Raw genomic sequence first — 230,686 nt, forward strand, 5'->3', positions numbered from 1 at the left:
ACAATAGACGCATCACTACCAAATGCCGCTAACTTGATTTTATCTAACGAAAAAGAGATGGCAGAACATATTATGGTGGTTGATCTTTTAAGAAACGATCTCGGAATGGTTGCTGAAAAGATAAAAGTAAAAAGATTTAGATATATAGATAAAATAAAAGCTGGAAAAAAAGAGCTTCTTCAAGTAAGTTCAGAAATAGAAGGAAAGTTGCCCAAAGAATGGAGAGAAAATCTGGGTGAAATACTTCTTAAACTCTTACCCGCAGGGAGTATCAGCGGAACTCCTAAAAAAAGAAGCATAGAGATAATAAAGAGGGTGGAAAACTACGATAGAGGCTTTTTTACGGGAATATTCGGTATTTTTGATGGCAAAAATCTTGATAGCGCAGTTATTATAAGATATATTGAAAAAAAAGAAAGCGCTCTAGTATATAAAAGCGGCGGGGGGATAACTATACAAAGCAATGTTGAAGATGAATATAAGGAGATGATCGAAAAAGTTTATATTCCTACTCTTGCAATCTAATAAAACCGGCTTTATTAAAACCGTATCGGATAACGCACTTCAAATACCTGTTCCTCCCTGAAAAACCTTAAAAAGCTCAAATTTAAGGGCATCTGGGGTAGTAAAGAGGTATAATTTTCAACTAATAAACTATAAAGATAGAGGAAACTTCTAGTCGAGATGGATGAAAAAATGCTTGCTAAATCTACTACTAAATCAAACCAACCAAATCTCTTTTATCCATCTTTAAAAGAATATGCTTGATAGTAACGATCCGCTTATTGCTTTGGCAGATACAATAGATTGAACTGTTTTTGAAAAAGAGTTTGCAAAATACTACAGTAACGAGGGAAGACCTGCTAAACCTATTAGGTTGACGGTGGGACTATTGATTTTAAAACAGTTAGAGAATTTAAGTGATGAGAATATTGTATTACAATGGAAGAGAAATCTATATTATCAATATTTTTGTGGAATGAGGGAGTATCAACCTGCATATCCTTGTGACCCGACGGATTTAGTTTACTTTAGAAAGCATATTGGTAAAGATGGGATAGAGAAGATATTTGCAATAAGTATCGATCTACGTGGCAATGCTAAAGAAGAAAAACAAGTTATAGTCGATACGACAGTGCAAGAGAAAAATATAACCTATCCTACAAGACATACCAAGAATTTCGCGTCTGAAGGAATTATAACATAAGGGTCAAGACTAGTTTAGCAATAAAAATATGCTAAACTATATCGATATGAAGGGCAAAAATAGATATATAAAAAATGCGCATATTTCAGAGAGAAAATTTAAAGAGATTCTGAAATGTTTTTGCTTAGATTTAACAGCAAAACAGACATCTGAAATAACAAAAATTAATCGAAATACAATCGAGCCACTTGCAGATTAGTAAAAATCACCTATGATTTAAGCTAAATTAAATTTTAAAAAGCTAAGTCTGCCTTCACTATGTTATAATTTTTTACCACAAAAACCTAACAGAAGGAGACTTAGCTTATGGAAAATATTGTATCAAAAATATCTACAAACCTATCTAAAATGTGGAATAAAATCTTAAACCTTGAAAAGACACTATTTTCAGCGTTAAGAGAGGATTAAGATTAGAGGAGTTATCTCACAAAGAACAAAAGTTCATTAAAATATTAGATTTTGCTCAAATTGAGAAAAATATTACAGTTGTTTCTATCACCAATACTCCAAAAGATAGAATTGAAATTGCAAGAGTGTTTATAGCAAAGAGTGTTTATAATATTCAAACAACAAGAGATTTAATAGAGAGGCTCTATCGTGATAGAACTTTAAGAGTTATATGTGGGTGGAGATATAAAAGTGATATTCCAAGCGAATCAAAATTTAGTAGAGTTTTTAACCCGGATTATACAATAGAATTTGTTTCAGTAATGCTTTTGCTTGAGCTTTAGGGGCTTTTTAACAATTTTGAAGGTTTATCTATAAGGTGATAAGTCAAAAAATTTTTAATTGTCTATAAACGAAGTGTTAAATGCTAATGTGATAAAGTCTATCGCAAAATCCGGGATAAATTAGGACATCGCCCAATTATAGATATAAACCCTAAAAATTCAAAAGAACTAAAAGCAAAAATCAAATTACAAAAAGAAGAAATTAAGAAATTTGAGTTTTTAAATTTAGCACAATCATCTGATGAACACCATTATAATCAAAGAAGTATGGTTGAGAGAGTAAACAAGTATCTCAAAGATGACTTTGGATGTAAAACAATCTATTACAAAGGAGCTACAAAAGTAGCTTCTGTATTAGCATTTGGAATTTTATCTATCTGTATTCATCAGAGTTTGCAGCTTGTTACTTAAAATAGTCATAAAAAAGTAAAAAAGAGGACAATTTTAGCTATCAAACCATAAAAAGTGGAGTAAAAATGGGAATTTTTTAAGATTTTAGGGAGAATTGAGATAAAACATTGACTATATTGTCACATAGAGATTTTTTTAATCTCAAAAATTGCCAGGAAGATAAACTAGGCTGTTTGTGATGTTTGAATTTGCAAGTGGTTCAATAAATAGATATTTTAATAAATTCAGAGAGAGAATAGTGAGACTTTGTCAAATTGATTCTCCATTTCAGGGAGAAATTGAAGTTAATGAGAGTTATTTTGGAGCAAAAAGAGTAAAAGGTAAAAGAGGCAAAGGAGCAAGAGGAAAAACTATCGTATTTGGTATTTTAAACCCAGATTTTGCAATAGAGTTCTTCTTGAATAAGAAAATTTAATGATATTATTTTGAAGTTTATCTTTTTTCTCAACTAAAAAGCGATAAAAGTTATCCAAATCCACCAATAGGAAGAGATAGATTCTTGTTTTTTTCAAAAAGAGAGTTCATCCAAGCTCTTCTTTTTTTGGCTAGAGCCATTTTGAGCACTTTTTGATTGGAGTAGTGATTAGTAATATAACTTCCTATTGCAAAGCAATAGGCTCTGATAGTTGTGAAAGACATTGATTTGATTGTAAAAGAGAGTGTTTAAAAAGAGCTAGGATATTCCTGAATTGTGCGGAAAGACACCCAAAAATTAGGTATTGAATATAGCGGAGTAAATTAGAGATTGATAATTGTTAAAATTAAAAAGTTTAATAGAGTCTTTGGTTTCAATGGCTTTCATATTTTTTATAAGTTCAATTATAAGTTTTTTAGAAAAAGTAAATTGCACATTATGAAGTTTTAACCTTCTTTCAAATTCTTTATAGATTGCATAAGCTACAAAGGCTACGAGGATATGGGCTTTGATTCTATATTCTAATCTATGATGAATCGGTCTGATTTTTAGGTCAGTTTTAGATATTTTAAAAGCCTCTTCAATATGCCAAAGATTTTTATAATGTTCTATAATTTCTTGATGAGATAAAGAAAAATCGTTTGTAATAAATCCTTTAATACCATCAAGTTTTTCATCTTCTGTTATCTTTTCAAGATTAAGTTGAATCTTTGTTTTGCAATCTTTGCTTAGGTCTAAAAATTTTGCATAGGGTGATAGTTTTAAATTAGATTTTGTGATGTTTGGAGATGTTTGAATTTTGTTTTTGAGTTTTTCAATTCCCTTTTGTCTTAAATAGTTATCTTTTTTAAATCTTTGTGTAGAAAAAGATAGAACTATTCTTTGCGCAATTTTCTCTTTTTTAATAGTTTTATCTTTTTCTTTGCAAATAAGCTCTTCATCTAAAGCTATCTCTTTTGTATCACCATCAGATATAAAAACAAGATTTGCAATTTCTCTTTTTATCTCATCTTTTAAAGCTTTTATGCGTGAGCCAATAATATATTTGTATCCTTTTTTATGAAGCTCAATAAGGTTGCAGTTACTTAGCATTCCTCTATCTGCAACTACTATAGGTTTTTGTTTGAGAGAAAATCTTTTTTCAAAGTTTATAAGTGTTTGGATTAATGTCTTTCCTTCAAATCTATTTCCCTCATATACTTCATAAGCTAAAGGATATCCTTCAAGTGTTGTTAAAAGTCCTATTTGAATCTGCGGTCTATTTAATTTTCCCTCTTTGGAAAAACCAACCCTTCTTAAATCATCTTCACTCTCACTCTCGAAATGCAAAGTCGTTACATCATAAAAGGCCACTATTAATTTATCTTCTATAATTTTCATTGTATGATTAAAAATACATTTTTGAATCTCTTCTCTTGATTTTTTAGAGTATAAAATATCAAGAAGTCTATATACACTATAAATAGAAATATCTTTTTGTTTAAAGAGTTTTTGATAGTTTATAAAATTTAATTTACTCCCAGGAGAAAGTATTCTTGATATTACTAAATCCTTGAAATACTCAAATCTCTTTTCAAACTTTTTTATACTTACTTTCTTAAAATACTCTTTACATCTAAAATCTTTTATAATCTTTCCAAATATAAGCTCTCCGCCTATGGATATAACTTTATCGTTATCAATATCTATAAAATCAACTCTCTTACCTAAAATATCTGCTTTTTCATCTTTATTATCTTCATATAAATCAAAGAGAGTCGGCTCTAACTCTTTTAATCTCTTTTTAGCTTTATCTAAAAGAAGTGACCTTTTTATTTCATCTTTTGCAGAACCTATAGTCTCTATTACTTTATACTTTCCTCTTTTTTTACTTATGATTTGAATGCTAACACTTCCGCTTTTATTCTTTTTCTCTCTAATAAACATAGACAAATTATACTTTAAAAAAACATTTGAGACACCCTCTTTTGCCTTTTTAACCCATGAAATGCCCATAATTAGGGAGTTTTGTTTCTGTGATTTTTCGTTTTTATGAGATTCCGCACAATTCAGGAGATAGATTCTTGTTTTTTTCAAAAAGAGAGTTCATCCAAGCTCTTCTTTTTTTGGCTAGAGCCATTTTGAGCACTTTTTGATTGGAGTAGTGATTAGTAATATAACTTCCTATTGCAAAGCAATAGGCTCTGATAGTTGTGAAAGACATTGATTTGATTGTAAAAGAGAGTGTTTAAAAAGAGCTAGGATATTGTACGCCATCATAATGAATCGAAAGGAAGCTTCCGTAGCGAAAAAGCCTTTGAGTACAAAACTATCTATGGCAAAATCATATTTGAGCTCTTTGATTTGGTTTTCAGCATCAGCTCTTTGATTGTAGAGTCTATAGATCTGATCTGCTGGTAAAGAAAGATTGGTCACATAGGCGCTATATCTATACAGCGGTTCATCAAAAAGAGTTTTACCTGTCGCTTTTGGATAGTTTTCGACTCTTTTTCGCACAATAACATAGCGTCTAGGATAGGGACTATTTGGATGTTTGAGATACAATATGGCTGTATCGATCCCTTTTGTTATCGATATCCATTGAGTTATTTTACCTATCTCGTATTGGATATTTGTATAGAACTTTACCGCTATGATGTAGTTTAGCTCTTTGTTCTCTAGCCATTTGAGTAGTTCATTGGCATAAAAACCGCTATCGGCTCTGACTAAACCTATAGGATGATCTTGCAAAACTTTCTCGAATGTCTCTTGTAAAAAGGCTTTGTAACTGCTAAGACTTACGCTATTACCGCTTCTTAGCCAAGCGTTCTACCATTTTCGTCTGTTCTATAAAGACTATGAGAGGATGATGAGAAGGTCTGCCAGGCTTTTTAGGATTATAGCCAACTTTCGCTCCCTCTTGATTGCCATATCTTGTTATAACTGTAGAATCCAAATCTATCGTCAAACTATCTACATCTATCCTTTACGATTCATAAAATCTTTTAATATTTTCATCCCTCCAAATGGCGTAATATTCTTGTCTATATACCCAATCTTCAATTCACCCATTTGGTTAGTCCCTCTTCCCTTTAGTTTTTCCGCTTGTATGGTAGGTTTAATATTTTATCATTATCTAATGAAAAATTTGGGTTAAATACGGTTATTCTTTTAGAAAATACAAAACACTACAAAGAGGCTAAATCAGCTTATATAGCGGCACTTAATAGATGGAAAAATGATAAAGAGCTTCTTTTCGGTTTAACAAATATACACTTTTTGGAAAAAGATTATAAAAGTGCAAAAAAGTTCTATGAAAAGGTAAATGATTTAAAAAACGGTCCACTTTTAAACAATCTAGCTATAACATATCTTAGATTAAAAGAATGCACAAAAGCAAAAAATACCATATTACAGGCTATTAGTCTAAATGATAACTACAAAACATTTTATGAAGATACTCTAAACGAAATTAATGCTTTATGTAGATAATTTGGTGGAGGTGTGGAAACCGCTTGATAAGCTTCTTATAAGTTTATATTAGTTTATAAAAGTCTATATAAATGACCTATTTTTGGTAGTTTTATTGAGTTTATTTAGTCTATTTTGATATGATAAAATTTATCAAAATTTATAGTCAAGCATAACTTTTAAGTATCCCCAGAAGTATCCCCGAAAAAAACTTAAATGAGTAAAAAATAAAGGGGAAATAAGAAGTAAAAAGTAAAGGAATAAAATGCCAAAAGTTGTAAAACCCTTAACTGATAAAACAATCAAAGAGGCAAAAACTAAAGAAAAAGAGTATAAGATACCAGATGGCGACCATCTCTATTTAAGAGTAAGACCAAGCGGAACTAAAACATTCGTTTTTATTTACAATTCTCCAATAGATGGCAAAAGGAAAACGCTAACAATTGGAACATATCCACAAATCACACTAAAACAAGCAAGAGAAGCAAGAGATAAAGCTAATCGTTTACTTGCTCAAAACCTTGACCCTATATTGGAAAGAGAAAAAGAGAAATTTCAAAATAACCTTACCTTTCAAACCATTCTATACGAATTTATCCAATGGAGAAGCACAAAAGTCAAAGAAAATACTTTAAAATCCGATAAGAAAAGAATAAATAATTATATCATTCCATTCTTTGGAAATAAAAAGCTCACAGATATAGAAATTTCTCACTTATTGGAATTTATTAAATATATTCAAAATAAGAAGTTTAATAAAGACAATAAAAGCTCCAGTAATAAAATCGATACCATACAAAAAAATTTCATACTATTAAATCTTATTTTCAAATACGCTATTAATAAGCAATATATAAAAAACAATCCTTTAACTAATTTTGATTTATCTATGGTAATCGGTAAAAAAGAGGAAAAACATTACAACTCTTTGACCAAAGCGGAGGATATGCGAGATTTTTTATCCAAGCTCCAAAAAGCCGATATTCCGTTAATAGCAAAACTTGCGATAGAGTTTCAAGCTTTAACGGCTCAAAGAGTTTCAAATGTAGTCAATCTAAAATGGAAATATATTGACTTTTCTAATAACATCATCACATTTCCAAAAGAAACAATGAAAACCAATAAAGAGCATAGAATACCTGTAACTTCAAGAGTTAAAGAGATATTGGAAATTATAAAAACCCAAAACTTTAACGATATATTTGTATTTGCTTATCAAAGAGACAAACCTATAACAGATAGCACCATTAATGATTATATTCAACGCATAAATCCTAACATTAGCAGTCATAGCTTTAGAGGGACATTTAGAACAATAGCCACTGAATATATTTACATCCACGGATTTAGCCAAGTGTCAACAGCAACCCAAAAATGTACCACTTCGGCAATGTAAAAATGCACCACCTGTTACATTGAGAAACTAACTGTTTAACCCTGTAAAAATACCTGCTTTTCTTTTTTGCTTAAGCCTATAGCTTTCACCCTGAATGTTTAAGATATGACTGTGATGAATAAGTCTATCAAGTATTGCAGTAGTCAATGCTTCATCATTGTTAAGTACCTCCTTGAATTTGGTAAAGTTAAGATTGGATGTGATTATGATCGAGCCGCTCTCGTATCTTTTGTTGATTACCTGGAAAAAGAGGTTGGCCTGATTTTCATTTAGTTTTATATATCCAAATTCATCTATTATCAAGAGTTTTGGGATATTTATCACTTTTTTAAAATAGTCGTTCAATCTGCCTGCCTGCTGGGCTATTTCAAGCTGCAATAGCAGATCTGCAGCGGTAATAAACCTGGTCTTTATTCTATTTTGTGTTGCTATATATCCCAAGGCTATGGCAAGATGGGTTTTTCCTACACCGCTTGGACCAATAAGCAGGATATTTTCGGCATTATCTATAAACCTTAGAGTAGATAGTTCATTTATCATATTTTTATCTACAGATGAGCTTTTAAAGTCAAACATCTCTAAAGTTTTAACCTTTGGAAATCCCGCCAATCTAAGAGTGGTTTCTTTGGACCTTTGAATCTTTTTTTCATACTCATACTCAAATAGTTTCAATAAAAACCGGGTATATGAGAGATTCTCTTTCATAGACTGTTCTGCGATATATGAGTAGCTCTCTTGTATTGCCGGTAATCTGAAAATTAGGGCATACTCTTTTATTCTTTCATCTATAGAGGCTGCTTCATATGATATGCTCTTTTTTTGTATTGATTTATTGCTACTCATTTACAGCCTCCTGTAACAAATCCTCATAATCTTTCAAAGAGGTTTGTGGTTCTATTTTTACTTTATCATCCAATATTTTTAAATAAAGTTTATTATCCTCTTTTGAATATTCGGTTTTTCTAAAAAAGTTGTTGTTTTTATCTATTGACACAAAAACCTTTTTGTTTGTAGAATTACTTTTCGTATGTATCATTAATGAACTCCTCGGCTCTGCTGTTTTTACAAGTGGCAGCAGAGCCTTCTTTTCTATTTCAAACAGTTCTCTCGGTTTTTGCTTCAGTGTAGAATGTACTCTATTACTTGTAATCTCAAGCCAGCTAAATATTTGTGAATTTAAAAGCTTACAATCGATGACAAGAGAAGAATTTTTCAGCTTTGCTTTTAAGGGTATATAGAAGTTTCTTTTCAAATATCCTATATATCTTTCAACTTTCCCTTTCGTTTTAGCTCTATATGGTTTGCATAGAAGTGGATTGAAACCGTAGTCTCGTGAAAAATCAAGAAACTTTTCATTAAATTTGTGTTTTCCTGCTCCATATGCGTTTCTTTTTATTACAACACTTTTTAGGTTATCATAAAGTATATTTTTAGGTATTCCGCCAAAGTAAGAATATGCTTTTTTATGGCAATCTTCAAATGTCTCATATCTCATATTGTCCGTAAAACAGACGTATGTATATCTGCTGTATCCAAGTATCATTATAAATGCATATATTGGATTTTTGCCGCCTTTTATAACTGTCCAGTCAACTTGAGCTTGCTCACCAGGCAAAGTCTCAAATCTTACAATACTCTCCTCTTTTAAAGGCATAAACTTTTTATATAAATCACTTACAAAGCTTTGAACAACTCTTCCTTTTCCTTCATATCCCATATCCAAAATCTCCCTGTAAATAACAGTGGAAGGGATTTTATCTGGCAAAGCCTCTTTTACTCTTTTTTCAATATACGATTTAAAAGTATCGAGCTTCGATTTGTAAACAACTTTTTTCCTTGGTTTCAAACTCTCTTCCTTGAGTCTTTTTGAAATTGTTCTTCTATCTAAACCGGTAATTCTCGATATCCCCCTTATGCTGTACCCCTGCTTTTTTAAAGTGTGTATCATTACAAACTCCTCATAGCTTATCATTTCATCCAATCTCCCTCTTTAAAACTAAAGAAGAAGATTTTACAAAATCTTCTATTTTTTAACTTCGCAGGTGGTACATTTTCACTTTGCCGTTATGGTGTATTTTAGCATTGCCGATGACACCAAGATGTTATTAAAGCCCAGCTATCTCATTCCATTGGCAATAAAGTTGACCAAGCCTATTTAAAAACAGATTTTATTAATCAAAGAAAGGAACTAATGAAATGGTATGAAAGCTTCCTGTTAAAGGATAAAAATGAATAAACCGATAAGTAAAGAAGAAATCGACAAATTAATAAAAAGATTGGAAAAACTCCACCATAACGAGTTGGTTTATTATCCCAAAAGCAAACTAATAAGATTTTTAAAATACTTAAGAGACAATATTGACGATGAAGAAAAAAAAGAAACGATAAGAATTTGGTTTATGAATATTGTGTTAACAGATTATTTAAAGCTTTTGAGAAAAATGACGGGAGAATATTATCACTACAAAAAAAGAAAAAGAAAATATAACAAAAAGGAAGAGATAATCGCATTTTACACAATAATTAGAAGCCAATTTTCCACCAATAAAGATGCAATTTTAACGACCGCCAATCACTTTAATATTTCTCCAAAAACGGTGGAGAGACATATATATAAATTTAAAAAAGATAAAAAATAACTCATTATAACTTTCATCTCATTTGGACTGATAAATAAGTCAAATTACTCTTAAATTTACAATTTTACCCTCACTTTTAACCTAACTTTTTGACTACAAAACAAGAAAAAATTTCCAATATAACAGGCTTATTTGAAGTAAATTAACATTTACGACAAATTCCTATAGTTTTTACTCGTTTATATATGAAAAAATTGTCTATATAAAAATATTCCCAAAAGGAGCTTTAAATGGAAAGATTATTAACAATACAACAGGTTACCGAGATTGTAGGTTTTAAAAAACCAACAATTTATAAGTATATCAGAGAACAAAACTTTCCGAAACCTATAAAGACAGGAAATAGAGCTTCAAGATGGAGCTATCAAGAAGTAATGGAATGGATAGAAAATTTAAAACAAAACAGGGAGGTTAACAATGAAAAAGTTTCTTAATCCTATAGGAGTGATAAAGTTTAACGCAGATATAGGGCTTATGCTCCAACGACTACGCGATGGACAGCTACCAAAAAAAGAGAACTACACGGAGGAGGAACTTTTAGAGGAGCTAAAGGAGGAGATAGGAGAGGTTAGGCAATGCTTGAAAATTGCAAGTAAAAGATTAGGCGAGATATCCCACCAATACAGACTGCAAAGCATTTATATCTTATCGGCTGGCGTTAAAGAAATTGATGAGATATTGAAAGATTATGAACATACTCTACAAATCATTGAAGCACAAAGAGAGGAAGAATGAGTATTCAAACTTACCAGCAAGTTTTCGGAAATTACCAAAATGAAAATAACTATCTGCAATATAAAGCAAAATTATCAATAATATACCAGCACTTAAAATTGTTTCAATCATTTAAGCTTCCTATCATAGCTTTGAAAGTTTTTCAAAAATACCAAGATGAAAGATACTATCAAGCAAATATAGAGAAATACCAACAAATACTATTACCCCCGCTATTATTTCACCATTCATTTTTTATCCTTTTAACTTCATTGAGAATTTTATTAAAATTAAGCAAATTTACAATTAACCCTAAAAATAGTATAGCAGTAGAAAAGCTAAAAAACAATATAGAAATCGTATTAGTAGATTTTAATAATATTGCAATACTACCGCCAAACCCTGCACTAAAAAGCAAAAGTTTAGTTTTTATTCCATCTAACAACACTTTTAAAACATCTAATCCAAATTTTTTATCACTCATCTTTCTCACCTACTGGAGAGCTTTTATCAGAAGTAATATTAGAAGATTTAACCTCATCACAAACAACATCTTTAACATTATCAAGAGTTTTGGCTTTGATGTAGTTTTGAATAAAAGGCATTACCCACGATGGAACATTATTCCAATTTCTAATAGTGTTATAACTGATGTTAGCAACTTTAGCAAATTCTTTTTTATTCAATCCAGCTTTTTTAAGAAGTTGTTTAAACTCTTCATTAGTCATCATAAGCCTTTTAGGTATGAATTTAATGCAAATTATAACATATTTTGTATTTATCCCATACACGAATCATTGACTTTTTGCACTTATTACATTACAATTATTTTTATAAATGTATGTATTCCATACATTTTACAGCTCATACAAGGAGTTTCGCAATGCAACTAAAAGAACTACTTGCAAAGGCACAAAAAGTTATCGAGGAAAGAACAGGGATAAAAGTATCAGTTAACGAGATTGATTTGTATCTATTAGGCGAAAAAGGGCTTGTTCCTTTAGCAGGAGATGGTAAAGGAAAATATGAAGTTTATCTTATCGGAAATGAAATTAAAGTGGCTATAACCTTGTAAAATGAGTAATTAGTGAATCTAAAAGAGCTTAGAAACCAGATAAAGCAAAGTTTAAACAGGGAAAATGTAGCTGCAATGCTGCAAGCTTTAGGATATGAAGTTAACAGAGATTACAAATTTAAAATAAGAGATGAAAGAACCCCGTCATCTTCTATTAGGAGAGATGGCTATATCAAGGACTTTGGCAGCGGATGGGGAGGCGATATAGTTGCATTTATCCACGAACACCATAACACACCATTAAAAGAAGCTACCCTTTGGGTAGCCCAGTGTTTAGGGATAAGATATGAATAATCTACCTCAGCCTATCGACCTATCCCAACCGCTACACAACACAACACCGAGACAAAATTATACCAATAAAGAGGAAAAGCAAAGCTTTAATCTAAATGAATGGCATATCAACTTTAAAAAAGCATTGCAAAAACAAGAAGAGATAGCAAGGACATCTATTGAGTTGCCAGAAGGATTTATAAATACTGCTGCTTTGATGTATGAGATAATAGATAGAGATATTTGGAGATTAGCAAAAGGAAAAGAAGTTAAAGATAGATATTTGGGATATAGCAGCAAATACAAAAGCTTGACTATCTCACTATTTAAAGATGATGAGGTTAAAACAATCTGTATAAGAGAAGCAACAGATAAAGAAGGAAATCCTATAAAGTGGAAAACATACGGAAGTAAAAGATTTATCCCTTATAGGATTTTAGATGAAAACGACCCTACCCTTTTTATCGGATATGGGATAGGAGAGTTTTTATTGCTGGAGCTATTAGAGCTAAACTATATGATACTTCAAAGCGATAGCATAGCTTTTAATTTTGCTAATAATCCATATACGCCAGATATTAAAAATAGATACATATTTGCTTTGCTTGATAATGATGAGAGTTGCAAGAAAACAATAAATCATTTAAAAGAGCATTTTAAAAGCTGCAAAGTCTATCCGATAGATTTTGAAAATATTTTAGATAAAGAGTTGCCAAAAGGTTATGACTTTAGGGATTTTTGCAATGATGTAGCAAAAGAGATTAGAAAAGATAGCTATTTGGCTAATCCTTTAGAAGTAAAAGAAGCAATAATTGAAACTTTAGCAAATGAAATTGAAATAATTACAGGAGCGAGAAAATGAGTTTAAGACTACAAGAAGCAATCAAAAAGGTTAAAACATTAGAGGCTCAAGAAAAAAACCTTGAGCCAGTAAGCGAGATAAGCGAAGCAACTAATGATATTGTAACACAAAAACGACCAAATTATAAAGAATTCAAAGCTAATAATTGGATAAAAAAAGACAATGTAGAGATACTTAATGAATTGGATAAAAAAGGGAGTGCCATTTGGCTTAAAAGCGATGGCTCTTTGGCATATAGATTAGATAAAGATGGGCAAATAGAGTCAGCAGAAGCGACAAAGGCAAAGATAGTTTTATCAAATATATTAGATAAAAACATCTCCATTTTTACATCTAAAGCAGATATAAATCCAACCGATTTAATACTGGTGCAAAAAGAGATTTTTGACCCTCATATTAATGCGGAATTTTTCAAAAAAGCAGGTGCATATTACAGAAATGTTTTTAAACCTACTCGATATATGACGCTAACGGAAACGCCAAAGAAAGACCCTAAACTCATTCTTGATTTTATATATCATTTGGTTACCTATGACGATAAGTATTTTGACTATTTTATCAATTGGATTGCTTATTTTTGGCAAACAATGATACGACCAAATACAGCAATTGCCCTTAAAGGAACGCAAGGAACGGGAAAAGGGATATTTTTTGAAGAGATTATAAGGCAACTGTGGGGTTTAGAGCAAACGATACAGATAAACGACAATATTTTAAAAAGCCATTTTTTAAGACCTATTTTTGAAAATAAACTTTTTTATAATCTTGATGAAGTATCGCAAGGATACAAAGACAATAAACGCCTAAAGGGAATGCTTAAAGGATTGGTAACAAACGATTACATCTTACTTGAAGAAAAACACAAAAACATAAAAGAGCCGATACATTTAAAAGGTGCGGTATTGGTAACTTCCAATGAGCCAAAATTTTTGGAGATTGAAGCAGGAGACAGGAGATATACTATATTCTCAAGCAATAAAAAGCTCATTGAAGTTAATTTTTTAGTTGGCAGCTATGAAGATTTAAAAAGAAGGATACATCAAGAGCTTGACGACTTTGCAAGACTGCTTTATCACTATCCAGTTGATTACGAAAAAGCCAATATAGTAATGAATACTCCAGAAAAAGAGGCTCTTATCGAAGCTACAAACGATAAATACACTCTTTTTGCGCACGCCATAAAAACAAAAAATTTAGACTTTTTTTCTCATCTAAAAGATAAATTGTCTCTAACTTATAATGAGATAGAACAATCCTTTAAAAGAGGTGAAATAAAAAGAAGCAATCTTAAAGAGTGGTATGAAAAAACTTTTGGTGAGGAAGTGCATCCAAAAACACTATTAAGAGAACTAAAAACAAGAGATATAATTTTTTCTAATACTAAAACAATCAAGGGTGATGTGTATATTATCATTCCTTGACTCCTTTTTTCCCACCTCGACCTTATTTACTCTTTTTTTTGTCCTATAAAGTGTGAGTTTTTGTCCACCCCAAAACTACTTTAAAGGCATTAAAATCCCATAAATAAGGGAATTATAGAGACTTTTATATAAAATTTTTTATACACCCTAATAAATATTAAAAAATAAAGAAAATATCGATAATATCGTTATTTTAAGAGGGTGGATGAAAAATAATTTTTGTCCACCCTTGATACACCCTTTGTCCACCCCAATCACAATCAGGGTGCATAAAGGGGTGGATGAGGGTGCATAAAGTGCAAATTTTCATCCACCCCACCAGATTATCGATGTTATGGTGCTTCCAAGCGATTTTACCACTTTTGTAGGGTGGATAAAAATTTTAGCCAAAAACCGCTTAAAATCTCGTATTCACGGGGGTTTTGGAGATTTTGGGGTGGATGAAATGCATAAAAATCAAAAAAAATTTTTTCCCAGATTTTTTTGTAAAATTTTTTCCTGAGACTATAATATTGAGTTTTATTAAAAAAATTTATAATACAATCTGAAAAACTTTTGTAATTTTTCAACAACAAAAACAAACTTTTACCTCTTATAGGAAAAATTCCTACGCAAAAATTTTTAACATTCTCAAATACAACAAACTTACAAAGGCTTTACCTCTAAAAGGAAGAAGCATTTACTCTTTGCTGGAGTATTCCAATAAGAAGAGAAGTTATTTATTTCAGCAGAAAAAATAATCGTTAGCCTGTGGTTTATCCTACCTCTTACAGAAAAAACTTCAATAAAAAAAGCTTTAATAGCAGTGGAACTTGCTATCGGCAACCCAATCAGTCGGCTAAAAGCCCTGATTACAACGAGCAAAGCGATAATACTTTGTCGGAAGTCACCGATAGCAGAAAAATTATAGCACAATTCCTTGAAATCATTAAAAGAAAACCTTGTAATGTAGAAAATCTAACAAGAAAAAACTTTAGAGCTTTTAGAACTTTGTTTTGCTTGTAACCTATCCTACCTCATCACTTTACTAAAAGAAAGGAAGTTGCCTATCGGAAAACATAATGCTCACCAACAAATAGGCAACTTCAAAACAAATCATATCATTGTTTTTCTTCAAACATTCAAATTTTAATTTTAAGCCACTTTTTACTTCACCTAATGTTTTTATCAAAAAAGATATTATCGTTAAAATATGGCAAAGCTAAAGCCATTTAAAAGAGTAAGCAATCCTTTGAAAAGATTAAATCAAATAAGAGAAAATTTTATTCAAACTTTTTTTATATATTTTTTTTAATATTTATAAATTATTATAATATTATATATATTAACAAACCATCTCAAAATAAAACTAACAAATGCTTCATTTCAATACGATGTTTTAAAACTCCACGAGAAAAGTTAGGATAAAAAAATTATACTCGGGCGAAGATGGGGTAGGATATAGGTTTTGAGATGTCAAGGCGGGGGTGGGGGGGGTATGTGTATTTTGATATAATATTTTCATCAAAAGGGGCTCCACTCCTTGAGAGTGCGAGGTCATACCACCACCGATAGGTAGGTGCGTCCCCTTTTGATACTTTCAAATTACCCTGCTTCCAAACATTCGCCCTTTATCGGATAAAAAGCTTCCAATAAAGAAGAACTGCGATATCTCAAATAATCCAGTAAATAGAGAAAACTATCTTTGAATCATTCAGCAATTATACAAATGTTTTTAAACCTAAAATGAGACTACATAAAAGCCATTATTCTTTAATTTTATATATTATCCAATAAGATGAAATTTTATATTCTCTTGCAAAGTATGAAGATTTTTAAAAAATCAAAAAATATTGAAAATAATAATTTTCAATACTAAAAAATGCTTTTTATTTAAGATTAGGCAATTTTTTTTTTGAAAAATAGTCTTTTCTTAAATAGAATAACTAATTTTTAAAGTGTTTTTTACTCATTTAAGTTTACAAAGCTTAAACAAGTAAAGACAATAATAATTTTCTAAAGACAAGAAAAAACTTTTCCTTTTTATCAGTAAGAAAATTAAACTCAAGCATAACTTTTAAGTATCCCCAGAAGTATCCCCAATGAAAACTTAAAACTTTATAAGTTCGATTTTTAGGGCATTTTGAAGCTTTATTTGGTGGAGGTGTGGGGAATCGAACCCCAGTCCGAAAACAACCGACCATAGGCCTCTACGTGCGTAGTAGCGCTGATTGATCTTAGTTACCGAAGGCTCAACGCCCGAAACCTTCGATAACCCAGCCTAAATGAGGTCAGTCTGAGGTTAGGCAGCCTCAGACTCTAGCCCTCCTAGGTGTGACCCCGCAATATCCAAAGCCGAAGGGCGAGCTTTGGTGCGAGGGACCATTATGTTAAGTTAAACTTACGCAGCTACAGCGTAAGCTGGTCTGTAATCTGTATTGTTTGCGTCTATTTTTTTGAGGAATTTTTACGGCGTTCCTCAAGCCGGCACGCAGCCTATGGAGGGCTGCTCCCGTCGAAGCCATATCACCCCCATATCGGGGAAGACCATAGAGGCAATCTTAGGAGTTTATCAAATCCTTAATCTTTCCTGAAAGCTCGCATATTTTATCAATTTTCTCTTTACTTGTCAAGTCGGATAAAAGTATCTTAACAAAAGCACTTCCAACAATCACACCGTCACAATAAGCGGCCTTCTCTTTTGCCGTCTTTTCATTGACGCCAAAACCGATATATACAGGAGTATCGGTATATTTTTTTATATTTTCAACTATTGGTGATACATCCTCTTTCTTATCGCTACCGGTAATCCCGGTATAAGCAACAAGGTAAATAAACTTTTTGGAGTCTTTTACTATTGTTTTTATTCTCTCTTCACTATCTGTTGGCGCTACAAAATCGATAAGAGCTATCTCTTTTTCGTCAAACATAGCTCTATAGGTCAAAGCCTCCTCATAAGGAAGGTCTGGAATTATAAATCCGCTAACGTCAAGCTTCTTAGCCTCATCTAAAAAATAGTCCATCCCTTTATGATAAAAAGGGTTGAAATATCCCATCCATAAAGTATCTACTGTTTTTGCGATCTTTTCGCTGATATAAAAGGTATCCGCTATTTTAAATCCATTTTGAAGAGCTCTTACGTTAGCCTCTTCTATTACCGGGCCGTCTGCAACCGGATCTGAAAAAGGAATCCCAAGCTCTATAGAATCCACACCATTTTCTTTCATCGCCAACGCAAGATCTACGGTAAACTCTCTATCCGGTAGTGCTGAAGTTATATAGGCAACTAGCTTTTTCAAAAGCAATCCTTATAATTTAATATTAAAAAATAAACTGTTAAAGAGATTAAGAGGTTAAGAGTAAAAATACCTCATGACCTTTTTCTATTTTTATCGAAATTATACCTCTTTTTTGATAAAATGAATTATAAATAGACTAAACATTAGAGGATTTGATGAATAAAAAACAAACAATAACATCCATAAAAGAGGCAAAAGGCAAAGAGCCTCTTGTGATGATTACGGCTTACGATGCACTTTTTGCAAAATTGGTAGAACCATATGCCGACATGATATTGGTTGGTGACAGTCTCAATATGAGTTTTTTGGGAAAATCCGATACGCTTTCTGCAACTATAGAACAGATGATATACCACACAAACGCAGTTTGTAACGGTGCAAAAAAAAGTTTTGTTATATGCGATATGCCCTTTGGAACCTATAACACAAAAGAGGAGGCCTTGCAAAATTCGATAAAGGTATATAAAGAGACTCCAGCCGATGCAGTTAAAATTGAGGGTGGAAAAGATAAAGCCCACATAATAGAGTATTTAACTAAAAACGGAATAGCCGTTGTAGGCCATATCGGACTACTACCTCAAAATGTAAGAAGTGAGGGCGGTTACAGAGTCAAAGGAAAAGATGAGATCGAAATAGATGAGCTGATAGAAGATGCAAAAGCGGTAGAAAAAGCCGGAGCTTTTTGCATAGTTATAGAAGGCGTAAAACCAAAAGCTGCGAAAGAGGTTACTAAAAGTGTCAAAATTCCTACTATAGGTATAGGTGCGGGAGCGGATACGGACGGACAAGTTCTTGTTTGGTCGGATATGCTTGGATTTTTCGAAGAGTTTAAACCAAAGTTTGTTAAAAGATATCTAAATGGCGCCGAGCTTGTCAAAGATGCTTTGAAAAACTTTGCAAAAGAGGTAAAATCAAGAGAGTTTCCTGACGAGAAACATAGCTACTAAAGAGGAACTATGGAAAGAATAGTAGAGATTGAAAAGTTTAGCGAAGAGGGTGGATTTGAAAACTCTCTTAGACCTTCAAGATGGGATGAATATATCGGACAGGAAAAAATCAAAAAAAACCTCAAAGTATTTATAAAAGCTAGCAAAAAAAGAGACGAAGCACTCGATCATATCCTTTTTTTCGGCCCTCCTGGACTGGGTAAAACCACTTTAGCTCATATCATTGCGCAAGATATGGAATCAAACATAAAAATAACCGCGGCGCCTATGATAGAAAAGAGCGGAGATTTGGCCGCGATTTTGACAAATCTTGAAGAGGGAGACATACTTTTTATAGATGAGATACATCGACTTTCTCCAGCAATTGAAGAGATTTTGTATCCTGCTATGGAAGATTTCAGACTAGATATCATCATAGGAAGCGGACCCGCAGCTCAAACTATAAAGATAGATATTCCAAGATTCACTCTCATAGGTGCGACAACAAGAGCCGGAATGCTTAGTAATCCTTTGAGAGATAGATTTGGGATGCATTTTCGTATGCAGTTTTATACGCCCAACGAGTTAGCAAAAATCATACAAAACGCCTCAGAGAAACTTGGAAAAAAGATAGAAGATGACGCAGCTCTTGAAATCTCAAAAAGAAGTAGAGGAACTCCAAGGGTTGCCCTTAGACTTCTTAGAAGAGTAAGAGATTTTGCGGAAGTAGAAAACGAACAGATTATCACTTTAAATAGAGCCAAAATAGCTTTAAATGAGCTAGGCGTAGATGAAAGAGGATTTGATGAGTTGGATATAAAACTTTTAAATCTTCTTGCCTCATCAAAAGGAAAACCTCTTGGGCTTAACACTATTGCGGCCGCTTTAAGTGAAGATGAAGGAACAATCGAAGATGTAATAGAACCTTTTTTATTGGCTAACGGATATATCGAAAGAACTGCTAGAGGAAGAGTGGCAACACCGAAAACTTACGAACTACTAAAACTTTCACCTAAAATACAAGATACACTCTTTTAAGGATAGGTTTTGAAATCGACACATTTTTTAGGTATTCTTATCCTGGTTATCGGATATTTTACATATAAAATATTCTATCCTTTTTTAGAAACCATAACAATTGCCATTTTACTAACAGTTGCTACCTACAGAATAAACCACTTTTTCATAAAAAAGACAAGACACAAAACCATTTCGGCACTTCTTAGTACCGCCGCTATATCTATACTCTTTTTCGCACCTATAGTCTACCTCATTACAAGTGCGGCAACAACTATAGCCAATATAGATATAAACTACATAAAAGAGATTTACTCAAATATTCACAACTGGATTACAGACTTTGTTTCTCAAAATAGATTCTTTAAAAATAGTAATATTTTAGAATTTATAGAAAAGATAGACCTAAACGAAACCGTTCATAAACTAATAACCGTAGCTTCTTTTTTAGCTACAAAAAGTGCCAAGTTTTTAAAAGATATAACCCTGATTTTGATTTTCTACTTTTTTTTAAACCTTTACGGAAGAGATATTTTACTCTATTTTCAAAGGATTGCTCCTCTATCAAAAGAAGAGAGCTCAAAACTTTTTGAAAATCTAGCAAATGTCATGGGAGTGGTTTTTAGCTCAATTTTAGTTACGGCTTTTTTTGAGGGGATACTCTTTGGAATAATTGCTCAATTATACGGATATAATGGATTAATGTTTGGTATATTATATGGTTTTGCTTCTTTGATTCCGGTAGTTGGTGGAGTTTTAATGTGGCTACCTTTATCTATCCATCAATTCGCCCTTGGAAATATAAACGCTGCTATTACAATAGCACTCTACTCAATTATAGTTATATCCTTAATAGCCGATACATTTATAAAACCTATAATTATTAAATATATAGACTCCCTAATGATTAAAAAAGATATCTATGTTAATGAACTCTTAATCTTTTTCTCTATAGTTGCTGGACTAGCAAGCTACGGCTTTTGGGGTATGATTTTTGGACCTGCCGTTATAACGCTTTTGATTTCGATTTTTAACATTTATCCTGAAGTAAGCAAAAGCAGCAAATAGTGATGAGTAATTAGTGAACAGTAAACAGTAATCAGTGAGCAGTGAATGGGTAAGCTCACCCATCACTTGTCACTGCTCACTTATAACTCGTCACTCAATAATATGCCCCACAAATTTGCTCATATTATCTATTATCAATTCACCTCTTCTAAAACCTACACCACAACCTTCATAAGCAAAAAATACTCCGGCTTGATAGACTCTTCCCCTCTCATCTTTTGGAAGTTCTATAAACTCTTGATATATAGGTTTAAAATTTCCATACTCACCATCTTTTTTTTCTATTAAATCACCGTTTTCATCATAAATAACAACATTTTCTCCCTCTCTACCAAAGCACCTTTTCTCTACAAATTTTTTTCCTTCTATAGGCTCAAAAGAGGTCTTTAAAAGTAGGGGATGATCTGGGAAGAGATCCCACAATATCTTCATCATCCCTTTACTTTGAAATAAAAGAGTATAAGGAGGATTAAAAATAATCGCTTTTTGATTTTTGACTATATTCGTCAAAATTGCGGCTAACTGAGGTTCTTCGATAGCTATATCCTCCCACGGTATCAATTTAAACCAAAATTCGAAATTTTTCTCATTACAAAAGATACCCTCATCACTAAATCCTACCTCATCTGCGTAGCAAAAATCTGTCTCAAAACCAGCTTCACTTGCCATAATTTGAAGAAGCTTTGTAGTATTTTCATCCTCAATGCTGCCTTTTATGGAACTAAAGAGTATTTTCCATCCCTCATACCACTTATCAAAATTAGAGATATCCTTATGGAGAGTAACAGTCCGTTTAAAATTATCTTTTATAGCCTCATAAACATTATTGAACTGTTTTGCCTCATTGAGACCGTTATATTTTAACATCGCCCACTGTAATATGGCTGTTTCAAAAAGAGCTGTTGGAGTATCGGAGTTAAACTCTAAAAGCTTTATAGGTTTATCATCGATTCCTCCGGCAAAATCAAATCTTGAGTAGATATGCCAGTGAACGTCGTTTTCCCAACTTTTTTTTATAATATCAGCAAGATTAAAAGGTATGTTTAGCTCATGAAAAAGATTGTTCTCTATAACGTATTGCGCAGCCTCTACATACATATCGTACAATTCGTTGGCCGCTTCATAGTAGGCATTTGCCTCATCTTCACTCAAAACAACTAATTCATCGGCTACATAAGGTGAGCCATCACTATCGGTATGCCATTTAAAACCTATACTTTCAAGATACCCTGAGCTTAAAGGCTCAATTTTTTTTAGTCTGACCACTTCTTCCTTTCTTTTTTACATATTTAATCACAAAATATGGCATTACAGCTAAAAAGATCATAAATACAAACGTAGTATAGATACCAATCATGTGTACATCATTATCCATTTTACCCTCCAAAAGAAAAACTAGACTTGGAACTTTGTCCGGTTTTAGAGAAAAAACCGCTTTTTGTGGATGAACTTTTGTTAAAAGAGGCCGTTTTTCTCTTTTTAAAAGACTCCATACTTCTTTGATAAACGGACGGCGAACTATAGCTTTTTTGTCTTTGCTGCTGATATGTAGGATTTTTAAAAAGTTTGCTACCAAGCCAGCTTCCTATAATGGCACCTGCCGCACTTGCCAATATTATCTCTCCTAAACTCATCTGACTGTGAATTTGCGGATTTGTTAAAGAGCTTTGATTATTTTCTATTTTTTTAGCTTCCTCTTTTACCAGTCTATCTAGCTCATCTTTACTCAAAATTCTCTCTGAGCCATTGATGTCTCTTAAAATGACTCTGGTTTGGGAACTTGGATACTCTTCTACTATCTTATAGCTTCCTGGACTAACTTCTTGAATAACTACAAAAGCCCCCTGTTTTTGGACGGCTTCTTCAAAAGCGTTATTTTGATTTTGTGAACTTTTTTGTTCGCAACCAGTTATTCCCATTATCAAAAAGGCGCCCAGTCCGCCAACCATAGCATATTCAGATATTTTTCTTATATGTCTCAACTCTCTTTCTCCATAGATAAAAATATAAAATAATGCTAACTATCATCATAATTATAGATAAAATCTGTCCCATCGTCATCCAGCCACAGCAGATATATCCTAGCTGAATGTCAGGAGCCCTAAAAAACTCCGCTACAAATCTGAAAAATCCGTATAAAAATCCGTAAAGTAATATCAACTCCCCCTCAAAACTCTTTCTTTTTCTATACCAGTAAAGAATAACAAATATTAAAAGACCTTCCAAAAACGCTTCATAAAGTTGAGACGGATGCCTTAAAACTCCATTTACATATATCCCCCAAGCCACATCAGTCTCTCTACCAATCAGCTCTTGATTTAAAAAATTGCCGATTCTTCCGAAAATATAACCAAGAGGTACCGAAATCGCCACTATATCCATCAAAAACCAAAAGTCTTTCTTATATCTTTTAGCATAAATAAAAGTAGCTATCAAAAAACCTATAAGAGCGCCATGATAACTCATTCCCCTTATACCAACAAACGTTCCGTTCATAAACGGATTAAAAATCTGCCACGGATGAGTTAGATAGTATAATGTGTGAGTGTCATAAAAGATAATATACCCTAATCTTGCCCCTAAAATTACGCCTATCTCTACATAGATAAAAAAGGCTTCAAGCTCTTTTTTAGAAATAGGAAGTCCATCTTTTTTTACTAAATATTCGGCAAACCATAGAGCTACAAGAAGAGCTAAAACATACATTATCCCGTACCAATGTACGGGATAATTAAAAATATAAAAGGCTACAGGATCAAATTTATCGTATATATATTGCCATTGTGTCATTATTCAAGAATACATCTTGCATTTAGAGGCTGAACAGGTCTATTATTTTTACCCATTACTTTTCTCATCAGAGACAGCTGCTCTTTTGAAGCTTCGACTTCATTTTTAAGCACTATCCATCTCACTCCCTCAGTACAAGGAGGAGTTGTTAATGAACCGTTAAATCTATAATAGTCTAGTTTTTTAGGAAAAAGTTCTCCCGGATTAAACATCTCGTCTAACAGAGCCACATGGTTGATCTCTTTTGGTAACTTTGATAAAAACTTATCTAACGCAGCGTTTCTTTTTCCCTCTTTAAACATAATTCCTATCACAGCAATGTTTCCATCTTTATCTAAATGAACGAAATGTACCTCCATAGGAAATTGCTCGCCTTTTACCGTGTTTTCACTAGGAGTATGGAAATGAAACTGTTTAAGGGTAAACGTAACTCCATCAACGACAATTTCATTTTTCCCTTGAGTATTGACTTTTATCGTATGTCCGTTATTTACAACACTAACCGAATTTCCCGCATAAGTAATATCAAGTTTAGGTAAATCTGCTTCTATAACTCTATTTATATCTATCGGTGACTGGTTTTTACCCTCTTTACACATAAAATAGCTATCTTTCAAGTCACCCCAATGAGCAGGTCCTGTATCGCCACTATAGCCCCAATGGCCTTTATGCTCTTTTCCGTGATCATGTCCGTGATCAGAGGCAATAGCCACTCCGCTCAGCAATAAACTAGCTACCATAACTCCCGTAGCAATCTTTTTCATAACAACTCCTTTTTTGCAATGTTAAATAATTGAATAGTCATTAAGACTACTCAACTATTTATACATTCTCTTTTAGAGCTTGCGCTATCAATTCCAATGGATTTTTAAAAACAGCTTCCACTCCATTTTGATATAATGCGTTGCTTAGTTGAACCCTACAAGCGCTGCACTCCGCGGCCACTACTTCTGCACCTGTCTCTTTTATCATAGCCGCTTTAGGTTTCCCGGCCGCCTCTGCCAAATGAAACTTTTCACTCTGAATCGTTACACCTCCAAAACCGCAACATCTGTTGGGATCGCTCATCTCTACAAGATTGAAATTTTTACTTAAAAGAGCTCTTGGTTCTTTATATACTCCTTGAACTTTCCTTGCGTGACAAGGGTCGTGATAAGTTACCAAACTATTTAACCTCACTCCCCTTTTTTCTAAAAGAGATTCAAGCTCTGTATGATTGTATAACCACTCCGTAGCCATAAAAATCTTTTGGTTCAGTCTTTCGGCTCTTTTCACCCAATCTTCCATTTTTCTATTTCTAAAAAATACAACCCAATCATGCTTTATCATAGCGCTACAAGTTGCCTCAGGAATCAAAACGGCCTCTACTTCATCTATAAACGTCTCAAAATACTCTATATTTTTTTTAGCTAAATCCTCTACAGTATCAAAATCACCCGTAAAATAAGCAGGCGCAGCACAACATTTTTGCTTTTTCGGTATCAAAATATCGATCCCGAGTTCTTTTAAGATATATACCAACGAATGACCAATATCGGTATAGTTGTAATTGGCTAGACATCCTATGAAAATTGCGACTCTTCTATCGTTTCTGTTTTCTATCCTCTGTGGATAACTATTTAAAAAGCTTTTACTTGCGATAGAGGGCAAAAGTCTATCTTTTTTTATCATCGGCAGTTCAAATCTTGGTATCAGCCCTCCTCTTTTTTTATCCTCTTTTACCGCACAACTTTTAAAAACATACCCTAGCTTACTAGCAATATCCATAACCCATCTATGTCTTAAAAGCCAAAAAAAGATTCTTTTATACCAAGCTATACCATATTTGTTAGCTATATCTTTTCTAACCTCTTCTATAACCATATCGGTCGGCAAAGAGTTTGGACAAACATCAACACAATTAGTACATAAAAAACAGCTCTCAAAAATATCTTTTGCCGTTTTATCGAGTTCTAACTCACCTTTTTGATAATTTCCTAAAAGCTCTATAAATCCTCTTGGACTCGTTACTTCATCTGCATTAACTTGATGTATAGTACATGTTGGAATACATTTACCGCATTTTATACAATCATCACTTATTTTCGTAAATTCGAACAAAACACTCCTTTGTTTTATTAAGTTATGCGGTACTCTATTTAACCGCTATATAAATCTATTTTAATTCTATATCCGTTTAACTACATATTAACTAATAAATTCTAGTTATACCGTCTTACTAAATACCTTTTTTCCTTCCCCATATTTTTTTAGATAAGCGTCAAAGCACATAGCAATATTTCTTATTAACAACGTACCCGTTTGATTTACTTCAATATCGGTATCGTGAATTTTAACCAATCCCTCTTTTTCAAACTCTTTTAACTGCTCTAAAGACTCTTTAAAATACTCTTTAAAATCCAATCCAAACTCTTTTTCGAATCTTTTTATATCCAATTTAAAATTTGCCATCAATTCCATAATGACATATTTTCTAACTTTATCATCAAAATTTAATTCTATCCCTCTCCAATAAGGGAGCATATCTTTCTCTATCGCCTCTTCATACTCTCTCATATCTTTGAAATTTTGTGCATAATAGTCTACACCCTCACCTATACTAGTAAGCCCTATACCTATTAGATCTGCACCACCTTTTGTGGTATATCCTTGAAAATTTCTATGCAGTTCACCTTTTTCAATAGCCTTAAAAAGTTCATCTTCAGGTTTGGCAAAATGATCCATCCCTATCATTTTATAACCATTTTTTGTCCAAAAATCGATAATAAACTTTAATATTTTCAGCTTTTCTTCAGGTTCGGGAAGAGTTGTTTCGTCAATTTTTCTCATCGTCTTCTTCAGCCAAGGAACATGAGCGTAATTAAAAATCGCCAATCTATCTGGATTTAGTTTTAGAGTAAGCTCTAACGTCTCTTTAAAACTATTAAGCGTTTGGAAAGGAAGTCCGTAAATAAGATCAATATTTATGCTCGATATTCCAGCACCTCTAGCAAGTTCAACCGCTTTTTGCGTAATCTCAAAACTTTGCAAACGGTGAACCGCGTTTTGAACCTGTTCGTTGAAGTCTTGCACTCCAAAACTTACTCTGTTAAATCCACCTTCTACTAAAACATCCATCTGCTCTTTAGTCAAAAATCTAGGATCGATTTCACAACTTATTTCTGCCTCTTTGTCAAAGTTTGGAAAAACATCTTTTATAGTTTCTATAATATCTTTTAATTGATTTGCGGAAAAGAAAGTAGGCGTACCTCCTCCAAAATGAAGCTGAATTATATTTCTTGAGGTATCTAAATATCTTTTTAAAATATACATCTCTTTTTTAAGATAAGATATATATCTCTCTTTCTTCTCCTCTTTTGAGGTAAAAACCACATTACAGCCGCAAAAGTAGCATGCACTCCTACAAAATGGGAGATGAAAATATAACGAAAGTGGTCTTTGTGAGTTTTGTTCTTGAAGTTTTTGAATATATTTATCATAGGTAAAATCTTCGCTAAACTCAACAGCCGTAGGATAGCTAGTATATCTAGGACCAGGCTTAGCGTATTTCGTAAACTTTTTAAAATCAATCATATTTTCCCCATTAAAAGATTTACTTTATTGTACAAAAAAAATATAATTTGAGGATAAAATTTAAAATATAAGATTAACGATATAACTCTGACACACTCTTAATTCACGCGATAGCTCATACCGACTCTTAAAATTTACGAAAATCGTTAAAACCTCTTATGGCTATATCGTTAATTTAATAAAATCTTATTTTTTTCCCATAGACAAAAAATTATAGTTGTCACTGATATAATATTTATTCAATTTTGAACCGATATCTTTACACTTTTACTCAAAATATTTCCCAAATTATCTTCCCATACTGCTTTTATCGTACCGCTTTTGAAAACTTTTAAAGGAAATTTTATTACAAGTTTAGGACTAGCGCTTACTTCAAAATCAAAACTGCATACCAAAATATCTTCAAAAAATATCTTGAGCTCTTTTACAAAAAATTTCGGTTTTATTTTATTGGTTGTTTTGTCTCTTTGAAGACCTGAGTCCATAGGGTGATATGTTGCTGCAGTAAATATTACGACATCTCCCTTCTTTATATCTCTTTTTAAAGGCTTTATGACTCCTCTTTTCCATTTAAAATCCATACTCATCTTTATCCTTTAACTACAACCGCTAATCGCTACTTTTACTCTTTTTCTCTTCTCAAAAATCTCACCTATATTGCTTTTTGCTAAAACTACGACCTCTTGAGTTTCGGAGAGTTTTATATTTACAAAGAGATAAGCCTTTGCGTTTATAAAGGTATAATTTGCTTTAACAATATTAGCTACCGGGTTTTTTGTAGCTAAAATATAAATATGTTCAATATATCTATCCCCTTCCATAGGATAGTCTATATCTACTTCAACAGGAACTACAAGACCGCTTTTAACATCTTTTGGGATTTTAAGTTTTATCTTTTTCGAGTTTTTGTAAATCTTTTTTGCACCTTTTACTGCATCTTCGTAAGCTTCTTCAAAATCTATCTTACCCGATACATTTTTAGCACAAATATCAACAGCCGCCAAAGATAGTGCGGCAATAGAACTCTTTTTTAAAAATTCTCTTCTTTTCATCAATATATCACCACCTCTTTAGAGTATACATCCAAAGGCTTGACAACCGCTCCCAAAGATACAAGTTTTTTAGCTTTTCTAATATTTTTGTAAAACTCTTTAAGTTCCGGTTTGAAACTTTTAAAATAGTCAAAAAACTTAGCAGGACCCAAAACAGCACTGGCCCAAAAAACACCCTCTTCGTCAACATCTAAAATAATAGATGCCATAGGTTCTTTTGCGGGACCGGCTAAAACCTTAGCTCCAGTTTTTGGGTCAAAAGCAGAAAGATGTGAGGCGCAAACTATAACTCCTCCCTCTTTATAAGCCATACTCTTTTTCTCTTTTGGAATATACCCTAAAAAACTCTCATTAGGATTTGGATGTGCCAATTGATGGGGACAAATTGCACTGTAAGCTACAACTTTTTTATCTTTCCCCACGCCGCCTTTCCAGATATATTCGCTTCCCTCTTCATCTCTTAACTTAATCTCTTTAGCTGCAGGCTCGCTAAGCTTTATCAAAAAGCAGGGGGTAGAAGCGTACGGATAGTTAAAAACGTAAGTCACTTCTTCTTGTAAAATCTCTTCTTTTAGAGGATTACCGTAACAATCAAGTAGCTTGACTCTGTTGAAAGATTTAAACAACCTTCCGTCATCAGCCTTAAGGTAACCCTCTATTAAAAAGGGTGAGATTGCTACTAAAAGTGTACCTTTAGCACATATTTTAAAAAATGAGCGTCTCTCCATAAACCTCCTTTACATAAACATATCTCTATACATCCCTTTAGCCCACTCTAAAAGTCCTTTTCCACTCATAATCCCCTGTTTCCCTTTCCAATTTTCCATAGTAGAGGCATCTTTGAAGGTAAATACCTTCTTCTTTTTATCGTAGGCATATTTAGCGTTTACAGATATCGCTCTAATAGGATCACCAGAAACTGCAGAATAGCATACAGTAATCGGAGAATCCCACTTGAACTCTTTACCTTCAATCACGGAAGCGATAATTTTCGCTACAAGATGTCCCTCAGAGTTTGCCGTATTGCCTGACTTGCTAAATCCCATAGGCCTTACGTCACCCGTACAGTAGATATATGGATCCGCTTTTGATTGATAAGTGAAAGGATCAATATCTGCCTCTTTTTTATTAAATGCGCTATCTTTTGCGACACCTACAATCTCTAAAAGTTTTGCGCCTCTAATTCTTGGATAAAAAGACGCATCGGAAAAATCTATCTCATCTCCCATATCAGTAACTACTCTTTTTTTATCCAAATCTATATCAGTTATTTTTGAACCTGGTAAATACTCAATATAATCTTTATACAGCTCATTAAATGCGGAATTAAAACCATCTTTTTTTATAGTAATATCGGGATTTTCATCAATCAAAACAACTTTTCCTTTTATTCCCTCTTTTTTCATATACCAAGCAATCAAAGATGCTCTCTCATAAGGGGCGGGTAAACATCTGTAATTTCCGCCAGGAACCGTCAAAACAAAATTGCCCTCTTCAAACTCTTCGATTTTTCTCTTTAAAGTAAAATGCTCGCTTCCCGGAATAAATCCTGCGGGATATAAACTTTTCAGCTTCGTTTCCAATTCCATATTGCCGTTAGTCCATTCTTCATAATCGTAATCTATTCCCGGTGCTAAAACTAAATAGTCGTAACTAACTATACCTTCATTTGTATAAACCTTTTTTGAAACTCTATCTATATCATATACAGTGGCATTAAAATATATATATTCGTTATTTTGAGCTGCTTGTAGATAATCATGGGTCAAAAACTGCAGATCTATTAAATCAACAAGCCAAAGGTTACTTAATGGGCATGAGACAAACACTGATCTTTTTTCAATTAAAACAACATCAGTTTTAGGCGAAAACTTTTTAAGATATTTAGCTACAGCAAGACCAGACCAACCGCCTCCTACGACAACCACTCTAGGACCTTTCGGTTTTGGTAAAGGTGCATTTTGAACCCTATACGAAGAGATACTTTTTTTTATATCAACATCTTTTTTAGAAGACTCGGAACCAAATGAACTTGTAGCCGCTAAGATTGCGGAAATTTTAAGTAAATCTCTTCTTGATAATGCCATTTTATATCCTTTAGATTTTTTTATCGTTAAGCATAAATATTATCAAATGATTTTATATTATAATAAACTACTTCAATTTTATTTATGAAATAATAAACATCGATGGCTTAATTTATGCTTAATTCATTAAAAAATTCTTATAAGTGATATAATATTTTCTATAATTATAATTTATATAAGTAGGCTTTATGGCTATTTGCCGTAATTTCGGCAAACAGCCTATTGAAGATTGTTATTAGGAGGAAAACCTAAATCTTTTAGTTTCAAAAAAAGATTTGGATAGTTCTTTTTAATATCTTTTATTAGACTTTTTATATCGATATCTAAAAGATGTTTGTCTTTTGATTTAGCAAGTCTGTTTTGAATCTCTTGCATAGCTACTACCCATACATCGTTAAAATCTATAGGGAGATTTTCCAATATTGCCTTTTCTAACTTAAGATTAAAATTTTCATATTTTGTTTTTTTAATTGAGTTTATCAACTCTAATATCGATTCAATTGAAGATAGAAAAAAGACTTTATCGTCCTCTCCTATAACAAACCAAGGGGCATTTGTATCCCAACTACCTTTAACTAGTTCTAATATTTTTTTATTTGGATCATCTGTTTTGTTTATTTTGACCACCACAATATTATCTCTATTTATAATTCCAAGTTCGTCTGCTACCTTATCTATATTTTGCAATAAATTATTTCCGTTTATATTTTCTAACTGCACATCTCCTCCATTTGTTATTTAAGTTCTATACTAAGATTTGCGATCCCATAATCTTTTAAAAATATTTTATCTTTAATTTTTAGAATTTTGGCAATTTCTTCATCAACTAACTTATATATATTTTTGCATTTTAGAGTTTTTTGGAATTAAAATTTTATAAATTCTTTGCTCATTTGGTTTAAATCTATTGTCAAAAACTTTTTCCTTAGTCAAATAAGGAAGAGTCAAACGCCCTTTATCATCTTTAAAAACTGTTTTTATCTCTTTTTTATATTTTTTTCCGTTATCAAATTGTACACTAATTACAATTTTTCTACTTGCAAAACCAGTTGGTACATAATGAGGTATTACGTTGGTTAAATTAATTATCAAATTTTTTTCTTTTTTATAAACATTTATATCAAAAGCCTTTAGCAAAATATTCCCATTTCTTGCCCCCATAAACAGATGACTTCTATTCTCTTTTACTTTGGGAATATATCCATTGACAACTATATTTGAAATTCTTCCTTCTCTCTTATCGCTCATATGAGAATCAACGCATGATTTTTGAGTATTTGTCTTTTCATACTCTTTGCCTGTAGAATAAATTTCAAGACCATGTATATTTTTTCCGTTAAAGTGACAGATAAAACAGATTTTATTTGGCTTTAGAAAATGTTCTCCCTGTTTTGTTTTATGACAAGGAGATTTTGCATCGGCAAATGGACCGAACATAGTATCGTTTGGACACCAAACGATACTTTTATAACCTCTTTCTTCTGGATCTTTACTATCCTTTATATGATCGATATTGTGACAAATAATACAGTTTATTCCATCTTTAACATACGGCTCGTTCAAAGCTTTTTCGATCTTTTTGGATTTAAAACCGAAACCTTGAGCATAGATATCTTCTATACTCAACTCTTTTACGGTCATTCTTGGGTTATGGCATTTTGCACACCTTATCTCCAACTCCTCTAAAGGTTTGTGAAGTCTCTTTGACATAAATTCCAATGTAGCTTTATATAAAGGATTTTTTGAATAATGCGATTTTGAATGCCATGATGTTTTCCACCCGCCTACAACCCACTTATGGCAACCGGCACAATTTCCTGCCACCATATATTTAGGATCTATCTCAGAAGCATAAGACATTAAAACAAAAAGTATCAAAAATGTCACTGCCCTCATTTTTTTCCTATTTTCGATGTTTATCTAACCAAACCATTACACCCTTTTGGGCATGCAGTCTATTTTCAGCCTCATCAAAGATCTCTTTTTCATGAGCTTCAAAAACCTCTTCACTTACCTCATAACCTCTATATGCAGGGAGGCAGTGAAGAAACAATGCATCATCTTTAGCCAAACTCATAAGGTTATTATCTACCATAAAACCTTTAAAATCTCTAACTCTTTTCTCTTTTTCATCCTCTTGTCCCATAGAGATCCAAGTATCAGTCGTTACTACATCTGCATCTTCTACAGCCTCTTTGGGATCGTTTAAAAGCGTTATTTTGGCTCCACTTTGTTTTGCAAACTCAAAAGCATCTTCTAAAATCTCCTCTTTAGGTTCATACCCTTTAGGAGTAGCAACTCTCAGTTCAAAACCTAGCTTACTAGCTAGCATTAGCCAACTGTGAGCCATATTGTTTCCATCGCCAACATAAGCTACGATGGGGTCTTTTTCTTTACCGTATTCAACCATGGTTAAATAATCGGCCATTAACTGAACAGGATGGTATTCATCAGTCAAACCGTTGATAACGGGGACTTTGCTATATGCTGCAAACTCTTCGAGATCTGATTGTGCATAGGTTCTAATCATCACCATATCACACATTCTAGAAATCACTCTAGCTGTATCGCGCATTGGCTCGCCACGTCCAAGCTGTATATCATTTTTGCTTAAAAAAAGACCTATCCCGCCTAACTGATATATACCAACCTCAAAACTAACTCTCGTTCTAGTTGAGCTTTTTTCAAAAATCATAGCAAGAGTCTGTCCCTCAAGATAAGGAACATATTCCCCTCTTTTGGTTTCGGCTTTTATATTTTGTGCTAGTTTTATTATCTCTAAAATCTCTTCTTTAGTATAGTCTTTAAGTGTTAAAAAGTGTCGCAAATCTCTATCCTTTGCAATAAATAAAATGAAATTATACTATATTTGTTATTTAGTAATTAGGAATTGGGAATTGGAATTTTTGGTTAAGTGGTTGAGTGGTTGAGTGGTAAATTAACACACACACTCACACCCACACTCACCCTACTCACCTAAAATTTTAGCCATCTCTTTTGCGTGATAACTTATGATAATGTCGGCTCCAGCTCTTTTAAAACTTATCATCGTCTCCATTATAACCTTTTCATAATCTATAACGCCCATTTTACCCGCCATTTTAAGCATAGAGTATTCACCGCTAACATTATATACGGCTAAAGGCAATCTTGTATTTTCTCTTATATCTCTTATAATATCAAGATACGCAAGTCCGGGCTTAACCATCAAGATATCGGCACCTTCCCTTTCATCTTCAATACTCTCTAAAATCGCTTCTCGCCTATTTGCTGGATTCATCTGATAACTTCTTCTATCTCCAAAACTTGGAGCCGACTCGGCTACGTCTCTAAAAGGTCCATAATAGCTACTCGCAAATTTAGTAGAGTAGCTCATTATAGGAGTGTTGATAAAATCCTCTTTATCCAAAGCTTCTCTTATAGCAGTTATCATCCCATCCATCATCCCGCTTGGCGCTATCATATCTGCACCCGCTTTTGCGTGAATCACCGCTTGATCCGCTAAAATCTTCAAAGTAGCGTCGTTATCCACGGTTTTTAGTTTCGGATCAAGAATACCGCAGTGTCCATGATCTGTATATTCGCAAAAACATAGATCAGTTACTACAAACATATCAGGATGAGCTTTTTTTATCTCTCTTACCGTAGTAGCTATTACCCCATGTTCACAAAGAGCGTCACTTCCGACAGAGTCTTTAACTTCAGGTATTCCAAAAAGTATAATGGCTTTTAGTCCTAAACTTTTAAGCTCTTCACACTCTTTTAGTATATGATCACAACTCATCTGAAATACACCGGGCATAGACTCTATCTCTTTTTTATACCCTTCACCGCTTTTTACAAAAAGTGGATAGATAAAATCGTTTGGAGTTATAACGGTCTCTTGAACAAGATCTCTCAAAATCGGGTTTATTCTAAGTCTTCTAAATCTTTTAAAACTCATATCCAACCTTTTTGATATAATTTCGTACTATTTTACCAAAAAGAAGAGGAAAATGAGGGTAAAAATATCTAAAGAGGCAAATCTTCCTACAAAATATGGAGATTTTAAAATACAGTGTTTCAAAGAGGGACATAAAGAGCATCTAGTCATATTCACAGAAAACCTCCCCGATATCCCCATAGTTAGAGTCCATTCAGAGTGTCTAACGGGAGATACTTTGGGAAGTAAAAAGTGTGATTGTGGAGAGCAGCTGGAGTTTGCATTAAACTTTATAGCCAAAAACAGCGGAATGGTAATATATCTTAGACAAGAGGGAAGAAACATAGGACTTTTAAACAAAGTCAACGCATACGCTTTGCAAGATAAAGGATACGATACCATCGAAGCCAATCATCAACTAGGCTTTAGCGCGGACGAAAGAACATACGAGATAGTTGAGTATATCTTAAACTATTTTAATATAAAAAAGATAAAACTTTTAACTAACAATCCAAAAAAGATAGAGAGTCTAAAAGATATAGAGATTGTTGAAAGAATTCCCATAAAAGTAAAACCAAACCCTCATAATAAAGAGTATCTCAAAATCAAAAAAGATAAAATGGGACATCTTTTATGAGATTTGACAATCTTGAGCTTAAAGACGATTTTTATGAAAAATGCTCTTTTTTTACAAAAAAACTTCTTGAGTGGAACAAAATACACAATCTAACCGGTGCAAAATCAGAAAAAGAGGTATGGGAAAATATAGAAGATTCAGTCTATCCCGTTAAATTTTTATCACCAGTAAAAAAAGCGATGGATATAGGCACAGGAGCCGGTTTTCCAGGACTCATACTTGCGTTTGCACTTAAAGATACCGAGTTTTTGCTAGTAGAACCAAGAAACAAAAGAGCCGCTTTTTTAAACTATATCGTTGCGACTCTTGAACTTAAAAACGTAAAAGTGGAAAAAAAGAGAGTAGAAGAGCTACCAGCTGAACCTTTTGATCTTATCACCTCAAGAGCGGTGGCTAAAACCTTCTTTTTGATAGAGCTTTGTCGAACTTTTATCAAAAAAGATACGATTTTGCTTTTTTATAAAGGTGAAGAGGTAGATAACGAGGTAGAAGAGCTAAAAGATTTTAGTTTTGATATCATTAGAAGAGGAAAAAGAAGATATCTTTTCATTAAAAATAAAAGGATTTAAATGTTGATGAAGATTTTGCTACTAGCAGTCGTTATTTTTGGAATCTACTACTTTTTTATAAAGCAAAAACCGATTAAAAACATCAAAAAAGAGACTCCAAAAAAAGATATGGATGAAGATATCATGGTAGAATGCACAAAATGCAAAACTTATGTAAGCAATAAAGAGGCTATTATAAAAAACGGAAAATATTACTGCTCTAAAGAGTGTGCCGGGTTAAATTAAAAAAAGAGGTTAAAATGGTAATAAAGAGTAAAAAAGATTTTTGCAAAATAGAGACTATCGAGGAGATTAAAAATACTCCTCCAAACACTACTCTTTTTTTTAGATACGATTTAGAACTTATAAAATACTGCTATGACAACGATCTATCGTTTGCCGTAGCCGTCGATAGTATAAAAGAGGCTATTTTTGCAAACCATTTTGGTGCTGCTTATATTGTAGTCAAAAAAGATATGGCAAAAAAGATTCAAAATGTAGCAAACGAATATCTTTTTGATGCCAAAATTTTAGTAAAAATCGTTTTTGACTGGGAGATAGAGATTTTCGCACAAAAGGGAATCGACGGGGTATATCTAAGAGACAACCTCTCTTTTTAAAAAAGGGGATAGTTTTACTAGTATCTCGTACGTGATGGTGTCAAAAAAGCTAGCCGGTATTTTTGCATTATCTATGATACATATCTCCTCTTCATCACAAAGCACGCTCATACTGTCCATAGAGACTCTTCCTGCTACTTTGTTACCTTTAGGCAAGACATACTCTTGTGTTCCATCAAGCCTGAAAAAACCGTCCGCATAACCCACATCGAAAGTTGATAAAACCAAATCTTTCTCAGCTTCAAAAACCCCGCCGTAACCTACTCTCTCACCCTTTTTCAGTTCTCTTTTGCTAATTCTTTTAGCCCATAAAGACAAAACAGGTTTTAATTCGGGTTTATCAAAAACCTCATCGATTTCAAGATAGCCGTATGCGGCGATTCCCACTCTCGCAAAATCATCGCTAAACTCGTTTAACCTAAAAAGAGCGGCAGAGTTGCAAGAGTGAAAAAGCGGTTTTTCAAATCCAAACTCTTTACAGAGTCTCAAAGACTCATTTTTTACATCTTCAAAATTTTTTTGTTGCCAAAAAAGTTCGCTGCTAAGTTCATCAGCACTTCTATAGTGAGTAAAAACCCCTTTTAAATCTAGCTTTTGTTTTTTTATAAGTAAAAAGGCCTCTTTTAACTCTTTAGGCAAAATTCCGCTTCTATGCATTCCCGTATCTACTTTTAACTCTACTTTGGAGCCTTTTGGAAACTTTGCTATATCCTCCAAAGAGTTTATCGTAAAATGAAAAGGAGTAATCTCTTGCGGGATATCAGCTAAAACCAATATATAATCAAAAAAGCCCTCTACCCTTTTTGCCTCAAAAAGATTTCTTACAACCGCCCTTTTTATACCGAACTCCTTAGATAACGAAGCTATCTCTAAAAGTCCGTGTCCATAAGCATTATCTTTTAAAACTAATGCAACTTTGTCTCTATCACCCGCTTTTTTCGATATGATTTCTAAGTTATGCAATAGTGCATTTTTATTTAATTTAACGTATGCCAAACTATACCTTCAAATTTTATTTTATAATATCATCTAATAGTTGTAATATTTCCTCTATCTCCTTATCTGAAACTTTTCCCAAATACTCTATAAATCTATTATTATTAATTGCTCTAATATGGGCTATTAGAACATCTGAATCTTTTTGCAATTTTTCTCTCTTTCTTATTCTATATCTCAAAGGCTTTGCATCATCAATCAATTCTGTACTCAAAGGCATTATCAAAATCGTAGGATAACCATTTTCCATGAAAATATCGTTTTGGATAACTAAAACGGGTCTAATCCTTCCACTCTCTTTTTTTCTTTGGGGATTTAGGTTTGCTAAAAAAATATCTCCTTTAGAGATTTTCATCTAAAATACCTTCAAAATCTCTATAAACTTTCATATCTTTTTTTGCACATTTATCTATAGCTTTTTTTATTTTTTCCTCTTTATTATGTTTAATCTCTTTTAGATAATTATTTAATGCCTCTCTTACAATTTCACTTTTTGTTTTTTTAAATGATCTTGTAATATCTTCTAATAGTATATTAATATCATCATCTATTCTCACAGTCAAAATCATTTCTATTCCTTGTAATAATGTATTACAGTATTATAGCATAAATATCTGTTATTACGCACAATTTAACCTCTGCAATAAACATGTTTTAAATCAGAAATAGTCAAAGCTGATTTTGTACACTATCCAAAAATTGCGTTAGATGTAATTTGATTTAGCCGAATAAACAAGAGAGTATTAAAGTTAAAGTGTTGGAAGTTATTTAAATTTCGTTAAATATTAAGCTAAAAATCTACTAAGCTAAATTCTAGCATTTGCCCCTAATTTTTTGTAAAACTACTTGCTGTACACCTCTTTTCTATGTCCTATTTTTATGATCTCTATTTCGATTCTATCATCAAAAATTGAATATATTATTCTATAATTTCCCACTCTATAACGATAAAAGTCGGACAAATCGCCCAAAAGCTTTTTGCCTTCATAAGGATTTGCAGCGATTTTCTCTTCGATGACAGCGAGTATCTTTTCTCTGTTTTTTTTATCGATTTTTTTCAAATCTTTAACTACTCGTTTATCGAGTAAAACTTTATACATCTAGCTCTCTTTTGAGCTCATCTAATGTAATAAGCTCTCTATGCGGATCGTTTGCTCTTTTTTTTGCTTCCAAAACATCTTTTATATCTTGTAAATATTCTCTCAAAGCCTCTTTTATAAAAAAACTTTTCGGTCTTTTTGTGAGTTTTGCAATCTCTTCCAACTCTTTTTCCAACTCCTTATCAAGTCGTACACTAATCATAGCGTCTCCTTTTTGTATCATTTTGTATTAATTGTAATACATATAGTACATTTTGTCAATAAGTGTTGTGAAATATCATAATAAGGTTTTAGCTGAAAGTATTAAATAAAAAAATTGCTAAATTGATGATTATTAAACCCTGATTTTGCAATAGAATTTGTTGCACTACGCTTTTGCTTAAAATTTAGAGGCTTTTTAAAAATTTTGAGCTCTTTCTACAATGTGATAAGTCAAAAAATTTTTAATTGCCAAAAACCTGGTGTTAAGTGCCAATGTGATAAAGTCTATTGCAAAATCCGGATTTAATATAAAAAACCAAAAATCCAAAGAGGAATAGAAGCATTATCTCCTATTTCAATATCATCCTTTATAACAAAAGCATTTTGAATCTCTTTTATCTGTTTTTTTGTTTTATTCTTGCCACCTATTTCGAAAACAAAATCTTTAACTATAAAATCCCCTTGTTTAGATAAAATAATATCTTCATCAAAAAAACTCTTTTTATTTAAAAAATAACTTTTTATTTGATTTACAAAAAATGTTTCTCTTTCATTTCCAATATTTGAATTTTCTGCAATTGCTCTAACTAAATTTGTATTGTTTAAATAAATTTTATCCGGTTTTTGAAGTTTTGAAATACCTCTTGACTTGAAATGTAAATTAATTAATATCTCACTTTTTTCAAGTAAATAGAGATACTCCAATAAAGATGGCCTTGAAATTTGCGTTTTTTGAGATAACTCATTGATATTTGGAGTAAACGGGACAGAAATGGAAATCAAATAAAGTAATCTTTTTAGTTTATCTATATTTGAGTATGAAATGTTTGATGTATAAGGTAAATCCACTTCAAGAATGTAATTGAGTATATTCAAGAGTTTCTGTTTATAAGAGTTTAACCCTTCTAAAAAAAATGGATAGCAACCATATTCAAGGTATTCTTTGAAATACTTTAGAGGTCTTATTTTAGAAGCTATCTCTTTTGCTATATCTATATGATTTGTAATTATTTCTTCAAGAGGATATTTATTGAAAAAATATCCTTTTACTTCTAAAAATTCCCTAAAAGACATTACAGGAACTCTTATTTCATATATTCTTCTGCTTAAATCAGCTTCTTTGTAAATTTGCAATAGTGAAGAACCAGACACTATAACTTTTAGATTTGTCATATCATAGATTACTTTTAAATGTGAGCCGATATCTCTGTATTTATGTATTTCATCGATAAATAAAAATTCTCCACCGTAATGTTCAAATTTTTTAGCAAATTCATATAAATTTACATTTGCAAAGTATGGATTGTCTACTGAGATATATAAAGCATTGTTATTGTTTAGCTCTTTGAGTTTTTGAAGCAACATTGTGCTTTTTCCAACACCTCTTTGCCCCAATAGTGCAATTAGTTTATTATTTTTTATATCTAACAGTTCATAAACACTTCTTTTGAAATTTAACTCTAATTTTTTTATTAATTCAAACTGTTCATTATAAAATTTTGTAAAATCCATTTTATTTTTACCTATGAATTTTGTTAATTACATTTTACATTTTTTAATATAGTTTGTCAATCGCTGTTTTTGTTTCTTTAATATCAATCCTAATATTGAAGTTAACATTAAATTTGTATGAAAGTACTCTGTTTTTGCTTATTTATTTAGATAAAGAAAAAGTAAAGCTCTGACCCTCTATCTATTTTGACAGTCGTATGCATTAATTCTTTTGCAAGAGATGCCATTATATATTCCTAGTAACTTCTAACGATTGAGTTGAGAAATATTTGACCCTGCGGCTCAAATATTTCTCTCCAATGTTTTGTTATACTCTTATGTGAGTTCTTTTTTCAATTTATTTGTTATTAACTTACCTCTTTCTTCTAAAAAACCATCAAAATTATCACTTTCCCATAAATCTTCATCATCAGGAATAAGATGCATTTTTAAATAATTATTTTTGTTACTTATATTATTTTTTATCCATTCGTATAATTCTTTATCTTTTTTATTACCCCTATTAGTCGAGAAATCTAATAATTGGTAATTAACAATACTATTTATTTTACTCCATTCATAACCTTTTTTTTCTAAAATAGATTTAGGATAAATATGGTCAATATCATTTTTTCTAAAAGTTTTAGGTTTTTCATAGATAATATACATTAAAAAATCAAAATCATAATCATCAAGATATTCTTGTTCAATGTTTTCATCAAAGTCAAGAGGGTGATTATAATACATTTCAAAGAGTTCATCTGTTGGAAAGTCTTTATTTTTATTTTTAGATAAAACACTTAATATTTTTCTAATTCCAGTAGAATATGCTGTCCATCCAGCTCCTCTTCTTCTGAAAACTTTATTTAGCATTGATAAATATACCCATTTATAAATAAGAGAAAAGTTTTTATTATTTATTTCTGAATTATTAAAGTATTCTTCAATCTCCTTATTACTTTTTTCTAAATGAAATAAAAAATATGCAATAAAGTAAAGAGGAATTATTGAAGGTTTTTCGTCTTTATAAAATTTATAAAGATTTGATTGTTCTAAAAATAATTTAGTTCCTTTAAGAGCAGATTTAATTCTGTCTTGGTATTTTTCTATAAAATCGCTATCTTCTTTAGTGATATTTACTACTGTTTTTTTATGATCATCTTGAAGAATAAAAATCAATCTAATCACTTCGTCTTTTCCAAAACCAATATCATTAAATGTTTCAATTTCTTGTAAAAATTTTTCATGATTTGGATTGTATCCTTTTAGTTTTGAAGCCATTAATTCTAAAGCATCAAGTTTTGTTCCACCTTGATTCAATCTTCTAAATAACTCAACAACTCTAATTCTATTTGCAACTTCATCATATTTTTTGTCAAGTCTAACTTCACAAATACCAATGTTTTGAAAATTAAATATTTGATTTGTAAAGTTTTCAATATTTCTTTTTATTAATTCTAATTCTTTTTCATTAAAAGTATATTCTTGGTTTTCATCAATTACATCTTCATATACCGTATGATAGTCTGCTCCACACTCTTCAACTTTTTTGTATAAATCACTAATAGCATACCAAAATGTTCTATTTTTAGTTGTTCCATCATAATTGTCAAGTTCTGGTTTTAATTCTTTACTTGTTTCATTTTGAGCAAATTTAAAGTTAAAATGTTTATGTTGAATTTCACTTAAGAGGTCAAAATATAATCTTTTGTTGTTATAAGTTCCTAATATTCCAATATAAAAAGCAGATAATCTTTGTTGCCCATCAATGACATAAGAAATATTTTGTTTTAATTTCTCTACTTCTTTTGATAAAACATTATTACCTTTTACATAATTTTTTATAAAACTTCTGTAAGAAAAAATTGGTTTTTTACCTTTTAAATCTTTTATTGTCATTATTCCGCCAAAAGAATCACCTTTTAATAGGGTATCAAAAAGTAATTCTATTTTTTCACTCGGCCATACAAAATCTCTTTGAACAACAGGTAATACTAATTCTTCTTTTTCAATTTTCTCTATACAATCTACAATTTTTAATGATGTCCAATTTGCCAATTCATTTCCTTCTTATTTGTAAGTATAACGGTTGAGTTGAGAAATATTTGAGCCGCAGGTTCAAATATTTCTCTACAATGATCTGTTATACATTAAAGCTCAATTTCTCCTAAAGAATTAATATATTCTATGCCATTTTGTGTTATTTGAATATAGTCTGGATTAGATTTCATACCGTCAATCATTACATCACTTGGTGTTCATGGTATTCAATATAGCTAGAATCTATCAATCTTTTTAGTAAAATTTTATTAAATGGTGCCCACATAATTGGTTGATTTGTCTTAAAGCATTCAAATAAAACATAAACTTCTAGTTGAGAAAATCTATCATGAGTAAATCTTAAATTTGCTTTATATAGTCTAAGTGACTTTCTATCTATTTCATTGTTTTTGTGGGCTCTTCTATGACAATTTGGACATAAAGCAATAAGATTTTCATATTCATGTTTTTTACATTCTGACCATGGAATAATATGGTGTACATCAACATCAATATGTCTACAAGTTGGTATTGCACATCTATGACCAGCTTCAACTAGAACTCTTCTTTTTAATTCTGCTGGAATAGGTGGTCTGTTTTCCATATACTACCTTTCTAATTTTGTATAACGCCGAGCAGAGCGATGCTCCAAGAGGAAATTGAAAGCGAAGCTTTCGGATTTTCTCGAAGGAGTGTAAAAGAGTGTTCGCTCCTGCGATTTCAAGGAAATATTTTTACTTCGCAAAGCAAAAAAAAACGATTCTCTTGTTTTGTTACGCCTCGACAGAGGAGTGACAAAAACTCGCTCTGCTCGGCGTTACGCTGGCGCCTCTGGCGACAGTGTAACTATTTATTTTATTCATTAACACAATAATACTTAAAAAAACCATATATTGTCAATTTTTTATATTTAATGTATTTTTATATTAGTTTAGTAATAAAAATAGATAATACCAAGAGAAATTCGCAATTTTTATCCCCAATAAGTTATATTTCATCTAGTATTAAACAGCTTTTTCACAAATTTTCATAACCTTTTGTTATAGAGTACGTCATTATCTATAGTTGGGATATTGTTACAATATTTTTCAAAGCAAAGATTTGCTGTTTTAGATAAAGATTTAGAGATTAAAAAGTATTCTTTAGCTACCATTGCAATATAAAAAAGAGGAATTGTAATGCGACTGCCGGCTGAGTGGGAAAAACAAAAAGCCCTTTTGATCTCTTACCCCCACAAAGAGAGTGATTGGGCCGAGTATCTAGAGGAAGCAAAAGATTTTTTTGACAAATTTATAGATATTGTTTCACGTTACCAAGAAGTTTGGCTTTTATGCGAAGAAAAGCCTAAAAAAAACTTCAAAAATATAAAATACTTTTTTGTAAAAACAAACGACACGTGGGTTAGAGACTACGGCCCTATTACGATAGAAAAAAAAGGCAAAAAAGAGTTTCTTGACTTTACATTCAACGGCTGGGGGTTAAAATATCCCTCAAATTTTGACAATCAAGTCAACCGCAAACTCTTTGGTACGAAAAAGATAGGTTTTGTCCTCGAGGGTGGGAGTATAGACTCTAACGGAGGCGGGGTTTTGCTAACAACTTCAAAATGCCTTTTAGAAGCAAACCGCAATCCTCATATGAACAAAGAACAGATCGAGAGCTTTTTACAAGATACTTTTGGACTAAAAAAGATTCTTTGGCTAGATAGCGGATATCTCAAAGGAGACGACACAGACAGCCACATAGATATGCTAGCTAGATTTGTTTCACCAAACGAAATAGCCTATATTACCTGCGATGATAAAGATGATACTCATTATGACGAGTTAAAAAAAATGGAACAGGAGATAAAAAAATTTGGTTTAAAAGCAGTTCCTCTTCCTTGGGTAAGCGCAAAATATTTTAACAACCAAAGACTTCCCGCAAGCTATGCCAATTTTGTTATAATTAACGGTGCGATTATCGTTCCGTCATATAACGATCCAAACGACGAAGAGGCTATAAAAATCTTTAAAAAGCTTTTTCCAGATAGAGACATAATAAGTTTGGACGCTTCAGTCTTGATAAGACAGTACGGCTCGATCCATTGTAGCTGTATGAATCTCTTTTAGATATAATTTCAATTAAAATTGAACATCAAGGGAACTTATGAGATTTTTATCTTTGTTTCTTTTTTTAGCACTATCTCTATTTGCCAATGAGACGATATGTGTATCTATACTGCCGCAAAAGTTTTTCGTTAAAAAGATAACAAAAGATAGATTTGATATAGAAGTGATGGTGCCTCCCGGAAGTTCGCCCGCCACATACGGCGTAAAACCAAAGCAGCTTAAAAGTATCAAAAAAGCCAAAATCTACTTTGCGATAGGCGTTCCTTTTGAGAGAGCTTGGTTAAAAAGATTTAAAAGCGTAAACGAACATCTAAAAATCGTAGATAGCGGCAAATATGTAAAAAAGATTCCGATGATCCATCATCACCACGATGAGCATGATGAGCACGATGAAAAAGAGCATAAACACGAAAACCTAGATCCCCATATCTGGATGGCTCCGCCCCTAGTTATGCTTCAAGCAAGGGTTATCCTTGAAGAGATAGTAAAGATAGATCCAAAAAATGAAGATTTTTATATAAAAAATTATAAAGAGTTTATAAAAGAGCTTGCCGCAATAGATACTCAAATATTAAAAAGATTAAAAAATATAAAACAAAAAGAGTTTATAGTCTATCATCCATCTTTCGGATATTTTGCCTATGTTTACGGACTTAAGCAGATAGCTATAGAAAAAGAGGGGAAAGAACCCACGGCTAAATATCTAAAAAAGATTGTAGATTTTGCTAAAAAAGAGAAGATCAAAGTGATATTTGTAGAGCCTCAATTTTCTAAAAAAAGCGCAATGTTTTTAGCAAAAAAGATAGGAGCAAAGGTTGAGACTATAGATCCGCTCTCTTATGAGTGGGATAAAAACATTTTCAAAGTGGTGGAAGCAATTGAAAAAGCAAATAGCTATTGAGGTAAAAAATCTATTTTTTAAGTACGACAAAGAGTATATATTAGAAGATATAAATCTAAAAATATTCGAAAACGAGTATATTGCTATCATAGGTCCAAATGGCGGGGGAAAAACTACGTTTTTAAAACTTCTTCTTGGGCTTTTAATACCGACAAAAGGGAGTATCAAGGTTTACGACAAACCCCCTTCTAGATATAAAACATCTATAGGTTATCTCCCTCAAAGAGTAAACTTTAACCTAGATATGCCAATATCCGTAAAAGATATTGTTTTGCAAGGAAGACTAAGTAGTAAAAAGCTCTTTTACGAAAAAGAAGATTATAAAAAGTGTGACCAAATACTTGAAAAACTTGATTTAAAAGATTTGAAAGAGAGGAAAATATCTCAACTCTCCGGAGGCCAAAGACAAAAGATCTTACTCGCAAGAGCGCTTGTTAGCGAACCAAAAATTCTCATATTAGATGAACCTACCGCATCTATCGACATAAAAGGACAAAAAGAGATATATAAGATTTTAAAAGAGCTAGAGCTAACAAAAATCGTAGTAAGTCACGATATTAAGATACTTTTTGAAGGAGTAGATAGAGTAGCTTATATAAATAGAAAACTCTTTATGCACGAAAATCCAAATATAGGCCTAGAACCTGCAGAAGGACATTTTTGCGAAATGGAACTTTTCGATTATCTAAGGAAAAACAGCGATGTTTGAGACGTTGGCACTTTTTGAAAACTCTATCGTCGCCGTGCTTTTATTGTGTATCGCGGTATCCATAATCGGCTCATTGATGCTCATAAACAGATACGGCTATATAGCGGCAAGTATTGCTCACGGAAGTTACGGGGGCATCGGATTAGCTTTGTATTTTGGTTTTTCGATCCTTCTTGGAACCACTCTTTTTGCTATCTTTTTAGCTCTTTTACTTGCCATTATAACCTACAAAAATCCTCAAAGAAAAGATACGCTCATAGGGGTTATTTGGGCTGTCGGTATGAGTATAGGGATCGTTTTTGTAGATCTAACCCCTGGCTATAACGCTAATCTAATGAGTTTTCTCTTTGGCGATATTTTAATGGTTCCAAAAGAGGATCTTGTATTTATGGGAGTTGTGGATACTTTACTTATATTTTTTGTAGTATTTTTTTACAATAGGCTTCTAGCCATTGCTTATGATAGAGATTTTGCCTATCTTAGAGGAATCAACGTAAAGTTTTTCCACTTTCTAACACTTTTTCTAATAGCTTTGACGGTAGTTATGAGCATTAGAAGCGTAGGACTTATCCTCATCATAGCTCTATTTAGCATTCCTCCCTTTATCGCGGAGAGATTTACAAACTCGCTAAAAAGTATGATACTTCTTTCGGGAATCCTTTGTCTTATCTTTTGTTTTACAGGACTCTATCTTTCATACATTTTAAACATCTCCGCTACAGCAGCTATCATCTTAGTTTCCGCTGCGGCTTTTAGTATCTCCTTTATAAAGGCTAAAAGATGAAAACGGCGCTTATTCAACACAGATTTCATTTAACCAAAAAAGATACTATCAAAAAGAGCGTAGAGATGATTGCTGAGGCTAAAAGAGAAAATGCTGAACTTATAATCTTGCAAGAGCTTCATCAAGGAGCATACTTTTGCCAAAGTGAAAACGTAAAATTTTTCGACTTAGCTAACGATTTCAAAGAAGACGTAAGATTTTGGCAAAAAATCTCAAAAGATTATCAAGTTGTTTTGGTTACATCTTTGTTTGAAAAAAGGGCCCCGGGACTTTATCATAACACTGCTGTAGTTTTCGATAAAGGAGAGATTGCCGGAAAATATAGAAAGATGCATATCCCTGACGATCCTGGATTTTATGAAAAATTTTACTTTACACCGGGGGATCTTGGATTTGAACCGATAGATACAAGTGTAGGCCGGCTTGGAGTTTTAGTCTGCTGGGATCAGTGGTACCCGGAAGCGGCTAGGATAATGGCTCTAAAAGGAGCCGAAATCTTGATATACCCTACCGCTATAGGATGGTTTGACGAAGACGAAGAGGATGAAAAGCAAAGACAGCTAGATGCCTGGATAACCGTTCAAAGAGGACACGCCATAGCAAACGGTTTGCCTCTAGTAGCAGTCAATAGAGTGGGGTTTGAAAAGGATGAGAGCGGATGTTTAAAGGGTACAAGATTTTGGGGAAACTCTTTTGCGGTTGGAGCTCAAGGAGAGTTTTTAGCTAGAGCTTCAAGTGACCAAGAAGAGGTTTTAGTAGTAGAAATCGATAAAAAAAGAAGTGAAGACATAAGGCGTATCTGGCCTTTTTTAAGAGATAGAAGAGTAAATGAGTATGGGTGCATTTTAAAAAGATATTGTGATAGATGATAGAAAATATTTTATATCTTTTTACAATCTTTGCTCTTGGGGTAATCCTAAAAAAAAGATTTGAAAAAAATATCGATTCCCTTATAGACTTTATAGTCTACGTATCTTTACCGGCTCTTGTATTTTCACACATTTATAGGTTGAGTATCGACTCCTCTATAGTTTTGATTATCCTTTTTGGATGGGCGGTGATTATATTTTCCATTATGCTTTCGGCAACGGTGGGAAAATTTTTGAAACTTCCCAAAAAATCACTACTTACTTTTATAATGGTTTCAAGTTTTGGAAATACCGCTTTTTTAGGATATCCCTATATCCAGACGCTTATAGGAGATGAAGGACTTGGATATGCGGTTATTTTTGACAACCTTGCCTCTTTTCTACCGGTAGTAACATTAGGTACGTTTATAATCTCCTTTGAAAACAAAACTTCAAAGTTTGATATAAAAAAAATCCTCACTTCCCCGGCCTTTTTAGCGCTAATAGCCGCACTTTTAGCCAAATCTGTAAACATCTCCGAGACGATACTATCGATATGCGACTCCCTAGGCTCAACCATCACACCTTTAGCGCTCTTTGCGGTGGGGGTTAAAATCGACTTTTCAAAGCTAAAATCTATAAAATATCCTATCCTTTTTTCACTCTTCATAAAAATGATACTCGTTCCACTTTTAGCTATATTTGTCTGGCAGCTCTTTTTTGAGATCGATATCAAAGCGAAAGCCGCCCTTTTAGAGATAGCGATGCCCCCTATGGTTTTAGCTTCTATAATGGTTATGAAAGCAAAGCTTGATAGCGATTTAGCCGTAGCTAGCGTAGGTCTTGGCGTAGTTTTGTCTTTCGTTACGGTACCTATGATTTATTGGATATCGGGATTTTAACTACATTTTCAAACCACCAACAAAAAGCAAAAAGAAGTCCCGGAGTTTTCGGTATCTTTTCATCGTACATAAACTTTTTAGCTTCACTAACCTTTAGATAAACAACTTCTATCTCTTCATCATCTACTCCTCCGCCGCTATCAACTCTATCTGACTCTAAAACCTCAGTATAAAAAAGAGTCTGCCTGCTTCCTGCAAACCCGACGGATGTATAAAAAGAGGTTATCTTTTTTATATTTTCCAATCTAACGTTATAGCCGGTCTCTTCCAAAATCTCCTCTTTAGCGATTTGGGCTAAAGACTTATCTTTATCAACAATACCAGCACAAAGCTCATATGAAAAAAAGTGTTTATGTTGAATATAAAGAGCCGGTCTAAACTGCTTCACCAGTATAAAAGAGTCTTTCTCTTTATGATAGATAAGGATAGCTACGCTGTCGTTTGCTTTGACCGCCTCCCATCTTTTAACTTTTCCGTTTTGGATATACTCTATCTCCAAAGCTTTTATAAATCGTCCATCTTTTAACGGTCTCGTTTTTAAAATCTCAATATTTTTCATTTTGTGATCCGTTAATTAACCAGCATAATCTTAGCAAGTCCCAAAAAGGCGAAAAAACCCACAACATCGGTAACGGTCGTCAATACCACGCTACTTCCAACGGCAGGATCTGCTCCTATCTTTTTTAGAACCAAAGGTATAACCGCTCCGAAAAAACCCGCTGCCAAAAGATTTATAACCATAGCAAGAGCTATTACGACACCTAAGAGATGATCGTTAAACCAAAACCAAGCGATAGCTCCCATCACCACCGCAAATATTAGACCGTTAAAAAGCGCTATAAGTGTCTCTTTTATAAGTGCTTCTTTTGCGTTATCCCAGTCTATCTCTCCTAAAGCCAACTTTCTAACTACAACAGTTAGCGTCTGTGTTCCGGCGTTTCCGCCCATAGAAGCCACTATAGGCATCAAAACGGCTAATGCAACATATTTTTGAATAGTCTCATCAAAAAGCCCGATCACTACTGAAGCCAAGATAGCCGTCCAAAGATTGATAAATAGCCACCAAGCCCTTTTTTTGGTTACTATCTTGATATCATCTTCCTCTTCCGCATCATCTTCCACACCCGCTAGGTTATAGATCTGTTCGGTAGCTTGCTCTTCGATAAGGTCTATGATATCATCTGAAGTTATTCTTCCTAAAAGTTTTCCGTTGTCGTTTACTACCGCTAAAACCGGCAAATTATAATCTTCAAACTTTTTAATCACATCTTTTATAGGCTCAGTCGCCCTTACCGTTATAGGTTCATACTTTCCCTCTTTCATAATATCTTTAAATCTCTTTTTAAAATCAAAGGTTATAAGATCTCCAAGAGGTATAATAGCTTTTAAATGCCTATCATCGTCAACAACGTAAACCTGCTGAATATTTTCAAGTTCGCCCTCTTCTTTAAGTTTTCTGAGTCTCTTTATAGCCTCATCTATTGTTTCGTCAACTTTAGCCTCAAAAACCTCAAGCTGCATATAGGCACCGGCTTGAGTCTCATCATAGATACTAAGTTTTTCTATATCTTTTTTATCTTCTTCACTAAGGTTTTCGTAAACTTTTCTCTCTAAGTTCTCATCAATCTCTTCGATATCTTTTATAAGATCGGTAGCGTCATCCGACTCTAACTCTTTAATGGCCACCGTTAATTTTTCGGCCGATAGATGCTTTATCGCATTTTCTTTCAAAGACTCCGGAAGTTCTAGTAAAACTTCACCCAAAATTTCAGGCGGAAGCTTTTTTAGATAGTTGTAGTAAGCCTCTTCATCCTCTTTTTTAACCTTTTTAAGGTAAGCGGCTATTTCGGAGGGTGGAATAGTTTTATTTCTGTTTTCGTTTTTTATTATACTTTTTATATTTTGTCCTATTTGTGAAAATTTAAACTTATCCATCACCGCCCTCCTTTTTGATGGAACTATTGTCCTCTATTAAAGAAACCATAAAATCAAACTCTTCATACTTTTTAGGTTTAACACCCAAAGCTATAACATTTTTGATCTCACTTTTATATTTGGCCGCAAGTTTCATAAACTTTTTTCTCTTTTTAGAAGATAGCTTACTTTTAGTTATCTTTACAATCCTTAGCGGATTTATGGGGCGGTTGTATTTATAAAGACCAAAATGCAGATGCGGTCCCGTACTAAGTCCTGTATTTCCCACATAACCAATAATTTGTCCCTGTTTTACGTACTTTCCTCTTTTTATCCCTCTTCTAAATTTGGAAAGATGCGCATAAAGAGTTTTGTATCCGTCACTATGCTTTATGATAACTACGTTTCCGTAACCTCCTTTTCTACCGGCAAAAATCACTCTTCCGCTGCCTGCGGCCATTACAGGCGTTCCTTTTCTAGCCGCAAAGTCTACGCCTAAGTGGGCTCTATACTTCTTAAGCACAGGATGATAACGTCTTAGAGTAAATTTTGAAGTAATTCTTGCGTTTCTAACGGGTCGTTTTAGCAAAAAACCCTCAACTTCCCTACCTTTATCGTCATAATATCTTCCCTCAAAAAGATATATATAGTGTTTTTTACCGTTTGTCTCCACCATAGCCGCCTCTATCACCGGAGAACCGAAAATTTTTCCCATCCTTATTTTTTCGTTATAAACTATGGCAATTTTGTCCCCTTTTCTAAGAGACCTTCTAAAATCTATACTATTTTTAAAAGCCGAGACAAACTCGTTTGCTAGCTTTTTATTGCCCGTCTTTTTGACTATATCTTGATAAGGCGAGTGTTCTATCTCCAATACAAAAGAGTCTCTTACCGTCTGATAAACGATGGGCGTCAACTCCAACGTATATTTATCTCCTTTTTTTAATATATGTATTTGAAGCTCTTCATTTATCGGAATAAGTATCTGTTTGATTTGGCCATTCTCTTTTAGCGTATAATATCTCACGCCAGCGATAATCTCATCGGCCAACTCTTTCGTTTCTCTATCAAGATCGTAATATAGTTTTTGAGGAATGGAGTTTTTTTCAAAAAAAGTTAAAAGCGTCTCACCGCTTTTCCATCTACTCTCTTCCAAAACGGCGCCAAAAGTAGATATTAATATTAAAACTATTAAAAAGAGGAATCTCATCTATAAATTCTCCGGAATGTATTAAGCTGCCAATTTTACCAAAATTGCACTTAAGAAAGTACTACTTAAGTCGCAAATAAAAGCTATTTTAATCATAACACTCCATCTTTTTTGATATAATCATCAATAAATTTACTTTAGGAGAGAGTGTGAAAAGATTTTTTATTTTGCTAGTGGCAACGGTTTCGCTTTTTGCCTCGATTGAAGCCAATAAAAAAAGTAAAATCCTTAGTATTGACAAAAAAGAAGCAACGATAGAAAAAGTAAACGCGCCTATTGGAAGTTCCGGAGTCGTTATACACCACTTTGATAAAGAACACGCCACCATAGTGGCCGGTGTTGAGCTTATAGAGCCAAATAGAGTAAGATTTACTATGTTTAACGCCCTTAAACAAGAATCGCTTCCAACACCCAATATTTTACCGAAAGTAAACGACGAAGTTATTTTAAACTATCTTTACGATAGAGGCGTAGTTATAGCACCGAACTTTAAAACCTACGAAGAGATAGTAAAAAAACATCCCGAAATAGAGTGGGTACATCCCGACCTTTTCGCGGCTCAACTATCCCAATATCAAAATCCTGCGCCAACAAAAAAAGATTTTCAAGATTTCTGCAACAAATATGCAGTCGGAATAGTATATTTCGCTATAGAAAGTAACGGCTTTTTCGTAGATTGTCAAAGTTTTAAAAAAGTAGCTCGAGAGACTATAACAAAAAAAGGGGTTGAGATCCAACTTCCGTTCTACTCTAGGATAAAAGAGATTGAAACAAGTTGGCTTAATTTCTACGGAAGCGGAGAGATAACCAACTACGACAACTACTATAACAATCTTATGGAGTCAAGATGATAGAGAAGAAGCATATTGAAGATTTAAAAAAACTTATAGACGAAGAGAACGTTAAAAGCGATAAGGCTCATTTACTAGCTTACTCTTACGACGCTACTAGGGAACATTTCAAACCCGAATTAGTAGTTTTTCCAAGAAACGAAGAGGATGTTAGCAAAATTTTAAGATATTGCAACGAAAACCTAATTCCTATCGTTCCTAGAGGTGCCGGAAGCGGTTTTACCGGCGGTGCTCTTCCTGCAAAAGGGGGAATTGTTTTAGCGGTAGAAAAGTATATGAATAAAATATTAGAGATAGATATGGAAAATATGGTTGCGCGAGTCCAACCTGGAGTCATAAACAAAGAGCTTCAAAGAGAAGTTGAAAAGGTTGGACTCTTCTATCCGCCGGATCCCGCAAGTCAAGAGTACTCTACCATTGGAGGTAACGTTGCCGAAAATGCAGGAGGTATGAGAGCCGCCAAATACGGGATTACAAAAGATTACGTTATGGCCTTGAGAGCTGTTTTACCAAACGGAGACATCATAAGAGCCGGTAAAAAGACCATAAAAGACGTAGCAGGATACAACCTTGCCGGAATTTTAGTGGGAAGCGAAGGAACTTTAGCGGTTATAACGGAAATAACCCTAAAACTTCTATCAAAGCCTAAACTTACAAAAACCGTTATGGGAGTTTTTCCTACAGTCAACGATGCTATGAACGCCGTTTATAAATCTTTAGCTGGTGGAGCCAATCCCGTAGCTATGGAGTTTTTAGACAACCTTACCATCAGAGCGGTGGAAGAAAAGTTTCATAAAGGCTTACCAGTCAACGCAGGAGCGATACTAATAAGCGATATAGACGGCAACGTAGAAGAGGAGATAGATTATCAAATATCTCTTTTGGAGAAATTTTTCAAAGAAAATGGCTGCAGCGAATTTAGAGTCGCCAAAGATGAAAAAGAAGCAGCCGATATATGGTTTGCTAGAAGAAACGCTAGCCAAAGCATCACCATATACGGAAGCAAAAAGATAAACGAAGACGTTACGGTTCCAAGAAGTATGCTACCGAGGTACCTTGAAGAGGTTGAAAAGATATCTAAAAAATATGGAGTCAAAATCCCATGTTTTGGACATACCGGAGATGGAAACGTTCATACAAACGTTATGGTAGATAAAAATGATCCAAAACAGATTGAGATAGGATACAAGGCTATTGAAGAGATTTTTAAGATGACTATAGAGATAGGCGGAACCCTAAGCGGCGAACACGGTATAGGACTTAGCAAAGCACCTTTTATGAAAATGGCTTTTAGCGAAGAAGAGCTCAATCTATTTCGCGCCATCAAAAAAGCTTTCGATCCAAACAACATACTAAATCCGGGCAAAATGGGGTTGTAGGTGGAAGGCTGAAAGTGGAAGAGATATGGCTAAGCGGTTAATGACCAATGTCTAATGTCTAATTACAAAAGGTATAATTTTGCGAAAAAAAATTATTAATTTATATAAAAATATCTATGATGAAAATATTACTCTTTACGCCTCTTCCTTAAGTTTTCATACGATTTTTTCCATAATTCCTCTTCTTTTAATCTCATTTTCTCTCTTTACAAAAATGCCTAGTTTTGAAAAATATTACGACAAAATCAAAGAGTTTATATTTTCGAACCTTATGCCGACCCATCAAGAGACCGTATCAAAATATCTTGAAAGCTTCTTGCAAAACAGTGAAAAGTTAGGGATTATAGGTTTTGTATTTGTTATTTTCGCATCGTTAATGTTTTTTCAAAATTTCGAATATATAGTAAACAAGATCTTCAAAACAAAACAAAGAGGTATATGGCAATCTATCACTACATACTGGACTTTGGTCACTTTAGGCCCTATAGCTTTGGCGCTCTCTTTTTTTCTCTCAAAGCAGATCCAAGAACTTTTAAACAGATTCGAATATACAAGCTGGATTAACTTTTTATCCATTTTTCCATATCTAATCATCTGGGGACTTTTTTTTATAACCTATATAATCTCCGCCAATATAAAAATTTCGCCAAAAGCCGCGCTAATTTCCTCATTTGCAGCTTCTCTAACTTGGTATATTAGTAAATCTTTGTTTGTATATTATGTAATTTACAGCAAAACCTATCTAACTATCTACGGCTCTTCAAGCGTAATTTTGTTCTTCTTTTTATGGATCTATATCTCATGGATAATATTTTTATACGGTTTGAAGCTTTGCTATTTGATAAATAAAAAAAGAGATATTGACGAAGATAAAGAGGTAGAAGATCCGCTTTTTATAGATTGATAAAATAGATATTAAGATATAAAAAAGCAAAAACCAAAAGGGTGTTTCAAAGTGAAACTTTGCAAAATCCATTGAAAAAAATTTTAACAGATACTGATCCAAAGCGCCACCAAAACCTACGATATGTAAAACAACAAAGAGCGGATAAAAAAAAGTAAAAATCATACTTATAAACGGCGAAAAAAACTGCATATAGGAAAAATTTGAAAAAAAATAGTGAACTACCGGAATCATCGCAAAAAATACCCAAAAGTTCAGTAAAATAAAAATTAGCCACTTATTTAACCCTTTAAAATAGTGCAAAAAAAGATATATGTAAAAAACGCCCGAAACGGAGAGCCAAAAACCTACGGAAAAAAACAGATTTGGAAAAAGCGCCAAAATCACCAAAACAGCCCATAATAGAGTCTCAAAAGATAAAATCTCGATATTTCTAAAAAAAAGAAAAAAACCAAATACCATCATCACATAGGCTCTTATAAGAGATGGAACCTCTCCCAAGAAAATAAGATAGCTCAAAGTGACCAACGAAACTACTACCATAGCGTCAAAAACTCTATTTCTATACGGAAAAAATCTTTGGTGTAAAGGTTTATAAAAAAGATAAAAGATAAAAAATATAACCGCAGCAATCAAACCTAGATGAAATCCGCTAATCGCCACTAGATGACTTAAACCCAAAAATGAGAGCTTCTCTCTTAACTCTTTTGAGATAGGCTCTGCTAAAAAAAGGGCATTATAGAGCTCTTTTGATAAAGAGTTTTCGTGCTGTAAAGAGATAACTTTTGAAACTCTATTTTTTATCGAAGTATCAGGAAGTACACCTTTTATATAACTTACCGTATAAAAGCCTTTTAAAAAATCGAAAAAATTTTTCTTAAATCTTGTTTTTATGAGCAATACTTCGACCCTTCTTCCTCTTAAATCTTTCAAATCCTCTTTTGAAGTGGTATAAAAAGTAAAACCATCTTCACTTTTTAACTTTAATACGTAGTAGTTTTTCTTTTTATACTGATTTAAAACTTCGGCAACTGTAGTGAAATATTTTGATGAGGCAATTTTTTTATATTTATAATACTCAAAAGAGAGATTTAGCATAAAGATCAAAAAAAGAGCGATAAAGGCGTATAACCTCTCCTTATGACTCATAAAGAGAGGAACTTTAAAATCATTCAAACGTTACCTCTTTTTCCGTGATTCGTAATTCGTGATTCGTAAATGGAAATTAGGAATTAGGAATTTGGAATTGGGAATTAGGATTTTTGGTTGAGTGGTTAAATGGGAATAAGAGTTAAGTGCTCAAAGTTAATGGTTAAGGATTAAGAACAAAGAACAAAAACTTAATACTAAAATTAGCACTTAACACTAAAACTTCACCCACACCCACACTCACCACTAACGACTAACGACTATCGATCCCCACAACTAACCAGCAACCATTCACTCCCCACCAACATCAACACTCACACCTCTTCATCCTTCAATCTTCACTCCTCTACTAACCAACTTAAATCTGCGGAATATCAATATTAGACTCCCTCATCTCATACTCTCTAATTGTCTCGGTAGCTTCTTCTGCAAACTTAACATAATCTTTATGGAAAAAGAGTTTTACAACGCCGGTTGGTCCGTTTCTTTGTTTTCCAATGATGATTTCAGCTTCTTCAACCTTCTTTTCAGGTATCTGAACATCCACTTTTTCGCCTTTTTTGGCTGCTTCTTTCGCTTTTTCTTTCATCTCTTTTATCTTATAAACATCATCCCTATAAACAAAAAGTATCACATCGGCATCCTGCTCAATAGCGCCCGATTCTCTAAGATCACTAAGCATTGGCCTTTTATCAACCCTGCTTTCTAGTGATCTGTTTAGCTGAGAAAGAGCGATTATTGGAAGTTCTAGTTCTCTTGCGAGGAGTTTCAGGCTTCTTGAGATTTCACTGATCTCTAAATGTCTCTCTTTATTGGCGCCACCGCTCATCAACTGCAGATAGTCTATAATAGCCAGTTCGATATCGAGATGAGTCGATTTAAGCTTTCTTAGTTTGGCTCTTAGCTGATGTATGTTTATAAGACCTTCATCGTCTATAAAGAGTTTTCTGCTTGCCATATAGTCACTTACCCTACTTATCTCACTCCACTCTTGATCGGTAAGATTTCCTACTCTTAAGCGCTGTAAAGGAATAGCGGCTTTTGCACTAAGCATTCTAAGAAGAAGCTGCTCAGCCGGCATCTCCAAAGAGAAAATAGCTACACCTTTGTTGTGATCCAAAACGTTTTGAGCTATGTTTAAGCTAAAAGCCGTTTTTCCCATAGACGGCCTTGCTGCGATAATGATCAAATCTCCCGGGCTAAATCCGGCGGTTTTAAGATTTAGCTCATGAAAACCTGTATCAAGACCTACCAAAATTGAGTTGCCCCTCTCTTTCATCTTCAATATGTGAGTAAGAGTATCTTTAACGACTTCGGCCGAATCTTTGAAATCTTTAGCACTAGTTTCTTGGGTTATCTTGTATAGTTTGGATTGTACGGTATCTATAACATCGGTTACTGGCAGATCCTGCTCGATTGTTATCTTCTTTATCTCCGTAGTTAGATGAATAAGCTCTCTTTTTATAGCTTTCTCTTTTATCTCTTTAACGTAAGCAGCGGTATTTGATAGAGGGTTAGCGGCTAAAACTTCTAAAAATTCGTTTTCGTCAAACTGATTTTTAAGAGAGAGTTTTTCTTTCAAAAACTCTTCATCTATGGGCTGATCTTCTTTAAAAAGCTCCTCCATAGCCCTAAACAGGTTTTTATGGAACGGGTGATAAAAATCTTCCGGCTTTAAAACTGCGGCTATATCTTCATAAAGTTCAGGATCAAAAATAATAGAACTTAAAACTGCTCGTTCTATATTTAGATTGTATAAATGCGCTTCCAAAATACCCTCTTTAGTTCTCTTTAGTTTTTAATTTATTATATCATTTTTAAAAATTTTAGTTCGTCAAAGGAAATATAAGAGTTATTAGAGATTAGTTCTCTTTTGCCAACTTCTCTACTTCTTGCAAAAATTTATCTACTAGCTTATTTTCAGGAAGCTTTGCCACAACTTCACCTTTCACCATAACAAGACCGCTTCCTTTACCGTACGCTATGGCTACGTCGGCGTGCTTAGCTTCTCCGATAGCGTTTACTACACAACCCATAACGGAGATATTAAGAGGTTTTTTTATATGTTTTGTCTTCTCTTCCACTTCTGCAACAGCTTTTACCAAATCGACCTCTATCCTACCGCAAGTTGGACAAGAGATGATATTTACTCCCTCATTTGCGACACCGCTATCTTTAATGATAGCACGTCCAACTTCCACCTCTTTTTCAAGCTCACCGGTAATAGAAACTCTTATGGTATCGCCAATACCATCTAAAAGCAAAGATCCTATACCTATAGCCGATTTAATAGTAGCATGAAACACTGTTCCTGCTTCTGTTACTCCTAAATGAAACGGATACGGTACCAAAGGTCTTAAAGTTCTATAAGCCTCTACGGTTCTTGGAACATCACTCGCTTTTAGACTGACTTTAATATCGGTAAAATCTAGATCTTCTAAAAGTTTTATGTGATAAAGCGCAGATTCCACCATTGCTTTTGCGCCTACTCCGTACTTTTGCTCTATCTCTTTTTCCAAACTCCCGGCATTAACGCCTATTCTTATAGGTATATTTCTTTCTTTACAAGCTTTTACCACCTCTTTTATACGCTCTTTACTGCCGATATTGCCCGGATTTATCCTTATACAGTCAACAACCTCGGCCGCAATGAGAGCTAGTTTGTAATTAAAGTGTATATCGGCAACCAAAGGCAAAGAGATCTCTTTTTTTATCTCTTTTAGAGCTATTGCGTCTTCTTCTTCCGGAACCGCGACTCTTACTATATCGCACCCGGCAAAATGGAGTCTCTTTATCTGCTCTACGGTGGCTTTTACGTCTCTTGTTTTAGAATATGTCATAGATTGAACGGATATGGGAGCGTCACCGCCAACTGCTACATTTCCTACATATATCTTTTTTGTTGGATATCTTTTATTCATTTATACCTCTAACAGTTTAATCTTATCTAAATATTTAAAATCTTTTAAATTGAGTGTACAAAGATAGCAATTTTTCTTAATTGCAGTAGCCGCTATCAAACTATCTGGAATATTTAGATTATGACTTTTTGAATATTTTTTTACTAAATTAGTCGCAATTTTTGAAATCTCTTCGTCAATATACACAATTTCAAAATTTAAAAAAAACTTTTCTAGTTTTTTTATCTCCATTTTATTAAATGCGCCATAAAATAGCTCCATTTGAGTAATTGAAGAGATTATAACCTCATCCTCTAAACCATTTAAGAACTCAACTATTTTTCTATTATTTTTTAATACTTCTATTAAAATATTCGTATCCAAAAGTATCATTTTTTCCAGGCCGACTCTCTTAAACTTATAAGATCCATATTTTTATCTTCCCATAGTCCCGCAATCTCATTAAAATTAATCTTTCTGTTTTTTTTCTTCTTAATCTCTTTTTTTAAAACACTTCTTATATAAGAAGATATGCTTTCTCCCCTTTTAAACGCCTCTTTTTTTATCTCTTCAAATAGTTCCTCTTCAAAATATATTTGGGTTCTATGCATTTATACTCCTACATCACTTTTATACATTATTATATCACACAATATTAATCGGATCCATATCAACTTCTGTTAGCTCGATTTTTGATCTATTTATGGCGTTTATCAAAGCTTTTGCCAAATCACTTCTTAAAATTATGTTATATCTGTATCTCCCCGCTATCTTCTCTATAGGAGCTTCTCCAAAACCCACTATTTCTATATCTTCAAATCTTTTTAGTTTTTTTAACATCTCTTGCATACTCTCTTGCGCCTTTTTTCTATCTTTGTGAGAAAAAAGGGCAATAGCTAGTCTCTTAAAGGGAGGATACAACCCTTTTCTAAACTCTATCTCATCTTTTAAAAACTTCTCAAAATCTAGATAATTTTCAAAAAAATCCCGATTTAGAGTCTGCACCAAAACTTTTCCCTTCTCTTTTCTTCCGCTTCTTCCGGCAATCTGCAAAAAAAGAGATACCGCTTTCTCTCTTGCTCTAAAATCGGCCATATTTAAAACATAGTCTATTCCCAACACAACAGATAGCGCTACATCCGGATAATCATGCCCTTTTGAGAGCATCTGGGTACCAACTAAAATATCTATCTCTTTGTTTGCAAAACTTTTTAGAGTATTTTGAAGTTTTTTATGGGTAGTTATCTCATCTTTGTCAAATTTTGCAATTTTTGCATCTTTGAAAATCTCTCTAAGCTCTTTTACAATCTCGCTAGTGCCGATTCTATTGGCTTTGAGATTTTGCGAAGAGCAAGATGGACAATTTTTTGGTATCGGCTCGGCAAAGTTACAGTAGTGGCATACAAGCGCTCTTTTGTCAAAATGCAAACTCATACCCACATCGCAATAGGGACATTTAACCGCTTCGCCGCAATCAGAGCATATCAGATATTTAAAGTTTGCTCTTGTCGGTAAAAATATAATAGATTGCTTTTTATTTTTTAATGTCTCTTTTATATGCTCAATCACCAAAGACGTCAAAGATGTTAGCTCATTTTCCCAAACAAACTCTTTTTTTCCTTTATAAAAACTACCTTTGAGTCTAAAGTGAGGAAATTTTAAGTATGAGTTTAAAGAAGGCGTAGCGCTTCCCAAAACAACACTTATTCCCAGTTTTTTTCCAAAATAGATAGCCAAATCTTTCGCGTTGTATCTAGGGCGGTTATGAGCTTTGTAACTATCATCATGCTCTTCATCCACCACAATCAAACCCAGATTTTCCATCGGCAAAAAAAGAGCGCTTCTAGGTCCCGCAACTATCTTCACTTTACCACTATAGATATCTTCTAAAATCGCCTCTTTTTTCTTTTTGGATATTTTGCTGTGCCATATAGCCACACTTGTTCCAAAATACTCTCTTAGTCTCTCCTCCATTTGAGGAGTCAAAGAGATCTCTGGCATTAAAAATATCGCGCTTTTACCTTTAGCCAATATCTCTTGAAAATATCTCATATAAATTTGCGTTTTCCCGCTTCCCGTATCTCCAAAAAGCAAAGATATCTGATGAGATTTTATAAACTCTAATGCCTCTTTTTGTTCTGCAGATAGTTCAATTGTGGACTGCGTAATCGGTAACTGAGAATTGGTTGATAAATCTTTTTTTATTTTCAAATTTTTAGTTACAAATCTCTCTTTTTTAAAAGGAACAAAAAGGCCGAGCGCTTCGCCAATAGAGCAAAAATAGTAAGTTGAGATAAACTTTGCAATCTCCATATAATTTTTAGGCAGATAAAATTCGGTTATATTCATTATCTCTTTGCACTCAAAAGAGGGCTTTTTGGTCTCTTTTAATATGTATCCTTTATATAGTCTCTTTTTTATCTCAACCTCGACTAAAGTTCCCACTTCTAAGGAGTCTTGATGGGAGTATGTAAGCAACAGAGGTTTTTGGTTTATAGCTACGATGTAGTATCTCATCTGTTAATAAGCTCTTTTAGTTTTTTTTCTATCTCTTTTTTCTTAGCCGGATCTTTCGTGTTTTTTAAAAGCCACTTTAGATCTTCGATAGCTTGAGCGCGTTTTCCTTTTTTATCCCTTGCGTAGATTAGCATATCCTCTATCCAATCTTTTACAAGGATGCGTCCTAGTATCTTTTGGCTATCCGGCAATAGCGTAGCTTTTTTAGCCAAAGAGGCGATATACTCATCATCAAGCTTTTTTTCATCCTCATACGTTAATAACAAAATTATTTCTAAAAAGTAGAGTTTAAAGTCGTTTTTATTGAATATCCTAGCCGTTTTTATAAGCTCCGTTGCCAAATCTACTCTTTTTTTGATAGAAGCAAGATAGGTTGCGGCATAATTTACAGCTGGATAAAAAAATGGATCCATTACTATGATAGTTTTAAATGCTCTATAAACTTCCATCTCGTCAACTTTGAAACTATCCCCTACAGCAACTTCACCTACCGTATTTGAGAGAAGCCAAAGTTTATCCGCGCTCAACGTATGAGTATAGTTTGTCAAAGCCCTAAAAAAAAGAGGTTTGGCAAATAAGATCTCATTTACAACCAAACTCTCCCTAGTCGGCTTTGGAGTTATATAGACAAACCCTACAAGTAGTGAGATAACTACAAAAATAGAGACTCTATTCGCCAAAACGAAGTACCCTTTTTTGATATTTTATATATGAAACTAAAAAGATTAAAACCGCCAAAATCAAAAAGTATCCGACCGGATATAAAAAAAACTCTTCCTTTCCTATCAATGCTCTATTTACTACCTGCGCCTGCTTGTCAAAATATGAAAAATTGGGTACAAAATAGTAAAATAGAGTCGAAATCTTTTCTAAAAACTGCTCTTTTTTTATATAGTGGGCATAAACGTAAAACTCATCCAATCCGTTTCCTATAAAAAAAAGAGCAACGCTGTAAATAACGGAGTTCATTAGCGAAACAAAATTTGAAAAAAGAGTGATAAAAAAACTAAGCAAAATAGCCGATAGAGTATATAAAAAGAGCTGCCATAAAACCTGGTAAACAAACTCTTTCTCTAAAAGATAGAGTACAAGGGAGTCGATCATAAAAAATGAGACAAAAATAGTAAAAACCATAAATATAATCGTTAAAAATTGTCCTAAAAGATACCCTCTTCTGCTAAGTCCTGTTGACAAAGGAAGTACAAAAAGTCCAAGTGTCCTCTCTTTTTGCAAAAAATCAAAAGCGTAAAAAAGAGCCGCAACATGCAACAAAAACATCTGAGAAGTTAAAAGAACGTCCTCTAAGAGTTTATATTTTCTAGCAATATCTATATCGCTAAGTCCCAACGCTATTACTATCATTATCACCGCTAAAAGGATAAAGAGAGTAGTCGCTTTCTCTTTAAATAATGACTTAGAAAAAAACTTTACCAAACTAAAAACTTTTTTCATCTAATCTTCTCCGGACGATATCTAAAAAGCAGAGCCTCTAACTCTTTTACATTTTTTGGATATCCTTTAAACTCTATCTTTCCCTCTTTTAGTATCCAAATCTCATCCTCTAGCGCCAAAGCCAGTTCTAAAGAGTGTGTAGATATTATGAACGAGTGTTCTTTTTTTAGAGTTATTAAAAGTTTTTCAATCTCCGCTCTTCCAAAAGGATCTAGGCCGCTTGTGGGTTCATCCAATATCAACGTTTTTGGTTTTCCTAGAAGCGCTATAGCCAAAAGAAGTCTTTGTTTCATTCCCTTTGAATACTTTTTTATAGGAGTATTTAGTTCAACTTCCAAAGCTACGCTTTTTAAGAGTACATAAGGATCAAAATCTTTTACGTCTCTTAAAACGGCCATCATTTTAAAATAGTCCATAGCGCTCATATTTAGATCCAAAAGCGCAGCTTCGGGAGCATAACCGATATCTTTTTTATCGATATTTGGCAAATGATCTTTGAAATGCGGCAAAAAAGGGTGATCTGAAAGTTTTGAGTAAAAACCGAGCAGAAAGTTTATAAAAGTGCTTTTTCCAGCCCCGTTGTGACCAAGAAGTATCATAAAGTCCTCTAGATTTTTTAAGAAATTATAGCAGAAGTTATTTTTTTAGACCTAAAATCCCTTGATGATTATCATAACGCCAATACATACCTTTTTTAAGTTCGGCATTTTCGTACGTTACAAAGTTGGTAGCCGGGCCTGTTAGATATTCGTATCTTTCCTCAACTCTAGTAGAGTTCCAATCTTTTATGGTTGGAGGATCAAGCATCAAAGGAGCCAACGTTTTGTAGTCTCCTATATTAGTACCGCTGCCTATGCTAAGATTGTTATCTGTAAAAACACCGGTCTCTTTAGCTGTAACGGTTACGGGATATCTCTGCGAAGAAAAAATTACGGCACAATCGTATCTGTTTCCATCTTTTCCGATGATGGAGACAGTTTTGTTTTCTTCGCTTGGGTGTAACAGAGCCCATCCATAAAAAGATAAAATAGACTGTCTTGCTTCACCTATAGTCGATTTTTCAACGGCGCTTAAAGCGTCATCTTCTATAGATTCAAATCTACTTATAGCTATAGTAGTAAGCACGCCGATTATAACGATAGCGAAGATAAGCTCGATGATAGTAAAAGCTCTACTTTCCATAAACTAGGCTTTAAGAAGGAGAGTTCTTCTCTCCTTCTTTAAGTGTTAATAAGTACCATCTTTAAGAGAAAAAGTACCATTGGAAGCGTTATACAACCAGTACTTATTGGTATTAATTTCAGCAGCGGTATCGGCTATAGTAGTAGAAGCCGGACCTACGATTTTAGTATTGTTATTATCAGCTTTTGTTTTATATCTCTCTCTACCGTCCGGCTCAAGCACGATAGCTAAAGCCGCACCATCAAGTTGCTCAGCAGTTTGAGTAGCATTAACTTTAGTGTTAATTGTATAATCTGCGGTAGTGGTACTTAACTGAAAAGGATATTTGGTTTTTGATAGCTCAACGTCGGTAGTGCCTGGAGTAGTACCGTTAAAATCGTAGTTTACCGTAACATAACCTTGATCTCCATCCTTATCGACTACGGTGATATTAAAATCAGTTCCTCTAGCTAAAGCTTTTCCTCTTAAAGCTATAACTGCGCTTCTTGCAGCGGCTATACCGCTTTTTTCACTAGAAATCAACGCATCATCTTGCACTCCTGCCAATCTTGGCAAAGCAACTGCCGCTAAAATCCCGATGATCACGATCACGAAGATCAACTCGATCATTGTAAACGCTTTACGCATCGCATCTCCTTTTGATGAAATTTTTCTGGGTCTTCCCAGTAGATAGATTATCGTATATTTTTGATAAATATTTACTTAAAATTTTTTAGCAAATAGTTATGTTTTTCATAAGAAAAAAATATAAGAAAAAATTATCTAAGAATCTAGTTTTTTTAAAAGTTCATGTAGTTTTTTTTCCATTAGAAAGTATTCGAAGTTTTTTTTAAGATAAGCTTCAAGCAAAGCCTTGACGGAGTTGTTTCCATCCATATTGAGATCTTTGCTCATAGCCTCTATAAGCTCATCTGCCAGTGCGTCTTCAATGTTAATATCGTAAGTTTTACCAGCTACCGTTACGGATATCTTTTTCATTGTCCAAGAATCTTTTCTACTCTTTCAACAATCTCTTCAAGCTCCATATCTTTTAAACTTATCTCCTCTTGAAGCTTTTGTATCTCTGCGTCCTTAACTTCGTTGCTCGCTTTGCAAGTAACTAACTCCCGTCTAAGATTTTCATTTTCTTCTCTTAACATCTCAAACTTTTTTAAAAGCTCCTCAATCTTTTGATTAAGTTTTTCCAATACGTTAATATCACTCAACTCCCATCCTTTCAAAAAATCTCCCAAATATCCCGTTTCTGCTTCAAACCGTTTTAATTTGGCTATTTGCTATAATTTTATCAACTTTTATCTAATAATATTTTAAAGCAGGAGAAAATTTGGCAAAATTTGAACTTATAAGTAACTTTAAACCCTCAGGGGATCAGCCAAAGGCCATAGAGAAACTGACTCTTTCTGTAAAATCGGGCAACAAATATCAAACTCTTTTAGGAGTAACAGGTAGCGGCAAGACATATACTATGGCCAAAATCATTGAAAATCTCCAGATGCCAACCCTTATCATGACTCACAATAAAACTTTAGCCGCCCAACTTTATAGCGAATTTAAAGGTTTTTTCCCAAAAAATCACGTAGAGTATTTTATAAGTTATTACGACTATTATCAGCCCGAAGCGTACTTGCCAAGACAAGATCTTTTTATAGAAAAAGATAGCTCTATCAACGATGAGCTAGAACGCTTAAGACTCTCGGCAACCGCCTCGCTTTTAGAATTTGACGACGTTATCGTAGTTGCTAGCGTAAGCGCAAACTACGGACTAGGAAACCCAAATGAATATAGAAAAATGGTTCAAAAACTAGAAATTGGTCAGGAAATAAACCAAAAAGAACTTCTATACAGACTTGTAGAGATGGGTTATAAAAGAAACGACAATTTTTTTGATAGAGGTGATTTTAGAGTTAGCGGAGACGTTATAGATATATATCCGGCTTATAGTGAAGATGAAGCTATAAGAATAGAGTTTTTCGGTGACGAGATCGAGTCGATTTACTATTTTGATGTACTAACCAATAAAAAGATAAAAGATATCAAATCTATCACAATCTACGCCGCAAACCAGTTTATCGTTGGACAAAACCGATTAGCCCAAGCCATAAAATCTATAGAAAAAGAGTTAGAAGAGAGATTGGAGTACTTCAAAAAAGAGAACAAGCTTTTAGAGTACCAAAGACTCAAACAAAGAACGGAGTTTGATCTAGAGATGCTAGAAACTACGGGAACATGCAAAGGGATAGAAAACTACTCAAGACACCTCACCGGTAAAAAACCCGGAGAAACTCCCTACTCTTTAATCGACTACTTTGAAGCGATGGGGAAAGATTATTTAATCATTGTTGACGAGTCTCACGTTAGTCTTCCCCAATTTAGAGGGATGTACGCAGGAGATAGAAGCAGAAAAGAGGTATTGGTAGAGTACGGTTTTAGGCTGCCTAGCGCACTAGATAACCGTCCATTGAAATTTGAAGAGTTTATAAACAAAGCCCCTCACTATCTTTTCGTTTCAGCAACTCCAGGAGAAACGGAGCTTGAACTAAGTAGCGTTGTTGCAGAACAAATCATCAGACCTACAGGACTTTTAGATCCAATCGTAGAGGTATTACCTTCACAGTATCAAGTAGAGACTCTATATGATGAGATAAAAAAAGAGGTTGCAAAACAAAACAGAGTCTTGATAACCACTCTTACTAAGAAGATGGCGGAAGAACTTACAAAGTATTACGCGGATTTAGGACTTAAAGTAAGATATATGCACTCAGAGATCGATGCTATAGAGAGAAATCAACTAATTAGGGGGCTTAGACTTGGTGATTTTGACGTTTTGATTGGGATAAACCTTTTAAGAGAAGGTTTAGATCTTCCGGAAGTAAGTATGGTGGCAGTTTTGGACGCGGATAAAGAGGGTTTTTTAAGAAGCGAAACATCTTTGATTCAGACTATGGGGAGAGCCGCTAGAAATGAAAAGGGAAGAGTCTTGATGTTTGCGGAAAATATCGAAAAAAGAGTAGTTGTAGACGATATAGAAACTCTTGAGAATATAAAAGATAAAATCACTAAATCTATGTATAACGCTATAAAAACAACCGTTGATAGACGCCATAAGCAAAAAATTTACAACGAAAAACACGGCATAATACCTAAAACTGTCAAAAGAAAACTGGATGAAAATCTAAAGATGGAAGATATCGACGTGCTTTATGAAAAGAAAAAGAAAATAGAAAAACTCCCGCCAAAAGAGAAGGAGAAAATCGTAAAAGAGCTAAGACGCCTTATGCATGAAGCGGCAAAAAAACTAGAATTCGAAGAGGCCGCAAGACTAAGAGACGAAATAGAGAAGATAAAAAGTCTATAACGGGCTTTTGTTTAGTTGGGTAATATAAAATCAAGCGGCTTTTTTACTATTTTCAAATCCGTTTTCCGTCAAATCAATCATAGGCAAAAATAGTCTATTTGCGCTCTCTATAAGATTTTTAGAGGCAAAAAATATCGCTCTGTTTACATTTAAAATAGTAGCGGCGCTCTCTTGAGCTATATCATACTCTTTAATCCTTTGAGCTATAAAAAAGATAGCGTTTTTATTATCTTCTGATATCTCATTGTATATACGAACGATATCCGCTACTCTACTCTTTTCACCTTCTATAACTCTCATAATATTTTTAAAAAGTTTTGCTACACTATATCTAAAATGTTGATATATAGAATACTCATATTCGTTTAAACTTAGGGCAAATCTATCCATATCCTCTTTTATATCTTTAAAGGTTTTAGAAGCAAACATCATTTTATCTACCGCTTCCGTAATCTCGCCAATCTTTTTTACCTCATCCTCTTTTAGCTCTTTCGATTTTAAATCATTTGCATAAGATATGATCATAATTTCAAGTTTTTTTAAGTTCTTATAAAGCCTACTGTAGTTTATATCCAAAATATCACTATTTTTTTCTAAAATCTCTTTTGTTTTTAATTTCTCTACCATAACATCTTTTGGTCTAATATTTATTATAAACAGACAAAACTCCAAAGTGTTTTTATATAAATGCAAAGATTCATTTTTCAAAGCCTCAAGCGCAACTTCAGGTATATCGGTTGGAACCTTGGTTATATAATGAGCTATAGGTGTTTTTGTCTTAGTAAAGAGAGTATTTAGATATTTGGCTAAAGAAGATATAAAAGGAGAAAAAAGTAATACGCCCAAAAAATTAAAAATAGTGTGAAATAGAGCCAGTGCCGTAGTTAGATCATCTTTTAAAGCAAGATATTCCAATATAAACCTGCTCAAATAGGGAAGCAATATCAAAGCCAAAACTCCAGTAGCCAAATTAAATATCAAATGTGCAGCGGCGATTCTTTTCTTATCAGGCGTTCCTCCAATGGAACCAAGCATTGCGGTCACCGTAGTTCCTATATTTGCTCCAATGACCAAAGCAGCTCCCATATCAAAAGTTATAATCCCCGAATATAGCGCCGTTAAAAAAATAGCGGTTGCGGCGGAACTAGACTGAATAACTGCGGTTAAGACAAAACCGACGGCAACCATTGCAAAAGTTCCATAGGAAGCATACTCTTTTAGATCGAAATTTTGCGCAAATACTTCCATACTCTCTTTCATATAACTAAGACCCAAAAAGAGTAATCCTAGCGCAAGTATTAATTTGGCCAAAGTAGATATTTTTTTATTTTCGATAAAAAAGAGGAGTAGAAAACTACCGACTCCTATTAAAGGTAAGGCAAAGCTCTCGATATTTAGTTTAAAACCAAAAATCGCCACTACCCAAGATGTAAAAGTAGTTCCTATGTTTGCACCAAAAATTACTCCTATACCGCTTTTAAGGTTTACAAAACCCGCACCTACAAGTGACAAAACTATCAACGAAACCAACGAACTGCTTTGTAAAACAGCGGTAGCCAATACTCCTATAAATATGGATTTTAAAACTGTTTTTGTAGAATTTTGAATGATTTTTTTGAAACTTCTTCCCGCAAGCTTTTTCATACTCTCTTCCATTAGAAGCATTGCGTATAAAAAGAGACCTAAGCCGGAAAATGCCAAAATAAGATTTTGATACATAAACTACCTTTTATGGAGATAAAACGGTTAAATAGTTAAGTAGTAAAAAAGATAATATGGTTAAATGCTATATTCTAAATAATTATGTTTTTGCCAATAAACTACGATTCAAAAACTAAAACACCTCAACTATCCACTAATTCCAAAGGGAAAAAATCTTTTTTTTCACTGTCATAATACTCAATTTCCCCGCTCTCTATCTTATAATACCATCCATGAAGAAAGAGTTTCTCCTCTTTAGTTCTTTTTTTAACTTCCGGATATGTCAAAAGATTTTCTATCTGAACTAGTATAGATATCTTCTCAGTAAATCTAAGAAGTTCATCTTTATTTTCCTCTCCTACTGCTTCTAGTGCCGCCTTTTTTGCGGGAATACCGATCTCAAGCCACTTTTTAGTATGTATCAACTCAGGAGTATCCGGTATATCCTTATATAACGACTCACAAGCCCCGCAGTGAGAGTGTCCGCAAACTATAATGTTTTCTACCTGCAAAACACTCACCGCATACTCGATTGCCGCCGCAGTTGCGTGAAAGTCGTAATCGGGTTTAAAAGGAGGTACAAAATTTCCAATATTTCTCAAAACAAAGAGATCTCCCGGTTTACTTCCCGTTATCAAAGAGGGAATGACTCTTGAATCGCTACAGCCTATAAAGAGCGCTTTTGGGCTCTGTCCTTTTTTTACAAGTTCTACAAAAAGATCTTCATGTTTTTTAAAATAGATTTTTTTAAACTCTACATGTTTCTTTATAAGTTCATTTATCCTCATTTTATCCCCTTTACATTTAAAACTTTTACACTATTTAGCTCAACTATAAAGATTTTATCTTTTGTTTGCTAAAATTTTATATAATTGCTTAAAAAGGGAGCAAATGATAAATCTAAAAGATCCGAAATTATTCATAAACAGAGAACTATCATGGCTTAGATTTAACTCAAGAGTTTTGGAAGAAGCGCAAAAAAGAGAAAATCCTTTGCTTGAGAGACTCAAATTTTTAGCCATATATGGAACCAACTTGGATGAATTTTATATGATAAGGGTTGCCGGACTAAAACAGCTTTTCAAATCAAGAGTATCAGTAACCGGCCCAGATAAAATGTCACCACTTGCTCAACTTAGGGCTATTAGAGATTATCTTCATAAAGAAAAACTTGAGGTTCAAAAGATTTTCTACGAAATTATAAATGAACTTGAAAACGAGGGACTCTTTATAAAAAATTACAACGATTTGGATGAAAAGACAAAAAAAGAGGTAGATAACTACTTTTTTACGCAACTTTATCCGGTAATAGTGCCTATAGCCGTAGATGCAACACACCCTTTTCCTCATCTAAACAATCTTAGCTTCGCCCTTGTCATAAAACTAGCGGATATGCAAAACGAAAACGAAATCAAATATGCGCTTATTAGGATTCCAAGAGTCTTGCCAAGATTTATTCAAATAGATAATACCTACGTTCCTATAGAATCTTTGGTTCAAGAACATATAAACGCACTTTTCCCCGGATATAAACTCATTTCAAGCGCTCCTTTTAGAGTAACTAGAAACGCCGATATAGAAATCGAAGAGGAAGAGGCAGACGATTTTATGGAGCTTTTGGAAGAGGGATTGAAACTTAGAAGAAAAGGAGAGATAGTTAGACTTGAAATAGGCGAAAATGTAGATGAAGACCTTCTTGAATTTTTAAACTCTCACATCAAAGTCTTTAAAGATGATATCTATAAATTCAAAATTCCTCTAAATCTCGGAAGTTTTTGGCAGATTGTTTCCAATAAAAATTTCGCTCATCTGCTTTTTGAACCATACACCCCAAAAACTTTACCGCCTCTAGATCAAGAGCCTATATTTGATATTATGGAGCATGAAGATATATTACTCTTTCATCCTTATGAAAGTTTTGATCCTGTAGTTAAGTTTATAGAAGATGCGAGTAAAGACTCCGATGTTTTGGCTATCAGAATGACGCTTTATAGAGTAGGAAAAGATTCGCCTATAGTTAAAGCGCTTATTGAGGCCGCAGAAAGCGGCAAACAAGTTACCGCTTTAGTTGAACTAAAAGCCAGATTCGACGAAGAGAACAATCTTATATGGGCTAAAGCCTTGGAAGACGCCGGAGCTCACGTAATTTTTGGGATACCCGGATTTAAAGTTCACGCTAAAATAGCTCAAATTATAAAAAAAGAGGGTGATAGATTAAAACAGTATGTTCATCTAGCAACAGGCAACTACAATCCCAGTACCGCGAGAATCTATACCGATACAAGCTATTTTACTTCTCAAAAAGATATTACTGATGATGCCACAAGATTTTTTCACTATTTAACGGGTTTCTCAAAAAAAGGAAAACTAAATACTCTGTATATGTCCCCTACACAAATAAAACCGAAACTGTTAAGTCTTATAGACAATGAGACCAAAAAAGGGAGTGAAGGAAGAATTATAGCTAAAATGAACTCTTTGGTGGATCCTGAAGTTATAGTAGCCCTGTATAAAGCGTCAAGGGCCGGAGTCAAAATAGACCTGATAGTTAGAGGAATATGCTGTTTAAGACCAAAAGTAAAAGATGTAAGCGAAAATATAAGAGTAATCTCCATAGTAGGAAAATATTTAGAACACGCAAGAATATTCTATTTTAAACATTCCAATCCTCAGATCTTTATCTCAAGCGCCGACTGGATGCCAAGAAATTTAGAAAGAAGAATAGAACTAATGACGCCTTTATTTGAAAAAGAGCTTTCGGAAAAACTTTTTGAAATACTCAATCTTCAAATAAACGATAACGTTTTAGCGAGAGAACTTCAAGAAAACGGTGAGTACAAAAGGATTGAGCGTATAGGAAAAACACCGATAAATTCCCAAATAGTTATGGAAGAGTACACCAATATGCTTTACACGTCACATAAAAAAAGTAGTGTTAGCAGAGCAAAAAAACTGGCAAGAAGACTTTTGAAAGAGAGTTAAAAATGACAATATCACCACATATAAACTTAAACTTTTTTAACTGCTCAACAATTTTAACTTTTTTAACTATTTTAAAAAAAGGATTAATATGCTTTTAAGATATAAAGAGTGGTTTCCAAAACTTGAAAAAAACGTATGGATAGCTCCTAACTCTACCGTAATAGGCAACGTAGAGATTGGTGAAGACTCATCTATCTGGTTCGGTTGCGTTGTTAGAGGAGACGTTCACTATATCAAAATAGGTAAAAGAACAAATATTCAAGACTTGACCATGATTCACGTTACACACTTTAAAAACCCCGATATGAGCGACGGCAATCCTACTATAATAGGAAACGACGTAACCATAGGACATAAAGTTATGCTGCATGGCTGCACTATTGAAGATGGATGTTTGATAGGTATGAATGCTACTATTTTGGATGGGGCGGTTATAGGAAAAGAGTCTATAGTCGGAGCTGGAGCGCTAATAACAAAAAATAAAAAATTCCCCCCACGAAGTTTAATTGTCGGCACTCCTGCAAAAGTCGCAAGAGAACTTACCGACAAAGAGGTAGAAGAGCTTTATAAATCTGCAAAAAGGTATGTGGATTTTAAAAATGAGTATATAGACCAAATCTTTTAATTTTAATATAAATTATTGAACAAACTATTAATAATTATTGAATAATATCTTATATTTCTCCAATATTAATTTAACTTCACATAATTTAAATCTTTTCTTATAGGTATCAATCAATATATCTTATCAATCATTCAGTTTTTATAATATTTCTTTAAAGATAAAAGGATTATAATAAAAGTCGAATCTAATTTTAAAGGGGTTTATATGGCAAGATTAGTCGTACTAGGAGCAGGTGTATCCGGACATACTGCTGCTACTTTCGCAAAACATTGGCTTGGTGATAGTCATGAGGTAGTTGTAATCTCTCCTAACAGCAAATGGAACTGGATCCCTTCTAATATCTGGGTAGGTGTCGGTCAGATGACACCAGAGGACGTTGTTTTTGAATTGGCTCCCGTCTACCAAAAGGCTGGAATAGATTTTAAACAGGCAAAAGCGGTATCTATTCACCCCGAAGGCAAAAAAGAAAGTGAAAAACCATACGTTACTATAGAATATACCGATCCTTCAAAAAAAGGTGAAATAGAAGAGGTTGAATATGATTACTTGATCAATGCTACCGGTCCAAAACTAAACTTTGCGGCTACGCCTGGTCTAGGACCTGAACACAATAGCTTATCGGTATGTACATATCAACATGCGGCCGAAGCAAACGATCATTTACAAATCGCGATAGAAAAGATGAAAAAAGGTGAAAAACAGAAATTCCTTATAGGTACCGGTCATGGAATGTGTACATGTCAAGGTGCGGCATTTGAGTATATATTCAATATCGAGCATGAACTAAGAAAAGCAGGAGTTAGAGATAAAGCCGAAATAAAATGGATATCAAATGAGCAATTTCTAGGAGATTTCGGTGTTGCAGGCCTACATATAAAATGGGGTGGACATATCGTTTCAAGTAAAGTTTTGGCAGAGTCGCTATTTGCCGAAAGAGGACTTGACTGGATTACAGGCGCTCACGTTAAAGAAGTTCAAAAAGGAAAACTCTCTTACGAACTCTTAGACGGTACAGAAGGAGAAGAAGAGTTTGATTTTGCAATGCTCATACCTCCGTTTAGCGGTGTAGGTCTTAAAGCATACGATAAAGAAGGAAACGATATTACCGATAAAGTATTTATGCCAAACGGCTTTATGAAAGTTGATGCCGATTACACTCCAAAATCTTTTGAAGAGTGGAAAGGCGATGACTGGCCAAAATATTATCAAAACCCTGACTATCCGAATATGTTCGCAGTAGGTATTGCCTTTGCCCCTCCTCATCCAATAAGCAAACCGGCAAAATCTGTAAACGGTACGCCAATAACTCCGGCACCTCCTAGAACGGGTATGCCTTCGGGAATTATTGGTAAAACTGTAGCTCATAGTATAGTTGAGATGATTCAAGGCAAAGCCGATAAGCCTATGCATCATGCTTCTATGGCAGAGATGGGAGCTGCTTGTATAGCTTCAACAGGAAAAGGTCTGTTTGACGGAACAGCAGTTGCACTAACAGTTTATCCTGTTGTACCTGATTATGACAAGTATCCGGGAACCGGTAGAGATCCTGATTATACTTTTGGTGAAATCGGACTTGCCGGACACTGGATCAAACATATACTACATTATATGTTTATGTGGAAAGCGCAACTTAAACCGGGCTGGACATTAATACCTGAATAATAGTTTTGTTGAGTTGTTAAGTAGTTGAGTGGAATATCTATCGTTACTGCTCAACTAATTTAACTTTTTTAACTTTTTAACCAAAATAAGGAGAAAAAAAATGGCTTACAAAGAGATTCAAAAAGATATTAAACCATATGACGGAAAAACTTTTGGAACAATGATACCAGGCCCTTTTCAAAGGTTCTTGAGAACTTGTAAGATATGGCAGTTTATAAGATTTATTATAATCAACCTCAAAATGCTTAGAGTTGTTGCAAAAAGCCACAATTAAGCATATTTAGGGGCTTTTTGCCCCTTATTTCTTCATATAATCTTCTAAGGAATTGCTAATGGCAAAAATTTTAACCTATCCTGACAAGACACTGCTGCAAATTTCAGGTTTAGTTAGAGATTTTAACGATATCTCCGTAAAAGAGACCATAGAGAAGTTAAAAAAGACTATTGAAGAAAACAATATCAAAGGTCTAAGCGCAATTCAGATAGGTATACCTAAAAGAATAATCGTCTTCAAAGATAAAAACCAAGAATTTGTAACAATGATAAATCCCGCAATTTTTGGAAAAAGCGGAAAACTTATCGATTCTACGGAGAGCGATGAGAGCTTACCCGATATTGAAGTAACAGTTAAAAGATATGACACTATAAAAATAATGTATCAAGATATAGACAAAAATGATAAATTCTTAACAGTAAGCGGAGATGAGGCTATATTTTTGCAAAGAAAAATAGATATGGCTTATGGCGGATATCTTTTTGACAAGTTAGACAAAAAGAAACAGAAAGAGTTTTTTAAACAGTACGGTTCCTACGGCGATACTTGTCCTAGTTATTTTGTAAAAGACAAAATAATAAAAGCTTTAAGATATACGCTAACCTTACATACTATTTTATTGGTCGCTAGTCTCTTTTTTCAATTTGCAAAATTTGTTATAACATATAAAACTCCTATTTTTATATTAGAATTTGCTTGGGTAATTTTTTATGCATTATATGCAAAATATGAGACCCAAAAATATAAAAACTGTACAAGCTGCCAAGGAGCAAATATTTTTGGCACAAGCGCCATATATTTGACAATAATCTTTACAATTTATATAATTGCCCTGTTTCTTTAAGATAATATAAAGGGGCGGGGATGAATAAAAAAGTGTTAAATTTAGAAAACTTAACACTACTTTCTATAATTTTAGGCGTAATTTTTGGCTACTTCTTTAAAGATTTAGCCCTTAACTTGAAAGTAATTGGCGACATCTACATAGCGCTTCTAAAAATGCTTATCATTCCGCTTGTTTTCGCATCAATTTTCATCGCCATTTTAGGGTTGAAAAGTAGCGATGATCTAAAATCGATAGGGTTAAAATCTTTTATATATTATCTCTCTACCACATCGCTAGCAGTTATTTTAGGGCTTATAGTAGTAAATATTTTCGATCCCGGCTCCAATATGCAGCTTCCACAAGATATCTCTTCGGATATTCAGCCAAAAGATGTAAATATAAACGATTTTTTACTCTCTTTCATACCATCAAACATATTTTACGCGTTTGCTAACGGGCAGATTTTGCCTATTATATTTTTTGCAATTATGTTTGCGATAGCAACTATGTATATTCAAAAAGATAAAAAAGAGACACTTTACAACTTTTTCGACTCCATAAACGACTCTATGATGGTTTTGGCAAAATGGATCATAAATCTAACGCCAATAGGCGTATTTTTTCTTATTGCCTACACAATAGCCAAAAACGGGATAGATCCTTTGATAAATCTATACAGTTATGTTTTAACAGTACTTTTTGCCCTATTTTTACATGCAGTTGTTACACTTGGAGCTATTTTGTATTTCATTACCAAAATAGATCCTATTACATATTTTACAAAAATCAAAGAGGCTTTGATGGTCTCCTTTTCAACAGCTTCAAGTTCAGCTACGCTGCCCGTTTCTATAGAAGTAGCAAAAACAAACGCCAATGTTGATAAAAAAGTAGCCGGGTTTGTCCTTCCTCTTGGAGCCACTATAAATATGGACGGAACCGCGCTTTATGAATCGATAGCAGTTATGTTTATAGCCAATATCAGCGGAGTGGAACTTACATTTGCTCAGCAAGTAACAATTTTTGTTACAGCAACTTTTGCCTCAATAGGCGCAGCCGGTATCCCAGGTGCCGGTCTTATCATGATGACTATGATACTTGAGAGTGTAGGACTACCTGTCGAATATATAGCTTTAATCATTGCCGTAGATAGATTTTTGGATATGTTTAGAACCAGTATAAACGTCTGGGGAGATCTTATAGGTGCAAAAGTCGTTGATACTCTAGTTTTTCGCAAAACAAAGATTTAAAAAAAAGAAGACTTAAGTAGGCTAAAAACCTCTATCTTACTTCGCCTCTTCCCTTTTTTTACACTCTTTAGCGGTTACTTTTTTCCCTTTTTTACTAAAATCTATCAAATCCTCCGTTGTCTTTATACTGCTAGGAATATTTTTAAACGAGATCTCCAAAATTTTTAGAGCGGTCAAAGCATCGGCATATGCTCTATGGTGTATAAGCGAATTTATACCAAGAGTTTCGTTTAGATAACTAAGTCCGTACTTTTCACTCTCTATTGTCCTTCTTGCGAGATCAATGGTACAGAGTTTTCTGTTAGCCAGCTTTTCAAATCCAAGCTCATTTAGTTTATCCGATAAAAAATTATAATCAAAATTTACATTATGCGCTACAAAAACACTGTCACCCAAAAACTCTTTAAAACTTTTTAAAACCTCTTGCTGAGTTGGAGCCAAAGTAAGATCTTCCAAAGTAATCCCTGTTAGTTTGGATATATATTCGGGCAACTCCTTTGCATGTACAAAACTTTCAAATCTATCTAAGACTTGACCCTTTTTATATTTAATGGCTCCTATTTCAATAACTTGAGAGTTAAAAGATTTACTGCCGCTGGTTTCTATATCTACTATAACGTACTCTTGGTCTTTATAATCTGTTTTGGCAGTCTTTAAAAATACATTTCCTTTATCTAAATCTATAGGAAAGCCTCTTGCGATGAGCGTTTGAAAAATGAGTTCGGGATCTTCAAACATTCCGTAGAGTGCAACAAGTATGTTGTTAAACTCCTCTTTTTTTATATCCTTTTTTCTCAATTTTTGCGCAAGCTTATCAAGTTTATTCAAAACTTTTAGCCTTTTTTATAAATTGCAAAACTTTTTGGTGATCTTTTTTACCTTTGCTCTTTTCAACCCCGCTACTAACATCCACCCCGAAAAAACCTTTATCTTTTACACTATCTAGATTTTGCGGGTTAAGACCGCCGGCAAGGATGATCTTGGACGTGTCAACACCTTCAAACCAATCTAGTCTAACTCTCTTTCCACTTCCTCCATACTCACGGGCATACGCATCAACGAGTCTATACTCATCTTCATATTTTGTGATATCTTCTTTAGTTTTTGCTCTAATTACTTTTATATGTTTTACCGTCAAATTGTCATAAAACTCTTTGTTGGCTTCAAAATGAATCTGCGCCAAAGATAGATTGCAATCATGACATATCTGGTTGACATATTGACTTTTAACATTTACAAAAAGACCTACTCTTTCTACAAAAGGAGGAAGTTTTTCAATAATCTCTTTTGCCTTTTTTGGTTCTATATATCTTGGCGATTTTTCATAAAACACGAACCCTAAAGCATCAGCTCCCGCTTTTACGGCAAAAAGCGCATCTTCTATATTTGTTATTCCGCAGATTTTTACTCTCAAATCAGACCTTTAAACTCTCTATCGCAGCTTTTTTATCTTTTTGTTTAAAAATATAGCTGCCGCTAACCACTATATCTACTCCGGCACTCTTTAGCTCTTTTACATTTTTATCGCTTACTCCTCCATCAACCTCTATAAGACAGTCTGGATTTTTAGCTTCACACATCTCTTTTACTTCGCAAATTTTTTCATATATAGGTATAAATTTTTGTCCTCCAAAACCGGGATTTACGCTCATAAGCAAAACCATGTCTATATCTTCTATCAGATATTCTATAAGCTTTGGGGTAGTTCCTGGATTTAACACAAGAGCAGGTTTTATTCCGTAATTTCTAATCTTTTGAATAAGTCTGTGAGGATGTTTTTCCTCCTCTACATGAAAAGAGATATATTCTGGTTTAAACTCTGCAAACAAATCCACAAAAAAGGCATTATTTTGAACCATCAAATGAATATCCAAAGGCTTTGTGGCAGCTTTGGCAACAGCTTCTACCACAATAGGCCCTATAGTCATATTCGGTACAAAATGACCATCCATAACATCGATATGGATAAGATCGGCCCCACCTTCGCAAATATCTTTTACCTCTTCAGCCAATCTTCCAAAATCGGCACTCAATATGCTCGGAGCAACTAACATTATCTTCCTTTTTATAAAATAACATCTGAGTCTAAATTTATTTGAAATCTTAAATAACTTAATATACAACTTATGATAAAATCATGATATTATATCAAAAAAGATAGTCTCTTAAAACTGAAACAGAGTTTAAATTCATTCAACTTTAAGGTTCAATCGGCTACAATTCAAAGCTAAATTATTGAGAGAAGGTGAAAAAAATGTCAAGAAAATGCGCTATAACAGGTAAAGGTCCAAGAACTGGACATAATGTAAGTCACGCAAACAATAAAACAAAAAGAAGATTTTTGCCAAACCTTAGAACCGTTAGAATAACACTTCCAGACGGAACAAGAAAAAAGATCAAAGTAGCAGCCTCAACTCTAAGAACTATGAAGAAAAAATCGCTAATATAAGCGATTTTTTCACCTCTTCCTCCCACTTCTTTTTTAGATAAATTTTTTTATAAACTTTAAGGATCCGCTATGTTCAAACTTATCCCTACTAAAGACGGTATAGAATCGGTTGAAGGTTTTTATTGTGATGGTTTGAATGCAGGTTTAAAAAAAGATGGGTTAGACCTAGGTTTTATATACTCAGATACCATTTGCGAAATATCAGCACTATTTACAAAAAACAGATTTCAAGCCGCACCTTTGAAACATTTTCAAAAACATAATATCACAAAAAGCAACTTTTTACTTGTAAATTCAAAAAACGCAAACGCTATGACCGGTGAAAAAGGGATAGATGATATAGAAGAGATTTTAGAGTATGCAAAAAAGATTTTCCCTAGCATCGATAACCCTATAATGAGCTCAACTGGCGTTATAGGCGTACCGCTTCCAAAAGAAAAGATAAAATCTGCACTTGAAAAACTTGACCTAAGCTCAAAAAACTCTCTAAATTTTGCAAAATCTATAATGACAACAGATACTTTTGAGAAAATGATCTCTTTTAAAGTTGAGCTAAATAATAAAAAAAGTTTCAATATAGCAGGAGTAGCAAAAGGAGCTGGTATGATAAATCCAGCTCTTGCTACAATGCTCTGTTTTATCATAACCGATGCAGATATACCTAAAAAAGATATGGACGAACTTCTGCACAAAAATGTAGAAACCACATTCAATGCTATCAGTGTAGATGGAGACAGATCTACCAACGATACCGTAATGCTTTTTAGCAATAAAAAAAGCGGTGTTTATGATAAAGATGCTTTTGATTTTGCTTTATATAAAATAATGCATCATCTTGCTCTACAGATAGTTAAAGACGGAGAAGGGGCGAAAAAATTAGTAGGGTTTGAGATAACAGGCGCAAAAAATGATACTGAAGCAAAAATTGCTGCACAAGCTTTAACGAATTCTCTCTTAGTAAAAACAGCAATTTTCGGCGAAGATCCAAACTGGGGAAGAATCGCTTCAACTATTGGAGCTAGCGGGATTGAGTGCTATGAAGATAGATTAAAAATCAGTTTTGAAGATGTTTTGGTTTACGATAAAGGAGAGATACTTTTTACTCCCCAAATAGAGGGAATGGCTCATCAAGTTATGAAAAGAGATGAGTTTACAATAAAGTGCGATCTAGGAATTGCCCAAGGAAGATTTAAAGCGTATGGATGTGATCTTGGATACGAATACGTAAAAATTAATGCAGAATATAGAACATAAATGCTAAAATTATCTACAGAAGCAATACCTAAACAAAAGTTTGCAAGCAATAAAAAGGAGATAAAATGTTAGAAGAATTCCCAAAAGAGATAGTAGAAGAGCTAAAAGCAAAAGATCCTCATTTTGATGCAATAGTCACTAAACATAACGAGCTAGACGAAATTGTAACGGAAGTAGAAGAGGGACGCGAATATATGGAAGATTTGGAACTTGAGAAACTAAAACTTGAAAAATTGAAACTAAAAGATGAAGCTTACCATCTAATGAACAAATATATGAAAGAAAAAGGTCTCAAATAAGGACAAAAAAAATAAGTCAAGGTAAAAACTTATAATAGTAAAGAAATAAGCTTGAGATGAAGTATGCAAGGCGTTTAACGAGACCTACTCTTTAAACGCCCCTTTACTTACTAATTTCTGATATCTTAAACTAAGCCTTTCTTCTGAAGATAAGCCGGAGAGCTCCTTCACACTTTTTAAATAATACTCCTTCAAAGCCTTAGCGGCACCCTCTTTATCACGATGAGCGCCTATAAGCGGCTCTTCAATGATATCATCTACAAGACCTAGCTCTTTTAGATCCTCGGCGGTTATTTTTAAAGCTTTGGTAGCCTGCTCAACTTTAGCAGGATCATTCCATAAAATCGCGGCACAACCTTCAGGAGAGATAACACTAAATACCGAATATCTCATCATCGCAAGTTTGTCAGCCACACCTATGGCCAAAGCCCCACCGCTTCCACCTTCTCCTATCACGATAGAGACTGTTACCGTATCGAGTCTGCTAAGCTCTAAAAGATTTCTTGCAATCGCCTCACTCTGCCCTCTCTCCTCGGCGCCAATTCCAGGATACGCTCCCGGCGTATCTATAAGCATCAAGACTGGAATACCAAATTTTTCAGCCATTTTAGCGGCTCTAAGAGCTTTTCTATACCCTTCCGGGTGAGGCATTCCGAAATTTCTTTTAATCTTGTTTTTGGTTCCCCTGCCCTTTTGCTCTCCTATAAGCATAGTTCTTTGACCATCAATATATCCAAGATAACATATAATTGCAGGATCGTCTCTATAACATCTATCACCATGAATTTCATAAGGCTCTTCCATCAAAAGTCTTACATAATCCAAAGCATAAGGTCTGTCCGGATGCCTTGCAAGCTGAAGTTTTTGAAAATCGGATAGATTTTTATACGTTTTAGAGACCTCTTTTTCCAAATCTTTTTTCAATATCTCAACGGCAGCCTCATCACCTCTAGCTTTTGCAGCTTCAATCTGCTCTTCAATCTGTTTTATTTTTTGTTCAAAATCAAGGTATGTTGCCAAAATCAGCCCTTAAACTTTTTTAAAAATCACAACTCCATTCGTTCCACCAAAACCGAAAGAGTTACTCATAACCACATTTAGCTTCGCCTCTCTAGCTTGATTTGGTACATAATCAAGATCACAATCAGGATCAGGTGTTTCATAGTTTATAGTAGGAGGAATCACTCCTTTATCCATAGCCATCAAAGATATAACGGCTTCTATCGCTCCTGCAGCACCCAAACAGTGTGCTATCTGTCCTTTTGTAGAGCTTACAGGAGGACATTGCTCTTTTGTACCAAAAAGTTTTTTTATTGCCATAGTTTCATACATATCGTTATATTTCGTACTTGTTCCATGCGCATTTATATAATCGATATTTATATTTCCAGCCATTTGTAAAGCCGCTTTCATTGCCCTGTAAGCCCCCTCTCCTTCAGGAGCCGGTGTAGTAATATGGTTCGCGTCTCCACTTTCACCAAAACCTACAATCTCAGCATAAATCTTAGCGCCTCTTTTTTTAGCCGCTTCATACTCTTCAAGGATCAAAGCCCCGGCACCTTCACCCATCACAAAACCGTCTCTATCTGCATCAAAAGGGCGTGAAGCGTGCTTTGGATCATCGTTTCTTGTTGAGAGTGCTTTCATTGCGGCAAAACCGCCGATTCCTATAGGACATATCGCAGCTTCCGCTCCCACAACAAGCATTCTATCGGCTCCACCAAGCAATATTGTCTTAACAGCTTCCGTAATCGCGTGAGTACCAGCCGCACAAGCCGTGACACTTGATATATTTGGTCCTTTTAAGTTATTCTCAATAGATATAAATCCACCTAACATATTAACCAGTGCGGAAGGGATGAAAAAGGGACTTATTCTTTTAGGTCCTCTTGTATCGCAGATAACGGAGTTCTTCTCTATATTTTGAAGCCCACCTATACCGGAAGCAGAGCTTATTCCAAATCTTTCTCTCTCAACACTATCATCAATACTCGCATCTTTTATCGCTTCTTGAGCCGCTTTTATACCAAGATGAATAAATCTATCTGCTTTTTTAACCTCTTTAGGATCCATTATGGTTTTAGGATCAAAATCTTTTACTTCGGCCGCAATTTTTACGCTGTGATTTGTCGGATCGAAAGAGGTTATTGTATCTACTCCACATTCACCATTTATAATGGCCTCAAAAGAGCTATCTTTATCATTTCCTAAAGCATTTATCATTCCGAGTCCGGTTATTACCACTCTTTTCACAACTTATCCTTTTAAGTGTCAAGTGTTAAGTATTAAGTGCTACATCATGCATAATCTATAACACTTAGCACTTAACACTGCTAGTTTATTGCAGGCCAACGCCTGCAAAAATCAAGATTTGTGCTCTTCAATATATTTAACTGCGTCACCTACAGTTTGGATTTTTTCTGCATCCTCATCAGGAATTTCTATACCAAATTTTTCTTCCAAAGCCATAACCAACTCAACTACGTCAAGGCTGTCAGCACCTAAATCTTCAACAAATTTTGAATCTTCTTTAACTTCATCAGGATTAGCGTTTAGCTGCTCTACCACAACCTCTTTAACTTCATCAAAAAGTGCCATATTAACTCCTTTGTAATTTTTAAATCGCTAAATTTTATCAAAAAAAGATTTAATTAGACATAAGTTATTTAGTATATTGGTTATTGGTATATTGGTTGTTTGCGCAAAAATAGAAAAACCGATACACCAATATACAAATACACTGAATATACCAATAACAAATTACATATACATCCCGCCGTTAACTTTTATAGTCTCGCCTGTAATATAGCTTGAATGATCACTTAGTAAAAAAGCTACCGCTTCTGCAACTTCTTTAGGCTCACCAAATCTTTTTAATGGAATTTTAGATATATACTCTTCTTTAATCTCATCTTTTAGCTTGTCTGTCATATCTGTAGCAATAAATCCTGGAGTAATAGCGTTAAACCTGATACCTCTAGCGGCACCTTCTAGTGCAAAACTTTTTGTCATAGAGAGCATCGCTCCTTTGCTAGCACTGTAGTTTACCTGTCCCGCGTTTCCACTCTCAGCTACAATCGAAGATATATTTACTACACTTCCAAATCTTTTTTTACTCATAACTTTCAAAGCCTCTTTACATCCAATAAATGCCGATGTTAAGTTAGCTCTTATCACTTCTTCGAAATCGGCTACACTCATTCTGATTGCCAATTTATCTTTTGTAATACCTGCGTTGTTTACCAGATAACTAAGCTCGCCGTCACAATCTATTATAGTTTTTATTGCCTCTACAAAAGCCTTTTCATCACTTACATCAAATCCTATAACGGCGGCTTCTCCCCCATTTGACTCAATCTCATCTTTGAGCCTGTCGGCAGCTTCCGCACTGCTTTTGTAATTTATCCAAACTTTTAGTCCGTATCCTGCCAAAACTCTAGCGATTTCGGCTCCGATTCCTCTACTAGCTCCCGTTACTAAAACATTTTTTCCGCTAAATTTCATCAAATCTCCTTTTATTAGGTATTTATATCAACGGCTCATCCATCTCTTTTGGAATCTCAAGACCCATCAGTTTCAAAACCGTAGGAGCTATATTGCTAAGCCCGCCTGGTTTTACCTCTTTAACGCCATCGGCCATAACAAAACACCAAACTTCTCCAACAGTATGGTTCGTTAACACTTTTCCGTCTTTATCTCTCATCTTTTCACAATTCCCGTGATCGCTTGTTAAAATTAGGTTATAATCTTTCTCTTTAGCTTTTGTTATAATCTTTTCAAGCTCATTATCAACTGCTTCCACAGCTTTTACTGCCGCTTCAAAATTACCAGTATGGCCTACCATATCCCCGTTTGCAAAATTCACCACGATAAATTCATAACCCTCATCCATAGCGCTTCTTACCGCTTTGCCAACTTCGTGAGCACTCATCTGGGGTTTTTCATCGTATGTTCTTACATTTGGGCTAGGAATCAAAACTCTTGTTTCGTTTATATAAGGCTCCTCTATGCCCCCATTAAAAAAGAATGTTACATGGGCATATTTTTCCGTTTCCGCTGTATGGAATTGATCTAATCCCTCTTTACTTATAACTTCGGCAAGAGTGTTTTTAGGAACGCTCTTTTCAAACATAACAGGATAAGAAAAAGTTTCATCATACTCCACAATCGTTGCTATATTTACTTTCACATCTCTTCTTGGAAACTTGTCAAAACTCTCATCGCCTATAGCGGTGACAATCTCTCTCATCCTATCACTTCTAAAATTTATAAACAAAACTCCATCGCCATCTTCAAAGCCGTTATACCACTCAAGCGATACCGGCTCTATAAACTCATCCGTTATCTCTTTTTCATACTGCTTATTGATATATTCATCCAAAGAAGTTGATATTTTAGGTACTCCTTCGGCTATAGTCCTGTAGCCTCTCTCTACCCTCTCCCATCTTTTATCTCTATCCATGGTGTAAAATCTTCCGCCAATAGTCGCTATTTTGGCTTTTGGCAACTTTTGAAGCTCTTTTAGATATTTTACCGCACTTGTAGGAGATACGTCTCTTCCGTCGGTAATGGGATGTAGAATCACCTCAAGTTTATATTTTGAAGCAATATTTGCAATACCGATAAAATGCTCAATATGAGAATGAACTCCTCCGTCACTTAAAAGACCTACTAAATGGAGTCTTTTGCTACTTTTTAGAAGGTTTTGAAAAACCTCGTTTTTTTCCAAAGTGCCATCACTTAAAGCCAAAGAGATTCTTACTAAATCTTGATAAAGAACCCTGCCGCTTCCTATAGTCATATGACCAACTTCACTATTTCCCATCTGTCCTTCTGGGAGTCCCACACTCATTCCGTAAGTTTTTATAAGTGAGTATGGAACGTTTTTGAAAAGATACTCATACGCACTCTTTTTCGCTGCGGCAAATGCGTTATAATAGCTATCCGGATTGTAGCCTATTCCGTCTGTTATCACTAGTATAGTTTTTCTTATACCTTTTTTATTCATTTTCACCTCAAAAACTTATTAAATTATCAGTGAAATTTTAGTAGTATTTCTCTTTTGTTTATATTAATAATGTAGCAATTTTAAAATAACTATAAACTTTTAATGGAAAAGTATGCTGTATCTACTATATAAACATTTTGATATAAACCTGTTTCAGTATATTACGGTTAGAGCGGGATTCGGTTTTTTTATAGCTTTCATACTTACTCTTTGGCTCATGCCGAGATTTATCAAATGGGCAAGAACCAAAAATGCAAATCAACCTATCTATTCGTTAGCGCCACAAACACATAAAAACAAAGCCAATACTCCAACTATGGGGGGAGTAGTTTTTATATTTTCTACGATAGTAGCTTCACTCTTAACTGCTAAAATAGACAATATTTTCGTAGTTTGCGCACTATTAACTATCGTGCTTTTTACCATAATAGGCATAAAAGACGATATTTCCAAAATTGTAAAAAAAGAGAATCAATCCGGCTTAAGCGCAAAAGCAAAAGTTTTACTTCAAATAGCCGCGTCACTAATAATAGCTTCAATACTATATTTTTATTCTAATCTTTCATCTGAGCTATATATACCCTTTTACAAATATCCTATTTTCGATATGGGTTTTTTTGCTATTTTGTTTTGGGTTTTGGTAATGGTTGCTACTTCCAACGCCGTCAATTTAACTGACGGCCTTGACGGCTTGGCAACTGTTCCATCAATCTTTTCTCTCGCATCTTTATCTTTACTCGTTTACATAACAGGACATGCGGGTCTTAGCAGCTATCTTTTGCTTCCTAAAGTAACCGGAGTAGGAGAAGTAACTATCATAGGAGCCGCATTAGCTGGCGCTTTAATAGGTTTTTTATGGTATAACTGTCATCCTGCCGAAGTATTTATGGGTGACAGCGGAAGTTTGTCAATAGGCGCTTTGTTGGCTTATTTGTCAATCGTTTCAAAAAGCGAACTACTGCTTATCATAATCGGTTTTGTTTTTGTTTTGGAAGCACTATCGGTAATATTACAGGTTGGAAGCTATAAGCTAAGGGGGAAAAGGGTCTTTTTAATGGCTCCTATTCATCACCATTTCGAGCAGAAAAACTGGAAAGAGAGTAAAATAATAGTGAGATTTTGGATAATTGCTTTAATTTCCAATATTATTGCTTTGATAACTTTAAAAATTAGGTAGAAGGATGAAGGCAGAAGAAAACAAAAAAGAAGAAAAAAAAGTAGAAAAGATAGAAGATTTATTCCTTTATCCTTCCTCTGACTCCATACCCTCTATATCCCTATTTGGCTACGGAAAAACCACAAAAGCAATAGCTCAAAAATTAAGAAACGCAATCTTTTTTGACGACAATACTAAAGAACCTTTTATAGATGAAAAAGGTTTCAAAGTATTTCCCTCTAGCTTTTTCGATCCAAAAAAATCTCTTTTAGAGATTCCTAGTCCCGGCATCCCTCCTTTTAATCCTCTCATAAAAAGAGCAGCAAATCTTATCAGCGAATATGATCTATTTCTATCCTCTTTTTTCAATTCAAAAAATATACCGTTTACAATTTGGATTAGCGGAACAAACGGAAAAACTACCACTACCCAGATGATAGCTCATCTACTAAAAAAAAGGGGAGCAGAACTTGGAGGCAATATAGGTACGCCTTTAGCTAATTTGGACGAAAACGCAAAAATATGGACTTTAGAGACTAGTTCGTTTACGCTGCATTATACTAAATTTGCAAAACCTAATTTATACATACTTTTACCAATTAGTGAGGACCATATAAGCTGGCACGGAAGTTTTAAAGCATACGAAAAAGCCAAATTAAAACCTATTAGAGCTTTGAAAGAGGGAGAAGTTTGTATAATCCCTAAAAAATATGAAAATATTGAAACTAATGGCATGAAAATAGTGTATGAAAAGAGTGAGGATTTAGCAAAATATTTTAATATCGATATAAAAAAAATATCTTTTAAAGAGCCCTTTTTACTAGATGCTCTTTTAGCGTTAGGAGTAACAAAAACTGTTTTTGACGAAATAGATTATGAGCTGATAAATAGTTTCGAAGTTGATTCTCATAAAATTGAAGAGTTTTTTGACAATGAAGGAAGATTGTGGGTAGATGACAGCAAAGCAACCAACATAAATGCCGCTATGGAAGCTGTAAAAAGATATAAAGACAAAAAGATCTATCTCATTGCTGGAGGCGACGCTAAAGGGGCAGATTTGGAGCCTTTTGTAAGATTTTTAAAAAACTTCGAAATAGAGATTTTTGCAATAGGAAAAGATAGTGACACCATTTTCAAACTATCAAAAAAGCATTTCGTAATATGTAAAAGAGTAGTAACTCTAAAAAGAGCCGTTGAAGAGATTAAAAAAGTGTTAGATGAAAAAAGTGTCGCTTTGTTATCTCCCGCTTGTGCAAGTCTGGATCAGTTCAAATCATATAAAGAGAGAGGGAAAAAGTTTAAAAAATATGTATTAGAGTAATGATAGTGATATTTAAGCTTATTTTCAATGTATGTTTATTATAATTTCAGTCCACATTCAAGGGCCAGATAGCTCAGTCGGTAGAGCAAGGGACTGAAAATCCCTGTGTCGGCGGTTCGATTCCGCCTCTGGCCACCACTTCCTACAAAACCAACTTCATCTTATCAGTCAAACTCCGTCAAGATGTAAAGTGTTGTTACAATCGTGATACATTCTTTTTTAAACTCTTTACATAATAGAAAATATCTTATAAAATAAGTCCATTATTTCGAATTTATTTAATATTATATCTCAATCAAAAATTATATCCCAAAGGGTAATCGATGAAGATAAATGAATGTATAATCCTGAAAAAACTGGAAAATGGTGAAAAATTTTCAAAAGAAGATATTAAAACTATTATGAATATAGTCAGACAAGAGATGAATTTTATGATAAGAAACAACATTTTAATAACTCCTAAAAACTATGAAAGATGGTTTTATGTATTTTGTTACATTGTAGAATCTCAAAAAGAGTTAAACGACCTTGAAATTTTAGGGCTTTTTAAAGAAATTTATGACGAACCATACGATGAAGTAAAAGAATACAAAGAAGAGAATAATTTTGACAATCCTAAAGGTTTTGTAAAAAAATTAAATTTGATAGCCAAGTCTATAGATAAAAAACTACTTGAGATAATCTACTCTTTAGACAAACATGCCGATACGATAGACAACCATACCGAATTTATTATAGATAGCAAAGAGAAAATTGAGCATAAAACTATTTTAAAATCGATAGATAAAATTTTAGAAGAGTTAAATAATCTGAAAAATGAAAATAAAAAATTAACAAAAGAGCTTAAAAAATACCATAAAGATGTTCTAATACTACAAGAAGAGTTAAAAATAGCAAAAACCGAAGCGGAAATGGATTTTCTAACAGGACTTGTAAATAGAAGAAGATTTGAAAGAGCTCTTTTAGAACTTATCAATGATTTACAAACAAAAAACTATCCTTTTTCACTCGTTATTTTGGATATAGATGACTTTAAAAAGATTAACGACAAATATGGACACCCGATTGGGGATATGATTCTTCAAGAAATTGCAAATATTTTGAAAAACTTTCTAAGAGCAAATGCCATAGCTTCACGAATAGGAGGAGAAGAGTTTGCGGTTATTCTACCAGGTTCTGAACTTCAACAGGCAAAACATATTGCCGAAAGGTTACGAAAAGCCATAGAAAATAGAACTTTCAATATCAATGAGATTAAAACAACTGCTAGTTTCGGTGTTACGGAAGCAAAAAAAACGGATACTTTAGAGTCTATATTTGAAAGAGCGGATAAAGCTTTATATGATGCAAAAAAAAGCGGTAAAAACTGTGTAAAAGCCGTTAAATAAAATAATATCTTTGATTTTCTATTATTTTCAAAGACAGATAAAATTTTAAAAAATTATAGGAGTATTATGAAAAAAAAGCTGTTTGTAGTATCTTTGGGATGTACCAAAAATTTGGTAGATACCGAAGTAATGCTTGGAAAACTAAAAGATTACGAAATTAGTCAAAATATCAAAGAAGCAGATGTAATCATAGTAAATAGTTGCGGGTTTATAGAAGCTGCAAAAGAAGAAAGCCTTCAAACGGTGTTTGAGCTTCACTCCCAAAGAAAAAAAGACTCAATTTTGGTTATGGCCGGATGTCTTAGCGAAAGATACAAAGAAGAGTTAAAAAAAGAGTTAACGGAGGTAGATATTTTCACAGGTGTTGGAGATTATGACAAGATAGACAAACTTTTAGAAGAGAAAAGAGACTACTTTAGTTCAACGCCATATCTAATAAAAAACGAAGATAGAGTAGTAACAGGCTCAAACTATCACGCATATATAAAACTTAGCGAAGGTTGCAATCAAACATGTAGTTTTTGCGCAATCCCCTCTTTCAAAGGAAAACTTCAATCAAGACCGGTAGAATCTATCGTAACTGAGATACAAAGATTGGTAGAAAAAGGATTTTACGACTTTACTTTCGTTTCTCAAGATAGCAGTTCCTATTTGAGAGATTTTGGCCAAAAAGATGGACTTATAAAACTTATAGAAGAGGTTGAAAAGGTAGAGGGAGTAAAAAGTGCTAGGATTTTGTATCTGTATCCATCCACAACATCTACAGAACTTATAGAAAAGATAGCCGATTCGCCTATTTTCCACAAATATTTTGAAATGCCTATACAGCATATCAGCTCAAAAATGCTAAAAATCATGAAACGAGGAGCCGGGACAGATAGAACAAAAGAGCTTCTAGAAAAGATGAGGAATGTAAATGAGTCATTCTTAAGAACTAGTATAATAGTAGGACACCCCCAAGAGTCAGAAAAGGATTTTAAAGAGCTCTGCGATTTTTTAGAAAAGTTTGATTTTGATAGGGTAAATCTTTTTGCGTACTCTGACGAAGAAGGCACCTTTGCACACCAGATGAAAAACAAAGTACCCCAAGAAACAATAGATGAGAGACTAAAAATTTTGGATGAGATAGTAAAAGAAAAAACTTTAAAAAGTTTAAAAAAGGATTTAGGAAAAGTCATTGAAGCGGTACTAGAGGGAGAAAGCGAAGAGAGTGAACTTCTTTTAAGTGCTAGAAAAATTATGTGGGCTCCTGAAGTTGACGGAGAGATTTTAGTTAATGAAAGCAAAACGCAAAACCTTGAAACCGGAAAAATTTATAAGATTGAGATAACCGAGCTAGTAGATGACAAACTACTTGGAAAAGTGATAAAGGAAGCATAAGGTATCCGTTTGAAAACAGCTTTAAATCCAAAGGCAACTCAGTATTTAAAAGATAAGAAAAACCTTTTGGCTTTTTCGGCAGGAACCGATTCTAGCGCACTTTTTTTTATGCTTCTTGAAAAAAACATCTCTTTTGATATAGCTATCGTAAACTATAAACTAAGAAGCCAAAGCCACCTGGAAGTAGAATATGCAAAAGAACTTGCAAAAAAATACGGTAAAAAAATATTTATAAAAGAGGCTCCCTTGTCACCTCCTTCAATAGAGTATAAAGCAAGAAAAATCAGATACGATTTTTTTGAACAAGTTATAAAACAGTATAACTATCATAACCTAATAACTGCTCATCATCTAAACGATCAACTAGAGTGGTTTTTGATGCAGTTTACAAAAGGTGCCGGACTTGTAGAACTGCTAGGAATGGAACTTATTAGCGAAAAAAAAGATTATTGTATTGTCAGGCCCCTGCTTTTTACGGCAAAAAAAGATATTAAAAAGTATTTAAAACAAAAAAAAATAAAATATTTCGAAGATATTACAAACAAAGATATTAAGTTTAGAAGAAACTTTTTTAGAAAAGAGTTCAGTGATAAATTGATGGAACTTTTTGATGAAGGTATAAAAAGAAGTTTCGAGTATCTTCACTTAGACAAACAGCTACTTCTAGAAGAGTTTAAAATTTACAATTTAAAAGATCTATTTATCATAAAAAATCAAAAAAACGATCTAAAAAACATAAGAGCGATAGACAAAGCGGTAAAATCTTTAGGATATCTTTTAAGCTCAAAGCAGAAAAAGGAGATTTTGAAGCAAAAAAAGTGCGTTATAGGCAAAAATATAGCAATTGATATCGATGACGACTATATATTTGTATCTCCTTATATAAAAACTGTTATGGACAAAAGGTTCAAAGAGTCCTGCAGGATTTTAAAAATTCCTGAACACGTAAGGGGCTATATATTTAAAAGCGGTATTGAACCAAAAGAGATTAAAAACTGTATAGAGCGACTTTAAATCTCAACTCAATCAAATCTTTTTTCTCAAAAACAATAGGATATTCAATCTTAATAGGAATACGGTTTTCTTCAACATAATTTAAAAAGGAATAGAAGTTTTTTGGTGTCTCAATCTTCATACTTACTAAATATTTTACAACTTTATAATTTTCTTCAATATTTTTATCGACTTTTTTTACTGCTACTTCACTACCGTAAATTATCAAAAGATTCTCCAAATCCTTTTTACTAAAACCGTTTTCGAAATATCTAAGATACCCTTTATACCAATTTAGATCAAAAAAACTGTTTTGCAGATCGCTATTTTTCTCTTTCAAAATTTTAAGTTTAGATTCTAATTGTGAAATATTCTCTTTTAAATCTCCGGCTCTTTTCATATCTGGTATGATTAAAAAAGCGACTACCGCATAGAAAAGTGATATGAACAAAAGAGTATAAAGCAGATATATGATTTTATTTTTAGCGCCCATTATTAACCTTGGCCTCTTTATTTATTGATAAAAAGAGATATTTTCTATTCTTTTTTTCAAACTTAACATCTCTTATTTGATAAAAACTCTTCAAAGACTTATCAAGCTTAAAATAATCTCTTTTAGAAGGAGTAAAGCCTTCTAAAACAAGTGATTTTTTATAAAACTCTGCCCTTTTAAGCACAATTTCATCTGGAACTAGCTCAAAAATATTTTTAATATTGCTCTTTATGAGAGAATTGGAACTTTTGATATCTTGAACAATAGGTACGATCGATTTCAACAAAGTCGTTTTTTTAGTTAAATCTTCTATGTTTTTTTGCAATGATATCTTTTCATTTTGCATTTCAATCATTTGCGATTGCAACAAAGAGTTTTTATACCTAAAATAGAGATCCAAACCTCCTAAAAATAAAAAGATAAAAACTATAGATATTTTGAGCCAGTTTGGTATAGAAAAATTTTCTCTTTCTATTTTAATAGCGTATTTTAAAACCTTATCATCTTTACAAAACTTCTCAAGTTCGCTTTTTAGATCTATACTTTTATATTCTGTTTCAAGTAGAGTTTTCTCATAAATTTTCTCGACCTCATCTTGATTAATACCTTCAGCGTCAAAAATCAAAATCTCCTCTAAAAAATAGCAGCACTCGCTTTTATAAAACTCCTTTATAATCTCTTTTACAAACTCATCATATTTTAATTCTTCATCTTTTTTTATCTGTCTGCTAAAAAGAGCGGAGCCATCTTTAAAAACAGATACTGTGACAAAATTTTTCTGATTTAAGATCCATAAAGCTTTTTCATTTCTATCTTTTAAAAAAAATTTATAAAGCAGCAAAAATGGGGATATTATATATTTGACATTGGGGAGCTCTTTTTTGATTTTTTCTAACTCTTCTTTTGATATAACTATTTTAAATTTGTCGTCTATCTCAAAGTATGCATAATCTTTTTTATTTTCTTCCTTCTCTTTACAAAGAGTAAACTGCAAAAGGGTATTTACAAAAAGACAACTTCTAAAATTTGTTTTGACGCTAATATAAGTCTCTTTATCGTCTATTAGGGAAGTATCCACTTTTGGCCTTTAACTGCTCTTTATTTACCAAATTGTAGCATTCGCTTCTTTATATATTCCTTTGTGGATTTATCTTCAAGTTCTTCGACTTTAAAGGGCTCTCCCACATAAAACGTCAGCTTGGAGAAAGGCTTTGGAATGATAAATTTATCCCAGCTGTTAAGCTGCCAATACTTGGAAGCTTCGTAATGAAAAGGTACTATATATGCATCTTCTTTTTTAGAAATAGCCACAATACCGTCAGCTATAGAATATCTTGGACCTCTTGGACCATCAGGAGTTATTGCTATATCATACCCCTCTCTCATTTTTCTTATAGCATTTAGTAAAACTTTTGCGGCTCCCTTCTTAGTTGAGCCTCTAACAGAATCGATCCCAAATCTTTTAACTATTCTAGCTATTATCTCGCCATCGAAATGTTCGCTAATCATTACAGCAATTTTGTGTTTACCTCTTACTTTTTTGTAAAGATATGGCTGCATAAGCAGTTCACCGTGCCAAAAAGCTACGATAAAAGGCTCTTTTGGTATTTTTGAAGCAATTTTATACTCTTTTTTACAAGTAAGATAGATAAAACGTATCAGTAATGCACCGATAAACGGTAAAAGAGTAGATAGTATCTTTCTTTTTGTCTCTTTTTTCATAATTTAGACAGTTTCACCCTCTAAAGCAAGTCTTCCTGGTTTTGTGATCTTTACATCTACAAACTTTCCTAGAAGCTCTTCGCTTCCTTTTACTTTGACGATCCAGTTATTATCGCTTCTGCCGGCTACAAATCCACCAGGTTTAAGTTCTTCAAAATATACTTTATAAACTTTGCCTAGCTCACGTTTACTTATCTCGTCCAAAATTTCAAAATGGAGATCCTGTAATATTTTTAGTCTCTCGCTTGCCACCTCGTCAGGTACTTGATTTTCAAAATCTTTCGCCGGCGTTAAAGGTCTTGGAGAGTATTTAAAACTAAAAATCTGCTCGAACTTGACCTCTTTTACAACCTCTATAGTCTCTTCAAAATCTTTTTCACTCTCTCCTGGAAAACCAACTATAATATCGGTAGAGATATGTACATCGGGAACCATCTCTCTAAGTTTAGAAGCTCTATTTAAAAACCACTCTTTGGTATATCCTCTTTTCATATCTCTTAAAACTTTCGTTGAACCGCTTTGAAGCGGCATGTGCATAGATTTACAAATTTTAGGATTGTTTGCAAACTCCTCTAAAAACTCATCATCCATATGAAGAGGGTGAGGAGATGTAAATCTTATACGCTCCACCCCATCTACTTCGCTTACCAGCCTCAAAAGTTTTGTAAAGTTTATTTCGCCTTCGTAAGAGGAAAATCTTCTACCGTAATTGTTAACATTTTGCCCTAGTAAAAATATCTCTTTAGCACCGCTTTTTGCCGCTTTTTCTACCTCTTTTAAAATAAGATCCGGCGGAATTGAAATCTCTTCGCCTCTTGTGTTTGGAACTATACAAAAGGTACATTTTTTATCGCATCCTATTGATATGTTTATAAAAGCTTTATATAAAGAACTTCTAAAATCGCTAAAGGCGTATGTACTTTCATCATAATCGATATCAACTTCAACCGCTTTTTCCTTATGTAAAACGTCGGTTATTTTCGATACGTTTCTAGCACCAAGAACAAAACTTACGTATGGCGCCTTTTTTATTATCTCTTCGCCTAGATGGCTTGCGGTACATCCGCAAACACCAATCTTCGCACCAGGTTTTTTTACTTTGTTAAAATGCCCGATTTCAGAAAAGAGTTTATGAACGGGTTTCTCTCTTACGGAGCATGTATTTATCAAAATAAGATCGGCCTCTTTTATATTCTCCGTAAGGTCAAAGTCTTCTTTGTTTTTAAGCTCTGCGATTATATGCTCGCTATCGCGAACGTTCATCGCACAACCGAGAGTCTCTATATAAAGCTTCTTTGTCAAATCCTCTTCCTTTACTTTAAAATATGTACTTCATAGAGATAGTCGTTATCGTCAAGTCCGTATTTGACCTCTCTTAAATATACACTGTAACCTTTATTCTCAAAATACTCAACCATTTCAACAAGATCCTTATGGGCATTTTCTCTATCGAAATAGAAAATCTTTTCTCCCTCTTTTTCTACCTCTTCTTCAATCTTTTCTAAAGTTATAGGTTTTGGCTTGTTTTTCAGTTCGTTTCTCGCTAATTTTAACTCCATATTTACCCTTTAAACAGTTTTTGGTATTATATCAAAAAAGTGGCGTATTATTGCTATTGGAAACTTTTCTTAAACTTAATTCAAGCTAAAATTAATTATAATTACCAAACTCTCAAAAGCTTCTAACCGCTTTTTATAAAATCAAAAATTAAGACAATACAAGGAAAGAGATGGAAAAGATAGTAGATATAATAGACTCTATTGCGCATGAAAAAAATCTTGATGTAGAAAATGTTACAAACGCTATAAAAACGGCAATCGTTAGAACCGCAAAAAATGTTTTAGGCGAAGAGCTAGAGTTTGACGTTGATATAGATAAACAGAGCAAAAAGGCAAACGTTTTTCAAAAAGTAACCGTAGTTGCCGATGATGACGAAAGAGCAAATGAAGATAGCGAAAAGTATATAACATTAAACGAAGCAAAAGAGATAGATCCTGATGTGGAAATTGGAGATGAACTTAGGTATCCGATAGATTTTGAAGGGCTTGGAAGAACTGCGGCTTTACATCTGCAGCGAGAGATAGAGTATCACATCCAAAGACTTGTAGAACAGAAACTATTTCAAAAATACCAGAACAGAGTTGGAAAAATCATCAGCGGTACCGTAACAAGAGTCGATAGAGAAGAGAACACATACATAGAAGTTGATGAAGTAAAAGCGGTTCTTCCTATGAGATACAGAATAAAAGGGGAGCATTTCAAAACCGGTAATGTTGTAAAAGCAATTCTTAGAAAAGTAGTAATAGACAGGATTCATGGAATATATCTTGAACTCTCAAGAACAACACCTAAATTTCTGGAAGAACTTTTAAAGCTAGAAGTGCCGGAAATCAAGGACACTCTCGTCAATGTCGAAAAAGTGGCCAGAATACCCGGAGAAAGAGCAAAAGTAGCCTTAACTTCAACTTCACCCCAAATTGACCCTATAGGAGCTTGCGTAGGAGTTAAAGGTGTTAGGATAAACGCAGTTAGTAAAGAGCTTAACGGAGAAAGTATAGACTGTATCGAATATTCGCCCGTTCCGGAAATCTTTGTAGCAAGAAGTCTTAGTCCAGCTATTATAACCAGCGTAAAAATAGAAGATAAAAAAGCTATTGTTACACTACCTGCTGATCAAAAATCAAAAGCTATAGGTAAAAGCGGAATAAACATAAGATTAGCTTCTATGCTAACCGGATACGAGATAGAACTACAAGAAAAAGCCGGAGTCGCCGGTATAACAACTAAAGAAGCCATAAGTGAAGAAGAAGGACCAAAGATTACGTTAGAAGATCTTTTTAAAGAGTAAATTTAGTATATTAGTATATTAGTATATTAGTGCAAAAACCCGATTAAGCCCTCTGAAAAATTACAAAGTGAGCGAAAGCTTTGTAATTTTTCAGAACATTCAACTACCAATATACCAATAACTATTAGTTCTTAAAATATGGATTAAGTTTTAAAAGAATAAGATCTGCTAATATATTTCCAAGAAGCGTTAAAAAGGCAGTTATTATCAAAATTCCCATAATCACCGGATAGTCTCTAGAAAGTGCCGCCTGATAAAAAAGAAGCCCCATTCCGTTTATCGAAAATATAGACTCAAGTATGACGCTACCGCCGATTAATCCCGGAAGAGAAAGACCAAGTATAGTAATAAGAGGAGGAGATAGATTTGGTAGTATGAACTTTTTTATTATAGTTTTTTCGTCGGCGCCTCTAGCCTTAGCAAAAAATATATAATCACTCTTTAAAATCTCCTGCGTAAGCGAACGTATATACATAGCAAAGGAACCAAAACTAACAAAAATAATGACAATGAGAGGAAGTACTAAATGCCAGATTAGATCTAAATAGTAAAATATACCAGATTTTGGCTCAAGCGAATGAAGACCGCTTATAGGAAAGAGTTTTAGTTCTACGGCAAAAACTATAATCAAAATCAGTGCGAGATAAAATGATGGCATGGAAAAGCTAACAAGAGAGAACTGTTTGACTACTTTATCAAAAAACGAGTTTTGTTTGATAGCCGCTTTCATACCAAGATATAAAGATAAAACAAATACTATCAACATGCTAGATAGATTGATCCCCAATGTTATACCGATTCTATCCATTATCTCATCGGTTACGCTTTTGCCACTTGCAAAAGATACTCCAAAGTCAAAATGAAGTATCGACCATACCCAAGAAAGATACTGCTCTAAAAGAGGCTTATCAAGACCGTAGATCTTTTTAAGATGCTCTAAAGACTCCTTTGTTATATTGGGATTGAGTTCACCCGCGCTAAAAAAGCTATTGGGCGCTAGATGGATAGCCAAAAAAGAGATAAGAGAAATGATAAAAAGCATCAAAAAGATGTATGATAGTTTTTTTATAAATATTTTCATAAAGAAAATTATACAAAAAAGAGTCTAAAGAGACAAAAGCCTCTATTTTACTTTATGTAGTTCGGTATCTATTAAGCTTTCAAGCTTTTCACTCTCGTCATAAAGAGTTTTAAAATCAGGAGAAAATTTGAGTTTTCTTGAAACGCCGCCGAAAGACAAAAATCCAAGTCTAGCGTCTTCACCTATATTGACTATTATTTTTCTTTTTGGCTCGTCAATATGCTCTATAGACCATTTTCCTTCGACAATCCTGCTTCCTTTTTTGAAAACAGCTTTATCTTTTTTAAACAAATACTTAACACTTCCGTCATTTGATTGCCATTCACCTAGTAAAGCCTTAGCAAACTTTGAGTCCATATATTTTTTTGAAGTTTCGTTAGTTATAGTCTGAGCTGCCTCAATATCTTTTGGTTTAATCTCCTCCCATTTGCCATCTTTTCTAAGAGCTATATTTTTATCTCCCTTTTTAACGATAGTAACCTCTTCCCAAGTTCCGTCATCTTTCAAAAGAACAGATTTTCCATTATCAAGAGTGATATATTCTGAAGAAAAGGCTAAAAGTGATGTAAAAAGAAGTAGCGAGATCTTTTTTTTCATAATAATTCCTTCTAGGAGGATATCTATAACTAAAAAAGCCCGAGCAAAAGCCCGGGCATGGCATATTGTTATTTATAGATTTAGAAATTGTATGTTAGGTATACTTGAAGTATATTATAGTTATTTGTATTATCTTTTGCATTGATATAAGCTATAGTAGTATCTAGTGAACCGTAAGACTTTGAAGCCGTTAGAGCAACTTCAGTCAAATCAGGTGTTGTACCTTCATGGTCTGCATTGGTAAAGTAGATACCAAAATCTGCAACATCTTTCATACTATATTCAGCAGAAATATTGTATGAATCGGTTCCTGCTTGACCAACATGTCCATAGTTCCACCAAGCTTCTGTGTAGAGTTTTGACTGTGATGTTCCACCTGTATAATTTGTTGCAGTATTTGCAACAGGAAGCGCGTTTCCACTATCAACAGTAGAGTATGCTGCAGATACAGTTATACCTTCAACATTTCCACTTAATTTAAATGCTACTGCACTAGAATCATCTAAAGCTCCTAAACGATCATCCGGAGAAATCGTTGCGTACTGTACGCCTAAACCCACGCCTTCAGAAACATCTTTAAGATCAATATCAGCTTGTAACCATAGAGCTTGAGCTGTACTTATAATATCGTAATACCATGCTTGAAAAGTTGTATTTGGTATTGCCGTAGTAATAGCACCAAACGCAAAAGCTCCGTCACTAAAATAAGTTGTAAAAGGATCCGCACCTGAAGCAGCATTATTTGTTACTCCAAAAACTGCATTCCCGCCATTACCGCGACCAACGAATGCTGCCACTAAAGTAGTATCTTTAATATCTTGGTTTAAAGCTACGGCCGCTTCAAAAGTGTTGTGTGCGATTGACCATGTTTCTGTAAATGCAAGTGGAGTATCAAGAGCTTGTCTACCTACTTTAAGAGTCGTGTTTCCAAACGATTTCGCTAGCCATGCTTCACTTGCCCACCATTGGTTACCAAGACCTCCATCCCATACACTATTTACCAATTGTCTTTCAAGTCCTAAAGTAGAAAGCATTGTAACGTTAACTTTTCCTTGAACATCTTCAGGAAGTTCAAGTGACGCGCCAAGATTTAATGCTGTTTGAGCCATAGCACCTTCACGTGCAAATAGATCTACATCTTTTCCTTTATCAGATGTACTATAAAAAAGCTTAGCATCTCCGCCAAATTTCACATTGACATCAGCAAAAGCTGAAACACTTAAAGCCATTAACGCTGCAAGACTAAGTTTTGCAAATTTCATTCTTACTCCTTTGAAATATATAAAAAATTTGAATCTTTAATAACAAACCACACGAGGATTATAGCAAACATTTCTTAAAAAAATGTTATAAAAATATCACTTTTCTTTTTTAGACTTATAAAATTTTCCTATTTTTAATGTTGTTGTTGAGATTTGTAACGCTCCCATACCATCTGCGTTTTTCCGTCAACATCCTCAACTTCAGCAAGGCCCATTATGTTATATCCAGCATCCACATAGTGTATCTCTCCAGTTACACCACTTGCAAGATCGCTTAAAAGATACATACCGCTGTTTCCAACCTCATCAATAGTAACGTTTCTCCTAAGTGGCGCGTTTGCTTCATTCCACTTAAGAATCATTCTAAAATCACCTATACCGCTAGCTGCCAATGTCTTTATAGGGCCTGCGCTTATTGCGTTTACTCTAATGTTTTGAGGACCAAGATCCGCCGCAAGATATCTTACACTCGCCTCCAGTGCAGCTTTTGCCACACCCATGACATTATAGTGAGGTATATACCTTTGAGCTCCTAAGTATGAAAGAGTAAGAATCGAGCCTCCTTCTTTCATTAAAGGAAGCATTGTCTTAGTAAGTTCTATTAGACTAAAAACCGATATATCCATTGCTATTTCAAAAGCCTCTTTCGTCGTATTGACAAATCGTCCGTCAAGTGCCTCCCTCGGTGCATACGCCACGGAGTGAACAAAAAAATCTATTTGACCGAAATCTTTTTCCAAAGACTCTTTTAAAGCTTGTAACTCTTTAGGCTTACTAACATCCAAAGGATATACTTTATCACTTTCAAGCTCTTTTGCTATAGGCTCTACCCTCTTTTTTATAGAGTCGTTCAAATACGTAAACGCAAGTTCCGCCCCTTGGGCTCTGCACGCTTTCGCTATACCGTAAGCTATAGACTTGTTGTTAGCGACTCCTACAATTAGGCCTTTTTTGCCTTTCATTACCATTTAAATCTCCTTAGTTAGTTAATTCGATCATTTCACAAAAACTGTTTACATCCCAACTAGCAGTTCCTATCAAAGCACCACTGCAGTTAGAAACTGATACTATCTCTTTGATATTTGAAGGTTTTACGCTCCCACCGTACAAAAGAGGAGCATCACTCTTTTTGCTTAAAAATTCCAAGATCTCTTCTATATCTTCACTTGTCGCACTCTTTCCGGTTCCTATAGCCCAAACCGGCTCATACGCTATGACAAGATTTTTATAAGATAGGTCTATCCCTTCAAGCTGGAGTCCAAGATACTTTTTAATTAGCTCTTTGCCGCCCTCTCTAACTTCCAAAGTCTCACCTATACAATAAAAAATCTTAAAACCTTTATCTTTGAAAAATTTAAATTTTTGAGTTATAAACTCTTGATTTTCGCCTAGTATATGCCTTCTTTCGCTGTGTCCGATGATTATATTTTTTATATCAAACTCTTCAAGCTGCTCTAATCCTATCTCACCGGTGAAAGATCCTTTTTGGGCGGGATAAGCGTTTTGAACGCCTATATTGACCTTGGTTTCAAAACTATCTAGGGCGCTAACCGGAGGAAACAGATATATATCACTTTTTGGCTTTTTTTCCTCTAAAAAAGCGTCTAGTCTTCTCAAATACTCTTTTGTTGATAACCTAGTATGGTTCATCTTAAAATTTGCAGCTAGTATCACTCTTCTTCTCCGTTTTCAGCCATTAGTGCCGCCACGCCAGGAAGCACTTTTCCTTCAAGAAGCTCCAGACTCGCTCCACCACCAGTTGAGATAAATGTCATCTCTTCATCATCTCCAGCTCTTTGAACAAGATCAGCTGTATCTCCTCCTCCTATCACTTTTGTAGCATAACTTTGGGCTATGAAGTGAGATATCTGAAAACTGCCTCTTGCAAATTTATCCATCTCATAAACTCCCATTGGACCGTTCCACAAAATGGTTTGAGCATCGTTTAGAGCCTCTCTAAAAAGTCTAACTGTAGCAGGCCCTATATCGAGGCCCATCCAGCCTTTTGGAATCTCTTTAAAAGTTACATACTTTATAGGAGTATCTTCGCTAAATGTTTGAGAAACCACAAAATCTACGGGCATATAGAGTTTAACTCCCAATTTTTTAGCCTCTTCGATAATATTTAAAGCATCAGTAATAAGATCATCTTCCACAATAGAGTTGCCGACTTCTTCTCCCAAAGCTTTCAAAAAAGTAAACGCCATACCACCGCCTATAAGCATTTTATCCACTTTTGGAAGAAGGTTGATAAGAGCTTTTAGTTTACTCGATACTTTGCTACCGCCGATCACCGCGACAAAAGGTCTAGTAGGTCTTTTTAAAAGATGATGGAAAAACTGTATCTCTTTTAGTAACAAAAATCCAGCGGCTTTATGGTTTTGGTCATAAAAGTGGGTAATAGCCTCTACAGAAGCGTGAGCTCTATGACTAACTCCAAAAGCATCGTTTATGTAAAATTCTCCAAATTGACTAAGTTTTTCTGCAAACTCCATATCATTTTTAGTTTCACCTTTTTCAAATCTTAGGTTTTCTAGAAGCATTATTTCGCCATTTTTCAAAGACGCAAACTTCTTCTTCGCATCTTCGCCTACTACATCGTTCGCCATAATAATATCCTGCTTTAAAAGCGTATGAAGTCTTTTTGCTACCGGTTTTAAAGAAAATTTTTCGTCATATCCTTTAGGGCGACCTAGATGACTTGCAAGAACTATCTTACAGTCGTGATCTAGACAATATCTAATAGTTTGTAGAGCAGATCTAATCCTTCTATCGTCAGTTATGTTTCCAAATTCATCCATCGGTACATTAAAATCACATCTTATAAATACAGCACTCTTTGTAAACTCCAACTCTTTTATAGATTTAATATGCACAGAACCTCCTTATTAAGTTACTCAAAAATCGATAGCAATTTTTCTTTTATTTAATTCAACTCTTAAAATGAAATATATTTTGCCATTTCAACCAATCTGTTTGCATATCCCCACTCATTATCATACCAAGACATCACTTTTAGAAGATTACCGTCAACCACCTGAGTCAAGTCCAAAGCAACCACGGAACTGTAACTACAGTTTAAAAAATCCCCTGATACTCTAAACTCTTCATCTATCCCCAAAATTCCATTCATATCATTTTGAGAATAAATTTTAAAAAGCTCATTTACCTCTTCTTTTGAGACATTTTTTGATAAAATAACATCAAAATCGAGCAGCGAAACGTTAGGCACAGGAACTCTAACACTTCTGCCATCAAGTTTACCGTTTAATTTAGGCAAAACCCTTCCGATCGCTTTTGCCGCACCTGTTGTAGTCGGGATCATATTTACGGCCGCCGCACGAGAACGTCTGGGATCACGTTTATGAAAATTGTCCAAAAGATTTTGGTCATTTGTATAACTGTGAATTGTCGTTATGTTCCCTTTTTCTATGCCAAAATGTTTATCCAAAATTTTTGCTATCGGGGCTAAACAGTTTGTTGTACAGCTTGCGTTTGAAATGATACTCTCACCTTTATACTCATCAGCATTTACGCCTAAAACGTATGTTGAAGTATCATCATTAGCCGGTGCGGAAATGATAACTTTTTTGATACCCTTTTTTATATGGTGTTTAACCTCATCAGAAGTCAAAAAAAGACCACTACACTCCAAAACCACGTCAGCACCAGATTTTGCAAAATCAAGGTTTTGAGGATCACTCTCATTAAAAAAAGGTATCTTTTTATCATCTATAATCAAATTTTTTTCATCAAATCTTATCTCTTTTTCCAAACCGCTATGAACCGTATCATGTTTTAAAAGATATGCAGCACTTTTAACAGGAATAATATCATTTATAGCCGCAAGTTCTACGTCTTTGTCTTTTAAAATCACTCTTGCTACACTTCTTCCGATACGTCCAAAACCGTTTATAGCAATCTTTATTGCCACCTTTTACCTTTACAAAAAATTTTGCCTATTTTATCCAAAAAAAGATAAAATTTAAGTGAGTATTTAAGTTTTAAATTTTCAATTACTAAACAACTAATAATTTTAACCACTTAACTAAGGATAAAAATGAAAATAGCAGTTTTCGGCGGAAGTTTTGATCCTATCCATATCGGGCATATCAGGGTTATAGAGGAAGCTCTAAAAACTCTGGATATAGATCTGCTTGTAGTAGTTCCGGCATTTTTAAATCCATTTAAAAAAAGTTTTACTGCCCCTCCAAATCTTAGAGCAAAATGGATAAAAAAAGCTTTAATGATTTATAAAAAAGTTAAAATCTGCCCTTTTGAGATTGAAAACAACAGACCAACATATATGATAGAAACAGTTTATCATCTACAAAAACTATATAAACCTTCAAAAATATATCTAATAATTGGAGCTGATAATCTAAAATCTTTACATAAATGGTACAAATACAAAAATTTAAAATCAAAAGTCGAGTTTGTAGTTGCAAAACGAGGACGAGAAAAAATCCCGTTAAAATATAAAATTTTAAATGTTAATGTTCCTATAAGCGCCACAGCGCTTAGAAAGAGGATAATTAGAAGATTTTTACCGAAAATTGTGGCTGATGAAATAGTTAGATTTTATAAGCAAAGAAGCAGTAAAGAGCGTGGGTGTAAGTGCTGAGTCGATAGTCGTTAGTTGTTTGTTAGTAGTCAGTAGTGGGGAGTGTGGGTTTGGGCGTGAGAGTGGATCGTCCCTTGCTCCTTATCACTCATCACTAATCGCTAATCACGCTTGATGAATTACTAAGAAATAAGGATGAATGAAGAAGGCTGAAGGATGAAGGATAAAGTTTCAAGTTTTAAGTTTGAAGTATTTAGCTTAAAACTTAAATTATGGGACTGTAAAATAAACTGTGTAAACCACCTAAAGCCCTTAAAACCTTAGCGTGTATATTTTTGCATAATTTCACTGAAAAATATACAAAGCTGAGGATAGATTTCACTCCAGCTTCTGATTTTTGTATTACTCCATTTGTGCTGTACCTCCTGTGTGGCAAGATAAAGAAGCTTAAAAGCTGAATCGATGGTTGGAAAAGAACCCACAGACTTTGTTCTTTTTTTAATATTTGAATTTATCGATTCTATGGGATTTGTCGTATAAATCAGTTTTCTTATAGCTTGGGGATATTTAAAAAATGTAGATAGCTCATTCCAGTTAGATTGCCAAGACTGGGTAATATGGGGATATTTTTGACCCCATTTGTCATTAAAATTTGTAAGAGCAAGCTCTGCTTCTTCTTCGGTTGATGAAGTGTAGATACTCTTTAAATCTTTAGCTACCTCTTTTCTATCTTTCCAAGATACAAATTTTAGGCTATTTCTGATCTGGTGTACAATACATCTTTGAATTTCTGCCTTTGGATAAACTGCCTCTATAGCCTCTTTAAATCCATTTAGTCCGTCTATTGCAAATATCAATACATCTTCAACACCTCTGTTTTTTATCTCATTTAAAAGTGTTAACCACTGTTTAGAACTTTCATTTTCACCTATCCATATACCAAGAATATCTTTTTTCCCTTCAAGAGTTATGCCTAGCATTATATATGCAGCAATATTTTTAACTACTCTATCCACTCTTATTTTTAAAACTGTAGCATCCATAAATATTATCGGATATATTGCCTCTAGCGGACGACTATGCCACTCTTTTGCCTTATCTATTATTGCTTCTGTTATATTGGAAATTGTCTGAATAGAAAGTTCATACCCATATAAATCATCAAGATGGTGTTGAAATCTGTTCACTCATCCCTTTTGCATATAAAGACAAAATTAAATCTTCTGTCCCCTTTATGAGAGTCTGTCGCTTCTTGATAAGCTTTGGTTCGAAGGTAGCGTTTCTGTCTCTTGGTATCTTAACCTCTATATCCCCATATTTGGACTTTAAAGTTTTTTCACTGTACCCATTACGATAATTTGGATTATCTGAAACTTGATGCTTCTCATATCCTAAATGCTCAGTTAACTCTACTTCTGTAGCAGTCTGATAAACCTCTTTTAAAAGACCTTTGAATTCTTCCAAGATCTCATCAATATCTATCCCCTTTCCCTCTTTGATAGCTTTTTTTACCTCTTCTGTATTGATATACCTCATTGTGTAAATCCTTTTTATTCTTTAATTTTATCTAATCTTTTTATAAGGATTTACACAGTTATTTTTACACTCCCGAAATTATTGAAACTTATACTAATTCCCAATTCCTAATGTCTAATATTCCCCTTTTCTTATCTCTTCCAAAAACTCTTCAATATTGTATCTTTTTCTATAGGCTTCCGTCATTATATGAACTATCATATCTCCAAGATCTATAACAACCCAGTCATCGCTAGTTTGCACTTTTAAAAACTCTTCTCCCTCAGGTTTTAGCTTCTCTTTCAAAAAATCCAAAAGGGCTGTTGTATGTTTATCTCCTAATGACGTTCCAATTACTACAAAATCTACAAAATATCCTTTATCTTTTAGATCAAAGATTTGTACATCTTCAGCTTTTTTATCTTCTAATAGCTCTTTGATTCTTTTAGCTCTTTCTTCAACACTCTTCATTTATCCTCCAAGTTAACATTGAACAGTAATCAGTGAGCAGCGGTCAGTGAATAGTACTCGTCACTCATCACTCATCACCCGTCACTCATCACTGATTACTAACCTACATCCTTTTTTTTGCTTCTATCCCCAAAAGTCTTAGTCCTACTCTAATAGAAAGCGCAGTTACGGAAAATAGTTTTAAAAGTTTCTCTTCTTCATGTGAGCCTATAACTTTGTGTTCATTATAAAATCTATGAAACTCTGAAGCCAAAGCTTTAAGATAGTCTGTAACTTTTTGAAGCTCTCTCTTTTCAAAAGCATCTTCGATAACTTCAGGCAACAGTAGCGAAATAAACAGAAGATTTTTAGCATCTTCTTTAAGATCTTTTAACTCTACATCATATACGTCTTCAAAATTTTTACCGGCCTTTTCAAAAATAGAGTTTACTCTTGCGTGAGCATAGTTAATATAATAAACAGGGTTTGAAGAGTCCTCTTTTTTCAAAAGATCCACATCAAACTCAAGATGTGTATCAGCTTTCTTACTCAAAAACATAAATCTTAAAGCATCTGCTCCAATATCTTCTACAACATCACCCATTAAGATAAAATTACCGGCGCGTTTACTCATTTTGTAAGGTTCTCCGCCCTTAAGCAAAGAGACCATCTGGGCTAAAATTATCTCAAGTTTGTCAGCGTCGAAAGCTAAAAATCTTATAGCTGCTTTTACTCTAGCAATATATCCGTGATGATCTGCTCCCCAGATATTTATATATCTGTCATAACCTCTTTTAAATTTTTCGTAATGATAGATTATATCGCCTGCAAGATAGGTAGGACGTCCATCCTCTCTTACTACGACTCTATCTTTTTCATCGCCATACTGAGTCGATTTTAGCCAAACTTTTCCATCTTTATGATAAACAGCTCCCGCCTCTTCTAAAACCTCCAAAACTTTAGGCCACTTCTCATAAAGTTCTTTTTCACTTACAAAAGTATCAAACTCTATTCCTACTCTTTTTAGATCCGCTTTGATAAGCTCCATCATCTTGTCTTTAGCCCATGTTGAGAGCTTTGGTATAAAAACTTCGTCAACAAAAATTTCACTTCCAAAATGCTCAGCTGCCTCTTTGGCAAGTTCGATGATATACTCACCCCTATAATACTCTTGGGGCCATTTTGTTTCAAGCTTTAAGATATTTTCTCTTCCGGCAAGATATATGGAAAGTCCCAAAAGATATATCTGATTTCCAGCATCATTTATATAATACTCTTTAATTATCTTATATCCAAGATGTTTGCCTATTCTTGAAAGCGCATCACCAATAACTGCTCCTCTTGCATGACCTATATGAAGAGGCCCTGTAGGATTAGCGCTAACAAACTCCAAAAGAATATTCTTATCTTTAAAATCTGCACCGAACTTCTCTTCATTTTTAAGAGCCCAAGTAGCATACTCATCTAAAAAGTTTTCGCTAAGTTTGAAATTTATATACCCTTTTACCGCTTCCACATTTTCAAATATCTCTTCACCTTTAAAAATATTGGCCAGTTCGTCAGCTATAATCATCGGCGATTTTCTTAACTCTTTAGCTAACGAAAAGGCAATAGGAGTGGCATAATGTCCAAATGCTCTATCTTTAGGTTTTTCCAAAACCATAGGTTTATCTATATGCTTTGTAAGTATTTGAAGAACTTTTTTTCTCAAATTTTATCCTTTTTTAAAGGTGTGAAAGTGGAGTATGGAGTATGGAGTTTGTATCAAATAATACTCCCTACTCCATACTCCTTACTTAAAATTATGCTTCTTTTTTCTCGGTAGTTTTTGAAGTTTCAGCAGTCTCTTCTTTGCCCTCTATCTCTTTTTTTGTTTCAGTTTTCGCAACAGTTGCCTCTTCTTCATCCTCTTTCATCGCTTTTTTGAAATTTTTAATCCCGCTACCTAAACCTTTTGCAAGTTCAGGAATTTTTTTAGCTCCAAAAAGTAAAACAACAATTGCTAGAATTATCAACAATTCCGGCATACTTGGCATTCCCATACTATCTCCTTTTAAAATTTAACGTAATTATAGCTTATAATACTACATTTTTTTAACTAATAAAAGTATAAAAATTTTTATCTTAACTCTCTTTCCACTCCCAAATAAGTGATTGTATATCATCTTTGGAAAATTTCAATCTCGAAGCTTTTGCGATAGACAATATAAAATCTTTTGCTCTGTTAAAATCGTCATTAATTAAAACAAAATCGAACTCTCCTATCCTTTTCATCTCTTCTGCAGCGTTTTTAAGCCTTTTTTGTATCGTCTCTTCGCTATCGGTACCTCTTTTTTGAAGTCTCTTTTTAAGCTCGCTTATAGATGGTGTGGTTACGAAAACAGAAGTGGTAATATCGTCAAATTTTTTTCTTATACTCTCATGACCTTGAACATCGATATCAAAAACCACCAGTTTACCTTCTTGAAGCGCTTCAAAAACAGGTTTCAAAGATGTACCGTAGTAGTTGCCGTGAACTTCGGCCCACTCCAAAAAAAGACCCTTTTTGATATCATTTTCAAACTCATCTTTCGTGACGAAATAGTAGTTTACACCATCTACTTCTCCCTCTCTTTTTTCTCTCGTTGTTGTCGATATACTAAAATATACATCCTCAAAATTTTTTAGTATCTCATTTATCAAAGAACTCTTTCCAGCCCCGCTAGGACCGGATATTACAAACAAACTCCCTCTTTTTCTCATCTCTTTTTCTTCTTCTTTTTGTTGAAATTTATTTTTATAGTTATCTCCATCCCATCTAGCAGTTCTCTGACGGTATAAAGATCCAAAACTCCCATCAAGGCTTTTATTTTTTCTTCGCTGCTATACTCCTCTTTTAACGGTTTTGGCTCTTCGTTTTTTTTGTACTCTTCTACTTTTTCCAAAATTGACGGCTTCTCTTCTCTCTCTTCTTTAATAGCGCTATCCCCGATAGACTCTTCCTCTGTATCTTGAACCTCTTTTGTTGCAATCTCTTTTTCATCTTCATCTTCTAGCAGTTCTTGAACCTTTTCAAGCTCTTTTTCATCAAGAATCCCACTCTTATCAAGATGATCTTCGTTAATAAACGGCTCTTCTTCCTCCTCTTCCTCAAACTGTACTATATTTTCTTTCGGCTCTTCTTTAGTTTCTTGAGTTTTTGATTCAAATTCGGGCTCTTTTTCCTCTTCGTTGAGAGTTAAAATGTTTAGTTCAGCCTCAGCTTCGGAACTATCTTGTTCAGATACTTCTTCAGTAAGTTCCTTATCGAGCTGTTCTTCAGTTTGCTCTTTTTTGATGAACTCTATCTTAGATTTTATTCCTCTTAAAAGCTCTATTAAATCAGTAGGTAAAAACGGCTTTATAAGAGTAAAATCAAACCCTTCTATATTCTCATTTTTTAAAGAAGTTATAATTCCTATCTGCTCAAAATCTATACTTCTTTTTATCTCTTTTAAAAAATTTTCGTCATACATCTCATCATCAAGTATGACAACTTCATAATGCCCTTTTGGAAGCTCATAAACGTTATCACACTCAAAAACCTCAAAGCCTATCTTTGGAGCGCTTAATTTTAGCATTCTAGATACGACCGGGTTTTTATTGATTAAAAGAAGATTCATAACGTCTCCAATTTTTAGGGTAATTAAGTTTATAATCCCTTAACTTTTGATATATTTTATAATCTTTTTGCTTTAATTACATTAATATCACTATATTGTTTTTATTATAAAAAGGATAATGATGAAAAAGTTTTTCTTATTTTTATTTTTTTCACTATTTTTATGGGCAGATGAAATTTATATCTTGCCTTATGAGGCAAAACCTGCTCTAGATACTCTTTTAAAAAGTATAGATTTATCTAAAAATCAAATAGATATAGCAATATACAGTTTTACTAATCGTAAAATCGCAAAACATCTAAAAAAAGCCGCAAAAAGAGGTGTCAAAATAAGAATAATATTTGACAAAGAGTCCAATCTTTACAACAAAAGAAGCCAACTTAGATATCTTGCAAAATATAAAAATATAAAAACATACATAATTTCCGGAAAACCGTTTAAAAAAAATGATAGCTACGGTAAAATGCATATGAAACTTATGATTATAGATAACAAAAGAGTGATTTTAGGTTCTGCAAACTACTCTTATTCGGCTTTTGGCAAAAATTATGAGATTTTATATATAAAAGATGATTATAAAATCGCAAAAAAATGCGAAAAATATTTTGAAAGGATTAAAAGTAAGGCGCAAGAGTATTAGATAGTGAGATATTAGTCGTTAGTCTTTAGTTTTTAGTTATTAATTGTTAAATCATTATAGACATTAAAATATATTTAGGGAGTGTAAATATAACTGTGTAAATCCTTATAAAAAGATTAGATAAAATTAAAGAATAAAAAGGATTTACACAATGAGGTATATCAATACAGAAGAGGTAAAAAAAGCTATCAAAGAGGGAAAGGGGATAGATATTGATGAGATCTTGGAAGAATTCAAAGGTCTTTTAAAAGAGGTTTATCAGACTGCTACAGAAGTAGAGTTAACTGAGCATTTAGGATATGAGAAGCATCAAGTTTCAGATAATCCAAATTATCGTAATGGGTACAGTGAAAAAACTTTAAAGTCCAAATATGGGGATATAGAGGTTAAGATACCAAGAGACAGAAACGCTACCTTCGAACCAAAGCTTATCAAGAAGCGACAGACTCTCATAAAGGGGACAGAAGATTTAATTTTGTCTTTATATGCAAAAGGGATGAGTGAACAGATTTCAACACCATCTTGATGATTTATATGGGTATGAACTTTCTATTCAGACAATTTCCAATATAACAGAAGCAATAATAGATAAGGCAAAAGAGTGGCATAGTCGTCCGCTAGAGGCAATATATCCGATAATATTTATGGATGCTACAGTTTTAAAAATAAGAGTGGATAGAGTAGTTAAAAATATTGCTGCATATATAATGCTAGGCATAACTCTTGAAGGGAAAAAAGATATTCTTGGTATATGGATAGGTGAAAATGAAAGTTCTAAACAGTGGTTAACACTTTTAAATGAGATAAAAAACAGAGGTGTTGAAGATGTATTGATATTTGCAATAGACGGACTAAATGGATTTAAAGAGGCTATAGAGGCAGTTTATCCAAAGGCAGAAATTCAAAGATGTATTGTACACCAGATCAGAAATAGCCTAAAATTTGTATCTTGGAAAGATAGAAAAGAGGTAGCTAAAGATTTAAAGAGTATCTACACTTCATCAACCGAAGAAGAAGCAGAGCTTGCTCTTACAAATTTTAATGACAAATGGGGTCAAAAATATCCCCATATTACCCAGTCTTGGCAATCTAACTGGAATGAGCTATCTACATTTTTTAAATATCCCCAAGCTATAAGAAAACTGATTTATACGACAAATCCCATAGAATCGATAAATTCAAATATTAAAAAAAGAACAAAGTCTGTGGGTTCTTTTCCAACCATCGATTCAGCTTTTAAGCTTCTTTATCTTGCCACACAGGAGGTACAGCACAAATGGAGTAATACAAAAATCAGAAGCTGGAGTGAAATCTATCCTCAGCTTTGTATATTTTTCAGTGAAATTATGCAAAAATATACACGCTAAGGTTTTAAGGGCTTTAGGTGGTTTACACAGTTTATTTTACAGTCCCTATATTTATATAAATAAAATTTCAAAATATTATAAATTAATTTTCTATAAAATAGATTTGTATATATATAACATCTAACATCATTCATCATTCATCATTAATCACTCATCACTCATCACGACTAACGACTTATTCTCTAATCTATAAACCCTGTCACATCTACGGGCCAATTCCATATCGTGTGTCACTAAAAAAAGAGCGGCATCGTTTAAATATATATATTCAAACACTTTTTCCATCACTTCATCGGCTGTTTTTTTATCAAGATTTCCCGTCGGTTCGTCTGCAAATATTATTTTAGGTCTTTTAGTCAAAACTCTGGCAATCGAAACTCTTTGTTGTTCTCCTCCGCTTAGTTCGGTTACTTTTTTGTAAATCACTTTTTTTATACCAAAACTCTCTATCAGTTCCTTATCAATCTCTTTTTGAGCAAGAAGTGAAGCAACTTTAATATTTTCAAACGCAGTAAATCCTCTGAAAAGATAATGGGATTGAAATATAATCCCTATTAATTCTCTTCTAATCTTCAATATATTTTTTTGTGTCTCGTTATATATATCTTTGCCAAAAAGAAAAACTTTTCCTTTTTTTGGTTCCAACAAAGTAGATAATATATGTAAAAGGGTAGATTTTCCGCTTCCACTCACGCCGACAATAGCAATTGATTCTTTGGGGTTCAAAGTTAAATCAACATTTTCAAAAAGTGGATAATCAAATGAATGGGAGATGCTTGTAGCTTTTAGTAAAAAGGTTGAAGGTTGAAGATTGAAGGTTGAAGGGTCTGTTCTCATTTTTACTTCTTCCTTCAACCTTCTACCTTTTACCTTAAATTATTTCATCTGAGCCGCAACTTCAGACGCAAAATCATCTTGTTTTCTTTCTATTCCTTCACCAAGTTCATATCTTACAAACTGTACGATTTTTGCAGTTCCGCCTGCAGCTTTTGCCGTCTCGTCAAGAATCTGTTTAACACTTTTTTTATCATCTTTAACGAACTTTTGTCCCAAAAGAGTATTCTCTTCTACAAACTTTTTGATTTTACCAGGAATGATTTTATCGATAATATTGGTAGGTTTACCCTCTTTTTCAAGTTGAGCTTTAGCTATCTCTTTCTCTTTTTCTAAAACAGATTCAGGAACAGCGCTTTCATCAAGATATTTTGGATTCATTGCAGCTATATGCATTGCTATATCTTTTAACAAATCTTTTACAGCTTCGCAAACTTCATCTTTATCGCAAGTAGCCGCAACGATAACTCCTATCTTTCCTCCCATATGAATATATCCGTTTACTACTCCGCTTCCTTCTACGCAGATCTTATCAAATCTTCTAACGACGATATTTTCACCAATTTTTGCAATCTCGGCTTTCATAAACTCTTCAAACTTAACTCCGTCAATCTCCGTTTGAAGAAGATCCTCTACACTATCTGGCGAAGTTATGTGGATATGTCTTAACGCTTTTTTAACAAGTTGCTTGAAATTATCGTTTTGTGCGACAAAATCGGTTTCAGAGTTAATTTCACTTATAGTAGCACACTTATAATCATCGCTTATTTCCAACGAAACAGCCCCTTCACTCGCAACTCTATCAGCCTTTTTAGCAGCTTTTGCTATACCTTTTTTTCTTAATATCTCTACGGCTTTATCCATATCTCCTTGTGCTTCTTGCAAAGCCTTTTTGCAGTCCATCATTCCTGCACCGGTCATCTCTCTTAGTTTTTTTACCTCTGCAGCAGTTATCGCCATTACTTCTCCTCCTCTTGCGTTTCACTTGCCTCAGCAGCTGCTTCCTCTTTTACTTCAGCTACAGTCTCTTCGATCTCTTCTTGAGTTACTTTTTCGCTTTCCTCTTCTTCTTCACTCATCTCCTGAGCTCTAAGCTCTTTTCCTTCTATAATAGCTTCTGCTATCTCTTTACAGAAAAGCTGAATACTTCTAATAGCGTCATCATTTCCCGGAATAGGATAATCGATCACATCCGGATCACAGTTAGTATCAAGAGGCGCTACTACTGGAATGCCAAGTTTATTAGCCTCTTTAACCGCAATATGTTCTCTAACGGCATCTACTACAAAAAGCATATCGGGAAGTTTTTTCATATCTCTAATACCGCCGAGGAAATTTTCAAGTTTCTCTTTTCTACGCTTTAGCATCAATGCTTCTTTTTTCGTCAAAAGATCCATTTGGCCGGTTTTTTCCATCTCTTCAATCACTTCTAGTTTTCTAATAGATTTTTTGATTGTATTAAAGTTTGTTAAAGTTCCACCTAGCCATCTTGAGTTTACGTAAGGCATTTCACACTTTTTAGCATACTCTTCGATAGCGTTTTGGGCCTGTTTTTTAGTTCCCACGAACAAAATAGTCTGTCCCTCTTTAGCAGCATCTCTTACTATATTGTATGTGTATCTGAAAAATCTAAGAGTCTTTTGCAAGTCAATTATGTGGATATTTTTTCTGATACCGAATATATAAGGCTTCATCTTCGGATTCCATCTTCTTGTCTGATGACCGAAGTGAACACCACACTCTAATAGATCCTTCATTGTTACCATGTTTTCTCCTTGATTATATTTGGTTTATGCCTCCGCGCCCCTTAACGGTTATACCGCAACCTTTCAAGGATTGACGCGTGTGTAATAAAAGGCTCGGTGATTATACTAAAAAATAGCTTAATTTTAGCTTTTTTTAAACTAACAAAAAAGTTTGTTCGCAACTGAATTTAAATTTTCCGCTTTGTTTGTCTACGTTTAGACTAAGCTTCCTTCAAAAAGATGTTGTTCAAACAAAAACTTCTCACCAAAAGCAGGTTTTAGTTCATCTATCCAAGTAGCGTTTTCATCAAACTCTGCAAAGAAAGGAACTCCTACCAAATCAGGATTTTTGGCCTGAATCATACTAAGTATAAAAACCTTTTTTCCATTAACTTCCGCAGCACCTTGCAAGCAGATCTTACCCGGACTTGCCGACATACTAGGACCTCTAACCGTTCTAGCAATCCCGCTTACTTTACTGTAAGCTTCTTTATATATTTTCCAAGCCCTATAAAGCGGAACCCCAAAATAGTGCTGTGCTCCAGTATCTCTTGCCATAAACATATAATAAGGTATCATTCCCATTTGTACCTGAAGTTTCCACATCTTTTCCCATACTTCTACGCTGTCGTTTATATGTCTTAAAATCGGAGACTGCGTTCTAATGACCGCGCCTGTATCTATAATCTTTTCAACGGCCTCTTTTACTTCCTCCGTTTCGAGCTCTTTATAGTGGTTGAATTGTGCCATAAACGCTACGTGATATCCCGCATTTTTTATCTCTTTAAACAGATTTAAGAGATCTTTGCTATCTTTGTCTTTTGTAAATCTATACGGCCAAAAACCTAATGTTTTAGTTCCAAATCTTATATTTTTCAAATGAGGAATTTTAGCTTTTAAAATAGGTTCAACATAACTTCGTAAAAGTTTTGTTCCCATTATTAAAGGATCACCACCGGTAAAGATTATATCCGTTATTTCAGGATGAGCTTTGACATACTCTATTAAAACTTCAACCTCTTTGGAAGCAAATTTAAGATCTTCCATGCCAACAAATTGGGGCCATCTAAAACAGAAACTACAGTATGAATGGCAGGTTTGTCCCTGTTTAGGAAAAAACAGAATCGTCTCTTTATATTTGTGCTGAGAACCCTCTAACTTTTTTCCGTTTATCTCAGGAACGTTTGAAAGCTGATCCGCAGGATGTGGATTTAAAGAGAGTCTTATTTCATTTACTAAGTTTTTAAGCTTTTTTACATCACCATCTTTCAAAGCTGTTTTAACTCTCTCATAGTCATCAGGCAAAAGCATATCTTTATGAGGAAACGTCAATCTAAAGATGGGATCATCTTTATAATCATCCCAGTCAATAAGTTTTTCTATCACATAATTATCTACTTTAAACGGGAAAACCTGCGAAACTATCTCTATATCTTTTATCTCTTCTTCACTTAGGTACGTTTGAATTTGTGGTATTTTTTTAAAACTTTTTACATTATAACTTCTATACTCCAATTTTCACACCTCCTTTAGCTCTTTTAATCTCTCTTTAACTTTCTCTACATGACCTTTTACTCTAACTTTTGGCCAAATATAAGCGATATTTCCGTTTGGATCTATCAAATATGTAGTTCTTATAACTCCTTCATACTCTTTACCATACATCTTCTTTTTACCCCATGCCCCATAAGCTTTTAAAACCTTTTTTTCTTCATCGCAAAGTAGTGTAATTTTAAGTCCTTTTTTCTCTATAAACTTTCTATGGCTTTCGCAAGAATCGGGACTAACTCCTAAAATTACAGCATCAAGAGCCTCAAACTCTTCAAACTCGTTTGTAAAATCGCAAGCTTCAGTAGTACATCCTGGAGTATTGTCTTTTGGATAAAAGTATAAAACTATCCATTTTCCTTTTAAATCTTTAAGACAAATCTCTACTTCATCTTGATTTTTCAAACAAAAATCTGGGGCTTTTTGACCTATTTCAAGCATATATTCTCCTTGTAATTGTTTAAGATAACACTATCTTTCGATAAACTTTGCTCTTTTATACCAAATTTTTAATTTTTTTGTAAAGACCCCAGTTGCAGTCTGGTTTAGAAGGTTGCAATCTTCATCATACACTTTCGCGCTACAAAGAGCACAACTAGGCGACTTTGACTTTAAATAGAATATTTTTATATCCGGATATGCCACAAAAAATCTTTTTGCTTCATTTTCCAAAAGAGGAGTATAGTCTTTAGAAGTTTCACTCCCTATAGCTTTTATTCCATATTTAGTTTCAAAAAGATCTATACTTTCTCTAGGAGCACCTAAAATATTGACTTCCGGACAAAAAGGAGCGATTCTAGTGCATTCAATATTTTTCAAAAGCTCCTCGTCCCTTTTGTCTCCTCCGTCATATCTGCAGTTTAGTCCCAATAAACAGGCACTAACGGCAATCATCGACTACCTTTTAATTTAAATCGATAAACATTTCTATAAAATCACCACAGATTTTATCTCCGTAAACTCCTCAATGGCAAACTTTGGTCCTTCTCGTCCAATCCCTGAAAGTTTAACGCCTCCATACGGCTGTATATCAAATCTAAGTGTAGGTATATCATTTATTACAACACCGCCTGCTTCGGCATCGTCGATAAATCTTTTAGTCAAACCTAGATCATTTGTAAAAATCGAAAACTGTAATCCATAAGGTGAATCGTTCATCTTTTTTATAGCCTCATCGTAGTTTTTAACTTTAACCAAACTTACAATAGGAGCAAAAACCTCTTCACAAACTATCTTCATATCATCAGTTACATCGGCTAATATTGCCGGATAAAAATACCTACCTTCCCTTTTTGGAGGCAAAATTGCTCTAGCACCGGCTTCAATAGCACTATTTACCCAGTTTTGGGCTCTAATCGCCGCATCTTCGTTTATCAAAGGCCCCATAAAAGTATCCGGTTCATAAGGATCGCCAACTTTTAGTTTTGAAGTCTCAGTAGCTAGTTTTTGCGCAAACTCCTCATAAATATCCTCGTGAACATAAATTCTTTGAAGGCTTATACAAACTTGACCGCTATTTACGAACGCTCCAACAGCACATCTACTAGCCGCATAAGATAGATCCGCACTTTTATCTATAAAAGTTGCCGCATTTCCTCCTAATTCTAAACTTATCTTTTTAATACCAGCGCTTTTAGTAATAATCTCTCCAACTTGAACGCTTCCCGTAAAACTTATCTTTCTTGGTATATCGCTTGTAACTAACGCGCTTCCAACTTCGGCGTCTCCATATACGACACTTAGCATATCAGCAATCGCATATTCGCTTTCAATAAATGTTTTAGCTAAAAGGTATCCCGTATATGGGGCTTCAGGCGTGGGTTTAAAAACAACGCTGTTTCCCGCAACTAATGCTGGTCCTAGTTTATGAGCCGCTAAATTTAGAGGAAAGTTAAAAGGTGTAATGGCAACCACTACGCCTACAGGAACTCTTTTATAAAAAGCCACACTTTTTTTACCGCTTGAAGTCGCGTCCGTATTTATGGTCTCTCCTACTAGATTAACGGCCGCTTCAGCGCTTAACTCCAATGTTTCAACGCACCTATCAACCTCTACTCTACTAAAAGTTATAGGTTTTCCTACCTCTTTTGTTATTGCTAAAGCGAATTCTTCTTTATCCTCTTTTATCTTTTTAGCCACATCTTTGATCCATTCTACTCTTTTAGCAAGAGTAAACTCTTTACTTTTTTCAAAAGCATCTTTGGCAATTTTTAAAGCTTTCTTGGCATCTTCAGCACTACACTTAGGAAAAATAGTAACAACTTGGTCGTTAAAAGGACTTTTTATCTCCCCTTTCTCCTCCTTACTCACCGGTACAGAACCATAATATATCTTTGCTTCTTGCATTACATACCCCTCTTCTGTTCGTTAAAATAATTAAAATTAATGCGTAATTAAATAGTTTTAATTACTTAACAACAAATTACTATCTATTTTAACCATATTATAATTTAATCAATATTTTGATAGACTTAAGCCCACTTTTAAGGTTGAAGATTGAAGGTTGAGATCTCAATCTTCTCCTTTTACTTTAAAAAAATCATGGAGAAATGGATGGAAAAAGCGAAATATATCTGGATGGATGGAGATTTTGTTGAGTGGGATGAGGCAAAAGTTCACGTTCTAACACACACTCTGCATTATGGAAACGGGGTTTTTGAAGGAACAAGAGCCTATAAAACCGATAATGGACTTGCGATTTTTAGATTAAAAGATCATACAAAAAGGCTTTTGAACTCCGCAAAAATAACGGTTATAAAATGCCCATATACATTAGAAGAACTAGAGAGAGCACAGATAGAGCTTTTAAGAAAGAACGATTTTAAATCAAATGTTTATATAAGACCTCTAATATATCTTGGTTATGGAATAATGGGACTCTATCACGTAAAAGCGCCGGTAAATGTAGCAATCGCCGCTTGGGAGTGGGGAAGCTATCTTGGAGATGATGGACTTGAAAATGGTATTAGAGTAAAAATCAGTTCATTTACTAGAAACTCTGTAAAATCAACTATGGGGAAAGCTAAAGCTGTAGCTAACTATCTAAACAGCCAAATGGCAAAATATGAAGCTCTAGAGGCCGGCTATGAAGAGGCTCTACTGCTTGATGAAGAAGGCTTTATAGCAGAAGGGAGCGGAGAGTGTTTCTTTATAGTCAGAGACGGGGTTTTGATCACTCCTCCTAACGATAATTCTCTTGAATCGATTACACAAGATACTGTTTTAAAAATAGCTGAAAAAAAAGGTATAAAGATTGAACGAAGAAGAATTACAAGAGATGAAGTGTATATTTGTGATGAAGCTTTTTTTACAGGTACCGCCGCAGAAGTAACACCTATAAAAGAGGTGGATGGAAGAGTCGTTGGAAACGGAAAAAGAGGAGAAGTTACAAGAGAGCTTCAAAGCGCATATTTTGATGTAGTATATGGAAGAGATAAAGATTTTGAGTATATGTTGACATATATTTAAATGAGCAGTTAAGTAGATGAGTGGTTGAGTGGTTAACTACTAAATCAGTTTAACCTTTTTAACTACTCAACTAACTTTAACCACTCAACCTGTTTAACCTTTTTAACCATTAAACTAAAACAAAAGGAGATCTAATGCCAGCCGATCTGAACGATTACTTTAAAAAGAAAAGAGATGAAGAGGATAACGACAATAACAATATGCCCGATTTTATAAAAGATTTTGGTAAAAAAGCCACATATATTTATGTGATTATAGTTCTGCTTGTTTTGATTGTTATAGCAAAACCGTACACTATTATAAACTCCGGTGAAGTGGGTATAAAAGTGACTGCGGGTAAATATGACCCAATCCCGCTAGAGCCCGGTATCCATTTTTATATCCCGGGAATTCAAAAAATCATAAAAGTTGATACCAAAGTTAGGATCATAAACTATAAAGCCGAACGCGACACGGCTTTTGGAAATGTAAACGCTGGAATTATAGAAAAACCTGCTATACAAGTTTTAGACGCCAGAGGACTTCCTGTATCCATAGACTTAACCGTTCAATATAAACTAAATCCTCAAGGGGCACCGCAAACCATAGCTACTTGGGGACTTGCTTGGGAAGAAAAGATCATAAATGCAGTTGTTAGAGAGGTAGTAAGAAACGTTGTCGGGCGCTATAAAGCAGAAGAGCTTCCTATAAAAAGAAACGAAATTGCAAAACTTATAGAGTCTCAAATAAGAGAAAAAATAAGTTCTTTGCCTAATAAACCTGTAGAACTGGTTGCAGTTCAGCTAAGAGAGATCTCTTTGCCTCCTAAAATAAAAGAGCAGATAGAGAGAGTACAGATAGCTAAACAGGAAGCGGAAAGAGTTAAATATGAAGTTGAAAGAGCAAGACAAGAGGCCGAAAAAAGAGCTGCATTAGCTAAAGGTGAAGCGGAAGCTAAAAAGATTAGAGCTCAAGGTGAAGCAGAAAAGATAATAATCGAAGCAAAGGCCAAAGCACAAGCAAACTTGGAAATCGGGAAAAGCATAACGCCTGAATTGTTGCGTCTTAAACAGTTAGAAGTTCAAGGTAAATTCAACGAAGCTCTAAAAACGAACAAAGATGCTAAGATCTTTCTTACTCCTGGTGGAGCTGTTCCTAATATTTGGATTGACGCAAAAGATAAACAAAAAGCTACATCGGCTCAAAGATAGGCATACGCCTTTTGAGCCATAAGGAAAACCGATGCAATTTGAGATAGATTGGCAAAAAAATCCTCTCATACCTGTAGTTGTACAAAACATAGAGACAAACGAAGTTTTAATGTTGGCTTATATGAACAAAGAGGCGTTAGATAAAACTCTCTCAACAGGCTATGCGCATTACTACTCAAGAAGTAGAGAAAAACTTTGGAAAAAGGGTGAAACAAGCGGAAATACCCAAGAGGTAAAAGAGATTTTTTTAGATTGCGATTCAGATACGATTTTGTTAAAAGTGAAACAAAAAGGGCCTGCTTGTCATACAGGAAGAAAAGCTTGCTTTTATAAAAACCTAAAAAACGCTCAAGTTATCTCTGAACCAGAAATTGAGCCTTCATTGATGTATGAAAATATTATAGATGTTCTTTACCATACAATTTTGGAAAAAAAAGAGAGCGATCCTGAAAAATCTTGGACGGCAAAACTTTTTAAAAAGGGTGAAAACACTATTTTAAAAAAAGTTGTTGAAGAGGCCGGAGAGTTCTGTTTTGCCGTAAAAGATAAAAATAAAAACGAGATAATATACGAATGTGCGGATCTTGTGTATCACTCTTTGGTAGCTCTAGCCTATTCAAACATATCACCCGAACTTGTTAAAAAAGAGCTTAGAAGAAGATTTGGAGTAAGCGGAATAGAAGAGAAAAGGAGTAGAAAAGAGTAGATATTGGATATTGTAAAGAGGTTTGATTTTAATGTATTGAGACCTCTGAAAAATTACAAATTGAACGAAGGATTTGAAATTTTAGCTTGAAAATTTTATGTTCGCCAAAAGGCTAAAAAAGTGCGCTTGTTTAGCACTTTTTAATAAAATTTACAAGCGTTAGTTTTACTAAAAATTTCAACTCTCCTGAGTGAAATTTTGTAATTTGTCAGAGCATTCTATTAATAAAACTCTCTAAAAATTTCAAATTGAACGAAGACTTTTTTTCTCGCTTCACCGCGAGGCTTTAGTTTCGCTAACGCTCAAACACTAGCCAAACAGAAGTCGTCTTCGGTTTGGCTAGTTTTAAAATTTAAAACTAAAAAATTTTTGACTCTTTTATCCTCATTAAACAAATAAAAAAGGGATTATACGGATGAAAAAAGTTATACTTTTTTTACTTTTGACAATTGCTGCTATAGCAAATGAATATGTATTAGCGATCCAGTGGTTTCCTTCTGTTTGTAAAGTAAAAAACTATAAAGAGTGCCAAAGACCTTTACCGTTTTGGCGTTCAAACTTCACTCTCCATGGATTATGGCCTAAAAAAAAGTATTGTAACGTTTCGGCTAGAGAAAAGATTTTAGACAAAAAGAGAGAGTGGCAAAAGATACCGCTTAAAATATCCCCTTATCTTAGTGAACTTATAGCTACCTATATGCCAGGATATATCTCCGGACTTCATAAACATGAATGGGTAAAACATGGCTCATGTTATAGCAAGAGTCCCGAAAAATACTTTTTAGATGCAATCTCTTTGGTATCACAGTTAAACACATCAAAAGTCAAAGAGTTTTTTTTAAAAAATAGAGGCAAAAGAGTCCAGACTCTCAAAATAAGAAAAGTTTTCGATAAAGAGTTTGGTGAAGGAAGCGGCAAAAAAGTAAAATTTATCTGTAAAAATGGGTATCTAACCGAACTTAGAATCAATCTTAAAGGTAAAATCGTTCCAAATACTTCTATATACGATCTTTTGCAAAACTCCAAAAAAAGCTCTATAGGTTGCAAAATAGGATTAATTGCTAGATAAATTAAGGCATCTGAAAAATATCCAAAAAGAGGGTTAATAAGTGATACCCTCTTTTTTGAGTGCCTCTTTAATATCTCTCATCTGCATATTTTTATCGCTGCACCATTTTGGAGCCAAAAGTGTAGAGTCTCCTATACCTGCCGTAACTCTTTGAACTATTAAATCTTCTGGAAGAAGTTTAAATGCTTCTACCAAAGTATCTATATAATCTTCTTTAGTAATAGGAGAAAATTTTCCTTTTAAAAAGTCTACGGCCAAAGCCGTATTTTTAACAACATATAAAGGGTGTATTTTGATAGAGTCTATACCCCACTCTACCGATTTTTCTACGGTTTTTAACATCATATCTCTGTTTTCGTCCGGAAGTCCAAAGATCACATGACCGCAAACTTTCAAGCCTTTGTCTTTGCTCTTTTTTATCCAGTATTCCACATTTTTGCTATCATGGCCTCTGTTTATCTTTTTAAGTGTCTCATCAAAAACAGATTGGATGCCATACTCTATCCATATATCATAATTTTTGTCTAACTCTTTTAAATAGTCTAAAATCCCATCATTTACACTATCGCTTCTAGTACCTATACTAAGACCAATACAATCATCCATAGATAAAGCTTTTTCGTAAAGGGCTCTTAGTGTCTCAATGGGTGCGTATGTATTTGTAAAGGCTTGAAAATAGGCTAAAAATTTTTCATATCCTAGTTTTTCATACCTTTTTTTAGTCGCTTGGTATTGAAACTCTATCTCTAAAAGCTGTTTTTGAAGAATAGGATTATCTTTTGATGCAGGATTTAGATAAAACTTTTTACTACTTTTTGAGAGATTAGGACTAAACGATTCATTCTCACAAAAAGTACATCCACCTTTTGCCACGGTTCCGTCTATATTTGGACAAGTAAATCCAGAAATACCGAGAGGAATCTTTTTAACTCTCTTTTTGATAAGTTTTTTGTAATATCTTCCAAAAGTCAAAACTGTTCTCACTCTTTCCCCATTTTCCCCAAGTTTTATAGGGAAAATACCATTTTCAAATCTTTTTGTCAACAAATTACCTTATTCGTTTTTATTTGGCACCGGATAATTTCCGTCAAAACATCCTAAGCAGTAACTTAAATCATTGCCTACACTTTTTATCAATCCTTCAATGGTAAGATAAGCTAATGAGTCAGCACCGATATACTCTCTTATCTTTTCGGTATCCATTTGTGATGCTATAAGCTCTTCTTTACTTGGCGTATCTACACCGTAAAAACAAGGTCCAGTAGTTGGAGGTGAGCTTATTCTCATATGAACCTCTTTGGCCCCCGCCTCTTTTAATATATTTACAATCTTTCTGCTGGTTGTTCCTCTTACGATACTATCATCTATCACTACAAGTCTTTTTCCATCAATCAACTCTTTAATAGGATTTAGTTTCATTTTCACTTTTAAGTCTCTAATCTCTTGAGTAGGCTCGATAAAAGTTCTTCCCACATAGTGATTTCTAATAATTCCAAGTTCAAAAGGTATACCACTCTCTTCACTATATCCTAATGCGGCGGCAACTCCACTATCAGGAACCGGAACCACCATATCGACTTCAACGGGAAATTCTCTTGCAAGCTCTCTACCCATCTCTTTTCTGGCTTTATACACGCTTTTTCCAAATATATAACTATCTGGTCTTGCAAAATAGATAAATTCGAAAATACATTTATGCGGTGTAGGTTCAAAAACCTGTATACTTCTTGGCTCTTTACCCTTTTCAAAAACCACCATCTCACCAGGTCTAATATCTCTTATATATCTAGCACCAATAAGATCGAAAGCGCATGTTTCACTAGCTACTACGTAACCATCACCTAGTTTTGCTATGGAGAGGGGTCTAAAACCGTGAGGGTCACGAATAGCAAACATCTTTTTTCGGCTTAAAAATATCATAGAATAAGCACCCTCTATCTGTTTGACCGAATCAATAATCCTGTCATATAGGTACTCTTTATCGCTTCTAGCTATGAGGTGTATAAGGTTTTCAGTATCCATAAAGGTTTGAAAAATTGCACCCTCTTTTATCAATCTTTTTCTAACCTCTTTTGAGTTTGTCAAGTTTCCATTGTGAACAACGGCAATTTGCCCTAAGTCGTATCTTGCAAAAATAGGCTGAGCATCCAAAATAGACTCTTCCCCTGCAGTAGAGTATCGTGTATGTCCCACTGCACTATCGCCTATCAACTTTTTAAGCTTTTTTTCATCAAAAACTTGTGTTACAAGACCTCTATCTTTTGTAAGATAGATTCTCTCTCCATCACTACTAGCTATTCCCGCTGCTTCTTGACCTCTATGCTGCAGTGAAAAAAGAGCAAAGTACGCATATCTTGAAGCATCTGGTACATTAAAAATACCTACTACGGAACATTTTTCATTCAATGAAAACAACTTTCCATCCTTTTTTTGTTTGTTAAAATAGTTAAACTTGGTTGAGTGGTTAAAAAGGTTAAATTGGCCGAGCAGTTAAACTACTCAACCACTCAACAAAAACTAAATACCAAGACAATCATAAATACTATAAAATCCGGGTTCTTGAGAAACAATCCACTTTGCCGCCTTTATAGCTCCTTTCGCAAATGTATCTCTACTAGTAGCGGTATGATTTAGCTCTAAAAATTCGCCATCGTTGTAAAATCCTACAGTATGTCTTCCAACGATATCTCCGCCTCTAAGAGCAAAAACTCCTATCTCATCTTTTGATCTTTGGCCTATATTTCCGTTCCTTCCGCTAACTCTCACTTTATCAAGTTCAAGTCCTCTAGCACGTGCGGCATGTTCGGCTAATGTTAAAGCCGTTCCACTTGGAGCATCTTTTTTATATCTGTGATGCATCTCTACTATCTCTATGTCAAACTCTCTAAGTTTTTTAGAAGCCATTTCGACAAGCCTATTTAAAACAGCTATTCCCAAAGACATATTAGTAGCATAAAGAAGAGGTATCTTTTTAGATGCTTCTTTCATCAAATTTAGCTGATGCTCGCTTAGTCCAGTTGTACCGCTTACTATCGGTTTAGGAGTTTGTAGAGCCTTCTCAAGAAGAGCCTCCGTACCTTCAGGAAGCGTAAAATCTATAACAACATCACAACTTTTCAACAAAGTATCTATATCATTAGTAACAATCGCGCCAGGAACCTCAATCTCAATTCCTTCCAAAACATGGACGCAAGAAACTTTAGCCTCTGTATCATTTTTTAGATTTTTAATCAAAAGTGTGCCGACTCTTCCACTTCCTCCATACACTCCAACATTTAACATGGTTTTACTTCTCCTATATGTTCAATATATCCTATAGCATTTATAGCTGCCGTAGCCCCATCTCCGGCAGCACAAACAACCTGTTTTGATGCATGTTCTCTTATATCTCCAGCAGCAAAAAGTCCGGGAATATCGGTTCGCATTCTAAGATCAACTATAACTTCGCCCCATTGATTAACGCTACACAAAAAACTTCCGTCTTCTTGTTTTAAAACTTCATTGTTTACATTCATACCGACAAAAACGAAAATTCCTGGAACTTTTAAATCTATCTCTTTCCTATTTTGCTCCAAAATAAGCCCTTGAAGACCCATAACATCGCCATACGCTTTTTTTATAGTAGTATTTAATATAAATTCTATTTTAGGATTGTTTTTAGCTCTCTCAACAGTAGCAGGCGCAGCTCTAAAACTATCTCTTCTATGGATTAAATAAACTTTGGAACATATATTGGATAGATAGATAGCTTCCTCTAACGCAGTGTCTCCTCCACCCAAAACGGCCACTTCTTTATCTTTATAAAAAAAACCGTCACAAGTAGCACAAGTACTTACACCTTTTCCGAAAAACTCATCCTCTCCTTCGAAGCCGGCTCTTTTTGGCGTACTTCCGGTAGCAACTATTACTGCTTTAGCTTGAACTTTTCTACCGCTTAAAAGTTCTAATGCAAAAGTTCCGTTACACTCTCTAACTATCCTTTTTACCTCTTCCATCTCATGTTTAAGTCCAAATTTCATACACTGCTTTGGCCAGCACTCCATAAGTTCCATACCGGTAACTACTTCACAAACCCCAGGATAGTTTTCCACTTCGCTCGATTGAGTTATCTGGCCACCCGGCATACCCTTTTCAAACATAACAACATCTTTTAGTCCGCCTCTTGTGGCATAAAGCCCGGCTGTCAAGCCTGCTGGTCCGCCTCCAACAATCGCTAAATCCAACATTTTAATTCCTTTAAAGTTATAAAGCAAAATTGCAAGCCAAAGAGATTACGATTCTTTGTTTACGTTAACCAAAATCTTATTAAAAAGAGGCTTTAAAAGGGATAAAATTTTTATTGAGGATAGAAGATAAAGAGTTCTACTCTTTGTAGATTAAAAAGCGGGGAAAAACCCGCTTTTATTTAGCCAAGTAATGCGTCTAGTTTTTGTTTGAAAACATCTTTGCTAGCTGCACCAACCATCTGATCGGCAAGTTGTCCATCTTTAAAGAACAAAATAGTAGGAATAGATCTTATTCCAAATCTAATCGCTATATCTTGCTCTTCATCTGTGTTAACTTTACAGATTTTTGCTTTACCGTCATACTCTTCAGCCAACTCATCTATAATAGGAGCTATCATTCTACAAGGTCCACACCAAGGAGCCCAAAAATCAACAAGCACTACACCATCTTTGATAGTTTCATCAAAATTTGAAGCGTTTAATTCTATATATTTTCCCATAATTTCTCCTTTAAATTTATAAATCTGTTTACATTTTTTGCAAACGAACAATATTATACACATTTAAATCTTTAAATATCATTACATATAACAATGGATGAAAAGTTGTTTGGAATTGGGAAGTAAGAGTTTATAAATAAGCCATTATTATAGGTATTATTAAAAATAAATTTTAAACGGTTACGTTTTCCAAAAACTCAATATCACCATTTTTTATAATTATTGCATCAATTTGATAAGGAAAATCTACTCTTTTTTTCATCATAAAAAAATTTAACGTCTTTAAAATTTTTTGAAGTTTTCTAGGAGTAAGATTATATATCGGTTCAAAGTTTATAGCGCTTTTTACTTCGATAATATGTAAAACATCATCTTTTATGGCAATAATATCTATCTCGCCAAATTTTGAGTAAAAATTTCTTTCAATTATCCTAAAACCTAAATTTTTCAAATATCTACACGCTTTTTCTTCAGCCTCGTTTCCTTTGTTTCTGTTCAAGAAAGTCCTTTAGTGACGGGTAATCAGTGATGAGTGATTAGTAATTACTGTTCACTCTATCTTAACTTTTACAGATTTAAACCTTGCAGTTTTAACAAACTCGTCCGCTTCATCACCAAATAGATAATTTATATGACTTTTTGCATGATGAAAAGTTACATAAAGAGTCCCTCTTTTTAATGCTTTGGAAAATTTTATCTTTAAGGGTTTGCTTTTTCCGTATTTGGAAACTAAAATAACTTTCTCTTTTCCTTCAAAATAAGCCTTATCTTTAACGCTTACTAGCAATATATCTTCTTTATGTCTTTTAGCCAAACTTTCACAGGCATTGGTTTGAGCGGCGTTATTGTAGTGTGTAATGATTCTGCCTGTTGTTAAATAAAAGTGGGGATCTTTTTTATTCATTAACTCTTTTACCATACCTCTTAATTTATACTTATGATATCTAAAATGTCCGTACCCATCTTTTGTCCTAAAAACTTTTTCATGTAGTATTGGAGTATCATTTTCAAACACGGGCCACTGAAGTCCTCTTAAAGGCTCTTTTTGGAGTTTTTCATAACTTGCTCCGCTAAATCTATCACTCGCTACGCTTCTTACCTCATCCCAAATATCTTTTGAATCTTTATAATCAAAATCGGCGCCAAGTCTTTTTGCAATTTCGGTTATAATCTCCCAATCATCAGGAAGATCTGACTTTATAAGAGGCTGTGAAAGATGCAGTCTTCTTTCAGCATTTACATAGACTCCAACTTTTTCGTACGCACTTTTAACGCCAAAGATTATATGGGCATATTTCGTTATCTCATTTGGGAAAATTTCACTAACTATTAAAAATTCAAGCTTTTTCAATGCTTTATGAATTTTGTTTTGATTTGGATGTATATGAGCGATATCCTCTCCCATATTGAATATTGCTTTTATTTTCCCTTTAATTATGGCATCAATGATGTCGGGAGTCATCAACCCTATAGCTTCTGGAGTTTTATAATCTGGCAGATAGTATGGCAAACACCCCATATCACAGGTTCCTTGTACATTGTTCTGACCGCGAAGAGGCATCAAGCCAGCACCTTTTCTGCCTATATTGCCCGTAAGCAAAGCCAAATGGGTTAAAGCCATAACCGCATAACTACCATCAAGATGCTCCGTAACTCCCAATCCCCATAAAATAAGCGTTTTTTTGTGAGAGATAAGATAGGCTAAATCTTCTATCTTTTTTGGAAGCTCCTCATATCCTCTTATATGAGCTAAAATCTCTGGATTTGCAAACTCATCATTCAATATCGATTTTCTATACTCTTGAAAACCTTTTGTTCTTTTTTCTATAAATTCCCTATTTTCCCAACCATTTTTTAAAATCACATACGCTAGCATATTGAAAATCATCAAATTTGATTCGTATGGAATGGAGAGATGATTTTTGGCAAATTTAGATAGAGTTATCTTCCTTACGTCTATAACATTTAGTGTTACTCCTTTTTTTATCACTTCTAAAATTCTGTTGGCCACTATAGGATGAGCTTCAGTGGTATTGGAGCCGATAACTACAATATTCTCTGTTTCGTAAATATCGTCAAAAGGATTTGTAGCGGCCCCCTCGCCTATTGTGGCTCTCATACCTTTAAGACTCGGCGAATGACAGACTCTAGCACAGTTATCCACATGAGGCGAACCTATAACCTCTCTTGTAAATTTTTGGAAAAGATAACTACTCTCGCAACTTGTTCTTGCTCCACCTATCGCCGCAAAAGAAAAAGAAGAGTTTTTTTCTATAATCTCTTTTATCTTTTTTGCGGCTATATCGTAGGCTTTTTCAAATGGAAGCGTATAAAAATCGCTATCAAAAACTTTTAGATAATCTTTGACTTCTTCAAACAATTCGGGATTTTCTTTTAAAAAACTTCTTCTAACATAAGAATTTCTTAGTCTTTGCGGACTATATAGATACTCATAACCGTATTTGCCTTTTATGCAGAGTTTGCCTCTGCTAACGACTCCCTCTTCTTTTGCAAAAATCTTGATTATTTGATTTTCTTCGACTTCGGCACTGATATCACATCCTACACCGCAATAGGTGCAAACAGAATCTACTACTTTAGCCACTTTCGCTCCAAATCAACTTCAGTATCGTTTCAAAAATATTAGCCTATATGATATGACTTTATACTAATAAGAAAAAATTAATTTTCTTCTATCCTCATCATAAAAGGTTTTTCCTCGATAAAATCTTGATTTTTAAGCTCGTTTAGAGCTTTTTGAATATCTTTTTCCAAACACTCATGTGTAGAAAGAAGGAGATTGGCCGTATTTTTTGTTTTTGGTTTTTGAAGCATAGACTCTATAGATATCTGATGCTCGCCGAAAAGCTGTGCTATCTTGGCAAGTATTCCTGGTCTATCCTGCACTGCTACTCTTAGATAGTATTTTACTCTTATCTCATCGTTACTTGCTAGCGTCATACCACTTTCAAGAGGTCGTTTAAATCCAAGCATTGGAGAGCATTTTCCTCCTCTTGCGATATCTATAAGATTTGATACAACGGCACTTGCCGTTGCATCTCCTCCAGCACCAGGCCCATAATACATCGTCTCTCCCACAAAATCTCCTATGACGCTAATACCATTCATAACACCGTCAACTTTAGCTATCATTTCATCTTTTGAAATCAAAACTGGATGTACTCTAAGTTCTACTTGATTGGCTCTTTTTTTAGCAATTGCAAGAAGTTTTATAGCGTAACCAAATTCAGAGGCAAAAGCGAAATCCAAAGAAGAGATCTCTTTTATACCTTCTATCAAGATATCTTCAGGTTTGGCGTCAATTCCATAAGCGATACTTGCCAAAATAAGAAGCTTATGTGCCGCATCGTAACCTTCTACGTCAAAAGTCGGATCGGCTTCAGCGTATCCAAGCTCTTGCGCCTCTTTTAAAACAGGTTCAAAATCTACGCCCTCTTTGGCCATTTTTGTCAATATAAAATTGCAAGTGCCGTTCATAATGCCTTTGATAGCTTCAATATGGTTGGCGCTTAGCCCCTCTCTTAAAGCTTTTATGATAGGAATTCCCCCTGCAACACTTGCTTCAAACTCAAAAGGTATATCTTCGGCTAGATTTTGAAGCTCGTATCTATGATATGCCAATAGCGCTTTATTAGCGGTTACTACCGCCTTTTTATTTTTCAAAGCTCTCTTTACCACATCGTAAGCCTCGTCAACCCCACCCATCAGCTCAACTACAACATCGATACCTGGATCATCCGTTATCTCGTAAGGATTGTCTGTCAAAGCGATATCAACATCTCTTTTTTTGTTAAGATTTCTCACAGCGCCTTTTACTACAACAATCTCTTTTCCAGCCCTAGCGCTTATAATATCTCTATTTTTTTGCAATATCTTAACAACACTCTCTCCTACTGTTCCTACGCCTATGATTCCGATTTTTATCATAACTCCTACCTTTTTTGTAAATCATAATTTTTTCACAAACGGCAAAATGATATTTAGTTTTATAAAATTAGCTGCGATAATCTTTCAAAAATTTTTTAATATTTCTTGCTGCTTGTCTGATCCTCTTTTCATTTTCTATAAGAGCAATTCTCACATAATTTTCCCCATACTCCCCAAAACCCACACCTGGACTTACAGCAACTTTTGCTTCAGTTAAAAGTTTTTTACTAAACTCAAGACTGCCTATCTTTTCAAACTCTTTAGGGATTTTTGCCCATACAAACATAGTAGCTTTAGGTTTTGATATCTGCCAACCTGCTCTTGAAAAACTCTCTATCAAAACATCCCTTCTCTTTTCATATTTGCTTCTAATCTCTTCTACACAATCTTGAGGACCGTTCAAAGCTACGGTAGCGGCAACCTGTATAGGAGTGAACATTCCGTAATCTATCCAGCTTTTTATCTTTTGCAACGCACCTACAAGTTTTTTGTTACCAACTATAAAACCTACTCTCCAACCGGCCATATTGTAACTTTTAGAGAGTGTAAAACTCTCGATTGCCACATCTTTTGCACCATCTACCTGTAAAATTGACGGAGTTTTATATCCGTTGAAAGTAAGATCGGCATAAGCAATATCACTCAATATATAAAACCTCTCTTTTTTGGCAATTTTAACCAGCTCTTTGTAAAACTCAAGAGTTACGGTAGCTGTTGAAGGATTGTGCGGAAAGTTAACAACTAGATATTTTGGCTTTGGAAAAGCATCATTTAACGCTTGATGAAGATTTTTAAAAAACTGCTCCTCATCCACCTCATAATTTTCATCAAAAGGAAGCTTCATCTTCTGAACACTTCCGCCTGCCAAAATAAACGCATAAGAGTGGATAGGGTATGTTGGGTCAGGTACTATTGCCACATCACCGGGATTAGTAATCGCCTGAACAAGATGGACATATCCCTCTTTGCTTCCCATCGTAGCTACCGCCTCATATTCAGGGTCAAGAGCAACAGAGTATCTTCTTTCATACCAATTGCAAATAGCGAGTCTAAGTTTATAGATGCCTTTACTTGCGCTATATCCGTGATTTTTAGGTTTTTGAGCAGACTCTATAAGTTTATCTATGATATGTTTTGGTGCCGGACCATCAGGATTTCCCATACTGAAATCTATAATATCTTCTCCGGCCCTTCTTGCAGCCATTTTGATCTCATTTACAGCGGCAAACACATATTTTGGAAGTCTATCTATTTTGTTAAATCTTATTTCTTCAAACATATTTTTCCCTTTTATTCCAATGTCACTCTAAGACCATACTTTATATTGCTCAGAGTAAAAATATCTGAAATTTTAATATAATATGCGTTTGCTGGCAAATAAAAAACCAACCAGTCGGTTTTCCTCTTTTTTTTGTAGATTTTTAAAACATGAAGATTTTTATCATAAATAGTTACTTTTGGATACCATCTATTACCACCGTAACTAGCAATAGAGATTTTTTTGCCCTCTTTGACTATCAACCAGTAATCATTAAGCGGCTTTTTTAAACGTATCTTCTCATTTAGCAAAAGCTTAGTCGCATTTAACCGGGCATTATCTACATTTATAACGTATCTCCATGTACTCTCGTCTTCTCTTACTATATCTAAAACTTCACATCCGTTTTTTATTAAAAATTGACTAAAAATTTCCGGATCGAGCGTATATTCCGATACAAAAGAGATTTTCCATCCAAAAGCATTTTCATCATATCTTATTTCATCGCTCATAAAATAGTAATACCCCAAATTTCTCAAATTATCTTCAATTATTTTCATAAACAGTACCGGATTGGAGTTTGTCTCAAACGTTATATGGTTTTTCTTAGGTGAATCAAAAAATAGATTTAAAAGCCCGTTCTCTTTTAAATTTTTGATAACTTTTATCATATCCACCTTGTTTTCACACAGATAATAATCTTCTCTGTTTTGGAAAATCTTTTTTATAAGCTTATAGTGTTTTTCATAAGTTATTTCACTTACGAGACTTTTTATCTTATCCTCTAAAAGATCGCCATAAGAGAGTTTGATTATAAATATAAAAATAAAAAAGACTCTTACCAACTTTTCCCTCGATTATATTTTTTAAAAGTTTGCAAATCTATTTTTTCTAAATCTCCCGCTTTGTAGATAAATCTTAATCTATTTTTATCACTATATTCCGTTACATTTCCATCTTTTTCTATTTCCAGATAGCCATGGCCTGTAACTATAAGCTGATCTCTTGTAGTATTTAGCTCAATAGCAGAAGAGGTGAGATAATTTTTTTTAGAGTAATCGTCTAGATAAATTATACCTACCCATATTTTTTGTTTAGGTATAAGTATAATTGAAGGCAAAACAGCCTCTTTAGGCTTTTCTTCTTTTGTAGATTTGGCTTTAAGAAGGCTTTTTTCTTCTAAATCTTCTTGTTTAAAAGTTTTATTTTCATCGCTCTTTTTTGATTCTATAGATTTTTGAGTCTCGTTTTTATCTTCATTTTTATTTGAGGTCTCATTTTTCTCTAAAAACATTTTTTCTTTATCATCTTTTTTATCAAGATTTTGAGTAGTAAGACTCTTTTGTTGCGTAAAAAATAGCAGCGCTATAAAAAGCATGGCAATTATAACTAACGCAAAAATAGGAAATTTTTTAGATTTTTGAAAACTTTTGTTTGAATTTAACTCTTTTTTTTCTATATTTTCTAAATCTTTTACACTCTTTTCGCTTTTTTGAGAAAAATAGCTTTCTATCTCTTTTTTAAGTTCGCTCAAATCAAAATCGAACTCTCTTTCAATAATCTTTACAAAACCGAGAGCTTTTAGTCTGTCAAACTTGGAAAAATCTTTGTTTAAAATGGCTCTTAGATGCTTTCTTGCGATAAATGTCTTACTATATAACTCCTCTATATCTATATTTTTTAGTTTTTCAAAATCACTCATTATCTCATCCTATCAATCAATATAGCAGCAGCGGCACTAACATTTAAAGAATCAAAATCTCTCTCCATCTCTATTTTTACTTTTATATCGCTCTTTTTACAAAGTTTTTGAGGAACCCCCTCTCCCTCACTTCCCAAAATTAAGACCTTTTTCCCTTCAAAACTCACTTTTCTTACATCTATCCCGCTAAAAGATGTTGCGTAAATAACAAATTTTTGCATTTTTAGCTCATTTACCAATTCATAGGCGTTTTGATATAAAACTATAGGTATATCTAATGCAGCCCCGCTGCTAGTTCTGATAAAACCTTCTGGTTTCATCTGTTTTACGTTTGAAATTACCACGGCGTCAACGCCTAACACATAAGAGGTTCTTATGATAGAGCCGATATTTCCTACGTCTGTCACCTTATAAAGTAACACTATAAAATCCGCTTCTTTCAAACATTTTTTATCGGCGTATTTAAAATCTTCAATTTCTAGTAAAAAACCTTGATGATTACCTCCATGGGCTAAACTTTGAGCTTTTTTATTGTCTATACTCTGTATAGGAACGCCAAGCCTTTTAACTTCTTTGAAAATTTTTTCATCAACTTTTTTTGAAAAAAAGACTCTTTTAATAAGTTTAGAATGTCTGTTTAGGATATAAAAAAATATCTGTTTACCATATACTATCATAGGCCGATTGTAGCTTTTTATTACTTATTGAAAGATTAAATTGGTTGAGTGAATGAGTAGTTAAGTGGCTTAGAGGGTGTGGGTGTGAATGCTGAGCCGATAGTCGTTAGTCGTTAGTGGTGAGTGTGAGTGTGAGTTGATTTACCACTCAAGTACTTAACCACTCAACTACTCAACCAAAAATCCAAATTCCCAATTCCCAATTCCTAATGTCCAATATTTATCCTCTAATCAACTCTTCATAACACTCTTTTACACTTTTAGAAGTTATCTTGGAAAGAAGTTTGGCCTTTTCTTTTTTTGAGATATTTAGTGACAAAATATCCTGTTTTGTTAATGCACCTTGGCTAAATGACTCTTTTTTGGGAGAGATAATCGCCACCCACTCCCCTTTTATATCTACATTTTTTATCAGATCCAAAATTTCTCCAACCGTTCCTTTAAAAAATCTCTGATATCTTTTGGTTAACTCTTTAGCCAAAAAGATCTCTCTATCATTATCTATATTTTCAATTTCGTTTAAAAATTTTAAAAGTCTATGTGGAGCTTCAAAAACAATTGAAAAGTATGGACTATCTAAAACCTCTTCGAGTCTTTTTTTTCTATCTTTGCCTTTGTAGGGTAAAAATCCGAAAAATGTAAACCTTCCCTCAAAACCGCTTGCGGCAAATGCGGTAATAGCCGCACTTGGGCCAGGTAAGACATCATACTCTATTTCGTTTTTTATGCAATATTCAACCAATTTTGCCCCGGGATCACTAATACAAGGCATCCCCGCATCGCTTATATAAACAATGTTTTGTTTAAAAAAAGATGGCTCCAATTTTGATAAAAAGCTTTCTTGGTTATATTCATGAAAGGAGAGATATTTGGAAGACTTTACTGTTATAGAGAGTCTATCTTGCAGAAGTTTTATGAGTTTTCTAGCAACTCTGGTATCTTCGCACAAAAACAGATCCGCACTCTCTAGAGCCTTAATGGCTCTTAGAGTAATATCTTCAATATTTCCTATAGGAGTTGGAACTAGAGTGAGCAAACTACTTCAAGCCAAACTTCTTTTTAAATTTCTCTACTCTACCAGTTGTATCTACAATCTTTTCACTACCCGTAAAGAATGGATGGCATCTGTTGCATATATCTATCTTTAGTTGCGGTTTGTTAGAGTATACAACAAAATGGTTTCCGCACGCGCAAGTCACTTCACACTCTATGTATTCTGGATGAATCCCTTTTTTCATCGTTAAATCCTTAATTTATATAGATTTCTTTATTTAGGAGCGCAATTTTATCTGATTTTTTATTTTATTTCAATAAAAAAAATATTAAAAAAAATATTTAAATTCACAGCAGACTCAAAAGAGCCTGCTGCTACATAGGGGGAGGGGAAGGAATATTATATCAAAAAAATATTTTTATTTCAATTATTTGTATAAGTCCACAACATATGGCACTAATTATAATTTTCAAGGAGGTATTTTATCTAAGATTAAATCAAGTGAGCTGTAGAATCAGAATAGTTAAAATCTATAATTAGTTTTTAAGGTATTGAACAAAATTTTGAGTTTATATTGCAATATTATATGTTTATTTTATATTTATTATAAAGGGAATATATATTTAAATTATATTTTATAACAAGTAAAAAATTATTTTAATGATGAAAACATTGATATTACGGCCTTTCGAAAAAGTTTTTTATAAGCTATTTAATTGTAGAATCATATAAATGTTACAAGTTAATAACTAAAGGAGAGAGAATGAGAAGAAGCGGTTTTACTTTGGTTGAGCTAATCTTTGTAATAGTGATCATAGGTATACTTGCTGCTGTTGCCATACCTAAGTTTAAAGATCTTAAACAAAATGCCGCAGCTGGAAATGTAATTGCTGTATTATCTGATCTCAACGGAAGCGGAGGGCCTGCTGCATACCTAAACGCTGTAGAGTTAGGAGGAATTGCTCCTAGCGATTTAAATTTGACAAATATCTATAGATTTCAAGGAAAAGATTGGGATATAAATGCAACAACGAATGATTCGGCTACCTATAGAAAAGAGCAAACGGATCTTAACGCAACTTTCACTTATAATAACGACGGAACTATCACCGTTAAACTTTATTGCGACACGGGTACCGATACTGGATTAGCCTCCAAGAGAGCTTTAAATGCTAAAGGATACGACTGTAGTACAACCGGAGTTACATATACGATAAATCTAGAAACCCAAAACTAGATGAAAAAATCCTTTACTCTAGTAGAACTTATCTTCATCATCGTCATCATTGGCATCCTTGCCGCTGTGGCGATACCAAAATTTACCGGACTTACCTCTAACACAAAAATCTCATCAGAATTAGCTACGGCTTCTACGATTCAAAGCGCCATTGAGGATGTTCACAGCGAATGGATTATGAGCGAAGGTACGTTTAACTGGGGAAACCAAGAGACAACTGACTGTTCCGATAGCAATACGGCAAACGACGGAGATTTTAACTGTAGTTCAGGATATCCTATACTTGGAGATTGCAACACTAACAAACCTTTTGGCTTTATACTTAAAAACTCTTCTACGGTAGACGCCAAGTGGGCGTGTAAAGATAACAATGACGGTACGTACTTTTACAAAGGTCCAGCATCTACTAAAAACAGCGGAGTTAATCCAAGCAGTGATACAAAAGGAAAACCTGACTGCTCCGATTATTGGATATACGACATCAAAACCGGTACATTCTCTTTAAAAGATGTTGCAGACCAGACTTGTACTAATGTTAATGAACTATAGATTTGACATTTTATATACTATCCATAGTCCAAATCCTAGTATAATCGAACTTATTATAGCTATTACTATACTTCCGCTCTCAACATCCATTTAAATCCTTTTTATCCAGCAATATTTACCAAATTCCACATAGGTAAGAAAATTCCTAAAGACAAAGTTAAAACAAATCCGGCTATTGCAGCTATCAAGATAGGTTCTATCAAAGTGGCGATATTGTCGACTATATAATCAAATCTATCTTGATAGATTTTACTAACTTTTCCTAGCATTTTTCCAAGTCCACCACCTATCTCACCAGCTTTTATCATCTCTACTACCATATTTTCAAAAAGTCTGCTATCCTCAAATCCGCTATATAGAGTTCTTCCCTCTTCAATCGCTAAAGATATTTTTTCTAATTCTCTTTTCATATAACTATTCTCTACAATCTCTGATGCTATTTTCAAAGCATCTATCATAGGTATTCCAGCTTCTACAAGAACTCTAAAAACATAGATAAATCTACTAATCATCGCATAAAGTGTAGCTTCACCTATAATATAGACTTTAAGTAGCCATTTATCTAAAAATAATCTTACCTTTTCGTTTTTTGTGTAAAAAATAAGAAGTGTAGAAAAAATAGCCACAGCGGCAATCAAAATATATGGACCAAAAGTAACTACCAAATGTTCTAGCCATAGTAAAAATTTAGTCGGTAGAGGCAGTTCCATTTTAGTCTCTTCAAAAAACTGTTTAAACTGCGGTATTACCATTACTATAACGATAACAAAAGAGATTATCATCGCAAACATAACAAAAAGCGGATATCTAGTAGCCTTTTTAAATTTTCTTCTATTATCTAAAATAGCTTGTAAAATTTTTGATAAATGATTTAACGATTCAGGTAAAGTTCCGGTTTCTTCACCTAATCTTATCATCGATAAAGTTAAAAATCCAAGCTGCTTTTTAAATCTTTTTGCCGCTTCAAAAAAACTTTTTCCTCCTTCTATATCTTCCATTATTTGAGTAAATATAGCCTTAAGCATCCTGTTTTCTTGTGTTTTAACTGTTTCGGCAAGTGCAGTATTTAACGGCAAACCTGCATCAATCATGATTGAAATTTGATCGATAATCGAGATTAATGTTTCTATATCGGCTCTTATGTTTTTTATAGGGTTATTGAGTTTTTCTTGAATCTCTTTTAGATAAAAAGAAAAAGGTTTGCTTGTTTCAGAAATTTTGATCAGAACTCCCAACTTTAAATCGGAAAATTTTTGCAATACTGAAGCCTTGTTTTCAGCTTCTATAATAGTAGAAAATCTCTTTTTTCCCCTTTTGTAAACTACTTTAAAGTATCTCAACTATTTTTCCTTAGCAACTCTAAATACCTCTTCTAATGTAGTTATTCCCTTTATAACCTTGCTAATACCGTCAACTATCATAGGTTGATATGAACCCTTTTTCTCGGCATATTCAACTATTTCTACTTTATTTGCGTTTTCAGAAATCAGTTTTGCCAATATATCGTCGATAACTAAAATCTCAGATATCATCGTCCTATCGAAATAACCTGTAAAATCACACTTAGAGCAACCTTTTCCTCCATAAAATTTAGTATTTTGGGGTATATACTTTTTAACCTTTTCGATAAGCTTTAACGGAGGTTTTATCTCTATTTTACAGTATGGGCAAATCTTTCTAACCAATCTTTGTGCAACGACACCTATTAACGAGTCGGCAATAAGATACGGTTTTAGTCCCATCTGAACCATTCTAGGTATTGCTCCGGGCGCATCATTGGTATGCAATGTTGAAAACACCAAATGTCCTGTTAAAGCTGCCTGAGCGGCCGCATTTAAAGTTTCAAAATCTCTGATTTCGCCTATTAAGATAATATCTGGGTCTTGTCTTAAAAAAGATTTTACGGCTTTAGCAAACGTCAAACCTATCTTCTCGTTTACCTGGATCTGCTGAACAAGGGGAAGTCTATACTCTACTGGATCTTCTGCGGTCATAACTTTATTGGTTATGTTTTTTATCTCATTTAAAGCTGCGTACAAAGTAGTTGTTTTACCACTTCCCGTTGGACCTGTTATAAGTATAATTCCATGTGGAGAGTGGATAAGTTCCATAAACGTGTTTAGATTTTCCTCTTCAAATCCCAACTCCTCAAGCTTTAAAAGTACCTTTCCTCTGTCTAAAATCCTCATTACCAAAGATTCGCCATAAATAGTTGGAGTCGTAGAGAGCCTAAAATCATAAATTTTATCTTCTATAGTAAAAGAGAATCTTCCGTCTTGAGGCACCCTTTTTTCCGAAATATCTAAATTTCCTAAAAGTTTGATTCTTGAAGCAAGCGCATTATATATCTCTAGATCAAAAACAAAATTTTCATGTAAAATACCATCTATTCTTGCCCTTACTATTACCTCTTTCTCATCAGGTTCTATATGGATATCACTTGCTCTTTTTACAATGGAGTCTTTGATTATTAGTAAAATAAGCCTCATTACGGCACTCTCTTCTCCCTCTTTTTTCGCACCTTCAGTTCTTAACTCCTTTTTTACCTCTTCAACAATCTCTTTAGTCTGCTTTAATATCTCTATTCTATGAAAAATAACGTCTATATCTTCTTGAAGAGCCAAATATATCTTTATAGGTTTTAAAGATATAGTCCTCTCTAGATGCTCTAATGCTTCATAATTAAGCGGATCGGAAGTTGCCACATATAAAAAATCCTCATCTTCTTTAAAAGGTATCGCATTTGCCGCTTTTAAAAGATTGAAAGGATATTTTTTTGCAAGTTTGTCAAAATCTATCTCTTCTCCATAAAGATCTATAAAATCGATCTTTAACTGTTTAGATAAAGCTTTTAAAAGCTCTTTTTGGGTTACAAACCCCTCTTCGATTAAAATTTCACCAAGTTTTTTTGTAAAATTAAGCTCTTTTTGAATCTTTAATGCACGCTCTAACTGTTCTGGCGTAATCAATCTCTCTTCAACTAAAATATCGCCTAGACGTATCTTTTTAGCTATCATTTTGCATCCATTGTTCTAAAAGTTTTGCAGCATCTTTTGAGTGTTTAAACTTTAAATACACCTGCAATAGCTCTATTGCTGATTCTTTATCTCCAAGATGATATAAGGATTTTGCGTACAAAAGCCATGACTCTTCAGATTCGTTATCTATCGTATTTGCGGTTTTTGCCCATTCAAGAGATTTTCTGTAATCTCTTTTTTCAAAATAGTATTTAGCAATTTTTATAGCCAACTTATATGTTTTCCTTTTTTGAAAAAGCTCTTCCAAATCCTTTATCGAAGGCTCTTTTATATTTAAAATATTTCGATTTTGCTCCAAATTAGCACTATTTTCTTTCTCAGTTTTTTGAGCATTTTTTAAAGATATATTTTTCTCTTCTATAATCACACTTTTTTCTTCTTTAACATCTTTAACTTTTTTTAACGGTTCACAACTCTCCTTAACTACAAAATAGTCCAGATTTTTCTCTTTGGCCAAATCTATAAATCTGTTCAAATCTTCATAATTTTCAACTTTATTGCATCTTAGATATACTTTGTCGCTATCAATACTTCCAAATTTCAGATAACACTCTAAACCGTAACTTTCTAAATTATCCTCTATTTTTTTAATATCAGAAAGATACTTTTTTCTAGATTCTAAAAACTGTAGCGCATAACACTTTTTTTCACTATTTGCAAATTTGCCCTTTTTTAGTTTTTTAACAATTTTTTGAGCACTATTTTCTATATGAATATTTGGCTCTTTTTTAATTAATTCCGATTTTTTCGACTTGTTAAATTCGACGGCTTTTTTTTCTTCAAAACTTTTTTCAGAAAAATCATCCATAATATAAATAAAAATAAAAATCACAAAAAAAATCGAAATTATAAACGGGAAATACCGTTTTAATCTATACTTTTTACACTTTTTTTCTAAGCGTTCAAAATTAAACATCTATAAGACCTCCTTCTATCGCAGCCATAATCAGGAGGCACTCCGAGAGCTTTTGATACTTTTTTTTGTTGTTGCTTATAGCATAATCCAAAAGTAAAAAAAGGTTATATAAAAGTTTTTTTAAATCTCTAAAATTACCTTTTGTAACTTTATATATAAATCCAAGATACTTTTTTGAAAGTTCTTCGGCAAAAGAGTTCATATCGGCTTTAGATAAAGTATTGTATATAAAATCTCTGCACTCATTCTTTTGCAATTTTCCAAGTTCCAAAACTTTATGTGGGCGAGACGAGAATTGAGGCTCATTTAAAATCTCTTTAGATTCATGTTTATGCATTGCTAGCAAAAACCAAAACGCTTTACTATCCGCTAAAATCCTTATAAGCTCTATCATCTTTTTAGAAAGAAGTTGCGCCTCATCAATAGTTATTAAACATTTCTCATCTTCATAGATTCTTACTACCTCTTTTATCAAACCTTCCAACGAAAAATCTTTTATCTCTCGCTCTCTTTTTTTAATAAGAGTCTTTATAAAATCGACAGGTTCCATAAAAGGGGTGTCAAATTTTATTATCGTGTATCTATTTTCCAAAAACTCTTCTATGTTGTTCAAAAATGCGCTTTTACCGACTCCCGGCTCACCTATTAAGAAAATAAGCTGTTTTGTCTCTTTATCTAAAATATTGGTTAACGAAGACTTTACGCCTAAAACTTCCGCATTCTCAAAAAAGTCGACTGCTTTTGCATTTTCTTCAAAAATTTTCGTAATCTCTATATAGTTACTCAAATTTTCGCCCTTTAAAAATTTTTACCTCATCTATAGTGGGCATATTTGAAGATTTAACTATTTTAGGTACAAGCAAAATAAAAAGCTCGCTTCTTTTTTTAATATCTTGGGTTGAGTGAAAAGCTCTTCCTAGAAGCGGTAAATCTCCCAAAATGGGTACTTTTTTGTGATATTTTGATTCCATCAGGCTAATTAACCCCCCTATTAAAACTTTTTGACCATCTTTCACTTTTACTATAGATGTCATCTGCTTTATCTTTATATCTGGAGGCAACTCTCTTTGAGTGGTATTTAACTCTTGGTTTTCGATAAGTTCACTTATTACAGGATTTATTTTCATAATAATACTATCTTGAGAGCTAACTTCAGGAATAACATATAAAGTAATTCCCACAAAAGTGGTGCCTAAAGAGTAAGTCGTAGTCCCCACTGGAGTGCCTGTAGTGGTGTACGATATCCCTCCGGTTTGATATTTATATGAAAGCTGTTCACCTACATTGATAACTGCGGGTTGATTGTTTAGAGTTAAAACTTTAGGATTGGAGAGTATATTCACATCTCCGTATGTTTTTAAAAAATTAATTAATCCTTCTGTTGAAAAATTATAACCTATATAATAATCTGGCTTCGTCAAGTTACTAAAAGTAGTACCGTTTGATTTAGTATCAAAACCACTAATACTTCCTGAAAGCGACAGATTAAATTTGCTCCAATCGATCCCTTTTGTATAATTGTCGTTGTAAACAACTTCTATAATTTTTGCTTCAATTAAAACCTGCTTATGCATCTTTTTCATCAACGAATCTAAAAATTTCCTAATATTTTCTAAATCCTTTTTGTTGGCTCTTACTGTTAACAAAGAAGCGTCTTTATTGATAAAAAGTTTATAATCTTTAGAGCCTGAAAGAAGTTTTTCGATACTCTCTCTTAAGCTTTTCCAAAAGGTAAACTCGGACTTTGTGACTATTTTCGTATAATCTGCCGAGGTGCCTCCGCTTGATCCGTATCTAGAGTTGGTCGTACCCGTACCGTAGCTAGAGGTAGTTGCAGTAGAGCCATAACTGTTTGATACTCCTCCGCCCGAGCCCGTATTTATCGACTTACTGCTTTCGCTACTAAGCTCGCTAACATTTATATAGTCGATATTAAAAGTTTCACTTTTATAGTAAGAGACTTTTATAATATTTTTCATTTTGTCATATCTATAAAACAGATTTGACTCATCAAAGAGAAAATCGATAAATTCATCAAACGTATAATTTTGTATATTTATAAAATCTAACTTTTTCTTTATCGCATCTTTACTCTTTTTATCTTCAAAACTGATAGTTAAACCGCATTGCATAGATAGGTCTTTTAATACATCTTCCACGCTAATGCCTCTTTTGCTATCACCACTGTACGCACTCAGCGAAAAGAGCCTGTTTTCACAAAGATTAGCCGCATTAACGTTTAAATATATAAATAAAATCGCAAAGATTAATATTCTCATTTATACTCCATTGTCTTTAAAATCTTGTTTTTTACCAGATAAAGAACTCTCTTTTTGCCTCTTTTTTTTAAAATTACAAAATTTTTGCCTATTTTATAGATTTTATATCCCTCTATTTTATCTCCAACTTTATAAAATTTTCCATTAATATATGCTCTTTCGTTATATATAGCGCTTAACGTTAGTTTTAAAGTCCTAGAGACACTTTTTATCTTTTTTTTCTTCTTCAATAACTTTTGAGCCTTATAAAAAGGATCGTATTTTACAGGTAAAGGCAAAACTTCAGCAAATAGCGATAAATAAAGCATTGTTGATAATAAAAAGAGTCTCACTTTCGAACTCCGTAAAAATCTATATTGAAACTAAATTTTGGCAAAGAACCCTCCGTCTCGATTATAAGTTCTTTGATAGACATCAACATTTTATTACTCTCCAGCCCTCTAACAAAAGATATAATATTTAAAAATCTTCCTTTACCTTCCACACTGATTGCCTTTTTAACATAGAGTTTTCCTATAAACGGTTCCTCTTTATCCAATATTTTTATATCTTTTATTAAAATATTTTTATTTACGGATTCTTTTAGCAGACTGTTTAAAAATCTATTAAAATCTTTATCATTTACAAACAAAAATCTTATTTTGTCAAATCTGCTTTTTAGCAAAAGAAGCTTCAGATTTAGCTCCTCTTTAAGATTTTCATTTTTAAATATCTCTTTTTTTTTCAAAAAAATTTTAGACTGCATTTTTTTTGGAGAATTCTTGGATATTTTTTGCTCTAAAGCAGCAAGCGTTTCTTGTTTTTGATTTATCTCTTCGATAATTGGCTCTATTAGGAAAAAGTATATTGTAAACAGAACTAAAAAAAGAATTATTAATAGTATAAAAACTCTTTTTCTAGGTTCTTGCTCTTTAATCTTTTCTTCCAAACTATATATAAATTCTATCATCTTTTAACCTTGACACTACTAGTATAGACTCCATCAGTATAACTAATCTGCGCTGTTTTAACCTCTGAATATCCTCTATTTAAAAGCTCTTTTATAAACTTTGCTATTCTATCGCGCTGATAATATTCAGAAATCAACATAATTTCCATCTCTTTCGGATTTTTTTGTTTTATATACTGAGTATTTAAACGATATTTTGCCAAGGCGTAAACTACATCGTTCATAAACTCTTCTCTTGCTACTTTTTGCCTCTCTATAAAGGGTATCATCTTCAAAGTAGTCTCATAAACAAACATTTTGTGCTCTATATTCTCTATTTCTTTTTTAATTTTTTGGTTTTTATCTTTCAATCTTTTTAGTTCTTTTAAATATTTTGCAGATTCGCTTTTTAAACTTTTTAATCTCTTCTCCTTTTTAACAATACTCTCTTCTAACATTAAGTTGTTATAATAAAAATAACCGTAAATAGACAAGCCAAGCAGTGTAAAAAGAGCCAATACCGCTGTATATTTGAATATCATATATTCGTATATCGGCCTCTTTCTTTCCCAAAAAGAGAGATTGATTTTTTGAAGATTTTTAGTTTCATCAGCCGCTTGATATATATACTCGCAAAATAGATATATCTTTGTCTCTTCGCCTTCTTTATCGCAACATTTAACACTTTCTATCTCTAAATTTTCATATCCGAAAGAAACAAAAAACTCTTTTAAACCCTCTATACTTTTTCCACCGAAATCGACAAATATCCTATCAATTCCTTCTAATGCAAAAATAGTTCGCTTATGATTTATAGAATAGACTATCTTTTCTATATTTTTTAAAAAAATTTCTTGCAAGGCATCTATGATATGAGTCTCATCCAAAGAGTAGTTTTTCCTTTGAAGCCCTTTTAAACTCAGATACTCTTTAAGTTTTGCCGTTTCAATACCCACTCTTTTTGATATGGAAGATATAGAATCAATCAGTCTATATCCAATATACTCTCCTCTTTTATAGATAACGGCAAAAGCCTCATCTTCATCTAAATATATAAAAAGATCGTTTTTGTCTAGGTTAAGCCCTTTATTGTAAAGAGCCTGATACGATAAAAATCTTGGAAAAACAAGATCAATAGCTTCTATTTTTTTATTGTATCTGTTAAACTCTGTTTCAAAATCATCTTTATTTAGGGCAAAAGCCTCTATGATATACTCATCTCCCATATCATATTTTAAAAAGTCTATAACATACTCTTTATTTGCATCCAATCCAGCCTCTTCATACATCTTGATCTCTACTTGTATGGAAAGTTCATCGTTTGATAGTTTTTTAGGTAGTTTAAAAGTTAGAGTATCCACATATTTAAGAGGAATAAGAGCACCGGTAAAAAACTTTTTAGTATCTTTAAAATTAGCGGATTTTATATCTTTACCGTCATATAATATAGCTTTTTCATTATATAAAAAAACAATTTTATTTCTTTCCATCACTATCCTCAATAAATAATCTCTATATATCCGCTAAAAGGATAAACTTTTATAGTTGAGTTTTTATCTTTATAATTAAGTTTGATTATAACATTACTTTGTATTAAAGAATCTAAAGTCGTCATATTGTTATCGATTGAACCATCATGCAAACGCCCTATATTGTCAAAACACAATATATCAAGAGTGTAATTTAGTTTTGAGCGAAAAACGTAATTTTTGCTTTTGGTTTTATCATCTATTTCACTCAATTTGTTAAAATCGATACAGCCTATGCTACTATTTACATCAGCTAAACTAGAAACTCTTTTATCGTACCCTATAGCGCTATACCTGGCATTTTCTAGCTTCATAAAAACATAATTTGTATCATTTTTCAGATAGTCTGGCTTAATGCTATAAAAAGCTATTGAACTTAATATACCTATAATTATCAAAACTGTTATAAGTTCAACTAGTGTAAAAGCTTTTTTCATGGCCTTTGTAACGTCCTTTTGGCAATTCTTACCGGAGAGACAAAACCTTTTATTTTCGGATGTGATGAATTTGTCTCAACTACCGTTTCTATCAGTACATAGCCGTGAGACTCTTCTGTTAAAATAGGCACTACTCTATCGCAAGCCGACAGTTCAACACCATCGTTATCCTTACCGTTATAAAGATAATATTTTGTTATATTTACATCTGCTATGAATCTTCTATCGTTTGAATAAAATCTTAGATTTTTTATACAGCCTCTGTTTAAACTTCTGTCATCTCCCTCTATTTTCAAAATAGTAGCTTCAATGACGCTTTGCATAAATATTTCCGCTTGCTCTTTTATGTAGCTATCACTTATATGTTTTGCACTGATAGACGCATATTTAAGTGTTAAAACAGCCGCACCGCTTAAAAGCAGTACCATAAAAATAGCCATTAGTAGATTAAACGCTCTTCTCAAAACACTACCTTCATTTTGGATATATGTATAGGAGTAGAACCCTTTACGCTTCTATTTATATCTAGACTAATTCTTATTGTATAATCTATCTCGTCAAATCTAAATCTTGCCACATTTTTCATAAGAATCGTTACTCTACCTCCTGGATTTCCGTTAGAGTCGCCGCAAAATGTCTCGCCTCTCCATGGACGATAGTCATAAAAAAGAAGCAACGTATAATCATTGATATCGCTCCAGTTTACATCGTTACAGCTCCAGTCAATCTCTTTTAAATCCGCTCTTCTTGCTATTGCGTATGCGCTATCAACCAAAAAATATTTCTCATAAATAAATTTTGGCTGAACAGTATCTGTTATCTTAATATATCCGGTAGAGTTTATATCTATATCAAAACTATTTAAACTTTGATTTCCATGCCATCCAAAAGAGTTGTTAAAATCGTTAATATCGCTTCTTCCCCTATCAAAACTTCCCGCAAAAATCAGATTTACAATATTGTTAGCGTAAATATCATCGGAAATTACAAATTTTTTCTGAATCGTTGCAGCTATCGCATCGCCGTTACTGTTTGGAGAGTATGTGGTGTTTGTATCTTTGTTTGACTTCTTCAAATCCAAAAAACCGCTGTAGCTTCCGTTTAACAAAGCCTCGTTTGCTATCCCTATCCACTCTAAAACAGGTTTGATTGAAGTTAACTCCCCTATATACTCAAACTCTCCCGTTTGAGGGTCATAGCCAATCACGGTTGAAGGGACCCTGTTTGATAGATATTCGCTGATCTGATTTACGGCTATTTGAGATTGTAAAGATAGTCTTGTAATCTCTTTTGCTTTATAACTCCTTATCAAAATCGTCTGCAGCGCTTTAAAGGTAGCGACACTTAAAATCGTAACAATAACTACGACAAATATCAGCTCAATAAGCGTAAATCCTCTCTTATTCATACCAAGAAAGCCTGTTTATATGAGTTTGACCAATATTAAAAGAGTGAAAAACAAATCTAGCTATATTTTTTCTAAGCAGCTCCGTTTTTTTCGTACTATTTACATCGATAACTATATATTTTGTGTTTGTGGAGTTAGGAGTTATAAAGTTTTCATCTTTAAATACCTCATCATTTAGACTTAAATCCTCTACGAAATCAACCTTAACACTAAGTTTATAACTTCTGCTACTGTTATAATTGTTTGCATTGACAGTTGTAAAATCATCCAAGTCATCATAAGGAGGCTCGCCACTATCGGCTCCCAACGTCGAAGCCTTCACTTTGTGCTCACAATTTCTAGAACCTAAAAAACCTCCTACTCTGTATCCGTTATTGTTACATTCATAAGCAGCATTGCCGTTATTAACAAGCAAAATATCGTCATATTCGCTATTTTTTTCATCCCAAGCGGTAGCTTTGATAAGTCCCAAAAGAGCTACTGCACTAAACATAGCCTCTTCTCTTATACTTTGGGTAGAGGCTTTAGTGCTAAGCTGTAAAATTTTTGGCAAAACTGTAAATGCAATAGCGATTATCACCATAGAAAATATAAGCTCTATCAGCGTAAAACCTTTTCTCATCTAAAGAGCCTTATACCTCTTTTGTTATCGCTTATATTAATATCTTCTATATCAACCCCTTTAAAAGCGCCTCCGCTTTCTACTGCATTTCCCTGAGTCTGAGTTTTATACTCGTACTTTATACAAGGATGAGAGAGACAACTACTTCCAGAAGTATAGTTATAATCTTCTCCAAACCCTTTTGGCAAATACCAAAGCCAAGAAGAGATATTTAGATGTATATAAAAAACTCCCTCTAGCGCGTTACTGTTTGAAATGTTTATATTAAAAGTTCCGTTATTGTCCAATGAAGAGGATGTATTGATATTAACGTCTGTATTAAGGATAGTAGTATCTGTTACGTTAGTCTCAACTATATTTCCGTAAGAGATATTTGAATGGTAGCTATTTTGATACCAGTTTACCAAAGTTTCGTTAAAATCTTTTACAAACTCGTTTTTTATACTGCTAAAAACTAAAATTTTTGCGGTAGTGTTGTCATCTGTTTTGTTTGTTGATATATCTTTTGGCCAAACTCTAGCAAAATAAAAAGTGGCATTCATATCATCTTTCACCTTGGCACCATTTAATCTCTTTGCTACGTTTGTTATGATATTAACTTCTTTCAACTTGACAAATATCGGATCTATCGGGTTATCAAAACTTCTGTTTACATCAAATGCGTATCTATTTTTAGCTTTACCGTTTCTAAAAAGAGTTACATCAAACCTCATAGTTTTATTGATATCCTCCAAAGAGCTGTTAGCGTCATTCGTTGTACCTAGATATACGGCCGTTATATCTATATTGCCGCTGCTGTTTACATCGTAAAAAAACTTTATCTCAACATCTTCTCCATAACAGCTGCTATTAAAGTCGTTAAGCAGAGTTCCGTTTTTTGAAAAAACGCTCAACACAGCTTCTAAAGTTACGTTCATATCTTTTAAATCCGAATTTTTAATCATATAGAGCCAATTCTGGCCGGTAGATACGGTAAAGTTAAGATCGGTGATATTGGCTTCGTAGGGTTTTACGTTGATAGTTGTAGTATTTGACGCTATTAATCTTTCGCTATCGTTTGTATCGTCAAAGTCGATTCTAGCAAACTCGCTACCGTTTATCTCTTTTACAGTAACATTAATATCGCCAATCTCATCATAGTTTGCTGTAATATTTTTTGCCTCTCCGCTAGTAAAACTAAAAGAAGCAAGCGTTAACGTTCCGTTTTCACATCCTACTTTAGTCTCGTTTGCATTCACCGTAAATGAGCCTTTTAGGGTTTCGTTGTAGTCGGTTGCATTTGTATCCGAGCCAAAAACTTTAGCGGCAAATGAGAGATTAAAATCTTCCCCCGCATAAATCTGGTTTGATGGCGGATATATAATAAATCTATCGGGTCTTACGGCAAAATTATCGGTTGATAAAGTTCTATTGTCTTCAACACTCAAAGGACAGCTATCGTCAATATCCCTTTTCCACGCTATCAAAACTCTAACTTTTTTCAAAGCGTTTGAGAGGACTATACTGCTATAGGTAGATAGGTTTTGATCGCTAAAAAGCAGTTTTTGCCAAGGAGTAAAGCTTCTGTTTAAATCATCTACTATCTGTACACATACAGTTCCGTTAAACTCTTGATAGTTTGTTCCCATCTCATCCAAAGAAGCTATTGTTAGACTAAAATCTTTAGAGATTATTTTAGTAGAGATGTTTCGATCGTTTATATCTCTAAAAGTATCCCAAGCGTCAAATTTATAGTTAACGTTGTTGCCGTTATCTGGCAAACATCGGGGAATGATAATCAACTCGTCCCAAGAGATATCGTCATATCCTCCGCCGCCTGTAAATGTGCCGGATACAATTTCTACTTTGCCGTTACTTATAGGAGAGAGATTTCCGTAATATGTCAAGTTTAAATCGTAAACACTGTCGTCGCTTGCGTTTAAATCAAAACTCTTAATCAAAGAGTTGTCTATATAAAAGTTTAGTTTGTTTATACCGTTTTCGTGAATATCTCTAATCCTAGATATAAAAAAAGTTATCCGATCCGCGCTGCAAGAGGTGTTAAAATCGTAAGATACCGAAGTATCTTCAAAATCGTCGGGATAATAAAAAGGTTTATCGTTATCGTTTGTTAAATCATCATAGTTGTCGTTACTTTCATAACAACCAAACCCATAACATATATAATCCGGAGTATCACCAATATGCCTTCTTTGTATAAAATTTATAGCCGAACTTCCCCGATCGCTAACAAGTCTAATGGCGCTAAAATGAAAATCATCGATATCGTCGATATTTCTAGAGCTACAATCACGTTCTCTACCGTTACGATAACAGCTTCCCCTAACCGCAATGGCATGCATTCCTGCGGTTAAATATAGATCAACATCCACAAAAGTCTCTCCATCGTTACCCGTCGCTACTAAATTACCGTCTATATATACTCTAAGATTGCTATCAGTTTCAAAACCGTACGGAGCTACCAACTCAATTTTAGTTATATTTACGTCTTCAGTTACATAAAAACGACTTGGATTATTCAGATAGTAGTCATAAGTACTCTCGTCATACCTAGTTAACGGATCTTCAGGCGTATACATGGTATTTTTGTTATCTCCTGGATGTAGATACCCCTCTAAAATAATATCCGCTCTTAAAAAAAGCGTAAAAAAAAACGCAAGAAGGAGTATAAATCTCATAATAAAACCTTCATAGAGAGCGCCAAAGCCGCAGTTTCACTTCTTAAAACCGTTTCTGTATCCAAGCCTAAAACTTTTAAATCTCTAAATAGTTCTCTCTCTTTCTCGCTAAAACCGCCTTCTGGACCTACAACAATATTTTCTATATTATCGGTATTTTTAACTTTATTTTCACTAAAATCCAAAACTACTATGTTATTGGTTTCTTTTATAATTTTAGAAAGATTTTTAGCAAAAGAGATCTCCATTAAAGAGCTTCTTCCACACTGCTGACAAGAGTTGATCAAAATCTTTTGAAGTTTTTCCGGTTTTATTTTAAAATTTCTCTGACTTCTGTCGCAATATACAAAAGTTATCTTGCCTATTCCTATTTCGTTTAACATCGGTAAAGTTTTCTCCACAGTTTTTGGATCAACAACGCACCAGATAAGATGAAAAGATTTTTTAGGCACAATCTCTTTTTTTTCTCTATGAACAAGCGTTAACAAAGCTCTTTTACGGCTTACTTCGGTTATATCATAAAAGTATAAAAAGCCGTCTTTTAGATTTCTAAACACTACTCTTTCATTTTTTTTATGACGTCTAACTTTAAATAGATAGTTATATACTTCACCCTCTATCTCTAAAATCTCTTCACCACTTTTAGGATGGTAAACAAACTGCATTACAACTCTTTTACCGATTTTATAAAAATTTTAAAATCATCTAACCTATCTAAATACCCTATCAAAGCCTCTTTTTTAATCTCTTCATAATCGTGTATTAAGATATTTCTAAACCCCACCATTTTTATAAAATCATTAGCAATATCTTTTTGTAAAATATTAGCTTTTACAAGTCCTTCAATGCATTCTCTATAACTTTTTGGTTTTACAAGATTATATTTTGCAACAAGTTTACAAGCAATATCTATTACGATTTGAATAGATTCAAAAAATCCATACCTAATCTCCCACTCTTTTTTCTTATCAAATTCGCCTTTTTTTATATCCTCTTTTATTTCCTTTAAAACAGATATATTATCTTCTAATCTTTGTAACTTTTGCAATATCATCTTTTTCTATCCTTTCTTTGAAGGCTTTATCTATCATCTTATATAAAGGCTTTCTATCAAAATAATAAAGATAACTTTTCGATTTAAAATCAATATACAACTCTTCATCGGCTATTTTTATGGGAATATGATTAATAGCTATCTCGTAAGATAACAGAGAATCTTTTTTAAAAAGATCTTTTAAATTAACAATATCAACCTTTTTCCCTAAAATCTCTTCCAACTCCAAATTTAAATCTATCTTATTCTCTATTTCATCTTTTTCAATCCAAACAGCAATATCAACATCACTAAATGAGTGAAAATCTCCTTTTGCGAAAGAGCCAAAAAGTAGCACCAATTTATAATCTTTATCTAAAAAATATTTCTTTAGAATCTCTATTATCTCTCTATATACTCTATTTTCAATCATAAAATCCTCGCCAATATATAGATTACAACTCCAGCTACTGCTTCACTTAGATAAATCTTTGAGGCATACTTTTTAAACTCCTCTTGCAACTCTTTTTCTATCGATTTTATTGGCCTGATTTTTTTATAAAGAATTATCTGATAAACAAAGATACCTATCGCTAAAAATATCATCAAAAATATCTCTAGATTCCATAAGGTAAACTGAGTAACCGCCATTACGACTACGCCGGTAAAAGCTGTCATACCGAAAATGATGTTTTGTATCAAAAGCAGATTTCTGAATTTTTTAGAAAATTTTATAAAACTTTTTTCATTTTTGATAAGAAAATAAGCTAATTGTGATAAAATCAAAAAAACGGCAACCGCCATATGGATATAAATAGACATTTTAACCAACTGTTCCAAGAAAACTCCTTTTTTTAGGATGAAGGCAGAGGGGAGAAGGAAGAAAGAAGAAGGGTGAAGAAGGATAAATTGTTCTTCTTCTCTTTACTCTTCTTCCTTCACCCTTCTCCCTTCAACCTTCAACCTTATTTTATAAAATTATATCAAAAGGAAGTTGATGAAAGTTACTATAGAAAAGGGCTTAAAAATCATTGAAGATGTAGTTGAAAAAAAAGGCCTCGAGATAGTTCCTATAGAGGAAGCAACAGGAAGGATATCAGCGCAAAATTTAAAGGCAAACTTCAATCTTCCAAGATTTGACAACTCCGCAATGGACGGATTTGCCGTTAAGTTATCAGACGCCGGTAAAAAAGTTAAAGTTATAGAAACAGTATTGGCCGGAGAAAATAAAGAGATAATTTTAAAAGAAAATAGCGCCGTAAAGATAATGACCGGAGCCAAAATACCAAGAGGTTCTGAAGCAGTAGTGCCGATAGAAGATGTTACCATTGAAGAAGATTACGTAACATTGCCAAAAGAGATCAAAAAATACGCCAATATAAGAAAAGCCGGAGAAGATATTAGCCAAGGCGAAACTATAGTAAAAGCAGGAGAAAAAATAGACGCCTATACTATTGGAGTCTTAGCATCGCAAGGGTACTCGTATCTAAAAGTGTACAAAAGAGTAAGAGTCGGTGTTTTTGCTACCGGAAAAGAGCTTAAGATGCATTATGAAAATATAGAGCCTCACCAGATATATAACTCAAATACTCCCGTTTTTTACTCAAGAGCAAAGGAGCTAGGTTGCGAAGTGAGCTTTTTAGGCTCAAGCGATGACGATAAAGAATCCATCAAGGAGCTTATCAAAAAAGCGCAAGATTTTGATCTTCTAATAACAAGCGGTGGAGTAAGCGTAGGAGAGGCTGATTTTACCAAAGAGGCTTTTTTGGAGCTTGGAACAAAAATATATTTTGATAAAGTTGAGATAAAACCGGGAAAGCCAACAACTTTTGGCACTCTAAATAAGACCCTTATACTAAATCTTCCGGGCAATCCGTTAGCGGCTGCGCTAAATTTTGAGATTTTTGGAAGATTTATAATAAACAAGTTAAGCGGACGCAAAGATATTTATCAAAACTGTATAGAAGCTATATTAAAAGAGGATATTAAAAACAGACCTGGTCGCGAAGTTGTGATACCTGGCTTTTTTGACGGAAAATTTTTTATACCATCGCAAAAAAAAGGTCCCGGTATGGTAACTCCTTTAAGCAACTCAAACGGATATATCATACTTCATAGAGAGATCGCTTTGCTCAAAGAGAACACTAAAGTCAAATTTATACCAATTGATTTTGAGTTTTTCTCAAAGGAAAAAATGAATATATATACATTATAGATTTTTAGAACGATAAGTTTTATTAGCTTACCCAAAACTTTCATTTCGCAAGCGCTAAAACATTAAGAAAAAAATCGACTTAGATAAAGATAGCGCTTGTTTTTATATCAAGACCAAAAAAAGGTTTTTCAACCCCAAATTTGATTTAGAAAAAAGTTCTACGCCAAATAAAAGAGCCAAAAAATTAAAAAAAACTTTACTAAAAATCTATAAGCATTTTTATATTTTGCGATATAGAGACTATATGCGATGATGCTAGCTAGTGATCCACAAACACCAAAACCTCCGACACTAACACCCATATCAGCGATTTCCAATCGTTTGTAAAGTTTGATAGCAGTACGGCGGTTGGAACGTTACTCATTATTTGACTAAGAAGGAGTGCGGTAAAAAAAGCGATATGAGAATCAAACAGGTTTTGATAAAGCAAAATAGAAAGATTATCCGCAATTTCAAAGAAAAGATAAAAAATAATTAAGAGCATATAGTCTATTTTTTAAAGCGAAGTATCGGTAAATAGCGTATAGAAGAAAATTATCGAGAGAAGATAAAGAGAAACTGTCTTAAAAATCTCTAAAATAAAAAACCTCATACTTATCTTGACTCAAGCACAGGTAGCGTTTAGCGATAAAAGAGGTAAAGGCAAAAAGTGCAAAAGAGAGAAAAGAGTCTCTCTTTGATAAAAAAAGCCAAAATTTTACGGTTCATAATATAAAACTACCGGCTCAGAATAGTTTGGAACATTGTCGTATGTAAAGACTGCGTAATATTTGGCGATTTTTGTGTTGCCAAAGTTATCGTAGGTGTAGTTATCTCGCCCGGCATAGAGCTTTACGCCGTCCTGTGGGTTTTTAGGCGGATGAAAACGGTTTCGAACCACATAGGCTCCTACAAAATCTTTATCTTTTGGGTTTTGCCAAGTCAATTTTACCATACCTTTTTCGATGGTGGCTTTTAAGTTTGTAACTGGACTTACGGGCATTTTTCGCTTTTTGATATACTTAATCACAAGCTTTACCACATTTGGACTATTTTTATCAAACCAATTAATGAGATGATCTTTAGCTTCGCTTGCCGGTGTTGGGTGGATAATAAATCCAACGGGTCTATTTTTGGTATGAAAGTTTTCTAATTCGATTTTACTAGCACTATCAAATAAGAAGTAGTTGGTATTCTCTTTGACAAGCTGCTCTTCACTCACTTCATAATCGATAAAACCAAGGGACTTTCTGTTTTGGATATGGGTATAATCTAACTTTTCTAAATCTACAAATTCGATCAAGTAACGAATATCTAAAGAGCTTTTTTTGATGTTTTCATTTTTGATTTTGATAAAACTTTCAGTTATAACGCACTCATTAGCATCAGGCAAGAGAGAGAGATCAAACTCCATATATCCATAAACAATATTACCCTTTTCATCATACCCGCAAGAGAGCGTATCAAGAAGAATTTCATCTTTTTTTACGGTTGCTAGCTTCAAAGGCTCTAGCTCCACTTCAGCCGGCGGAACGGTATATTTAATATATAGATGGGGTCGGTAGTGAATCCCTCCGCCAAAAGGGCCATATCCAAGATCAAACACCATCATCTGGCTATCTGCTCCAAGAGGAAGTTTTGTCGGCCCTTGCATTCGAAAGAGCACCTCTTTTTTCTTTAAGGCTTCTTCTAAAAGTTTTCGCTCAAAAGCGTTTAACTCCCAAGTCTTCCAGATACCTTGAGTCAATTTTTGTGAGGGAATCGTTTGTCCAAGGGTTTGAATCACTTTTGCGTTATGGATCTGATTAAAATCGGTTATATCCTCAACATCTTCAATGATACTTATCCCCCACTCTCCATATTTTTCAATCTTTACATTAACGCGATTTAAGGGATAGAGACTTATTTTTGCCTCTTTAATAATTGCGTTTTGGGGAATAGAGTCAAGACGAAAGCGCATTATGGCATAACTTATGCCAAGAGTTTTGTTTACGCCTACAAATAGTGAGTTTTTACCAAAGTGCTCCGGGTTTTTTTTCGATTTTTGAGCAACGTAGCCAATATCTTGCGGACATGGAAAAATGCTTCTAAAAAACTCGTCTCGCTCTAGTTTTGTCATAATTTTAAGCTGAGGAGCAAACGGCCCTTTTTGCTTTGTAAGCCTATCTACGGGACGAATATAGTAAAAATATAACTTACCGCTGGCTCTATCTTTGTCGACAAATTCCAGTTCGCTTGTGGTGGCGATAAGACTAGGTTCACGGCAAGACTCTTTATGTTTTTCATTTCGATAAATCTCAAAATAGACGTTTGGATACTCTTCTTTATCATATTCCCATTTGAGCTTGACGCAGTTACTTTCATACTCATCTATCACAAAGTTTTCCACTCTAGCCGGTTTATTTACTGCGTAACTATGTGCTTCGTTTAAAGCATATAGAAGAGCCGGGATATTTTCATCGATCGATTCGCTCATATTTTGCAAGTAATCTGGAATATTTCTTGTACCAACCTCAACAACGGCCGCCAATATGCCTTTTGAGTAATAATACTCTCTTGCGCTTCCTTGAATAAGCCTAGCCGGAGGTTTTCCCCTATGAATCCCGTAGCGTCTACCAGTTACCTTTTCGATCTCATAGTTCATATTGGCACAAAGAACATTTAAATCGGTTCCTTCGATTTCGGCTTCATGGTTAAATTTGTGTGCTGGAAAAAAGACGTTGCCTTGCGAGTGATAATCTAAAGCTATCGTGATATTTGGATGAGTATCTACAAACTCTTTTATTGCTTTGGTTTCAGGCTCGCTAAAGGGCTCTGGTCCTCCATAAATATTGGAAGATGGATCTTTAGACTTTACCCAGCCAACGCTAAAGTTTCGATTTAGATCTACTCCAAAACTCCCATCAGAGTTTTTTCGTCTATTTTTTCGCCAAAAGGAGTAGTGACTGCGTGAATACTCGAAACCGTCAGGATTTAGCACGGGCACTATATAGAGCGTATTTTTCGATAACGCGCTTATAACTCTTGGATCACTTTTATGGTTTTTTAGTAGATAATCCACAAAAGCGATTGCCAGCTCATTACCTATCCACTCTCTTGCGTGAATCGTACCCGTGTATAGCAAAGCCGGCTTTAAATCGGCATATTCCACGTCAAGCGAAACGGTAGCCAAAATGATATCTCGATTCTCCCAAGTTTTGCCAATAACCTGAAGTTTAATTAGATGCGGATACTCTTTGACTTTTTGTTTTAAAAACGAAATCGTCTCTTCGTAGGACTTATATTGATGTTTCAAATCTCTCCTTTTTAAATTCTTGCCAAGCTTCAAGCAATTTTTTTAGCGTTTTATCTTTAATTCCCTTAATTTCTAGTAAAGCATCGGGATTATTATCTAGTTCGTAAGATATATTAAACGCGTCAATCTGCTCTAACACTTTTTTTGCCTTTTTGCCAAGTGTATTATGTAAAAACTCTTTAATCTCCTCTTCGCTTAAAACTACAGGCTGTTCGTCGCTTGGCTCTTCAAAACTATGTTCTTCGTTTGATATTTTCTTCTCTTTTTTCTCACTCTTTCCCCAAAAATTTTTACACTTTTTAGTAAAATCCCACTTTTCGCTTGGCCACTCTTCATAGTCTCTCTCTTCGGTATTTAACATCGGATACTCTTCGTCAAGTTCCCAAATCTTATGCACTGCTCCACTCTCATCCATCTTTTGCCTATTTAAAAAGTACTCTCCGTCAAAGCTAGGAGTATAGCGTCCAAAGGTGATAAAGCGCATCGTACGAAGAAGGGAGCTATCGATTTTGCCAAGCTCCTCCCAGTTATAGACGGGTATATTTGGCTTAGGAAATCTTCCGTCGCTTAGCTTCCACATTAGATACTGTCCAATCCAGTCTCTTATATAAGGAAAGGCAGCAAATGCAGTAGCACACTCTAAGATACGATATTTTCCATCCTCTTTACCTACGGCTATATCGCATGCCCAATATTCCGCATTGGCTGCTTTACTAACTTTGACGGCTAGATCCAACACCCCTTTGGGCACGTTCATATAATCTATACTTCCTCCTTGAGAGGTATTGGTAAGCCAGTGTCCTTCTGGCGGCCTTCTCCAAAAAGCACAAACTGGTTTATGGCCAATCAGCATCACTCTTATATCGGCACTCATCGGCACAAAATCTTGTATATAGATTGGACAATACTTTTTTGCTTCTAAAAGCTTTTTAGCCTCCTCAAAGCTATCTACTTTATGTACAAAATAGCCTCCATAATTGCTTGGGCCATAGCTTCGTTTTATGATTTTAGGATAAGTTGTTTTTTCTAAAAATGCCATTCCCTCATCTTTATCGTAAAATATATAGGTTTTTGGAACGGGAATATCATATTTCCAGCAAAATCTTGTAACATTTTCTTTTGATTTATTGGCAAATTGGCTATCAAGCGATGGAATAAATTTTACGTTTGGAAGTTCTCTTGCAATCTTTCTAAAAGTCTCATAGGCAGTTGCTGGAATATTTCCTATTAAAACGTCTATTTTTTTCTTTTTAACCTCTTTTATAAAACGCTTCTCATCACCCTCCCAATGATAAATTACTGTTTCGATTTTATCCGGCCAACCTTTGAAATTGCTTCTGTCAAAAAATCGCAAAACATAATCTAGATATAAAAGCCCGATTTTTGGTAGTTTTTTCATCTGTTATCCTTTAGTTTTTTCTCCATCAATTCTACAATTTTCTCAATCTTTTTATCGTTAAAATCAAGTCCCATTTTTTCTTGTTCCGGTGTGGCAAAAGCCGGGATCCCGTTAACTTCTAACACTACATACTCTTCATGTTCTCTATCGTAGATGATATCTACTCCGGCAATCTCTATACCTATCGAGCGTGCCGCTTTTTGAGCTAGTTCTATCACTTCATCTTCACACTCTCTTAAAACTACTCTGCCCCCGCTTGTTACATTCGTTCGCCAATCTCCCTCTTTTGCTTTTCTACCATAACATGCGATAAACTCTCCATCAACCAAATCTACCCTAAAATCGCTTCCGTCATAATCGATAAACTTTTCGATATAAAAAAATCTTAGATCCGTTTGATTTAAAAAGGGTAAAATCATATCAAGCTTATCTTTGCTATCTACAAGCGCCATACCTATACCGCCCCATCCATCGACGGTCTTAAAAACAGCTTTGCCCCACTCCAATACCTTATTGCGAATAGTTTCTACATCTTCTCTATGGCATAAGAAATATTCGGCCGTTCTTATACCTGCTTTTCGTAAAAGATCGTTTGTTTTAAACTTATCTTCGCTTATATTGAAAGCTTGAAAACTATTGATGCAAGGCACATGTTTATCTAGAGCTTCATAAAGATAGACTTGATATTTCGTCTGTTCACCGGCGTTATAGCTAAAAAAACAATCAAGTTCATACAAGTTAAGCCCATTGAGTAAAATTTTTCCGTTTTCTGAAATCGCTTGACGAAGATTTAGTCCGGTTGAGACGATATGCCCTCGCTCTTGAAGTTTTGCAATAAGTTTTTTTTCAATCAAATCCCCACCGCCGTTTTGATACATCCAAATACCGATATGTGCCATAGTAGTCCTTTAAGAGGATTTAGTCTATAATACAAAAAAATTGATAAAAAGGCTTTGAAAATGTATGATTTTAGTGAACTTGCCGAACTTATCAACATCAACTCCTATACCAAAAATAAAGTGGGCGTTGATGAAAATGGTTCCCTTATGCGCCAAAAGTTTGAAGCTTTAGGATACAAAACAAAAGTTTTTGAAAGAAAAGATTTTGGCAATCACCTCTATTTTACAAGCCTAAAAAAAGAAGGCCCAAAAATGCTACTTTTGGGGCACTTAGACACCGTCTTTCCACCAGGAACCTTTGAGGGATTTAAAGATGACGAAGAGTGGATTTACGGGCCTGGAGTTTGCGATATGAAAGGCGGAAATATGGTAATGGTAGAGGCTTTAAGGGCGCAAGAAAAGATTTTTAATATCGATATTTTTTTAGTAAGCGACGAAGAGATAGGTAGTGATGACTCAAGAGAGTTTACAAAAGAGATTGCCAAAAATTACGAGTATTGCTTAGTTTTTGAAGCGGCCGGCAAAAATGATGAAATAGTAGTGGCCAGAAAAGGGATTGGCACATTTTACGTAGATATCGAAGGAAAAGCCGCGCACGCTGGAAACTGCTATAGTGATGGAATTGACGCAAATTTAGAAGCTGCGCATAAGCTCATATCTTTTAGCCATTTAACCAATCTTAGCAAAGGAACAACGGTTAACGTTGGAAAAATGGAAGGTGGTATTGGAGCTAATACCATCAGTCCACAAGCTAGACTCATTTTAGAGGCTAGGTTTACAACACAAAGTGAAAGAGATCGAGTCTTAGCTGAAATTACAGAAATCGTAAATAGTTCGTACGTATTAGGAAGCAGAGCGATTTTGAGCGGAGGCTTACAACGGGATGTGATGGAAGAGAACGAAGCACAGCTTTTATTTATCAAAAAACTTGAAAAATGGAGTAAACAGAGACTTCTTACCGAAAAACGAGGCGGCGGGAGTGATGCAAATATTGCCGCAAGTGTTGGAGCTATTACTCTTGATGGTTTTGGCCCGTATGGCGACGGAGATCACACTATCCATGAAAGGGCGAGTAAAAAAAGCTTTATAAACAGGATTGAGCTAGTTAGTAAGATATTTAAAGGTTTTATGGACGAACTATAAGATTCTCTCGCCTAAAGCGAGAGAATTTAACTAAAACTGATTATTTTAATTTTGAGATATATTGGGATAAAGCTTCAATCTCCTCATCACTACTATTTTTAACTTGAGAACTCATCAAACTACCCATGCCATATTTATTAAGTTTTCCGGCTCTATACTCTTTTAAGATCCCAACAAGCTCCTCTATAGCCATTCCGCCTATAGGAAGAGATTTTCCTAGTGCCCTTTTCTCACCACTTTTGCCGTGACACCCTGCACATTTAGCGTACAATTTAGCACCGTCTATGTCTGTTTTGCTCTCTGTACTATTCTCTTTGGTACTACTTTCAGCAGCTTTTTCAACATCTCTCTTTTCATCCAATTTATCTATCTTTGTATAACTCTCTTTACCCTTACTTTCTAGTTTTATATCATTTTCAGAACTATTTGTCGTTACTTTCGATTGCTCTTTGGTTTGGACTTTTGATAGACTATTTTTCTCCTCAGGTTTTTGAGAACAGCCGACTATCAAAAAAATTGACACTATAGCAAAAAGCCATAAAATTTTTCTCATAATCTCCCCTTAAACGATTTTTGGATTTTCAATCTTTTCACCTCTAAGAAGTCTCTCCCAAATAAACGGATCGCTCCACTCTTCTATAACTCCAGAAGAGAACTTAACTTTACTTAAATCTATAAAACCCATCTTTTCACTATAAGCATCCGCACGGTCGCATCTTGCATATCCGGTATCCGTTTCATGAACAATTACGCTATCAATGCACACATTATTCTCTTCATTTACCATTATAGTCTGATTTAAAATTTTATCAACAATTAGAAAAAATAGTCTACTAAACTGCTCGGCACTTGGATTTACCGGGATCTCCACCCACCTTTGACTCCATTTTTTCATATCTTTAAGATACTGAGGATCATCGCCACTCCAAAGAGTTATAGCGTGATCGAAAGAATCAATAAGCTCCTTTATGGTAAGTTTGGTAAGACCAAAATCGTAAACCATCTCTCCTCTATCTAGTGAGTCAGATCTAAAAAAGAGTTCAACTTTATAAGAGTGACCATGAATACTCTGGCTACATCTCTTAGAAGTACAGTTTCTAACTATATGAGCGTTCTCAAATTTAAAAAGTTTTCTAATAAGCAACTTCAACCTCTCCTTAGCTACCAAACTATCTTTTTTTCTCTCTGTTCCAAAGCCTAACGTGGAGTCTATCGCTATAAATAAATCCATAAATCAAACAAAACTCTGCAACAGCTTTATCATGCTTTTTAATTATATCTTGTTTATCGCCAAGAGGCATACAGAAAATCTCTGCTTCAGGATAAGGTTCTACTATATCCACTATCTCCTCAAACGCTCTTCTTTCAATAATACCTCTATCCAAAGTAAACTTAAAAAAGGAGTAAGAGGTGTTGTTTATATACTCCTTTATAACCTCTTTATTTACCCTTTTATCGTAAGGCTCGCCGCTATTGCTAAGTTTAACAGCCATAGCAAATATAACGTCTTTATAAGCTGAAAATTTTTCAATATCTACTTTTATAGTTGCATTAGTTTCGATAGTAACGATAAAATCGTTATTAACTAAATATTGAATGAATTTATAAAAAATGGAATCTGTCGCATAGATCATAGGTTCTCCACCAGTGATAACTATGTGAGGCTTAAAGTCAAGATTTTCGATATAGTCGTCCAATATCTCTATCAAAACTTTTTCGTTCTCTATCCTTTTCCACTCATTTTGAAAGATCTCCTTATTTACCGCTCTTACAGTATCACAGCCATAAACAATTTTACCTTTTACAAAATATTCTCCAAAATCTTGGCATCTTAGATTACATCCGCCAAATCTAAAAAAAACGCTTGGAGTACCTACAAATTTGCCCTCGCCTTGGATAGAATAAAAGTGTTCAACAAGATAAACCATTAATTTCCTTTTTTGGAATTGGGCATTTGGAATTGGGAAATGGGAATTAGGAAATAGTAAATTCAAATAGTCATTAAGCCATTAGTCATTAAGTCATTAAGGATAATTTTTCCTAATGACCAATTACAAGTCAATTTTATATTCTTAAAAGTTTCAAAAATTGTTAAATTTTTAAAATGTTTTGAATAAACGAAACTTAATGACTAATGACACTAATTCCTAATTCCTAATTCAATCATCCGCCCGTTTCATAAAAAGCTCTATTTGATGCTTCAGTTGCCTCTTCACTCCATCTGTTCTCTTTTGGTTTATTAGCCAAAACTGTTTTCAAAATCTCTACAGCTTTTTCGATATCCCCTTTTTCTACAGCCTCCTTTATACTCATAGCCTCATCAAAATACAGACAAGGTATCAAATAACCCTCGGCGGTGAGCCTAATTCTGTTACAAGATTCACAAAAGTCGTGTTTATGAGGATCTATAAGTCCAAACTTATATCCATCATTTTTCAACTGATATAAAAATGCAGGCGAACTTCCAATTCGTCCCACTTTTTGGATTTCATACTTCTCTTTGATTTTTTCTAAAATCTCTCTTCCGTGCATTCCTTTTAAAGAGCTATGGGCGTGAACGTTTTCCATATACTCTATAAATCTAACTCTTATACCTCTTTTTTTTCCAAACTCTAAAATATCAACAATCTCACTATCATTTACGTTTTTTAAAGGAACCATATTTATTTTAATCTTCAAGCCTACCTTCATAGCCTCTTCTATACCGTCCAATACGTTTTTTAAAACATCTTTACCTGCAATCTTTGCCGCTATTTCTGGTTTTAAACTATCTAAAGATATGTTGATCCTTTTAAGTCCGGCATCTTTAAGCTTTTTAGCACTCTCCTTAAGAAGATATCCATTTGTTGTCATAGCCAGATCAATATCATTTTTATAATTATAAATCATTTTTATAAATTTATCTAAATCTGTTCTTAGTGTAGGTTCTCCTCCAGTTATCCTTATCTTTTCTATCCCTTCGTCAATTGCAACTTTAACAAACTTGAAAAGATCTTCAAAACTTAATAGATTCTCTTTAGGAACCCATGAAAAAGGTTTTTCGGGCATACAATATTGACATCTAAAATTGCATCTTTCCGTAACTGAGATTCTAAGATAGTTTACATTTCTGCCATGTCCATCTATAAGCATAATTCCTCTTTTTATTAAATTTAAAAAGTTAAATTGATTAAGTAATTGATTTTAGTTAAGTTATAAAAAAAATTATAATGATTAAATAATTATCAACTCAACTACTCAACCAATTTAACTACTCAACAAAATAATAACTGATTTTACCTAAAAATAGAGAAGATGAAAATGAAGTAGTTTGATTTCTTTATATCAAGAGGCGAGTGCCTCTTGATTTTAATGTAAATCTCTCCACATCTGTTTCTTCCAAGCATAAGCAAGAAGAGCAAAGATTACAAAATATAGGATAACTAAAGGTCCTAAAGAATTTCTTTTATCTTTCTTTCTATCACCCACATTTTCCATATAAGTGATAACTTGTTGCGTAGACTCTTCAGTCAGACCAACTCTCGGCATTGCTGTTCCGTGAAGAATTTTTTGAGGATCCTCTATAAAATCTCTGATATATTCATGACCTCTTGATCTTATATATATAGAAAGATCTGGAGGATTAGTACCGAGATATTTTTTCAAATTTTCCTGATACTCAGCATGTTTTTTATTAAACTCGGCTTTTTCAAGCTCTGTATCCATTTTAGGTTTCTCACCTATTACATACCAGTTATCATATTTCATATCGTGGCATCTACCACAAGCATTAACAAATGCATCTTTTGGCTCAACTTTTTTTGGAGCAATAGATTTTAAATATGCAACGATATCGGCAACTTCTTGCTCAATATCTCCGCCAACACCATAAAAATTAGGCATAGGAAAAGGCCTATTTTCGTTAAATTTGTGTTCCAACTTCATAGCATGAGCAGGATTTTTTATTACTGCGGCTAGAAATTTCTCATCATAAAGAGCGCCGGCGTCGCTAAGATCAGGTGGATTAACTCCGTAACTCGCACTTGCAGTTACAGGATCCATAGGAGCTGGCATGTTTTGAGATTTGACAGAGTGACAACCAACACAACCAGCATTCATAAAAACTTCCGCACCCTTTTGAGGATTACCTTGTTTGGTAAGAGCAGGTAGATCATCATATTTAAACGTTGCAGGTTCATGGTGCGCATGCATTTGAGAGTGAGCGAACGGCTCAACGCCCCAATAAGTTATCAGTGTAAAAAATACTACAACAGCTAATATTTTAAGTTCTCTCATGCCGCACCTCCTGCTCTTTGCGCTTCCTTCTTAGTAATTAATGGAAGCGCAACTAATAGCAACGTCAAAAATGTAATAGAAGCAAAAAATCCTATCCAAGCATTTGCCCCAGTTGGAGGCAGTTTACCCCATATAGTTAAAACTATCATATCTACTACCAAAATCCAAAACCATATTTTAAAAGCCCCTCTTTTATGAGCAGGTGCTACTACCGGCGATCTATCTAGCCACGGCATCAAGAAGAATATTACGTTAGCGATACCAAAAGCTATTAAACCTATATCCATCGCTGACAGAGGTCCAACATCGAAAAAGAAACCTCTAAGTACTTCATAACTCCACAAGAAGTACCACTCGGGGTAGATATGTGGCGGTGTTTTCATCGGATTAGCAGGATCGAAGTTGATCGGATCCATCGCAAAATTGTAATGATAGAACACCAGATAAAAATAGAAAACCATAAATACGCCTAAAACAAAAAGGTCTTTACTTAAGAAAACAGGCCAAAAAGGTATAACTTTTGATTCAGCTTTTCTTCCGGCTTTATACTTTTCAGCTTCCGCATCAAAATCTATCTCTTCACCCTCTTGGTTGTTTACGTGTGGGATTCTTAAAGAGTAGAAGTGCAAACCAATAATCCCCATAATAACCAATGGTAAAAGAAGTACATGAAGCATAAAAAATCTAGTAAGCGTTGCGTCAGCAACATAAAAGTTACCTCTAATCCATATAACAAGCTCATCACCTATAAAAGGAATCCCTCCAAATAGGTTAGTAATAACTTGTGCAGCCCAGTAACTCATCTGCCCCCATGGAAGCATATAACCGCTGAAAGCTTCAGCAGAAAAAGTAACAAAAAGAAGCATACCGCTTATCCATATCATTTCACGGCCTTTTTTATATGAGCCGTAATAGATACCTGTAAACATATGTATATATATAACTAAAAAAACGACGGATGCGGCAACTCCGTGCATATGCCTCCATAGCCACCCAAACCAAACCTCTTGCATAATTGTGTAGTTAACGCTGTCAAACGCTAGTTTCGTATCTGGTTTGTAGTACATCAGCAAAAAGATACCAGAGATCAAAAGAATTGTAAACATCGTCATTAAGACGACACCCATAGCCCAAAGAAAGTTTATATTTTTTGGAATCCAGTATTCCGTCATCAAGACTTTTGTCAGTTTAGTAACTGCAAGTCTTTGATCGAGCCACTCATAAACACTATTAGCTTTTTCAAAATGTGCCATATCCCGCTCCTTACGCTTTACCGACTAACTTTTTATATTCAGGTCCCTCTTCGCCCAATACCAATTTAGTTCCTTCTATCTTAAACGGAGGAATGTCCAGAGGTCTAGGAGGAGGTCCAAATGTATTTGTACCGCAAGCATCGAATTCACCACCGTGACATGCACACTTAAATACCTGCTTATCAGCTTCCCAAGCTGGAATACATCCTAAGTGAGTACAAAGACCTATTCTCACCAGATAGTCTCCCTCACCTACTTTTACATCAGCATCGTTACACTTTTTAAGCTGAGTACTGTCTTTCTTGAGTATAAAAATAGGTTTTCCCCTCCATGTAACTGTTCTGAACTCACCAGGTTTCATTGGTGATAGGTCAACAGTTGTAAAACCTGCTGCCATAACGCTTGGCAAAGGATCCCATGTTCTTTTCATGGCATACAGTGCCGCAACGCCTCCAGCAGCAGCAAAACCGCCAAAGACCATACCTAAAAAATCGCGTCTTTTTTGATCTGCCATATGACTTCCTTTCTTTATAGTGATAAGTGTCGGATTAATTTTATATGAATACAAATTAAAAAATCATAAATTTAGATTAATATCAAGAAAAGTTCGCAATTTAACTCCTCGATGAATTATTTCAAGCAGCTTTAAGGCTGCGACTCATTAATCTGCATAACCTCTTAAAACTTTTGTGGGCGGATTTAGTCTCGCTTCACCTCCTATCCTCCGTAAACTCCTATAAGAAATCATAGTATAGCAGTATGTTCAAATAGAACTTTTCGGCGGCACTCTCCTTTGACAGCTTCAATTCTCTGTTCCGCCACTATCTTCACAACTTTTCCATCATCCATTTCAATATCGAAAGAAATAGATCCCCCTACGGCCACAAATCCGGCTAGAATTCTTCTGAAAATTTCGCCTATCTCTCAGGTATAGACTTTCCCTTTTATGTTTTCTATCACCGAGAAGTCTATCTAAAATTATGAACTAAAGTGTACACTATCTAAATTAAATTTAGCTTATTTTTTATATATGTCCCAGTTATTGTCACATTTTTTTCATTTATCAACTCTTTTTTAAGACTAAATTCAGTTTTTATTGCATTCTTTAATAACTCTTTATTAAACTCTTTTAAAACTTTTACCCCAAGCTGTCTCAAAAGAGGGACTAAGTTTTCATCTTTATCTTCTCTTTGTATATATATTACTTTTCCATCAGATGCTAAAGCTTCCAATGCGCTTTGAGGAGAAGAGGTTATAAATAGTTTAGTTTTTTTAATAACATTTTCATACTCTTCAATTTCAATAATATCTTTAAAGAACTCATTTAACTCATTTTGGTAATTTATAAAAAAATAAAAACCTTCTATTAAACTTATGTATTCATCTTTAAAAATACCAGAAACTCTAACTAAATCTTTATCATAATCATCATCGCCGTAAAAGAAAGTTTTATCTATATTTTTTTTGAAATCTCCAAAATATCTCTTATCTATCAAAATCGCATTTATAATATTTTCACCATTTAGATAAGGTGAAATGAGTATTTCACCTTTTTTTGCTTTATCATCCAATCTATCGCTTATTCTTACGAAGTGTCCAAAAAAATCAATCATCTCCTGGTGCATAATTTCGTTATATTCATCACTATCAAAAATAACTATATCTCCCCTTTGGCATATATTGGCCATATTTCTCACATCATCTATACCAACACTTCTTTTTACGCCTAGCTCGCTTTTAGCAAAACTTGCCGCTCTAAAATCTTGTACCATCAAAAGCGGATCGTATTCTTCAAACTCTCTCATTAAAGCAATAACACGTCTTAATCTATTAAGACCGACTCTATGTCCAGTTTTTGCGTAAAAAAACAGTCTCATATCCTCCCCTTCTTTCGTATTTCAAATGTTAGTATATTTGGTTTATTGGTATATTTATATATTGTTGTATCTTGTTGTATCTGTTTTTTTATTTCAATACACCAATAACCAATATACTAATCACCCTCTTTCTCTTTCATTTTTATATAGATATGCAAAATCTCAATAGCCGCCGGAGTTATCCCGCTAATCTCACTTGCAGCAAAAAGTGTCGGTGGTTTATACTTTATCAGTTTCTCCTTGACTTCATTAGAAAGGCCAGAAATTGACTCAATATCTAAATCCACAGGAATATTTACACTCATAAGTTCTTTCATTCTATTAATCTGGCTTTTTTGTTTTTGAATATATTGATGATATTTGGCCTCTATTAAGATCTGCTCTTTTGCCTCTTCGCTAAAATCTATTATGGATGGAGCTAACCTTTCAAGTTTTTCTATATTAAAACTACTTCTTGAAGCTATATTTTTCAGTGAGGTTTTATCGGTAATTTTTTGTTCATCTATACTCTCTAAAAAGGTTAATGTCTCTTTGGTAGGAGTTAAAAAGTTATTTTCCAAATATGCAAGTCCCTTCTCTATCTCCTCTCTCTTTTTTAACATCCTAGAGTATGTATCATCATCAATTAACCCTAGTTTGTATCCATATCTCATTAGTCTCAAATCCGCGTTATCCTCTCTTAAAAGAAGTCTAAACTCTGCTCTACTGGTAAACATTCTATAAGGCTCTTTAGTTCCTTTTATAACTAGATCATCTATCAAAACTCCAATATACGCTTCATCTCTTCTTAAAATTAAAGGCTCTTCTTCTTTAATAGCCAAAACCGCATTTATACCAGCCATCAACCCCTGAGCGGCAGCCTCTTCATAACCTGTGGTTCCGTTAATTTGTCCCGCACAATAAAGCCCTTCTACCTTTTTTGTCTCAAGAGTATGTTTAAGTTCCGTTGGATCCACAAAATCGTACTCTATAGCATATCCATACCTTACAATCTCGGCATTTTCCAGCCCCCTGACACTTCTTATCATCTCTCTTTGCACATCGGGAGGCAAAGAGGTACTCATACCGTTTATATAATACTCGGTAGCCTCTAGAGTCTGCGGTTCTACAAATATATGATGGCGCTCTTTGTCTTTAAATCTGTATATTTTATCTTCTATACTAGGACAATACCTAGGACCCACACCCTCAATCTGTCCTGTAAATAGAGGAGCTCTACTGAAGTTTGACTCTATGATTTCGTGTGTTCTTTCGTTAGTGTATGTTATATAACAAGGAAGTTGTTTAGGGCTAAAACTTTTTCTATCTGTTCTAAAACTAAAAGGTATTGGATTTTCATCTCCAGGCTGTATTTCCATTTTTGAAAAATCGATACTTTTAGCGTCAATTCTTGCACAAGTTCCGGTTTTTAGCCTACCCGTATTCAACCCGAAACTCTTTAGAGACTCGCTGAGTTTTTTAGAAGAAAACTCTCCGACACGTCCTGCTTCTTGCCTTATTTCTCCTATATGGATAAGCCCCCTTAAGAAAGTTCCTGTTGTAACTATAACTTTTTTTGCATGGTATACATTATTTAGATTTGTCAAAATCCCCGTAACTTTTCCCTCTTTAGTAAGTATCTCCTCAACCATCTCTTGGACCACTTCCAGATTTGGGGTATTAAGAACAACTGTTCTCATAAACATTTTATATCTATCCATATCTATCTGTGCCCTGCTTCCTCTAACGGCAGGCCCTTTGGAAGCGTTGAGTATCCTAAACTGTATTCCCGTTTTATCGGTACAGATTCCCATTTCACCGCCAAGAGCATCTATCTCTTTTACAAGATGTCCCTTAGCAAGTCCACCTATGGCCGGATTGCAGCTAACGGCACCAATCTGTTCTGCCAAGATAGTTACAAGTAGAGTTTTCATACCCATTCTAGCACTTGCAAGTGCCGCTTCTATCCCTGCGTGTCCTCCTCCAATAACTATAATATCGTATTTCATACAATCCTCTTAAATAAATTTATTGATATAGCAAGATTTTAACCCGCTCACTCTGCCAATTTTGGTTATAATTATATCCAATCACTATATACTATATAAAAATTATAAAATCAAGGATAAAATTTGTTTACTGGACTTATAAGAGAGATAGCTAAAATAGAGAGTTTCGATAAAAGATTTTTAAAACTTAAAGCTAAATATAAACCGGCTCTTGGTGACTCCATTGCTGTAAACGGATCGTGCCTTAGCGTTACAAAAATTTTTGAAAACGGATTTGAAGTGGAGTTGAGCGACGAAACGAGAAATATTGTAGCTTTGGAAAATTATAAAGAAAAAGTCCATATAGAACCTGCTATGAAACTGAGTGATAGAGTGGAAGGACATATAATCCAAGGGCATATCGATACGATTGGAACCATAACAAAAATAATCAAAAACATCAACTCTTTTGATTTTTATATAAATATACCAAAAGAGTATATTAAATTTGTTATTCCTAAAGGAAGTATTGCGGTTGATGGGGTTAGTTTAACCGTAAACGAAGTTTATGAAAACAGTTTCAGGCTTACGATAATACCGCTTACAATGAAAGAGACACTCTTTGGCAGTTATAAAATAGGTCGAAGAGTCAATATCGAAACAGATATGTTTGCAAGATATTTATATTATATCTTTAAAAAAGAGAAAAAACTCAGCTGGAATGATATAGATAGAATTCAGGCTCTTTTTTGATTGAAGGAGATGGATGAGACTTTTTTTGGGAACTTTTGCAAAGATTGATAATCTTGCCGCTATAAAAAGAGAGTTTGAAGATATAATTGAAGCCAAATGGGTTGAAGAAGAAAATATCCATCTAACATACCTTTTTTTAGGAGAGGTAGAGAATCCCAAAGATATTATCTTTAAACTAAAAAATATTCAGTACAAAAAAAAGAGTATTCAGATCAGGTCTCTTGGATATTTTGGAAGGCCGCCTAAAATTCTATATGCGAAAATAGAAGACAACGAGATAGAAGCTCTTTATAAAAATATTTGCAAAAGACTCGGTATAAAAATAGATAAAAAATATATTCCCCATATAACTCTAGCTAGAATAAAAAAGACAAAAAATATAAATAGATTTTTAACAAAAATTGAAGAATTTAAAAACCATAAACTCGGAAATATGCAATTAGAACTCTTTTTAATAAAGAGTGAACTTACACCCAAAGGACCTAAATACTTAGTTTTGGAGAAATTTTAATCAATGATACAGTAAAAAGCAAATGAGAGACTCTTAGACTCGTTTTTCAATAGAAAATGCTATCAAAAGTCCTCTTCACTAAACTTTTCCACATAATATACTAAAATCTCGGGATGAAGTTCCAAACAGTTTGGACGAAGTCCGGCTTTAATACAAAGATGTGCGAAAAACTGCTCAAAATCAGACAGTTCTTTCCAAACCTGTGGTAAAAAAGTAGCTTGATGGCTGCCATATTTTAAAACAACACCATCTCGCCCCGGCACTATTTTGGCTCTTAAATCTTCTATATCCGTATAAGCAAGAGGTTTAGGTTCACTTAAGATAGATATCTCTAAAGTAATCTTATCAAACTCTTCAGGAGTTAAAGGAGGAAATCTAGGATCAGAAAAAGCAGCAGCTTTAGCATTCTCAATAATATCTTCTATAAGAGTTCTATACGCAATTAGCGAACCTATACATCCTCTCAAACTTCCTCTCTCTTTTATAGTTACAAAAACTGCACCCAGTTTTGCTAAATCAGGAAACATTTCTAAAACTCTTTTTTTCACCTCATTATTCAGTTCTTTATGACCCAAAAACTCCTCTTTTATAGCTATTCTTGCTATATTTAAAAGAGTCCTTTTAAATCTTTCATCCATTTTGATCCTTTTGTATAATAATCTTGTCTCTTCCGCTTCTTTTAGCTTCATAAAGAAGTTTGTCAGCTCTTAGATATAGAGTTTTTACGCTATCATTTTTACTTAGTTTCGCAACACCTATACTGATTGTGATTTTTTCATCTATCAAATCGAAAGATTGTTTTGCAACTCTTTCTCTAATACGATTTAAAATCTTTTTTACACTCTCATATGAAAGCTCTTTAAATATTATAGCAAACTCCTCTCCTCCAATTCTAAAGACTGTATCTTTATTTCTAAGCGACTTTTCTATAACTTTTGCAACCTCTTTTAGGACATTATCGCCAACTTGATGACCAAACCTATCGTTAATCTTTTTAAAATAATCTATATCTAAAATAGCTAGCCATAAGTTTTTACCATCTTTTTTAGCAGACTCTATCTCAGCTTTTATCAGTTCATCAAAAAATCTTCTATTAAATAGTCCAGTTAAGCCGTCTGTAATGGCCATTTTTTTAAGTTGCATCTCATTAAGATACTCATTGGTTATATCAAAAAAAATTAAACTATATCTATTTTTGGAAACTTTGGAAACCTTTACAGAAAAAACATAAATTTTTTCTTTGTAAGATACTTTTACTCTAGAAGATTTATCTATATTTTCTATCAAAAACTCCGACCACTTTTTTCCTTGTCCAATATCTGGGTAAAAACCCTTCTCTTTGACAAAAAACTCGCAGATACATCTATGTCTTTTCAAAAAATCCTCTAAATTTTTAAAATCATGAAAATATTCAAAAAATCTTCTGTTGGCAAATTGCATACTTTCACCATCTGTAATAATAACAATCTCTTGCAAAGAATCAAGGATATTAAAATAGTATCTGTTTTGAGCTTTTATAGCCTTCTCTTTATCTTTTGTGTATAAATAGATAATTAAAAGAATAAAAATTGATACTGTTAAAAAAAGAAATGCTAAATGTTTGAAAATTTTATTTTTATAAAAAAATTGATTTAAATCTTTTGCTTTTTTAACAAATATTACCCATCCAACAATCTGATTTTTGAAATTTTTCAAAGGGATCTTTGAAATATAAAGATCTTCATACGCTAAATAGGAGTCTTTTTTGATAATTTTTTCTATTCCCACTTTTTCTATGAGCTTTAATAAATCTTTTTTTATTTCAAAATTTACAACATAATAATCATCAATAAACTTTTTTGTTAATGGATATAAAATCTTATTTTTATATTTTTTATCAGCGACGATTAGTGTTTCATACCCATACTTTTGTAAATTTTTAACGATAGAGTTGAAATGGCTTATAATCTCTATAAATCCTAAAAAACTATTTTGATCATAAATGGGTGCAATTGCATATATGGCCATAGTATATTTATTTATAGTGACAGTAGAGATAAATTCTGGATTGTTTAAAAGTGTCTTAAACTCTTCTCTATACTCTATCAAACTATCACCGCTTTTTTCAGACCAACTCCTATATATGATATTAGCTTTTTTATCAAGCAGTTCTAGCCAAATATTTTGATACTTTGTGTATTCCCTATATAGTTTTGGAAGATTTTCAACATTGCTCAAAAACTCTTTTTTTCCGTAGAAAATCTCATTTATATGTGAATTTTTGGATAATGTTATGCTTATAGCCAAAGTACTATTGAGTTTATTCTCTATCTCATTTTCTATCTCTATTTTGGCTCTATTAAAAGACTGAGTAAGTAGTGTATGCCAAAAAGATATATAGTTAATATAGCCAAAAAACGAAAAAATAAGAAAAATTACAAATATTATACTATATTTTCTTAGCATCTCTATCTCTAAGCGCCTTAGAGCTGCTTCTTTTCTTTTTTGTCTTCATATCAATCTCTTTTAGAGGCAACTCTTTTCTTGAAGCAACTGTTTGCTTCTTTATGCCCTCTATTTCTCTTTCAAAAACTCTAAAGCCGCTCTCATAAAGTGCAAGTCTTACCGAAGCGGCAATCGAATATGTTGTTATTATACCTTCGTCATTCATTATACGTGATATATCTTTAAAATACTCTACAGTCCATAAAAGAGGATTTTTTTTAGGACTAAAAGGGTCTTGATAAAGTATATCTATCTGTTTATCTATCTTTTTTATTACTTCTCTTGCATCACCTATTTTTATCTCTATTTTAATCTTTTCATCTTCATAAAACAGGTTATTTAATATAGAGTTGATCACATTTTTTAGCGGATCAAACTCTTTTGGATAATCAAAACTTTTTAAGTTTCTAATTAGATTTTCATCGAATTCTGGAGAAATTATGCGTATTTTCTTATCAATTTTATTTTTTTTCAAATAGTAGAGTGTTGTTAGAGTATTATAACCTAATCCAAAGCAGATATCTAAAATAGTGAGTTCATCTTTTTTTGCAGCATATAAAAAAGCGGGCTCCACATGTTTTTTTAAAGATTCGCTGAGTGCTCCATCATTTACATTGTGGTAGCACTCATCAAATTCTTCACTATAAAGAGTATAAGTTTCATCTTTCGTTTTAACTCTTTTCATCTACCAATTCTTTAAATCTATCTACAGGTCTTCCCAAGATAGCTTTTTCGCCTTTTATCAATATAGGTCTTTCTATTAGTTTTGGATGTTCGCACATAGCTTTTAAAATAGTATCTTCATTGGCATTATTTAATCCCAGTTCTTTAAAAAGCTTCTCTTTTTTTCTTACAAGCTCACTAGGCTTCATACCCAATTTTTTAAGCACATCTTTTAACTCTTCACATGAAGGCGGCTTGTTTATATACTTTCTAACTTCTACATCCAATCCTTCCAAAAATTTTAAACCATCTCTACTTTTTGAACATCTAGGATTATGCCATAAGATATATTTTGCCATTTCTCCCCTCCTATTTTTATGCCAACTCATCCAATTCCGCAAACATTATCGCTTCCAAAATATCTTCTATATACATATTTTTTCTAGCCAAAAGTGCCCTTGCGCCAAGCTCAAAAACCTCTTCTAAATCTTCGTTTCTATCATTTACTACTATATAATCAAATATTTCGTTAGAAAAACTTTTTTTAAATTCGCTATTTTTAACTTTAGCGCCATCTGCCAATTTTAAAAAAACAAAATAGTTTGCATCAGCTATTGATGTTATTTTTCCCTCTTCCATATCATTCAAATCAACAGGTATTACTACTAACATCTCCTCCCCCTTTATATATCAATTTTGACCTATTACCTTAACCTCTTGGGGTCTAACATCGCATCTATGTTTATCTATACTTTCCAGATCCAATACCAACTCTTCGTTATTTATAATGGATATTCCATTATTAACTACATACATTGCAACTTTTTGTGCTTCGTTAAGTGAATGCATATAACAGCTTCCACACTGATAAATATTAAGTTCTGGAATATCTTTTATATCTTTCAAAGATAAAATATCTCTCATACTTTTTTCCCAAGATGCAGCCACATCTAATTCACTTGGTTTACCAATAACGCTCATATAAAAGCCCGTTCTGCAACCCATAGGAGAGATATCTATAATCTCAACATCCTCGCTATTTAAATGTTCTCTCATAAATCCGGCAAAAAGATGCTCTAGTGTATGTATCCCTTTTTCACTTATTATCTCTTTGTTAGGTCTGCAAAATCTAAGATCAAATACTCTTATATCATCACCTTTTGGTGTTTTCATATCTTTTGCAACTCTAACTGCAGGTGCAATCATCTTGGTATGATCTACCGTAAAACTCTCTAACAGCGGCATTTTCATCCTTATTGATATAAATTTTAGATATTTTAGCATAATTTTAGGATAAGAGTGAGGTGTGAGTGTGGGTGTGGGTATGAGACTAAAAAGGCAAATCGCCTAAGCGATTTTGCCTTTATACTCCAGCCTCTTCTCTTCTTTGAAGATGTTCCCACTTAGTGTCAACAGCTTTTTGCCATAAATCTATAATATGTCTGTTTTCAGGTTTAAAAAGATGTTTAAATCTAGGCTGAGCAGCAAGATACTCTTCTACAGGAATTTTGTTTTTAGGTCTATATGTGATATTTAGTTTTGTATTGTAAATTATGCCATGCTCATCTCTTTCGTTAATGATCTCATATAGCGGCCATACACAACTTTCCACTCCAAGATCACTTACCTCTATGGTATCTTCAGGAGCATGCTTCCACTCTGTTGTACATGCACTTTGAGCGTTGATATAAACAGGCCCGTTAACTTCAAAACCTTTTTGAACTTTTTTAACCAAATCTTTCCATTTAGAAGGACTCACTTGAGCTACATAAGGGGCTCCATGATCAGACATAATCTCTACCATAGACTTTTTCATCATTTTTTCGCCGTAACTTACCGTTCCTGCAGGACTAGTAGTAGTACTTGCTCCTATAGGAGTTGAAGAGCTTCTTTGTCCTCCTGTATTTGCATAAACCTCGTTATCAAGACATACATACATAAAGTTGTGACCTCTCTCAAAAGCACCGCTTAAAGACTGAAAACCAATATCATAAGTACCACCATCCCCTGCAAAAGCGACAAATTTCGGTTCACGTCCCTCTTCTAACATTTTTTTAGTTGCTTCTGGAAGTCTTCCTTTTCTTTTTAATACTTCATAAGCAGCCTGAGCCGTAGCTATGGCAACGGCAGCATTCTCAAACCCAATATGTATCCAGCTAACATCCCAAGAAGTTTTTGGATACACTGCTGTACAAACCTCCAAACATCCAGTAGCCGTTGCTACTATAACAGGATCGTTTGTAGCATTTAATACTTCTCTAACTATGATATTATGAGAACATCCGGGACACATTAAGTTTGCGCCCTCATATCTATCGTTCGATAGAGAAAACTCTTTTAAGTTTTTTATTTTTTTAGTCATCTTTTTTCTCCTTCAAAAATTGTGAGGACAGTACCAAATGCAACTTTTTTCGCCTCTAGTCCATCACTCAATAAAAGCTTAGTTTAGGTCCTCTTAGTCCTATAAATTGTTGAAGCGGATATTTTCTTTCACCCGCTTTTGCACACTCGTCAAGTTGTCTATAAATATCAACTAAATGATCAATAGTGGTATCTCTACCTCCAAGCCCATATATATAATTAAGTATAACTGGGCTCTTTCCAGCAGCAAGCATAGCCGCGCTTATTTCATTAAAGAGTGCTCCAAACGTTCCTCCTGGTGCACTTCTATCCATAGCAGCAACAGCTTTTATGTTTGAAAGAGCCTTTTGAACCTCTTCAAACGGGAATGGTCTTAAAACCCTAAGACTTACTACTCCGGCTTTAATACCTTCTTCTCTCATCTTATCAGCAGCCACTTGAGCACTCTCTACCGTAGTTCCAAGAGCAAATATAGCTATATCAGCATCATCCATTTTATATTTATACACAAAATCATACTCACGTCCCGTCAAATCTTTAAATTCGTCAAAAACTCTCTTAATAACTTTTTTTGAGTTCATTAAATCGTTATGCTGTCTCGCTTTATGCTCAAAATGCCAATCTTCTTCTGTCTGTACTCCGTGAGTTACGGGATTGGAAACGTCTAACATACTATTTACAGGCTTATAATCTCCAACAAACTCTGTAGCAACCTCATCTTGCAAAGGTCTTACATTTTGGGCAGTATGAGAACACAAAAAGCCATCTTGATGAACCATTACCGGAAGTCTTACATCCAAATCTTCTCCGATTTTAAAAGCCATTAAAGTAAGATCATAAGCTTCTTGAGGATTGTATGAACAAAGATTTATCCATCCCGCATCACGTCCAAGATACATATCGGAATGATCACCGTTAACATTTAAGGGTGCTGCAAGAGCTCTATTTACTACGGTTAATACTATAGGTAGTCTCATACCGCTTGCTTGATACAAAACTTCAACCATCAATGCAAAACCTTGAGAACTTGTAGCAGTTGCCGCTCTTGCTCCTGCAGCACTAGCTGCAACACAACCACTCATCGCAGAGTGCTCGCTCTCAACCATAATAAAATCGCCATCAACATATCCGTCTGCTAAAAATTGTGAATAGTTTTGTACTATTGGAGTCGATGGAGTAATAGGATATGCCGCTACAACATCTACTTGAGCTTGTCTCAGCGCTTGAGCGGCAGCCATATTACCGTCCCAAACCTCCACTTCGTTTAACTCATACTTTTTTGCCATTGTCTATTCCTTTTACTTTTTCTTTTCTTCTTTAGAAGGCCACTTTGATAGTGCCTCATCATTATCCATATGTTCAGGATACATCAGTAGTGATTTAGGGTTTGTAGGACAAACTTCAACACAGATACCACATCCCTTACAGTGATCATAAATCACGCCTATCATCTTTTTGTCTCTGCTCAAAATCGACATATCTGGACAAAATACCCAACAAAACTGGCAATCTATACAATAGTCTCTATTGAAAACCGGTTTTTCAACCCTCCAATCACCTACACTATACTCATGAGAGTTAGTAGGCGCATATGGTCTTTCATCCATAGGAACTTCAGCAATATCTTCAACCGGCTCAGTAAATGAAAAAAGTGCAGCGCCGGGAATTAATTCATTCCATCCTAAATCTTTAATATCTTTAGCCATCTTTTATCCTTTACTTAACTTCGTTATAGGCTCTCTCGATTGCAGCCATATTAGCATCGATAATTTTTTGAGGAAATTTTGACAATACTTTTTTCATAGCATCTTGGAAATATTCAAGCTCGAACATTCCAGATACTTTCATCAAAGCTCCCAACATTGGAGTATTTGGGATAGCCCTTCCTATAGTATCTAAAGATATCTGCATACAATCAACTACATATACCTCTTTACCTTTTAGTTTTGGTTGAGCATTTATAAGCTCCTCTTTTGAAAGATGTGTAGTGATGATATATTTGGTATCCTCTTTTTCGTTGGCAGTTATATCGGCGGTATAAGTAAGACCAGGGTCTATTACTAACACATAATCCGGTCTCATAAATTTTTCATGATTTAATATAGGTTTATCATCAACCCTATTATACGCCGTCATGGCTGCACCCCTTTTTGCCGAACCGTAGAAAGCGAAAGCTTGTACAAATTTTCCGGTATTAGCAACAACGTCCGCTAAACCTTTTGCTCCGGTAACGGCCCCTTGTCCTGCACGGCTATGCCATCTAATTTCTAACATTTCATCTCCCTCTCAAATACTTATATAGTTTGTTGCTTAATTGTAATCATTTTGTTCTTAAATAAGGCTTTATTATTTTAGGAATAAGCATTGATAAAATTCCATTCAAAAGTTTTTAACATTATATCAATATAATTCTCCAAAAATTAAAATTTAAAGAAAGCTTTTTAAAAAGGTACGTGGTCGGTATAAGTAGAGTATATAAAACTGAAGTTTGAATGAAAAAAATCTACTTATTAGTTTCCAATAACGTTTATTAAAGCTCTAGTACTGCGCGTTTAACAACACCTTCACTCTACGATATATATGTGTAAAATTTAGTAATTTTTCAATCTTTCTATTTTTTAGAACCATATTATTTTCCTATTTTTTTTATAATATTTACGGCTTCCAAACTATCTTTTTTTATAAACTCACTACATCTTTGTAAAGTTTTAAAATATCCATATCCTGAAAGCACTGCAACACCTTTAATACCCGCTCTTTGAGCCGAGTCTATATCCAAACATGTATCTCCTATCATCCATGTATGATCTTTATTGGCATTTAGTTTATGCAAAGCTTTTAAAATAGGCTCCGGATGGGGTTTAGGATAAATTACATCTTCTCTTCCTATTAAACATTCAAAAAATTTCATAACACCAAAATGCTTCAAAAGCTCTTTAGAATATAGTCCGGTTTTAGTGGTAACCACACCCAAAACAGCAAATTTACTAGCCTCTTTTATTGCCTCTTTGGCATTTGGTAAAAGTACGGTTTTTTCTTTTGAGACAGTCCTATAGTTTTCTTTATAGGCATCAACGAACTCTTTAATATTTTCTTTGATTCCAAGATGTAAAAACATAAAATCAAGCGGGTGACCTATAAGCTTTAAAATCTCCTTTTTTTCGGGCGTTTTTAAGCCAAACTTTTTAAAAGCGAAATCAAAACTTTCCAAAATAGCTTCTGTTGAGTCTATTAAAGTACCATCTAAATCAAATAAAATAGTAATCTTTTTCAAAAATCCCCCTTAAATTAAAAAAACTGAAATATTTATAAATATATATTATGATTTTGTTATATTTTATTTATTATTTATGGTTTAACCCAATCTATCTCATTATGGAAAATTCCTATTATTGAAGGCTCTATTGGTCGTATCTTTTTATTTACAGCCGTTATAGAGTTTGGGATATACAAAAATAGATAAGGGAGATCGTTTGCTATTAAAGCAAAGATCTTCTTGTAAATTTTAGAGAGCTTTTTTCTATCTACCGTGATTTCTGCTTTTTCTATCAAAGAGTCAACCTCTTCGTTATGATATCCGACAAGATTGAAACCACCCGGTTTATCGGATTTACTGTGCCACAGAGGATAGGCATCTGGAGTTAGTCCGAGGCTCCATCCCAATAAAATTGTTTCAAAATTCCTAGGATGAACCACAGTATTTAAAAAGGCTTGCCACTCCATTGCCTTAATCTTAACTTTTACACCAATTTTGCTAAGCTGATACTGTATAATTTGAGCGGCATAAAGTCTTATTGAATTGTTGGAGTTGGTTGCTATCTCAAACTCTAAAGGGTTATCTTCATCATACCCGGCCTCTTTTAAAAGCTCTTTAGCTCTTTTAAGATTCGGTTTTGGAGGTTTTATCTTATCATTAAAAGCAAAAGTACCAGGCAAAAAAGGTCCCGTACAGACTCTAGCGTGTGAAAAAAACAAAATATCGGCCAGTTCTTTTCTATCTATTGCCAGACTCAAAGCCTCTCTAACTCTTTTATCTTGAAATTTTTTATTTCTAAGATTAAACCCTAAATAAGTGTATCCATGAGATATCTGTTCAATTATTTTATAATAATCGTTGAAATCTTTATCTATCTGTCTTTCATACTGTAAAGGAGAAAGCGAACCAACATCCAGTTTTTTGGATTTTAACATTAAAAACTGAGTGGATGGGTCTGGTATAAAATGGTAGATTATCTTATCAATATTAGGTTTATGCTCAAAATAGTTTTCGTTTGCAACTAAAACTATATCCTTAGATACGGAAAAATTTTCAAGCTTGTAAGGCCCCGTGCCAATAGGCCTTTGGTTAAATTTACTTGTCATTAGATCTTTTTCATTTTTTAAAATATGCTCTGGAAGAATTCCCGTCATCCAAGTTTCTAAAGCTTTAAAATAAGGTTTTTTATAGATAACTTTCACTGTTTTATCATCTAAAATCTCCACATCTTTTACAAAACGAAATTCGCTAGCATACGGGGTAAACACTTTGGGGGACGTTATGGTTTTATAGGTAAAGAGTACATCTTTGGCACCAAATTTTTTACCGTCATGCCAATATACATCATCTCTTAGCCTAAAAATCAAAGTGGTATCGTCTAAAAACTCAAAACTTTTTGCCAATTCTCCTACAATTTTACCGTTTTTGTCATATTTAACTAAAGAATTAAAAATCCATCCAGCAATCTCTCCGCTGGCACTATCGGTAGCTAAAATAGGGTTTATTCTGCTTGGACTTGCACTGATTGAGAGATGGAGAGTTGAGGAAAAAAGTGAAAGTGTAAATATTAATAAAAGTGTAACTTTTTTCATTAAGAATCCTAATTTAGGAATTAGGAATTGGAATTAAGAATTTAATAAATTAGTTAAAATGGCTTAGTGATTGAGTAATTAAAAAAATTAAACTTTGCCAATACACAAATATACTAATTCCTAATTCCTAATGCCTAACCACCGGTTTATGCTCTCTCAACCACGCGTATATACCGCCTTTGAGATGCATAGCATTTTTGTAGCCAAGCTGATTTGACAAAAAGTCGCCAACTACTTTTGTTCTGCTGCCGGTTCTACAAACAAGAATAAACTTCGTATCTTTCGTAGGAACATATTTTGAAAATTCGTTCATAAACTTCTCTACATTATATCTTCCATATATATCAAAGAAAGTTATTAATTTACTACCTTTGATAATTCCCGTCTGTTTCCATTCAGGCTCAGTTCTGATATCGATGATAACAACGCCCTCTTGTTGAAGCCTTTCAACGTCCTTGGGAGTAAGTTCGATAAGTCCGGCCATTAAGTATCCTGAAAATAAAAGTAGTAGCAGTAAAAACCTTTTCATATAAAGCGCCTTTGAAAAGAAGTCGGGCAAAAGCCCGAAAAATATTATCTTTTTGAGAACTGAGGAGATCTTCTTGCTTTGTGTTTTCCGTATTTCTTTCTCTCTACAACTCTTGAGTCTCTTGTAAGCAAGCCTTGAGGCTTTAGTACCGCTCTTAAACTCTCATCAAAAGCTACCAATGCTTTAGAGATTCCGTGTTTTAATGCATCGGCTTGTGCAGAATATCCACCGCCAAGCGTTTGAGCAACTATATCAACACTTCCCTCTGTTTTTGTCAAAACCAAAGGAAGTTTTACTCTTTTTTTGATAGCCTCATGACCGCCTAGCCACTCATCTAGACTCATTCCATTTACTACTATCTTTCCGCTTCCGCTACTAAGCCATACTTTTGCTACAGCTGTCTTTCTTTTACCGGTTGCATATACTTTAGCCATATTATGATCCCTTTACTTGAGCTGTATGCGGATGTTCGCTTCCAGCATACACTTTTAGTTTTTTAAGCATTTTTCTTCCAAGTTTTGTTTTAGGAAGCATTCCTCTCGTAGCGAGTTTAAATAATTTCTCCGGATTCTTTTTCAATAATTCTTCAAGCTTTTCGCTTTTTACACCGCCGAAGTATCCGGTGTGTCTATAATACTGTTTATTTTGCAGCTTGTTTCCGCTAACGTTTACTTTAGAAGCGTTGATAACAACAACATAATCACCACAATCAACATGCGGAGTATAATAAGGCTTATGCTTGCCTCTTAACTTCGTAGCTATTTCGGTAATAACTCTACCGAATGTTTTTCCTTCTGCATCTATAACGATCCAGTCTCTCTTAACCTCTTCAGGTTTAACAACTTTTGTAAATTTCATTTTCCCAAACCTTTTATAGCTTTTTGGTGAGTGAGATGATACTCATTTTTTTATTAAAAATAGCTTAATTTTAGGTTTCTTTAAACTTTTACCATCTCTATTTTCTCTTCCAAAAGATAACATACATAACCTATAGTCTCATTGTTTGTAATCTTTTTCACCGCTTCAACATACTCTAAAACCTGTTTTTTATGTTTATAACTATCCTCTTTTGAACTTTTATAATCTATAACTATATTTGCATCTTTACCTAAAAGTAAAAGATCAATCTGCTTTAGTTCTTGATTGAAAGAGATAGGCTGTTCCTTACAAATCTCTTTTGATGAGAGCAGGTTTGTAAACTCACTTTTTTCTAAAAGCATTCTCACTCTTTTTTCTATATCGGCTATTTTTTCTTCTTTTAGATAAAATCCAAACCTGTTTTTAACGCATACCATTGCATCATTTAGAGTTTTTAAATCATTAAAATCTATCATTTCTAGGGCATAATGAAGGGCATTCCCAAATATTATGGCTTCTGAAAAATAGTCTTGATCATTTTTTGTCTTTATATTTTGCAGTCCGTAAAATCTCTCTTGAAAATCAATCTCAACATTTTTAATATCACTTTTCTTAACTCTTACAGAACTTAATTCACCTCTCTTAGTCTCGCTCAAATGTAAAAAATCAAAAGCGCTTCTTTGTTGTTTTTTTAAAATTATCAAAGAGTTTCTTGCTCTTGTAAAAGCGACATACATTGCATTTAACTCATCTTCTTGCGAGAGCCTTTTCTCTTTTTCCAATGCATTTTTATAGTTTTCATCCACAAACTCTCTTCCTTTTTTCCTGTAATAGACTCTTTTGCAACCAATCTTGTCCATATCGAAAATCAAGGAAGAAAATGTTGAGGGCTTTCTTGAAAGTCTATCACATAAAATTACATGTTTAAACTCCAAGCCTTTGGATTTATGTACCGTTAAAATTTTTATACCATCTTTAGTACTTGATGTAACTTTCTCATCTACTCTTTCAAGATCAAAAAGAAACTCTCCCAAAGTTTTGTAATTGCGCAAGATTTCTATAAATTTGAGTACATTTTCATTTTTAATGCCTATATCAAAATCTTTAAGCACTTTTTGTATAAGTAACGCTAAATCATTCATAATAGGCTTATAAAGTTCCAAATCAATTTTTGTATCTATATCTTTTGAAATAGCAGCCAAAAAGTTGGCTTTGAATATCTCCTCTTCGAAATAGAGATATTTCATAAATTCTATCAACAATATTATCTCTTTTTGATTTACTAATTTTGAACTACTCTCCGTCACTACTTTGATATCTTTAATCTGTTCTTTTAAAGCGCTTTCTATCTCTAAAATCTCATCATTTTTAAAACACAAAATCGCAATATCTTCATAAGATATACCTTTTTGTGTCAACATTTTAACGCTATTTACACACTCTTTTAATACTTCATCGCTACTTTTTACCTCAACATATCCCTCATTTTTACTGTTGGCTTTCTGTTTCGTAAAATATCCAAAATATTGTTTATATAAAGGCTCGAAAATCTCATTTATAAAATCCACAATAGCTCTATCGCTTCTAAAATTTGTATCCATAGGTACTATCTTAACATCGAATTTCCTAGCAACATAATTAAAAAGCTCTTTATAACCCCCTCTAAATCTATATATCGACTGTTTTATATCTCCTACATAAAAAAAAGTTCTTCCCTCTTTTTGTCCCTCTCCTGCACAAATCTCTTCTATAATTGGCTCTAAAAGTCTATATTGGATTAAAGAAGTATCTTGAAATTCATCTATCAAAAGATGCTCTATCTTAGAATCTAGCCGAAAATATAAAAATTGATTGTCAATTTTCTCTTTTAGTATATGGTATGTAAAATTTTGGATGTCACTGAAACTGAGTCTGTTAGTCTCTCTTTTTATCAATATATTAGTCTTTTTATACAAAAGATATAGTTCAAAAAGAGTATCTAAAAAGATAGCTTCTTTAGCATTTAAATATGTTTTTAGCCCAATTTTGAGTTCATTAAAAAATATGTCACAACTCTCTTTATAACACTTTTTAAAATATCTATAATCTTTCAGACTCTTTTTTTCAAGCCACCCTTTTTTCAATATCTCATCGATATCTTCCGCCTCAACTGCACTTAAAGCCGTTTTTGAAGCCTCTGGACAGCTTTGGATAAAATCTTTGATTTTTGCAAAAACTCTCATAATCTCTATTTCTAAAGATGTAATGTCCCTTTTTACAAAATCAAAACTCTCATCTATAAATTTTTCGTAAAGAGCTTCAAAAAGAGAAAAGATATCTTTTAACTTTTTATCTTCCATAAAGGACAGTATTACAACTTTTTCACTCTTTTTTTGCAAATATGTAAAATATAAAAATCTATAAATAATCTCGCTTTTGTCATCTTGAGAGATTATAAAATCTGGTATCAAACCTGCATACATTGCAAATTTACGCAAAATAGATACGAAAAAACTATCAATTGTGGTTATCTTTATATCCGAAGAGAGAAATTTTTTATAGACTAAAGGCTGTTTTTTTAAAATCTCCTCATACGTAAGAGATGTATTTTGAGATATAAACTCAAGTTCATGGGAGTCTTTAAGATTTTTGAGTCTATCTTGGATTCTGACCCTCATCTCATTAGCAGCTTTATTGGTAAATGTAAGGGCCAAAATCCTATCTGGCTTAGCTCCCATAAATAGAAGGCTAAGGTATCTTACAACCAAAGCAAATGTCTTTCCAGTACCTGCACTTGCCTCATATGCTAAAAGCCTCTCCATAACCCGCCTTACAAACTACATTCTGTTGCAGATAATCTTATAAGGACAATATCTGCAATATTTCAAATCATCACATTTTTTAAAATCAACTCTTTTTTCTCTAAGCTCATTTAAAGTTTCTCTTAGAAGTTCAATTTTTTCCTCTAAAAACTGCTCCTTTACCATTTTTGCGCTATTTAAATCATAATAATAGAGTCCTTCAATTTCTCCTATATCTTTTATAAGCAGATAATAAAATATCAATTGAAAATCTTTTAGATTTTCTAAACTCTTTTTTGTGGGAGATTCTACTTTTGAGCTTTTATAATCAATAACCTGATAATATTTTCCGTTATGATCTACTCTATCTATTTTACCTTCTAGTTTAAAGCCCTCAAACTCTGTGTATTTTCTTTTTTCTCTCTCAAAAACATAATACCCTTCATTAAATCTTTTAACCTCATTTTCAAAAAAAGGTTCAAGTTTTTTGATCCATATATCGATATCAAGTCTAAGATAAAGATTATTCGATTCTAAAATAGAGTAAACACTCCTTTTGAATTCTTTTTTTAACTCTTCTACACTAAAATATCTATCTTTTTTATCATATACACTTTTTAGACTTTCATGCAAAATATTGCCGGCTTCGTTATTTTTTGGAAGTATTGACGGCATAGGAAAATCTTTTAAGCCTTTTATATATTTGTAATAAAATCTTCTTGGGCATTCCAAAAAGTCTTTAAGTTTTGTTGATGATATAAACTCTTCTGAAAAATCGTAATCTATAACTATATCTCTGTCTTCAAAAAAGTTAGTTTCTTTAAAATCGAGTAAAATCTTGTTTAAACTTTTTCCTTCATATCTCTCTTTTTCCAAAAAATCCAACTCTTCTAAAAATCTACTTTTTGAGTCGATTTCATTCTCCACATAAGAGACAGCCGCAAATTTTGCTTTTCTAAACAACTCATAATAGTAATATTTTTGTAGATTTTCTCTATCTTTTTTAGTAGGCAAAGAGGCTTTTTTTCTCAAAACAGAGTCCAAAAAAAGATCCTTCTCGCTAGGTTTTGGAACTAATCCTTCGTTAAAATCCGGCACTATTACGGCTTCAAAATCCACTCCCCTAGTTTCTAAAAGCCCTAAAACCGTTATCTTGCCCCCTTTTGTATCATCTAGTTTTTTCTCTCTTAATCTGTTTATAAAGATGTGTAAAATCTTTTTGAGAGAGTAATCTTTCAAATATGGATATAAAAAGGAAAAATCCTCCAGCTCCTCTTTTAATATTTTAGTCTCATCTTTTCTTGCAAACAGTAAAAAATCTTCAATCAATAGCCTAAATTCTTCAAAAGATAGCGTTCTATTGCTTCTTTCTTTCCATTTTTCTACTATATCTTCAAGTCCAAATTTTTTAATCTCATACTCTGTTTCTATATTTGATATCTTCAAAGACTCTTCAAAAATGCTCAAAGCTTTAAAAACTTCGCTTTTCGAAAAGTCAAATCCCATAGCAAAGTTTAAATTATTCAAAGTATCAAATAGATCCAAATACTCTTTAAAAGACTCATCTGGCAAAATTATTGCTATATTTTCAGGTTCTATTCCACTTTTTATAAACTCATCTATCTTTTTTTTCACATATGCCACTTGAGATATTCTATTTAGAAAAGATATATATCTTCCTTTACACCTATTTTTGAGTTGTTCAACTTTTTTGTAACTTTTTTCAGAAATGTTCAGCCTATATAGGTAGCCATCTTCCAACTTAAAATCATACTTTTCAAACCTTTGAGTCATTTTTTTGTTATATTTATTGCATTTGTACTCTATAACTATCTCAGTTATTTTAGATGCCTTTTCCAAAATCTCCAACTCAAAATTTGTTAAAAATCCCTCTAATTTTATTGTTACGCTTTCAAAACCTTTCAAATAGTTTTCATTGAGTATATATTCCTTTGGCAGGGTTATATTGTCAAAATAGCCGTGTTTGTCTAACAGTTTTTCATATCTTTTTTTCAAAAATTCCAAAATCTCAATATGTTCACTATATTCGGCATAAATGTCCGCCTCTTTTAAAAGATCAAATTTGACCCTCTCGTTTTCTAGTTCTTCAAAAAATCTAAAAAAATAGCTGCTGTTTTTTATAAATCTAAAAAACTCATCATCAATATGCAACTTTTTAAAATCTTTAAAATCGGCAGCTTTTTTTAAAAGAATAAGTCTCGTATCATCATTTGCATACACTTTTGAAGGCACTATTACTGCTCTTGTTTCAAAATCATCAATCGTAGTCAATTTTGGAAGAAATGATTCGTTTTGAAGAAGTTTTTCTCGCTCTTTTCTTAATGCTCTTGAAGTCGGAAAAACGTAGAGTTTCATTCTAAGGTAGAAAGTTTAAAAGTTTTAAATCCCTCCGCATCGCCAACTTTTGCTTTAACTACCAAATTCCATCTTCCTTCTTTATCAAGAATTACATTTGCTATATATCCATTTTTTTCATATTTAGGCTCAAATTTTTTATCAAATCTAGTAGTATCTGGTCTTGTTAAAAGAATTTTTATCTCACCGTCTTTAACCACATTCCCTTCTTTATCTTTTAAAAGCAATACAATTTCATTTTCTCCGTAACTTATTTTAGGAGATAAAAGAACTATTTCATATTTTCTATCAAAAATCTGCTGTTTTTTAAGAATTTCATTGATGTCTTCGTTAACAGCGTGATAGTTAAGCATGTAACTATTATCTAGTTCAACCGGATTATCAATGGCCGCTTTAATAGTCCAAACTCCAAGTATGGCAGCAAAGATAACTAAACCGACGATAAAATGTGGCCAATAATTTTTTTCACTTTTTTGCATCTTTTTTAAATCTCCCCATTATAAATCTAATTGCAAATAAAACGATTATTCCGTAGAAAAGTATTTTTAATATATCAAATACTATTCTATTTTGATTACCTAGGGCAGAATCAAGTTTAACATTGTAAGAGTTAGCCACCTGTTCTACAATATCTGCATAACCGTTTAAAAGAGCCGCTTCAATATTTGCTTTTGGATCTTTTGTCTTTGCCGTTAAAAGCGGCAATATTGTACCTCTCCAGGGCCATGGACTTAAAATTTGCTCCTTATCGTATCTATTATCTAACTCTTTAGAGTTAATAATATCAATCTTTTTATCATTTACAGCTATAGTAAGCAAAATAAAAGGCTTATTTAAGCTTTTGCTTAAACTTTTTTCATACTGTTGTATATCGATACCGTTTAAATCTTTAACCGCAGCTATATAAACGCTAACTCCGGTTTTTTCTTGCAGCTCTTTTCCCATCTCATCTATTTTGTCGACTGTTTTTTGGGGCAGTAGATCATCATTTTTTATAACAAATGAGGCAAATATATTAGTAGTAAAAAGTAGCAGAAGAAAAATTGGGGCAACAAGCCCCAAATTGTTAGTTTTAAGCATTAACCAACATACGCATGAAAAGGAGTTGCTACTGCCCAAAGCGTTATGATAGCCGAACCTAACAATAAAAAACCGATTATCGCTTCTAATTTATCAACCATTACGGCCTCCTTACTTCTCTACAAACTGATATTTGTGCATTTTATCACCGCCTACAGGAGTTCCATGCACAATTACTTGTGTCTCATTTTCTAGATCCGAACCAAACATTTTAATAGCTTGAGGATTTTTAATCTCATAACTTTGATGAGCCGTAGCCTGCTGTGTTTTTATTGCGGCCGTCACTAAAAACGCTAAAATCGAAAGAAGTAAAGCTACAGCTATAAAATAGCCGGTCAATCCGTGTAAACTCCATAGTGATCTATTTTCATTCATACCACTCTCCTTATTCGCTCAATGAGCGGATATATGTCGCAACAGCTTTTTGCTGTACCGCTGTAAGCATTCCTTTAAAACTCGGCATTGTACCAATTACTGATTGTTTACCATGCTCAAGAACAGCTTGAATTATTTTATCATCATACTCTTTTAGATTTGGAGACATGCCATCCATTCCAGTTCCGTCAGGACCATGACAGCTTGCGCAAGCATTTGCATAAACTTCAGCACCTTTTTGGTTTCCTTTTAAACCGTTTGCAACATATTCTGCAACCGCTTCAGCATCTGCACCGCTTACAAGTCCAGGAGGCATTTCACCCATTGGATAGCCAAATTTTCCTTGTCCGTCCATCGCATTATCACCGAGCGCAGCAGAACCTTTTTCTATAACAGCAAGAACACTCTCTTTAAGAAGTCTTTTGGTTAAATCCTGCGCTTTTCCTTCGATTCCTGTCGCATCTATACCGTGACATGGAGAACACTGTACAAGATAAACTCCTTCGCCCATACCTAAAAGATCTTCTTTAGTCGGATTGCTCCATTTGCTCTCAAATCTTGCATTATGGGCAGCCACTTCCTCGTTATACTCGCCGATTTGAGAATAAGCGTTCAATGGATATCCAGCTAGCCAGTACCATATACCCCAGATAATTGTACCTATAAACGCTAAAGACCAACCTATAGGAGAATTGTTTTTATATTCTCCTATGCCGTCCCAATTTTCCTCTTTTAACTCTCCTTCGGATTTACCTTCTTTAATATCTTTAAAATATTTAGCTGAAATTCCGATCGTTAAGATCAAAATAGCAGCAGCACCTAACAAGGCCAACTGGTTTACATTATCGTTTAGCCAATTCATTTACCGCTCCTTTTTTCTTTTGCATCTTCATTTTCATCCAATGGCTCCACAGGAGGGGAAGTAAGCTCGTCATCTAGAGCCATCTTCCCATATTTTTCATAATCCCGCTCACCCTTCTTTTCACTTCTATAAAGATGAACAATATATCCGTATAATACAAAGGTTAAAAAAAGTATGAAAAAAAAGTAAAGATAACCTTGTATCTCTCTTATTTCCATTATTACTTCAACCTATTAAGATATGCTATAAGTGCTACAATTTCAGGAATTTTACCCTCTTTAACCATATTTACCAAATCTTCTCTTTTAGTCTCTTGCGCGATTTTCAATGCATATTTCAACGCTCTCTCTTTAGCCTCTTCGTAACTTCCAAGTGGTACATCAACTTGACCGTCACCATCTATATCAACATCATAAGGAACATTAAAAACTTTTTTTACAGTTAAAGCTTCCGCATATGCAGTCTCTAAGTCAGTAACATTTGTAAACATATGTTTGTAAGCCGGCATAATTGAACCAGGAACTACACTTGTTGGATCCCACATATGGTTTGCATGCCAATCGCTTGTTCTATAATTACCGACTCTGTGAAGATCTGGACCAGTTCTTTTTGAACCCCAAAGAAACGGTCTATCATAAGCGTATTCACCACTTAATGAATACATTCCGTATCTATCTGTTTCAGACTTAAACGGCCTAATCAATTGAGAGTGACATGCATTACAACTATCTTTAATATAAACATGTCTTCCGGCTAACTCTAAAACACTATAAGGCTTAGTACCTACAACCGGACGAGAAGCTTGCGCAAAGTCGGGAACAATTTCGATTAGCCCTGCAAAAGCTATTACTACGAAAACACCGACTGCAAAGAAAAACGGATTTCTTTCTAACCATCCAAACATTTACGCCTCCTTATGCTGCCATCGGTGAAGCAAATTGAGGTTCTTTCTCAATTTGTCTTGCCGCTGTCATAGTTTTATAGAAGTTATAAGCCCACATAAACAGACCTATGAAATACATTAAGCCACCTATAGCTCTTAATGTATAGTATGGATGAAGAACAGTAACTGTATCGATAAAAGAGTAAGCTAGGTTACCATACTGGTCAACAGCTCTCCACATCATACCTTGTGTAATCCCCGCTATCCACATGCTTGAGAAGTATAAAACTATACCTGTTGTTTGTAGCCAGAATTGTGCCTCAAGAAGTTTTTTGCTATAAATTTCTCTTTTATAAAATCTTGGAGCCATATGCATAATAGCGGCGATGATCATAAATCCAACCCATCCAAGAGTTCCATCATGAACGTGTCCAGGAATCCAGTCTGTGAAATGTGCAAGAGCATTAACAGATTTAATAGACTGAATAGGACCTTCTAGGGTTGAGAGCATATAGAATGTTGAAGCAAGAACCATAAATTTAATTAATGGGCTATCTTTTAATTGTCCCCACTCACCTTTCATAGTTAAAAGCATGTTAAGCGCGCTACCCCACGAAGGCAAAATCAAAATTACCGAGAAAATTGAACCCATTGTCTGCATCCAATCTGGTACCGTAGAGTAGATTAGGTGGTGACCGCCAGCCCAAAGATAAACAAACATTAATCCCCAGAAAGATAGCAATGATAGTTTATATGAATAAACAGGTTGTCCAGACTCTTTTGGCAAGAAGTAGTAGATCATAGCAATAATAGGTACAGTAAAAACAAACGCAACTGCATTGTGACCAAACCACCACTGAACAAGAGCATCATTACTTCCAGCATACATAGAGACCGAGTGAAGAGGATCGCCCATTCCAGTTACTAAGTATGTCGGAACCTCCATATTGTTGAAAAGATAAAGCATTGCAACACCTAGAAAAGTTGCTATAAAGTACCACATAGAGATATAAAGTGTCTTTTCTCTTCTAAGTCCTATAAGACCGAATATTCCGATTCCCCATATAACCCATATTAAAACAACCAATATATCAAGCGGCCATTCAAACTGAGCATACTCTTTTGATGTTGTTACTCTAAAAAGTAGAGATACAACAGCTAAAAGTGCCGTTATAAAATACAACCAAAAGTGAACTTTAGCAAGTCCGCTTAAAAACGGAGACTCTTTAAGCGAAACTTTAAGTACTCTTTGACCAATATAGTACCATGTTGCCCAAATACCACTTAGTGTAAACCCATAAGCAACAACATTTGTATGAATAGGTCTAAGTCTGCTAAATAGACTGTATTGACCAAAAATGTAGTTTAACTCAGGGAAAGCTAACTGAAATGCAATCAAAACACCTACACCCATCCCTAATATACCGAACAAAATGGCAAGGTAGCTAAACCACTTTGCAACGGTATAATCATACTCAATTGCAGGATTTTGCATGAAAACCTCCTATAAAATTTGTCACGATTTTGACATTTTCCAACAAAAAAGAATTATAATAGATGTAAGTTGTTATAAACCTTAAATATCAAAAAAAATTTTTTATAAAACTTTCATAAGTAATTTTTAAGAAGGTTTGAGTAGATTTAACACATTTAACTAATATTAATTTAGTTGATTACAAAAACATCTGAATAACAATTCAAAAACCAAAGGCGTAATCGATCTGCATTTATCTATCATTTATTTTTCTTAAAAAAACCTAATTGTCTTTTATTAATTTATATCCAATTCCAGGAAAGTTTTTAATCATCTCTTTAGAAGTTTTTTGTCTTACCCTTTTAACTAATGCTCTAAGCGCAGCTTCAGTAAAAATTTCATCTCTCCATATAACGCTTTCTATCTCTTCTATAGTTACCACTCTATCTCTATTTTTAACAAGAAGTTCTAAAAATTTTAGCTCTTTTCTTGTTAATGTTATTGATTCGCCTTCTTTCGTATAAACTCCTCTTTTTCTAAGATCATAATAGAGTTCATCATTAAGTTTTACTATTTTATCTTTTTGAAGATGCTCTTTTGCTATTTCACATATAACATTTAAAAGTTTATCGGGAGTAAAAGGTTTAACAAGATATTTATTAACACCTACATCTATAGCGCGAAACAGTCTCTCTTTTTCACTATATGCAGTTAAAAGTATAACCGGAGTCCCTTTAGAGATTTTTTTGATTGATTTTGCAAGAGTCATACCGTCCATTTTCGGCATTTCGATATCGGTAACCACAATATCAAATTTAATTTCTTTAAATTTTCTGAACCCTTCTTCGCCATCTTTAGCTGTTATGAATCTTTTAAAATCATCTTTTAAAACATCTTTTAACATCTCTCTAATATCTTCTTCATCTTCTACATATAAAATACTTAAATCCATCAAAATCTCTTTACAACTATTCATAAATATATCTCCTTATCTATTTACTCTTTTATAGGTAATTTTATAGTAAACTTTGCACCATTTTCAAAGTTTTCAACTTCTAATCTTCCATGCATACTCTGTTCAATAATCATCTTTGACATATAAAGCCCTAAGCCGGTTCCTTGAGAACTGTGCTTAGTAGTAAAGTATGGTTCAAATATTTTATCTAAAATAGACTCTTTTATTCCACCGCCGTTGTCAATAACCTCTATGAAGGCTTTATCAGACTCTTCCTCAAAAACTTTTTTTATATTAATTACTATCTTTTTATCAAAAAATCTATTTTGATTTAATGCATCTTTGGCATTGTTGATAAGATTTATTAAAACTTGAGAAAATTCATTTTTATAACCTATTACATCTAAATCATCATATTTATTAACTTTTATCTCTATATTACTTCTTTTTAGACTTCCTTCTACTATAGAGATGCTATGTTTAATAGTCTCATATATATTGAAAATCTCTTTTTTTTTATCAGGTCTAAAAAAGTTTTGAAAATCAACAATAGTTTGAGACATTCTATCGAGAATAGATATTCCTTTATTGTATATCTCTTCTATTTTTTCTTTATCTATACCATTTTCTATAGATTCTCGTTTTATTTTATAAAAAAGGATTCCTAATTCCATCAACGGCTGTCTCCATTGATGTGCTATATTTCCAAGCATCTCTCCTAAAGAGGCAAGACGGGCTTGTTGAAACATCATTCTATCTTTTTGCCTATTTTTTTCTACCTCTTTTTCAATTCTCTTTTCTAAAGTCAAATTCAATTCTCTAAGTTTTTTAGTCTGTTCTTCAACTCTACGTTCTAGATTTTTATTTAAAGCTTCTAACTCTTTCTCTTTTTTCTGTAATTTTTCTTGAAGCAATATACTCTTTGTCACATCATATCTGATAGCCACAAACTCAACAATTTTACCATTCCAATCAACTATTGGTATAACAGTAGTATTCACATAAAAAGTACTGCCGTTTTTAGCTCTGTTTTTAACAGTTCCTTTCCATATCTTTTTACTTAAAATCGTTTTCCAAAATCTCTCAAAAACCTCTTTCGGAACATCTGGATGTCTTACAATGTTATGATTTTGTCCTATTAGCTCTTCTTTAGAATATCCTGATATATTACAAAACTCTTCATTTACATATGTTATGATCCCGTTAATATCTGTTTTAGAAACTATATTTGAACTATCGATAGCATTTTTGTATTGATGAAGCATAAAGATGTTATACTCTTTCGCTTTTTCCAAAAAAAGTTTTGTTTCAATCCCATCCAACGCTTTTCTTAACTCTTCTTCCTTTATCGGCTTAATTAAAAATTTTTCAACTCCTAAATTTATAGACTCCAAAAGACATTCTGGATTTTTTTCTCCGGTTATGATTACAGGGATAGAACTTTTAATATTTTTAATCTCTTTAATCATAGCTATCCCGTCAAGTTTTGGCATTTTAGTATCTGTAACGATAATATCTGGATTATACTTTTTAAATAGTTCTAAACCATCTATTCCATTGTTTGCTATATATACTTCCTTACCATAAAATTTCAGTATTGGCAAAACTCTTTTTTGATCAAGAAGAGAGTTTTCTACATATAAAATAGTAAAGCTTTTGAGGGGAAGATTTTTAATCTTTATCTTTCCAATATTTTTATAGTTGTAATTATTATCAAATCTCATTGTCTGCTCTTTAATCAAAAATATTTAGAATTGGAAACTGGGAAAATATTTTTTTTAAATAGAAATTGAATGTTAATCTATCTTATAACAATACAAAATAAGTTAGATAAGTTTTATAAAACATAATTCCTAATTCCTAATGACAAGTGTGTATCGATGCATTTGGATCAAAAATGAACCAGTAGCCTTTATACAATATATATATACCATAAAGAACAATCACAACCGAAGCAATTTTAACCATTGCAACTCTAAACTGAGAACTTTTTAAAAATCCGGCAACCGTTCCAAGTCCGAACATTACGGGAACAGTAGAGAGACCAAAAATAAGCATTACTACCGCACCCCAAAAAACACTAGCGGTTGCCGCGGCACTTGCAGCAAAAAAATAGACTAACCCGCAAGGTAAAAAACCATTTAACATGCCTAAAAAGAAAAAACTAGGTAATGTTTTTGAGTGAATTAACTTTGAAAAAAGATTCTTAAAAAAGCCATATTTTGCCAAAGAGACCTCAATAGAGGTTAAAAATTTTAAATTACCCGATAAAGAGATTCCCATCAAAATCATAAAAATACCTATTATTACATATAAAATGCCTTGTGTAGTAGTAGAAATAAGAAGTATACCACCTAAAAAACCAAAAAACGCTCCAATAATCATATATGATATGATTCTTCCAAAATTGTAGACTATGTGAGCTAAATACTGTTTAGTTCTATCAATAGATGGATCAATCTTTGCAGCCGTATAAGCTATCACAAAACCACCGCACATTCCAATACAATGTCCAAGACTACCTAAAAACGCTACAGTTACAATACTTAAAATATCGATAGTTTCTATTGATTATCCTTTATTTTGAGGATGAAGGTAGAAGGTAGAAGGCATATATTATTTAATTCATCCTTCTCCCTTCGCCCTATTAACCTTAATAAAAATTATATCAGAATCTAAAATCTAAATTTGCGTAAATAAATCTTCCAGGTTCATTAATCAAAATAGGAGTTGTTCCTCCTATCAATGCTCTTCCGGCATATGTATTGTTAACAGCATAAGTTTCATCAAAAACATTATCGACTCCCACATTCAAAGTAATATTTTTTGCCAAATCTTTTGAGCCTTTTAGATTTAGAACCGTCCAGCCATCAATCTCTTGCTCACCGTTGTCAGCATCATAGTTTGAGTATTTTGAAGCCGCCAAAACTTCTACTCTAGCAAAATAGTCTCCGTTATCGTAGTTTAGTGCAACTCTACCTTTTAATGGAGGTATTTGCGCTAAATCTTCATCAGTTTGCGTATCTATAGGTTGAGAGTCTTTCCTTCCTCTTTGATAAGAAGCTCCAGCCTCTAAACTCAACTCATCATTTATCATAGATACAATAGACAAATCTGTACCATAAATATGAGCATCTATGTTTTCCCAGGTAAGATAATATACCGTTGGACTAAGGTTACCGGCATTTGTTTTATAAGCGTAAATATAGTCTTTTAAATCACTATAAAATGCGGTAACTTTTAGAGAGGTTTCACCTATAAGCGTCTCGTAACCTATATCAATTTCTCTATTTTTTGTCTCTTTCAGATCTGGATTTCCTTTTCTAGTCCAATTGCCGGACATATACCCTACAAAATATAGCTCTTGTGCATCAGGAACTCTTATACCTTGTCCTATTCCGATAAAAAATGAAGACTCATCGTTTACTTTATATTTTAAAACTAGATTTGCACTCAGATCATTAAAGTTTCTACTATGTTTTCCGTCATAATAGTTTTGAATACCTGCAATTGCAGAAATAGTAGGATCGTTAAAATTATTTGCATCAATATCCGTTTTATCGTATCTTGCACCAAATTTGATAGTTATATTATCTATATTTTTTATCGCTTTAACAAACACAGCTCTATTTTTCGTATCTACATTCGGAATTCTTACCTGCTTAGGCGTTTCGCTCGGTTCATTTAAGCATATCCCGTCCCAGTTTCTAAGACTACCGTCAGCACCTATTTTCCAAGCAATATCGGATAAATCAAAACTATTTTCTAGTTTTAATCCTTTTATGGTGCTTCTAACTCTATGAGTTCTATACATGCCATTGGCATCAGTTGCAGGAACTCCATATTCCCTAAATTCGGTTCCCATATCATGTTTAACGTGAGAATAGTAAGCTTTTAAACTTAATTTTTTAGAATACTTAGAAAGATTTCTTATAGCGTATTCGGCATTTAACATAGCGGTTTTATCAAGCTGAGCATCCATCTGAAAAGCAGGATACAAAACGTCAGTAGCTTTATCTCCGTAAGCACTTATTTTCAACTCTTGATTATCTGAAATATTGAGTAATACTTTAGTCCAGACTGAATTTCTAGTATAAGCTTTTGCATCTTTATACTGTTCTTGGTATCTGTTTTTATCTGTCTGCGGTAACTGTTCCCACTGCTGTTCTACTAGTGTCTTACCATCTCCATCCTTATATTGATCGCTTGATTCGTGAGAGTAGCCTAGTAAGATTTTAATTTTATCGTTACCGGCATTTCCACTAATGCTTAGTTTGTTATAATCATAACTACCGTATATGAAAGATATTTCCGCACTCTGTCCCTTTTGTGGGTCTTTTGTCTTAACATCTATCATACCGCCCATACTTCCAAAATTTTCAACATCAAAGGGCCCCTCTTTAACCGTTACCTTCTCAATCTGCGCCGAAGAAACGTGCATTGCTGGTGGGTCCATTCTGTTTGGACATCCCCCATAAACTTTAGCTCCATCAATAAGTACATTTATGTCATCTCTTTTAAAACCTCTCAAGATAATATCATTACCTATAGCACTGGCTCTTACAAGATTAATTTCTGGTAAAGTTTCAAATAAAATTTCACCCAAATCCTGTTGTCTCGTAAACTTTATCTCCTCTTTGCTAACCTCCGTTAAATTAGCAGATGTTTCTGCTATATCCTCTATAAAAACTTTTTCTACCTCTATAGAACCTGCAAAAAGTGCACCGCTTAAAATAAGCGACAACCCTATCTTTCTTTTCATACTAACTCCTAACGATTTAAATTAAAAAATTTTATTAAAATTATTACATATAAATATTAATTTTCAAATTAAATTATGCCGGTTTTTATTTTTGATTAGGCCGGATTTTATAATAGAATTTGTTTCAGCACTGCTTTTGAGCAAGATTAAGGCTTTTTAAAATTTGAGCTCTTTCTACTCTGATGTAAATCAAAAAATTTTTGATAATGTGATAAAGTCTATTGCAAAATCCGAGTTAAATAAAAATAGAGGAAAAAAAGATGATTAAAGTTTGAAAGATAGTCGTTTTTAACGACTACTTTCTATTTTATCAAACTTTTTTTTGAGTTATAAGTTTATTTTTTCTATTTACTATCTTTATGCTTTATCACCAAATCCGCAAACTCTTTAAATATATATGCGCTCTCATGAGGTCCTGGACTTGCTTCTGGATGGTGCTGAACCGAAAAAATAGGGGAGTTTTTATATTTTAAACCCTCAATTGTATTGTCAAAAAGGTTTATATGAGTTACTTCGGCTATATCTTTTATATTTTCTGGTACGTTATAATTGTGATTTTGTGCAGTTATCTCAACCCTTTTAGTTTTTTCGTTTCTTACTGGATGATTTCCACCATGATGGCCAAATTTAAGCTTAAATGTTGGATAACCGTGAGAGATGGAAAGTAGTTGGTGTCCAAGGCATATACCAAACATCGGGATCTTCTTTTCTATAAGCTTTTTAATCTTTTCATGAATATCTTTTAAAATAAGTGGATCCCCGGGACCATTAGATAGAAATACTCCGTCAATTTCGCCTTTTTCGAATCTCTCTATCAATTCTTCAACGCAAAAATCTTGTGGAATCACCTCAACCTCTAGTCCAGCCTCAGTCAGATTGTTTAAGATATTTCTTTTTACTCCGAAATCTATAGCAACTATTTTAGCTTTAGCTTCAGGCGGCTCTTTGTATCTAAACACCCTAGCATCATAAGTCGCACTTTTATGAATATAAGACTTTTTAGCACTAACCTCTTTTATATAATTTATCTCCTCTATTCTAGGTGAGTTTTCTAAAATCTTTTTTAACTCTTCTTGATCGCTAATTTCCGTAGAAGCTATCATCATCTGTGAGCCATCTTCTCTTAATACTTTTGTTAAAAATCTTGTATCAATATCGCAAATGCCCATTACGTCGAATTTTTTTAAAAAATTTTCCAATGAGTCCTCAGCTCTAAAATTAGAATATCTTCTTTGATAGTTTCTTACTATTATACCTTTCGCAAAAGCACCATAACTTTCCATATCTTCCTTATTTACACCTACGTTTCCGATTTCAGGCATAGTAAAAGTGATAAACTGTCCGGCATAACTAGGATCGCTTATAATCTCTTGATATCCGCTCATAGAAGTATTGAATACTATCTCACCGACCTTTGTTCCTTCACTTCCAAAACTTTTGGCCTCCAAGAAGATTCCGTTTTCAAGATATATCCAGACTTTTTTCAACTCCAACCCTTTCTTGTTGTGATTCGTAATTCATTACTCATAATTTAAGCTTTGTAAAATTGTATCCCAACACTCAAAACCCAACATATATTCGCCTAATGTAACTAAATACACCAATAACTAATTACAACATCCCTCTTTTCCTAAGTTCCTCTTCATACATCTTTTGAAAAACAAGCTCAAACTCCTCGGAGCCTGGTACAAGCTTACGCTTATAATTTGAAATCTTTTCAAATACCTTATCCTCAATCTCATCATACATCTTTATATAATCAACAATCGCATTGAAAATAATATTTTTTACTTTATTTTCCGGAACAGTATATCTTATAAGATCCTCTTCATAAAGATAATCTAATATTTTATGGGAAAGGTGATTAAACCTATCCTCAAAATTTAGTATTACATCATATTCGGGCGCTAATCTCTTTTTTATCATCCAAAAAAGCTGTTTGGAATCAGCTAGCATAAACTCGATCTCATCCTCGTTTTCTTCTATAATCTCTCTAACATGCTCTTCTAAAGCCAGCTCTTTTTTAAGATCTTCTTCTATTATCTCCTGAGCTGCTTTTATTACAGATTCAATACCTTTTGTCAAAGTAACAAATCCGCTTTTTGCTAAATCTATAGCTATCTTGTTCGCTACGTATGGTGCGTGAGGAAGTCTTAGTCTCATTAACTCTCCTATGTCTATAGTAACTTGTTTATAAAGTCAAAATGGTAAAACAGTGAAGTAGTTTGAATCACTTAACCGCTCAACCACTTATCTAATAACGGTATCGGCTCTATCTGGGCTAGTAGAGATTATTCCTACTTTTGTTCCGGTAAGTTCCTCTATAATTTTTATGAACTTTTTTGCTTCGTTAGGCAATTTTTCATACTCTTTTATACCCTCAACGCTATCCCAACCATCAATCTCTTGATATACCGGTTGCACATTTTCCAAATCACTTGGCACATAATCTATAATCTCCCCCTCATATCTATATGCAATGCATATTTTTATCTTCTTAAAACCATCTAAAACATCTAATTTCATAATTGCAAGCTCATCACAACCATTAAGCCTACATGCGTATTTTGCCGTAACCGCATCGAACCATCCGCATCTTCTAGGACGCCCTGTAGTTGTGCCAAACTCGGCCCCCTGTTTTCTAAGTTTTTCTCCATCCTCGCCGAAATCTTCAGTAGGAAAAGGTCCATTTCCCACTCGAGTACAGTAAGCTTTGGCAATTCCTATAACTTTACCGATATCTTTAGGAGAGAGTCCAAGCCCTGTACAAGCACCCGCTGCTATAGTATTGGAACTTGTAACGAACGGGTATGTTCCATGATCTATATCGAGCATACTTCCTTGAGCTCCTTCAAGCAAAATCTTATTCTCTCCAAACTTCATAATCTCCCAGATATAGTTAGTAACATCAGTTACATAAGGCAAAAGTTTTTCTCTATAAAGTTCAAGCTCTTTTTTAAGTTCATCTTTAGAAGGTATTTCTATATCTAAAGCTTTAAAATATGCTTTGTTTGTTTCAAAATAGTCCAAAATCTTCTCTAAAAGTTTTTTCGTATCTTTTAGTTCACCTATTCTATGACCCATTCTGCTTATTTTATCGCTATATGCCGGGCCTATACCTCTTCCTGTGGTTCCAATCGCGTTTTTGCCTCTAAGCTTCTCTTTTGCCTTGTCTATCAACTCGTGATATCTAAAAATCAGATGAGCTTTGTCGCTTATGAGAAGTCTTCCCTCTAAAGAGTCAAACTGTTCCATCTCTTTAAGAAGTGCCGCGGGACTTACTACTACACCGTTACCTATGATATTTACAGCTTTTGGATTTAAAATCCCAGAAGGTATAAGGTGCAGTGCAATTTTCTTTCCGTCAACAACTATGGTATGGCCGGCGTTATGTCCGCCTTGATATCTACATACAACATCATAATTTTGCGCAAGAAGATCAACAATTTTTCCTTTTCCTTCATCTCCCCATTGAATACCAACTATCAAATCCGCTTTCATCAACAACCTTTGTCTTCTAAAATTTCAATCAAATTGTCCGTATACAACGCAAATCCAGCCGCAGCTAATTTATCTGCTCTATACTCTCCACCCATACAAAGAGTCATGTTTTTATCGATAAATCTAAAAAAAAGATCCTCATAATACCTCATTTTCGCATAATAAAGAGGTGCTATAATGAGATTATCGTAATTTATCGAATCGCTAAGCTCTTTGATCTTTACGAGCTCATCCTCTATATTTTGCGGAACCTCGCCTATTAAGTCATCTATTTGAGAAGGCTTTTTTAGATAAATGAGCCTCTTTATCCACTCACTGCCACACTCTAAAAGATACTCTATATTTACACTTTTTAAAACCTCTAAAGGTATATTATGCTCTTTATGCAGTATTTTAGCTATCTTTATATTGGAAATCTGAAGCAGTGGCTCAATATTTAGCTCCTTTAAAATCTCTAACGCGATTTTAAGTACCTCTTCGCTTTTGGAACTTCCCAAAAGTTCGGCCCCTATTTGGTAAAATTCAGATGTTGGATATCTAAAAACCGGCTGTATATAAAACCATTTTTTATGGGATGTACTGCGTCCGAGCCTCTTTGTAATAATTCTCACAACATCTACTGTAGAGTCGGCTCTAAGCGTAATATCTCTATTTTGTTCATCGCTAACTCTAATAAGCTCTTTTCTATCTTCAATACTAAAATGTTGATGATAAGAAAAAAGTGGCGTAATAATCTCTTCATAACCATGCTTGTAAAAAATTTCGCTGGCTTTTGCTTCTATATCTCTTTTTAATTTTGCACTATTTCCAAAATAGAGTCTAGCCCCTTTTGGGATTTCATGTTCATAAATCATAAATCAATCCTAAAATATATTTCGTTAAATACCCTATTTGCTTTTCCTTCATACTTCAATCGTCCAAGCTCTTCAAGAGCCTTTTCGACTGCATTTACCACCCAAGCAGCTTCATAAGGCTCAATCAAACCCATATGATTTATTCTAAAGAGTCTGCCTTTTAGATGATCTTGTCCTCCTGCTACGTTTACCCCATATTTTGTTTTTAAAATCTTTCTTATTTTTTCAGCTTCCTCATCTATAATCGCAGTCATAGCATTTGCCGGTTTTTTAGGATATATACTAAGACCAATAGCCTCTAAAGCAACTCTTGTAGCTAAAGCTCTTTTGTCTGTCAAATCATAAAGAGTATCAAGCCCTAACTCTTCAATCTCTTTTAAAATCTCTCTTAAACCTATTATCAGAGTTGTGGCTGCAGTATAAGCAGTAGTACCTTCTCTTTGTTTTTTTATTTCGCTCGCAAGATTAAAATAAAATCCTTTTCCTTTGCCTATTTTTTCTACCGCTTTTTGACTTAAACCTATCATGGAAAGACCTGGAGGCAGCATCAAAGCTTTTTGGCTTCCTGTTATTAAAGCGTCGATATTCTCAATATCTATAGGTTCCACACCAACTGCAGTAATACCGTCAGCCACAACCATAATATCCGCTCTTTCAGCTTTTACTTTTGCGGCAATCTCTTCAACTGGATGCCTAAGACCTCCTGCACTTTCACATATCTGAATAAAAAGAGCATCAATATCTGGATTTTCTTTTACTGTTTTAACAATTTCTTCAGCATCTGCAGGCGTATCCCATTCATAAGTAAGTTCGATATAAGGAAGATTAAAAGAGTCACAAATTTTAGTAAATCTTTGCCCAAATTTACCGGCATTTACAGTCAAAGCCTTTTTATGGCAAAGATTGGTAACACAAGCCTCCATGGCTCCTGTTCCGGTAGAAGCTATCAAAACTACTTCATCAGTTTTTAAAAGATTAAAAAGAAGTTCTCTAGTCTCATTAAATATTTTAGTAAATTCTGGTGTTCTATGATGTATAGTCTCACCGGCCATTGCGACTCTAGCTTTTTCTGGTACCGGCGTAGGTCCGGGAGTAAAAAGAAGCATATTTTATCCTTTGAAACGAAAAATAACTATATTTAACAAAAGCAAGATAGTATATCAAATGAAGGATTAAATTGTGTTTATGAAAAATTGAAGAGTGAGTAGAATAAGTGGCAAATCAAGCAAAGGACAAGTGCCCTTTACTTGATTTCGATCTTTTTAGTATTTTCTTTCTCTTCGATTTTTGGTATTGTTATATAAAGTACTCCATCTTCAGCTTTAGCTTCAATTTTTTGGGCATCAGCGTCACTTGGAAGAGTAAATCTTCTTTCAAATTTTCCAAAGAAACTCTCTGTTCTGATATAGCCTTCGTCTTTCTCCTCTTTTTTGAATTTTCTTTCGCCAGATATTGTCAAAATGTTATCTTTAACCTCAACATTTATATCATCTTTTTTAACTCCAGGAAGATCCACTTCAACATAATAAGCTTTATCATTCTCTTTTTCGTTAACTGCCGGTGCCCATACTGTCTCCTTTGCTGTCGCTGGAACAGCTGCTCTTTCAAGATCTAACATACTAGAGATTCTCTTTTCTATCTCTCTTAGCTCTTTGAAAGGATCTATCATAGGTAACATAGTCACCTCCTTATTCAGTTTTTTCTTGCTGTAATTATAACAAGTTTAGTCTATTTATGTCAAGTTTTATTAGATAGTTTTACTAAATTATTCTTCTATAATCCTTCCAATTTTCTTATAAAGTTCCCAGTAATACAATACAAACTCTTTTACCTTTTCATCTTTAGGAAGATAGTGCTTTCCTACTTTTTCAACATAATTATCTAAAAACTTTTTTGGATCACTTTTCTCAAGATAATAATCAGCAACTAGACATTTATAAACATTCATATACCACTCTTTTAGCCTTTCGTAGCTATCTTTTGATATATCTACATTAAGTCTTTTATCGAATCTTAAAACTTTTGAGTCAAAAAGTCCTTTTAGATGCAAAAGTCCCTCTATATAATATGGCAAAACCTCCGAAGTCTCCATCCAAGAGATGAGTGAAACTACTCTTTGTAGAGTATCTTCCATTACATATTCCCAAAGTTCCTCCTCTTCAAATATAAAAAAAGCTATAAGTCCTCCTACTGTCGCTTTAAACTCCTCAACATTTTTAAACTGTCCGGATCTATTCATAAGCGATTCACTACTCTCATCCATCCACAAAATATGACCATATTCATGACCGATAGTGGTTATATCGTAAACTTTATGCCAAATTTGAGGCATTTTTAAAACTTTTCTGAACTTTTTGACAAGTTTAGCTCCAAAAACCTCTTTGGTAATCTTCATAGGAGGTTTAGATTTTTGTAATTCAAGTATCATATCAGCATAAGCAAATATCTTTTTACCCTCCTCTTTAGATACTTTTTCGTCATTTGGAACCACTTGAGCACTAAAAAGTCCGTTAAACTCAGCACCATACCAGCTAAACGGCCTTCCAATATAGAGCTGAACTCTATTTAAATTTTTTATAGAGTTTTCATAGATAGACTCTCTGTTTTTACCAATATCAAGATATATATTTTTAAAAGCTTTCTCGATTTTTATTTTAGTTCTATTATCTTGATAGTCCGGATTTACGATTCTAATATCCCATTCCAAAGCGACAGCTTTTCTGTAATGATCCTCATAATACTCAAGAGGGTGCCCTATCTGAATAGGCGAAGTTATTTTCATCCATGCTCTATCCACATCAGCCCATTTGGATATAAGATTTTCTATTTTATCTTCTAACAGTGCCTCTTTAATTTTAGTAAAATAAGCGATCCATGCATTTTCTAGAAAGAAAACTTCATCTTTCAAACCTCTTAAATTCAAAATAAAACACTCAAGCTTTTTGCAAACCTCTTTTACCTCCTCTTCAAAAGCTTTAGAGTAAGGAATCGATTCAAATTTTCCATCCTTTATTCTCAAAACAGAATAGGACCTATCTCCCGGTTCTCCGTTAATACCTGGATCGAGAAGATTTTTCTCGTTTAAAAGTTTATATATCTTCTCCTCATCTGAGTTAAAGAGTCTGTAAAGCTCTCTATTGACACCGTTTATAATCTGCGCCGTCCAGGAAGATTGCCAAGAACTCATTGCAATCCCAACTTGATGGGCACCTTTTAAAATCTCTCTATAAAATGGAGTTAAAAGATTTTCATCCTCTATTTTAGATATAAGTCTCTCAAACCTCTCTATATAAAATTTTGATATCCAAAGATAGGCCTCTTCTTTGGCTCTTATAATATCTTCTTCACCAAAACCGGCCTCTTTCATTACTTGAACAAGAGAATCTTCCCTTAGATTTACTATCCTATTTACAGCAGCAAGTCTCGATTCGCCATTTACAGGAAGATTCAAAAGTACTAAAAATTCATCTACTAATATTTCAATATCTATAAGTTTCGTATCTACCAATGAGCGGTGAGGTTTAAAAATATCATAAAATTTTTGAAGCTCCTTTTGCTCAAACTCTACAAGCTGGTAAACTCTTTTTAAATCCTTAAAAAACTTCTCTTTCAATTTTATTTCCTTCTTTTTATTTAGAGCCCTTCGGATATTACTTATTTTTTATAACTTTTAAAACTCTTTGCGCAAGTTTTAAAGCTTTAGATCTGTGAGATATCTCTTTTTTTATCTCATCATCCAATTCACCCAAAGTTTTATCGTAACCAGAGGGAATAAACATAGGATCATAACCAAACCCCTTATCTCCTCTTGCTTCATCAATTACTACTCCATGCATCCACCCATGTACTGTAAATTCACCCTCTTTTGAAACTATAGCAATCGCAGCGGTATAGTAAGCTGGGGTTTTTCTAATATTTTTAGATTTTAGCTCATTTATTAACTTATTTAGATTATCTTTATCACTAGCGTTTTTACCCGCAAATCGGGCACTGTAAATCCCAGGTATATTGCCTAATGCTGGTACAGTTATACCACTATCATCAGAGATCACTACGGCATCGGGATAGATATCTTTAACCTTCTCATAAATCGTTCTTGCTTTTATAAGGGCATTTTCTTTAAATGTTTTACCATTCTCTTCTATATCAAGCTCTCCTATAATCTCTTTGAAAGGAACTACCTCTTGCGAGTCTAAAATCTTTTTAATCTCTTTAATCTTTCCCTTATTTGAAGTAGCTAAAATAACTTTCATTTTTTTGCCTTTTATTTATTGGTATTTGTTAAAATAGCCAACTGGTTAAAATAGTGAAATAGTCGAGTTGTTAATTTGTTGAGTAGTAATATATAACTATTCAACAAATTTAACCTTTATAAATGCTCGACCAAATTTATAACTACTAAATAATTTTAACCATTTTAACTTCTTAACTTAACAACGAAATTCTATCATAAAGGATAGTAATTGAAAGAGATTGTAAAAAAGGTTCTTCCTTTAAGTCTTATCGTAGCTTTAAGATTTTTCGGATTATTTATAGTTTTATCGGTTCTTTCTCAGTATGCTATTGAGTTAAAAGGAGGGACAGCCTTCTTAGCGGGCATTGCAGTTGGTGGATACGCCTTTACCCAAGCTTTACTCCAAGTTCCATTTGGTGTTTTAAGCGATAAGATAGGAAGGAAAAAGAGTATACTTATAGGACTTTTGTTGTTTGCAGCTGGTTCTGTAATATGCGCCGTAGCGGATAATATCTATATGTTACTATTGGGTAGATTTTTGCAAGGTGCCGGTGCTATTGGCTCAGTTGTTACGGCTATGATAGCAGATTATGTAAGAGAGGATGAAAGGGCCCACGCTATGGCGGTTATGGGTATGGTAATAGCGCTTAGTTTCGCCGCGGCTATGATTATAGGACCTATTATAGGCGGTCTATACAGCGTTAAGGCTCTTTTTTGGCTGACAGCCGTTTTGGCAATTCTTGCTTTAGCCATACTCTTTAGCGCTGTTGGCGAACCTCCCAAAATAGTTCATCACTACTCTGAAGAAGAGGCTAAAATAAAACATGTTTTCAAAGATAAAGACTTAGTTAGAATGTATATAACTTTTCTTTTCCATTCATCTACAATGGCAATAGCCTTCTTTTTGATACCAATAATAATGAAACAGAAATTTGGTATGGGACCGGAAACTTACTGGAAAGTCTATCTTCCCGCAGTGATTTTCGGTATAGTTGCAATGGCTCCTGCTGCTATCTTAGGAGAAAAGTATCACAAAGGAAAAGAAGTTTTCATAGCGTCTATTATATTTATAGCGCTCTCCTTTTTACTTATGGGCTATTCTAACTCATTTTTACTATTTGCTGTAGGAGCAGTATTTTTCTTCATAGGTTTTAATATGTTTGAGCCTCTTTTGCAAAGTTTTGTTTCAAAGTTTGCAAAAGTTCACCAAAAAGGTGCCGCTTTAGGTGTGGCAAATACATTTGCCTACGTAGGAATCTTTCTTGGAGGTGCCATAGGCGGTCTGTTGTATCAATATTTCCATGAAAATGGCGTAGCCATATTTGTTTTGATGGTATGTATCATTTGGATTTTTTGGATAGTAGGTATGAGAAATCCAGGAGTTAGAGCAAATCTCTTTTTGGATTTTGAAAATTTCGACAAAGAAAAACTTTCTGGCCTAAAAGTAGTAGAGGGAATTACTGATTTTTACGTAAATGAGACGGAAAAAATTATAGTAGTAAAATACGATAAAGAAAAACTTGACGAAGATTATATAAAAGAGTTTTTAAAAAAATGATTGAAAGCTGTTGTCGTTATATTGGTAATTGGTGTATTAGCAAAAATAGATATTCCATTAAGAAAGACAAATAACTAATATACCAATATACCAATAAACTAATATACTAATATAAAAATTTATCTCTTATAATTTTGCTCAATTATCCTTTCTAAAACAGTCTCATCCATCATACCCAAATGATAACCTTTATAAGTACCGTTACTATCAAAAAAGAGCATATACGGGATCTGACCTTGCCATCTGGTTAGCGAAGAGATATACTCAACAAAATCTTGATTTCCCTTCATATAATCAGCAACCGGAAAATTAACGCCTCTATTTTTAATCATACTATAATCTTTAATATCCAGTGGCTCTTGAACATGGAGACCTATAATTTGTAATTTATCTTTATATCTTTTTTGAATCTTACCCAAAATAGGCATCTCAGCTTTGCAAGGAGGACAATTTTTGCCAAAAAAATCTAAAATTATTACCTTATTTGGATACTCTTTGACCTTTATCCCGTTATCATTTACCTCTATATGAATATCTTTTCCTTCCATTGTTTTTAAAGTAAAACTTTTTACATCAGCCGCATAAGTTAAACCAACAAACAGTGCGGCAATAAATAAAAGTTTTTTGAACATTTATTCTCCTTTATTTCGTAATTCGTAATCAGTGATGAGTGTCGAGTGATTAGGGATAAAATAGTTGAGTGGTTGAGTGGTTAAAAGCGACCAGCAACCAGTAACCATCAACTCCCAACCAACACTAACACTCTTTTATCCTTCTCCCCTTAACCTTCATCCATCATTTCGTGATTCGTAAATCGTGATTCGCAAAGCGTAAATGAACATTGGAATTGGGAATTGGCCGCTTCACTCCTTACTCCACACTCCCTACTCATTTAATCAGCCAAACATCTACTTTTTCACCAACCTCTTTATCTCCTTCATGCTCAGAAGTCATGATGAGTCCTACATCTCCTATCATATTCGTCAAAATGGCGCTTGTACCTTCTCTTTTACCTTTGAAATCAACAAAATATTCACCATCTTGCAAACGTAAATTGCAAACAGTAAATTCTGTTTTTTTGCTTCTTTTTTTAAAATTTTCCTTCAAAGTAGCTTTAACTATCTTTTGCTCATAGTGAGTGCCCTTAAGCTTGTAGAGTATAGGAAGAGCGTATATCAAAAATGTTACAGTACTCGAATACGCAAATCCAGGAAGTCCTAAAATAGCTTTATTACCTTTTTTTGCAACCATTACGTGCTGACCAGGTTTTATAATCACACCTTTAAAGGCAACCTCGGCTCCGATCTCCTCTTTTATAACATCTTTTACATAATCATAATCCCCTACGCTAACACCACCTGTAGTTACAACCATATCGGCACTATTTAAAGCCTCCTTTAAAGCTTTCGTTATACTCTCTTTGTCATCTTTTACGGCACCTAACTGAACAGGCTCTGCTCCGTGCAATCTTACCAAAGCTTCAAGAGTGTAACTGTTAGAACTTCTGATCTGAGCACTATTTTGCCTCTCTTGGCCTATTTCTAAAACTTCACTTCCTGTTGAAAGGATTGCAACTTTAGGCTTTTGATAAACTTTTGGCATAACTATATTTAAGCTACCCATAATACCTATCTCTGCAAAAGAGATAAGTGAGCCTTTTTTTATCAAAATCTCATCTTTTTTATAGTTTTCTCCTATCGGTCTAACACTAAAACCTCTTGTAACAGGTTTTTTTATAACTATTTCGTCGCCTTTTACTTCCACATTCTCTATAGGTATAAGCGTATCAGAACCTTTAGGCATTAAAGAGCCTGTAAATGTTTTTATACAAACTCCCTCTTTTACCTCCTCTTCTACTTCGCTTCCAGCAGGATTTTTTGCAACTATTTTTAGCCTCTTCATCTTTTGATCTTCAAATCTTATTGCATACCCGTCCATAGCAGATGTAGGAAACTCAGGATTGTTCTCTTTAGCCACAATATCCTGAGCTAAAACTCTACCCAACGTTTGTGTCAGAAAAAGTTTTTCTGCTCCTTCAGGCTCAAAATCTAAACTATTTAATATTTTCATCGACTCTTCGTAACTTATCATCCAAATCCTTTAAATATCGAGTAGTCCGCTTCCTTTAATCTTTTGACTTCTATCTCTAGCATAAACTCTTTTGCCATTAATCATATCATACTTCCAAATAGGCGCACTAGCCTTAAAATCTTCTACAAAATCCTCAATAAGTTCTAATGCCACTCTTCGTTTAGGCGAAAAAACTGCCGCCATATATGAAGATGTATGAACTGGAACATCTCCTATAGAGTGGGCCATTTTTAAATACGCCCCCTTTTTGTTAGCTCTTTCTTGCCAATCATCAAACCATTTTGTCAAAATAGGCTCATATACATCAAAACTCAAAGCTTCAATACCTCCCTCTTCTCTAACAGTACCTACAAATGTAATAAAAGCTCCGAAGTTTTTATCTTTCCCCCATTTTTGCCAAGAAGAAAAGATGCTATCAACGTCCAAAGGTCCTTTATAGAGCTCTAACATAAACATCCTTTATCCGCCGCAAACAGGTGGCAGTAAAGATATCTTATCACCCTCTTTAAGCTCCACCTCTAAAGTATCTACTAGTTTGTCATTGACTGCCACGGCACACTCGCTAAGCCATTTTGACATCTCTTTATCGCTTTTTAGTTTTTGAGCCACCTCTTTTAAGCTTTTAGCCTCTATCTCTATAGGCTCTTTACCGATTGGACCTAAAAACTCTACTCTTATCATAGCTTTTCCTATTATGGGATTTTGAGTATTATATCAAAATAGTCATTATAAAATTTCGTTGATCAAATAAAATTTATATCTCACTTTTACGATATAATACGCTCATGATTTTTGGAAAAATTGATTATATAAATCTTTTACCGTTTTATATATTTTTAAAAAGAGAGCTAAAAAATTCTTCTGATAGAGCCGTATTGGAACATAAAAAAGGAGTACCTTCAAAAATCAATAAGGATTTTAAAAAAGGTAAAATTGACGCGGCTTTTATATCGAGTATATTCTCGAAAAACAGAAAGTGTACCAACTTGGGTATCGTAGCTAAAAAGGAGATTTTGAGCGTAATAGTTTGTCCTGGTAAAGAAAAGGAGGATATAGAATCAAACACTTCAAACATCTTAGCCAAAATTTTGGAAATAAAAGGGGAAATTTTAATAGGGGATAAGGCTTTAAAAAGATACAAAGAGGGAAAAGATTGCGTAGATTTAGCTTATGAGTGGTACAAAAGATATAAACTCCCATTTGTTTTTGCAAGACTTTGTTACAAAAAAAACACAAAACTCTATAAAAACATTGAAAAAAAATTTTTAAACTCTCATATAAAAATCCCAAACTATATACTAAAAAGGTACGCAATAAGGAGCGGATTAACTCAAAAAGAGATTCTTCATTATCTATCTTTAATAAGCTATGAAATAGATAAAAAAGCCTCTATCTCTTTAAAAAAATTTATACGCCTCTCAAAAAAGAGATTAAAATGGTAAAATATAACAGAACCACTTGCAAATTCAAACATCACAAACAGCCTAGTTTATCTTCCTGGCAATTTTTGAGATTAAAAAAATCTCTATGTGACAATATAGTCAATGTTTTATCTCAATTCTCCCTAAAATCTTAAAAAATTCCCATTTTTACTCCACTTTTTATGGTTTGATAGCTAAAATTGTCCTCTTTTTTACTTTTTTATGACTATTTTAAGTAACAAGCTGCAAACTCTGATGAATACAGATAGATAAAATTCCAAATGCTAATACAGAAGCTACTTTTGTAGCTCCTTTGTAATAGATTGTTTTACATCCAAAGTCATCTTTGAGATACTTGTTTACTCTCTCAACCATACTTCTTTGATTATAATGGTGTTCATCAGATGATTGTGCTAAATTTAAAAACTCAAATTTCTTAATTTCTTCTTTTTGTAATTTGATTTTTGCTTTTAGTTCTTTTAAATTTTTAGGGTTTATATCTATAATTGGGCGATGTCCTAATTTATCCCGGATTTTGCGATAGACTTTATCACATTAGCATTTAACACTTCGTTTATAGACAATTAAAAATTTTTTGACTTATCACCTTATAGATAAACCTTCAAAATTGTTAAAAAGCCCCTAAAGCTCAAGCAAAAGCATTACTGAAACAAATTCTATTGTATAATCCGGGTTAAAAACTCTACTAAATTTTGATTCGCTTGGAATATCACTTTTATATCTCCACCCACATATAACTCTTAAAGTTCTATCACGATAGAGCCTCTCTATTAAATCTCTTGTTGTTTGAATATTATAAACACTCTTTGCTATAAACACTCTTGCAATTTCAATTCTATCTTTTGGAGTATTGGTGATAGAAACAACTGTAATATTTTTCTCAATTTGAGCAAAATCTAATATTTTAATGAACTTTTGTTCTTTGTGAGATAACTCCTCTAATCTTAATCCTCTCTTAACGCTGAAAATAGTGTCTTTTCAAGGTTTAAGATTTTATTCCACATTTTAGATAGGTTTGTAGATATTTTTGATACAATATTTTCCATAAGCTAAGTCTCCTTCTGTTAGGTTTTTGTGGTAAAAAATTATAACATAGTGAAGGCAGACTTAGCTTTTTAAAATTTAATTTAGCTTAAATCATAGGTGATTTTTACTAATCTGCAAGTGGCTCATAGCTATATGAAAAATTCTAAGAGGATTGTCAATGAATAAAGCTTTTTTTGCCTTTTTACTTTCATCTCTTTTTTTACTTGCAAAAGAGCCAATTACACCGATACCAAAAAATATAAAATATGATAAAGAGAAAGCAATTTTAGGAAAATACCTTTTTTTCGATCCCCTTCTTTCCAAAGACAAAAGTATAAGTTGCGCAAGTTGTCACGATTTTAATCATGGAGGTGCCGACCCAAGACCGGTATCCATAGGAGTAGAAGGAAAAAAGGGAAAAGTAAACGCCCCTACGGTCTATAACTCCTATTTTAACTTTAGACAGTTTTGGAACGGAAGAGCAAAAGATCTAAAAGATCAAGCAAAATACCCTATTCACGCTTCCAACGAAATGGCAATGAACGAAAAACTTATAGAAAAAAGATTAAATGCCAACACTTTTTACAAAACTCTTTTCAAAAAGGTGTATAAAACCGACAAGATAGAGTTTTGGATGGTCATAGATGCAATTGCAGAGTTTGAAAAAGCTCTAATAACACCAGATTCAAAATTTGATCGATATCTAAAAGGAGAAGTGAAACTCTCGTCCCTAGAAAAAAAGGGGTATCTGCTTTTTAAACAGCTTGGATGTATAACTTGCCACAACGGTATAAATATAGGCGGAAACTCTTTTCAAAAAATTGGCGCTATCAATCCTTATAACAAAGAGCCAGTCGGCGATAGATTTGAGATCACCAAAAGAGAGTTTGATAGATACAGATACAAAGTTCCCTCTCTTAGAAACATAGCCCTAACCGCTCCATATTTTCACGATGGAAGCGTCAAATCTTTAGAAGAGGCGATTGATAAAATGGCCTACCATAACCTTGGATTTACCTTAAACGAAAAAGAAAAAGAAGCCATTATCTCTTTTTTAAAAACACTTACCGGTAAAAAACCAAAAATTTTAAAAGAAACTCAATGACAAAAGTAAATAAAAGAGTATATATCGCAGCTTTATTCGGATCGTTAGCAATCCTGCTTTTAATAGTTTTTGAAAATTTTACGAAAACTTATTTTATCCAAAACAATCGCGTACTAAATGCCCTTTACGATCTACAGATACAAGAGGCAATCTTAGATTATGAGATTTTGGAAAACTCACTTTTTCTTTATAAAAATTTCGACTCTATTGTTGTTACTCAAAAAAATATAGAAAATATATTCAAAAATATTGAAAAAAACGGACATTTAAAAAAGGATCACTCTTCCGTTTACAAAAAATTGATAGAATATAAAAAAAGCCTCAATAAAAAAATTGAAATTATACATGATTTTGAAAGTATAAACTCAACAATTAAAAACTCAACTATGTACCTATCTACGTTAATCAGCAAAATTCCTGATATCTTAGATGAAAATAAAAAATCCAAATTTGATAGTTATAAAAAGTTGGTAATCAAAACGATATCCTCGATTTTTTTGGCAAAAAACAGTTTCGATAAAGATTTCGTAGAAGAGATTAGAGTAAACTATGAAAAATTGAAAAAATTCCGTTTTGATGAAAAGAACTTAAAAAATTTCCACTCCGTCCTTCTCTCTCACCTACAAGTTTTTATTAACAATTTCCCAATCTATACAAAATATCTAAATGAAATTTTACATAACAAATCTAAAGAGAAACTCCAAAAAACTCTGGAAGAGTTTATAATCTCCGCCAATAAGGAGCTTAGATTTTTAACCATTTTATACAATATTTTAATAATATTTTACATTGCTTCCATTATAGCTATACTCTATTTGATGTATATTATAGACAAAGAGAACGTCCTGCTAAAAAGAGTACAAAGAAAACTTGAAAAAATGGCAAGAGTAGATCCGTTAACTGGACTTCTCAATAGAAGGGTATTAGATAGCGACAAAAAAAAGTTTCAATACCCCGTCTTTTTTATAGTCAATATCGATAGGTTTAAACATTTTAACGATTTTTACGGTATAAATGCGGGAGATTTTATCTTAAGATACGTAGCAAAAACTCTCAAAAACATCGTTCCAAAAGACTCAAGAGCAAAATTTTACAGAATAGGTGGAGATGATTTTGGAATTTTGATGGAAAAAGATAGTTTGGATATTGAAAAAATAGCAAAAGATATCGTAGATTACTTTAAAACCCATACTATAACATATAACAATGTAGATATACATCTATCCGTTAGTATCGGAATCACACTCCAAAAACCCCTTATAGAGACCGCCGATATGGCGCTAAAATATGTAAAAAAAGATATAAGAAGATCATTTTTTCTATACAACTCGAATCTTGGATTCTATAAAAAAATAGAAGAAAATATTAATAGAGCTAAAATATTGAAAGAGGCACTTGAAACCGATAATGTTTTTCCATACTTTCAGCCTATCTTTAATCCCTACTCAAACGACATAGTAAAATTTGAGGTTTTGGCAAGATTAAAAAACAAAAGTAAGGTAGAATCAATCTCTACTTACTTGCAAATAGCCAAAGAGACTAAATTGTATGAAGGATTAACAAAAACTATTTTTGAAAAAAGTTTTGAGTACTTTAAAGATAAAAATTGTCAATTTTCCCTCAACATCTCTATGGAAGATATCTCCAACCCAAATATTTTAAAATTTTTAGGAAATCTGTTTGGCACTTATCCTTATATTTCACAAAACGTAACTTTCGAGATATTGGAAAGTGCCGCCATAACAGATTATAATATGGTAAGAGAGTTCGTATCGGTGGTAAAAAATATGGGTGCAAAAATAGCTCTAGATGATTTTGGCAGCGGTTTTTCCAATTATGAACATATTTTAAATCTCAATATCGACTATATCAAAATCGACGGTTCATTAATAAAAGATATAGATAAAAATTTTCACGCCGAATTGATTGTAAAGACTATTAAAAATTTCGCAAAAGAGGCAAACATAAAAACCGTTGCCGAGTTTGTGCATTCGAAAGAGGTACTTAAAAAGATCAAAGAACTCCACATAGATTATGCACAAGGTTTTTATCTTTCCAAACCAAAACCACAAATAAAGGTAGAGACATGCAAGAAAAACTTTTAAATACTTGCAAAAAGATGTTCTCATCCGAAGACCTTAAAATATCAAAAAGTACGCTAAAAGAACTGGGAAAAAAGAGGTTTACCGTAACTTTTTACGAAAAAAATGGAAATACTTTTTTAAAAATTTTTTCTAAAGAGACACTTGTTTTATCAGAAATCATCCCTATTTTACAAGATATAGGTTTTAAAGTCGTAGAGGAGATTACCTATAACCTATCTATAGAAAAAGAGCAGATAGCTGTTATTAGATTTCTTTTGGATATTGATGATATAAATAGACTTAAAACTTCAAAAGAAAACATTAAAGATGTAATCGAAAAAGCTCTAAATAATGAGATATTATCTAGATGTAAACTATACTCATTGACTTTAAAAGAGAATCTAGGCATCGATGAGATAAGACTTTTAAGAGCGCTTGTTACTTATGAAAACCAGATAGTTTTAGAGTTTAACGAGGTTACAATAACAAAAACTTTTTTAAAACATCACCACATAATAAAAGCGCTTATCGATTTTTTTAAAGTCAAATTTGAACCTACAAGAAAAAACAGAAAAAGAGAGTTAGAAGAGAAAAAAAGAGAGATAGAGACTCTTTTAAAAAAGATAGCAAATATCAATGAAGATAAAATTATAAGAATTTTATATAAAATCATCGATTGTTCCCTGAGAACCAACTATTTTTTGCATAAAGAGACCATTAGTATAAAAATAGATACGAAATCTTTAGAAGAGTATCTTTTAGGAATTCAACCATCTATAGAAATTTTCGTCTATCACGACCGGTTCAACGGAGTACATCTTAGAATGTCAAATATAAGTCGAGGGGGGCTTAGATGGAGTGACAGATATGAGGACTTTAGAGAAGAGATCAAATCTCTTATGAGTACACAAGAGGCCAAAAACGCCATTATCGTACCTTCTGGAGCAAAGGGGGGATTTGTTATATATAAAGATAAAAAAGAGTTGAGTTACGAAGAATTTAAAAAATACTACTCTCTTTTTATCGACGCACTCTTAGATTTGATAGATAACAAAGTAAAAGAAAAGGTTGTAAAAAACAGAAATATCGTAGCATACGACAAAGAGGATTTTTACTTCGTTGTGGCTGCCGATAAAGGAACCGCCTCAATGAGCGACGTAGCAAACGAAATAGCCATAAAAAGAGATTTTTGGCTCTACGACGCTTTTGCGAGCGGCGGAAGCACGGGCTATAGCCATAAAGAGCTGGGAGTTACCGCAAAAGGAGCCTGGAAAAGTGTTTCTAGATTTTTTATCGAAAAAGGCATCGATATATATAAAGATCAGATAACCGTCGTAGGTATAGGTTCTATGAGAGGCGACGTATTTGGTAACGCTATGCTTATTAATCCCAATATTTTACTGCTAGGTGCCGTTAGTCATAACGAAATATTTATCGATCCAAACCCCGATCCAAAAATTGCCTATGAAGAGAGACTAAGACTCTTTAAAAAAGGTGCTCATTGGAGCGAATATGACAAAAACAAAATAAGCAAAGGCGGCGGAGTATTTAAAAGAAACGAAAAGAGCATAAAGCTTTCTCCTCAAATCCAAAAACTATTAAAAACAAAAAGAAGTACCCTTAGCGGGGAAGAGCTGGCTAAAAAAATCTTAACATTAAAAGTAGATTTATTATATAACGGAGGAGTAGGAACTTACGTTAAATCTAGCGAAGAGATAAATATATATCTTAGCGATAAAGAAAACGAGGGAGTTAGAATAAACGCAAGCGATCTAAAATGTTTTGCAGTATGCGAAGGAGGCAATCTAGGATTTACGCAAAAAGCTAGGATAGAATACGCACGAGACGGCGGAAAGATAAATCTTGACAGCATCGACAACTCGGCCGGTGTAGATACTTCCGATCACGAAGTAAATATTAAAATCGTTCTAAACTCTTTAAAACATAAAAATATCATAAACGAAGAGGAGAGGATTCAAACTCTCAAAAATCTTACGGATAAAGTTTTAAATTCAGTATTTTGGAACAACTATCTTCAATCGCTTGCAATCACCTTAGATGAGATTCGCTCCTCAAAAAATCTCGGCAAATTTATCAAAAGCGTAGAAATTTTGGAAAATAGTATTAAAATCTTTAAAAGGAGAGATTTCCATATACCCAAACCTTCAGATTTCGAAACAATTCTCACAAAAGAGAAGACTATCGTACGCCCAGTATTGGGGATATTACTCTCCTACTCCAAAATATTTGTAAAACAGATACTTTTAAAAAGCTCTTTTTTGGATACTCCTTTTGTTCAACACTATCTGTATAAATATTTTCCAAAAACTTTAGTCTCACTCTATGAAAAAGAGGTAGATTCCCACCCCTTAAAAAGAGAGATTGCGGCCACTGTCATAGCAAATAAAATCATAAATAACACCGGATGCAGTTTTATAGTGGACTACGAATCGCTAGGTGATAGCGGATTTATTAAAAAGATAGAGTCCTACTTGATTATAAATAGACTATTAAACGCAAACGATATAAGATATGAAATCTATAGAAGCGATTTTACTTTGCCCGCCAAACAACAATATCAACTTCTTTTTGCCCTGGAAGAGACGATCAGCTTTAGTGTTAACTGGATGATAAAAAAAGATACAAAAACCGATCCTCTCTTTATACTTAGTTATAAACAGGAGTTAAGCGAACTTCTCAAAAAGGCTCAAATCAAACTAAAAACAAAAGAGATTACGTCGAACGAAAAGATTAACGCATTCTATTCGTTGCTGGATTATCTCAAATTTACCGCAGCGGCTATATATATAAAACAAGAAACACCTTTAGATTTTTCTAGCGTGGCTAAACTATTTTTTCTCATAATCGATAGATTTAAAATAAACGAAATATTAAACGCGTTAGACAGTTATAGGCCTCTTTTTGAGAACGAATATAAGGTTAAAAAAGAGTTAGAGCAACTTATAGAGTTTTTCGTTACGAAGCTAGCTCAAAAGATTTTAAAGTTTACAAGAGCGGATGAAGATATTGAGGAACGCTTTGAAAACTTCTTGAAAAACGAATATAAAGATTCGCAAAACGTCTTAAGGGAGGTAAACGAGTTCTGCACTAGGAAAAACCACAATCTTACCGCCCTTTCCCATATAGTAAATTCATCGGTTATCTCTATTATCTAAATCTTTTTAAAAGAATCTTTTTATATTCGTTAATACAATTATAGATATATTTTTAAGATATGCAATCTCTTTTTTGTCTATTAAAACTCTCTATATTGATACGATTCTTTTTAATCAATCAAAACTATCTCATTACCATCTGTAAACTCTGGAATAAACGCAAAATAGAGCATCTTAAGTACTGAAAGGCTTAGTAATGCATATTTGAAATTTACCTGCTCTTTCACTCCCTGATATTTTAAAGCTTTTTGCTTTAAATCTTTTATCACTCAAATTTCCTTAGAAATTTCTCTACTCTTTTTATACTCTCCTCTTTACCTATAATCGCCATAACCTCATCAAGTCCAGGACCCGAAAGTTTTCCAAGAAGAGCAACTCTAAGAGGCTGTCCTATTTTGCCAAAACCTATCTCTTTTTCTTTCACTACATCCTCTATGATTTTATGATAATCAACAGGAAGATGAGGCTCATTAATCTTTAGTTTTTCCAAAAATAGAGTTAAAATCTCTCTCCACTCCCCTTTTAAAGCCTTCTTGAGAGCTTTTTCATCATAATTTTGCGGTTCTTCTAAAATCTCTTTTGCAAGTTCAGCCATCTCTTTTATAGTTTTGGCTCTCTCTTTCAAAGCGTCAAGCAAAATCTCTTTTTTATCATGACTCTCAAGATAGATATTAAAATCTTTTAAAAGATTTAGCAATCTTTCATTGGAAGAGTTTTTGATGTAGTGCGCGTTTAACCATTCTAGTTTACTTAGATTGTATGCTGAAGCGGACTTGTTTATATCTTTAGGATCGAAAAGTTCTTTCATCTCTTCAATCGTAAAAATCTCTTGATCCCCATGACTCCAACCAAGTCTCACTAAAAAGTTCAGAAGAGCTTCAGGAAGATATCCCATCCTTTTATACTCCATCACATCCATAGCTCCGTCTCTTTTTGAAAGCTTCTTACCCTGTTCGTTTAAAATCATAGGCACATGGTAAAATTTAGGCACCTTAAATCCTAACGCCTCATAAACTATAAACTGCTTTGGAGTGTTGTATAGATGATCGTCTCCTCTTATAACATCGGTTATTCCCATCAAAGCGTCATCTATAGCCACAACAAAGTTGTATGTAGGTGTTCCGTCGCTTCTTGCTATTATAAAATCATCCAACTCTTCAGCCCTGATAACTATAGTACCTTTTATTCCATCTTCAAAAATGATATCTCCTTGAAGGGGAGCCTTTATCCTTACAACAGGATCCACTCCTTTAGGAGGAGTTCCTTTAAAATCTCTGTATCTTCTATCATATCTTGGTCTCTCTCCCCTTTTTTGCTGCTCTTCTCTTAGAGCATCTAACTCCTCTTTGCTCATATAGCAGTAATAGGCTTTCCCCTCATCCAGAAGTTTTTGGATATATCTTTTATAGATATCAAATCTTTTTGATTGATAAGCCACTTCTCCGTCATAATCTAGACCAACCCAATCAAAGCTTTCTAAAATAGCTCTAGTAGCCTCTTGGGAATTTCTACTAAGATCGGTATCTTCAATTCTTAATATAAATTTGCCTCCATTTTTTCTAGCCCAAAGCCAGTTAAAAAGAGCGGTTCTAAGTCCCCCTATATGCAAATATCCGGTAGGACTAGGAGCAAATCTTGTAACAACCATCTAAATCCTTTGATAAAAATATTTAATTATCTATATTTTAATGAAATCTTAGTTAAAAGCTGGTAAAATGATCCTCGTTAAATGAGTACTTAAGTAACCAATATAAGGGAATTTATGAAAAAACTATTTTTAATATTTACATTCACGGGTTATATATTTGCTGGTTTAATTGACGCTATAGCCATCATAGTTAACAACGAACCCATAACTATGCTTGAGATATTAAATACTTCAAAAATTCTAAATATAAGCAAAAAAGAGGCCACAGAGCTTTTAATAGAACAAAAACTTGAAGAGTCTGAAATAAAAAGATTAGGAATTAGCGTAGATGAGTTCGAACTTGAAGATGCATTGGAAAAATTCGCAAAAAATCGCGGATTAACTCTCAACGAACTAAAAGAGCTAATTAAGCAAAAAGGAATCAACTGGGAAGAGTATGAAACAAATTTCAAAAAACAGCTTTTAAAAAAGAAACTTTACCAAAAAATCGCCTCTACAAAAATCTCTCAGCCTGATGAAAGTGAACTTTTAGAATATTATAAAAAGCATATAAAAGAGTTTTCTGTTCCGAAATTTGTCGAAGTAGTTAAATATATATCAAACAGCCAAGCGGCTCTTAACGCAGTTATAAAAAATCCTATGGCTTCGATTCCTGGAGTACAAATAGGTGAAGAGAGAGTAGACATATCCAAAATCAATCCTAAACTTGCATTTCTGCTTCAAGACACCAAAGAAGCCTCTTTCACTCCTATCATCCCTTTGGGGGATAAATTTTTGCTTATGTATGTGAAAAAAAAGATAGACGTAACTCCTATGGAATTTGAAAATGTAAAAAATGCTGTTTTAGCCAAAATAATGGAGGAGAGAAAAAAAGAGGCTATAAAAGATTATCTAGCAAAACTGAAAGTTAATGCAAAAATAAAAGTTTTAAGACTTCCATGATGTGTGACACGTGATGCGCTTTTTATTAAAGATATTTACCTATCACGCATTACGTATCACGCATTACTATAAAAAGGAGATTTATGATAGCTACAATTGGAAACAGAGAGGATTTTGCAAAATTTGTAGAAGAGATAAAAAAGAGCGATATATACAAAGAGCCTTTAGGTTTTGGTATATGTAGGGTAGATAGAGGACAAAAAAACAGAGACACTATCCTTCAAGCTACTTTTCCCCTAGTAAACTGGAAAGAAAACTTCGGAAGCGCAGCGGTTTATTTAAAAGCGCTTTATGAGTGCAATCTAGAGTTTGATAAAAATTGTAGTGAAGCAGTTTTTGATATAACAAGAGAGTTCGTAGATAACTGTCTAAACGCTTTTGCTCCTTATCTCACAGAAGCTAAAGCAGATGCGCACAAAAATGTTCAAATAATCAAATATTTAGATACTGTTATCGATGTTGAGTGTGATAGTTACAAAATCGTTTTTTTGTTTGAAGATGACGCACCAAAAAGTGTTGAGAGTGTATATCTAAAACTTTATGCCCTCTCTTTAGGAAAAGCTCCTTTAAGAGGTGTAAATCTAAATGGAGCATTCGGAATACTCAAAAATGTAGCCTGGAGCGGAAATACGCCAATTGAACTTGAATGGTTAAGAGAAAACGAGCTTGAACTCAAACTTTCAGGCGAATATCCCGTAATAGACAGTGTTGATAAATTTCCTAGATTTTTGCAGCACATCATCCCTGCTGACAACACTAGAATCTTAGATAGCTCTAAAGTTAGGTTTGGAGCTCAACTAGCAGCTGGAACAACCGTGATGCCGGGCGCTAGTTATATTAACTTCAATGCGGGAACTTTGGGACCGGTTATGGTCGAAGGTAGAATCAGCTCTAGTGCAGTTGTTGGGAAAGGTAGCGATATAGGCGGAGGAGCCAGTATTTTAGGAGTACTTAGCGGGACTAGCGGAAATCCTATCAGCATTGGAGAAAACTGCCTTCTTGGTGCAAACTCGGTAACAGGGATTCCTTTAGGTGATGGATGTATTGTAGATGCAGGTATCGCGGTTTTGGAAGGAACTAAATTTTACATGAGCCAAAAAGATTTTGATAAAATCAAAGAAGCCAATCCAGAGTGGAATGTTGAGTACAAAGAGTTCTTCAAAGGAAGAGAATTATCGGGCTTAAATGGGTTGCACTTTAGACAAGATAGCACTACGGGACAGATGAAAGTATTTAGAAGCAACAAAGAAGTTAAATTAAACGAAGAGTTACACTAAAATTAGGCTAGCAGGTAAGTAGATCACAAGCGAGAAGTTATAACTTCTCGCTTATTACTCACCTCTTATTATCTACTTTAAAAATTTCTCATCTATATATTTTGTATCGTAGTTATTAGATATAAAATCGGGATTTTCCATCATCTTTTTATGAAAATCTATAGTAGTTTTTATGCCCGTAACCTCAAACTCTTCCAACGCCCTTTTCATTTTGGCTATAGCTTTTTCTCTATTTTCTCCCCAAACTATCAGTTTGGCAATCATAGAGTCGTAATATGGCGGAACTATATACCCCGCATATACGTGAGTATCCATTCTAACATCTTTACCGCCAGGCTGTATCCAAGTTTTTATCTTTCCTGGACTCGGGATAAATTTTTGCGGGTCTTCCGCATTGATTCTACACTCTATTGCATGGCCTTTTAGTTCAACCTCATCTTGAGAAAAGAGTTTTTCTCCTTCGGCTACTCTTATCATCCACTCTATTATGTCTATTCCGCTTACCATTTCGCTAACTGGGTGTTCTACCTGAAGCCTTGTGTTCATCTCCATAAAGTAGAAGTTTTTATCGCTATCTACCAAAAACTCTATTGTTCCTGCTCCTTCATATTTTATATATTTAGCAGCTTTTACGGCAGTATCTAAAAGTTTCTCTCTTGTTTCATCATCAAGAAGTATAGCGGGAGACTCTTCTAACATCTTTTGGTGTCTTCTTTGTAAAGAACAGTCTCTCTCGCCCAAGTGAACAACGTTTCCATAAGAGTCGGCTAGTATCTGAACTTCTATATGCCTAGGACTTTTTATAAATTTTTCCATATAGATGGTACCATCTCCAAAAGCGCTTATCGCTTCTGATTCAGCGGCTAAAAAAGCGTTTTCAATATAACTCTCGTCCTCTACAACCCTCATCCCTTTTCCGCCACCGCCTGCGGCCGCTTTTAATATCACGGGATACCCTATCTCTTTAGCCCTCTGTTTTGCATCTTCAACATCTTTTATAGCCCCTTCGCTGCCGGGAATCACTGGGACTCCTGCCTCTCTCATCACCTCTTTAGCTTTCGATTTATCACTCATCATAACCATAACATCCAAAGAGGGACCGATAAATTTTATATTGTGAAGGTTGCAGATCTCTACAAACTGTTGATTTTCACTTAAAAATCCATAACCTGGAAAAACTGCATCGCATTCACTTATCTCGGCCGCACTAATGATTGCAGGTATATTTAGATAACTATCTGAACTCTTCTCAGAACCTATACAGATAGCTGCATCGGCAAGATTTAGATAGTGAGCATCCTTATCGGCACTAGAATATACAGCGATAGCCTCTTTACCCATCTCTTTGATGGTTCTAATGGCTCTTAAGGCTATTTCACCTCTGTTTGCTATAAGTATCTTGTTTATTTTTTCCATCTACAGCCTCTCTACCAAAAATAGTGGCATATCATACTCTACAGGCTGACCATCTTCTACTAAGATCTCCAAAATTTTACAATCATACTCCGCCTCTATCTCATTGAAAATCTTCATAGCTTCAATTATTCCTATCGTCTGGCCTTTTGAAACAACGTCACCCACTTTTACAAATGGAGGACTATCTGGACTTGGGGCTTTATAAAATGTTCCAACCATAGGGGATGTTATATACTCACCTTTTTTCTTTTCACTCTCTATTTTCTCTTCTTTAGTTTCTGTTGAAATTGCATTAGCCGGAGCTATCTGAGGCTGAACAACTTGAGTCTGAGGCTGAGCTGGCGTGGTTTGAGTATCAAAACCTTTTTGTAATGCTATCTCAAAATCTTCATCTTTTATTTTAAGTTTACTAAGTCCACTTTTATCAAATATTTTAATAAGCTCTTTTATCTCTTTAAAATCCATACTTAATCCTTGCTATTTGGAATTAGGAACTTGGAATTGGGAATTTAGAAAAAAACACTATTTCCAAACTCCAAATTCCCAATTCCTATAATATTTAATGTGCTATAATATCATAAATTTTATAAAGATTAATTTACCTATAAAAGGCTTTTAATGGGGTTAAAATCTGATAAATGGATAAGAGAAAAATCGTTAAAAGAAAAAATGATAGAACCTTTTTGCGAAGAGCAAATAGGAAAAGGGGTCGTAAGCTACGGTCTTAGTAGCTATGGATACGATATAAGAGTAAGTGATGAGTTTAAGATATTTACCAACGTAAACGCAGAAGTTGTAGATCCGAAACATTTTGACGAGAGAAATGTGGTTGATTTCAAAGGAGATGTGTGTATAGTTCCACCTAACTCTTTTGCACTTGCTAGGACTGTAGAATATTTTAGAATCCCTAGAAACGTTTTGGCAATATGTTTAGGAAAAAGTACTTATGCAAGATGCGGAATTATAGTAAATGTTACACCGTTTGAGCCAGAATTTGAAGGGCATATTACAATAGAGATATCAAACACTACTCCACTTCCAGCCAAAATATACGCAAACGAAGGCATAGCCCAGGTTCTGTTTTTTGAGGGGGATGAAGAGTGCAGCGTAAGCTATAAAGATAAAAGAGGCAAATATCAAAAACAAACGGGCATAACACTTCCTAAGATATTGTCATAATTTGATATGGAAAGAAGCGATGACTGTTATTGAATCTCTTAGAAAAAGAAAATCTGTAAGAGCTTTTTTAGATAAGCCTGTGGAAAAAGAGAAAATTGAGCAGATTTTAGAAAATGCCAAATATGCTCCATCCGGTGTTAATATGCAGCCGTGGATGGTATGTATAGTTAGTGGTAAAAAGAAACAGCAGATTGAAAAAAGAGTGATTGAAAAATTTGAGAGTAACCAAAAAGAGAATATGGATTATCAATACTATCCTCGTGAGTGGAGAGAACCCTAAAAAAGTAGAAGAAAAGAGGTTGGATTTTTGCTATACGGTGCTTTAGGTATAAAAAAAGAGGATAAAGCCAAACAAAAAGAGCAGTGGAAAGAAAACTATAGAGCGTTTGGAGCTCCGGTAGTTTTATATTTTTTTATGGATTCCTTTTTGGAAAAAGGCTCATTTTTAGATTACGGAATGTTTTTACAATCAATTATGCTTACAGCAACACAATTGGGACTCGGCAGCTGTCCAATGGCTTCTTTGGCAGAATATCCATCCATAGTAAAAGAGGAACTAAATATTGACAAAGATAAAATTTTGCTTTGCGGTATTGCACTAGGATATGAAGATAAAGAGGCTCCAATAAACAGCTTTAGAACAAATAGGATACCACTAAATGAGTTTGTGAGATTTTACGAATAGATCCATCTTAAATTTTCTAATATCCCAAAATTTAAAATTTAAGTTTTACAGCAATCAATAAACCGAGCCAATTTGATTTTAAAATAAAACGCTTTAAACTATAGACACTCTTATAAAAACTCTTTCTCCATCCATACGCTAAAAGCGTAAATAAGCCATCCATGACGAGAAAATTTGCCTCTTTTTATTTTTGAGAGTAAAAAGTCTACCTCTTCACTTTTAAAGATATCGGTTTTTTCATTTATTTTTTTGATTTTATCTATCTCTTTCGATTCAATAAGCCACTCAATAAAAGGGTATGAAAATCCTTTTTTCTTCCTATATACAATCTCTTTTGGAAGATACTTTAAAGCAACTTTTTTAAGCAGATATTTACTCTCTTGCTCTTTAATTTTCAGATTTGGATCAATTTTAAACGAGAGTTCAACAAGTTCTTGATCAATCAGTGGAGTTCTTGCCTCAACCGAATTTATCATAGAAGAGCGGTCAAGTTTTGTAAAGAAAAGTTCTCCTAAATGAACCTTGATATCAATGTAACTATACCATATTAAGGGATGAAGGGACAAAGACCCAAAAGAGTAGAGATAATTTTTTATGCACTCTAAAGAGTCGTTATCTTTTATGTTCCGTTTTAAAAAGATATTCTTTTGCAGATCGGTAAAAACTTCTCCGGTGGTTCTAAAAAGAGGAGTCTCTTCAAACACTCTTTTATACCACTCCCACTCTTTATTTAAGGAAAAATTTGAGCGGAAATAGTTTTTTAGCCAGTTTTTATATTTTAAGTCTTTCGCTTTTTCGATATCCAAAAACTCAAAATATTGTCTATAACCCATAAAAAGCTCATCACCGCCCTCACCACTTAAAATCGCCTTTATACCTATGGCTTTTACATTTTTAAAAAGATATGTCAAAGGAATTGCCGCTGGATCTCCAAGAGGTTCTTCAAGGGCATAAAAACTCTCATCTAAAATATCTAAAAACGCTTTTTTATCCATAAATATTTCAAAATGCTCGCTTTTTATATGATTTGCAACCTCTTTTGCATATTTTAGTTCGCTATATTTGGGAAAATCTTTATATCCTATAGAAAAAGTCTTAATTTTTCCTTTTTTTGAAGCTATGGCACTCACTAAAGAGCTATCTACTCCACCACTAAGTAAAGAGGCTATCTCAACATCCGCAATCAACCTATACCTAACCGATTTCAAAATAGTCTCTTCTATCTTTTTTACGGCCTCATCCTCATCGAAAATTGAAGGCTCTTTTAAAAAATCGTAATATTTTTTTATCTCTATTTTAGAGTCTCTATATATTAAAAAGTGTCCTGCAGGCAATTTTTTTATATTTTTGTAAAAAGTATCAGAGGATATTGAAGCGCCAAAAGATAGATAACAAGAGAGGGTATCAAAGTTTAGTTCCTTCTTTACAAAAGGGAGTATTGCCTTTATCTCAGAGGAAAATATAAACCTTTTTTCATCTTTATAATAAAAAAGAGGTTTTTTGCCAAATCTGTCTCTAAAAAGGTAGTAAGTCTCACCCTTTTTCAAAGCTATAGCAAACATTCCCCTAAGATATTTTACAAAATCCAACCCATAAATCTTAAAAGCTGCTATGATAGTTTCTGTATCGCTATCGGTTTTAAAAGGGAAAGGAAGTTTTTGAAGCTCTTTATAGTTATAGATCTCGCCGTTAAACGAAACGGTTATATCTTCATAAACTATAGGTTGATTTGCTTCATCGTTTAGATCTATGATACTTAACCTATTATGTCCTAAAAAAAAGTTTTTACCCGCTATATAAGAGCTAAAATCGGGTCCCCTGTGACTCATTAACAAAAGAGCCTTTTTAGCCTCTTTTAGTTCATACTCTCCTACAATTCCAAATATAGCGCACATCTAAATCCACTGCTTCTTTTTTAACCATCTATATATAACAAATCCAAGCCCCAGATTTACTCCCCAGACAAAAATGTATCCGTACTCCCAGTTAATTTCGGGCATATATTTAAAATTCATCCCGTAATTGCCAACTATAAAAGTAAGCGGTAAAAATATAAGTGATATAGCGGCTAGTCTTTGCATAGCTTGATTCATTCTGTTTGATATAAACCCCATCAAAAGATTTTGAAGATATCCTGTTCTATCTAGATATGTTTTTGATTCGTTTATCAAAAAGTTTAGATGCTCTTTTAAATCTATAAATTCAAATTTCAGTTTTTTCCTTATCTGTGTAGGATAATGATTATATAACTTATTTATAACATCATTTTCAAAAACACTCTGTTTTGCTATCCTGTTTAAACTTCTTCTTGCAAAATAGAGATTTTTTTGTATCTCCTCTTCATCCAGCTCCTTTTTAAAGATAATATCCTCAATCTCTTCCAATCTATCGTCTATCAAATCCACTATATCCATAGTATTGTCTATCAAGATATCCAATATAGTATATGTCAAATACTCAATGGAGTCATCAGGTTTGTATCTTTTATAAAATTTAGAAACCATCTTTTTTATCACCTCTTCAAAATCAGAAAGAAACAGAAGCTTATCTTCTGTAATAATCATAACTATATTGCTATCTTCAAACAACAGTTCATTCTCTTTTGAAGGACGGAAGTACTTTAAAATTATAAGTTTAAACCCTTCATTCTCCTCATAAGCGACACTTTGGTCTTCACTTTGGATATCCTCGATAAAGGTTTCATGAAAACCGTTTTTCAAAAGCCACTCTATTATTTTTCTGTTTTTGGCAGAGCTAAAAACTATCTGTTTTTCATTTTTAACAAGCTCAATATCCTCTTCCCCTTTTCTGTAGAGTCTATCTGCAAATACATACATTTTACTCCTTTAAAAACTGCAGCCTCTATAGCTGTATTTTTCCAAAATTTCCAAAAAAGGCTCTAAAACTTCTTTTGTATATGGCAAAGAGATCTGAGCTTTATAAACCTCTTCACTAATCGGCAAAAAATCTCCTCCGACAAGGGAGAGTCGATATATGGGTTTAAAGTGAACCCTCAAATCAAATCCACTTTTAATCAAAGCCGATATTATATCTTCTTTAGGACAGTAGAGTTCAGGTTTCAAAAGGACTGGATAGTGAGTTTTTATTGTTTTTGATGATATTTTCAAAATATCTAGATATCTGCTTTTGTTAAAAGCTTTTTCAAAAAAATCTACTATCTCTTTTTGCTCCTCTATTTTTTTAATATCCGGCATAACTAAATTTTTTGCCTTTATATCAATACCTAACGTCTCTATATCGAAATTCCAAAGTTTTCCTTTTTTTACCCCGCTATCAATAAATTTTTTCAATTCTTTTATCAAAACCTCATCTTTGCTTG

The 230,686-nt window shown here is 33.7% G+C and carries 237 protein-coding genes, 1 tRNA gene, 1 other RNA gene and 6 pseudogenes (2 of these 245 only partly in view); 70 read left to right on the forward strand and 175 right to left on the reverse strand.

What is annotated here, in order from left to right; genetic code table 11:
- The 6 genes and pseudogenes from NIL_RS07790 to NIL_RS07810 all read left to right on the forward strand — a co-directional run.
- On the forward strand, nt 1–525 hold the 3' portion of the coding sequence (locus tag NIL_RS07790) for an aminodeoxychorismate synthase component I (RefSeq protein ID WP_187647218.1). 432 nt of this gene lie to the left of the window's left edge; only the last 525 of its 957 coding nucleotides appear in the window; the start codon falls outside the window, past its left edge; it ends in the stop codon at nt 523–525.
- A 352-nt stretch (nt 526–877) separates the two neighbouring features.
- Nucleotides 878–1,207, forward strand: coding sequence for a transposase (locus tag NIL_RS07795; protein WP_502709283.1), 330 nt, complete (start codon nt 878–880; stop codon nt 1,205–1,207).
- A 46-nt stretch (nt 1,208–1,253) separates the two neighbouring features.
- Nucleotides 1,254–1,403, forward strand: a pseudogene (locus NIL_RS11010) (IS1595 family transposase); the annotation flags it as partial.
- Between the two features lie 187 nt (nt 1,404–1,590).
- Complete coding sequence (locus tag NIL_RS11225; RefSeq protein ID WP_306344630.1) at nt 1,591–1,938, forward strand: transposase; 348 nt, start codon at nt 1,591–1,593, stop codon at nt 1,936–1,938.
- Nucleotides 1,939–2,205: 267 nt separating this feature from the next.
- On the forward strand, nt 2,206–2,349 hold the full coding sequence (locus NIL_RS07805) for a hypothetical protein (RefSeq protein WP_187647221.1): 144 nt from the start codon (nt 2,206–2,208) through the stop codon (nt 2,347–2,349).
- 202 nt (nt 2,350–2,551) lie between these two features.
- Nucleotides 2,552–2,719: pseudogene (locus NIL_RS07810) on the forward strand (IS1595 family transposase); the annotation flags it as partial.
- Nucleotides 2,720–3,061: 342 nt separating this feature from the next.
- On the opposite strand, the gene NIL_RS07815 reads toward NIL_RS07810, so the two are convergent.
- From NIL_RS07815 to NIL_RS07825, 3 genes and pseudogenes are all read right to left on the reverse strand, one after another.
- Nucleotides 3,062–4,690 carry an IS1634 family transposase gene (locus NIL_RS07815; protein ID WP_187647222.1) on the reverse strand — a complete coding sequence of 543 codons (1,629 nt, stop codon included), beginning with the start codon at nt 4,688–4,690 and terminating at the stop codon, nt 3,062–3,064.
- A 237-nt stretch (nt 4,691–4,927) separates the two neighbouring features.
- Nucleotides 4,928–5,509: pseudogene (locus tag NIL_RS07820) on the reverse strand (transposase); the annotation flags it as partial.
- Nucleotides 5,510–5,549: 40 nt separating this feature from the next.
- Nucleotides 5,550–5,711 carry a hypothetical protein gene (locus NIL_RS07825; protein ID WP_187647223.1) on the reverse strand — a complete coding sequence of 54 codons (162 nt, stop codon included), beginning with the start codon at nt 5,709–5,711 and terminating at the stop codon, nt 5,550–5,552.
- 137 nt (nt 5,712–5,848) lie between these two features.
- On the opposite strand from NIL_RS07825, the gene NIL_RS07830 reads away from it, so the two are divergent.
- Together NIL_RS07830 and NIL_RS07835 are read left to right on the forward strand one after the other, a co-directional pair.
- A complete protein-coding gene (locus tag NIL_RS07830) occupies nt 5,849–6,235 on the forward strand; it encodes a tetratricopeptide repeat protein (RefSeq protein ID WP_187647224.1) in 387 nt (128 codons plus the stop codon).
- 244 nt (nt 6,236–6,479) lie between these two features.
- The gene (locus tag NIL_RS07835) at nt 6,480–7,610 is read left to right on the forward strand and encodes a tyrosine-type recombinase/integrase (RefSeq protein WP_187647225.1); all 1,131 of its coding nucleotides are present in this window, start codon (nt 6,480–6,482) and stop codon (nt 7,608–7,610) included.
- Nucleotides 7,611–7,637: 27 nt separating this feature from the next.
- Here NIL_RS07835 and istB read toward each other — a convergent pair whose 3' ends face one another.
- Together istB and istA are read right to left on the reverse strand one after the other, a co-directional pair.
- The gene (gene istB / locus NIL_RS07840) at nt 7,638–8,453 is read right to left on the reverse strand and encodes an IS21-like element helper ATPase IstB (RefSeq protein WP_246434416.1); all 816 of its coding nucleotides are present in this window, start codon (nt 8,451–8,453) and stop codon (nt 7,638–7,640) included.
- Nucleotides 8,446–9,582, reverse strand: coding sequence for an IS21 family transposase (istA, locus tag NIL_RS07845; protein WP_246434482.1), 1,137 nt, complete (start codon nt 9,580–9,582; stop codon nt 8,446–8,448). The genes istB and istA overlap by 8 nt, the downstream gene beginning before the upstream one ends.
- 256 nt (nt 9,583–9,838) lie before the next feature.
- Here istA and NIL_RS07850 point away from each other — a divergent pair, with 256 nt between their 5' ends.
- The 3 genes from NIL_RS07850 to NIL_RS07860 all read left to right on the forward strand — a co-directional run bounded on the left by NIL_RS07850 (nt 9,839) and on the right by NIL_RS07860 (nt 10,984).
- Nucleotides 9,839–10,249, forward strand: a complete 411-nt coding sequence (locus NIL_RS07850; RefSeq protein ID WP_187647226.1) for a hypothetical protein — start codon at nt 9,839–9,841, stop codon at nt 10,247–10,249.
- Between the two features lie 230 nt (nt 10,250–10,479).
- Nucleotides 10,480–10,683, forward strand: a complete 204-nt coding sequence (locus tag NIL_RS07855) for a helix-turn-helix transcriptional regulator (RefSeq protein WP_187647227.1) — start codon at nt 10,480–10,482, stop codon at nt 10,681–10,683.
- Nucleotides 10,667–10,984: a hypothetical protein gene (locus NIL_RS07860; RefSeq protein ID WP_187647228.1), complete on the forward strand. Its 318-nt coding sequence runs from the start codon at nt 10,667–10,669 to the stop codon at nt 10,982–10,984. The genes NIL_RS07855 and NIL_RS07860 overlap by 17 nt, the downstream gene beginning before the upstream one ends.
- A 220-nt stretch (nt 10,985–11,204) precedes the next feature.
- Here NIL_RS07860 and NIL_RS07865 read toward each other — a convergent pair whose 3' ends face one another.
- Entirely contained in the window at nt 11,205–11,447 is a 243-nt protein-coding gene (locus NIL_RS07865; protein WP_187647229.1) for a hypothetical protein, read from the reverse strand.
- Complete coding sequence (locus tag NIL_RS07870; protein WP_187647230.1) at nt 11,440–11,691, reverse strand: helix-turn-helix domain-containing protein; 252 nt, start codon at nt 11,689–11,691, stop codon at nt 11,440–11,442. Before NIL_RS07870 ends, NIL_RS07865 begins: the two co-directional genes overlap by 8 nt.
- Nucleotides 11,692–11,846: 155 nt before the next feature.
- Here NIL_RS07870 and NIL_RS07875 point away from each other — a divergent pair, with 155 nt between their 5' ends.
- From NIL_RS07875 to NIL_RS07890, 4 genes are read left to right on the forward strand one after another with little or no spacing between them, the layout of a single operon-like run.
- On the forward strand, nt 11,847–12,038 hold the full coding sequence (locus tag NIL_RS07875) for a hypothetical protein (RefSeq protein ID WP_187647231.1): 192 nt from the start codon (nt 11,847–11,849) through the stop codon (nt 12,036–12,038).
- A 12-nt stretch (nt 12,039–12,050) separates the two neighbouring features.
- Entirely contained in the window at nt 12,051–12,332 is a 282-nt protein-coding gene (locus NIL_RS07880) for a Nif11-like leader peptide family natural product precursor (protein WP_187647232.1), read from the forward strand.
- The gene (locus NIL_RS07885) at nt 12,325–13,173 is read left to right on the forward strand and encodes a hypothetical protein (RefSeq protein ID WP_187647233.1); all 849 of its coding nucleotides are present in this window, start codon (nt 12,325–12,327) and stop codon (nt 13,171–13,173) included. The genes NIL_RS07880 and NIL_RS07885 overlap by 8 nt, the downstream gene beginning before the upstream one ends.
- Nucleotides 13,170–14,594 carry a primase-helicase family protein gene (locus NIL_RS07890; RefSeq protein WP_187647234.1) on the forward strand — a complete coding sequence of 475 codons (1,425 nt, stop codon included), beginning with the start codon at nt 13,170–13,172 and terminating at the stop codon, nt 14,592–14,594. The genes NIL_RS07885 and NIL_RS07890 overlap by 4 nt, the downstream gene beginning before the upstream one ends.
- 2,135 nt (nt 14,595–16,729) lie before the next feature.
- Here the strand turns inward: NIL_RS07890 and ssrA are convergent.
- Nucleotides 16,730–17,107, reverse strand: a transfer-messenger RNA (tmRNA) gene (gene ssrA, locus NIL_RS07895).
- 27 nt (nt 17,108–17,134) lie between these two features.
- A complete protein-coding gene (trpA, locus tag NIL_RS07900; protein ID WP_187647235.1) occupies nt 17,135–17,872 on the reverse strand; it encodes a tryptophan synthase subunit alpha in 738 nt (245 codons plus the stop codon).
- A 155-nt stretch (nt 17,873–18,027) separates the two neighbouring features.
- Here trpA and panB point away from each other — a divergent pair, with 155 nt between their 5' ends.
- Genes panB through NIL_RS07915 form a run of 3 tightly spaced genes read left to right on the forward strand, consistent with a single transcriptional unit; the run spans nt 18,028 to nt 20,883 of the window.
- A complete protein-coding gene (gene panB / locus NIL_RS07905; RefSeq protein WP_187647236.1) occupies nt 18,028–18,819 on the forward strand; it encodes a 3-methyl-2-oxobutanoate hydroxymethyltransferase in 792 nt (263 codons plus the stop codon).
- 9 nt (nt 18,820–18,828) lie between these two features.
- Entirely contained in the window at nt 18,829–19,836 is a 1,008-nt protein-coding gene (gene ruvB / locus NIL_RS07910; RefSeq protein WP_187647237.1) for a Holliday junction branch migration DNA helicase RuvB, read from the forward strand.
- A gap of 9 nt (nt 19,837–19,845) precedes the next feature.
- Nucleotides 19,846–20,883, forward strand: coding sequence for an AI-2E family transporter (locus tag NIL_RS07915; protein WP_187647238.1), 1,038 nt, complete (start codon nt 19,846–19,848; stop codon nt 20,881–20,883).
- A gap of 90 nt (nt 20,884–20,973) precedes the next feature.
- Here the strand turns inward: NIL_RS07915 and NIL_RS07920 are convergent, their stop codons facing one another.
- The 15 genes from NIL_RS07920 to hemB all read right to left on the reverse strand — a co-directional run bounded on the left by NIL_RS07920 (nt 20,974) and on the right by hemB (nt 34,328).
- The gene (locus NIL_RS07920) at nt 20,974–22,149 is read right to left on the reverse strand and encodes a glutathionylspermidine synthase family protein (protein ID WP_187647239.1); all 1,176 of its coding nucleotides are present in this window, start codon (nt 22,147–22,149) and stop codon (nt 20,974–20,976) included.
- Complete coding sequence (locus tag NIL_RS11090) at nt 22,127–22,258, reverse strand: hypothetical protein (RefSeq protein ID WP_281389192.1); 132 nt, start codon at nt 22,256–22,258, stop codon at nt 22,127–22,129. The genes NIL_RS07920 and NIL_RS11090 overlap by 23 nt, the downstream gene beginning before the upstream one ends.
- A 1-nt stretch (nt 22,259) precedes the next feature.
- The gene (locus tag NIL_RS07925) at nt 22,260–22,865 is read right to left on the reverse strand and encodes a UPF0323 family lipoprotein (RefSeq protein WP_187647240.1); all 606 of its coding nucleotides are present in this window, start codon (nt 22,863–22,865) and stop codon (nt 22,260–22,262) included.
- Complete coding sequence (gene lgt / locus NIL_RS07930) at nt 22,840–23,673, reverse strand: prolipoprotein diacylglyceryl transferase (RefSeq protein WP_187647241.1); 834 nt, start codon at nt 23,671–23,673, stop codon at nt 22,840–22,842. Before lgt ends, NIL_RS07925 begins: the two co-directional genes overlap by 26 nt.
- On the reverse strand, nt 23,673–24,437 hold the full coding sequence (locus NIL_RS07935; protein ID WP_187647242.1) for a carbonic anhydrase: 765 nt from the start codon (nt 24,435–24,437) through the stop codon (nt 23,673–23,675). Before NIL_RS07935 ends, lgt begins: the two co-directional genes overlap by 1 nt.
- Nucleotides 24,438–24,495: 58 nt before the next feature.
- Nucleotides 24,496–25,773 carry a (Fe-S)-binding protein gene (locus NIL_RS07940; RefSeq protein ID WP_187647243.1) on the reverse strand — a complete coding sequence of 426 codons (1,278 nt, stop codon included), beginning with the start codon at nt 25,771–25,773 and terminating at the stop codon, nt 24,496–24,498.
- A gap of 105 nt (nt 25,774–25,878) precedes the next feature.
- On the reverse strand, nt 25,879–27,246 hold the full coding sequence (hemN, locus tag NIL_RS07945) for an oxygen-independent coproporphyrinogen III oxidase (RefSeq protein WP_187647244.1): 1,368 nt from the start codon (nt 27,244–27,246) through the stop codon (nt 25,879–25,881).
- A 239-nt stretch (nt 27,247–27,485) separates the two neighbouring features.
- Nucleotides 27,486–27,833, reverse strand: coding sequence for a thiosulfate oxidation carrier complex protein SoxZ (locus tag NIL_RS07950; RefSeq protein ID WP_187647245.1), 348 nt, complete (start codon nt 27,831–27,833; stop codon nt 27,486–27,488).
- A gap of 9 nt (nt 27,834–27,842) precedes the next feature.
- A complete protein-coding gene (locus NIL_RS07955) occupies nt 27,843–28,298 on the reverse strand; it encodes a thiosulfate oxidation carrier protein SoxY (protein ID WP_187647246.1) in 456 nt (151 codons plus the stop codon).
- Nucleotides 28,298–29,026: a Rieske 2Fe-2S domain-containing protein gene (locus NIL_RS07960; RefSeq protein WP_187647247.1), complete on the reverse strand. Its 729-nt coding sequence runs from the start codon at nt 29,024–29,026 to the stop codon at nt 28,298–28,300. Before NIL_RS07960 ends, NIL_RS07955 begins: the two co-directional genes overlap by 1 nt.
- 9 nt (nt 29,027–29,035) lie before the next feature.
- Nucleotides 29,036–30,385 carry an NAD(P)/FAD-dependent oxidoreductase gene (locus tag NIL_RS07965; protein ID WP_187647248.1) on the reverse strand — a complete coding sequence of 450 codons (1,350 nt, stop codon included), beginning with the start codon at nt 30,383–30,385 and terminating at the stop codon, nt 29,036–29,038.
- A gap of 219 nt (nt 30,386–30,604) precedes the next feature.
- Nucleotides 30,605–31,105 (reverse strand): DUF2603 domain-containing protein, encoded by a 501-nt coding sequence (locus tag NIL_RS07970; RefSeq protein ID WP_187647249.1) that lies wholly within the window; start codon nt 31,103–31,105, stop codon nt 30,605–30,607.
- A 111-nt stretch (nt 31,106–31,216) separates the two neighbouring features.
- Nucleotides 31,217–32,281 (reverse strand): multiheme c-type cytochrome, encoded by a 1,065-nt coding sequence (locus tag NIL_RS07975; protein ID WP_187647250.1) that lies wholly within the window; start codon nt 32,279–32,281, stop codon nt 31,217–31,219.
- 7 nt (nt 32,282–32,288) lie between these two features.
- Nucleotides 32,289–33,212: an ornithine carbamoyltransferase gene (gene argF, locus NIL_RS07980; protein WP_187647251.1), complete on the reverse strand. Its 924-nt coding sequence runs from the start codon at nt 33,210–33,212 to the stop codon at nt 32,289–32,291.
- A gap of 141 nt (nt 33,213–33,353) precedes the next feature.
- Nucleotides 33,354–34,328, reverse strand: a complete 975-nt coding sequence (gene hemB, locus NIL_RS07985) for a porphobilinogen synthase (RefSeq protein ID WP_187647252.1) — start codon at nt 34,326–34,328, stop codon at nt 33,354–33,356.
- A gap of 52 nt (nt 34,329–34,380) precedes the next feature.
- On the opposite strand from hemB, the gene ribA reads away from it, so the two are divergent.
- From ribA to NIL_RS08005, 4 genes are read left to right on the forward strand one after another with little or no spacing between them, the layout of a single operon-like run.
- Complete coding sequence (gene ribA / locus NIL_RS07990) at nt 34,381–34,944, forward strand: GTP cyclohydrolase II (protein WP_187647253.1); 564 nt, start codon at nt 34,381–34,383, stop codon at nt 34,942–34,944.
- Nucleotides 34,941–35,513: a 16S rRNA (guanine(527)-N(7))-methyltransferase RsmG gene (gene rsmG, locus NIL_RS07995; RefSeq protein ID WP_187647254.1), complete on the forward strand. Its 573-nt coding sequence runs from the start codon at nt 34,941–34,943 to the stop codon at nt 35,511–35,513. The genes ribA and rsmG overlap by 4 nt, the downstream gene beginning before the upstream one ends.
- Nucleotides 35,514–35,738 carry a PP0621 family protein gene (locus tag NIL_RS08000; RefSeq protein ID WP_187647255.1) on the forward strand — a complete coding sequence of 75 codons (225 nt, stop codon included), beginning with the start codon at nt 35,514–35,516 and terminating at the stop codon, nt 35,736–35,738.
- A gap of 14 nt (nt 35,739–35,752) precedes the next feature.
- Complete coding sequence (locus tag NIL_RS08005; protein WP_187647256.1) at nt 35,753–36,112, forward strand: hypothetical protein; 360 nt, start codon at nt 35,753–35,755, stop codon at nt 36,110–36,112.
- On the opposite strand, the gene NIL_RS08010 is transcribed toward NIL_RS08005, so the two are convergent.
- From NIL_RS08010 to NIL_RS08045, 8 genes are all read right to left on the reverse strand, one after another.
- A complete protein-coding gene (locus NIL_RS08010) occupies nt 36,089–37,108 on the reverse strand; it encodes an alanine racemase (protein ID WP_187647257.1) in 1,020 nt (339 codons plus the stop codon). The genes NIL_RS08005 and NIL_RS08010 overlap by 24 nt on opposite strands.
- A gap of 16 nt (nt 37,109–37,124) precedes the next feature.
- Nucleotides 37,125–37,463, reverse strand: coding sequence for a type II toxin-antitoxin system PemK/MazF family toxin (locus NIL_RS08015; protein WP_187647258.1), 339 nt, complete (start codon nt 37,461–37,463; stop codon nt 37,125–37,127).
- Complete coding sequence (locus tag NIL_RS08020; RefSeq protein ID WP_187647259.1) at nt 37,450–37,677, reverse strand: ribbon-helix-helix domain-containing protein; 228 nt, start codon at nt 37,675–37,677, stop codon at nt 37,450–37,452. The genes NIL_RS08015 and NIL_RS08020 overlap by 14 nt, the downstream gene beginning before the upstream one ends.
- Before the next feature lie 273 nt (nt 37,678–37,950).
- On the reverse strand, nt 37,951–38,208 hold the full coding sequence (locus NIL_RS08025; protein WP_187647260.1) for a type II toxin-antitoxin system RelE family toxin: 258 nt from the start codon (nt 38,206–38,208) through the stop codon (nt 37,951–37,953).
- The gene (relB, locus tag NIL_RS08030; RefSeq protein ID WP_187647261.1) at nt 38,201–38,410 is read right to left on the reverse strand and encodes a type II toxin-antitoxin system RelB family antitoxin; all 210 of its coding nucleotides are present in this window, start codon (nt 38,408–38,410) and stop codon (nt 38,201–38,203) included. The genes NIL_RS08025 and relB overlap by 8 nt, the downstream gene beginning before the upstream one ends.
- A gap of 302 nt (nt 38,411–38,712) precedes the next feature.
- The gene (locus NIL_RS08035) at nt 38,713–39,921 is read right to left on the reverse strand and encodes an ATP-binding protein (protein ID WP_187647262.1); all 1,209 of its coding nucleotides are present in this window, start codon (nt 39,919–39,921) and stop codon (nt 38,713–38,715) included.
- Between the two features lie 315 nt (nt 39,922–40,236).
- Nucleotides 40,237–41,958, reverse strand: a complete 1,722-nt coding sequence (locus tag NIL_RS08040) for a DUF262 domain-containing protein (RefSeq protein ID WP_187647263.1) — start codon at nt 41,956–41,958, stop codon at nt 40,237–40,239.
- 184 nt (nt 41,959–42,142) lie between these two features.
- On the reverse strand, nt 42,143–42,544 hold the full coding sequence (locus NIL_RS08045; protein WP_197972072.1) for an HNH endonuclease: 402 nt from the start codon (nt 42,542–42,544) through the stop codon (nt 42,143–42,145).
- 574 nt (nt 42,545–43,118) lie between these two features.
- Between NIL_RS08045 and NIL_RS08050 the strand changes: the two genes are divergently transcribed.
- From NIL_RS08050 to NIL_RS08075, 6 genes are read left to right on the forward strand one after another with little or no spacing between them, the layout of a single operon-like run.
- Entirely contained in the window at nt 43,119–44,051 is a 933-nt protein-coding gene (locus NIL_RS08050; protein ID WP_187647264.1) for an agmatine deiminase family protein, read from the forward strand.
- A 37-nt stretch (nt 44,052–44,088) separates the two neighbouring features.
- Nucleotides 44,089–44,952, forward strand: coding sequence for a metal ABC transporter solute-binding protein, Zn/Mn family (locus NIL_RS08055; RefSeq protein WP_187647265.1), 864 nt, complete (start codon nt 44,089–44,091; stop codon nt 44,950–44,952).
- Complete coding sequence (locus NIL_RS08060) at nt 44,930–45,661, forward strand: metal ABC transporter ATP-binding protein (protein WP_246434425.1); 732 nt, start codon at nt 44,930–44,932, stop codon at nt 45,659–45,661. Before NIL_RS08055 ends, NIL_RS08060 begins: the two co-directional genes overlap by 23 nt.
- The gene (locus NIL_RS08065; protein WP_187647267.1) at nt 45,654–46,445 is read left to right on the forward strand and encodes a metal ABC transporter permease; all 792 of its coding nucleotides are present in this window, start codon (nt 45,654–45,656) and stop codon (nt 46,443–46,445) included. The genes NIL_RS08060 and NIL_RS08065 overlap by 8 nt, the downstream gene beginning before the upstream one ends.
- A complete protein-coding gene (locus NIL_RS08070) occupies nt 46,442–47,314 on the forward strand; it encodes a carbon-nitrogen hydrolase (RefSeq protein WP_187647268.1) in 873 nt (290 codons plus the stop codon). The genes NIL_RS08065 and NIL_RS08070 overlap by 4 nt, the downstream gene beginning before the upstream one ends.
- A complete protein-coding gene (locus NIL_RS08075) occupies nt 47,311–48,195 on the forward strand; it encodes an AEC family transporter (RefSeq protein ID WP_187647269.1) in 885 nt (294 codons plus the stop codon). Before NIL_RS08070 ends, NIL_RS08075 begins: the two co-directional genes overlap by 4 nt.
- Here the strand turns inward: NIL_RS08075 and NIL_RS08080 are convergent.
- Genes NIL_RS08080 through NIL_RS08090 form a run of 3 tightly spaced genes read right to left on the reverse strand, consistent with a single transcriptional unit; the run spans nt 48,167 to nt 51,319 of the window.
- Nucleotides 48,167–48,754 carry an NUDIX domain-containing protein gene (locus tag NIL_RS08080; protein ID WP_187647270.1) on the reverse strand — a complete coding sequence of 196 codons (588 nt, stop codon included), beginning with the start codon at nt 48,752–48,754 and terminating at the stop codon, nt 48,167–48,169. The two genes, NIL_RS08075 and NIL_RS08080, sit on opposite strands and share 29 nt — an antisense overlap.
- Before the next feature lie 11 nt (nt 48,755–48,765).
- Complete coding sequence (mgtE, locus tag NIL_RS08085; protein WP_187647271.1) at nt 48,766–50,130, reverse strand: magnesium transporter; 1,365 nt, start codon at nt 50,128–50,130, stop codon at nt 48,766–48,768.
- A complete protein-coding gene (locus tag NIL_RS08090) occupies nt 50,123–51,319 on the reverse strand; it encodes a peptidoglycan DD-metalloendopeptidase family protein (RefSeq protein ID WP_187647272.1) in 1,197 nt (398 codons plus the stop codon). The genes mgtE and NIL_RS08090 overlap by 8 nt, the downstream gene beginning before the upstream one ends.
- 149 nt (nt 51,320–51,468) lie before the next feature.
- Here NIL_RS08090 and NIL_RS08095 point away from each other — a divergent pair, with 149 nt between their 5' ends.
- From NIL_RS08095 to NIL_RS08105, 3 genes are all read left to right on the forward strand, one after another.
- Nucleotides 51,469–52,170, forward strand: a complete 702-nt coding sequence (locus tag NIL_RS08095) for a plasminogen-binding N-terminal domain-containing protein (protein WP_187647273.1) — start codon at nt 51,469–51,471, stop codon at nt 52,168–52,170.
- On the forward strand, nt 52,167–53,549 hold the full coding sequence (glcD, locus tag NIL_RS08100; protein ID WP_187647274.1) for a glycolate oxidase subunit GlcD: 1,383 nt from the start codon (nt 52,167–52,169) through the stop codon (nt 53,547–53,549). Before NIL_RS08095 ends, glcD begins: the two co-directional genes overlap by 4 nt.
- A 79-nt stretch (nt 53,550–53,628) precedes the next feature.
- Nucleotides 53,629–54,453, forward strand: coding sequence for a YihY/virulence factor BrkB family protein (locus tag NIL_RS08105; RefSeq protein WP_197972073.1), 825 nt, complete (start codon nt 53,629–53,631; stop codon nt 54,451–54,453).
- On the opposite strand, the gene NIL_RS08110 is transcribed toward NIL_RS08105, so the two are convergent.
- From NIL_RS08110 to NIL_RS08170, 13 genes are all read right to left on the reverse strand, one after another.
- Nucleotides 54,364–55,629, reverse strand: a complete 1,266-nt coding sequence (locus NIL_RS08110; RefSeq protein WP_187647275.1) for a ComEC/Rec2 family competence protein — start codon at nt 55,627–55,629, stop codon at nt 54,364–54,366. The genes NIL_RS08105 and NIL_RS08110 overlap by 90 nt on opposite strands.
- A 331-nt stretch (nt 55,630–55,960) precedes the next feature.
- Nucleotides 55,961–57,373, reverse strand: coding sequence for a replicative DNA helicase (locus NIL_RS08115; RefSeq protein ID WP_187647276.1), 1,413 nt, complete (start codon nt 57,371–57,373; stop codon nt 55,961–55,963).
- A 91-nt stretch (nt 57,374–57,464) separates the two neighbouring features.
- Nucleotides 57,465–58,523 (reverse strand): flavodoxin-dependent (E)-4-hydroxy-3-methylbut-2-enyl-diphosphate synthase, encoded by a 1,059-nt coding sequence (gene ispG, locus NIL_RS08120; protein ID WP_187647277.1) that lies wholly within the window; start codon nt 58,521–58,523, stop codon nt 57,465–57,467.
- Nucleotides 58,524–58,895 carry a type II toxin-antitoxin system VapC family toxin gene (locus tag NIL_RS08125; protein WP_187647278.1) on the reverse strand — a complete coding sequence of 124 codons (372 nt, stop codon included), beginning with the start codon at nt 58,893–58,895 and terminating at the stop codon, nt 58,524–58,526.
- Nucleotides 58,892–59,113: a hypothetical protein gene (locus NIL_RS08130; RefSeq protein WP_187647279.1), complete on the reverse strand. Its 222-nt coding sequence runs from the start codon at nt 59,111–59,113 to the stop codon at nt 58,892–58,894. Before NIL_RS08130 ends, NIL_RS08125 begins: the two co-directional genes overlap by 4 nt.
- 34 nt (nt 59,114–59,147) lie before the next feature.
- Nucleotides 59,148–61,019, reverse strand: coding sequence for a primosomal protein N' (locus tag NIL_RS08135; RefSeq protein ID WP_187647280.1), 1,872 nt, complete (start codon nt 61,017–61,019; stop codon nt 59,148–59,150).
- A complete protein-coding gene (locus tag NIL_RS08140; protein WP_187647281.1) occupies nt 61,016–61,699 on the reverse strand; it encodes a hypothetical protein in 684 nt (227 codons plus the stop codon). Before NIL_RS08140 ends, NIL_RS08135 begins: the two co-directional genes overlap by 4 nt.
- Nucleotides 61,689–62,471 carry a hypothetical protein gene (locus tag NIL_RS08145; protein ID WP_187647282.1) on the reverse strand — a complete coding sequence of 261 codons (783 nt, stop codon included), beginning with the start codon at nt 62,469–62,471 and terminating at the stop codon, nt 61,689–61,691. The genes NIL_RS08140 and NIL_RS08145 overlap by 11 nt, the downstream gene beginning before the upstream one ends.
- Entirely contained in the window at nt 62,468–63,070 is a 603-nt protein-coding gene (locus NIL_RS08150; RefSeq protein ID WP_187647283.1) for an ATP-binding cassette domain-containing protein, read from the reverse strand. The genes NIL_RS08145 and NIL_RS08150 overlap by 4 nt, the downstream gene beginning before the upstream one ends.
- 37 nt (nt 63,071–63,107) lie before the next feature.
- Nucleotides 63,108–63,653 (reverse strand): type II secretion system protein, encoded by a 546-nt coding sequence (locus NIL_RS08155; protein WP_187647284.1) that lies wholly within the window; start codon nt 63,651–63,653, stop codon nt 63,108–63,110.
- A 45-nt stretch (nt 63,654–63,698) separates the two neighbouring features.
- The gene (locus tag NIL_RS08160; protein WP_187647285.1) at nt 63,699–64,280 is read right to left on the reverse strand and encodes a type II secretion system protein; all 582 of its coding nucleotides are present in this window, start codon (nt 64,278–64,280) and stop codon (nt 63,699–63,701) included.
- Between the two features lie 135 nt (nt 64,281–64,415).
- Nucleotides 64,416–64,631 carry a hypothetical protein gene (locus NIL_RS08165; RefSeq protein WP_187647286.1) on the reverse strand — a complete coding sequence of 72 codons (216 nt, stop codon included), beginning with the start codon at nt 64,629–64,631 and terminating at the stop codon, nt 64,416–64,418.
- Nucleotides 64,628–64,858 (reverse strand): hypothetical protein, encoded by a 231-nt coding sequence (locus tag NIL_RS08170; protein WP_187647287.1) that lies wholly within the window; start codon nt 64,856–64,858, stop codon nt 64,628–64,630. The genes NIL_RS08165 and NIL_RS08170 overlap by 4 nt, the downstream gene beginning before the upstream one ends.
- 119 nt (nt 64,859–64,977) lie before the next feature.
- Between NIL_RS08170 and uvrB the strand changes: the two genes are divergently transcribed.
- Entirely contained in the window at nt 64,978–67,008 is a 2,031-nt protein-coding gene (gene uvrB, locus NIL_RS08175) for an excinuclease ABC subunit UvrB (protein ID WP_187647288.1), read from the forward strand.
- Nucleotides 67,009–67,038: 30 nt separating this feature from the next.
- Here uvrB and NIL_RS08180 read toward each other — a convergent pair whose 3' ends face one another.
- Both NIL_RS08180 and NIL_RS08185 read right to left on the reverse strand, forming a co-directional pair.
- A complete protein-coding gene (locus tag NIL_RS08180; RefSeq protein WP_187647289.1) occupies nt 67,039–68,727 on the reverse strand; it encodes a Na/Pi cotransporter family protein in 1,689 nt (562 codons plus the stop codon).
- 125 nt (nt 68,728–68,852) lie between these two features.
- Nucleotides 68,853–69,497: a carbonic anhydrase gene (locus tag NIL_RS08185; RefSeq protein WP_187647290.1), complete on the reverse strand. Its 645-nt coding sequence runs from the start codon at nt 69,495–69,497 to the stop codon at nt 68,853–68,855.
- A 103-nt stretch (nt 69,498–69,600) separates the two neighbouring features.
- On the opposite strand from NIL_RS08185, the gene NIL_RS08190 reads away from it, so the two are divergent.
- The 6 genes from NIL_RS08190 (at nt 69,601) to NIL_RS08215 (ending at nt 76,325) form a co-directional block, all read left to right on the forward strand.
- Complete coding sequence (locus tag NIL_RS08190) at nt 69,601–71,691, forward strand: RNA degradosome polyphosphate kinase (RefSeq protein ID WP_187647291.1); 2,091 nt, start codon at nt 69,601–69,603, stop codon at nt 71,689–71,691.
- Nucleotides 71,692–71,779: 88 nt separating this feature from the next.
- Nucleotides 71,780–72,316: a gamma carbonic anhydrase family protein gene (locus NIL_RS08195; protein ID WP_187647292.1), complete on the forward strand. Its 537-nt coding sequence runs from the start codon at nt 71,780–71,782 to the stop codon at nt 72,314–72,316.
- Nucleotides 72,317–72,520: 204 nt separating this feature from the next.
- Nucleotides 72,521–73,978, forward strand: coding sequence for an NAD(P)/FAD-dependent oxidoreductase (locus tag NIL_RS08200; RefSeq protein WP_187647293.1), 1,458 nt, complete (start codon nt 72,521–72,523; stop codon nt 73,976–73,978).
- 100 nt (nt 73,979–74,078) lie between these two features.
- The gene (locus NIL_RS08205; protein WP_187647294.1) at nt 74,079–74,252 is read left to right on the forward strand and encodes a hypothetical protein; all 174 of its coding nucleotides are present in this window, start codon (nt 74,079–74,081) and stop codon (nt 74,250–74,252) included.
- Nucleotides 74,253–74,310: 58 nt separating this feature from the next.
- The gene (locus NIL_RS08210; RefSeq protein ID WP_187647295.1) at nt 74,311–75,096 is read left to right on the forward strand and encodes a peptide deformylase; all 786 of its coding nucleotides are present in this window, start codon (nt 74,311–74,313) and stop codon (nt 75,094–75,096) included.
- A 20-nt stretch (nt 75,097–75,116) separates the two neighbouring features.
- Nucleotides 75,117–76,325 (forward strand): dicarboxylate/amino acid:cation symporter, encoded by a 1,209-nt coding sequence (locus tag NIL_RS08215; protein ID WP_187647296.1) that lies wholly within the window; start codon nt 75,117–75,119, stop codon nt 76,323–76,325.
- 36 nt (nt 76,326–76,361) lie between these two features.
- Here NIL_RS08215 and NIL_RS08220 read toward each other — a convergent pair whose 3' ends face one another.
- From NIL_RS08220 to rpe, 3 genes are read right to left on the reverse strand one after another with little or no spacing between them, the layout of a single operon-like run.
- Nucleotides 76,362–77,153, reverse strand: coding sequence for a 3'-5' exonuclease (locus tag NIL_RS08220; protein ID WP_187647297.1), 792 nt, complete (start codon nt 77,151–77,153; stop codon nt 76,362–76,364).
- On the reverse strand, nt 77,146–77,739 hold the full coding sequence (locus NIL_RS08225) for a phosphoribosylanthranilate isomerase (protein WP_187647298.1): 594 nt from the start codon (nt 77,737–77,739) through the stop codon (nt 77,146–77,148). Before NIL_RS08225 ends, NIL_RS08220 begins: the two co-directional genes overlap by 8 nt.
- Before the next feature lies 1 nt (nt 77,740).
- Complete coding sequence (gene rpe, locus NIL_RS08230; protein ID WP_187647299.1) at nt 77,741–78,379, reverse strand: ribulose-phosphate 3-epimerase; 639 nt, start codon at nt 78,377–78,379, stop codon at nt 77,741–77,743.
- 200 nt (nt 78,380–78,579) lie between these two features.
- Here rpe and rpmB point away from each other — a divergent pair, with 200 nt between their 5' ends.
- From rpmB to NIL_RS08245, 3 genes are all read left to right on the forward strand, one after another.
- A complete protein-coding gene (rpmB, locus tag NIL_RS08235; RefSeq protein ID WP_187647300.1) occupies nt 78,580–78,774 on the forward strand; it encodes a 50S ribosomal protein L28 in 195 nt (64 codons plus the stop codon).
- Nucleotides 78,775–78,843: 69 nt separating this feature from the next.
- Complete coding sequence (gene argJ, locus NIL_RS08240) at nt 78,844–80,028, forward strand: bifunctional glutamate N-acetyltransferase/amino-acid acetyltransferase ArgJ (protein WP_187647301.1); 1,185 nt, start codon at nt 78,844–78,846, stop codon at nt 80,026–80,028.
- Nucleotides 80,029–80,093: 65 nt separating this feature from the next.
- Complete coding sequence (locus NIL_RS08245; RefSeq protein ID WP_187647302.1) at nt 80,094–80,327, forward strand: DUF465 domain-containing protein; 234 nt, start codon at nt 80,094–80,096, stop codon at nt 80,325–80,327.
- Nucleotides 80,328–80,411: 84 nt separating this feature from the next.
- On the opposite strand, the gene accA is transcribed toward NIL_RS08245, so the two are convergent.
- The 5 genes from accA to gpmI all read right to left on the reverse strand — a co-directional run bounded on the left by accA (nt 80,412) and on the right by gpmI (nt 85,335).
- Entirely contained in the window at nt 80,412–81,347 is a 936-nt protein-coding gene (gene accA, locus NIL_RS08250) for an acetyl-CoA carboxylase carboxyl transferase subunit alpha (RefSeq protein WP_187647303.1), read from the reverse strand.
- A gap of 9 nt (nt 81,348–81,356) precedes the next feature.
- Entirely contained in the window at nt 81,357–82,580 is a 1,224-nt protein-coding gene (locus NIL_RS08255; RefSeq protein WP_187647304.1) for a beta-ketoacyl-ACP synthase II, read from the reverse strand.
- A 111-nt stretch (nt 82,581–82,691) separates the two neighbouring features.
- Nucleotides 82,692–82,925, reverse strand: coding sequence for an acyl carrier protein (gene acpP / locus NIL_RS08260; RefSeq protein WP_187647305.1), 234 nt, complete (start codon nt 82,923–82,925; stop codon nt 82,692–82,694).
- Nucleotides 82,926–83,087: 162 nt separating this feature from the next.
- Nucleotides 83,088–83,831 (reverse strand): 3-oxoacyl-ACP reductase FabG, encoded by a 744-nt coding sequence (fabG, locus tag NIL_RS08265; RefSeq protein ID WP_187647306.1) that lies wholly within the window; start codon nt 83,829–83,831, stop codon nt 83,088–83,090.
- A gap of 22 nt (nt 83,832–83,853) precedes the next feature.
- Nucleotides 83,854–85,335 carry a 2,3-bisphosphoglycerate-independent phosphoglycerate mutase gene (gpmI, locus tag NIL_RS08270; protein WP_187647307.1) on the reverse strand — a complete coding sequence of 494 codons (1,482 nt, stop codon included), beginning with the start codon at nt 85,333–85,335 and terminating at the stop codon, nt 83,854–83,856.
- A gap of 112 nt (nt 85,336–85,447) precedes the next feature.
- On the opposite strand from gpmI, the gene mraY reads away from it, so the two are divergent.
- From mraY to tilS, 6 genes are all read left to right on the forward strand, one after another.
- A complete protein-coding gene (mraY, locus tag NIL_RS08275; RefSeq protein WP_187647308.1) occupies nt 85,448–86,512 on the forward strand; it encodes a phospho-N-acetylmuramoyl-pentapeptide-transferase in 1,065 nt (354 codons plus the stop codon).
- 4 nt (nt 86,513–86,516) lie between these two features.
- Complete coding sequence (gene murD, locus NIL_RS08280; RefSeq protein ID WP_187647309.1) at nt 86,517–87,812, forward strand: UDP-N-acetylmuramoyl-L-alanine--D-glutamate ligase; 1,296 nt, start codon at nt 86,517–86,519, stop codon at nt 87,810–87,812.
- 62 nt (nt 87,813–87,874) lie between these two features.
- Nucleotides 87,875–87,950 (forward strand) — tRNA-Phe (locus NIL_RS08285).
- Between the two features lie 185 nt (nt 87,951–88,135).
- Nucleotides 88,136–89,200: a GGDEF domain-containing protein gene (locus NIL_RS08290; RefSeq protein ID WP_187647310.1), complete on the forward strand. Its 1,065-nt coding sequence runs from the start codon at nt 88,136–88,138 to the stop codon at nt 89,198–89,200.
- Between the two features lie 66 nt (nt 89,201–89,266).
- Nucleotides 89,267–90,580 carry a 30S ribosomal protein S12 methylthiotransferase RimO gene (rimO, locus tag NIL_RS08295; protein WP_187647311.1) on the forward strand — a complete coding sequence of 438 codons (1,314 nt, stop codon included), beginning with the start codon at nt 89,267–89,269 and terminating at the stop codon, nt 90,578–90,580.
- A gap of 9 nt (nt 90,581–90,589) precedes the next feature.
- The gene (gene tilS, locus NIL_RS08300) at nt 90,590–91,594 is read left to right on the forward strand and encodes a tRNA lysidine(34) synthetase TilS (protein ID WP_187647312.1); all 1,005 of its coding nucleotides are present in this window, start codon (nt 90,590–90,592) and stop codon (nt 91,592–91,594) included.
- Here the strand turns inward: tilS and NIL_RS08305 are convergent.
- The 5 genes from NIL_RS08305 to NIL_RS08325 are packed head-to-tail and all read right to left on the reverse strand — an operon-like array spanning nt 91,569 to nt 95,347.
- The gene (locus NIL_RS08305) at nt 91,569–92,066 is read right to left on the reverse strand and encodes a hypothetical protein (RefSeq protein WP_187647313.1); all 498 of its coding nucleotides are present in this window, start codon (nt 92,064–92,066) and stop codon (nt 91,569–91,571) included. The two genes, tilS and NIL_RS08305, sit on opposite strands and share 26 nt — an antisense overlap.
- Complete coding sequence (locus NIL_RS08310; protein WP_187647314.1) at nt 92,056–93,144, reverse strand: DUF8341 domain-containing protein; 1,089 nt, start codon at nt 93,142–93,144, stop codon at nt 92,056–92,058. The genes NIL_RS08305 and NIL_RS08310 overlap by 11 nt, the downstream gene beginning before the upstream one ends.
- 20 nt (nt 93,145–93,164) lie before the next feature.
- Nucleotides 93,165–93,788 (reverse strand): lysophospholipid acyltransferase family protein, encoded by a 624-nt coding sequence (locus tag NIL_RS08315; RefSeq protein ID WP_187647315.1) that lies wholly within the window; start codon nt 93,786–93,788, stop codon nt 93,165–93,167.
- A 3-nt stretch (nt 93,789–93,791) separates the two neighbouring features.
- Complete coding sequence (gene miaB, locus NIL_RS08320) at nt 93,792–95,090, reverse strand: tRNA (N6-isopentenyl adenosine(37)-C2)-methylthiotransferase MiaB (RefSeq protein ID WP_187647316.1); 1,299 nt, start codon at nt 95,088–95,090, stop codon at nt 93,792–93,794.
- 11 nt (nt 95,091–95,101) lie between these two features.
- Nucleotides 95,102–95,347: an HP0268 family nuclease gene (locus NIL_RS08325; protein WP_187647317.1), complete on the reverse strand. Its 246-nt coding sequence runs from the start codon at nt 95,345–95,347 to the stop codon at nt 95,102–95,104.
- Nucleotides 95,348–95,517: 170 nt separating this feature from the next.
- Between NIL_RS08325 and nusA the strand changes: the two genes are divergently transcribed.
- A complete protein-coding gene (gene nusA / locus NIL_RS08330) occupies nt 95,518–96,636 on the forward strand; it encodes a transcription termination factor NusA (protein WP_187647318.1) in 1,119 nt (372 codons plus the stop codon).
- Nucleotides 96,637–96,760: 124 nt separating this feature from the next.
- On the opposite strand, the gene NIL_RS08335 is transcribed toward nusA, so the two are convergent.
- The 7 genes from NIL_RS08335 to gap all read right to left on the reverse strand — a co-directional run bounded on the left by NIL_RS08335 (nt 96,761) and on the right by gap (nt 103,510).
- Nucleotides 96,761–97,717: an ABC transporter permease gene (locus NIL_RS08335; protein ID WP_187647319.1), complete on the reverse strand. Its 957-nt coding sequence runs from the start codon at nt 97,715–97,717 to the stop codon at nt 96,761–96,763.
- Between the two features lie 42 nt (nt 97,718–97,759).
- Nucleotides 97,760–98,314, reverse strand: a complete 555-nt coding sequence (locus NIL_RS08340; RefSeq protein ID WP_187647320.1) for a DUF3157 family protein — start codon at nt 98,312–98,314, stop codon at nt 97,760–97,762.
- An 80-nt stretch (nt 98,315–98,394) separates the two neighbouring features.
- On the reverse strand, nt 98,395–99,576 hold the full coding sequence (locus NIL_RS08345; RefSeq protein WP_187647321.1) for an OprD family outer membrane porin: 1,182 nt from the start codon (nt 99,574–99,576) through the stop codon (nt 98,395–98,397).
- Nucleotides 99,577–99,710: 134 nt separating this feature from the next.
- Entirely contained in the window at nt 99,711–100,544 is an 834-nt protein-coding gene (gene fabI, locus NIL_RS08350) for an enoyl-ACP reductase FabI (RefSeq protein WP_187647322.1), read from the reverse strand.
- A gap of 10 nt (nt 100,545–100,554) precedes the next feature.
- Nucleotides 100,555–101,250 carry a triose-phosphate isomerase gene (locus tag NIL_RS08355; protein ID WP_187647323.1) on the reverse strand — a complete coding sequence of 232 codons (696 nt, stop codon included), beginning with the start codon at nt 101,248–101,250 and terminating at the stop codon, nt 100,555–100,557.
- A complete protein-coding gene (locus NIL_RS08360; RefSeq protein WP_187647324.1) occupies nt 101,247–102,452 on the reverse strand; it encodes a phosphoglycerate kinase in 1,206 nt (401 codons plus the stop codon). The genes NIL_RS08355 and NIL_RS08360 overlap by 4 nt, the downstream gene beginning before the upstream one ends.
- 62 nt (nt 102,453–102,514) lie before the next feature.
- Complete coding sequence (gene gap / locus NIL_RS08365; RefSeq protein ID WP_187647325.1) at nt 102,515–103,510, reverse strand: type I glyceraldehyde-3-phosphate dehydrogenase; 996 nt, start codon at nt 103,508–103,510, stop codon at nt 102,515–102,517.
- A 126-nt stretch (nt 103,511–103,636) separates the two neighbouring features.
- Between gap and nadD the strand changes: the two genes are divergently transcribed.
- Entirely contained in the window at nt 103,637–104,200 is a 564-nt protein-coding gene (gene nadD / locus NIL_RS08370) for a nicotinate (nicotinamide) nucleotide adenylyltransferase (RefSeq protein ID WP_187647326.1), read from the forward strand.
- Nucleotides 104,201–104,460: 260 nt separating this feature from the next.
- Here the strand turns inward: nadD and NIL_RS08375 are convergent.
- From NIL_RS08375 to NIL_RS08400, 6 genes and pseudogenes are all read right to left on the reverse strand, one after another.
- A pseudogene (locus tag NIL_RS08375) lies at nt 104,461–105,676 on the reverse strand (IS256 family transposase).
- A 114-nt stretch (nt 105,677–105,790) separates the two neighbouring features.
- Entirely contained in the window at nt 105,791–106,126 is a 336-nt protein-coding gene (rsfS, locus tag NIL_RS08380; protein ID WP_187647327.1) for a ribosome silencing factor, read from the reverse strand.
- Nucleotides 106,127–106,229: 103 nt separating this feature from the next.
- Entirely contained in the window at nt 106,230–107,816 is a 1,587-nt protein-coding gene (argS, locus tag NIL_RS08385; RefSeq protein WP_187647328.1) for an arginine--tRNA ligase, read from the reverse strand.
- 91 nt (nt 107,817–107,907) lie between these two features.
- Nucleotides 107,908–108,147, reverse strand: coding sequence for a twin-arginine translocase TatA/TatE family subunit (locus tag NIL_RS08390; protein ID WP_187647329.1), 240 nt, complete (start codon nt 108,145–108,147; stop codon nt 107,908–107,910).
- An 82-nt stretch (nt 108,148–108,229) separates the two neighbouring features.
- Complete coding sequence (gene gmk, locus NIL_RS08395; protein WP_187647330.1) at nt 108,230–108,847, reverse strand: guanylate kinase; 618 nt, start codon at nt 108,845–108,847, stop codon at nt 108,230–108,232.
- Entirely contained in the window at nt 108,844–109,746 is a 903-nt protein-coding gene (locus tag NIL_RS08400; protein ID WP_187647331.1) for a response regulator transcription factor, read from the reverse strand. Before NIL_RS08400 ends, gmk begins: the two co-directional genes overlap by 4 nt.
- A 121-nt stretch (nt 109,747–109,867) precedes the next feature.
- Here NIL_RS08400 and NIL_RS08405 point away from each other — a divergent pair, with 121 nt between their 5' ends.
- Nucleotides 109,868–110,386: a phospholipase D-like domain-containing protein gene (locus tag NIL_RS08405; protein WP_197972075.1), complete on the forward strand. Its 519-nt coding sequence runs from the start codon at nt 109,868–109,870 to the stop codon at nt 110,384–110,386.
- A 151-nt stretch (nt 110,387–110,537) separates the two neighbouring features.
- A pseudogene (locus NIL_RS08410) lies at nt 110,538–111,753 on the forward strand (IS256 family transposase).
- Between the two features lie 147 nt (nt 111,754–111,900).
- Here NIL_RS08410 and NIL_RS08415 read toward each other — a convergent pair.
- The 7 genes from NIL_RS08415 to NIL_RS08445 all read right to left on the reverse strand — a co-directional run bounded on the left by NIL_RS08415 (nt 111,901) and on the right by NIL_RS08445 (nt 118,226).
- Nucleotides 111,901–112,590, reverse strand: a complete 690-nt coding sequence (locus NIL_RS08415) for an ABC transporter ATP-binding protein (RefSeq protein WP_187648626.1) — start codon at nt 112,588–112,590, stop codon at nt 111,901–111,903.
- A gap of 39 nt (nt 112,591–112,629) precedes the next feature.
- Nucleotides 112,630–113,547 carry a translation elongation factor Ts gene (gene tsf / locus NIL_RS08420; RefSeq protein WP_187647333.1) on the reverse strand — a complete coding sequence of 306 codons (918 nt, stop codon included), beginning with the start codon at nt 113,545–113,547 and terminating at the stop codon, nt 112,630–112,632.
- Nucleotides 113,547–114,353, reverse strand: coding sequence for a 30S ribosomal protein S2 (rpsB, locus tag NIL_RS08425; RefSeq protein ID WP_187647334.1), 807 nt, complete (start codon nt 114,351–114,353; stop codon nt 113,547–113,549). Before rpsB ends, tsf begins: the two co-directional genes overlap by 1 nt.
- A gap of 195 nt (nt 114,354–114,548) precedes the next feature.
- Nucleotides 114,549–115,847: a KamA family radical SAM protein gene (locus NIL_RS08430; protein WP_187647335.1), complete on the reverse strand. Its 1,299-nt coding sequence runs from the start codon at nt 115,845–115,847 to the stop codon at nt 114,549–114,551.
- A gap of 3 nt (nt 115,848–115,850) precedes the next feature.
- Nucleotides 115,851–116,321 carry a thioredoxin-dependent thiol peroxidase gene (gene bcp, locus NIL_RS08435; protein ID WP_187647336.1) on the reverse strand — a complete coding sequence of 157 codons (471 nt, stop codon included), beginning with the start codon at nt 116,319–116,321 and terminating at the stop codon, nt 115,851–115,853.
- Between the two features lie 30 nt (nt 116,322–116,351).
- A complete protein-coding gene (locus tag NIL_RS08440) occupies nt 116,352–116,774 on the reverse strand; it encodes a 2-thiouracil desulfurase family protein (RefSeq protein ID WP_187647337.1) in 423 nt (140 codons plus the stop codon).
- Nucleotides 116,775–116,807: 33 nt separating this feature from the next.
- Nucleotides 116,808–118,226, reverse strand: a complete 1,419-nt coding sequence (locus NIL_RS08445) for an aldehyde dehydrogenase family protein (RefSeq protein WP_187647338.1) — start codon at nt 118,224–118,226, stop codon at nt 116,808–116,810.
- Between the two features lie 207 nt (nt 118,227–118,433).
- Between NIL_RS08445 and ilvE the strand changes: the two genes are divergently transcribed.
- From ilvE to NIL_RS08465, 4 genes are all read left to right on the forward strand, one after another.
- The gene (gene ilvE / locus NIL_RS08450; protein WP_187647339.1) at nt 118,434–119,348 is read left to right on the forward strand and encodes a branched-chain-amino-acid transaminase; all 915 of its coding nucleotides are present in this window, start codon (nt 118,434–118,436) and stop codon (nt 119,346–119,348) included.
- 134 nt (nt 119,349–119,482) lie between these two features.
- On the forward strand, nt 119,483–120,538 hold the full coding sequence (locus NIL_RS08455) for a prohibitin family protein (protein WP_187647340.1): 1,056 nt from the start codon (nt 119,483–119,485) through the stop codon (nt 120,536–120,538).
- Between the two features lie 31 nt (nt 120,539–120,569).
- A complete protein-coding gene (gene hisIE / locus NIL_RS08460; RefSeq protein ID WP_187647341.1) occupies nt 120,570–121,244 on the forward strand; it encodes a bifunctional phosphoribosyl-AMP cyclohydrolase/phosphoribosyl-ATP diphosphatase HisIE in 675 nt (224 codons plus the stop codon).
- Nucleotides 121,245–121,659: 415 nt separating this feature from the next.
- Nucleotides 121,660–122,313 (forward strand): ribonuclease T2 family protein, encoded by a 654-nt coding sequence (locus NIL_RS08465; RefSeq protein WP_187647342.1) that lies wholly within the window; start codon nt 121,660–121,662, stop codon nt 122,311–122,313.
- Between the two features lie 33 nt (nt 122,314–122,346).
- Here the strand turns inward: NIL_RS08465 and mnmL are convergent, their stop codons facing one another.
- The 14 genes from mnmL to rpmE all read right to left on the reverse strand — a co-directional run bounded on the left by mnmL (nt 122,347) and on the right by rpmE (nt 135,862).
- Nucleotides 122,347–123,297 carry a tRNA modification radical SAM protein MnmL/YtqA gene (gene mnmL / locus NIL_RS08470; protein ID WP_187648627.1) on the reverse strand — a complete coding sequence of 317 codons (951 nt, stop codon included), beginning with the start codon at nt 123,295–123,297 and terminating at the stop codon, nt 122,347–122,349.
- Between the two features lie 69 nt (nt 123,298–123,366).
- Complete coding sequence (purF, locus tag NIL_RS08475) at nt 123,367–124,728, reverse strand: amidophosphoribosyltransferase (RefSeq protein WP_187647343.1); 1,362 nt, start codon at nt 124,726–124,728, stop codon at nt 123,367–123,369.
- Nucleotides 124,729–124,830: 102 nt separating this feature from the next.
- A complete protein-coding gene (dapB, locus tag NIL_RS08480; protein WP_187647344.1) occupies nt 124,831–125,595 on the reverse strand; it encodes a 4-hydroxy-tetrahydrodipicolinate reductase in 765 nt (254 codons plus the stop codon).
- Entirely contained in the window at nt 125,589–126,539 is a 951-nt protein-coding gene (gene trxB / locus NIL_RS08485; RefSeq protein ID WP_187647345.1) for a thioredoxin-disulfide reductase, read from the reverse strand. The genes dapB and trxB overlap by 7 nt, the downstream gene beginning before the upstream one ends.
- A gap of 179 nt (nt 126,540–126,718) precedes the next feature.
- A complete protein-coding gene (gene trxA, locus NIL_RS08490) occupies nt 126,719–127,039 on the reverse strand; it encodes a thioredoxin (protein ID WP_187647346.1) in 321 nt (106 codons plus the stop codon).
- Between the two features lie 172 nt (nt 127,040–127,211).
- Complete coding sequence (locus tag NIL_RS08495; RefSeq protein ID WP_187647347.1) at nt 127,212–127,538, reverse strand: YraN family protein; 327 nt, start codon at nt 127,536–127,538, stop codon at nt 127,212–127,214.
- A 51-nt stretch (nt 127,539–127,589) separates the two neighbouring features.
- The gene (locus tag NIL_RS08500; protein ID WP_187647348.1) at nt 127,590–129,644 is read right to left on the reverse strand and encodes a molybdopterin oxidoreductase family protein; all 2,055 of its coding nucleotides are present in this window, start codon (nt 129,642–129,644) and stop codon (nt 127,590–127,592) included.
- A 77-nt stretch (nt 129,645–129,721) separates the two neighbouring features.
- Nucleotides 129,722–130,987: a homoserine dehydrogenase gene (locus NIL_RS08505; protein WP_187647349.1), complete on the reverse strand. Its 1,266-nt coding sequence runs from the start codon at nt 130,985–130,987 to the stop codon at nt 129,722–129,724.
- A 67-nt stretch (nt 130,988–131,054) separates the two neighbouring features.
- Nucleotides 131,055–132,266: an LL-diaminopimelate aminotransferase gene (locus NIL_RS08510; RefSeq protein ID WP_187647350.1), complete on the reverse strand. Its 1,212-nt coding sequence runs from the start codon at nt 132,264–132,266 to the stop codon at nt 131,055–131,057.
- 11 nt (nt 132,267–132,277) lie between these two features.
- Nucleotides 132,278–133,090 (reverse strand): hypothetical protein, encoded by an 813-nt coding sequence (locus NIL_RS08515; protein ID WP_187647351.1) that lies wholly within the window; start codon nt 133,088–133,090, stop codon nt 132,278–132,280.
- Nucleotides 133,084–133,947, reverse strand: a complete 864-nt coding sequence (locus tag NIL_RS08520) for a hypothetical protein (protein WP_187647352.1) — start codon at nt 133,945–133,947, stop codon at nt 133,084–133,086. Before NIL_RS08520 ends, NIL_RS08515 begins: the two co-directional genes overlap by 7 nt.
- Complete coding sequence (rlmB, locus tag NIL_RS08525) at nt 133,947–134,624, reverse strand: 23S rRNA (guanosine(2251)-2'-O)-methyltransferase RlmB (RefSeq protein WP_187647353.1); 678 nt, start codon at nt 134,622–134,624, stop codon at nt 133,947–133,949. The genes NIL_RS08520 and rlmB overlap by 1 nt, the downstream gene beginning before the upstream one ends.
- A 220-nt stretch (nt 134,625–134,844) precedes the next feature.
- Nucleotides 134,845–135,660, reverse strand: a complete 816-nt coding sequence (gene rsmI, locus NIL_RS08530) for a 16S rRNA (cytidine(1402)-2'-O)-methyltransferase (protein WP_187647354.1) — start codon at nt 135,658–135,660, stop codon at nt 134,845–134,847.
- Between the two features lies 1 nt (nt 135,661).
- Nucleotides 135,662–135,862 (reverse strand): 50S ribosomal protein L31, encoded by a 201-nt coding sequence (gene rpmE / locus NIL_RS08535; RefSeq protein WP_187647355.1) that lies wholly within the window; start codon nt 135,860–135,862, stop codon nt 135,662–135,664.
- 519 nt (nt 135,863–136,381) lie between these two features.
- On the opposite strand from rpmE, the gene NIL_RS11015 reads away from it, so the two are divergent.
- Nucleotides 136,382–136,855 carry a type II secretion system protein gene (locus NIL_RS11015; protein WP_187647356.1) on the forward strand — a complete coding sequence of 158 codons (474 nt, stop codon included), beginning with the start codon at nt 136,382–136,384 and terminating at the stop codon, nt 136,853–136,855.
- Nucleotides 136,856–137,404 (forward strand): prepilin-type cleavage/methylation domain-containing protein, encoded by a 549-nt coding sequence (locus NIL_RS08545; protein WP_187647357.1) that lies wholly within the window; start codon nt 136,856–136,858, stop codon nt 137,402–137,404.
- 101 nt (nt 137,405–137,505) lie between these two features.
- Here NIL_RS08545 and NIL_RS08550 read toward each other — a convergent pair whose 3' ends face one another.
- Genes NIL_RS08550 through NIL_RS08630 form a run of 17 tightly spaced genes read right to left on the reverse strand, consistent with a single transcriptional unit; the run spans nt 137,506 to nt 153,112 of the window.
- Nucleotides 137,506–138,744 (reverse strand): type II secretion system F family protein, encoded by a 1,239-nt coding sequence (locus NIL_RS08550; protein ID WP_187647358.1) that lies wholly within the window; start codon nt 138,742–138,744, stop codon nt 137,506–137,508.
- Nucleotides 138,745–140,421, reverse strand: a complete 1,677-nt coding sequence (locus tag NIL_RS08555) for a GspE/PulE family protein (RefSeq protein WP_187647359.1) — start codon at nt 140,419–140,421, stop codon at nt 138,745–138,747. It lies immediately after the preceding gene.
- Complete coding sequence (locus tag NIL_RS08560; RefSeq protein WP_187647360.1) at nt 140,411–141,358, reverse strand: tetratricopeptide repeat protein; 948 nt, start codon at nt 141,356–141,358, stop codon at nt 140,411–140,413. The genes NIL_RS08555 and NIL_RS08560 overlap by 11 nt, the downstream gene beginning before the upstream one ends.
- Complete coding sequence (locus tag NIL_RS08565) at nt 141,351–142,145, reverse strand: ATP-binding protein (protein WP_187647361.1); 795 nt, start codon at nt 142,143–142,145, stop codon at nt 141,351–141,353. The genes NIL_RS08560 and NIL_RS08565 overlap by 8 nt, the downstream gene beginning before the upstream one ends.
- A complete protein-coding gene (gene mshL, locus NIL_RS08570; RefSeq protein ID WP_187647362.1) occupies nt 142,138–143,637 on the reverse strand; it encodes a pilus (MSHA type) biogenesis protein MshL in 1,500 nt (499 codons plus the stop codon). Before mshL ends, NIL_RS08565 begins: the two co-directional genes overlap by 8 nt.
- Nucleotides 143,634–143,969, reverse strand: a complete 336-nt coding sequence (locus NIL_RS08575; protein ID WP_187647363.1) for a hypothetical protein — start codon at nt 143,967–143,969, stop codon at nt 143,634–143,636. Before NIL_RS08575 ends, mshL begins: the two co-directional genes overlap by 4 nt.
- The gene (locus NIL_RS08580) at nt 143,966–144,586 is read right to left on the reverse strand and encodes a hypothetical protein (RefSeq protein WP_187647364.1); all 621 of its coding nucleotides are present in this window, start codon (nt 144,584–144,586) and stop codon (nt 143,966–143,968) included. Before NIL_RS08580 ends, NIL_RS08575 begins: the two co-directional genes overlap by 4 nt.
- The gene (locus NIL_RS08585; RefSeq protein WP_187647365.1) at nt 144,583–146,055 is read right to left on the reverse strand and encodes a hypothetical protein; all 1,473 of its coding nucleotides are present in this window, start codon (nt 146,053–146,055) and stop codon (nt 144,583–144,585) included. Before NIL_RS08585 ends, NIL_RS08580 begins: the two co-directional genes overlap by 4 nt.
- An 8-nt stretch (nt 146,056–146,063) precedes the next feature.
- On the reverse strand, nt 146,064–146,531 hold the full coding sequence (locus NIL_RS08590) for a prepilin-type N-terminal cleavage/methylation domain-containing protein (RefSeq protein ID WP_187647366.1): 468 nt from the start codon (nt 146,529–146,531) through the stop codon (nt 146,064–146,066).
- Entirely contained in the window at nt 146,528–146,995 is a 468-nt protein-coding gene (locus NIL_RS08595; RefSeq protein ID WP_187647367.1) for a hypothetical protein, read from the reverse strand. The genes NIL_RS08590 and NIL_RS08595 overlap by 4 nt, the downstream gene beginning before the upstream one ends.
- A complete protein-coding gene (locus NIL_RS08600) occupies nt 146,992–147,939 on the reverse strand; it encodes a type II secretion system protein (protein WP_187647368.1) in 948 nt (315 codons plus the stop codon). The genes NIL_RS08595 and NIL_RS08600 overlap by 4 nt, the downstream gene beginning before the upstream one ends.
- The gene (locus NIL_RS08605) at nt 147,932–148,561 is read right to left on the reverse strand and encodes a type II secretion system protein (RefSeq protein WP_187647369.1); all 630 of its coding nucleotides are present in this window, start codon (nt 148,559–148,561) and stop codon (nt 147,932–147,934) included. The genes NIL_RS08600 and NIL_RS08605 overlap by 8 nt, the downstream gene beginning before the upstream one ends.
- Nucleotides 148,558–151,239, reverse strand: coding sequence for a hypothetical protein (locus tag NIL_RS08610; RefSeq protein WP_187647370.1), 2,682 nt, complete (start codon nt 151,237–151,239; stop codon nt 148,558–148,560). The genes NIL_RS08605 and NIL_RS08610 overlap by 4 nt, the downstream gene beginning before the upstream one ends.
- Nucleotides 151,236–151,904 carry a 16S rRNA (uracil(1498)-N(3))-methyltransferase gene (locus NIL_RS08615; RefSeq protein WP_187647371.1) on the reverse strand — a complete coding sequence of 223 codons (669 nt, stop codon included), beginning with the start codon at nt 151,902–151,904 and terminating at the stop codon, nt 151,236–151,238. Before NIL_RS08615 ends, NIL_RS08610 begins: the two co-directional genes overlap by 4 nt.
- Nucleotides 151,904–152,293, reverse strand: coding sequence for a type VII toxin-antitoxin system HepT family RNase toxin (hepT, locus tag NIL_RS08620; protein WP_187647372.1), 390 nt, complete (start codon nt 152,291–152,293; stop codon nt 151,904–151,906). Before hepT ends, NIL_RS08615 begins: the two co-directional genes overlap by 1 nt.
- A complete protein-coding gene (gene mntA / locus NIL_RS08625) occupies nt 152,259–152,705 on the reverse strand; it encodes a type VII toxin-antitoxin system MntA family adenylyltransferase antitoxin (protein WP_187647373.1) in 447 nt (148 codons plus the stop codon). The genes hepT and mntA overlap by 35 nt, the downstream gene beginning before the upstream one ends.
- Entirely contained in the window at nt 152,702–153,112 is a 411-nt protein-coding gene (locus tag NIL_RS08630; RefSeq protein ID WP_187647374.1) for a hypothetical protein, read from the reverse strand. The genes mntA and NIL_RS08630 overlap by 4 nt, the downstream gene beginning before the upstream one ends.
- A gap of 157 nt (nt 153,113–153,269) precedes the next feature.
- Between NIL_RS08630 and NIL_RS08635 the strand changes: the two genes are divergently transcribed.
- The gene (locus NIL_RS08635; protein ID WP_187647375.1) at nt 153,270–154,487 is read left to right on the forward strand and encodes a molybdopterin molybdotransferase MoeA; all 1,218 of its coding nucleotides are present in this window, start codon (nt 153,270–153,272) and stop codon (nt 154,485–154,487) included.
- A 697-nt stretch (nt 154,488–155,184) separates the two neighbouring features.
- Here the strand turns inward: NIL_RS08635 and NIL_RS08640 are convergent.
- Genes NIL_RS08640 through NIL_RS08650 form a run of 3 tightly spaced genes read right to left on the reverse strand, consistent with a single transcriptional unit; the run spans nt 155,185 to nt 160,059 of the window.
- Entirely contained in the window at nt 155,185–157,761 is a 2,577-nt protein-coding gene (locus NIL_RS08640; RefSeq protein ID WP_187647376.1) for a M14 family zinc carboxypeptidase, read from the reverse strand.
- Nucleotides 157,745–159,160 (reverse strand): ATP-grasp domain-containing protein, encoded by a 1,416-nt coding sequence (locus tag NIL_RS08645; RefSeq protein WP_187647377.1) that lies wholly within the window; start codon nt 159,158–159,160, stop codon nt 157,745–157,747. The genes NIL_RS08640 and NIL_RS08645 overlap by 17 nt, the downstream gene beginning before the upstream one ends.
- Entirely contained in the window at nt 159,157–160,059 is a 903-nt protein-coding gene (locus NIL_RS08650) for an ATP-grasp domain-containing protein (protein WP_187647378.1), read from the reverse strand. The genes NIL_RS08645 and NIL_RS08650 overlap by 4 nt, the downstream gene beginning before the upstream one ends.
- Before the next feature lie 60 nt (nt 160,060–160,119).
- On the opposite strand from NIL_RS08650, the gene NIL_RS08655 reads away from it, so the two are divergent.
- Entirely contained in the window at nt 160,120–161,202 is a 1,083-nt protein-coding gene (locus tag NIL_RS08655; RefSeq protein ID WP_187647379.1) for a M20 family metallopeptidase, read from the forward strand.
- Nucleotides 161,203–161,242: 40 nt separating this feature from the next.
- Here the strand turns inward: NIL_RS08655 and NIL_RS08660 are convergent, their stop codons facing one another.
- From NIL_RS08660 to mnmG, 9 genes are all read right to left on the reverse strand, one after another.
- Nucleotides 161,243–161,755 (reverse strand): c-type cytochrome, encoded by a 513-nt coding sequence (locus NIL_RS08660; protein WP_187647380.1) that lies wholly within the window; start codon nt 161,753–161,755, stop codon nt 161,243–161,245.
- A gap of 9 nt (nt 161,756–161,764) precedes the next feature.
- Entirely contained in the window at nt 161,765–162,346 is a 582-nt protein-coding gene (locus NIL_RS08665) for a 6-pyruvoyl trahydropterin synthase family protein (RefSeq protein WP_187648628.1), read from the reverse strand.
- 25 nt (nt 162,347–162,371) lie between these two features.
- Nucleotides 162,372–163,130, reverse strand: coding sequence for a 7-carboxy-7-deazaguanine synthase QueE (locus NIL_RS08670; protein ID WP_187647381.1), 759 nt, complete (start codon nt 163,128–163,130; stop codon nt 162,372–162,374).
- A gap of 235 nt (nt 163,131–163,365) precedes the next feature.
- Nucleotides 163,366–164,334: a GTP 3',8-cyclase MoaA gene (moaA, locus tag NIL_RS08675; RefSeq protein ID WP_187647382.1), complete on the reverse strand. Its 969-nt coding sequence runs from the start codon at nt 164,332–164,334 to the stop codon at nt 163,366–163,368.
- Nucleotides 164,335–164,550: 216 nt separating this feature from the next.
- Nucleotides 164,551–165,477, reverse strand: a complete 927-nt coding sequence (locus NIL_RS08680) for a c-type cytochrome (RefSeq protein ID WP_187647383.1) — start codon at nt 165,475–165,477, stop codon at nt 164,551–164,553.
- Nucleotides 165,474–166,730, reverse strand: a complete 1,257-nt coding sequence (locus tag NIL_RS08685) for a cytochrome b (RefSeq protein ID WP_187647384.1) — start codon at nt 166,728–166,730, stop codon at nt 165,474–165,476. The genes NIL_RS08680 and NIL_RS08685 overlap by 4 nt, the downstream gene beginning before the upstream one ends.
- A gap of 10 nt (nt 166,731–166,740) precedes the next feature.
- Nucleotides 166,741–167,244, reverse strand: a complete 504-nt coding sequence (petA, locus tag NIL_RS08690; protein ID WP_187647385.1) for a ubiquinol-cytochrome c reductase iron-sulfur subunit — start codon at nt 167,242–167,244, stop codon at nt 166,741–166,743.
- A 487-nt stretch (nt 167,245–167,731) separates the two neighbouring features.
- Entirely contained in the window at nt 167,732–168,607 is an 876-nt protein-coding gene (locus NIL_RS08695) for a hypothetical protein (protein ID WP_187647386.1), read from the reverse strand.
- 116 nt (nt 168,608–168,723) lie between these two features.
- Nucleotides 168,724–170,595 carry a tRNA uridine-5-carboxymethylaminomethyl(34) synthesis enzyme MnmG gene (gene mnmG / locus NIL_RS08700; RefSeq protein WP_187647387.1) on the reverse strand — a complete coding sequence of 624 codons (1,872 nt, stop codon included), beginning with the start codon at nt 170,593–170,595 and terminating at the stop codon, nt 168,724–168,726.
- Between the two features lie 123 nt (nt 170,596–170,718).
- On the opposite strand from mnmG, the gene ribE reads away from it, so the two are divergent.
- The gene (gene ribE, locus NIL_RS08705) at nt 170,719–171,327 is read left to right on the forward strand and encodes a riboflavin synthase (protein ID WP_187647388.1); all 609 of its coding nucleotides are present in this window, start codon (nt 170,719–170,721) and stop codon (nt 171,325–171,327) included.
- Between the two features lie 13 nt (nt 171,328–171,340).
- Nucleotides 171,341–171,838, forward strand: coding sequence for an RNA 2',3'-cyclic phosphodiesterase (gene thpR / locus NIL_RS08710; protein WP_187647389.1), 498 nt, complete (start codon nt 171,341–171,343; stop codon nt 171,836–171,838).
- Between the two features lie 62 nt (nt 171,839–171,900).
- Here thpR and amrA read toward each other — a convergent pair whose 3' ends face one another.
- From amrA to rdgB, 36 genes are all read right to left on the reverse strand, one after another.
- A complete protein-coding gene (gene amrA / locus NIL_RS08715) occupies nt 171,901–172,476 on the reverse strand; it encodes an AmmeMemoRadiSam system protein A (RefSeq protein WP_187647390.1) in 576 nt (191 codons plus the stop codon).
- On the reverse strand, nt 172,469–174,283 hold the full coding sequence (locus tag NIL_RS08720; RefSeq protein ID WP_187647391.1) for a GGDEF domain-containing protein: 1,815 nt from the start codon (nt 174,281–174,283) through the stop codon (nt 172,469–172,471). Before NIL_RS08720 ends, amrA begins: the two co-directional genes overlap by 8 nt.
- On the reverse strand, nt 174,267–175,007 hold the full coding sequence (locus NIL_RS08725; RefSeq protein ID WP_187647392.1) for a tRNA (5-methylaminomethyl-2-thiouridine)(34)-methyltransferase MnmD: 741 nt from the start codon (nt 175,005–175,007) through the stop codon (nt 174,267–174,269). Before NIL_RS08725 ends, NIL_RS08720 begins: the two co-directional genes overlap by 17 nt.
- Complete coding sequence (gene arsC, locus NIL_RS08730; protein ID WP_187647393.1) at nt 174,994–175,344, reverse strand: arsenate reductase (glutaredoxin); 351 nt, start codon at nt 175,342–175,344, stop codon at nt 174,994–174,996. The genes NIL_RS08725 and arsC overlap by 14 nt, the downstream gene beginning before the upstream one ends.
- A gap of 16 nt (nt 175,345–175,360) precedes the next feature.
- Nucleotides 175,361–175,657: a hypothetical protein gene (locus NIL_RS08735; protein WP_187647394.1), complete on the reverse strand. Its 297-nt coding sequence runs from the start codon at nt 175,655–175,657 to the stop codon at nt 175,361–175,363.
- 18 nt (nt 175,658–175,675) lie between these two features.
- Nucleotides 175,676–176,230 carry an S-ribosylhomocysteine lyase gene (luxS, locus tag NIL_RS08740; RefSeq protein WP_187647395.1) on the reverse strand — a complete coding sequence of 185 codons (555 nt, stop codon included), beginning with the start codon at nt 176,228–176,230 and terminating at the stop codon, nt 175,676–175,678.
- Between the two features lie 118 nt (nt 176,231–176,348).
- Nucleotides 176,349–177,347 (reverse strand): thiamine pyrophosphate-dependent enzyme, encoded by a 999-nt coding sequence (locus tag NIL_RS08745; RefSeq protein WP_187647396.1) that lies wholly within the window; start codon nt 177,345–177,347, stop codon nt 176,349–176,351.
- Nucleotides 177,348–177,414: 67 nt separating this feature from the next.
- Entirely contained in the window at nt 177,415–178,632 is a 1,218-nt protein-coding gene (locus tag NIL_RS08750) for a 2-oxoacid:ferredoxin oxidoreductase subunit alpha (protein WP_187647397.1), read from the reverse strand.
- Between the two features lie 12 nt (nt 178,633–178,644).
- A complete protein-coding gene (locus NIL_RS08755; RefSeq protein ID WP_187647398.1) occupies nt 178,645–179,052 on the reverse strand; it encodes a 4Fe-4S dicluster-binding protein in 408 nt (135 codons plus the stop codon).
- 10 nt (nt 179,053–179,062) lie between these two features.
- Complete coding sequence (locus tag NIL_RS08760; protein ID WP_187647399.1) at nt 179,063–179,620, reverse strand: pyruvate flavodoxin oxidoreductase subunit gamma; 558 nt, start codon at nt 179,618–179,620, stop codon at nt 179,063–179,065.
- 355 nt (nt 179,621–179,975) lie between these two features.
- Nucleotides 179,976–180,620, reverse strand: a complete 645-nt coding sequence (locus NIL_RS08765) for an HAD family hydrolase (RefSeq protein ID WP_187647400.1) — start codon at nt 180,618–180,620, stop codon at nt 179,976–179,978.
- Nucleotides 180,621–180,694: 74 nt separating this feature from the next.
- Nucleotides 180,695–182,194, reverse strand: a complete 1,500-nt coding sequence (locus NIL_RS08770; RefSeq protein ID WP_187647401.1) for a peptide-binding protein — start codon at nt 182,192–182,194, stop codon at nt 180,695–180,697.
- 127 nt (nt 182,195–182,321) lie between these two features.
- A complete protein-coding gene (locus tag NIL_RS08775) occupies nt 182,322–182,723 on the reverse strand; it encodes a rhodanese-like domain-containing protein (protein WP_197972076.1) in 402 nt (133 codons plus the stop codon).
- Nucleotides 182,724–182,767: 44 nt separating this feature from the next.
- A complete protein-coding gene (rpsI, locus tag NIL_RS08780; protein WP_187647402.1) occupies nt 182,768–183,157 on the reverse strand; it encodes a 30S ribosomal protein S9 in 390 nt (129 codons plus the stop codon).
- Nucleotide 183,158: 1 nt separating this feature from the next.
- Nucleotides 183,159–183,581, reverse strand: a complete 423-nt coding sequence (gene rplM / locus NIL_RS08785) for a 50S ribosomal protein L13 (protein WP_187647403.1) — start codon at nt 183,579–183,581, stop codon at nt 183,159–183,161.
- Between the two features lie 80 nt (nt 183,582–183,661).
- A complete protein-coding gene (locus NIL_RS08790; protein ID WP_187647404.1) occupies nt 183,662–186,382 on the reverse strand; it encodes a RecB-like helicase in 2,721 nt (906 codons plus the stop codon).
- Nucleotides 186,383–186,397: 15 nt separating this feature from the next.
- Entirely contained in the window at nt 186,398–188,737 is a 2,340-nt protein-coding gene (locus NIL_RS08795) for a PD-(D/E)XK nuclease family protein (protein WP_187647405.1), read from the reverse strand.
- Nucleotides 188,734–189,216 (reverse strand): FixH family protein, encoded by a 483-nt coding sequence (locus NIL_RS08800; RefSeq protein ID WP_187647406.1) that lies wholly within the window; start codon nt 189,214–189,216, stop codon nt 188,734–188,736. Before NIL_RS08800 ends, NIL_RS08795 begins: the two co-directional genes overlap by 4 nt.
- Nucleotides 189,203–189,817: a TPM domain-containing protein gene (locus tag NIL_RS08805; RefSeq protein WP_187647407.1), complete on the reverse strand. Its 615-nt coding sequence runs from the start codon at nt 189,815–189,817 to the stop codon at nt 189,203–189,205. The genes NIL_RS08800 and NIL_RS08805 overlap by 14 nt, the downstream gene beginning before the upstream one ends.
- Nucleotides 189,818–189,928: 111 nt before the next feature.
- Nucleotides 189,929–190,192, reverse strand: coding sequence for a DUF4006 family protein (locus NIL_RS08810; protein ID WP_187647408.1), 264 nt, complete (start codon nt 190,190–190,192; stop codon nt 189,929–189,931).
- Nucleotides 190,193–190,202: 10 nt separating this feature from the next.
- Nucleotides 190,203–191,054: a c-type cytochrome gene (locus tag NIL_RS08815; RefSeq protein WP_187647409.1), complete on the reverse strand. Its 852-nt coding sequence runs from the start codon at nt 191,052–191,054 to the stop codon at nt 190,203–190,205.
- Nucleotides 191,051–191,272 (reverse strand): cytochrome c oxidase, cbb3-type, CcoQ subunit, encoded by a 222-nt coding sequence (locus NIL_RS08820; RefSeq protein WP_187647410.1) that lies wholly within the window; start codon nt 191,270–191,272, stop codon nt 191,051–191,053. Before NIL_RS08820 ends, NIL_RS08815 begins: the two co-directional genes overlap by 4 nt.
- A gap of 2 nt (nt 191,273–191,274) precedes the next feature.
- On the reverse strand, nt 191,275–191,958 hold the full coding sequence (gene ccoO, locus NIL_RS08825; RefSeq protein ID WP_187647411.1) for a cytochrome-c oxidase, cbb3-type subunit II: 684 nt from the start codon (nt 191,956–191,958) through the stop codon (nt 191,275–191,277).
- A gap of 10 nt (nt 191,959–191,968) precedes the next feature.
- Nucleotides 191,969–193,432: a cytochrome-c oxidase, cbb3-type subunit I gene (gene ccoN, locus NIL_RS08830; protein WP_187647412.1), complete on the reverse strand. Its 1,464-nt coding sequence runs from the start codon at nt 193,430–193,432 to the stop codon at nt 191,969–191,971.
- 262 nt (nt 193,433–193,694) lie between these two features.
- Nucleotides 193,695–194,387: a response regulator transcription factor gene (locus tag NIL_RS08835; protein WP_187647413.1), complete on the reverse strand. Its 693-nt coding sequence runs from the start codon at nt 194,385–194,387 to the stop codon at nt 193,695–193,697.
- A gap of 20 nt (nt 194,388–194,407) precedes the next feature.
- Nucleotides 194,408–196,090, reverse strand: a complete 1,683-nt coding sequence (locus tag NIL_RS08840) for a hybrid sensor histidine kinase/response regulator (RefSeq protein WP_187647414.1) — start codon at nt 196,088–196,090, stop codon at nt 194,408–194,410.
- A gap of 136 nt (nt 196,091–196,226) precedes the next feature.
- Nucleotides 196,227–196,934, reverse strand: a complete 708-nt coding sequence (locus tag NIL_RS08845; RefSeq protein WP_187648630.1) for a sulfite exporter TauE/SafE family protein — start codon at nt 196,932–196,934, stop codon at nt 196,227–196,229.
- Nucleotides 196,935–197,034: 100 nt separating this feature from the next.
- Complete coding sequence (locus NIL_RS08850; RefSeq protein ID WP_187647415.1) at nt 197,035–199,128, reverse strand: TonB-dependent receptor; 2,094 nt, start codon at nt 199,126–199,128, stop codon at nt 197,035–197,037.
- A gap of 344 nt (nt 199,129–199,472) precedes the next feature.
- Nucleotides 199,473–200,615: a glutamine-hydrolyzing carbamoyl-phosphate synthase small subunit gene (gene carA / locus NIL_RS08855; RefSeq protein WP_187647416.1), complete on the reverse strand. Its 1,143-nt coding sequence runs from the start codon at nt 200,613–200,615 to the stop codon at nt 199,473–199,475.
- A 124-nt stretch (nt 200,616–200,739) separates the two neighbouring features.
- Entirely contained in the window at nt 200,740–201,291 is a 552-nt protein-coding gene (locus NIL_RS08860) for a DUF507 family protein (protein ID WP_187647417.1), read from the reverse strand.
- Nucleotides 201,292–201,378: 87 nt separating this feature from the next.
- A complete protein-coding gene (locus tag NIL_RS08865) occupies nt 201,379–202,629 on the reverse strand; it encodes an adenylosuccinate synthase (RefSeq protein WP_187647418.1) in 1,251 nt (416 codons plus the stop codon).
- Nucleotides 202,629–203,483 carry an ATP phosphoribosyltransferase regulatory subunit gene (locus NIL_RS08870; protein WP_187647419.1) on the reverse strand — a complete coding sequence of 285 codons (855 nt, stop codon included), beginning with the start codon at nt 203,481–203,483 and terminating at the stop codon, nt 202,629–202,631. Before NIL_RS08870 ends, NIL_RS08865 begins: the two co-directional genes overlap by 1 nt.
- Complete coding sequence (locus NIL_RS08875; RefSeq protein WP_187647420.1) at nt 203,480–204,589, reverse strand: pyridoxal-phosphate-dependent aminotransferase family protein; 1,110 nt, start codon at nt 204,587–204,589, stop codon at nt 203,480–203,482. The genes NIL_RS08870 and NIL_RS08875 overlap by 4 nt, the downstream gene beginning before the upstream one ends.
- Nucleotides 204,590–204,726: 137 nt before the next feature.
- Nucleotides 204,727–205,161 (reverse strand): Hsp20/alpha crystallin family protein, encoded by a 435-nt coding sequence (locus NIL_RS08880; RefSeq protein ID WP_187647421.1) that lies wholly within the window; start codon nt 205,159–205,161, stop codon nt 204,727–204,729.
- 87 nt (nt 205,162–205,248) lie between these two features.
- Nucleotides 205,249–207,096, reverse strand: coding sequence for an invasion protein CiaB (gene ciaB / locus NIL_RS08885; RefSeq protein ID WP_187647422.1), 1,848 nt, complete (start codon nt 207,094–207,096; stop codon nt 205,249–205,251).
- Nucleotides 207,097–207,133: 37 nt separating this feature from the next.
- A complete protein-coding gene (rdgB, locus tag NIL_RS08890; RefSeq protein ID WP_187647423.1) occupies nt 207,134–207,736 on the reverse strand; it encodes an RdgB/HAM1 family non-canonical purine NTP pyrophosphatase in 603 nt (200 codons plus the stop codon).
- A 210-nt stretch (nt 207,737–207,946) separates the two neighbouring features.
- On the opposite strand from rdgB, the gene NIL_RS08895 reads away from it, so the two are divergent.
- Entirely contained in the window at nt 207,947–209,275 is a 1,329-nt protein-coding gene (locus tag NIL_RS08895; RefSeq protein ID WP_187647424.1) for an MFS transporter, read from the forward strand.
- Nucleotides 209,276–209,394: 119 nt separating this feature from the next.
- On the opposite strand, the gene NIL_RS08900 is transcribed toward NIL_RS08895, so the two are convergent.
- The 4 genes from NIL_RS08900 to NIL_RS08915 form a co-directional block, all read right to left on the reverse strand.
- The gene (locus tag NIL_RS08900; protein ID WP_187647425.1) at nt 209,395–209,907 is read right to left on the reverse strand and encodes a TlpA family protein disulfide reductase; all 513 of its coding nucleotides are present in this window, start codon (nt 209,905–209,907) and stop codon (nt 209,395–209,397) included.
- Between the two features lie 256 nt (nt 209,908–210,163).
- Nucleotides 210,164–211,366 (reverse strand): molybdopterin molybdotransferase MoeA, encoded by a 1,203-nt coding sequence (locus NIL_RS08905; protein ID WP_187647426.1) that lies wholly within the window; start codon nt 211,364–211,366, stop codon nt 210,164–210,166.
- Between the two features lie 9 nt (nt 211,367–211,375).
- Nucleotides 211,376–211,816: a molybdopterin synthase catalytic subunit gene (locus NIL_RS08910; protein ID WP_187647427.1), complete on the reverse strand. Its 441-nt coding sequence runs from the start codon at nt 211,814–211,816 to the stop codon at nt 211,376–211,378.
- Between the two features lie 9 nt (nt 211,817–211,825).
- On the reverse strand, nt 211,826–212,047 hold the full coding sequence (locus NIL_RS08915; RefSeq protein WP_187647428.1) for a MoaD/ThiS family protein: 222 nt from the start codon (nt 212,045–212,047) through the stop codon (nt 211,826–211,828).
- A 104-nt stretch (nt 212,048–212,151) separates the two neighbouring features.
- On the opposite strand from NIL_RS08915, the gene NIL_RS08920 reads away from it, so the two are divergent.
- On the forward strand, nt 212,152–212,808 hold the full coding sequence (locus NIL_RS08920; RefSeq protein ID WP_187647429.1) for an MqnA/MqnD/SBP family protein: 657 nt from the start codon (nt 212,152–212,154) through the stop codon (nt 212,806–212,808).
- Between the two features lie 210 nt (nt 212,809–213,018).
- Here the strand turns inward: NIL_RS08920 and NIL_RS08925 are convergent, their stop codons facing one another.
- Both NIL_RS08925 and NIL_RS11100 read right to left on the reverse strand, forming a co-directional pair.
- On the reverse strand, nt 213,019–213,162 hold the full coding sequence (locus tag NIL_RS08925) for a hypothetical protein (RefSeq protein ID WP_187647221.1): 144 nt from the start codon (nt 213,160–213,162) through the stop codon (nt 213,019–213,021).
- Nucleotides 213,163–213,429: 267 nt separating this feature from the next.
- Complete coding sequence (locus tag NIL_RS11100; RefSeq protein WP_306344630.1) at nt 213,430–213,777, reverse strand: transposase; 348 nt, start codon at nt 213,775–213,777, stop codon at nt 213,430–213,432.
- A gap of 235 nt (nt 213,778–214,012) precedes the next feature.
- Between NIL_RS11100 and NIL_RS08935 the strand changes: the two genes are divergently transcribed.
- The 3 genes from NIL_RS08935 to NIL_RS08945 are packed head-to-tail and all read left to right on the forward strand — an operon-like array spanning nt 214,013 to nt 220,199.
- Nucleotides 214,013–214,939 (forward strand): cytochrome-c peroxidase, encoded by a 927-nt coding sequence (locus NIL_RS08935; protein WP_187647430.1) that lies wholly within the window; start codon nt 214,013–214,015, stop codon nt 214,937–214,939.
- Nucleotides 214,936–217,044, forward strand: a complete 2,109-nt coding sequence (locus NIL_RS08940; protein WP_187647431.1) for an EAL domain-containing protein — start codon at nt 214,936–214,938, stop codon at nt 217,042–217,044. Before NIL_RS08935 ends, NIL_RS08940 begins: the two co-directional genes overlap by 4 nt.
- Nucleotides 217,026–220,199 (forward strand): NAD-glutamate dehydrogenase domain-containing protein, encoded by a 3,174-nt coding sequence (locus NIL_RS08945; RefSeq protein WP_187647432.1) that lies wholly within the window; start codon nt 217,026–217,028, stop codon nt 220,197–220,199. Before NIL_RS08940 ends, NIL_RS08945 begins: the two co-directional genes overlap by 19 nt.
- Nucleotides 220,200–220,309: 110 nt before the next feature.
- Here the strand turns inward: NIL_RS08945 and NIL_RS08950 are convergent, their stop codons facing one another.
- Together NIL_RS08950 and gltX are read right to left on the reverse strand one after the other, a co-directional pair.
- The gene (locus tag NIL_RS08950) at nt 220,310–220,468 is read right to left on the reverse strand and encodes a hypothetical protein (protein WP_187647433.1); all 159 of its coding nucleotides are present in this window, start codon (nt 220,466–220,468) and stop codon (nt 220,310–220,312) included.
- Nucleotides 220,465–221,847: a glutamate--tRNA ligase gene (gene gltX / locus NIL_RS08955; protein WP_187647434.1), complete on the reverse strand. Its 1,383-nt coding sequence runs from the start codon at nt 221,845–221,847 to the stop codon at nt 220,465–220,467. The genes NIL_RS08950 and gltX overlap by 4 nt, the downstream gene beginning before the upstream one ends.
- Before the next feature lie 114 nt (nt 221,848–221,961).
- Here gltX and NIL_RS08960 point away from each other — a divergent pair, with 114 nt between their 5' ends.
- Both NIL_RS08960 and NIL_RS08965 read left to right on the forward strand, forming a co-directional pair.
- Nucleotides 221,962–222,789, forward strand: coding sequence for a peptidylprolyl isomerase (locus NIL_RS08960; protein ID WP_187647435.1), 828 nt, complete (start codon nt 221,962–221,964; stop codon nt 222,787–222,789).
- Nucleotides 222,790–222,872: 83 nt separating this feature from the next.
- Complete coding sequence (locus NIL_RS08965; protein WP_187647436.1) at nt 222,873–224,066, forward strand: tetrahydrodipicolinate N-succinyltransferase N-terminal domain-containing protein; 1,194 nt, start codon at nt 222,873–222,875, stop codon at nt 224,064–224,066.
- A gap of 72 nt (nt 224,067–224,138) precedes the next feature.
- Here the strand turns inward: NIL_RS08965 and NIL_RS08970 are convergent, their stop codons facing one another.
- Both NIL_RS08970 and accB read right to left on the reverse strand, forming a co-directional pair.
- Entirely contained in the window at nt 224,139–225,482 is a 1,344-nt protein-coding gene (locus tag NIL_RS08970) for an acetyl-CoA carboxylase biotin carboxylase subunit (RefSeq protein WP_187647437.1), read from the reverse strand.
- Complete coding sequence (accB, locus tag NIL_RS08975) at nt 225,483–225,947, reverse strand: acetyl-CoA carboxylase biotin carboxyl carrier protein (RefSeq protein WP_187647438.1); 465 nt, start codon at nt 225,945–225,947, stop codon at nt 225,483–225,485.
- A 153-nt stretch (nt 225,948–226,100) separates the two neighbouring features.
- On the opposite strand from accB, the gene dcd reads away from it, so the two are divergent.
- Nucleotides 226,101–226,661, forward strand: a complete 561-nt coding sequence (gene dcd / locus NIL_RS08980; protein ID WP_187647439.1) for a dCTP deaminase — start codon at nt 226,101–226,103, stop codon at nt 226,659–226,661.
- Between the two features lie 19 nt (nt 226,662–226,680).
- A pseudogene (locus NIL_RS11020) lies at nt 226,681–227,346 on the forward strand (nitroreductase).
- A 110-nt stretch (nt 227,347–227,456) separates the two neighbouring features.
- On the opposite strand, the gene asnB reads toward NIL_RS11020, so the two are convergent.
- The 3 genes in view from asnB to NIL_RS09000 are tightly spaced (at most 9 nt apart) and all read right to left on the reverse strand, a layout consistent with a single transcriptional unit that may run on beyond the window.
- Nucleotides 227,457–229,241, reverse strand: a complete 1,785-nt coding sequence (gene asnB, locus NIL_RS08990; RefSeq protein WP_187647440.1) for an asparagine synthase (glutamine-hydrolyzing) — start codon at nt 229,239–229,241, stop codon at nt 227,457–227,459.
- On the reverse strand, nt 229,242–230,183 hold the full coding sequence (locus NIL_RS08995; protein WP_187647441.1) for a magnesium transporter CorA family protein: 942 nt from the start codon (nt 230,181–230,183) through the stop codon (nt 229,242–229,244).
- Nucleotides 230,184–230,192: 9 nt separating this feature from the next.
- On the reverse strand, nt 230,193–230,686 hold the 3' portion of the coding sequence (locus NIL_RS09000; RefSeq protein WP_187647442.1) for an aspartate aminotransferase family protein. It continues 334 nt past the right edge of the window; only the last 494 of its 828 coding nucleotides appear in the window; its start codon lies beyond the right edge, outside the window; it ends in the stop codon at nt 230,193–230,195.

It is taken from the genome of Nitrosophilus labii, from assembly GCF_014466985.1.
Taxonomy (GTDB): Bacteria; Campylobacterota; Campylobacteria; order Campylobacterales; family Nitratiruptoraceae; genus Nitrosophilus_A; species Nitrosophilus_A labii.

Bases quoted from the DNA above. Each gene is read 5' to 3' on its own strand.
- NIL_RS08670 (WP_187647381.1), bottom strand. From the start codon at position 163,130: ATGGTTTATCTTGTTGAACACTTTTATTCTATCCAAGGCGAGGGCAAA.
- amrA (WP_187647390.1), bottom strand. From the start codon at position 172,476: ATGGATGAAAGATTTAAAAGGACTCTTTTAAATATAGCAAGAATAGCT.
- NIL_RS08340 (WP_187647320.1), bottom strand. From the start codon at position 98,314: ATGAAAAAAAAGATCTCGCTACTTCTTTTTACATCACTTTTAGCCTTT.
- NIL_RS11090 (WP_281389192.1), bottom strand. From the start codon at position 22,258: ATGGATAATGATGTACACATGATTGGTATCTATACTACGTTTGTATTT.
- NIL_RS08345 (WP_187647321.1), bottom strand. From the start codon at position 99,576: ATGAAATTTGCAAAACTTAGTCTTGCAGCGTTAATGGCTTTAAGTGTT.
- NIL_RS07805 (WP_187647221.1), top strand. From the start codon at position 2,206: ATGGTTGAGAGAGTAAACAAGTATCTCAAAGATGACTTTGGATGTAAA.
- NIL_RS08795 (WP_187647405.1), bottom strand. From the start codon at position 188,737: ATGAAACTCTACGTTTTTCCGACTTCAAGAGCATTAAGAAAAGAGCGA.
- ruvB (WP_187647237.1), top strand. From the start codon at position 18,829: ATGGAAAGAATAGTAGAGATTGAAAAGTTTAGCGAAGAGGGTGGATTT.
- NIL_RS08215 (WP_187647296.1), top strand. From the start codon at position 75,117: ATGAATAAAAAAGTGTTAAATTTAGAAAACTTAACACTACTTTCTATA.
- NIL_RS08210 (WP_187647295.1), top strand. From the start codon at position 74,311: ATGGCAAAAATTTTAACCTATCCTGACAAGACACTGCTGCAAATTTCA.
- istA (WP_246434482.1), bottom strand. From the start codon at position 9,582: ATGATAAGCTATGAGGAGTTTGTAATGATACACACTTTAAAAAAGCAG.
- NIL_RS08835 (WP_187647413.1), bottom strand. From the start codon at position 194,387: ATGAATAGTTGTAAAGAGATTTTGATGGATTTAAGTATTTTATATGTA.
- NIL_RS08915 (WP_187647428.1), bottom strand. From the start codon at position 212,047: ATGATAAGAGTAGAGTTTTTAGGTCCAATCGGTAAAGAGCCTATAGAG.
- NIL_RS08940 (WP_187647431.1), top strand. From the start codon at position 214,936: ATGACAAAAGTAAATAAAAGAGTATATATCGCAGCTTTATTCGGATCG.
- NIL_RS08865 (WP_187647418.1), bottom strand. From the start codon at position 202,629: ATGAAAGCGGATTTGATAGTTGGTATTCAATGGGGAGATGAAGGAAAA.
- mraY (WP_187647308.1), top strand. From the start codon at position 85,448: ATGCTGTATCTACTATATAAACATTTTGATATAAACCTGTTTCAGTAT.
- NIL_RS08505 (WP_187647349.1), bottom strand. From the start codon at position 130,987: ATGATAAAAATCGGAATCATAGGCGTAGGAACAGTAGGAGAGAGTGTT.
- NIL_RS08880 (WP_187647421.1), bottom strand. From the start codon at position 205,161: ATGTTACCTATGATAGATCCTTTCAAAGAGCTAAGAGAGATAGAAAAG.
- mgtE (WP_187647271.1), bottom strand. From the start codon at position 50,130: ATGGATAAGTTTAAATTTTCACAAATAGGACAAAATATAAAAAGTATA.
- NIL_RS08875 (WP_187647420.1), bottom strand. From the start codon at position 204,589: ATGCTTCTTTTTACTCCCGGACCTACGCCGGTACCAGAAAAAGCTAGA.
- NIL_RS07975 (WP_187647250.1), bottom strand. From the start codon at position 32,281: ATGAGGGCAGTGACATTTTTGATACTTTTTGTTTTAATGTCTTATGCT.
- NIL_RS08305 (WP_187647313.1), bottom strand. From the start codon at position 92,066: ATGGGCGCTAAAAATAAAATCATATATCTGCTTTATACTCTTTTGTTC.
- NIL_RS08020 (WP_187647259.1), bottom strand. From the start codon at position 37,677: ATGATTTTGACTGTGAGAATAGATGATGATATTAATATACTATTAGAA.
- NIL_RS08315 (WP_187647315.1), bottom strand. From the start codon at position 93,788: ATGAAAAAAGAGACAAAAAGAAAGATACTATCTACTCTTTTACCGTTT.
- NIL_RS08685 (WP_187647384.1), bottom strand. From the start codon at position 166,730: ATGGCACATTTTGAAAAAGCTAATAGTGTTTATGAGTGGCTCGATCAA.
- ilvE (WP_187647339.1), top strand. From the start codon at position 118,434: ATGGAAAAAGCGAAATATATCTGGATGGATGGAGATTTTGTTGAGTGG.
- rpsB (WP_187647334.1), bottom strand. From the start codon at position 114,353: ATGGTAACAATGAAGGATCTATTAGAGTGTGGTGTTCACTTCGGTCAT.
- NIL_RS07965 (WP_187647248.1), bottom strand. From the start codon at position 30,385: ATGGCATTATCAAGAAGAGATTTACTTAAAATTTCCGCAATCTTAGCG.
- NIL_RS08455 (WP_187647340.1), top strand. From the start codon at position 119,483: ATGCCAGCCGATCTGAACGATTACTTTAAAAAGAAAAGAGATGAAGAG.
- tsf (WP_187647333.1), bottom strand. From the start codon at position 113,547: ATGGCGATAACTGCTGCAGAGGTAAAAAAACTAAGAGAGATGACCGGT.
- NIL_RS08025 (WP_187647260.1), bottom strand. From the start codon at position 38,208: ATGTATAAAGTTTTACTCGATAAACGAGTAGTTAAAGATTTGAAAAAA.
- NIL_RS08650 (WP_187647378.1), bottom strand. From the start codon at position 160,059: ATGGCACATATCGGTATTTGGATGTATCAAAACGGCGGTGGGGATTTG.
- NIL_RS08605 (WP_187647369.1), bottom strand. From the start codon at position 148,561: ATGAGAAAAGGTTTTACGCTGATAGAGCTTATATTTTCTATGGTGATA.
- NIL_RS08760 (WP_187647399.1), bottom strand. From the start codon at position 179,620: ATGTTAGAAATTAGATGGCATAGCCGTGCAGGACAAGGGGCCGTTACC.
- gmk (WP_187647330.1), bottom strand. From the start codon at position 108,847: ATGAGAAAAAGAGGGAGTTTGTTTGTAATATCCGGTCCTAGCGGGGCT.
- NIL_RS08090 (WP_187647272.1), bottom strand. From the start codon at position 51,319: ATGAGATTCCTCTTTTTAATAGTTTTAATATTAATATCTACTTTTGGC.
- NIL_RS08465 (WP_187647342.1), top strand. From the start codon at position 121,660: ATGAAAAAAGTTATACTTTTTTTACTTTTGACAATTGCTGCTATAGCA.
- fabI (WP_187647322.1), bottom strand. From the start codon at position 100,544: ATGGTAATGAAAGGCAAAAAAGGCCTAATTGTAGGAGTCGCTAACAAC.
- rpsI (WP_187647402.1), bottom strand. From the start codon at position 183,157: ATGGCTAAAGTATATGCAACCGGTAAAAGAAAGACAGCTGTAGCAAAA.
- NIL_RS08050 (WP_187647264.1), top strand. From the start codon at position 43,119: ATGCGACTGCCGGCTGAGTGGGAAAAACAAAAAGCCCTTTTGATCTCT.
- NIL_RS08840 (WP_187647414.1), bottom strand. From the start codon at position 196,090: ATGAGATTTGATAATAATTACAACTATAAAAATATTGGAAAGATAAAG.
- NIL_RS08870 (WP_187647419.1), bottom strand. From the start codon at position 203,483: ATGATTTATGAACATGAAATCCCAAAAGGGGCTAGACTCTATTTTGGA.
- NIL_RS08580 (WP_187647364.1), bottom strand. From the start codon at position 144,586: ATGATAGAATTTATATATAGTTTGGAAGAAAAGATTAAAGAGCAAGAA.
- rdgB (WP_187647423.1), bottom strand. From the start codon at position 207,736: ATGAAAGTTATTTTAGCTACTTCAAATAAGGGAAAGATTAAAGAGATT.
- NIL_RS08150 (WP_187647283.1), bottom strand. From the start codon at position 63,070: ATGATACTTCTTGGTCACAACGGGGCTGGAAAAAGCACTTTTATAAAC.
- NIL_RS08945 (WP_187647432.1), top strand. From the start codon at position 217,026: ATGCAAGAAAAACTTTTAAATACTTGCAAAAAGATGTTCTCATCCGAA.
- NIL_RS08390 (WP_187647329.1), bottom strand. From the start codon at position 108,147: ATGGGAATGCCAAGTATGCCGGAATTGTTGATAATTCTAGCAATTGTT.
- NIL_RS08770 (WP_187647401.1), bottom strand. From the start codon at position 182,194: ATGAAAAAAGTTACACTTTTATTAATATTTACACTTTCACTTTTTTCC.
- NIL_RS08645 (WP_187647377.1), bottom strand. From the start codon at position 159,160: ATGAAAAAACTACCAAAAATCGGGCTTTTATATCTAGATTATGTTTTG.
- NIL_RS08680 (WP_187647383.1), bottom strand. From the start codon at position 165,477: ATGAGAGAACTTAAAATATTAGCTGTTGTAGTATTTTTTACACTGATA.
- nusA (WP_187647318.1), top strand. From the start codon at position 95,518: ATGGAAAAGATAGTAGATATAATAGACTCTATTGCGCATGAAAAAAAT.
- NIL_RS08610 (WP_187647370.1), bottom strand. From the start codon at position 151,239: ATGAGATTTATACTCCTTCTTGCGTTTTTTTTTACGCTTTTTTTAAGA.
- NIL_RS08750 (WP_187647397.1), bottom strand. From the start codon at position 178,632: ATGGCAAAAAAGTATGAGTTAAACGAAGTGGAGGTTTGGGACGGTAAT.
- trxB (WP_187647345.1), bottom strand. From the start codon at position 126,539: ATGTTGGATTTAGCGATTGTTGGAGGCGGACCAGCAGGCTTGACAGCC.
- NIL_RS08035 (WP_187647262.1), bottom strand. From the start codon at position 39,921: ATGGATTTTACAAAATTTTATAATGAACAGTTTGAATTAATAAAAAAA.
- NIL_RS08655 (WP_187647379.1), top strand. From the start codon at position 160,120: ATGTATGATTTTAGTGAACTTGCCGAACTTATCAACATCAACTCCTAT.
- hemN (WP_187647244.1), bottom strand. From the start codon at position 27,246: ATGATTGATTTTAAAAAGTTTACGAAATACGCTAAGCCTGGTCCTAGA.
- NIL_RS08005 (WP_187647256.1), top strand. From the start codon at position 35,753: ATGGTAATAAAGAGTAAAAAAGATTTTTGCAAAATAGAGACTATCGAG.
- thpR (WP_187647389.1), top strand. From the start codon at position 171,341: ATGAGACTTTTTTTGGGAACTTTTGCAAAGATTGATAATCTTGCCGCT.
- NIL_RS08805 (WP_187647407.1), bottom strand. From the start codon at position 189,817: ATGCTTAAAACTAACAATTTGGGGCTTGTTGCCCCAATTTTTCTTCTG.
- ispG (WP_187647277.1), bottom strand. From the start codon at position 58,523: ATGAATAAAAGATATCCAACAAAAAAGATATATGTAGGAAATGTAGCA.
- NIL_RS08130 (WP_187647279.1), bottom strand. From the start codon at position 59,113: ATGCATAGAACCCAAATATATTTTGAAGAGGAACTATTTGAAGAGATA.
- NIL_RS08615 (WP_187647371.1), bottom strand. From the start codon at position 151,904: ATGCAGTTTGTTTACCATCCTAAAAGTGGTGAAGAGATTTTAGAGATA.
- NIL_RS08190 (WP_187647291.1), top strand. From the start codon at position 69,601: ATGATAAATCTAAAAGATCCGAAATTATTCATAAACAGAGAACTATCA.
- NIL_RS07855 (WP_187647227.1), top strand. From the start codon at position 10,480: ATGGAAAGATTATTAACAATACAACAGGTTACCGAGATTGTAGGTTTT.
- NIL_RS08075 (WP_187647269.1), top strand. From the start codon at position 47,311: ATGATAGAAAATATTTTATATCTTTTTACAATCTTTGCTCTTGGGGTA.
- rlmB (WP_187647353.1), bottom strand. From the start codon at position 134,624: ATGATAGTATATGGTAAACAGATATTTTTTTATATCCTAAACAGACAT.
- rpmB (WP_187647300.1), top strand. From the start codon at position 78,580: ATGTCAAGAAAATGCGCTATAACAGGTAAAGGTCCAAGAACTGGACAT.
- NIL_RS08185 (WP_187647290.1), bottom strand. From the start codon at position 69,497: ATGAGGATAAATGAACTTATAAAGAAACATGTAGAGTTTAAAAAAATC.
- NIL_RS08600 (WP_187647368.1), bottom strand. From the start codon at position 147,939: ATGAATAAGAGAGGATTTACGCTTATTGAGCTGATATTTGTCGTAGTT.
- NIL_RS08850 (WP_187647415.1), bottom strand. From the start codon at position 199,128: ATGAAAAGAAAGATAGGGTTGTCGCTTATTTTAAGCGGTGCACTTTTT.
- NIL_RS08065 (WP_187647267.1), top strand. From the start codon at position 45,654: ATGTTTGAGACGTTGGCACTTTTTGAAAACTCTATCGTCGCCGTGCTT.
- asnB (WP_187647440.1), bottom strand. From the start codon at position 229,241: ATGTGCGCTATATTTGGAATTGTAGGAGAGTATGAACTAAAAGAGGCT.
- NIL_RS08900 (WP_187647425.1), bottom strand. From the start codon at position 209,907: ATGTTCAAAAAACTTTTATTTATTGCCGCACTGTTTGTTGGTTTAACT.
- NIL_RS08445 (WP_187647338.1), bottom strand. From the start codon at position 118,226: ATGCAAGAAGCAAAGATATATTATGGTTCTGTACCGGTGAGTAAGGAG.
- NIL_RS08545 (WP_187647357.1), top strand. From the start codon at position 136,856: ATGAAAAAATCCTTTACTCTAGTAGAACTTATCTTCATCATCGTCATC.
- ccoO (WP_187647411.1), bottom strand. From the start codon at position 191,958: ATGTTTGGATGGTTAGAAAGAAATCCGTTTTTCTTTGCAGTCGGTGTT.
- NIL_RS08160 (WP_187647285.1), bottom strand. From the start codon at position 64,280: ATGCGTAAAGCGTTTACAATGATCGAGTTGATCTTCGTGATCGTGATC.
- NIL_RS08055 (WP_187647265.1), top strand. From the start codon at position 44,089: ATGAGATTTTTATCTTTGTTTCTTTTTTTAGCACTATCTCTATTTGCC.
- NIL_RS08405 (WP_197972075.1), top strand. From the start codon at position 109,868: ATGAAAAAGTTTTTCTTATTTTTATTTTTTTCACTATTTTTATGGGCA.
- NIL_RS08165 (WP_187647286.1), bottom strand. From the start codon at position 64,631: ATGAAAAAGATATCCGTAACGGTAGCTGGTAAAACTTACGATATTAAC.
- NIL_RS08520 (WP_187647352.1), bottom strand. From the start codon at position 133,947: ATGAGTGATTTTGAAAAACTAAAAAATATAGATATAGAGGAGTTATAT.
- NIL_RS08125 (WP_187647278.1), bottom strand. From the start codon at position 58,895: ATGATACTTTTGGATACGAATATTTTAATAGAAGTATTAAAAAATAAT.
- mnmG (WP_187647387.1), bottom strand. From the start codon at position 170,595: ATGAAATACGATATTATAGTTATTGGAGGAGGACACGCAGGGATAGAA.
- murD (WP_187647309.1), top strand. From the start codon at position 86,517: ATGAAGGCAGAAGAAAACAAAAAAGAAGAAAAAAAAGTAGAAAAGATA.
- NIL_RS08905 (WP_187647426.1), bottom strand. From the start codon at position 211,366: ATGATAAGTTACGAAGAGTCGATGAAAATATTAAATAGTTTAGATTTT.
- NIL_RS07875 (WP_187647231.1), top strand. From the start codon at position 11,847: ATGCAACTAAAAGAACTACTTGCAAAGGCACAAAAAGTTATCGAGGAA.
- NIL_RS08585 (WP_187647365.1), bottom strand. From the start codon at position 146,055: ATGGAAAGAAATAAAATTGTTTTTTTATATAATGAAAAAGCTATATTA.
- mshL (WP_187647362.1), bottom strand. From the start codon at position 143,637: ATGAGAATATTAATCTTTGCGATTTTATTTATATATTTAAACGTTAAT.
- NIL_RS08415 (WP_187648626.1), bottom strand. From the start codon at position 112,590: ATGAGAACAGACCCTTCAACCTTCAATCTTCAACCTTCAACCTTTTTA.
- NIL_RS08245 (WP_187647302.1), top strand. From the start codon at position 80,094: ATGTTAGAAGAATTCCCAAAAGAGATAGTAGAAGAGCTAAAAGCAAAA.
- NIL_RS08000 (WP_187647255.1), top strand. From the start codon at position 35,514: ATGTTGATGAAGATTTTGCTACTAGCAGTCGTTATTTTTGGAATCTAC.
- dapB (WP_187647344.1), bottom strand. From the start codon at position 125,595: ATGTTAAATGTTGGAGTGTATGGAGGAAGTGGAAGAGTCGGCACACTT.
- NIL_RS08400 (WP_187647331.1), bottom strand. From the start codon at position 109,746: ATGAATCTTCTTTTAATCAATAAAAACCCGGTCGTATCTAGAATGCTA.
- trxA (WP_187647346.1), bottom strand. From the start codon at position 127,039: ATGGGAAAATATATAGAATTAAACGCTTCAAATTTTGATGAAACTATC.
- NIL_RS07865 (WP_187647229.1), bottom strand. From the start codon at position 11,447: ATGAGTGATAAAAAATTTGGATTAGATGTTTTAAAAGTGTTGTTAGAT.
- NIL_RS08820 (WP_187647410.1), bottom strand. From the start codon at position 191,272: ATGGAAATAAGAGAGATACAAGGTTATCTTTACTTTTTTTTCATACTT.
- istB (WP_246434416.1), bottom strand. From the start codon at position 8,453: ATGAGTAGCAATAAATCAATACAAAAAAAGAGCATATCATATGAAGCA.
- hisIE (WP_187647341.1), top strand. From the start codon at position 120,570: ATGCAATTTGAGATAGATTGGCAAAAAAATCCTCTCATACCTGTAGTT.
- NIL_RS07870 (WP_187647230.1), bottom strand. From the start codon at position 11,691: ATGACTAATGAAGAGTTTAAACAACTTCTTAAAAAAGCTGGATTGAAT.
- mntA (WP_187647373.1), bottom strand. From the start codon at position 152,705: ATGATTGAAAATAGAGTATATAGAGAGATAATAGAGATTCTAAAGAAA.
- NIL_RS07860 (WP_187647228.1), top strand. From the start codon at position 10,667: ATGAAAAAGTTTCTTAATCCTATAGGAGTGATAAAGTTTAACGCAGAT.
- NIL_RS07815 (WP_187647222.1), bottom strand. From the start codon at position 4,690: ATGTTTATTAGAGAGAAAAAGAATAAAAGCGGAAGTGTTAGCATTCAA.
- NIL_RS08325 (WP_187647317.1), bottom strand. From the start codon at position 95,347: ATGGAGTTAAAATTAGCGAGAAACGAACTGAAAAACAAGCCAAAACCT.
- NIL_RS08440 (WP_187647337.1), bottom strand. From the start codon at position 116,774: ATGATTGCCGTTAGTGCCTGTTTATTGGGACTAAACTGCAGATATGAC.
- NIL_RS08960 (WP_187647435.1), top strand. From the start codon at position 221,962: ATGAAAAAACTATTTTTAATATTTACATTCACGGGTTATATATTTGCT.
- NIL_RS08015 (WP_187647258.1), bottom strand. From the start codon at position 37,463: ATGAAAATCTCTAAAGGAGATATTTTTTTAGCAAACCTAAATCCCCAA.
- NIL_RS08815 (WP_187647409.1), bottom strand. From the start codon at position 191,054: ATGAATTGGCTAAACGATAATGTAAACCAGTTGGCCTTGTTAGGTGCT.
- gpmI (WP_187647307.1), bottom strand. From the start codon at position 85,335: ATGAATAAAAAAGGTATAAGAAAAACTATACTAGTGATAACAGACGGA.
- NIL_RS08080 (WP_187647270.1), bottom strand. From the start codon at position 48,754: ATGAAAAATATTGAGATTTTAAAAACGAGACCGTTAAAAGATGGACGA.
- NIL_RS08290 (WP_187647310.1), top strand. From the start codon at position 88,136: ATGAAGATAAATGAATGTATAATCCTGAAAAAACTGGAAAATGGTGAA.
- NIL_RS08195 (WP_187647292.1), top strand. From the start codon at position 71,780: ATGCTTTTAAGATATAAAGAGTGGTTTCCAAAACTTGAAAAAAACGTA.
- NIL_RS08920 (WP_187647429.1), top strand. From the start codon at position 212,152: ATGATTTTTGGAAAAATTGATTATATAAATCTTTTACCGTTTTATATA.
- NIL_RS08045 (WP_197972072.1), bottom strand. From the start codon at position 42,544: ATGGAAAACAGACCACCTATTCCAGCAGAATTAAAAAGAAGAGTTCTA.
- rsmG (WP_187647254.1), top strand. From the start codon at position 34,941: ATGAGATTTGACAATCTTGAGCTTAAAGACGATTTTTATGAAAAATGC.
- hepT (WP_187647372.1), bottom strand. From the start codon at position 152,293: ATGATATTGCAAAAGTTACAAAGATTAGAAGATAATATATCTGTTTTA.
- petA (WP_187647385.1), bottom strand. From the start codon at position 167,244: ATGGCAGATCAAAAAAGACGCGATTTTTTAGGTATGGTCTTTGGCGGT.
- NIL_RS08790 (WP_187647404.1), bottom strand. From the start codon at position 186,382: ATGGAGAGGCTTTTAGCATATGAGGCAAGTGCAGGTACTGGAAAGACA.
- NIL_RS07955 (WP_187647246.1), bottom strand. From the start codon at position 28,298: ATGAAAAGAAGAGAATTTTTAAAAAAGAGTTCTATTGCCGCACTATCT.
- ccoN (WP_187647412.1), bottom strand. From the start codon at position 193,432: ATGCAAAATCCTGCAATTGAGTATGATTATACCGTTGCAAAGTGGTTT.
- NIL_RS08800 (WP_187647406.1), bottom strand. From the start codon at position 189,216: ATGCAAAAAAGTGAAAAAAATTATTGGCCACATTTTATCGTCGGTTTA.
- dcd (WP_187647439.1), top strand. From the start codon at position 226,101: ATGGGGTTAAAATCTGATAAATGGATAAGAGAAAAATCGTTAAAAGAA.
- NIL_RS07950 (WP_187647245.1), bottom strand. From the start codon at position 27,833: ATGAGTATGGATTTTAAATGGAAAAGAGGAGTCATAAAGCCTTTAAAA.
- NIL_RS08965 (WP_187647436.1), top strand. From the start codon at position 222,873: ATGATAGCTACAATTGGAAACAGAGAGGATTTTGCAAAATTTGTAGAA.
- NIL_RS08925 (WP_187647221.1), bottom strand. From the start codon at position 213,162: ATGGTTGAGAGAGTAAACAAGTATCTCAAAGATGACTTTGGATGTAAA.
- NIL_RS08155 (WP_187647284.1), bottom strand. From the start codon at position 63,653: ATGGAAAGTAGAGCTTTTACTATCATCGAGCTTATCTTCGCTATCGTT.
- NIL_RS08970 (WP_187647437.1), bottom strand. From the start codon at position 225,482: ATGGAAAAAATAAACAAGATACTTATAGCAAACAGAGGTGAAATAGCC.
- NIL_RS07885 (WP_187647233.1), top strand. From the start codon at position 12,325: ATGAATAATCTACCTCAGCCTATCGACCTATCCCAACCGCTACACAAC.
- NIL_RS08590 (WP_187647366.1), bottom strand. From the start codon at position 146,531: ATGAAAAAAGCTTTTACACTAGTTGAACTTATAACAGTTTTGATAATT.
- panB (WP_187647236.1), top strand. From the start codon at position 18,028: ATGAATAAAAAACAAACAATAACATCCATAAAAGAGGCAAAAGGCAAA.
- NIL_RS07935 (WP_187647242.1), bottom strand. From the start codon at position 24,437: ATGAAAAAGATTGCTACGGGAGTTATGGTAGCTAGTTTATTGCTGAGC.
- NIL_RS08145 (WP_187647282.1), bottom strand. From the start codon at position 62,471: ATGAAAAAAGTTTTTAGTTTGGTAAAGTTTTTTTCTAAGTCATTATTT.
- NIL_RS08910 (WP_187647427.1), bottom strand. From the start codon at position 211,816: ATGTTAGAGCTCTATAAAGGACCTTTGGACGTTGATAGCATCTTTTCT.
- NIL_RS08205 (WP_187647294.1), top strand. From the start codon at position 74,079: ATGGCTTACAAAGAGATTCAAAAAGATATTAAACCATATGACGGAAAA.
- rpmE (WP_187647355.1), bottom strand. From the start codon at position 135,862: ATGAAAAAAGGGATTCATCCAGAATACATAGAGTGTGAAGTGACTTGC.
- NIL_RS08935 (WP_187647430.1), top strand. From the start codon at position 214,013: ATGAATAAAGCTTTTTTTGCCTTTTTACTTTCATCTCTTTTTTTACTT.
- NIL_RS07890 (WP_187647234.1), top strand. From the start codon at position 13,170: ATGAGTTTAAGACTACAAGAAGCAATCAAAAAGGTTAAAACATTAGAG.
- NIL_RS08745 (WP_187647396.1), bottom strand. From the start codon at position 177,347: ATGACTAAAAAAATAAAAAACTTAAAAGAGTTTTCTCTATCGAACGAT.
- NIL_RS08810 (WP_187647408.1), bottom strand. From the start codon at position 190,192: ATGAATGAAAATAGATCACTATGGAGTTTACACGGATTGACCGGCTAT.
- gltX (WP_187647434.1), bottom strand. From the start codon at position 221,847: ATGGTTGTTACAAGATTTGCTCCTAGTCCTACCGGATATTTGCATATA.
- NIL_RS08070 (WP_187647268.1), top strand. From the start codon at position 46,442: ATGAAAACGGCGCTTATTCAACACAGATTTCATTTAACCAAAAAAGAT.
- nadD (WP_187647326.1), top strand. From the start codon at position 103,637: ATGAAAATAGCAGTTTTCGGCGGAAGTTTTGATCCTATCCATATCGGG.
- bcp (WP_187647336.1), bottom strand. From the start codon at position 116,321: ATGCTTGAAATAGGTCAAAAAGCCCCAGATTTTTGTTTGAAAAATCAA.
- NIL_RS08735 (WP_187647394.1), bottom strand. From the start codon at position 175,657: ATGTTAGTAGTAATACCTGTTGATTTGAATGATATGGAAGAGGGAAAA.
- NIL_RS08510 (WP_187647350.1), bottom strand. From the start codon at position 132,266: ATGTTTGAAGAAATAAGATTTAACAAAATAGATAGACTTCCAAAATAT.
- argJ (WP_187647301.1), top strand. From the start codon at position 78,844: ATGTTCAAACTTATCCCTACTAAAGACGGTATAGAATCGGTTGAAGGT.
- moaA (WP_187647382.1), bottom strand. From the start codon at position 164,334: ATGCTTATAGATGGACATGGCAGAAATGTAAACTATCTTAGAATCTCA.
- NIL_RS08725 (WP_187647392.1), bottom strand. From the start codon at position 175,007: ATGAAAAGAGTTAAAACGAAAGATGAAACTTATACTCTTTATAGTGAA.
- NIL_RS08635 (WP_187647375.1), top strand. From the start codon at position 153,270: ATGAAAGTTACTATAGAAAAGGGCTTAAAAATCATTGAAGATGTAGTT.
- NIL_RS08135 (WP_187647280.1), bottom strand. From the start codon at position 61,019: ATGAGATACTACATCGTAGCTATAAACCAAAAACCTCTGTTGCTTACA.
- NIL_RS08720 (WP_187647391.1), bottom strand. From the start codon at position 174,283: ATGCTAAGAAAATATAGTATAATATTTGTAATTTTTCTTATTTTTTCG.
- rimO (WP_187647311.1), top strand. From the start codon at position 89,267: ATGAAAAAAAAGCTGTTTGTAGTATCTTTGGGATGTACCAAAAATTTG.
- fabG (WP_187647306.1), bottom strand. From the start codon at position 83,831: ATGAAATTTAGCGGAAAAAATGTTTTAGTAACGGGAGCTAGTAGAGGA.
- accB (WP_187647438.1), bottom strand. From the start codon at position 225,947: ATGGATTTTAAAGAGATAAAAGAGCTTATTAAAATATTTGATAAAAGT.
- NIL_RS08560 (WP_187647360.1), bottom strand. From the start codon at position 141,358: ATGTTTAATTTTGAACGCTTAGAAAAAAAGTGTAAAAAGTATAGATTA.
- acpP (WP_187647305.1), bottom strand. From the start codon at position 82,925: ATGGCACTTTTTGATGAAGTTAAAGAGGTTGTGGTAGAGCAGCTAAAC.
- rplM (WP_187647403.1), bottom strand. From the start codon at position 183,581: ATGAAATTTACAAAAGTTGTTAAACCTGAAGAGGTTAAGAGAGACTGG.
- hemB (WP_187647252.1), bottom strand. From the start codon at position 34,328: ATGAGTTTTAAAAGATTTAGAAGACTTAGAATAAACCCGATTTTGAGA.
- NIL_RS07850 (WP_187647226.1), top strand. From the start codon at position 9,839: ATGAATAAACCGATAAGTAAAGAAGAAATCGACAAATTAATAAAAAGA.
- NIL_RS08180 (WP_187647289.1), bottom strand. From the start codon at position 68,727: ATGTATCAAAATCTTATTTTGGCATTTTCCGGCTTAGGTCTCTTTTTA.
- lgt (WP_187647241.1), bottom strand. From the start codon at position 23,673: ATGACACAATGGCAATATATATACGATAAATTTGATCCTGTAGCCTTT.
- NIL_RS08660 (WP_187647380.1), bottom strand. From the start codon at position 161,755: ATGAGAAAAATTTTATGGCTTTTTGCTATAGTGTCAATTTTTTTGATA.
- NIL_RS07835 (WP_187647225.1), top strand. From the start codon at position 6,480: ATGCCAAAAGTTGTAAAACCCTTAACTGATAAAACAATCAAAGAGGCA.
- luxS (WP_187647395.1), bottom strand. From the start codon at position 176,230: ATGCCGCTGTTAGAGAGTTTTACGGTAGATCATACCAAGATGATTGCA.
- NIL_RS08755 (WP_187647398.1), bottom strand. From the start codon at position 179,052: ATGGCTAAAGATATTAAAGATTTAGGATGGAATGAATTAATTCCCGGC.
- NIL_RS08775 (WP_197972076.1), bottom strand. From the start codon at position 182,723: ATGAAAAGGTTTTTACTGCTACTACTTTTATTTTCAGGATACTTAATG.
- rsfS (WP_187647327.1), bottom strand. From the start codon at position 106,126: ATGAAGAGTGTTGAAGAAAGAGCTAAAAGAATCAAAGAGCTATTAGAA.
- NIL_RS07960 (WP_187647247.1), bottom strand. From the start codon at position 29,026: ATGGAGAGACGCTCATTTTTTAAAATATGTGCTAAAGGTACACTTTTA.
- NIL_RS11015 (WP_187647356.1), top strand. From the start codon at position 136,382: ATGAGAAGAAGCGGTTTTACTTTGGTTGAGCTAATCTTTGTAATAGTG.
- NIL_RS08695 (WP_187647386.1), bottom strand. From the start codon at position 168,607: ATGAGACTGTTTTTTTACGCAAAAACTGGACATAGAGTCGGTCTTAAT.
- ribA (WP_187647253.1), top strand. From the start codon at position 34,381: ATGAGGGTAAAAATATCTAAAGAGGCAAATCTTCCTACAAAATATGGA.
- NIL_RS08335 (WP_187647319.1), bottom strand. From the start codon at position 97,717: ATGAAAATATTTATAAAAAAACTATCATACATCTTTTTGATGCTTTTT.
- NIL_RS08860 (WP_187647417.1), bottom strand. From the start codon at position 201,291: ATGAGACTAAGACTTCCTCACGCACCATACGTAGCGAACAAGATAGCT.
- NIL_RS08555 (WP_187647359.1), bottom strand. From the start codon at position 140,421: ATGATAGCTAAAAAGATACGTCTAGGCGATATTTTAGTTGAAGAGAGA.
- NIL_RS08200 (WP_187647293.1), top strand. From the start codon at position 72,521: ATGGCAAGATTAGTCGTACTAGGAGCAGGTGTATCCGGACATACTGCT.
- relB (WP_187647261.1), bottom strand. From the start codon at position 38,410: ATGATTAGTGTACGACTTGATAAGGAGTTGGAAAAAGAGTTGGAAGAG.
- arsC (WP_187647393.1), bottom strand. From the start codon at position 175,344: ATGGCAAAATATATCTTATGGCATAATCCTAGATGTTCAAAAAGTAGA.
- NIL_RS08995 (WP_187647441.1), bottom strand. From the start codon at position 230,183: ATGTATGTATTTGCAGATAGACTCTACAGAAAAGGGGAAGAGGATATT.
- rpe (WP_187647299.1), bottom strand. From the start codon at position 78,379: ATGTTAGTTGCTCCGAGCATATTGAGTGCCGATTTTGGAAGATTGGCT.
- glcD (WP_187647274.1), top strand. From the start codon at position 52,167: ATGATAGAGAAGAAGCATATTGAAGATTTAAAAAAACTTATAGACGAA.